Raw genomic sequence first — 165,847 nt, forward strand, 5'->3', positions numbered from 1 at the left:
GCACAGCTTGCCAGTGGGGAGTCCGACGCCTTCTATATGCTGAATCGCCGCTTCGGCGAAATGATTACCGCAACCAATGCGCAGCCGCAGGTTATTGTCGCGGTGCTTGAAGGCGCAGTACTCGGCGGCGGCTTCGGGCTGGCGTGCGTATCAGATGTAGCTATCGCCGCCGACGATGCACAGTTTGGCCTGCCGGAAACTGGCCTGGGCGTCATCCCTGCGCAGATCGCACCCTTCGTGGTACAGCGTGTCGGCCTGACGCAGGCCAGGCGCCTGGCGCTGACCGGCGCCCGTTTCAACGGCGCGGAAGCCGCTCGGCTGGGCATCGCCCATGAGGCGGTCCCTGCAGCAAAGCTTGATGAACGCCTGGCGGAAACACTTGCACAGGCTCGCCGCTGCGCCCCGCATGCCACACGCGTCACCAAGCAGCTGGTGCTCGATACACTGGTGCAGCCGCTGGATCAATTACTGGATCAGGCGGCGCGTGATTTTGCCAACGCCGTAGCCAGCGAAGAAGGCAGCGAAGGCACCATGGCCTTCGTTCAGAAACGTCTCCCGAAATGGGCTGAATAAAATGGGCACACATATGGCCGTCAACTCCGCCTTTGACAAGATTCTTATCGCCAACCGTGGCGAAATTGCGTGCCGTGTCATCCGGACGGCGCGCGACATGGGCTACCGGACAGTGGCGGTATTTTCCGACGCTGACCGGGAAGCCCTGCATGTGGCATTAGCCGATGAAGCCGTCTGTATTGGCCCTGCCACCGTCAGCCAGTCTTATCTCAACGTCGATGCCATTCTCGATGCAGCGCGCCGAACCGGTGCCAACGCCATCCATCCCGGCTACGGCTTCATGTCGGAAAATGCCGATTTTGCGCGCGCTTGTGAGGCGGCCGGCATCGTTTTCATCGGCCCGCCGGTCGATGCGATTCATCTGATGGGCTCCAAGCGGCTGTCGAAGATCGCCATGCAAGAAGCCGGTGTGCCCTGCATCCCCGGCTATGAAGGCGAACAACAGGACGATGCCAGCCTGATGGCCGAGGCAGAGCGCATCGGGCTGCCACTGATGATCAAGGCATCCGCCGGGGGCGGTGGCCGTGGCATGCGCGTCGTCACCGATAGTGCCGACATTGCCGAGCAGTTGCGCAGTGCGCGCAGCGAAGCACGCAACGCATTCGGCAGCGATGAGCTGATCCTTGAACGCGCCGTCATGCGCCCGCGCCATATCGAAATTCAGGTATTCGGCGATCGACACGGCAACGTGATCCATCTCGGCGAGCGTGACTGCTCCGTACAGCGCCGCCACCAGAAGGTGGTAGAAGAAGCGCCTTCGCCCGCCGTCGATCCGGCACTGCGCGAGCGCATCGGTGCAGCGGCAGTGCAAGCGGCGCGTGCCTGCAATTACTTTGGCGCAGGGACCGTGGAGTTTCTGCTCGACGCCAGCGGCGATTTCTATTTCCTGGAAATGAATACGCGCTTGCAGGTCGAGCACCCGGTGACAGAACTGATCACCGGGCAGGATCTGGTGGCCTGGCAAATTCGTGTCGCACGTGGTGAGCAGCTGCCGCTGACACAGGAACAGGTGAAGCTTGACGGCCACGCCATCGAGGTGCGCCTCTATGCCGAAGACCCGGCAGCGGGTTTTCTGCCTCAAACCGGGCCGGTACTACGCTGGCAGCCCGCCAGTGGCGATGGTGTGCGCATTGATCACGGCCTGCGTGAAGGCTATAACGTTGGCAGCCACTATGATCCGATGCTGGCCAAGATCATCGCTTGGGGAGATACACGCGACGATGCACGCCGGCGCCTGATCCGTGCGATCGAAGATACTAAACTGCTCGGCGTTCACGATAACCGCCGCTTTCTGGCCGCCATCCTGCGCCATCCCGTCTTTGCTGACGGCTCTGCCACCACCGCATTTATCGGTGACGAGTTTGCGGCTGATGCCAGCCTTGAGACAATCGCGCCGACTAGCCAGGACTGGGCGGTCGCGGCAGCACTGATCAGTCACAATTATGGGCAGACGGAGCGCGGCCTCACCTCACGCGGCGGCGGCCTGGCCGAGCAGCGGCTGCATCTTCAGAGCGATGGGTTGAAGCAGGATGTTGTGGTGGGCGCCGATGAGCGCGGCAAGCTGACCGTGCGCATCAATGACCAAGCCCATCACGTCCGCCTGAGCGTCGATCAGCAACAGGTGGAAATAGACGGCATTTTGCAGCCTCTCTCAGCCACACTGGTTGCAGGTGACGTCTGGCTGGCCGGGCCTGGGCTTGCCTGGTGCATTGAAGATCACACCTACGCTGCGCCGAACGTTTCCGGCGGTGCCGGCAGCGGCCAGATCCGTGCCCCCATGGACGGCGCGGTGCTGGATGTAATGTGTAAAGAAGGCGACACGGTGCAGAAAGGCCAGGTGCTTGTGCTGCTGGAGGCGATGAAAATCGAACACAGCCTCAAGGCAGATGCTGACGGCATTGTTGCCGCAGTAAATGTCAGCGCGGGTGATCAAGTGAAAAGTAAACAAATACTGCTATCCATATCGACCGAAGCCATATCGACCGAAGACAGCACCGAACTTGCTCAGGAGGGGCCGGCCAGTTAAGGTTAGCAGCCAAAGTTGACCGGATGTTAACGCGTCCTGCGGAGACGAATGTGCCGCCGTCACGGCCACCCTTCGTGATGGCGGCACAGAACTGATCGGTCACCGATATCGGTCACCGGACGTTGCCCACCATGCGATTACAATCACATGGTTCACCAGCTGCCAAACGGCAGCGTGGTTCTTGCACTTCCTTTGTGGTGCCCGGCAGAGGATCGGATGATTCTCCCGGGTGTGCTTGCTATCAGTGCCAATAAAAACGGAGATCCTATGAGCAACGCCGACGTTATTACGTTGCCCAAGCTGCTTTCTCGCCTGCCCATGGTTTTCAGCAACCTGCCAGGCTTGATCAAAGGTTCGAAGATGGGGAAATTTTCGGACCCGAACAAACCGATTGGTCTGGGGCTGGCCATTCAACGCGCCACAGAAATGAACCCCGACGGCACCGCTGTCGTCTACCAGGACACCCACCTGACGTATCGTCAGTTCAACGCCTGGAGCAACCGTGTCGCTGACTACCTGTCATCCATCGGCCTGAAAAAAGGCGATTCCATTGCTGTCGATATCGAGAACCGCCCCGAGCTGCTCGCGACAGTCGTGGGCGCGGCCAAGATCGGCGTTTGCTCAGCACTGATCAATACATCGCAACGGGGCAAGGTGCTGGTACACAGCTTCAACCTGGTGCAGCCCAAGGCGGCTCTGATCGGCGCCGAGCTCACCGACGCCATCAACGAAGTGCGCGATCAGCTGGAACTTGCCAGCGATCGTTTTTACTGCTGGGCCGATCAGGACACACTGGAAGATTCCGGCAGCGTGCCGGCCGGCTATCATAATATTGCCGATGCAATTCGCGACTGCTCCTCGGAGAATCCCGAGCAGGCAAACCGTATCTTCCTGAAAGACCCGCTATTCTATATTTATACCTCCGGCACCACCGGCCTGCCGAAAGCGGTCGTGTTCAATCATGGCCGCTGGGAAAAAGCGTATGGCGCCTTTGGCTTTGCTGCCGTGCGCCTGAAAAAAGACGACCGCATGTATTCCACCCTGCCCTTCTATCACGCTACGGGCATGGTCATCAGCTGGGCCTCCGCGATTGCCGCAGGCGCTGGCCTGGTGCTTGCACGCCGCTTCTCGGCCAGCCGCTTCTGGGACGATGTGCGGAAATACAACTGCACCGCCTTTGCCTATGTCGGTGAGCTGTGCCGCTACTTGCACGAGCAGCCGGCCAAGGCCAACGATGCCGACAACCGCGTACATGTCATCGTCGGCAACGGGCTGCGCCCCAGCATCTGGAAAGATTTCAAGGCCCGCTTCGGCATCGACCGTGTGGTTGAACTATATGCCTCGTCGGAAGGCAACGTCGCGTTCACGAACGTATTCAATTTCGACAACACCGTGGGCTTTTCACCTGTCGGCTACGCCATCATCAAATACGACAAGGAAAAAGATGAACCGGTGCTCGGCGCGGACGGCCACATGATCAAGGTAGCCAAGGGGGAAGCCGGGCTGCTGATTGGCGAGATCACCGACAAGACACCTTTTGACGGCTACACCGACAAGGATAAAACGGAGAGCTCCATCCTGCGCAATGTGTTCCGCAAGGGTGACGCTTATTTCAACACCGGCGACATGATGCGCGACATCGGCTTCAAACACGCACAGTTTGTTGACCGCCTGGGCGACACGTTCCGCTGGAAAGGGGAAAACGTTTCGACCACGGAAGTCGAGCAGATCCTGGACGGCGCCGATGATGTCATCGAATCCGTGGTGTACGGCGTGGAAATCCCGAACACCAACGGCCGTGCGGGGATGGCCGAGGTGCGCCTGGCCAAAGCGCACGCGTCCTTTGATTTCAAAACGCTATGTGCCCACCTCAAGCGCGAGCTGCCCCCCTACGCCATACCGGTGTTCCTGCGGGTGACAGAGGCTGCGGTGGATACCACCGGCACGTTCAAGCACCAGAAAAACAAGCTCAAGGAAGAAAAATATGACCTCACCAAACACAACGACCCTGTCTATGTGTTGTTGCCCGGGGAAGACTGCTACCAGCGCCTGACCCCGGAGATCCAGCAAGGGATCGACGGCGGCCAGTACCGCTTCTGATCACTGCTGATTGACGAAGAAGCCCCGGTACGGGGCTTCTTTCGTTTCTGCGGCCTCTAGATAAAGCCTCGTTGTACAGCCTCGTCACACAGCATCTCTAGACAGACGCTTCATACGATATCTTTGATACAACCTCTTCCCATACAGCGTCTTCGCACGCACCCCGCAGCCCGGCCCCTCGACTGCTTTCTTTTCTGCAGCTGCCGGCGCTCCAGGTACGCCCTGTGGATAAAATAGTGGACAATTCGTTCACAAGTTTTCCTGCCCGGAAAAGGTGTTACCGTAACGAAAGGTGACACTTTTGCCTCAAAAACCAAAATCGCATATATAACATAGACTTACAGAAGGAAAGGAAAGCAGAAACTCAGGTTCCGCTACTAAGTGAGAGCCGTTCAAAAACGTCTCGATAATGTGTACAACTCCACAAAACACTGCGCCCAAGCACCAATTTGTCCACAGAATCTGTGGACAACTTTGTTGAAAAGAGCCTGCCAAGCCCGTGGAACCACCATCTGGCCGGGCCCTCGCCGCCTTGTCGCTTTTTTGATCGCAAAGTGCAATCGGGACGCCACCTTCCGCCTTCAGGAAACGAAAGCCATCATTTTGTTCCCGGTTGCACAGCGGTACGAACCGAGTAGTATCTGAGTTGCACCAACAAGACCTCAGTGCCTGATAGCGGTGACGCCAGCAGCACCAAGGGGCTCGGAAAATACACCGAACAGCCATAGCGGAGATCGCCAGGGCTCGTTCAAAAAAGGAAGGCAATAGCCTCCAGGGCGTTGTGCGCTACAGCCCCATAAAAAGCCGCTCTCTCGCAGAGCGGCTTTTTCTTTCTGAGAACCATCTGGGCTCCCGCCGCTCGCCCTGTTAATCACTTCAAGCCCTGTGTCCGTACAAGCACTAAACGGCCCCTGTTTACGCGAACAGCCCCGTAGCGCGTTCGCCGCCACCACGCCGGGCAGCGCGCCGCGCATTGGCGCCCCGTACATGCGCCGGAAGATATGAAACAAACGACATCGCACAAGCCGCCGACAGCGCGCAGCCAAGACATTTATCAAATGACAAGCGAAGCGCAAACCAGCCGCTGGCTGGCCCGAAGGGTGAGCGAAGCGAATAAAAAATATTTATCGCTGAATGCCAGGGGATGCGGCGCGGATCTCGAGGAAGGAGTACTCCTGATCCCGGTGACGTAGTCCGGCGTTCGATCGTCTTGATGCTGGTGTTATTGATGCACTCGACGAGGCTGGTGTTCAACGGCGGTCGGCCACCGACAGACGGCCCTGCCACCCAGCGTCGCTAGCGTCTCCTTGTCCGGCATCGCTCGCTCCAAAAAACCATGCAACCCGAGCTCAAGAGGTCAAACCCACCGGTAGAAGGCGCTGCGGAAATCGGCGATAAACCAAAAAAAAGGGCCTCAGAGGGTGAGGCCCGGAAAATACACCACTAAGGGGATAGCGGTGTGCGCTACAACATCATTACCCTTTGCCTTTGGCATCCTTGCGCTTCTCAGCGCCGGCCTCAGGCGTGGAACTGGACATTTCGTCCAGCGCAGCAGTGAGTTCCTGAACTCGCCGCTGTAGCGCTTCCACTTCGCGCTTATTGGGAATTCCGAGACGCGACAACGCCTTGTTCAGCCGCTCGTCGAACGCCTTTTCCATCTTTTCCATCGTCTCACCGGTGCGACTGCGTACCCGCTCCTTGATCTCTTCCACTCGTGACTCGGATTTGTCACGGGTTTTGGATTCAAGGTCGCGCCCGGTATCCACCAGATTGTCAAAAAACCGACTGCCCTCTTCCTCTGCCTTGGCAAAGGCACCCAGACCAGCCAGCCAGATCTGATGGGTATATTTCCTCAGATCTAGAGGGCCACTACCCAAGCGGATAGACTTCGGCCGCTCCTCTCCGATTTCCTTCAGTTCATCATCATGCTTGCGGTCTGACATCGCTTATCTCCGAGATGCAATTCCACAAGTCGACACAATGCGGAAAACAGAAATTCAAAAATCAAGTCAAAACAAACAACCAGCAATCAGCGCAATTGCTATATGGCGGCAGTATAACGAGATTCAAGAGGAGGACACCAGGAAACTGTCTGACAATCCGGCAGGCTTCAGGCTTCAGGCTTCAGGCTTCAGGCTTCAGGCTTCAGGCTTTGGCTTTGGCGACTCATTGTCGCCGGGAGACGGGCGACCACCGAATAGCCCTATCCCGCGGGCCAGATCCTTCACGGCACGGCCGCCGCCAAGCAAGCCCAGGACGCGCTGGCGCAGCCGCTCTTCCAGCTCGTCGGCGCCCTGCTGCAAGCGTGCATCCACTTTTTGCTCAAGCCGAGGTGCGGAATAGAAATGCACCACCAGAAAAACCACGCTCAAGGTGACCAGCGACGACAACAGCGCCGCGCCAAACATCAGCCAGAACACCTGCAACGGCGCCATCAGTGCAAGCCGAACACGAGCAGCAGCTGCACCAGCCCGGCCATGAAACTGAGCACCCCGCCCACCATGATGAGAATCCACTCATCCTCCTGGAAGGCTGGCCGCAACAAATCCTGAAACTCCTCTGATGACAGCTCCTGCATCCGCTCGCGCATGATGCGCTCGACGATCACTCCGCGCTCGCGGTTGAACTCCACGTCCTCGAACGGCACCACAGCAAGATCCAGCGCCTTCTCTTCCACCGCTTTTTTCAGATCCGCATACCCGCCCGGCCCGACGGTGAGCTGCGCCGCGGTGCGCACTACGCCGCCTTCCAGCAGCGGCCGCAGGTGCCGCTTGATCAGCGCCTTGGTGCGGTCGGCACGCGGGCCATTGATGACCTGATACATGATGTTGCGCAACGTGACCACCTCGCTGGTGGTCAGCCGGGCAAAGCTTTCCGCTACATCCTTCTGCCGGCGCAAAAACAGCCCCTGGAGGCGTAACGGCCCGATCCGCACCGGGCGCACCGGGCGGAAGATGACGTTCAACGCCAGCCAGTTGGTGGCCGCACCGATCAAGAAGCCGCCCACAGGCAGAATCCAGTTGTTCGGCCAGAGGATAAACAGTGGCATCTGGATCAAGCCGAACAGGAAACCGAAATACAGGCCGGAGTTGGTCACAAAGCGGAACTCCGGATCGCCCACTTCGCGGAACATCTTGACCATCAGCGCTTTGTCTTCACGCATCTGGCCACTGATCATGTGCTTGAGATCAACCAGCTCCTCGACACGCTTGCTGATATCGTCGACGATGTTGTCCATGACTTGCGGCACAGCGCGCCGTGCCCGGCTGTAAACCCGCCGGCGCACCAGCAACGGCAGGTTTTCCCACAACACCGCGTTGCGCTCTGCCATGACCTCATCGGTATATTCCTCGATCCGGCCCTGAATACTGCGCGTCAGGTGCGCGGCGATCTTTTCAGGCTCCATCTGCTGGAAAAACTCGTCCACGCTGCCGATCTTGGACAAGGTCTGATCCACAAGGATGCCGGACATCTTCTCGGCCTTGGCCGGAATGATCCCCTGCCAGCCGAGATAGGGTGGTATCCCGATAAACCTGATCGGGTAAAACGTCATTTGCACGGCCAACCAGTTGGTGGCCCACGCAACAATGGCTGCGACCACCGGAATACTGGCGTATTTCCAGAAATCGGGATGCGAAAACAGAGATTCCACTAACGTTGCTCCCCTTCCCGAGGATTGTGGCTCAGCCACATGGCTGACCAGCCCTGGCCTGGCACACCGCGCACCCCCGGTTCCCGACCCGCCTCACCCGACCGCCGATGTGGCGTTGATGCCGGGGGCTCCGGCCAATGACGGGGCCGGCGCTGGCGGTAGTATAACGGCACGATTACCCAAGGTAAGGCTCCCTGTCGGGATTTCACGCCAATCATGGGTTGATCCGACAAGCTGCGTGTTGCATAACACTCTTTACCCTCAAGCCTGTGGAGGCTCTCGGCAAGAACCGATGGAAAACCATTCATCCTCCGTCACCCGCTTCCTGATGCTGGGTGCACTGGAAACGCTGATCAACCAGGCGATCGCCCATGAACCCCGGGCGCGTGATCGTCTGCAACGCCTGCATGGCACCGCCGTCCGTGTGCGCACGGAACGCCCGCACGCCGTACTCTATCTGTTGATCTACGAAGACGGTGTGGAAGTGCTGCCCGACTTCGACGGTTATGTGCATGTGCGCATCAGGGGCACGCTGGGCGCCATGCTGCAATGGGCGCTGTCGCCAAACGCGCCACTGCCGGAGGCCGATCAGATCCGCATTCTCGGCCCGGAAGATCGCATCGCGGTGCTGGCCACGACCATCAGCGAATTCAGCCTCTGGAGCATCGTTCGTAACTGGCTTGACGATCACGTACGCCTCAACGATTTGCTGGCCGTGCTGCGGCGGGAAGATCCGCAGTGGCTTGGCCGACTGCAGGGCCTGCCGCAGCAAGTTGACGCGCTCGCCACCGAAGTGGCGCACCAGCGTCTGTTGCAAGAAGAGGTTCTCGCTGAGCTGTTGCTGCTCAAGCAGGACATGCGCCGTGCACGCCGGCTTGATGCCGCTGGCATCATCACGGGCCTGTTGCTGCTGCTGGCCGCACTGGGCACGCTTACCAGCGTGCTGCCGGTGGCCGCCGCAATCAGCGCCACAACCCAAGCTATGCTGCTGGCCAGCGCCGGCTTCACTTTGCTGGTCTCGCGTTTGCTCTGGCATTGAGTTCAGGGCTTTGGCTTGCGCCGGCCAAACAGCGAGCCCAGCCGGTCTTCGACGATCTCCACACTGGTGCGTGCGATATTGCGTGTCGTGCCCTGCAACACCTCTCGTGTCGGCAATGCCGTCACGCCGTCGACAATGCCCCGCCGCACCGCCTCTTCGACCTTCGCCGCCATCAGATCCGCAGCTATCTCCGCCTGCTGGCGTAGCAGCGTTTCCAGATCCTGAGCCACACGCGGCCGTATGTGCAGGTTCATCCACAGTGCCAGGGCCGTCAGTGTCAGCAATGCCGAAAGCAATGCGGTCACCACGATCATCAGCCAGTCCATTCCGCCCTCCTGCGCCGAGGCGCAGCACTATAATCGGATCACATTACGATGCACTCGCGCTCGCGTATATGGCGCATCGGCATGGCGCTGCATTATGGCGGCAACGCCAGCGCCCGCCAATGACCGACGAGCAGGCCGCGGAGGGCTGAAGACGTCAATCGACGCCCCTTCGTAACCTCCTGATGTTGCTTTGTTACCAGCTGAAACCAACGCTGGCTATGCCGCTGTGCGCTGCACTATGCTCTGGCAAGCTCCCTCTCGGACAAATAAAAAGACCAAGATGCCAGACACAGTTTCACAAAAAACCAGCGGCCTCGGCCCCGCACGATTGCGCATGGCTGATCAGGCGCTTGCCCGCCAAGCGTCATTCTGTCTCAGGCGAGACATGCCATTGCAGCTTCTCGCGTTGCAGTTGACCAACTATCACACGCTAGGCCGATCGCATGGGCAGCGCCTGATGCGGCGCATGCAAACCCGACTGACACAAGCCATCAACCACCTGAAACGTGCGGAGGACTGGCAATGTGCGTGGGGCGACGGCCACATGGTGTTCTGCTTGCCGGACACCTCCGCACGGGGGGCACAGCAACTGGCACGGCGGCTGCTCCGGCAGTTGGCGGAGCACCGTTTCCATTATCAGGGTGCGTCGCTCAGGTTCGAGATGCGGGCCGGCCTCCATACGCTCTGCCTGGAAGGTGGCAAAGCGCCAGATTATCGCAAGCAGATCATGCGGACGTTGCACATCGCTTGTCACGGCGCCGAGCCGTTGAACGTCAGCCCGCAGCTCCAGCAAGCGCTGGCAGCACCACCGCCGGCGGCCGCTGCCGCACCTTCGCGGCAATTGCGATTCCTGCTGCAACAGCTGGATGAGCCAGCCCGAGCCAGGCTGGTGGATGAATTGCTGCTCGCGTCTGTGCGCGGCTGATCAGAACCCTTCCAGCACCACCTTGCCCCGAGCCTGATGGGATTCCATCAAAGCATGTGCCCGGCGCAGGTTTTCGGCATTGATCGCGCCGTAATGCTCGGTGGCGGTCGAGCGCACCACGCCCTGCTCCACCAGATCGGCCGCTTTCATCAAGATCCGGTGCTGTCTGATCTGATCATCCGTCTGGAACAGCGAGCGTGTGTACATGAATTCCCAGTGCAGCGAGATGCTCTTGCGCTTGAACTTGCGTACATCAAGCGCCATCGGATCATCAATCAGGCCCAGTCGCCCCTGCGGCCGCAGTGCGGCAACAATTTCATCAACATGCGCATCGGTATGGGTGAGGCTTGCCACATAATCGACCTCCTCGATCCCTACTTGCGCCAGCCCTTCCGTCAGTGGCCGGGTATGGTCGATCACTTTGTGAGCACCTAACGACAACACCCAATCGCGTGTGGCATCACGAGACGCAGTGCCGATGACGGTCAGCCCCGTCAGCTGGCGCGCCAGTTGAACCAGCACCGAGCCCACCCCACCGCCAGCGCCGATCACCAGCAACGTTTTGCCCTGGCCACGGCCCGGCAGCACACCGAGGCGATCAAACAACAGCTCCCACGCAGTGACGGTGGTCAACGGCATCGCCGCTGCATCGGCCGCACTGAGGTTTTCGGGTTTGCGCCCGACAATACGCTCATCCACACATTGATATTCCGCATTGCAGCCCTGCCGGCTCACATCGCCCGCATACCAGACGGCATCGCCCGGCCGGAACAACGTCACCGCATCACCAACCGCCTCGACCACGCCCACCGCATCCCAGCCCAATATCTTGATGCCGCCCTGCTCCGGCGCGGCACTGAGGCGGATCTTGGTATCCACCGGATTGACGGCAACTGCCTGCACCTTTACCAGCAGATCCCGAGGCCCCGGCGCAGGTGTATCCAGCGTCACATCCTCCAGCGCAGCGGGATCGTCAATGGGCAGAGACTGGCGGTAACCAACGGCTTTCATCAGCAGCTCCTTGTGGTCTTGCGTTGTGGTCTTGCGGTCGTCACGACAGCGTTTGCCGTCGCCGTGCGATCAAGGCTTTTCGGCCAGCAATACGGCACGGCGTGGCGCCGGATAGCCTTCACGGGTGCGGCTGGGATCCTGCGGATCGAGAAAATCCGCCAGCGACTGGAAGCGCATCCATGGCGTGCTGCGCTGCTCTTCCAGCGAGGTGACGCCCTCATCGACGACGCGTGCATCACGGAAACCGCTGCGCTCCAGCCAGCGCAGCAACATCGCCGAGCTGGGCAGAAACCAGACATTGCGCATCGCCGCGTAACGCTCTTCCGGCACCAGCACCTGCTGCACATCGCCTTCGATCACCAGCGTTTCCAGCACCAGCTGCCCACCTGGGCGCAGCGCGGCCTTGAGTTCGGCCAGATGATCCAGCGGCGAGCGGCGGTGATAGAGCACACCCATGGAGAACACCGTATCAAAGGCCTCCACGCCCTGCGAGAGCTCTTCCAGCCGCAGCGGTGCAAACCACACCGGCACCTGTGGCTGATAACGGCGCACCGCCAGAAATTGCAGCAGAAATAAAGGCGTGGGATCGATGCCCAGCACAAAACCGGCACCTTCTCCCAACATGCGCCAGCAGTGATATCCCGAGCCGCATCCCACATCCAGCACGCGACGGCCTGCCAGCGGTGCCAGATGCGGCTGCACACGCTGCCATTTCCAGTCGGAGCGCCATTCGGTATCGATCTTCACACCAAAGAACTCGAACGGCCCTTTGCGCCAGGGCATCAGGCCAAGCAATGCTTCTTTCAATGCTTCGGCTTGCGCCACCGGCAACTGCCCTGGCTCCCCGATCCTCACCGTATCTTGCTGCCAGCCCACCGGCGCCGGCACGGCCGGCAGCCGGGAAAAAGCAGCCAGCCAACGGGCCAGATCACCATGCGGGGCGGTGAGCAGGCGCTTGGTCGCAAGCGCAGCCGCCTCAACATCCCAGGGCGCCAGGCGTTGCGCGGCAAGCGCTGCGTGCAGCGCAGCCACATACTCGCGCATCGACGTCTCGTCACTCATCAGCGAATGGCCACCAGGGAAAGAAAATTGAAACAGCGGAACCAGACGTGCACGCGCTGAAAGCCCGCCTGCGCAAGCCGCGCCTCGTGCGCTTCCAATGTCTCGGGAATCAGCACATTCTCGATGGCAGTACGCTTCTGACTGATCTCCAGATCGCTATAGCCGTTGTTGCGCTTGAAGGCATGGTGCAGCGCTTGCTGCAAGGTGTCTTCTTCCGGGTCCGGGAAGCGGATTTTTTCCGAGAGCACCAGAATATCACCGGGGCTGAGGGCACCGGCGACACGGGCGACAAACTCATCCCGATCCGCCAGCGGCACAAACTGAAGGGTGAAATTGAGCACCACTACCGAGGCATTTTCCAGCTCCGTGGTGCGCACATCTTCGCAGCGCTGCGTAACGGGTATCGCTGGCGCTTCGGCGGCCAGAATGGCTGCCGCCCGCTCGACCATGGCGGGCGAATTGTCCACCGCCACAATTTCGCAATCACGATGCGGCACCAGCCGCGCCATCGCCAGCGTCGCCGCACCCAGCGAGCTGCCCAGATCGTACAGCCGGGTGCCCGGCCGCGCATAGCGTGCGGCGAATACCCCAATCATGTCGATCATGGTGCCGTAACCCGGCACCGATCGCCGGATCATGTCCGGGAACACCTGCGCCACCTGCTCATCGAAGCAGAACCGCGCCACGTCATCACGAGCCTGAGCGTAAAGATCATCTTTCATGGGAGGCCAGGCAGCAAAACAAAGGGAGTGCATTCTATCCCATCGCTCATGCCAGCCCCAAACCGGCGCCATCGTCTTTGATGGCAGCCGCTGCTCGGTTGAAGTACCGGCGCGCAGCCAAAGCTAAGGAGATCAAGAGAACGCGATTGAGGAAAGCAGATGCTGCTGCCACACAGCTCACCTGTGCGAAGGCGACGCGGTAGCAGGTAACGATAAATCACCGGCTGAGTTTTTCAGCCATTTTGATTTTGTTTTGCAGCTGCCGAAAACGAAAAAGGGCCAGCAGCTGTAAGCCACTGACCCTTATCGTTTTTTGGTCGGGACGGTAGGATTTGAACCTACGACCCCTTGCACCCCATGCAAGTGCGCTACCAGGCTGCGCTACGCCCCGAAAAATGTGCCCTGAGCAGTGCTCGGGGCGGCGGGCATCATAACGGATTCCCGCGCGTATGAAAACATTGCTGGTGATCAGGCGCGCAATACGTCGAGCACGTCTTCCAGTTCGACGATCATTTGCCGGATCAGCTGGTGGTAGTGGGTGGCCTGTTCGCCGCTGGCGCCATCGGTCAACTGCTGCCGCGCGCCGCCGATGGTGTAGCCCTGCTCATAGAGCAGGCTTCTGATCTGGCGGATCATCAACACGTCCTGGCGCTGGTAGTAACGTCGGTTACCACGGCGTTTCACCGGCTTGAGTTGCGGGAATTCCTGTTCCCAGTAACGCAGCACATGCGGCTTCACATCGCACAGATCACTCACCTCACCAATGGTGAAGTAGCGCTTGCCCGGAATCGCAGGGAGCTGGTCGTTATTGCTTGGTTCCAGCATAGGCCTCAACTCGTTGTTTCAGTTTCTGCCCCGGACGAAACGTCACTACGCGCCGCGCAGTGATCGGGATCTCTTCGCCGGTCTTGGGGTTTCGGCCTGGCCGCTCACTCTTGTCACGCAGATCGAAGTTACCAAAGCCTGATAACTTCACCTGAATATTGTTCTCCAGAGCATGGCGGATTTCCTCGAAAAACATCTCCACCATTTCCTTGGCTTCACGCTTGTTCAGGCCAAGCTCCTCGAACAGCCGCTCGGCCATGTCTGCCTTGGTCAGCGCCGCCATCAACGGTCCCTCGAATTACTCTCTCAAAGATGCGTTAAATTCTTGTTTTAGCAAGGTTAGTACCCCTGCTACAAGGTCGTTTATTTCCGCGTCCCTTAGGGTGCTCGAACGATCCTGGAAGGTCAAGCCCAACGCCAGGCTCTTGCTGCCTTTCTGGATGCCATCTCCCTGATATACATCGAAAAGCCGCACTTCTCGCAGGCGCGAATCACAGGCTCGGCGCACGCCGTCCAGCAAAGCGCCCGCCGTCACCTCTTCCGGCACCACGAAGGCAAGATCGCGGCGCACGGAAGGCTGGTCTGAAAGCGCACTGAAGGCCGGCACTCGGGCCTGCTCGATGACGTCCTTGCGCAATTCGAAGAGGTAGATATCCGTTGGCAGATCCAGCTTCGCCGCCAAGGCGGGATGCAACCGGCCCAGCCAGCCCGCTTCCTGGCCATCCAGCGTAATGCGGGCACTCTGGCCGGGGTGCAACACTTCATGTTCGGCGGCCTCGAAGCGGTAGTCCTGTTGACCGCCAGCGGCCAGCAACGCCTCCACATCGCCTTTCACGTCGAGAAAATCGACCTTGCGCGTGGCATCGTCAAAATGCTGCGGCCGGGCGCTGCCGAACACCAGCCCGGCAAGCATGGGTTCCTGGAGCAATGCACCCCCTGCCTCCGGCACAAAGCGCAGACCCTGCTCGAACAGGCGCAGACGATTCACCTGCCGGTTGAGATTGCGCTGTGCAGCGGTCAGCAGCCCTGCCCACAGAGTGGTGCGCATCACCGCCAGCTCGCTGGAAATCGGGTTGGTCAGTGCCAGCGGCTGTGTAGAGGGCGCCAGCGCGGCCTGCATGGCCGGATCGACAAAGGTGTAGGTGATGGCTTCCAGATAGCCTCGGGCGCACAGCAGATCAGACAGCCGCCGTGCCGAGAGCTGTGTTTCGGATCGGGAAACGGAGCCCCCCTGAATGGTGGGCAAGCGCGTGGGCAGCCGGTCGTAGCCGTACACCCGCGCCAGTTCTTCTACCAGATCCTGCTCGATGGCCATGTCGAAACGCCAGCTCGGCGCACGCACTTGCCAGTGGCCAGGGCTGGTTTCGGTCACCGCCATACCCAGGCGGGCCAGAATATCGGTGATTTCATGCTCGGGCAGCGCCCTGCCGAGCAGGGCTTGGGCACGCTCCGCTGACAGGCTGATCTCGGTGGGCTGAGGCACATGCTCCGGGGAAGAAGCTTCGCTGACCGGCCCTGCCTCCCCACCCGCAATCTCGATGATCAGCGCGGTCGCGCGCTCCATCGCCAGCGCTTGCAACGACGGATCGACGCCGCGCTCGAAGCGATGGGAGGAATCGGTATGCAGGCCATAACGGCGAGCCTTGCCGGCAATCGCGAGCGGGGCAAAAAACGCGCACTCAAGAAAAATATCCTGTGTCGCATCTGATACCGCCGACGCCTTGCCGCCCATCACACCCGCGAGCGCGAGCACCTGTGCTGCGTCTGCGATCACCAGTGTATCGTCACGCAGTGTCAGGCTCTGCCCATCCAGCAGCTCCACAGTTTCGCCTTCTTGAGCCAGGCGCACGTTGATGCCGGCTTCCAGTTTGGCCAGATCAAAGGCATGCATCGGCTGCCCGAGCTCCAGCAGCACATAGTTGGTGACATCCACCACCGGGTCGATCGGCCGCAAGCCGGCGCGACGTAGCCGCTCCACCATCCACAACGGCGACTGCGCCGAGGGGTTTATGCCGCGAATGATGCGGCCCAGATAACGCGGGCAGCTTTCAGGCACCGAGATCGCGACGGGGAACTGCTCATCGTGAGCGGCGGCCACCGGCGCGATGGCGGGCTCTGTCAAAGGCACGCTATTCAGCACGCTGACTTCCCGCGCAATGCCGCGCACGCTCAGGCAGTCGGCGCGGTTGGGTGTCAGATCGACTTCGATCACCTGATCGTCGAGTTGCAGATAGTCGCGAATATCCCGGCCCAGTGGCGCGTCATCGGGCAGTTCGAGCAGGCCATCAATGAGGTCTTCAAGCCCGAGCTCAGAGGCGCCGCAGAGCATCCCTTCGGAGGGCTGGCCGCGCAGCTTCGCCGGCTTGATGCGAAAATCGCCAGGCAGCACGGCGCCGACACGAGCGAACGGCACACGCAAACCGGGGCGCACGTTCGAGGCGCCACACACCACCTGAAACGTGCTGTCGCCATCAAATACCTGGCACAAGGTCAGTTTATCTGCGTCCGGGTGCGGTGCCGTCTCACGCACCTCGGCCACTACAACGCCCGTAAAGGCCGCAGCAGCCGGCTCCACGCCGTCCACTTCCAGACCCGCCATGGTGAGCTGATGAACAAGTTGCTTGGTGTCCAGCTTCGGATTGGCCCACTCACGCAGCCAGGATTCATTGAAACGCATTGCCGCCTCGTTCCCTGTGCCCGCGCTTCACCAGCGCCGGCTTATTACTTTTGAACGCTGCCGAGAGAGCAGCGCCGCACTGATTCAGTATGGCTTTCTCAGGCAAACTGGCTGAGAAAGCGGACGTCGTTTTCGAAGAACATGCGCAGATCGTTGACGCCATAGCGCAACATCGCCAGCCGCTCCACGCCCATGCCAAAGGCAAAGCCGCTGTATTGCTCCGGATCGACGCCGCCGTGCCGCAGCACCACCGGGTGCACCATGCCGCAGCCCATCACTTCCAGCCAGCCGGTGCGTTTGCAGACGCGGCAGCCTTCGCCTGCACAATGGGTGCAGCCGATATCCACTTCGGCAGACGGCTCTGTGAACGGAAAATATGATGGCCGGAAGCGCACTGGCAGATCGTCCTGCTCGAAGAACGCGCGCAGGAAAGCAGCAACAGTCCCACGCAGATCGGCGAAGGTAATACCTTCATCCACCAGCAGGCCTTCCACCTGATGAAACATGGGTGTGTGTGTCAGATCGGAGTCACAGCGATACACGCGGCCTGGCGCAATGATACGAAACGGCGGCTTGCCGTTTTCCATTACCCGAATCTGCACCGGCGAAGTGTGCGTGCGCAGCAAGCGGCCGTCGCCAAAATAAAAGGTGTCGTGCATCGCTCTTGCGGGGTGATGGCCGGGAATATTCAACGCCTCGAAGTTATGGAAGTCGTCTTCGACTTCAGGGCCTTCCGCCACGTCGTAACCCAGGGTGGCGAAGAAATCCTCGATGCGCCGACGCGTGCGGGTAACCGGATGAAGATTGCCCGCCCGTTCGCCTCGTGCCGGCAAGGTGACATCGATCCGCTCGCTGGCCAGCCGCGCGTTCAGCTGCGCCTGCTCCAGTCCCTCGCGCCGTGCCTCCAGCGCTTGCTGAACCTGATCGCGCACCTCGTTGATCAAGGCCCCCGCCTGCGGGCGCTCTTCTGCGGAAAGCTTGCCCAGCCCCTTGAGCAACTGGCTGATCTCGCCTTTCTTGCCCAGGTAGCTGACACGCACTTCATCCAGCGCACGCAAATCAGTAGCGCTTTCCACTGCCGCCAGCGCCGCTTGCGTCAATGACTCCAGGTTTTCCATGCCGTTCTCCGCCCGTCTCGGGCATTGCGCCGAACAGGCATGGCCTGTCGGATCTGTGCCGTAAACTGTTCCGAGGCCCGGGCCTCGCTGTTCGCCGCCTGCCTGTAGCGCGACGAAGATACCCCAATAAAAACGGGGGAAGAGCGCGAGCTCTTCCCCCGTTTCATACCGCCGGGCAAACCCGACGGCGTGTCATGCGCTCATGGCAGACGTTCAGGCGGCGAGGCTCGCTTTGGCCTTCTCGGCCAGCGCGCCAAAAGCCACCGCATCACGCACTGCCAGATCCGCCAGCACTTTGCGGTCGATATCAATGGATGCTTTTTTCAGGCCATTGATCAGACGGCTGTAGGACAGGCCGTTAGCCCGCGCCCCGGCATTGATACGCACAATCCACAGGCGGCGGAACTGGCGCTTGCGCACCTTGCGGTCGCGGTAGGCATATTGCCCGGCCTTGATGACGGCCTGCACCGCTACGCGATAAACACGGCTGCGGGCACCGTAGTAACCCTTGGCCTGCTTCAGAATTTTCTTGTGCCGGCGACGGGCCTGCACACCACGCTTTACTCGAGCCATTTCAGATCTCCAAGAACCGTTTCAATTTATCCAGCGTTGAATGCAGGGCTCAGACGCCCGGCAGCATGCGCTTCACCAGCGCGATATCCGAAGCGTGCACTTCGGTCTTCGGCCGGAGCTGACGAATCCGCTTGGCGGATTTCTTCGTCAGGATGTGGTTCTTGAAAGCCTGCTTGCGCTTGAAACCGGAGGCGGTTTTCTTGAAACGCTTGGCTGCCCCGCGATTTGATTTGATCTTCGGCATTGTTTTGCTCTCTAGACTTAAGCTGCGTTACGTTCGCTGCGTTACGTTGGCTCAAGCAACCGGAAATCCGATTACTTGTTCTTCCGCTGGGGAGCGATGACCATGATCATCTGCCGGCCTTCCATATTCGGACGTTGCTCGACATTCCCCAACTCGGCGAGATCCGCTTCCACCCGCTGGAGCAATTGCAGCCCCAACTCCTGGTGCGCCATCTCCCGGCCACGGAACCTGACGGTTACCTTGGCCTTGTCCCCTGCCTCGAGAAAGCGCATCAGGTTACGAATCTTGACCTGATAATCGCCATCATCGGTGCCGGGGCGAAACTTCATTTCCTTGACCTGTGTCTGGCGCTGCTTCTTGCGCCCTTCTTTCTGCTTCTGCTTGAGATCAAACAGATGCTTGCCGTAATCCATGATTCGGCATACTGGCGGCTCTGCATCAGGCGAGATTTCCACCAGATCGAGATCTTTTGCCTGGGCCGCTGCCAGAGCTTCTTCCAGACTGACCACACCTACCTGATCACCGTTTTCGTCAATCAGGCGAACGTTTTCCAGCTGAATCTGCTCATTGATACGGGCGCGTTTATCGCCACCCTTGCCAGCACTCTTAATATTGGCTACTCCGGTTCATCATTACTCTGTCGATCACCACGGCCGCTTCGCTACCTTGCGCAGCCCGGGATATCGACCCGCACAGCCATTCGGCTGATCGCGCATTGTATAGACGGCCCCGCGGCGACACAAGCTTTTCGCCGGGGCTAATCGGTTGTTTTCAACGGGATTTGGCAGCAGTTTGCCAGCACACCCGGTGCCCGGCATGCGCCTGGAGATTGAAACTGGTAGGCACGAGTGGATTCGAACCACCGACCCCCACCATGTCAAGGTGGTGCTCTAACCAACTGAGCTACGTGCCTGTCACGAGGGCGCTATTCTACAGCCAGCGGCGTGGCTGTCAAACAATTTCAAGCGCCTGATTTTACTGGCCAATCGACGCGGAATGCAGCGCGAAGCGATCCAGATCCCGCACGAACGCCGCCTGCACATCGTTGATCAGATCGAAAAGCTCCTGCGATGCCGCGTTGTCCGGCACCAGGCGGTCGCTGACGATGCGCATCCCCAACCGCACCATGAAGTTGTCCAGCGCCTCGAAGCCGCCTTGAGCGCGCAGCTCGGCAAGAGCCGCCTCGCTCTGGCGGAAGCGCACCTCGCCGCTGATCCCTTCCCCATCGTTGCCCTCGGCAGCCACGGTGAGAAAATCCAGCGCCAGCTGATCGATCGAGCGCGGCAACACGAAATTGATCACGCCGGCGGGCATGATGCCCAACGCCCGGCCACTGGTGCGCACGGTGGGCACTTGCACCAGCTCGCCATGAATAGCAGCGCCAGTGGCGGCAGGCTGGTAGTGGATCTCGCCGCGCAAGCCCGTTACTTCAGCCATGATGCCGTAGATGCGCACCCACATGTCCACCTCAGCGGTCAGGCGCCGCTCGCTGCCATCCAGATGTGGCCGGGCGCCTTCGACAGCCCGGCCGTTGCGGGTAGCCACCGGTTGGCCATCGCGGATCGTCATGCTCAGCTGTGCGCGCTGCTGTTCGGAATCCAGCCGCAACCGAGCCACCTCGCCGTACTCGTCATTGAGACGGGCATCCAGCGTCAGCACCTGGCCCAGGCGATCCAGATAAGCAGCCACGGCCGGGTATCGCTTCGCCAGTTGCGCCCGGTTCACCCGTACCGAGGCATCAACACGACGATCCCGCACACCGGCGTCGGTGGCGACCAGCAACTGCTCGATCTCTCCCACGCCTGCAGCAACTTCCCAGATGGCCGGGTAGGCTGCCCACACTGGCGCCAGCGCATTCACTTCATGCGTCGCCAGGCCAGGGTTCATCACCCGCACCTGATCGCGATAAATGCCCAGCGCAGCACGCTCATCGGCAGCCTCGCCCGCCATCAGGCGCAGCAGATCGCGGCTCGCTTCGAGCACCGATGGCCATCGCATCTCACCCAGCCCGAGCCGCACCTCGCCGCGCAGCAGAAAATGGGTGCCGCGTGCGCCGTCCATTTCTCGCGAGCTGACCCGCAACAGCGTGTCCCCCATGGGATAAGGCTCACCGCCGATGAAATCCAGCGGGTGCCCCGGCGGGGGCGGACCGACGCGATAACGATCATTTTCGCGACGGCTGAACACACGAATCTGGCGTTCGTCACCGGCCTCGTGAGGCAACATGCGGTGGAAACCGCGCAAATCGAAACGCTCCAGAGAGGCCAGCAAGGCATCGAGGAAGTCGCGTGTTTCACCCTCGTACTCGGTGCCATGGATCAGCACCTGGCGAAGATCAGCGTAGGCATACATGCGCTCCAGCGCTACGCCCCTGTCACCATCGCCGGCCAGAATCACCGCCGGCCGCCAGCCACGCTCCATGATGTCTTCGGGCACGGATTGCCCATAGGCCGCCGTTGCCAGAGTGGCGACCAGTACCAGCCCCCACCCCGCTACTCCCTTCATCTCTCTTGCCGGTCTTGGCTTACACCAGGAAAACATCAGCGCCGCCTCGCATAGCACTATCGCCTTCCAATTCTGGAAAGCAGCACGCCGCTGTCCCATGCCCATGAAGCCATCACCCACGGCTGCATGGTCAATTCACATCGCTTAACCGGCCAGGAAGCCGGCCTCGCGCAACTGTGCAATCTGATCGCGCAACCGTGCCGCCTGCTCAAACTCCAGGTTGCGGGCATGCTCAAGCATCTTCGCCTCCAGCTCGGCAATCTGCCGGGTCGCTTCGGCTGGTGATGCAGGCACGTTGTACTCCGCTTCATCTTCCGCCAATGCTATTTTTCTGCGGCTTTTACCATGCTTGCCGCCGACGCCGGTGGAGTAGGTATCTTCCAGAATGTCGCGGATCTGTTTGTTGAGCGCCGTCGGGGTGATGCCGTGCTCGGCGTTGAACGCAATCTGCTTTTCACGGCGGCGCTCTGTTTCTTCTATGGCGCGCTGCATCGAACCGGTGATTCGATCCGCGTACAGCACTGCGCGCCCATTGAGGTTGCGCGCCGCCCGGCCGATGGTCTGGATCAGCGAGCGATCGGAGCGCAAGAAGCCCTCCTTGTCCGCGTCAAAAATAGCCACCAGCGACACCTCGGGCATATCCAGCCCCTCGCGCAACAAGTTGATGCCTACCAGCACATCGAACTTGCCCAGCCGCAGATCACGAATCAGCTCCACCCGTTCCACCGTATCCACGTCGGAATGCAGGTAGCGCACCCGCACCTCGTGCTCTTGCAGGAACTCGGTGAGATCCTCGGCCATGCGTTTTGTCAGCACGGTAATCAGCACACGCTCGTTGCGGCCGACGCACTCGCGGATTTCGCCGAGCACATCGTCCACCTGAGCCAGCGCGGGGCGCACCTCGATCAGCGGATCAAGCAGCCCGGTGGGTCGCACTACCTGCTCCACCACCTGCCCGGCGTGACGCTCCTCATATGGCCCCGGCGTGGCTGACACGAAGATCGCCTGCGGTGCGAGCGCCTCCCACTCTTCGAATTTAAGCGGCCGGTTATCCAGCGCCGAAGGCAACCGGAAACCGTACTCCACCAGCGTTTCCTTTCGCGATCGGTCGCCTTTGTACATGCCACCGATTTGCGGCACGGTAACGTGTGATTCATCCATCACCAGCAACGCATCAGCGGGCAAGTAATCAAACAGTGTCGGCGGCGCCTCACCCGGTGCACGGCCGGAAAACAGACGCGAGTAGTTTTCCACGCCGTTGCAGTAGCCAAGCTCCTGCAACATCTCCACATCAAACCGCGTGCGCTGCTCCAGCCGCTGCGCCTCCACCAGCTTGTTCGCCTGCCGCAGTTGTTCCAGGCGCTCGGCCAGCTCGGCCTTGATTTGCTCGATGGCCGCCAGCACAACATCTCGCGGCGTCACATAGTGGCTCTTGGGGTAAATCGATACCCGTGCCACTTTGCGCAACACTTCCCCGGTGAGCGGATCAAAGATGCTGATGTCCTCGACCTCATCGTCGAACAGCTCCAGGCGCACCGCTTCGCGGTCTTCGTCGGCGGGAAAAATATCAATCACATCTCCGCGCACACGATAAGTCGCACGGCGAAAATCCATTTCATTACGGGTGTATTGCAGCTCGGCCAGGCGACGCAGCACCGCTCGCTGATCAATGCGATCACCTCGCACCACGTGCAGCAGCATGGACATATAACTGTTGGGATCACCCAGGCCATAGATCGCCGATACCGACGCCACAATAATGGTATCGCGACGCTCCATCAGCGCCTTGGTCGCCGACAGTCGCATCTGCTCGATGTGCTCGTTGATCGCCGAATCCTTCTCGATGAAGGTGTCCGACGAGGGCACATAGGCTTCCGGCTGGTAATAATCGTAGTAGGAAACAAAATACTCGACAGAGTTCTCGGGAAAGAACTCACGAAATTCGCTGTAAAGTTGTGCCGCCAGGGTCTTGTTCGGCGCCATCACGATGGTGGGCCGCTGCACCGCCTGGATCACGTTGGCGATGGTGAAGGTCTTGCCGGAGCCGGTCACCCCGAGCAGCGTCTGGTGCGAGAGGCCATCCTCAAGCCCCTCCACCAGTTCGGCAATGGCGCCGGGCTGGTCGCCTGCGGGCTGATAGTCGGCGCGCAGGCGGAAGCCAGCCTCGCCTTTGCCCCCGGCTGGCGCCTGTTTTGACTGGGAATCTGAAGGAGCTGGTGCCATTTCGCCGGGTCCTCGGATCAGGTAGTATTAGCCGCCCGCGCGCCTGCCAAAGCCAAAGCGCGCCTCCAACCCACCCACTCGATGAACGAGGAGTGCATGTCCGAACTGCAGCTTTCCGACCGCGTACAACGCATCAAGCCCTCCCCCACCCTGGCAGTTACCTCCCGTGCCGCCGAATTGCGTGCACAGGGCAAGGATATTATTGGCCTGGGGGCCGGCGAGCCTGATTTCGACACGCCGGATCATATCAAAGATGCGGCCATTCAGGCGATCAAGGCCGGCAAGACCCGTTACACCGCAGTGGACGGAACGCCGGGGCTGAAGCAGGCCATCATCGCCAAGTTCAAGCGGGAAAACGGCCTGGAGTACAGCGCCAACCAGATCCTCGTTTCCAGCGGCGGCAAGCAGAGCTTCTTCAACATGGCGCTGGCCATGTTGAATGACGGCGACGAAGCCATCATTCCGGCACCCTACTGGGTCTCCTACCCGGACATGGTGCTGGTGGCCGGCGGCGAGCCGGTGATTCTCGAAACCACCGTCGAGAGCCGCTTCAAGGTCAGCCCCGAGCAACTGGAAGCCGCCATCACGCCGAAGACACGCCTGTTCGTGATCAACAGCCCCTCGAACCCTTCCGGCGTAGCGTACACCGAGGAAGAGCTCAAGGCGCTGGGCGAGGTGCTGCGCCGGCACCCGCAGGTGCTGATCGCCACGGATGACATGTACGAGCATATCCTCTGGACCGGCAAGCCGTTCGTGAACATTCTCAATGCCAACCCGGATCTGTATGACCGCACCATCGTGCTCAACGGCGTCTCCAAAGCCTACAGCATGACCGGCTGGCGCATCGGCTACGCAGCCGGCCCGGCGAAGCTGATCGGTGCCATGAAGAAAGTGCAAAGCCAGAGCACTTCCAACCCTGCGTCGGTCAGCCAGGAAGCCGCGCAAGCAGCACTGGAAGGCTCGCAGGAGTGCGTGGCGCACATGGTCGAGGCGTTCAAGGCACGCCACGACTGGCTGGTGGCAGCGCTCAATGCACTGCCCGGCGTAACCTGCCTGGCAGGCGATGGCACTTTTTATGCCTTCCCGGATTTCAGCGGCGCCATCAAGGCCAATGGACTGAAGAATGATCTGGAACTGGCCGACAAGCTGCTGGAAGCCGGCGTGGCACTGGTGCCCGGCTCCGCCTTTGGTGCGGAAGGCTGCTTGCGCCTGTCATTCGCAGTCAGCCTGGATACATTGAAGGCCGCTGTGTCGCGTATTGAAGCTGCACTGACCAAATAAGCAGCAAACGCACCCTCGGGGTATTGACCGACCACGGGGGTGTCACTACCATACGCGCCGTTGCACGTTATTCCGCCTTAGCTCAGTCGGTAGAGCAACTGACTGTTAATCAGTGGGTCGCTGGTTCGAGCCCAGCAGGCGGAGCCAAAACAAATACCCCGGTCGTTAGAACACACTAACACCGGGGTATTTTTTTATGCCTTGGGTAAACGGTTTGGTTAGTAGCTCACATGGCGCCTCAGTATGGCATTACGCGTGGCGCCTTCTGCTAAAGTAACGCCAATCACAAAATACTGGCCATATGGCCAGTTATCGTATACAAACAAGCGTAAGCTTTCGAAAACCATAGCTGACAGGCTTCGTGCGCCGGACCGAAAACTGGAACCGGGTTGTGGCATTTAACCTTGACGATCAGGGGATCAACCCGCACCTTCATCAACGGGGCCAATGGGCGAGCAACCTTCATTACCAAGGAGGGGTTGTGTACGACGTTCTCACCGTTGCCGACACCATCCTGAAGGCTGCTAAATCTCGCGATCGGAGACTCACCCCGATGCAGCTCATGGAACTTGTTTATATTGCCCATGGATGGAACTTGGGCATGCGCAATATTGATCTGTTCCAGAATCGGATTGAAGCGTGGCAGTATGGTCCGGTTATTCCCGATTTGTACCATGCCACAAAGCAGTTCGGGCGCCGCCCTCTATGACTCTCGCCCAAACAGCTTGGCAAAATACAGTCTGTTCTTTTTTGTGGCGGCATTGGCGCGGTCATATCTTCGCTGATAAAGCGCCAAATGGATCGGCTTGAGGCCAGCACCAAAAACTGACGTTTTTTTATAACCCCACACTATTTCGCGCCGAGCCTGGCTGCCCCCTCGCAGGATTGGCAGCGCTCGTGCCGGCAAGCACCATGACCTTTTCTCGTCGAGTCCGACGAGGCCGATTATGACTCAATATTTTTTCACCGATTAACACGATAACCGCGACCAGCGAACGTTGATACGACGTCAAGCGCGGTGCTTACGCTCCTTATCAAGCGGCGGCACCTTCCAGCGTTGAAACAATAAATACTGCCAAAAGCGGCAATACGCGACTGGCAAAAACTTTCAGGCTCGTTGGCGGGGTGCTCGCGATGAACACGCTGAGCGCCTCGGCAAGCTGCGTTGCGGCCTTGATGATTGTATCGGTCGCGACTGGTTGGCCACGGCAGCTTGCACTGCCTGACTCTGATGGCAAGGCGTGTCGGCTGCGTGGCTATTTAATCAAGCGATAGCGCTGCTCCCGGTGCGGCAAAGCGGCGTCACAGCAGAGCAGAACAGCAGCCACCAAGAATATGGAGAAAAAAAGCCCGGTGCAAAACGACAGCCCAAGGGAAAAAGCAGGAGTGCAAGAATGGAGAAAAAATAACCCCGCCGAAGCGGGGCCTGATCTTGCCAGGTGATTCTCGCCTGGCGGGTGTCCGGTCAGTGAAAGACCGCCACCGTTTTTTCCGGCACGCTTTCGGAAGCGACCAGCGAAGCGGCTGCTTCGCCGCTTGGCGCATAACCCTCGACATGGCTGCGCAGCAGCGCCCGCAAGGCATCTTCATCGCCCTGCTCCAGTGCGTAGCGGAATGCTTCCAGCGCCGCCTCGATTTGCGTCAACGGCAGGAAATCCTCCCGCGCTTGCATGATCATCGCATGGTCGGTGCCCAGGCCATCATCGCCGAACAGCAGCTCTTCATAAAGCTTCTCGCCCGGCCGCAGGCCGGTGTAACTGATCTCGATATCGCCCTCCGGGCGCCGGTCGTCACGCACCGTATAGCCCATCAGGCGAATCATGGTGCATGCCAGATCGTAGATGCGTACCGGCTCACCCATATCCAGCACAAACACTTCACCGCCATTCGCCATCGAGCCCGCCTGGATCACCAACTGGGCGGCTTCGGGAATGGTCATGAAGTAGCGGGTCACATCCGGGTGCGTCACGGTAACCGGTCCGCCGCTGCGGATCTGCTCGCGGAACAACGGCACCACTGAGCCGGAGGAGCCAAGCACGTTGCCAAATCGAACCATCGAGAAAAGGGTGTCACTGCCCCGCGCCGACATCGCTTGCAGGATCAATTCGGCAAAGCGTTTGGTGGCGCCCATCACGTTGGTGGGGCGAACTGCTTTATCCGTAGATACCAGAATAAACCGCTCGACCCCCGCTTCTTCCGCCGCCTGGGCGGCGGTGAGGGTGCCAAAGATATTATTGCGCACGCCTGCCGATGGGTTCATTTCCACAATGGGAACATGCTTGTAGGCGGCCGCGTGGTAAACCGTCTCGACGGCATGGCGGCGGCAGGTCGCCTCCAGCAGGCCACGATTGATAACCGAGCCGAGCACGGCGACGATTTCCAGATCACGGCTGGGCCGCAACTGGGCCAGCTCTTTTTCCATGCTGTAGAGCCCGAATTCGTTGTGCTCCACCAGCACCAGGCGCTTGGGCGCCAGCTGGACGATCTGCCGGCACAGTTCACTGCCGATCGAGCCTGCGGCGCCGGTTACCAGCACACTGCGGCCGGTAATGCAGGCATGCAGCAGGTCCTCACGGGGCGGCACCGGATCGCGACCAAGCAGATCCTCGATGGCCACATCGCGCACCTCCTCGATGCGCGCCAGTCCAGCGACGATATCGCTCATTGCCGGCACGGATTTGACCTGCACGGAAAGCTTTTCCAGAAAAGTGATCACGCGCAGCCGCTGGGCCCGTGTGGCCGATGGCATGGCCAGCAGCACTGTGCCCACGCGCCCCTGCCGGATGTAACGGCTCAAGCCTTCCCGGTTCAATACCGGCAGCCCTTCGATGGTCGTGCCGTGCAATGACACCCGATCATCAACGAAAGCGAGCGGCAGGAATTCATGGCCACTGCGCAGTGCGGAGGCGAGCTGAATCCCCGAGTTGCCGGCGCCGTAGATGGCCACGGGCACCCGGTGGCGCCGGCCATTCACCGCCCACGCGAGATAACGTCGCAGCACAAAGCGGCTACCGCCAAGGTAAAGCACGCCCAGCGCCCAATAGATGATGAACACCGATCGTGGCGTACCGTGGGCGCCGAACAAGTAGGCGGCGCCGGCCAGCACCAACGCGCCCACAGTGATTGCCGAGGCGAGGGAAATAGCTACATCGCCGCTGAGGTACCGCACCATGCCACGGTAGAAACCGAACACATACAGAAAAGGAACGGTAAGCAGCGGCGCCGCAGCAATCAGCCACGGCTCCTGAATCACGGGGAACGGGTGCCCTACGCGAACGGCGTAGGCAAGTACAAAAACCAGCGAAAGTGCCAGCAGATCGGCCAGCAGCAGGATCATCTGCTTGGTCGATCGCGAAAGCCCCAACAACCAGTGGTGACAACGTTCAAACTGTTCCATCAGTTCATGTCTCCATACGACACCCACAACGCAGTGCCGGTGAGCCAATATCCTGCAGGATTGCCCCGCAAGCTGCCGCGCCCGAACGCCCGTCGATATCACCAGCTCCAGGCCGGCGACACACCGCCTGACCTGCCGGTTACTACCATTGTTACCAAGGGTGAACGGGGAATCGCCGTGCCATCATACTCCGGGCCAGCGGGCTGTCCATAGGTAATGCCTTGCCGTCTGGCGGCTGAAAGCGCCCTGTTCCCAGACAGGGCGCATCATCAACCGATCAGGTGCTGCTCTCGCAGCGCTGTCAGCACCGCCTCGGCGGCGCTGTCGTCGTCCTGAGCCAGCGGCGCGAGTGTTATTTCGCCCTGCTCGGAACGGGCTGCCAGCTGTCGCGGCCCATCTGTGCCAGCAACGTCGATCACCAGCAAACCCGCGCCCAGCAAGGCATTGGCGGTGTCCTCACTGCCCTCCCCGAGCAATACCGGGTAGGCGCCGGCTGCAAACAGCGCTGCCTCCAGATACTCGGCAAAGGCGGCCGCCCCCTCGCCACTGACGGTAAGCCGCGCTGCCTGTTGAGACAGTCGGCGAGCACGCAACTCGGCGGTAACCGGCGGCAGGCTTTTACGCCCTTTTACGTCATCCGCTTCGGAAATCACCATTCCCGCGCCGACAGTCACGTTGCTGAGGCGGTCAATCAGGATCAGGCTGCCCGTTGCGCGGCACACCTGATACGGGTCGAAGGCCACGGCGCGGGTCAGCTGGATGCGGCACAGCGCGATGCCGTTGAGCGGCAACTCCCCTGCTTCGTGTTTCTCCAGCGTGTTGACGTCGATCTGATGCTTGATCTCGGTAATCTGGCCGCTGGTGAAGGTGGTGCCGAGCTTGAAATCGTAGGTCTTGCCGATCACCAGCGGCTGCTCGTGCATCCAGACCACATGCGCCATGAACGCATGGCCCAGCGTCACGGTATCGTCCGCTGCCACCAGCATGTCGCCGCGAGAGATATCAATTTCATCGTTGAGGGTGAGCGTAATCGCCTGGCCTGCAAACGCCAGTGGCTGCTCTCCCTCCCAGGTGACCACCGACTTGATCGTGGACGTCTTGCCGGACGGCAGCGCCTTCACTGCCAGCCCCGGCCGCACTTCACCAGCGGCGAGCGTGCCGCAGTAACCCCGAAAGTCCAGGTTCGGGCGATTCACGTACTGCACCGGCAGCCGCATCTTGCCCAGCACTTCGCCGCGCTGGATCGGCAAGGTGTCCAGCAATGTCAGCAGCGGCTGGCCCTGATACCACGGCATCTGCGTGCCCTGATGCACCACGTTCTCGCCCACCAGCGCCGACATCGGCACATAATGCACATCCGGCACATTCAAGCCGGCAACGAACTCGGCATATTGCTGCCGGATCTCGTCGAAGCGCTCCTGGCTGTAGCCCACCAGATCCATCTTGTTGATGGCGATGACAAAGTGGCGGATGCCCAGCAATGCACAGATGAAGCTGTGCCGGCGCGTCTGAATCTGCATGCCATAGCGAGCATCAATGAGCAGAATGGCCACCTGCGCGGTGGAGGCACCGGTGGCCATATTGCGGGTGTACTGCTCGTGGCCGGGGGTATCGGCAATGATGTATTTGCGATGATCGGTGGCAAAAAAACGGTACGCCACATCAATGGTGATGCCCTGCTCTCGCTCGGATTGCAGGCCATCCACCAGCAGCGCCAGATCAACCGCCTCGCCGGTGGTGCCGTGCCGGGTGCTGTCCTTGGTGATCGCGGCCAGCTGATCTTCGAAAATAACCTTGCTGTCATGCAGCAAACGGCCGATCAGCGTGGATTTACCGTCGTCCACACTGCCGCAGGTGATGAAACGCAGCATGTCCTTGGTTTCGTGCTGGCGCAGGTAATCTTCAATGTTGTCGATCTGCGGTGCTTCGTACATGGCCATCTCCGATGGCAGTTGCGGGCCGCGAGCTGCGATCCCCTTCGGGAGCGCCCGAGTCGCTCCCCCGACAACTGCTCATTTCCTTTGTCGATATGTCAGTGTGCAGGCGATAGCGGGAGCCGGCGCTTGCCGGCAATAAATAGCCGTTATCAGAAGTAGCCTTCGCGCTTTTTCTTTTCCATCGAGCCGGCTTCATCATGATCAATGGCGCGGCCGGAGCGCTCCGAGGTGCGCGCCACCAGCATTTCCTGGATGATTTCCGGCAGCGTTTGCGCGCGAGATTCCACCGCGCCGGTGAGCGGGTAGCAGCCCAGCGTCCGAAAGCGCACATGTAGCTTCTGCGGCTGCTCCCCGTCCGCCAGCGGCAGCCGGTCGTCGTCCACCATCACCAACATGCCGTCGCGCTCTACCACCGGTCGTTCTGCGGCGTAATAAAGCGGCACGATTTCAATGCCCTGCAAATAGATGTATTGCCAGATATCCAGCTCGGTCCAGTTCGACAGCGGGAACACGCGGATCGACTCGCCCTTGTTGATGCGGCCGTTATAAAGATTCCACAGCTCCGGGCGCTGGTTCTTCGGGTCCCAGCCGTGGAAACGGTCGCGGAAGGAATAGACACGTTCCTTGGCGCGGGATTTTTCCTCATCGCGCCGGGCACCGCCAAACGCTGCGTCGAAACCGTATTGGTTGAGCGCCTGCTTCAGGGCCTGCGTCTTCATCACGTCGGTGTATTTGGCGCTGCCGTGATCAAACGGGTTGATGTTGGCGGCCACGCCATCCGGGTTGGTGTGCACCAGCAACTCCATACCGGCTTCTTTGGCCATCTTGTCCCGGAAGCTGATCATCTCGCGAAACTTCCAGGTGGTATCCACATGCAGCAGCGGGAAGGGCGGCTTGCCAGGCGCAAACGCCTTGCGGGCCAGGTGCAGCATTACCGAGGAATCCTTGCCAATCGAGTACATCATCACCGGGTTGTCGAACTCGGCCGCGACTTCGCGGATGATGTGGATCGATTCAGCCTCCAGCTGCTGAAGATGGGTCATGCGATGTTCTGGGAGCACCATAGCGTCAGTGTCTTCAGGTTACGGCGGCCGCAAAAACCGCCTGAGGATAGAAAAAAATCAGGGCCGAATCATACACCAAGGACGGCCGTTAGGCACCCGCAGCCGGGCGGCCGCTATTGGCAGAGCAGCACCGGCCGGCGTGTGTCGCGCTCGATCATGGCCAGCCGCGTCAGCATCGCCAGCGATGCGGAATAGTAATCCTGCGTGGCCAGATCCCGCGCCTCGGCAGGCAGCTGGTGTTCTTGCCGCAATAACGCTCGCACCGCCAGGCCGCCGGGAGAAAGACTGTATTCCGCCTGTCGGCCATTGCGCACATCGACCCAGGCTGGTGGCGCCGGCTCCTCCCAGAAGCGCTGGATATCGCATAGTGCCTGGCAGCCATGGTGCGCCTCGCCCCACATGAAAAACAGCGGGATGCGCACCGCTTCAAAACCGAATCTCGGTGGCTGATCCGGGGCCGGCGCCACGCTGCCATCGGCGGCCAGCGCCAGCCAGTCCGGCGGCAATTGCAGGACACCCGTGCGGCTTTCATCCAGCAACTGCTGCGCATCGCGATACAGCGCCTGCCACGGCCCGCCAGCATCCACCCGATGAAACTCACGCAGCGCCGGCATCACCAGATAGGATAAATTCAGGTGGAGCCGGTCATCGTGCTCGAACCCGTCACGCCCCGGCAGCAGTACCGTGTAGCCGCCATGCTCACGCACCAGATGGCTGGCAATATCAGCTCGCACCCGTTGCGAGATATCCCTATAGTGCGGCTCGCGCCAGCGCTCCCAGGCGCGCCACATGGCCCAGGCAATCATCAGATCACCGTCGCTGGCATTATTGCGATCATGCACCGGCGGTTCCTGCGCCGGATCGTAGCGCCACGCGCTGAGTGCATCACTGCGTATTTGCAGATTTTCCTGCGTCCAGCGCCAGATCAGATCGAAGCGCTCGCGATCCCCCTGTGCGACCGCCAGCAATAGCCCCCATCCCTGCCCTTCACTATGGCTGACGCCGCCGTTACCCGTATCAATGACCCGGCCACCGGGCGTGATGAACAGTGCCGCATACGCTTGCCACAACGGATCATCAGCGATCAGACTGCCGCCGCTGCGCCCGCCCGGCTGAGCACAGGCATTCTGACTCAGGCTCCAGAGCAGCAGCCAGAGGAGGCCGAGGCGGCCTGACTGGTGCAGCGGCGCTTTAGCCATACACAAACTCCAGCGGCGCATCCGCCCGCACCTGGCTCGCCCGTATCGGCACCACTTCGCCGCCGCCCTGCTGGCGCAGCCAGGCACCATAGATACCTTCAAGCACGGCTGCCAGCGATGCCGGCCACTCGTGCTCCACACGCACGTCCACCCTCGGCCATGCACCATGCACGATATGGATACCGTCGCCCTGTGGTTGCATAGCACACCAGCCCCAGTTGATCCGGTGCCAATGCGTATTGATGGCCGCCACCATTTCTTCCAGTGTGTCGTAACGCTCCAGTGGCATGGTGTCGGCCATGCAGGCGCCCAGGTGGCGCAGAAAATCTTCGGCCTGATCCCCCGCCGTGGCTTTCAGCTCACGCATCAGCACACCCAGAAACGCCCGCCATTGCCGGCTGCCTTGTTGGGATTCGTGGTACACCACACTGCGTGCGAGCCAGTCTCGCCCGGCCTGCTCATCGCTCACTGTCCCTGCTCCATCATATAGTTGAGGTGGATCAGCGCAGACGTCTCGGAATATTCGCCAAAGGTATCGTGGTCGATCCGTGCGCCGAACTTGAGGCCGGGGCCGATCAGATAATCCATCCCCAGCCCCACATTCAGGCCCAGCCCGCTGTCGCTGTCGGCGCTGTATCGCGAGGCCGGCAGCACACCGGAGGTGGCGAGAATATCCATCCACATCTGCTCACGCGGGCGGGTGGGGAAATACGCGCTTTCCTCCTGGCTGTAGCTCTGGAACCCCGGCGCAAACGTAGCGTGCCAGGTAAACCGCTGACGGGTCTGGCTGTAGGTGATCGGCACCGACAGGCTGACAAAACTCTCCGGGCTGAAATAGCCCCCATGGCCGAGCGTGAAGTAGCCGAGATTGTCGCGAAACCCCATGTAGTTGACGTTAACACCGGCCTGTAGCGAGCGGTACTGCTCCCGGATCGGGCGCAGATAAGTGCCCAGCCCGATCAGCACAGCGCGGTTGTCCGCCACCTGGCGGCCGGTATAGCGGTACAACCCCACATTGCCGTAAAGCCCGAGATAGCCGTCGTCATAACTCAGGCCGAGATCGCCGCCGGTACGCACCACGCCGCCCCAATAACGGCCGGTCACCGGATCTTTGACACCGCCATAAGACAACAGGCTATCGGTGACAGCGCGGCGCTGTGTGCGCAACAACAGCCGCGCCCCTGGCGCAATTTCCGGCTGCCAGAGCAGGCCGCCGACAATATTCTCTACCTCGAACCCAAGCGGCGAGCTGCCGATATCCGCCTGAAAAGCGCCATCCTGCCAACCCAGCGACAAGCCCAAGCCAGCCGCTGATTGCGCATCCGGGGTGCTCGCTGCGCGGGAATACGCAATGGCCCGGCCCCGCAGTGATGTCACCAGTTGCTCGAAACCGACACTGCTGGCGAGGTAGGCCGCGGCGCTGGAATCATCCAGCGACAAATCCGCGCTGCCGAATTCGCGGATCAGAAAATCGTCCACAAACGCACGCTGGGCAACACTCAGCGCATCCAGATCCAGGCCCGCCTCGAATAACAGATTGCGTGACGCCGCCGACTCGAAATTCAGCTCGGCGGTGCGCAGGCTGGCTTCCAGCGCGGCCAGCTCTTGCGGCGTTGCCGTGCCGGAGGCAATTGCTGCATCCAGCAGCTCCTGCGCGGCGATGGCGTTGCGGGCCGCTTGCGTGCCTTCCAGCAGCAGCGGCTGTACACCGGCAAGCGTGTCATCCAGCTCATCGGCACCGGCAACCAGCGAGCCACTCCCGAAGCGCGACCGGGCATCACCCTTCACCGAGCCGGAGTTGAGAAATACCGGCGCGGCGCTCAGATTCAGCCGCCCGCTTTCAAACGGCACCACCGAAAGCGCTACCTCGCCGCGCACTTCCGTCAGCCCGGACAACCCCGATTCGCCATCGCGATGACGCAACGCCAGCGTGCCATCCACCTGCGGTGCCAGCTCGCTGTGCAGCTGATCCAGAAAAGCATCGATCTCCGCGATGCGTGTCATTTCTGCCGGCAGCGGCCGGCGGCTGCCCGGCGCTGCCGAGGGCGGTGCATCCGGCAATCCATAGGCGCCTGCACCGGAGGGCCGGTAGGCCGGGGCATCAGCGGCCCAGTTGTCGTAGCCCCAGCTCTGCCAGGCCGTGGCCGGCGGCGCGAGCGGCGCGCTGGCATCCCCGCTGCGGGCGGTGCCGTCGGCGAGCGCCGATGCGGTATCGAACGCCTCCGAGGCATAGCGGCGCTGGCTCCCATCACTGGGCTGCCAGCTACCCGGCGTGGCGTGCTGGCCGGGCAACCAGGCACCCCGCTGCGTGGCAGCGGGCGCCGGCGCGCTGGCCATTGCCTGCCAACGGCTCTGGCGCCCCGCCCCACCCTTGCGGCGGAACGGATTACGCTCAAGATCGGCCAGCACCTCGGCCTGCCACGGATCGTGCCGCGCCAGCGAACGCGCCTGCTCTGCCTCACGCGCTTGCCGTGCCAGCCGCTGGGCTTCGCGCTTTTCACCCTGTAAATGCGCCGTGCGCGCCGCCAACAGAAGCAGCGGAGGCTCCGTCAACGGCGCCGCATCGGCCAGCAACTGCTCGGCCCGGCTGGCATCGCCTGCGGCCAGTGCGCCCTGAATCGCGGCTTGCCGGGCGTCACTGCTGCCGGCTTCCCGCGACAGCACATAATCCTGCACCTGGCGTGCTTCGTCGTGCATATCGCCTTGTTGATAAAGCCTGCTTAATGCCAGCAACAGCGGCGCGTCTTCCGGCGCCCGATTGAGCTCGCGCACCAGTTCGTCGTATGCCTGCGCCAGTGCACCCTGCTGGCGCAAGCGATCCGTGCGCGCCACCACCAGCCCGCGGCGGACATCTTCCAGCTCGCGCAGCGTGGCGAGTTCACCCGCAGCAACCTGTGCCAGCCGGCGCAACAGCCGCTCGGCCTCGAATTCCTCGCCGGCCTTGGCCAGCACGCTGACATGATCCAGATAATGCTGCGGTTCGATGTCATCGCTTTGTGCCAGCTGCGTGGCCAGGTCACGGCGCACCAGCACCAGTGCCAGGGTTGCTTCGCCGTGCTCCACCAGTGTTGCCGCTGCCGCGCCCAGCTCACGCGCATCGGTAGGTGGCGCGTTGTAAAGTTGTTGCAGGGCACGATCAACTTGCCAGGGGTCGTTGCTGGTGAGCGTAAGGTCCAGTGCCGCGATGCGCTGGCCGCGCTCCGCCGCCGCGAGCAGCGCCCGGCTGTCTGCGTCGTGCTCTGTCGCCGGGATGCGGCGCAGCAGTTGCACGGCGTCATCCCAGCGCGCCTGATCCGCAGCCAGCACTGCCGCAGCACGCAGCCCTGCCGGCGTGGCCATGTCGCCGCTGACCGCCCACATCAGCCGCTCCGCCACCGCGGGCTGGCCCCGCTGCTGTGCCAGCCGCGCCAGTGCCAGGCGCACCCAGGGATCATCCGGTGCCAGCGTCAGGGCCTGTTGCAACAGGGCTTCGCCGCGCTCGGCCTCGCCACGAGCGATCAGTATTTCCGCATCTTCACGCAGCACATCGACGCGCTGCTGGCGCACATCAACCTCGCCCCGTGTGACTGGCGGCAGGCTGGCGAAGAGGCGTTCAGCCTCATCAAAGCGACGTTGCGCCAGCAGCGCGTTCGCCAGCCCGCTGCGGGCGGCGATCAGGCTCTCGTCTTCTTCCAGCAGGGCGCGAAAATGCCGCTCGGCAGCCACCGGCTGGTTACGCCGCAGCAGGATATCGCCCTCCAGCAGCCGCGCATCACGGCCACGCTGGGCGTCCTGCGTCAGCGGGATCAGGCGCGCTTCAGCGGCGTCGTAATCTTCTGCCGCGACCAGTTCGCGCACCGCCGCCAGCTCGCCGTAGAAACGTGCGCTGGCCAGCGCATCGCGCCATTGTGACGCCTGTTCCGGGGCCAGTCGGCTGGCACGCGCAAGCGATACCTCGGCGGCCCCGAATTCCCCGGCCCGCAGTTGCACCAGCCCCAGGCCCGCCAGCGCCTCGGCATCGTTCGCGTCCGCTTGCAGCGCACGGTTGAACGCCGCACGGGCTTGTTGATCGGCCTGCCGATCCAGCGCCGCATACCCGGCAGCGCGATCGGCACCGGGCATCGGGCGCTGGCTGTCGGCCAGCTTCTGGCGAATCGCTGCATCATCGGCAAAGCGCGCCAGATAGCGGCGGAAATAACCTTCGTGCCGCTGCTCTGCGGGCAGCCACATGAGCGCCTGTCGCCAGAGCTGGCGGGTGCGCTCATCGACGCCTTGCTCGGCCAGTTGCTCGAACATGCGAATACCGTCGGTGCGGCTGCTCTCGCGCCAGGTCAGCACCTCCGCCAGCGCAACACTGGCGGCACGGTCGCCGGGGCTTTGTGCCACCAGCTGCTGCAACCCGCGCCGGGCGTTATCCCATTCCGCCGGCACGCCGGCCATCGTCTGGTAGTATTCCAGCGCCAGATCGGAGGGTGGATCATCCGCTGGAAACAGATCGTGATAGCGGCTCAGAGCGGCCTGCGCCTCGCCACTTTGTGCCAGCCGTCGCGCTTCCGCCAAACCAGCGCTATCGACCCTGCCACGGCGGCGCAGCTGCTCCAGCTGACGGGCTTCCAGGCTATCAGGGGCCGCCCGCCCCAAGCGGGCGGCCCAGCGGTTAACTGCGGCTTCGTCGCCTTCGTTCATGGCCAGGCGTGCGAGCCGGTACAACGCCTGGGGATCATCCGGGGCGATATCCAGCACCCGCCGCAAGGACTCTGCGGCAAGATCATTGCGCCCGTTCGCCTCCCAGAATTCGGCCTGCCGGTACAGCGCCCGCAGGCCATCATCGGCGGGTGGCGCCTGCTGCGCGAAAGCGGGATTACCGAACAGGCTGATCAGCAACAAACCGGGCAACACTATGGCGCGTAACAGCATCATGCAGTTCATCCGTTGTCCTGTTGATCTGGCGGCAGATTCGAGCGGGCCTGGCCCAGCCGTGCCCGTTCGCGCGCCTGGAAGCGGGGATACATCAGCCAGACCAGCAACAACAAAATGCCCGCCATGACGGCGAGCACGATCAAGGGCCGAGTATTGAAGAACCACTGCAACCGCCCGAGCACGCTCATGTCGCCGAAAATATAGCGCGGCCCGAAACGGTAGCTATACACGCCCTGCTGCTGATCCAGCAACACCATGTCGCCGCGTGCAGCGGCGCCCACTGCATCTTCACCCAGACGCGTTACCAGGGGCGGCAGATGCGCGCTGTCGGTGGCGCCGACCAGCACCACATAACGCTGTGCATCAAAGGGAGATCGCTGCGAGAACAGCCCCGCCGCATCGGTGCGGCTGGTCAGCGCGCGATCCGCTGCACGGCGCTCCTGCAACCAGTCGCCGCGCAGCAGATTGTAGAGCCGGTCGCGTGTGTCGATGCGCCGGACACGCAGGCGGCCATCGCGCACCGAAAGCCGCCCATCCCCCAACGCTGCCGCCACCACCGGCTCATCCAGCGGCGAGATCACCAGCAGATGGCGTTCACGCATTTGCGAGAGCATCGGCGCGCCCAGCGCCACGGCCACGTTATGTGCCGGCAAGCCAGTGGCGCTGCCGATACGGCCCAGGGCTTGCAGCGCTGCCGCCAAGGTGGCCCGATCCGGCTGCGCTGGCAGCACCAGCGCCGTGCGAGACAAATCGGCATAGCGAGTGAAGGGATAGCCCGCCGCAACAAAATGGGACAGCTCCGGCAACGTGGTGTGGTAATGGGCACGGGAGAGATCCAGATAAGAGGTCGCATCGATCTCGCTGACCACATCGGTGGGCAGGCTCGGATTGCACACGGTGGGCGGCTGATAATGCTGATTGAAGTAAAATGACAAGCGGTTCTGGCCATGAATCTGTTCTGGCGCCACATGCACGATGGCCTGCTCCTGGCGAATATTGAAACCCAGCGCGCCGGCCGCCTGCTCCAGCACACCACGCCGGTTGACCGGTAGCGATGCCAGATGCTCGCCATTGAGCGCGACATCCAGATAAGAGCGTTCCTCATCCAGCCAGGCGCCTTCCGGGAAGCGATAAAAAATATGCAGCGGGATCGTTTCCCCCGGCCACATGAACAGGTTCGGCGCCGCCCGAAAGCTGATGTCGATCAGGCCCGGATAAATACCACTGACGCGCAGCGCCTCTGGCGAGGCCAGCGTAGCAAGCGGCAATGGTGCACGCGCCGCCACCCAGCGCGGCGCGTCGTAGGCTTGCCGCTCGCCGGGTGTGACCGGTTGCGCCTCGGCGAAGGTGCCCTCCATTTCATCCGAACGAAATGCGAGGAACCGTGCCGCTTCGATCAACCCCTCGCTATCCGGCGCATGCAACACCAGCAGCTTGTAAGGCGCTGCGGTCGGGTGATCCATCATGGTGATGCCCGGTGCCTGGTGCGCCGGCATCTCCAGCCCCGGCAACGGCGATTCGTCCGTACTGAATACCAGCGCATGACCCGAGGGCAGGCGCCCCATGTTCACATCAAAACGCACGCCACGAAAATCCGCCTGCGCGCCGAACCAGGAGGCGAGGATGGCCGCCGCGTGCACTGTATCGGCATCCGGCGCCTCGGGGAAAACCACCGACAAGCTCTGCTGATCGGCCGTGTGGGAATCCGCGAACGGCCGGGGAAACACGCGCAGATCATTGGCAATCGGCAGCTGCAACAACGCCGCATACAACTCCGAGGCCGGCTCAACCTTGGCCCAGATATCCATATCCAGCGGGTTGTGACACTGCTCATCCACCACGCCTTGCAAGCGGAAGTTGAGCCGGTTGGCAGTAATCAGCTGCGCTGGCGGTATGTCGATTTCCACTTCGGCTTCGCCACCTCTACCGGATAACGGCACGCTGGTGAGCACGCGTCCGTTGAGATCAACCTGCAAGGCACTACGCTGCGCCACCAGCGCGGTTGAAAAGCGAACTTTCAGCCGCAGCCGCGCAGCGGTGGCCAGGCGATCACTGCGCAGCGCAAAGCTCACGCCAGCCTGCGACCCATCACCACGCAACAACAAGCCATCCGGCTGGCCCATTTCCCGCAGCGTGATAATGCGAGCCGCCGTCACATGCCCTGCCTGCACGGCTTCTGCTTCAAGCGCCAGCACCGGCCGCACCGCCAGCAATACCAGCCCCAGCACCAGTAACAACAGCGCCAGCCGCATCGCCCAGCGCCATGCCGATCCGCTCGCCACCGGAGCGCTGGCGCCGGCGCTGCTACCGGCCTGCATCCAGGAGGTGAAAAACAGGCCGGCGATGGCCCGCACCACCGCCCAAAGCGATCGCAGCGGGCGATCCTGCGGATGTTCATGATCCGGCAACCAGGCATCAGCGCGGCCCATCAGCACCCGCACCAGACGCCGCCGCAGATCCAGATCCATTTCCAGAAATTGCAGCCGCACACCACCGCTGTCGCTGGCCACCAGCCTGGCCGGCACCACTACCAGTTGATCTTGAACGCGCACTTCCAGTGCTTCCACGGCCGCGCCCAGGGCGTCGCCATCAATGCCCACCACACGCGCACCACCCATGGATAAATCTGCTGTCCTGCAACTGAAATTACGGCCATCTTTCAGGTATAACGAAGCTGGCAAGGCCACCTCGATCCTGATTGCAGCGCGGGTCTGCTTGCGCTCGCGGGCTACCGCAATGGCCGCCAGCAACGTCGTCAGGCTGAAGCTGGCCCAGAACAGATTGAGCAGCATGACGTCACGTTCAATACCGTAATACTCATTCCAGAATAACCGCACCGCGCCCCAGCCCACGCCGGCGAGCAACAGGAAGGCAACAATCAGGTGCGGCCGCACGGAGTGATAATCGAACATGCCTTTTTCCAGCAAGCCGCCTTTGTCAGTAACGTTGAACTTGCCGCGTTTCGGATCAAGCAGGGTGACCAGTGTCGGCTTGATCAGGTGAAAGGCCAGCACGGTTTCGTAGATTTCGCCCCAGAAGGCGTAGCGATCACGCCCGGTCAGGCGCGAGTTGGTCCAGATCGCGTGAGCCAGGTGCGGCAATGCATAAGCAAAGATCATCGAGGCCGATGAGGCGATCACGTTCTGGCCCAACAGCAGGTAAGCCAGTGGCGCGGTCAGAAACACCACCCTCGGCAGCGCGAACTGGAAATGCAGCATTGCGTTGAGATAACAAATGCGCTGCATGAAGGTGAGGCCACGGCCAAACAGCGGATTATCCCGCCGCATGATCTGCGTCATGCCGCGCGCCCACCGGGCACGCTGGCCAATATGCAGCGCCAGCCGCTCTGTCGCCAGCCCGGCTGCCAGCGGCAAACCCAGAAACGCCGTGCGCCAGCCCATGCGTTGCAGCTTCAGCGCGGTGTGCGCATCTTCGGTCACCGTCTCGACGGCAAAGCCATCGGTTTCATCCAGTGCGGCACGCCGGATCACGGCGCAGGAGCCGCAGAAGAACGCCGCGTTCCAGTAATCATTGCCCTTTTGCACCGGGCCATAAAACAGATCGCCTTCACGCGGCAGCTCGCCCGCCACGCTCAGGTTGCGCTCGAACGGATCAGGCGAATAAAAATAGTGCGGTGTTTGCAGCAGTGCCAGTTTGCGGTCGGTGAGAAAACCGCCCACGGTGGACTGCAAAAAAACGCGTGTGGGCACATGATCGCAATCGAAAATGCAGATCAGCTCACCGTCGGTGACGCGCATGGCATTGTTGAGGTTGCCGGCCTTGGCGTGCTGGTTGTCATTGCGAGTGATATAACCCACACCCACTCGCGCTGCAAAGGTCGCAAACGCCTCGCGGCGGCCATCATCCAGCAGGTAGATTTTCATCCGGTCGCGAGGATAATCCATATTCTGCGCGGCCAGCACGGTATCCATCACGACACTGAGGCTTTCATTGTAGGTGGGGATGTAGACATCGACGCTCGGCCACAGCGACATATCATCCGGCAGTGGCACGATAGTCCGCTGCAACGGCCAGAGCGTTTGCAGATAACCGAGCACAAGAATTGTCCAGGCATACAGCTCGGCAATAAACAGGCCGTAGCCAAGCGCCATTTCCAGCCCGGACTGGAACACCAGTGTTTCTGTGGCGCGCCAGTAGAGGTAACGGCTGGACACCATGACCGACAACAGCATCAACCACAACGATATGCGGCGGGAATCGCGCCGGAAGCGATTTGCCAACGTCATCAGCAGCACACTGCCCAGGCCCAGCATGCCCTGATGGAGTGCGCCCATCGGTGTAGTGATGAACAACCACACTGGCGGCAGCGCCGCCAGCCAGGCTACCCAGACCAGCCCCCGGGAAGGTGCGTAACCTTGATGCGTCATCAACGTCCTCTTGTCTTCCGTATCCCACTGGCGCTGTCGGCCTCCGGTCGGTGGCGCCGAGCTGCCCGATAGCTGTTGCCTGATATCATCAAAACATCACTGCACCAGTATGTCAGTACCCTGCGCTGCCCTGTTGCGATTGCATCACCAGACTGGCCAATTGCCGTGCGACCTGCTGCACATCTCGCGCCGCACGGGAGCTTGTCGCGTATTGGCCGATCAACCGTTGCTGGGCCGCTGCCTCCGGCACAAACGAGTCTTCATGCACCTGGCCGATCAGGTCGCGCCCATGCTCGCGCTGCATGAACTCGCTGATCTCACGGCCAAGGCGGGTGCGGTTATCGACCTTGTTCAGCAACAGCCGATGGACGCTGCCCGCTGCGGCGGCATCGCCGTAGTAACGCTTGTCCTGCAACAACGGCAGCAACGCAATAGAGCCCGGATCGGCCTGGAGCAATGTCAGTCGCACCTGCGCCACACCCGCCACAGCGGGCAAGGCGGCGGAATAACCCGAGGGCAGATCGATCAGCACCAGCGCACCGGGTGTGCGCTGCAAGGTGGCCAGCCGGGCACGAAGAAAGCCCGGCTCCGCCAGCTGGCGGCCAAATTCCGCGCGCTGCGCGGGGGTGCTGGTGCCAAACGGCAGCACATGCACGCCACAGGCGGCGCGGCGCGCCATGAGGCTCCAGTCGTCCCGTATGAAAGCGCCGGCAAGGCCGGCGTCATCTTGCAGGGGAAAACCGAAATGCACTCGCAGGGTGTTCTGAGGATCAAGCTCCAGCACAAACACCTCATAACCCAGCGCGTGCACCGCCTCGGCCACATTTGCCACCAACGTGGTCTTGCCGGTACCGCCTTTCGGGGATGCAAAGCTGATGACAGCCATAAGCAGAAGTGCTCCGCTGATTCACGGAAGGCGCTCACGCCAGGAAAGCGAGGTTCTAGCCGTGCCGGGCCGCGATGCGACGCAACAGCGGGCGCAACGGTGTGTGCGCTGCGGCACCAGGCGCCGGGCCAGGAGTCGGTTCCGGCCGACGAAAAAGCCCCGCCAGCTGCGCACGCCGCTGCTGTGCAGCGACATCATCGTCGACAAAGCCGAGGCTGAATGCGCTGCCCGCCTGTATCTCGATCGGGCGCGAGTCAACGGTTTCAGCGGCGACGGGCGCTGCCGTCCAGGCGGGTTCGCCATGTACCGCACACACATCGCTGCTGGCCGCTCGCCGCCGGGCGGTGACCTCATCAAGCAGACGCCAATGACCGGATTCCTCGGAGGCGGGCGGCTCCACCGAACGAAGCCGGAAATCCTGATTGCCTGATTTGCTACGAAACCGCGCCAATTCGTCGTAATCCGCCATCTCAAACAAACCCTTTGCGTCAACAAGAGGAGGGCAGTTATGTGATACACATCACAAACCGCAAACATTATGACATTGAATTGGCGTATAACACCATAGCGCAAGCGCTATTGCGTCCATAATTTCACTCTATACGCCGGCCTCATTTCCCTATGGCACGCCGGATATTCTCCTCGAACACGCCGCGAATACGGTCCCGTGCGGCTGCCGTCACGCCTTCATAGCGTGTCACCAGCTTGGGTGCCGTATTGGAGACTCTGCACAATCCCCAGCCGTCCTCGTAATCCACCCGGATGCCGTCGATGGTGCTGCGCTGGCCATCGCCAAAATCGCCCTCGGCAATGAGCCGCTCCACCACTGCGAACTTCTCCTCATCGGGCACCGGCACGCCGATTTCCGGTGTCGACGGGTATTGGGGATAACGCTGGAAAAAGGTATCCGCGTCCTTTCCGGATGCCGCGATGATCTCCAGCAGCCGGGCCGCGGCATACAGGCCATCATCAAACCCGTACCAGCGTTCCTGAAAGAAAATATGGCCGCTCATTTCGCCGGCCAGAGGCGCGCCGGTCTGCTTCATGCGGGCCTTGATCAGCGAATGGCCGGTGCGCCACATCTCCGGCTCACCGCCAAGATCGGTGATCACCCGCGCCAGATTGCCGGAGCACTTCACGTCATAAATGACGCGTGCGCCGGGTACGCGTAGCAGCACATCTTCGGCGTAGGCCATCATCAGTCGATCGGGAAAAATCAGCTCTCCTTTTGGTGTAATCACGCCCACACGATCACCGTCACCGTCGAAGCCGAAACCGATATCGGCGTTTTCCGCTGCCACGGTGCGGATCAGATCATGCAGATTTTCCGGGTCGCCCGGATCGGGGTGGTGATTGGGGAAACGCCCGTCAATCTCGGTAAATAGCGGCACCACCTCGCAGCCGAGCCGCTCCATCAGCTGTGGTGCCAATTCACCGGCAACGCCGTTCCCGGCGTCCACCACCACTTTCATCGGTCTCGCCAGACGTATCTCCGAGGCGATCCGTTCCAGATAATGCTCGCGCACATCCAGCTGGCTGAGGCGTCCCTGCCCTTCGCTCAGTTCGCCGTTGCGAATCCGCTCATGCAGTGCGGCGATGCGATCGCCTGACAGGGTTTCCCCTGCGATGACTATTTTGAAGCCGTTGTAATCCGAGGGGTTATGGCTGCCTGTGACCATCACGCCGGAGCGCAAGCCATCGACCGTGCAGGTAGCGAAATACAGTACCGGTGTCGGCACCATGCCGATATCGACGACATCAACGCCGCCCTGGCGCAGGCCGTCGATCAACGCGGCACTCAGCTCAGGGCCGGACAAGCGGCCATCGCGGGCCACGGCGATGCGCCGCTCACCCGCTGCCCGCGCTTCTGTGGCAATGGCGCGGCCGATCAGGCTGGCAATTTCCTCGCTGAGGGTATCGCCGACCACGCCCCGAATATCGTAGGCACGAAAAATCAGCGGCGACAGGGTGACATCCATTGGCGCTATCCTCTCATTCTCTAGTGCGCTCTCGTGCGCTCCGGCCTTGCGGCGTTGTAGCGGCATCAAAATCCGCGCCGCTGCTGCTGGATAAAATCGATCAGCCCGGTGGTCGAGGCATCCATGCTGTCTCGCAGCGAGCGGTTGCGATCTGCGAGCAGCTGCGCGCTGAGATCATTGGCATCGGGCTGCTGGTGAATCAGGGAAAGCGTTTCCAATGCGATCTTCTTGCCCAGCTCCACGCCCCACTGATCGAACGGATTGATCTGCCACATGACGGCCTGGGTGAATACCTTGTGCTCGTAGGCCGCCAGCAATACGCCCAGCGCGAAAGGCGTCAGCTCATCCAGCATCAGTGTGGAGCTGGGTTGGTTGCCCTTATAGCGTTTGTAGAACGGCATCTGCTCGCCTTGCGGCAGCGCCGCTTCGCCGAACGCCAGCAGGCGCGACTGCGCCAGGCAGTTCGCCAATGCCAGTTCGTGCTGCCCTTCCAGTGTGGTCGTGACCGGGGTGGCTTCGTGATAACGCATGGCCGAGACAATGAAGTCGCAGGTCACCACCTGGGTGCCTTGATGCAACAGTTGATAAAACGCATGTTGCGCGTTGGGGCCGACTTCGCCCCAGATCACCGGGCTGGTGCTGCCTTCCACCGGCTCGCCGTCGCGCGTCACGGATTTGCCGTTGGATTCCATCTCCAGCTGTTCCAGATAGGAGGGCAGGTACTTCAAACGCGCATCATAGGGCAAGATCGCGTGCGCATTGATGCCTAGCATATTGGTGTTCCAGACGCCGGTGAGCGCCATCAATACCGGCACGTTTTCCAGCCAGGGCGCGGTGCGAAAATGCGTATCCATAAAATGCCCGCCCGCCAGAAAATCGCGAAACGCCGGCATGCCGATACTCAGCGCCACCGGGAAACCGATTGCCGACCAGACAGAAAAGCGCCCGCCGACCCAATCCCACAAGCGCAGCTGGTGATCCTCATGAATGCCCCAATCGGTCATGCGCTGGACATCAGCAGAAATCCCCAAAAAATGGCAATCCACCACCGACTGCTCGCGCCCCAGCGCCTCACGCAGCCAGCTGCGAGCGGTATTGGCGTTGTACAGGGTATCGACGGTGGTAAAGGATTTTGACGAGATCACGAACAAGGTGGTGTGCGGCCGTAGCTCGCGCAGCAGATACGCCAGTTGGCTGCCGTCCATGGACGAAACGAAATGCACATTCAGCGCGGTGGTCACGTCGCACTCTTCCAGCGCCCGGCAGACCATCAGCGGGCCAAGATCAGAGCCGCCCACGCCGATGTTCACCACATCGGTCACCACTTCTCCGGTGACACCGCGCCACTGCCCCGAGTGCAGCTTGTTGATCAGCTCGCGCATTTTTTGCAGCTGCTCTTCGACCTCAGCATAAAGCCCCTCCCGAGGCTCGGGAATCGAGCCATCCGCCGGCGCCCGCAATGCCCAGTGCATTGCCGCACGGCGCTCCGTGCCATTGACTTCTTCACCGGCGAACAGGCGCTCGATCCAGCCGCCGAGATCACGCTCATCGGCCAGGCGGGCCAGCAGTTGCAGCGCCTCGCCATCCAGCCGCTGCTTGCTGAAATCGAACAGTAGCGGCCCCACATGCCGATGCAGCTGCTCAAAGCGCTGCGCGTCTTGCGCAAACAACTCGGACAAGTGTTGCTGGCGAAGCCTGGTCGCGTGTGCGCGAAGTGTTTCCCAGGTCATCTGCTGTTCCTCGCAGGTTTAGCGGCCGACGCCGTAGTAGGCAAAGCCACTGCGGCGTACAAATTCCGGGTCATAGATATTGCGTCCATCAAGCAGCACGGGCACCCGCATATCGGCACGCAGGCGTGGAAAATCAGGGTTCCAGTATTCTTTCCATTCTGTCACCAGCATCAAGGCATCAGCGCCCGCAGCCGCCTCGTAGGGATCGGTGCAGAGCAACAGATCCGGGCGCTGGCCGTAGCGGGCCTGTAGCGATGGCAGTGCCAGCGGGTCGTGCAAGCGCACGATGGCGCCCTGCGCCCACAAGGCCTCCAGCATCCGCAACACCGGGGCATTGTCGATACGGCCGGTATTCGGCTTGAACGAGGCGCCCCAGATCGCCACCACCTTGCCTTCCAGCCGCGTGTGATAATGACGCCAGAGCTTGCGAAACAGCACTTCTTTCTGCCGTTCGTTGATGCGCAGCACGTGGTCGAGCAGCTGCGATCCGACACCACTCGCCGCCAGCACATTGGCCAGATCCATGACGTTGCGCGACAAGCTCGGGCCACCAAAACCGCAACCCGGATACAGGTATGCCGGCCCGATTCTCGGATCGGCGCCCACTGCCTGCCGCACGGGCTCGATATCCACATCCAGCGCGTCGGCCAGGCTGGCCATGTCGTTCATGAAGCTGACCCGTGTGGCGAGCATCCCCATCACGGCAAACTTGGCAAATTCGGCCTGCTTCGGCGACATCACCAGAAACTGATCGCGCAGCCGGCTCACCGGGCGGAGGATTTCCCGCACCAGGGATTCCGCGTAAGGATCATCACAGCCCAGCAACAGTTGCGGCGGGCGCATGAATTGCTGCACGGCCACGCCCTCTTGCAGCAATTCGGGCAGGCTCACCACGGTGCCCACATCGCCGAGTGTCTGCTGCAAGCGATCCGTGGTGCCAACCGGAAAGGCCGATTGATTGACCACCAGCCAGAAGCGACGATCCAGGCTCGCCAGGCGGCCGACAATATCGTGGGCCAGCTCGATGTCATCCAGATCCAGCGCCAGAAAAACACTGGATACGCCATCGGACGGCGCATCCACCATGCGCCCCAGTTGCAGGCGCCGGCTACTGCGCTGCTCATTGAGCAATGCCTCCAGCCCCGGCTCGCGGAACGGGCTCTCGCCACGCTGCAACTGCCGAGTGATATCACCTTCGGGCAAGCGCAACGTCACGCGATGCCCGGTGGACGCCAGCGAGCCCGCCGTCACCAGCGCACACAGGCTGCTGCCATATACATCAATATGCATTGCTACTGCTCTTTACTGGCCATTCGGATGCCACGCCATCAGTACCGGGCAAGCGCCTGGCGCGCCTGCTGCCGGAAGGTTTCGCCAAGCTCGGGGTGCCGCAACCCGTAGGCCAGCGTTGCCTCCAGGTAGCCGGTCTTGCTGCCACAATCATAGGTGCTGCCCAGCATGCGATAGGCGGCCACCGGCTGATCCACCATCAGCGCCGCGATGGCATCGGTCAGCTGTACCTCGCCCCCCGCGCCAGGCGGTGTGCGTGCCAGCAGATCAAAGATCGATGCCGGCAGCACATAGCGCCCCACCACCGCCAGATCGGAAGGCGCTTCCGCTTGTGCGGGCTTTTCGACCACGCCTTTCATGGCCACGCTCTCACCAGCGGCCAGCGCCGCGCCGGCCAGATCGACTACACCATACTGATCCACGCGCTCGGCGGGCACCTGCTCCACCATCACTTGCGCCGCGCCTGTCTCGGCAAAACGCGCCACCATGCGCGACAGATCGTTGCCACGGGACAACGCCACGCCGGCCGGCACATCATCCACCAGCACATCGGGCAACATCACCACAAACGGCTCGTCTCCCACCACTTCACGCGCACAGAGCACAGCATGCCCCAGCCCCAGCGGGCGGCCCTGGCGCACACTGATAATGCGCACGTCCGCCGGCACGATATCCCGCAACACGGCCAGCAACGCCGCCTTGCCCTTGCGCTCCAGCTCGCTTTCCAGCTCATAGTGGGTATCGAAGTGATTTTCGATGGCCGCCTTGGCGCCGTGGTTTACCAATACGATCTCGCGTATTCCCGCGGCCACCGCTTCAGCGACCACATACTGGATCACCGGACGATCCACCACGGTGATCATCTCCTTGGGGATGGCTTTGCTTGCGGGAAGAAAACGGGTACCCAGGCCGGCTACCGGCAGAACTGCCTTTCGCACATCCTTCGTCATGCAGGGTTTTGCTCCTTTACCACTCGGTCGCTCAGGCCCGACATCGGGCGGCTTGCACGCACGCACACTCAGGCACACTCAGACACAGTACAGGCTAGATGGAACCATCAAGCCCTGTAAATGTGCGCTGCCATGGCGTATTCGCAACGCCGCGCCATCATAGCGCAGCTTTGTCGGTGCCTGCATGGCCCTCTCATGCACCTTACTGCGCTTAATCGCCAAAATATATGCAGCCGCCGCCCCACCAGCGCAATCACAGAAGGTAAAACTTGGTGAGAACAGCCGCTGCGACATTATGCCGCACGCGGCGATCGTTGCCTGCGGCTATGCTGCGCGCCTGTTTACGACGCTGTTAACCGCTCGACTCAGGAGCCCTGCGACATGTCTTTTGCTGTGCCTGCCCTGCGCCCGACCAGCCGCCTGCTTTTGCTTGCTCTTGTTGTGCCCGGTCTGGCGACGCCGGCCCTCGCTGAATCCGCCCTGCCAGGCACGGGTGCTACCAGCCTGCCAGCGATATCCGTCAGCGCCCCCTCCACCGATGCCACCGAGCGCGCCACCATTGCAGACCGCACCGGCCTCGCCCCGGAGGAACGCCCGGCGACGCTGGATATTGTTGATCGGCACGATATCGACCAGCGCGGCCTGCGCAACCTGATCGAAGTCTACCGGGCGGCGCCGGGTGTCACAGCAGGGAATATCCCCGGCTCGCCGGCGTCGGTTGCCATTCGCGGTTTCACCGACGTGGGCTATCTGTTCGACGGTGTGCGCGCCGCTGACCCGTCGCTGATGTCGCGCAATCTCAATAGCTGGCACTTTCAGCAGGTCGAGGTGCTCAAGGGGCCGGCCTCGGTGCTGCATGGCACTGGCGGGCTGGGTGGTACCGTCAATCTGGTGCCGCGCCAGGCCAGCCTTCACGATGACGTCACCGAAGCCCAGATCAGCTATGGCAGCCACGACACCGTGGATATCGGCCTGGGTGGCAACCGGCGTCTCGGCAAACACAGCGCGCTGCGGGTGGATCTCAGCCACCGTCGCAGCGATGGCTATATTGATGACAGCGATTCCCAGGCAAGCGGCTTTACCAGTTCACTGTTGTGGCGTGCCAGTGATCGCCTCAGCATGACCACGTCGCTTGATGTGCACACCGACCGCTACACCAGTGCTTATCACGGCACGCCCTTGCTGCCGCGCAATGTGGCACGCCGCCCCAGCAGCGCCTTGCACAGTCGTGACGGCCTGGTGCTCGACAAATCAATCCGCAACCGTAATTACAACGTCGATAACGGCATCATGAAAGCCGACAGCCAGTGGCTGCGCAATCGCGTGACCTATCAGCTTCACCCGCAGTGGGAACTGATCAACGAGCTGGGCCTGTACAATGCCGACCGCGACTGGCTGAATGCCGAGGATTACACTTTCAATAACGCCACTCAGCTGCTTGATCGCACCACCTCGATCATTACCCATGAACATCGCTTTATCAGTGAGCGCGCCTACGCTCGCCACGATGGCGAACTGGCCGGGATGCGGCACCGCTTCAGCGCCGGGGTTGAATATCAGCATTCGCGCCTGGACAGCAAACGGCGCTTTGGCACCACCACCGCCATCGACCCGTTCAATCCTGTTTACGGCCGCCTGCCAGTGGAGAACGCTGCCAACTACCCCAGCCGCGACGATTTTGACAGCCGCGTGCAGAGCCGTGCGGTGTTTGCCGAAGATGCACTGAATATTACTTCGCGCCTGATTCTGGTGGCCGGCCTGCGCTATGACTATATTGATCTGGAACGCGGCATTGATCATCTGGCCAGCAACACTCGCAGCCGTTTCGGGCGCCGTTTCGAAGATGTGTCCTGGCGTGCCGGCGCTGTTTTCGATCTCGACGAGCGCACGCAATTATTTGCCCAGTACAACCGCGCCAGCGCGCCGATCACGTCAATGCTGCTGAGCAATATGGCCCGCGCCGGCTTTGATCTCTCCCGTGGCAGCAGTGCCGAAGCGGGGGTGCGCACGGCGCTGTGGGATGACCGCATCAGCCTGACGGGCAGCGTGTTCCGCATTCGCCAAAGCGACATTCTCACCCGCAATGTCAATGATCCAACCCTGACAGTGCAAGGCGGCACACGGGACGCCAAGGGCGTTGATATCTCTCTGCACTGGCAGGCCACATCGCAATGGCAGCTGGCCGCCAACGGCATGATCGCACGCGCCGAATACCGCCGCTTGCGAGACGGCAGCGGCACTGATCGCTCGGGCAACCGGCCGCCTAATGTTGCCGAAGTCGCGTGGCAGGTGAGCAGCGATTACCGCCTGACTTCAGTACCTCTCACTATCGGGGCCGCGGTACAGCATACCGGGGATTTTTACACCAGCGACGCCAACCAGTATCGCGTCGCAAGCCGCACTTTGCTGGATGCCTGGCTGGGTTACCCACTGGCAGGCGGCACCCTGACACTGCGAGGGCGCAATCTCACCGACGAGTTCTACGCCGACTGGTCGGGCTATAGCCCCACACAAGTATTTGTCGGCGCGCCACGCACCGTGGAGCTGGGCTGGAGCGGGAGCTTCTGACCATGACCCACCAGGCCACGGCACGCCCCTACCCTCGCTACGCCGCACTGTGGCGCTGGCATTTTTACGCCGGCCTGTTCACGGCGCCGTTTTTGCTCATGCTCTCTGTCACCGGCGCCATTTATCTTTTCAATGACGAACTCAACGATCTGATTTATCCCGAGCTGCGCTTTGCCAACAGCAGCCACACGACGCCACAGCAGCCTGCCAGCATGCTGATCGGCGCCGTCGAGCAGCAGTGGCCAGGCAGCGCCGTCACACGCATCGACATGCCGACGACAGCAGGCCGCAGCGCCATGCTGTTTGTCACGCCCGCCGAAGGCGAGCCTTTTCGCGCTTTTGTCGATCCCGGCACCGCCGAAATACTGGGCCAGTTCATTTATACCCGCACACTGGTCGGTTTTGCTGATGTCTTTCACGGCTCGCTGATGCTGGGCAATGTGGGCGATGCCATCGTCGAACTGGCTGCCTGCTGGGCGGTGGTACTGATCATCACCGGACTGTACCTATGGTGGCCACGCGGTAATGACGCCGGCGGCCGGTTGCTGCCACGGCTGGCGCTGCGCGGGCGCCGGTTCTGGCGGGAGGTGCACCGCTTCACCGGCTTTTATGCAGCGGCGCTGATCCTGTTTCTGATTCTCAGCGGGCTGCCATGGGCGACGGTGTGGGGTGGCATGGTGTTGCAACCAGTAACCAATGCCCTCGGGCTGGGCTATCCGCCAGCGCTGCGTCATCACAGCAGCACCCGGACCACCATGGTGGATACGCTGGGCGAAGCGCCCTGGGCACTTGAACAGGCGCCGCTGCCCGCCGGAGCGCATGCTCATCTGCCACCGGCACAGCGCACCGATATCGGTGTTGATCGAGCAACGGCGATTCTGGCGCAACACGGTATGGCGAGCGCTTATCGACTTTCGCTACCACTGGATGGGCAGCACCTGTACAGCGCCTACACCTACCCTGACCGCCCAGAAGGCCAGCACACCCTTCATGTGGACCGGTTCACTGGCGAGGTGCTGGCCGATATCCGTTTTCAGGATTACGGCGCCGCTGCGAAAGCAGTCGAATGGGGCGTGGCGGTTCACATGGGCAACTACTGGGGGCGGGCGAATCAATTGATCATGCTTCTGACCTGCATTGCCATCATTGCGCTGGTCATCACTGGCGTGGTGATGTGGTGGCGCCGCCGGCCCCAGGGCAGTCTGGGCGCACCGCGCACCATCAGCGCACCCCGGGCGCGCAATACTGTTCTCGTCACCGCAGCGCTGCTGATCGTATTTCCGCTGACCGGGTTGAGCCTGGTGCTCATATTGGGGCTGGATACAGTATGGCGCAGCCTGTGCCGGCGTAAGCGGTAGCCGCTGCCTGTCCCGTGAACGGGTAGCAGCCATCGGGCGGCGGCCTCTTTACTTCAGGTCACCCATCAGGCCATTCATCAGGCCATTGCACCCTGAAGAAACATGCCTTCAAACAGCTGCGGCATGTCCACTCGTGCGATCCGGCCCCTATATTCGGATTCGCACAGGGTAAAAATAAAACCGAAAAACAGATCAGTCAGCCAACGGCTGGGCATATCGCTGCGAAAGGCGCCGGCTGCCTGCCCGCGCTGAAAAAACTGATCCAGCCGCTCCTCGAAAACCTGGCATTCTTCCGGGAACGGCGCCACCGCATTGCGTTTTATGTAGGGATCGAACTGGCTGATCATGAACGCACAGAATTCGCGTTCCTCGATATAATTGGCGATCAACTGACGCAGCGCTTCCAGCGGTGGCCGGCTATCCAGCCCGGCGGCATCAAGGATTCGCGCCATGACCTCCAGCACGTGTTTTTGCACTGCATCCAGCAATTGCTCTCGCGTGGCGGCGAAACGATACAGGGTTGCCCGGCTCACTCCGGCTGCCGTGGCCATTTCCTGCAATGTGGCACCGGCGTTCTCTGTCAGAGTGCGCGCAAGGGAACGGAGCAAGGCATCTTCGGTCGTGAGTGTCATATTCATTCCGGATGGTGGCGCTATCGGGCAAACTCGCGCAGGATTCTTGCTGCGGACTGTGAACAGCCCGCCCGCAGCGCTGGAGTGTACACTGCTACGCCAATGAATCAATTTTGCTTCATTTGGCTCTCTGATGTATCATTCTGACCCCTTCAGCACGCAAGGTGCAACTACCAGCCCTTCATTCAGACCAAGGAACTTCGCCATGGCCGCGCGGCACGCCCTTCGACTTCTTTCCGTTCTGCTGATTCCCCTGTCGCTGGCCGGCTGCCAGCCCGAACCAACACCGCCGGAGCAGGCAGTGCCTCAGGCACAGGTGCAACTGATCACGCCTGCCGCACACATGCTCACCAGCGATCTGCCGGGCCGCATTGAACCTGCACGCACCGCCGAGGTGCGGGCACGGGTACCCGGCATCGTGCTGGAGCGGCTGTTCGAAGAAGGCGCCGACGTGAAGGCCGGCGACGTGCTGTTTCGTATAGACCCGGCCCCGCTGGAAGCCGCTGTGGCGCAAGCGCGAGGCGCGGTGGCGCGTGCCGAGGCCAATGTGTATCAGGCCGATAATCTGGTGCGTCGCTACGGCCGCCTGCTCGAAACCAGCACCGTCAGCCAACATGAGTACGACAACGCCGTGGCGGCACAGAAAGCCGCGCAAGCTGAAAAACTGTCCGCCGAAGCAGCCTTGCAGACCGCTCGGCTCAACCTGGATTACGCCACCGTGAAGGCACCTATTGACGGCCGCATCGGCCGGGCGCTGGTGACCGAAGGTGCATTGGTCGGCCAGGGCGAAGCCACGCCGATGGCGCGCATCCAGCAGCTGGATCCGATCTACGCCGATTTCACGCAATCCGTGGATGACTTGCTGCGCCTGCGCGCTGCGGCAGCCGATGGCCGTCTGGAGCTACAGGAAGACGGCAGCGCCCGGGTGCAGGTAACGCTCGGGCAGCAGGGCTACACCTTGCAGGGCCGGCTGCTGTTTTCGGATGTAACAGTAGATCCGAGCACCAGCCAGGTGACGCTGCGTGCCGAATTGCCAAACCCGGATATGGTGCTGCTGCCCGGCATGTATGTGCGCGTCCAGACCGAGCTGGGTGTGGAACCTTCTGCAGTATTTGTTCCCCAGCGGTCGATACGGCGTGGCACCGACAGCATTCCCAAGGTGCTGGTCGTGGGCACGGATAACGTTGTACAGGAGCGCGAGGTGACACTGGGAGTAATGCGAGGCAGCCAGTGGCAGGTGCGCTCGGGGCTCGAGCGGGGCGAGCAGGTGATCGTCGATGGCGTCACCGGCTTTCAGCCCGGCATGACCGTCGAGCCGGTGCTTGTCGACCAGGCTGACAGTGGCATAGCCGAGTAAACCAGCTGCCAGGGGCCGGCCTGCGCCGGCCGTTTTCTCCCGACCGCTTGTCAACGAAAAGGAAAGAGCATGCCGCAGTTCTTTATCAATCGCCCCAACTTTGCCTTCGTGGTGGCGCTCTTTATCTGCCTGGCCGGCTTGCTGGCGATTCCCTCGCTGCCCGTGGCCCAGTATCCCAATGTGGCGCCGCCACAAATCATGATCTACGCCACCTACCCCGGTGCCTCCGCCACCATTCTCAACGAGACGGTGACCAGCCTTATCGAGGAGGAGCTCAACGGCGCCAAGGGCCTGCTGTATTACGAATCTTCCAGCAGCTCCAACGGCATGGCCGAAATCAGCATCACCTTCGAGCCGGGCACCGACCCGGACATGGCGCAGGTCGATGTGCAAAACCGCATCAAGCGCGCCGAGCCGCGCCTGCCGCAACCGGTGTTGCAGCAAGGGCTGCATGTGGAGCAGGCCAGCAGCAACTTCTTGCTGATTTACGCCTTGAGTTATAAAGATGGCGACAAGGATCCCGTCGGCCTTGCGGACTATGCCGCACGAAATATCAATAACGAAATCCGCCGCCTGCCCGGCGTTGGCCGCGTACAGCTGTTCGCTTCCGAGCGTGCCATGCGTGTCTGGATCGATCCGTCGAAGCTGGTTGGTTACGATCTCTCCATCAATGACGTCAACCGCGCCATTGCAGCGCAGAACGTACAAGTGCCCGCCGGCAGCTTCGGTGAGCAGCCCGGCTCCAGCGAGCAGGAACTCACCGCCACCTTGATCGTTCAGGGCACGCTGGAAACCCCGCAGGAATTTGCCGATATCGTGCTGCGCGCCAACCCCGATGGCTCCGCAGTACGCCTTGGCGATGTGGCACGGGTAGAAATGGGCCGTGAAGAATACCGCTTCAGCTCCCGGCTCAACGGGCGTCCCGCTGCGGCCGCTGCGGTTCAACTTACATCTGACGCAAATGCCATCGCTACGGCGACCGCTGTCAAAGAACGGCTGGAGGAACTGTCGGCACTGTTTCCCGCCGATATGGAATACTCCATCCCTTATGACACCTCGATCTTTGTCGACGTGGCCATCAAGAAGGTAGTCGCCACCCTGTTCGAAGCGATCCTGCTGGTGTTCCTGGTGATGTTCCTGTTCCTCCAGAACCTGCGCTACACATTGATCCCGACATTGGTGGTGCCGGTGTGTCTGCTCGGCACTTTTGCCGTGATGTCCGTGCTCGGTTTCTCCGTGAACATGATGACCATGTTCGGCATGGTGCTGGCCATCGGTATTCTGGTGGATGACGCCATCGTGGTGGTCGAAAACGTCGAACGCATCATGGCAGAGGAAGGGCTGCCACCGAAGGAAGCCACCCGCAAGGCAATGAAGCAGATTACCGGTGCCATCGTCGGCATCACACTGGTGCTCTCGGCCGTCTTTTTTCCGCTCGCCTTCATGGGCGGCTCGGTCGGTGTCATCTACGAGCAATTTTCGCTGTCGCTCGCCGTATCGATCCTGTTCTCCGGCTTCCTCGCGCTGAGCATGACACCCGCGCTCTGTGTCACGCTGCTCAAGCCCAACCCGAACGGCCATATCGAAAAGAAAGGTTTCTTTGGCTGGTTCAACCGCCGCTTCAGTCGTCTGACGCAGGGCTACCAGCGCACCACAGGTAGCCTGGTGCGGCGCTCTGGCCGCTTCATGCTTGTCTATGTCGCTATTGTCGGGGTGCTGGCATTTTCCTATCTGCGGCTGCCGGAAGCGTTCCTGCCCGATGAAGACCAGGGCTTCATGATTGTTGATGTGCAGTTGCCACCGGGCGCCACGACACCACGCACGGAAAAAACAGTCGCCGCAATGGAAGATCATTTCCTTTCACGGCCAAGTGTCGACAGCATCGTCTCCGTGATGGGCTTCAGTTTCTCAGGAATGGGGCAAAACGCGGCACTCGCCTTCCCCACACTGAAAGACTGGGCCGAGCGTGGTCCGGCGGAATCCGTTGCCGCCGAAGCACAGCTTGCCAACCAGACGCTGGCCGGCATTGCCGATGGCAATATTTTCGCCGTGCAGCCACCCTCGATCTCCGGCCTCGGCACCTCCGGCGGCTTTGCACTGCGCTTGCAGGATCGTGGCAGCCTGGGCCGTGAAGCCTTGCTGGGTGCGCGCAACGAACTGCTGCAAAAAGCCAACAGCTCGCCGATCATCGCCTATGCCATGGTCGAGGGCCTTGAAGACGCCCCGCAGTTGCGCCTGCATATTGACCGGCAGAAAGCCGAGACACTGGGCGTCGGCTTTGATGCCATTGCCTCGACCCTTTCCAGCGCCTTCGGCTCGGCCATGATCAACGAATTCACCAACCATGGCCGGATGCAAAAAGTGGTTGTGCAGGCCGATGTGGACAACCGCATGACACCGGAAGATGCGATGCGGCTTTATGTGCCCAACCGCCTTGGTGAGCAAGTGCCACTCTCTGCCTTCGTCGAGCTGGAGTGGGAGAATGGCCCTGTTCAATTCGTACGCTACAACGGCTACCCCGCCTTCAAGATTTCCGGCGATGCCGCACCCGGCTACAGCAGTGGCGCCGCCATGGCGGAAATCGAGCGCATCATCAGCGAACTGCCTCACGGCGTAGGCTATGAGTGGACAGGGCTTTCCTTCCAGGAAAAAGTCGCCGGGGCACAAGCCCCGATGCTTCTGGCCCTGTCACTGATCGTGGTGTTCCTGCTGCTGGTGGCGCTCTATGAAAGCTGGGCGATTCCGCTCTCGGTCATCCTGATCGTTCCGATCGGTGCGCTGGGCGCGGTGCTCGCCGTCACCCTGCTGAACATGCCCAATGATGTGTACTTCAAGGTCGGCCTGATCACCATCATCGGTCTGGCGGCAAAAAACGCGATCCTTATCATCGAATTCGCCAAGGATCTGTATGCCGAGGGCAAGAGCCTGACGGACGCGGCCGTGGAAGCCGCACGACTGCGCTTCCGGCCCATCATCATGACGTCACTGGCCTTCATGCTCGGCGTCATGCCACTGGCCCTGGCAACCGGCGCCGGCGCCGCCAGCCAGCGCGCCATCGGCACCGGCGTCATCGGCGGAATGCTCGCGGCCACGGCGCTGGGCGTGCTGTTCATCCCGGTATTCTTCGTATGGATATTGTCACGCCGCAAACAGGAGCGCCTGGCTGCCGCCGCGCAGCGTGAGCAGGACGCTGGCTGATATGGATGGTGCGGGCAGCGCGGCCAGCTGCCCGCCTTTCTTCCTCAACACGACTTAACGACTCAAATAGCGAATCGCCTCATCAATGCCTTCAAGCGTGAGCGGGTACATGCGGTCTTCCAGCAGCTGCCGTGTCCAGACATTGGACGTCGTGCCATCCCAGGTGCGGCGCGGCTCGGGGTTCAGCCAGATGACTTTTTCGAAGGTATTTGTCAGGCGCTGCATCCACACCGCGCCGGGCTCTTCGTTCCAATGCTCGACACTGCCGCCGACAGAATTGATTTCATAGGGGCTCATGGCCGCGTCACCGACAAAAATCACCCGGTAGTCCGAGCCATATTTGTGCAACACGTCCCAGGTGGGGATTTTCTCGTCCCAGCGGCGGCGATTGTCCTTCCAGACGTACTCATAAATGAAGTTATGGAAGTAATAGTGCTCCATGTGCTTGAACTCGGAGCGGGCCGCGGAAAACAGCTCTTCGCACAGGCGAATATACGGGTCCATGGAGCCGCCGATATCAAAGAAGAGCAGCACCTTGACGCGGTTTTCCATCTCCGGGCGCATACGGATATCCAGCAACCCGGCATTGCGAGCGGTCGAGGCGATAGTGTCATCAAGATCCAGCTCTTCCGCCCTGCCCGTGCGAGCGAACTTGCGCAACCGGCGCAAGGCGAGCTTGATATTGCGCACACCCAGCTCCACGGAATCGTCCAGGTTGCGGTATTCGCGCTTTTCCCAGACTTTCACCGCGCTTTTATTGCGTGACGCCCCGGCCATGCGAATGCCTTCCGGGTGCGCGCCAAAAGCACCAAACGGCGACGTGCCGCCCGTGCCGATCATCTTGTTACCACCCTGATGACGCTCGTGCTGTTCTTCCAGGCGCTTGCGAAACTCTTCCAGCAGCTCTTCCAGGCTGCCCCGCTTCTGCAAGGCGGCCAGCTCCTCCGGCGACAGGCTTTTCTCGATTTCCTTGCGTAACCACTCGTCCGGAATAGCTTTGCTGAACCAGTCTGGATCAACCGTTTCCAGCCCTTTGAAATACGCATCGAAAGCACGATCAAAGCGGTCGTAGTATTTTTCATCCTTGACCATGATGGCGCGAGAGAGCAGATAGAAATCATCCACGCTGCCAAAGGCCAGGTGCTGCGACATGGCTTCGTGGAGATCGAGCAGCTCGCGCAATGTGGCGGGCACACGGTGCTCGCGCAGCGCCTCGAAAAAGCGTACCAGCATGGTTATCAGCCTTCCCGGCGGCTCATGAAGGCCAGACGCTCCAGCAGCTGCACATCGGCCTCGTTCTTGATGAGCGCGCCGTACAGGGGCGGAATCGCCTTGCGGGTATCGCGATTGCGCAGGATGTCGTCGGGGATATCATCCGCCAGCAGCAGCTTGAGCCAGTCGATCAGCTCGGAGGTGGTGGGCTTCTTTTTCAGGCCCGGCACCTTGCGCAGATCAAAAAAGATCTCCATTGCCTCTTTCACCAGGCTTTGCTTGATATCCGGGTAATGCACGTCGATGATCTTCATCATCGTTTCTGCGTCGGGGAAATTGATGTAGTGGAAGAAGCACCGGCGCAGGAATGCATCCGGCAGCTCCTTCTCATTGTTCGAAGTGATGATCACGATCGGCCGCTGTTTCGCCTTGACCAGTGTCTGCGTCTCGTAGACGTAGAACTCCATGCGATCCAGCTCTTGCAGCAGGTCGTTGGGAAACTCGATATCGGCCTTGTCGATCTCGTCGATGAGCAAAACCACCTGCTCATCGGCTTCAAATGCCTCCCAGAGCTTGCCCTTCTTGAGATAGTTGGCGACGTCCTCGACGCCCTCTGCCCCGAGCTGCGAATCGCGCAGCCGGGAAACTGCATCGTATTCATACAGGCCCTGCTGCGCCTTGGTGGTAGATTTGATATTCCAGCTCAGCAGCCGCAGCCCCAGAGATGCCGCCACCTGCTCTGCCAGCAACGTCTTACCGGTGCCCGGCTCGCCCTTGATCAGCAACGGCCGGCGCAAGGCGATGGCGGCGTTTACCGCCATTTTCAGATCTTCTGTGGCTACATATTGCTCTGTGCCCTGGAACTGCATGCTCAATCTCCGACTGTCTTGTCCGGCGCGCGCCACCACGGGTGGCCCGCAGGCTGTCTATTGATAGGCTGCTACTGTAGCAAGGGCGCGGCTGATCGCAAGTCGAATGCGCCCACCGAGCTGATGCATCATGTCAACCGTGCCGTGCCGCACCGCCTGTGGAATAATGCGCGCCATGAACCTGCTGCTGCTGCACCCTGACGACCAGCTCGATGATGCCCTCTGGCAGATCTCCGGCCGCCGCGCCGAACATCTGCGCCGGGTGCGTGCGCTGGTGCCCGGCCAACGGGTGCCTGCAGGGATACTGAACGGGCCTATCGGCACAGCCGAGTTGCTTTCCGACGATGGTCACATGCAGCACTTTCGTTTTCAGGGCGATCAGGTTGCCCCGCCGTCCCTGCCACTGACGCTGATCCTGGCCCTGCCGCGCCCCAAAATGCTCAAGCGTATTCTCATTGATGCCACCAGCCTGGGCATCAAGAAAATTATTTTGCTGAACAGCTTCAAAGTGGAAAAAAGTTTCTGGCAAACGCCGGAACTCAAACAATCTCTGTTATTTGAAAAAATGATTCTTGGACTGGAACAGGCGTGCGACACTGTGCTGCCGACGCTGGCACTTGAACAACGCTTTCGTCCCTTTGTCGAAGATCGCCTGCCCGCGTTGTCACAGCACAGCCTGCGACTGCTTGCCCACCCCGGCGAGCACCCTTCACTACCTGCAGGGTTGGCGCAACAGGTTACGCTGGCAGTCGGCCCCGAAGGCGGCTGGACGCCTTACGAAGTGGATATGCTGCGCAAGGCCGGTTTTGCCTGCCACAGTTTCGGCCAGCGCATTCTGCGAGTTGAAACTGCCGTGCCTGCAATTGTGGGCCGACTGATGAAATTACCCTGAAAAAAAGATATTCCAGTGCAATATGCGCAGCGCATCACACAAAATTCGTAAAATATTACTGCGATAAATCAACACTTCGCAACGCTTTGTAATTTTTCATTTTATATCTTGTCCCTGTATTTACCGCGCAACTGTCATCTCCTCACAATAGCGAAGCTTTACCCACGGACCGGATCAAGGAAACAGTTATGCGCATTAAATTGCTTTCTGCCTGCATCATTGCCACGTCTGCGTTTGGCACCGCCACAGCCGTTTCGGCTGCCCCCAATACGCTGGAGCGTGCCGGCTACATCGGTGGTCAGGGCGCCCGGTTGTGGTACGACGACAAAATCTCTTCACCTCGGCTGGATGATCACGCGCTGTACGGCGGCCAGATTGGCTACCGCTTCAGCCCGCGCTGGTCGGTCGAGCTTTCCTATGTTGAAGGTGACACCGAGCGTCGTGGCAACAACCCCGGCCCAGACCGCGATATCACCCTGCCCCTCGTCAGCGGCCGCTTCCACTTCAGTGAGAGCTCGTTCCTGGGCTTTGAGCCGTACGCCGGCCTCGCAGCAGGTGAGATGTGGGTCGAGGCTGACGTCAGTGGCAGCGACAAACATCGCGAAACCATCGCCGCGCCCGAGCTGGGCATGCAAACTCGCCTGTTCCGCAATCTGATGCTCGATGTGGGCGCACGCGCTCCCTACAGCATTGATAACGACCGCTGGCATGGCCAGGCCTATGCCGCACTGAACTTGCTGTTCGGCGTGCGTGAGCGTGGCGCCACACAGGAAGTGACCCAGCTGGAGCCGACACCACGCGCCGAGCCCACGCCTCCACCGGCGCCGGCACCGCGAGAGCCTCAGGTAGTACGCCGCCAGGTGGACGAAACTCACACGGCACAATTTGCGTTCGATGACGCTACCATCAGCGCCAGCAATCGTGCTGACCTGCTCTCCGCAGCGCGTTTCCTGAATCAGAACCCGCAGACGTCGGTCACGCTGGAAGGCCACACTTGCAGCATCGGGCCAGCAGAGTACAACCAGTATCTGTCGGAGCGTCGCGCCGAGGCAGCTCGCCAGTTGCTGACAAGCGAAGGCGTGGATGACAGCCGCATCACCGTCGTCGGTAAAGGCGAGCGTGAGCCGATTGCCGACAACGACACGCGCGAAGGCCGTGAAAAGAACCGTCGCGTCGAGGCGATTGTCACGGGTACGGTGGAAGAGCGCCGCTAAGCTGGATACATAAGCTGTAAGAACAGCGTTTCACTCGGGAGAGAGCCGGCGCCTTCGGGCGCCGGTTTTTTTATCCCCGCTCCCCAGCCCCTTATTCGCTTCGCTCACCCTTCGGGCCAGCCTTCGGCTGTTCTGCGCTTAGCCTGCTTCACTAGGGAGAGGGGCAGCAAAAATATCGGCATTCTGGACAACCCATTGGTACTTTCTCGGATAGCCGAAATAGCTCCACCCAAATCGACGATGAACCTTTTGAGCCCCTCTCCCCTTGTGGGAGAGGGGTTGGGGAGAGGGGGAGATTATGGCAGGAAATAGATACTCGCACTTGACCAGGAACGGAACTGGCTAGCGCTCGGGATTTTCTTCTGTGTGATTTTTATAGAAATTTCAACTGAAGAGAATTGAAAGTAGTGCAACATGTAGCAGATGTCGTGACAGCTGAAAGTTCGTCGCCCCCTCTCCCCCAGCCCCTTATTCGCTTCGCTCACCCTTCGGGCCAGCCTGCGGCTGTTCTGCGCTTCGCTTGTCCCACAAGGGGAGAGGGGAGCAAAAAGCTCGGCATTTTGGACAACCCATTGGTGCTTTCGCGGATATTGGAAATGGCTCCACTTAAACCGACGATGAACCCTTTTTAACCTTGGCCGTTCAATCATGCTCCGGTAACAGCGCCAGCAAATTGGTGCGTGCTACTTTGTCGGCCACTTCTTGCGGCAACGCATCCAGAAACCGGTCAAAGCCCTGGATATTCTTGCCAAGATTGCCAAAGCGGCCAACCAGATCGGTGCCAATCATAAAACGATCCGGGTACTGCTCCACCAACGCGAGCCAGCGCGGCGTCGGCACGCCCTCTTCCAGCAGATACGGCTCCAGCACCGTCCAGGAAAGGTCGATGTACAGATTATCGTGCGCAGCAAGCAACTCGCCGACGATGGTATCCAGATTCTTTATCTTGCCCTGATATCGGTGAATTTCAGCGCTGGTGCCCGCGTGCGCCCAGATGAATCGGGTCTGCGGATGTGCCGCGAGCGCCTCTTTCAGTTCTTGCCGATAAATGGGCTCTCGCTCGCGTTTTGACGTCAGGTTGCTGTGCAGGATCACTGGCAGCGAACGTTCGGCTGCGAGCTCGTAAACAGCATCCAGTGCCGGATGATTGGCACGTGGTGTCTCGCCTTTGGTCAAGGCGGTCAGATCATCATGTCGTGTGAGAATTTCACCAATGCCTTTCCACAGGTCGGGATACATTTCCAGCATCAGCTCCACATGCCGGACAGCATTCATGTCAGTGGGATTGAAACCGGCAATAAAGGGGTGAAGCCGTTCCCGTTGCTGGCCCGGCAATGTCTGGATTGCCTCCGCCAGCAGCGCGTCGGTGGCACTGTAGTAATACACCGGTGCTTCATCACCCATGTAATAACGCGGTTCGCGGGGCGCCGATTCTTCCCATTTTTTCGCCACGCCCAGACCCATGATCGCCACATCCTGGATACGTGCCTCATCCATGGCCTTGAACAGCGCCTCCATGCCATCTGTTTCCTGAACGAAGTTGACGTAGTGCAATTGAGCGTCGCTGTAGATTCGCTCGGCCCGCTCGGCGAAAGATGCGCCGGGCAGGCAGGCGAACGCGGCGCCACACAGCCACACCTGAAGCAGCGGCTTTTTCAATAGCATGACCTTTCCTTCTGTTGCGCATGTCTGAGTACAGACTGGCCTGCAACAAAGGAGTTCTGGCGCTACTGCTCAACCCGTGGCGGGATCGGTGAAACCTTGAAAAACCGGGCAGTTCGGGCCTGCAATCTACAGGCCCGGGCGGAAAACTCAGCGACGATAAGGGCTGCGTCGCCGGCGAGGGGGCTTGTCGCCGCTGCGCTGGGCGCGCAACCGGGCACGGCCGTACAGGCCAGTGTACTGCTTGCCTTTGAGATCCACTTTTTTTGCCAGCCGCTCTACTTCAGCCGGGTCGAGATCCATCCAGCGGCCCTGGCGGAGCTGTGGCGGCAATGTCAGATCACCAAAGCGGATGCGGATCAGCCGCGCCACTTCCAGCTCCTGGGAGGCGAACAGGCGCCGGACTTCCCGGTATTTTCCGCCCACCAGCGAGACGCGATACCAGCGGTTGGCACCTTCCTCGGCACCACCGGCATCCACCACGCTCTGGAAACGCGACATGCCATCTTCCAGCATCACGCCCGCGAGCATTGCCTCGCGCTTTTCCGGTGTCAGTTCGCCATGCACGCGCACGGCATATTCCCTCACAAAGCCGTTCGACGGGTGCATCAACCGGTGCGCCAGCTCGCCATCCGTGGTGAACAGCAGCAACCCGGAGGTATTGATATCCAGGCGCCCGACTTGCACCCAACGGGTGCCTTTCAGGCGCGGCAGGTTATCGAATACTGTCGGGCGTCCTTCCGGGTCATTACGCGAGCACACCTCTCCTGGTGGCTTGTGGTAAATAATTACCCGACGTTCAACTTCGTCGGGGTCCTGGGTGCGGACAATATGCCCATCCACTCGAATTACATCCTCTGCTTCGACACGATCGCCCAATGTGGCGATCTTGCCATTGACGGATACACGCCCGGCCGCAATCCAGGTTTCCAGTTCGCGGCGAGAGCCCAGCCCGGTACGGGCCAGCACTTTTTGCAGTTTCTCACTCATCGTCGTTATCGGCTCCAGCGGTGGCTGTTTCGCCTTCCGCTTCAATGGCCTCCTTTGGCGACGCAGGTTTCTTGCGATACTGGGCGTCAAATTCCGCCAGCAATGCATCCACCTTGTCCATGTCCAGCAGTTCGGACTCGTCGATGTCTGGCTCCCCTTCGTCCACTCCCTCGGCCAGGGGGTCGTGCGGCTGCTCTTGCTGCTCGTCGGCGCCTTGCGATTCACTTTGTGCAGCATCTTCTGCAGCATCAACCGCTGCCGCTGGCGGTGCATCATCCAGCGCCAGCTCCTGATTCAGCTTGTCCAGATCCTTGATCTCGGCCAGCGACGGCAGGTCTTCCAGGCTCTTGAGATCAAAATAATCCAGAAACTGCCGCGTGGTGGCGTACATGGCCGGGCGGCCGGGCACATCACGATGGCCAACCACCCTCGCCCAGCCCCGCTCCAGCAGTGTCTTGATAATCTGCGTGCTGACGGCCACCCCCCGGATTTCCTCGATCTCGCCACGGGTGATCGGCTGCCGGTAGGCCATCAAGGCCAGCGTTTCCAGAATCGCCCGGCTGTATCGCGGTGCTTTTTCCTGCCACAGCCGGCTCACCCAGGGGCCCATCTCAGGGCGCGCCTGAAAGCGAAACCCCGAGGCGACTTCGCGCAGTTCGACACCGCGGCCCTGATAGTCACTGGCGAGATCTTCCAGCACCTTGCCCAGCATCGCCTTGTCGGGCCGGTCTGCCTCGTCAAACAGCATCAACATGCCATCCCGATCCAGGGGGGCGTCCGCGGCGAATATAGCCGCTTCGACAATGCACTTGATCTGATCCGCTTCCACTGGTGCACCTCGTTATGCTGTCTGCTTCGTTGGCTTGCGCCGGTATTACCGAATGATCTTCCGATTACTCATCCGCCGACGTGATCTGCGGCAACAGATCGTCGTCGCTATCGCTGTCTTCCAGCACGCCCTCTTCCAGCACTACCATTCTGGCTTTGACGTGGATCGGTGTGAACGCCTCGGTCTGGATCAGTTCGATCAGCGATGCCTTGACCAGTTCCAGCACTGCCAGAAAAGTCACGACCACACCGGCACGGCCTTCGTCGAGCGGGAACAGCGAGACAAACGGCACAAACTCCCGGCCCTTGAGCCGCTCCAGCACGCTGGCCATGCGTTCCCGCGTGGAGAGCTTTTCACGGGAGATGAGATGGCTTTCGAACATATCCGCCCGGTGCAGCACATCCTTGAATGCCAGCAGCAACTCGCGCAGATCGACATCCGGCTCGGGCCGTTCGCGCACGAAATCCGGCCGCCGCGCTGACGCCGGAAAAATATCCCGCTCCAGGCGCGGCAGAGCGTCGATATCTTCGGCCGCCTTCTTGAAACGTTCGTACTCCTGCAACCGCCGGATCAGCTCCGCGCGGGGATCTTCTTCGTCCGCCTCTTCCTCTGCTTTCGGGCGCGGCAGCAGCATGCGCGATTTGATCTCGCCCAACAGCGCGGCCATGACCAGATATTCTGCCGCCAGCTCGAAATTGAGCGCCTTCATCAGCTCTACATATTTCATGTATTGCTGGGTAATTTGCGCGACCGGAATATCCAGAATATCCAGGTTTTGCCGCTTGATCAGATACAGCAGCAGATCCAGCGGGCCCTCGAAGGCTTCCAGAAACACTTCCAGGGCGTCGGGCGGGATATACAGATCATCCGGCAGTTTGGTGATCGCCTGCCCATACATCAGCCCGAAAGGCATTTCTTCCTGGCGCGGCCCGTTCGGGCCGGCCTCGGCCACAGGCACTGACGCGGCCTCGGCATCCGCCGCCAGTGCAAGCGCTGCGCCGTCTTCGCTATCAGTGACCGTTGTGTCATCCGTCATCGGTGTGCCTCGGAAACCTCTGCCCTGCCGTGCCGCCCGAGAGCGGCTCAGCGATAATTCAGGCCCATTGCGGTTCGCACTTCCTCAAGCGTGGCACGGGCCGCCTCGCGTGCTTCTTCACAACCATCCGCGACGATACTGCGCACCAGATCAGGATCGCGTGCATGCTCCTCGGCGCGGCGCCGGATCGGCTCCAGCTCCGCCTGCACAGCGTCGATCACAGGCTTCTTGCAATCCAGGCAGCCGATGCCGGCCGTGGTGCAGCCTTCCCACACCCATTGCCGGGTCTGGTCGTCGGAATATACCTGGTGCAGCTGCCAGACCGGGCAGTGCTCGGGATTGCCCGGATCGGTGCGGCGCACTCGCGCCGGATCGGTGGGCATACGGCGAATTTTTTCATCGACACTATCTGGCTCTTCGCGCAGGCTGATGAAGTTGCCGTAGGACTTGGACATCTTGTGCCCATCCAGGCCCGGCATTTTCGAAGCCGGCGTCAACAGCGCCTGCGGCTCCGGCAGGATCACCTTGCCGCCGCCCTCAAGATCACCCAACAGCCGCTCGCGATCGCCCAGGGTGATGTTCTGTTGCCCGAGCACCAGCGCACGCGCCGTCTCAAGCGCCTGCTCGTCACCCTGCTCCTGATACTTGCGGCGGTGATCCTGATACACCCGCGCCTGCTTCTTGCCCATCTTGCGAATGGCAGCGGCAACGGCTTCCTCGAATCCCGGCTCGCGGCCGTACAGATGATTGAAGCGGCGGGCCACTTCTCGCGTAATCTCGATATGCGCCACCTGGTCTGCGCCCACCGGCACCTGGCCGGCGCGATACATCAGGATGTCGGCCGACTGCAACAGCGGATAACCCAGAAATCCGTAAGTGGCGAGATCCTTTTCCTTGAGCTTTTCCTGCTGATCCTTGTAGGTCGGCACACGCTCCAGCCAGCCAAGCGGCGTCATCATGGACAACAGTAAATGCAGCTCCGCATGTTCCGGCACGCGCGATTGCACGAACAATGTCGCCGCACCGGGATTGACGCCCGCCGCCAGCCAGTCGATGACCATTTCCCAGACCGCCTGCTCGATGGACTGCGGATGCTCGTATTCGGTGGTCAGTGCGTGCCAGTCGGCGACAAAAAAGAAGCACTCGTATTCGTGCTGCAACCGTACCCAGTTTTTCAGCACCCCGTGGTAATGCCCCAGATGCAGGCGGCCGGTAGGCCGCATCCCGGATAATACGCGCTGAGAGGAAACCACAGAGCTCAAGACAGACTCCTGAAACGACAACGATGGTACAGAAACGGACAACCCCGGCCGCCGGGCGGCAGGCGATGGTGGCGCAAAACGGCAAGTATAGCGGCTCCGGTGGCCTGTGTTCCATGCAACAGTGGCCGCAACAGGCCCCATTGGCGGATAAATGAGCAAATCGCTGCAAGCTGGCTCAGAAGATGCTTTCCACTGGCCCCGCACCCTGCCGCACGACCTCTGGCCCGTCACCATCCACCAGCGAGATAACCGTGGTTTCCGTCAGGCCGCCGAAGCCGCCATCCAGGATCATGTCCACCTGGCCATCCAGCACATTGCGTATGTCCACCGGGTCGGTGAGCGGGTACTCATCACCCGGCAGTAACAGGGTAGACGTCATGATCGGCTCGCCATGCTCGGCCAGTAGCGCCTGACAGATGGCATGGTCCGGCACACGGATACCGATGGTGCGTTTCTTCGGGTGCATCAGCCGCCGTGGTACTTCGTGAGTGCCGCGCAAAATCCAGGTGTAGGCGCCCGGCGTGTGGGCCTTGAGCAGGCGGTAATCCGGGTTTTCTACCTTGGCGTACAGCGCCAGCACAGAAAGATCCGCACACAACAGCGTGAACTCGTGCTTGTCATCAAGCCGCCGCAGCCTGATCAGGCGCTCCAGCGCGCTTTTCTCGCCAATACTGCAACCCAGCGCATAGGTGGTGTCTGTGGGGTAGGCGATCAACCCACCGCCGCGCAGCACCTCGACCGCCTCCCGCAGCAAACGAGGCTGGGGCGATACCGGATGAATATGTAATACCTTGGTCATGGCAGGCTGTCCCGGTCAGTGTCCGATCAGCGCATTGTAGTGTGCACAGCAATGCACCGCGAGCGCGGCGGCTTCACGCCGCCTGAAACAGTTCCCAGACAGGGCGCGCCTGCTCCGGCAGCGCCGGCAAGCGGCCCAACTCCAGCCAATATTGTGCTGGTGTGTGGAAGTCCGAACCGCCGGAGGCATACAGCGGGAAATCCCGCAAGCATTCGATCAGCAATGCCTGCTGGGCCGGGTTCAGGCGCGGCATTGCCACCTCAAGCCCCTGGCCACCTGCTGCGCAGAAATCGGCCAGCAGCTGGCGCAGCTTGCGGCGCGTCATGCCGTAGCGCACCGGATGCGCCAGCACCGCAACGCCACCCGCCGCACGCAGTGCCTGCACCGCCTCGTCCAGCGGCACCCACGGGGTGTTTACATAGGCAGACTGCCCTGCCTTGAGAAAACGATTGAAGGCATGTTGCTCGTCACGCACTCGCCCGCTGGCCACCAGCATGCGTGCAAACCACGGCCGGCCCGGTGCTGCCGTGCCCGCCAGGTCGGCCGCTCGCTGGTAGCTGCCGGCAAGCCCGGCGGCTTTGTCCAGCTTGCGCCCGATCAATTCCGCCCGGCGCACTCGCGCCTGCTGCTGTGCCGCCACCAGCGCCTGCAAGTCAGGGTGATCGGCCTGCATGTTCAAGCCGACAATATGCAGCTCGCGCCCGCTCCAGGTGCTGGAAATCTCGATGCCGGTAATCAGCTCGATTGCCGCCTCGGCCGCCGCCTGCTGCGCCTCCGGCAGCCCCGCCAGGGTGTCGTGATCGGTCAGTGCCAGCATCTCTACCCCGGCTGCCGCCGCGCGGGCCACCAGCTGCGACGGGCTGAGCGTGCCGTCGGAGGCGGTGCTGTGGCAGTGGAAGTCGTAACACGGTTGCATGCGTTGGTTCCGGTTGGTCGATCATCGAGAGCGCGACCGCTACGGCGGCCATTATGCTGACAGGCGCGGCAGTATAGCACGGCATCGGGGCAGCACCCGGCGAGCGCGGGGCCGCGTCTGAAAAGCAGCGAGGAGAACCTGAATAGCGCCACGACAGCATCCCGCCCCGCCGCCGCCCTCTGGCGCCCGGAGCGCCTTCGCTGTTCACCCCGAGAGGCATCCATTACCATCATTGCTTCGCAAGCTGGGATTCTGGCATGAAAAAGCTGTTTGATTATCTGCCGGTGATTGTATTCTTCGGCCTTTACTTCGCGTCAGGCAGGGATATCTACCTTGCCACCTGGGGCATTCTCGGGGCCAGCGCCCTGCAAATCGCGGCGGGCTGGCTGATCTGGCGCAAGCTGGAGCGTATGCACCTGCTGGTGTTTGTGGTGACGCTGGTGTTCGGCGGGCTGACACTGCTGCTGCGTGATGAAATGTTCATCAAGTGGCGGCCCACCGTCATTTATGGCGTGCTGGCGCTGGCGCTGCTGATCGGCCTGTTCCTGCGCGAGCGCTCGCTGCTACAGCGCATGTGCGAGGCCATGATGATACGCGGGCTGGGCTATGTGGTGCAGCTGCAACCGCGTGACTGGATCACGCTGAACATCGCCTTCATTCTCTATTTTTCCTTGCTGGGCGGGCTGAATATTTATATCGCCTATGCGTTCAGCACCGACTTCTGGGTGAATTTCAAGCTGATCGGTTTTACCGTGCTGAACTTCGTGTTTTATATCGCGCTGTTTTTCTACGTTTATAACCGCCTGCCCGAGACTGACCGCCAGCGCCTGTTTCATGATCGCAGCGCGCGCCCGGCCGATCCCGGCGCAGATGATAGCGACTAGTTTTGTGGAGGCCAGAAAAATGCTTTACGCCATCATCAGTGAAGATGTCTCCGGCTCACTGGAAAAACGGCTTGCGGCGCGCCCCGAGCATGTGGCGCGCCTGAAGGCATTGCACAGCGCCGGCCGCCTGGAACTGGCCGGCCCGCACCCTGCCATGGATGCCGACGACCCCGGCGACGCCGGCTATAGTGGCTCGCTGATCGTGGCAGAATTCTCCAGCCTGGAAGCCGCACGCCAGTGGGCTGAGGCGGATCCTTACGTCAGCGCCGGGGTATATGCCCGGGTGACGGTCAAGCCATTTCGTAAAGTTCTGCCTTGATGTGACCTCCATCACGACCTGACCGAACTGCTTTTACCTACACTGCGCGCGCTCGCAAGGGGAGTCCGAATTCATGCGCTTTCGTTTTTTCTTCAGCCTGGCCATCGCCACCATCCTGTTCAGTGCCGGCATGGCCGCACCCCGCCCGGCGCTGGCCGCCAGCGGCTGGATCGGAGATACCGTCTTTGTGCCGGTACGCGCTGGCGCCGGCAATGGTTTTCGTATTGTGCATCGCGGCTTGCGCTCCGGCACGCAGGTGCAAGTGCTGCAATGGGAACAAGGGGCTGATTGGGTGCAGATTCGCGTCGGCGATACCGAAGGATGGGTCGAAGCACAGTATGTCAGCCGCCAGCCCATCGCACGGGTGCAACTGGAACGTGCCGAGCAACGCACCCAGACACTGACCCGGGAACTGACACAGGTGCGCGAACAGCTTGCTGCCGTGAGCCAGGAGCGCGATCAGCTCAGCAGCCAGGCACAAGCGCTGGGCGCCGATCTGGATTCGCGCAATCAGGAGTTTGATCAATTGCAACAAGTCGCCGCCGATCCGTTGCGCCTGGATCAGGCAAACCGCAAGCTGAACGAAGATCTCAGCCTGCTGCGCACGGAGCTGGATCAGGTGAAGGCGGAAAACGCGATGCTGCGCAACGACCGCACCTTTCAAGGCTGGCTGTTCGCACTGGCGACGGTATTTGGTGGCATGACGCTCGGCTGGTATTTCAAATCCCGCGCCAACCGGCAACGCACCAGCTGGGTGTAACCAGGCAGCCCACCTTTGCGGTGGGCTAGCGTAATCCGAACAGCGTCTCCACCCTGAGCACGATACCGGGCATGGTATTGAAGCCATGCTCCCGCGCCCACAGCAGATAAGGCTCCACTTCATAGAAGAACCAGGGCCGCCAGATATTGTGGCGATAGGTCACCGCGGCCCGGTAATTTTCCGCACGGGTTGTCGGCCGGGTATAGCCATCCACACTGATCAGATAACGCAACGCCTGGCGCTTGGTCAGCTCGACACCCAGCGCCGCGCTCTGCTGCAAATGCCAGCCGAGCCCTTCGTCGATATTTTCCTCACTGATTTCGGCAAAGCTTGTCAGACGAAAAAAACGATGGCGGCTCAGCGGGCGGTCAAAATTGAGAATGGTGCGGCTGCGAAATCCTTTCGGGTCACGCCAGTCAACCGATTCCTCGAACCGTGCCGACCAGTATTCGGTAAGTGCGTACTGCTGGCGATAACGAGCACGCCAGTACAGCTTCAGCTGTGACCTCACGCCGACATCCATATCGATGTCCATATTGTCTGCGGTGCGCAACACCCACCGCACGCCAGCCCTGGCTGCGTTGCTGGCCTCGCCGGTCATTTCGGGGGCGCCCTGGAGGCCGGCGTTCTTGTCCTCGAAATCCTGCTCACTGGCAAAGATCAGGCTCAACCGGTGCTCGATGCCGGGCAAATGCACACGCACGCGAAAGCGCACATCGCTGTCATGCTCGCCGTTGTCCTGAAGCAATTGCGCGCCGACGATACGCACCGAGGTGCCGGCCACTTCGCGGGTCTGGTCGTCCGCATCACCAAACACCGCGTCCAGCCACTGGGTCGGCCAGCACAGGCCACGGGAAAAAGCATGGTGGGTGCGATCAATCCAGCGCAGTTGGTCGTTGGCCCAGGGGTCGCAATCCATCGGCACCCGATAAGCACCCTGCGGGCCGGTTTCCAGCAGCATCGAGCCATCCTCTTCCTCGACCCAGCCTTCCGGATCATGCAGAGGCAACTCTGTGGCAGGTTCGAGAATTTCGGGAAAGACCGCTGGCTCGGCCGGCTCACCAGACACGGCGGGCAGATCGGTTACTAACGGTCGCTCCTCGGCTGCCGCCGCAGTGGCGCTTACCGCCCAGAGCAGGGCCAACCAAAGCCCCTGCCCCGATAACCTGCCGCGCCCCGTGCCCCCGGCACGCGTTGCGCGAAGGCGCCTTCCCGTATTTAGCACTACCACTTACTCGCCGATAGAACGCTTACAGCATAAGCTGCGGCCGGAGCGCTCACCAGCCGGGGTTTGCAAAATCTGCGCCGCAGCACACTTGCCGGCGCAGATCGTTGCGTCAGCGCTGACGACCTATACAGGCCACCAGCACCATCGCACACGTTCGCTTATAAAACCGCGCCGCTTTTCCGCAATGCCTCGATTGCCGCCTCATCAAAACCGGCTTCGGCCAGCACAGCCTCGCTATGTGCTCCCGGCTGGCCGCCCGCAAAGCGATAGCTCGGCGGTGTTTTCGAGAACTTGAAGGGCGACGCCACCTGGCGCTGCACGCCGTCGCCGGCCGGCACCTCCACAACCATGCCACGCGCTTCGAGCTGCGGGTGCTGTGCCGCTTCGGAAACACTGAGCACCGGCTCCACGCACGCATCCACCGCGGTGAAAATGGCCTGCCATTCGGCAAAATCTTTTTCTTTCATGGCCTCGCGAATTTCGGCCTTGAGTTCGGCCACAATCTCCGGCGCCATTGCCAGCCCTTTGCCGGCCAGGTGCGGCCGGCCAATCGCCTGGCAGAACTGCACGAAAAATTGCGGCTCAAGCCCGGCCACGGAAAACCATCTGCCGTCACGCGTCTCATAGCAATCGTAGAACGAACCGCCATTGAGCTGTGTGCGCTCCAGTTGCGGATCGTCGCCACCGATCAGCGCCTGCGGCGCTGTCAGCGCGTGCAGGCTGAAGGCCGCGTCGGTCATGGAAATGTCGATGTGCTGGCCTTCGCCGGTCTGCTGCCGATGAATCACCGCCGCCAGAATCGCCATCACGGCATGGCACGAGCCGCCGGCGATATCCGCGGCCTGCAAGGCCATGGGCGCCGGGCCACTGCCTTGCCGGCCGTTGTACGAGGTGACACCGGCGATGGCGAGATAGTTGAGGTCATGGCCTGCCCGATCCCGATACGGGCCATCCTGCCCGTACCCCGTGATGGAACAATAAATCAGCCGGGGGTTGACGGCGCGCAACGCCTCATAACCGACCCCCAGGCGCTCCATGACCCCTGGGCGAAACTGCTCCACCACGATGTCGTAATCCTGTACTAGCCGATGCACCACCTGCACCGCTTCCTGCCGTTTGAGATCCAGCGCCAGCGAGCGCTTGGAACGGTTCAGATAGCCGTGCACAGCCGAGATACCCTGATCCATCGGCGGCAACATGCGTACCATGTCCGGCCGGGTGGGAGATTCCACACGCAGCACATCGGCGCCGAGATCAGCCAGAATCAGGGTGCCGAACGGCCCCGGAAGCAAGGTGCTGAAATCCAGCACTTTAAGAGAAGAAAGCGGACCAGCCATGGAATATCCTTTACAGCGAATCAGATGATGGAGGCAGCCAGCGCAGCTGCCGATCCAGCAGCATAAGGAGCTACGGCAAGCGCGCCAATGACAGCCCTGCTCAATTTCCTGACCGGAGCGACCAGCGGGTCGTTATCGCTCGGGACAGCCCATCGCTTTTCCGCTAGCATTGCCGCTCCGTGACTTAATGTACAACTGTATGAACATCTGGCATTACATCCGTGCATCTCTCGTTCTGCTTGGCCTGACCCTGAATACACTGGTGCTGGCCTTCCCATTGTTCCTGATGGCGCTGGCGCGCTTCGTGATTCGCCATGAGCGAACGCAGATCGCCCTTGCCCGTGGCCTAGTGCGTGTTGCCGAGAGCTGGATGTGGGTCAACAACACCCTGATCACACTGATCAGCCGCCCACACTGGCAGGTGGAAGGGCTCGAAGGGCTGGACAAGAACAGCTGGTATCTGGTCACCAGCAATCACCAGTCCTGGGCAGATATCCTGATTTTGCAAAAAGTATTCAACCGCCGCATCCCGATGCTCAAGTTCTTCCTCAAGCAAGAACTGATTCGCGTGCCGGTACTGGGGCTGGCCTGGTGGGCGCTGGATTTCCCGTTCATGCAGCGCCACACCCGCGAGCAGATCGAGCGTAACCCGGCATTGAAAGGCAAGGATCTGGAAACCACGCGCAAAGCGTGCGAGAAGTTTGCCCACTTCCCCACCTCGGTGATGAATTTCTTCGAAGGCACACGCTTCACCGCCGCCAAGCAGGCGCAGCAGCAATCGCCGTACCAGTACCTGCTCAAACCCAAGGCCGGCGGCACCGCCTTTGCGCTGGCAGCCATGGGCGGCAAGCTGGATACGCTGCTGGATGTGACCATCATTTATCCGCCGGCTGCCTCCCGCAACCTGCTGGCCTTTCTCGGCGGCGCCGTGAACCAGGTACAGGTAGTGATTTGGCAACGTGCGATCCCCGCCTGGACAGCCACCGGCGATTACGAGAACGATCCCGAGTTCCGTGCCCGCTTCCAGCAATGGGTGAGCGAGCTCTGGCAGGAAAAAGATGCGCTGCTGCAAGCTCGCATGAGCTGATCCTGCGCGTCGGCACCCAGGTCCCGCTTTCACACTGCCGGCCAGGCTGGCTATGATGGCAGCCCCTGACGGGGCATCTGCACCGGGCGCCGTCACAGCGCCCCCGGTGGATGGAATCAGCTGGCCCGCACGACGGGCCAGAGCAGAACGCGACGACTTTACGGCGCCACGCCGGCGCCGATACCAGGGGATACCGATGCTGGGCAAACTTTTTCGACCGCGCTGGCAGCACCAGAATGCCGATCAACGCCTGCGGGCTGTCACCGAGCTGTCGCTGGATCAGCCGCAGAGCCACGGCATCCTTGCCTCGCTGGCACGCGAGGACAGCGCAATCACAGTGCGTGCCGGAGCAGCCAGCCGGCTCACGGACATCAACCTGCTGGCGCAGCTGAGCCATCAGGACAGCAGCGACACCGTGCGTGATGCCGCCAGTACCCAGCTCCAGCGGCTGCTGGCCGGCATCGCCGAACACAGCCCGGCCCTGGCACCGCGCCTGCAACAGTTGCAGCAGACCGACGACCCCGCGATCTTGCTGTTCGTGGCCCGCAACAGCCCCGAGGCGGCCTGCCGGCTGGCCGCCGCTGAACGCATCAGCGCCCCCGAACAATTACTCGATATCGCCCTGCACGGCGCCGATGCCGCATTACGCATTGCTGCCGCCGAGCGTATTGCCGACACCGCGCTGTTGCGTCGTCTGGTGCGCGAGGGGCGCGACAAACGCGTGCAGCAGAGTGCGCGAGAAAAACTTCGCCAACACCAGCAGAGTGCGCAAGCAGAGGAAGAGCGCAGCCAGTCCCGCGCTGCCGTGCTGGCCGAACTGGCCCAGCATGGCGGTCGTGTCGTGGATGCCCTGTACCGCGCCCGCCTGACCCAGTTGCAGCAGCAGTGGGCGCAGGCAGCTGCCGATGCCAGCGATGACGAGTTGCAACAATTCGCGCAAGCCGAAGCCCGTTGTCTGGCGAAGGCCGACGAACTTGACCGCCAGCTGGCAGAAGACGCCCGGCGCCAGGCCATGCAGGCCGAGCAACATGCCGCCGTAGACGGCCTGGCAGCGCTGCAACAGGAAGTGACCGAAGACCTGCTGCAGGAGCAATTGGGCAGCCTGCGCGCCGCCGTGGCGCTGCAACAGCATCGCTGGGAGGCCGCCACGGAAGAATTTGCCGCTGAACCCCCATTGGCCGAGCGCTTTGCCGCCCTGCAACAGCAATGGCAGGCGCTGCTCGACACGACAGAAGCCGTCGCTGCCGCAGCGGATCGTCTCACCGCCCTGGCCGACGCGCTCAGCGCCGCCCCTAATGATGAATCCCTGCGTACCGAAGCCACCGACTGGCTGCACCGCTGGCCGGCGAACACGCCACACCCGGCGCCCCTGGCGGCACTGGCACAGGCGCTTGCACCGGCAGTTCAGCCGCCTCGCAAGGCGGCACCCGCCGACGGCCGCACCGAGGGCAAATCAGCCCCGCATAGCGCCCCCCGGCAGGCGCTCGACAATCTGCTCGGCGCGATCCAGCGCGAGCTGCGGCAACGCAATCTGCGCCACGCCAATCGCCTGTGGCAGAAAGCCGAAGCGATGCTGACGGAGCAGCCGGATGACAGCCGTCAGGCGCGGCTGGAAAAACTGCGCCCGGAACTGGACGAGCTGCGCGACTGGCACGCATTTGCTGCCGAGCCGAAAAAAATCGAGTTGTGCGAGCGCATGGAAGCACTGACGCAGCAAACGCTTGATCCCGCCGAAAAAGCCACCGCCATCCAGGCACTGCATGACGAATGGCGCAGCCTGATGTCCTCCAACCAGGATATCGATCAGCGCCTGTGGGACCGGTTCAAGGCAGCATCAGATCTCGCCTACGAGCCCTGCCGTGAGCACTTCCGTGAACAGGATGCAGAGCGTGCGGAAAATCTGGCACGCCGCGTCGCCCTGTGTGACCAACTGGCGCAGCTGCTGGAAAAAATCCAGGCGCAGCCGGAATCGATCGACTGGCCAGCGATGTTTGCCATCCGCCGCCAGGCGCCGGAAGAATTCCGCAATCATCAGCCAGTGCGCTTTACCGATGCACGCAATGCCAGCCGCCGGTTCAGCCAGCTGCTCGGCGCGCTGGACGAGCAACTGAAACAGACCAGCGAACGCCATGCCCAGTCACTGGGCGAGCTTTGTGATGCGGCGGATGCGTTGCTGGCAATGGACGACACCCAGGCGGCCACCACGCAGGCCAAGCAACTGCAACAACGCTGGAAGCAGGCAGGCTGGGTACACCCACAGCCTTACCGGGCACTGCATCGCCGCTTCCGCAAAACCTGCGATGCGCTGTTTGCTCGCCTGCAAGCCGACCGTGACGCTGCCCGCGCCAGCCAGGCCGAAGAGAAAGCCCAGCTTGAGCAGGCGTTACAGCACTTCAGCGACGCCTTACCCACCCTGGCCACGGCACAGCTGCGTGAGCAGATACAGGCCGTGGAAGCCCTGCCGTGCCCACGGCCGCTGGTGCGCCAGCGCGATCAGCTGCTGGCACGGGCACGCGAGCAGCTGGCCGCCCTGCCCCGACGCCAGCTGTGCCAGCAATTGCAGGAGCGGGTCAGCGCCGCACCGGAGGCCCCCGAGCAGACGCCGGCGCAGCGAGAACTTGCCGTGGCCCTGGAAGTCAGCGCCCAGGCACCCAGCCCCGAGGACGCGCGCGCCGAGCGCCTGCGCTGGCAACTGGAAAAACTGCCCGAGGCAATGAAGCGAGCAACACCGGACCAGCTGGAAGAATGCAGCCGTTTGCTGGAGGATGCGGCGCCGGTGCTGGACGCCGGGCTCGCGCCCGCCATTCGCTCGCGCCTGCTACAAGCACTGGCGCACCTTGCGCCCTGATCTGCTATTCGGAAATTTTGCAACATGCGTAACCTGCTGTTACCCCTGATCAACAGTGCGCGCGGCCTGGCCCGTGCACTGAGCCTGTACGCGCCGTATCTTGGCGCCGGCGTGCGGGTTGATCACATCAGCGCCGATTTTCGGGAAGCCCGCGTCTCGATGAAATTGCGCTGGTACAACGTCAATTATGTCGGCACCCACTTTGGCGGCTCGCTGTACGCCATGGCCGATCCCTTTTACATGCTGTTGTTGATGCGCAACCTTGGCCCCGACTATGTGGTGTGGGACAAAGCCGCCAGTATCGATTTCGTCCGCCCTGGCCGCGGCCGTGTCACGGCATCCTTTCTGTTGACTGACGACATGCTCTCGGATGTCTTGCAGCACACGGCAAACGGCGACAAGTACACCCCCACCTGGCCGGTGGAGGTGATTGATGAAGAGGGAAAGTTGGTGGCGCGTGTCGAAAAGACGCTGTATATCCGCCGCAAGAAAAGCGACTGAGCCGCGTTATTGCCCGTAGCGATTTGCATCGCGCAGATAGTCGATTTCCTCGGGCGTACTTTCGCGTAGCAAGGCTTCGTTCCGGTGCGGAAAGCGCCCGAAGCGCTCGATCACTTCGGCATGCTCGCGGGCGTAGGCCAGATTGGTACGCATATGCCCGGCCACTTCCGGTGGCGCTTCATCCACCAGCCCGGCGAAGCACTTGATGCATTTCTGTTGCAGCGCCAGATCCTCGGCGTGCATCAGCGGCATATAAAAGAACACCCGCCCCACCCACGGCAGCTTGCGATCCATACCCAGCGCCAGGCCCTCGTTCACCAGCGTCACCGCACGATGATCGCCGGCGAAAGCACGAGCCGTGCCACGATGAATATTGCGCGTGAACTGATCCAGCAGGATCAGTAACGCCAGCCGCGGAAACGGCTGGCTTTCCCAATCCACCAACTCTTTCGACAGCGCGGCCTCGACCAGCGATCCGAAGCGCCGCTCGATCTCCGCATCAGCCGCAGCGCCGCCGGCAAACCAGAGCGCATCGCGCGGTGGCTCCGGCCAGCCTCGCTGCAAGCCATTGCCAAACCAGTAATCCAGGACGTCCTGCCAGGGTGGTGTGTTGGAAAACATGATGCCTCGCTCCAGTAATGTTGGCTGCGCCATACCTTAACAACAGCGGCGACTGCGCGACACTCAAAGCGCCGCTGCACATAACCTGTGCACCGGCTCGGCAAGCACTTGCCAGGCGTTGTCCAGCAGGCGTGGCTGCGCCGCCGCCAGTGGATGAATGCCATCCTCCTGCATCAACGATGCATCCCCCCCCACCCCATCCAGGAAGAACGGCAGCAGCGGCACTTTCTCGTCATCCGCCACCTGCCGGAAGGCGCGCTCGAACAACTCGGTGTAACGCTCGCCATAATTCGGCGGAATCTTCATGCCAAGCAGCACCGGCTCTGCCCCCGCCGCACGGCCCTGCTGCACCATAGCGGCCAGATTGTTCTGCATGTGCGCCGGCGCCATACCACGCAAGCCATCGTTACCGCCCAATTCGATCACCAGAATCACCGGCGAGTAACGCTCCAGCAGCGCCGGCAGCCGTGCGACACCACCTCCGGTCGTCTCGCCGCTGACCGATGCGTTATGCACCGCCATGCCGGGGCATTCCTCATTCACACGCTCGGCGAGCAGCTCTGCCCAGCCCTCCGCCTTGTCAATGCCATACGCAGCACTAATACTGTCGCCAACAATTAAAATGTCGGCCGATGCAAGGGATGCCACAGCGGTCAGGCAACCAGCCAGCAAAGCGGACAGCAAACGCATGACGCAGACTCCTGTTTTTTCGCAACACACCGCCAGCACCACACCGATACTGATCGCTCGCAACCTTAGCAAACGGGTGCCCGGCCCGGAAGGCGAGCTGACATTGCTGGATCAGATAGAAATGACCGTGATGCCCGGAGAAAGTGTCGCCATCACCGGGCCGAGCGGCAGCGGAAAATCCACCCTGCTCGGCCTGCTCGCCGGCCTGGATGCGCCCAGTGAGGGCGATATCCTGCTGGCCGGGACGGCGTTCAGCAGCCTGGATGATGATGCGCGTGCGCTGCGGCGCGGCGAGCGCTGCGCTTTCGTGTTTCAGGCATTTCATCTGGTGGATGATCTGAACGTGCTGGAAAACGTCATGCTGCCGCTGGAAATACAACGTCGCAAAAATGCCGGCAATATTGCCCGCCAGTGGCTGGAGCGCGTCGGCCTGGGCCATCGGCTGAAGCATTTTCCCACCACCTTGTCTGGTGGCGAACAGCAGAGAGTGGCCCTGGCGCGCGCCTTCGCCGTTACGCCACGCCTGTTGTTTGCCGACGAGCCGACCGGCAGCCTTGATCACGCCAACGGCGAACGCATCAGCAGCCTGCTGTTCGAGCTCAACCGCGAAGCTGGCACGGCGCTGGTGCTGGTGACACACGACCAGCAGCTGGCCGAGCGCTGCCACCGCCAGCTCCGGCTGGAGGATGGCCGCCTGTGAAACCTGTCCTGTTACGCCCCTGGCGAGACAGCGCCTTTCGCATTCTCGCGCTGGCGGTGTGCATCGCCGCTTTGTCGCTGGCGTCCATTGTGTTGTTGCGGGCCGAACTGGAGCAGCGTTTCATCATTCGCTCCGCCGAAATGCTGGGCGGCGATCTGATGCTGGTCGGCAGCGAGCCGCCCGAGGCAAGCCAGCTCGACACCCTGGCAGCGCTGCGCCAGGCGCAGGTAGCAGATTTTGCCAGCGTGGTGATGCACGGCGATGAAATGCTGCTGGTCAGTGCCCGCGCTGTCGACCACCACTATCCACTGTATGGCCAGCTCCATATCGCAGCCGACCGCTTTGCACCGGCCACCGTGGTGGCGCAAGGGCCGCCGCCGGGCGAAGTCTGGGTCGCAGATCAGGTGCTGGATCGCCTCGGCGTACAGATGGGTGAACCGCTGCACATCGGGCGCCTGCCGCTGACGCTCACCGCCGTCATTCGCCAGGAGCCGGATCAGGGCGCCGGTTTTTACAGCATGAATCCGCGCGTGCTGCTCCATCAGGCAGACCTCGCCGCCACCGGCGTGCTCGGCCCCGGCACGCGTGTACGGCATCGGCTGATGCTCGGCGGGGACGCCGCCAGTATCACTGCTGCGAATCTTGCCATCGAGGGCACCTTGCGCGCAGACCAGAGCCTGCGCACGGTCGCCGATGCCGCCGACAGAACCCGTGGCCCGCTCCATCAACTGACCTTGTGGGTGAGCCTGGGCGTGCTGCTGGTCAGCCTGCTATGCGGCGCTGCCGTCTTTCTCGCCACCAGCCAGCGCGTGCGCCGGCGTGCGCGGCTCGCTGCGTTGCTGCGCAGCTTCGGCGCCAGCCGCCGCCAGGTCACCACGCGCCTGCTGGGGGAGGAATTCGTCGCAGTGGTGCCCGCTGCGATACTCGGCACCGGGTTGGGCATCAGCCTGATCTTGCTGGTGCGGCAGCTGCTCGGCTGGCAAGGCCCGCTCGCAGCCGCTACCGGCGACTGGATCGCGGTGCTGGCCGGCCCGCTGGTGCTGTGGCTGGCGTTCGCCTTGCCGCGCCTGCTGAGCCTGGTGCGCGTGCCGGCGGTGGATGTGCTCGGTGGGCGCCTGGACACACACCCTGTCGCCGGCGCGCTGGAGCTGGCGGCAGCGCTGGGCGCCCCGGTCATGCTGGCGGCGCTGTTGACCGGCTCGCTGGAAGAGCTGGGCCAGCTACTGCTGCTGTTGATATTGCTGGGCGCGCTATTGCCGGCGCTGTTATGGCCACTGCTGAAAGCGCTCGATGTCGGCAGCAGGCGCCTGCCGCTGGCAAGCCGGCTGGCCATCCGCCGGCTGAGCCGCCGCCCCGGCCTCACCCTGCCGCTGCTCGCCTCGCTCACCGTCGCCATGGCCGTGCTCGGCCTGGCCGGGCTGGTCGGCAATCAATTGCTGGATGACTGGCGCAAGCGGCTGCCGGAGCAAGCGCCCAACCATTTTGTATTCAATCTGTTCGAACAGGATCTGCCGCCCTTGCAGGCATGGCTCAACGCGCACCAGGCGTCGTCACAACCGCTGTATCCGATCGTGCGCGGGCGGCTGACCGACATCAATCAAGTGCCGGTGCAAGACGCCGTGACCAAGGAAAACGATGACGCGCAACGGGCGCTCAATCGTGATCTGGCACTGACCGCCATCCAGCCCGGCCAGACATTGCCGCCCAGCAACCGCGTGATCAGTGGTGACTGGCCGCCGCAGGCAGGCGGCGTCTCGGTGGAAAAAGAGCTGGCTCATAACCTGGGCCTGGCACTGCGCGATCAGGTGCAGTTCGTTACCAGCCAGGGCACGCTCACCGCAGACATCACCAGCATCAGGGAAGTGGATTGGGAAAGCTTCGAACCGAATTTCTATTTCATGTTTGCAAGTGAGGGCCTCGCCGGGCAGGACATCACCTGGCTGACCAGCTTCTGGCTGCCTGAAGGCGACGGTGCGCGGCTTGCGGCACTGCTGCGCGACCTGCCCCACATCACCGTCATCGACGTGCGCGCACTGCTGGATCAGGCACAAGCGCTGGTCACACAGGCCAGCCACGCTACCGCGCTACTGGCAATACTGCTGATGGCCGCAGCGCTGCTGGTGCTGGGTGCCGCCCTGCTCGGCGCCCAGGCACAGCGCGGGCAAGATAACGCACTGCTGCGTACGCTGGGTGCCGGCCGGCCGCTGATCAGCCGCGTCACCTGGCTGGAGTCCCTGTTGCTGGGCCTGTGCGCCGCGCTCGGCGCCACGCTGATCATGCTGGCCGCGCTGTATCCGCTGGCCCAGCGGCTGTTTGCCGGCGCGCTGCCGTGGTCGCCGTGGCTGTTGTTGCCGGTCGGCCTGGGCCTGGTTGTCACGCTTGCGGGGGTGCGGCTGGGTGCACGGGCACAACGGCATGCGCCGCTGGCGCTGCTGCGGCAGGCGTAAAACGGCATCGGGCCCACATTGCACCATCGTGCAGATAAAATTATGCTGCCAGCGCGGGCTCGTTGATGCCCGGCGCCATTTGCTGAGCTGCCGCAGCACCGCCCCCGTGGCGCTGCCGACCACAAGGATGACCGATGCCCAAACGTCACTTTTTCCGCCCGCTGCGCGTATTGCTCGGCGGCGTGCTGATCGCACTGATCGCCGGGTTGCTGTTCACAGCCTGGCCCTTCATTGCCTATCCGGTCACCGAGCTAGAGATCAGCCGTCCTGCGCCCTTGCCGGCCGCAACCACAGGCCCGGCGATGGCCGGCATTATCCAGACCGACATCACGCCGCCTATCGGTATTCCGAAATTCGGTTACTCGGCCTGGGCGCGGCCCTCGGATGGCTTCCGCACACGCCTGAAAGCGCGGGTGTTTTACCTGCAACAGCCCGGCCAGACGCCGCTGGCGCTGGTGACGCTGGATCTCGGTGCCGGCTCTCGAGTGCTGCACCATCGCGTGGCGGAACTGATCGCCCCACACACCGACGTGCCCGCACACGGGCTGAGCCTGCTGGTGACACACACCCATTCCGGGCCGGGACAATATCTCGACAGTGATTTCTACAACGTGTTCGGCAGCGATCTGCCGGGCTTTGATCCACAGCTTACCGAGTTTCTCAGCCAGCGCATCGCCGATGCGGTGATCCAGGCGTATCGCCAGCGGCGCGCCGCCCGCTTTGCCACCGGCAGCACCGAAATCCGCGGCTTCACGCGCAACCGCTCGCTGCCCGCCTGGGCGCGCAACTTCGACTTGCCCGAGAGCGCCCTCACGGAAGACCTTGCCTACCAGGCCGTCAACCCGACACTGACGATGCTGCGTATCGATCTGGCCGGCGATGACGATCGCTACCACCCCGCCGGCGCCCTGACCGCCTTCTCGATCCACGGCACCGCCATTCCCGCCTTCACCCGGCCCTGGCACGCCGATGTGTGGCACTGGCTTGCGGAAGATATGGCCGGCCACATCGCCCGCCACCACGACACCCCTTTCACCCCTGTTCACGGCGCCTTTCAGGCCACCCATGCCGATAACACGCCCGCCTGGCGTGACGGGCAACGCGGCGACCGTGAAGCCGAGCGCATTGGCCGTGGCCTGGCCGGCCATGCCTTCCGCCTGTTCCAACAGCTGGGCGACAACCTCGACGCGCAATTACAGCTGGCGGTGGGCGCCCGCGAGCTGGATCTGCTGACGCTGGATGCAGATGCCCGCGCCGGCCTGTGTGAACGGGCCATTACCGGGGCGGCGACAGTGGGTGCCGCCAAGGGCGATGAAGTCTTTCCGATCTCCTGGTTGCCGCTGATTCAACGCGGCTGGCCCAAGCGCTGGTTCAATGATAATTGTCAGGGCGCCAAGCACTGGATGTTGTCCAGGCTCCAGCTGTTGCTCGCCGCGGAACGCTTTCCGCATCAGGCGCTGATTCAGGTGGTGCGCATCAACGATATCGTGCTGGTGAACCTGCCCTGGGAAGTGACCTTCGAAAGCGGCAACCGCATCCGTGACGCCGTACGCGCCGCGCTGCCAGCCGGGCCATGGCGCATAGAAATATCCAGCCTGGCAAACGGCTTTTTCGGTTATGCCACCACGCCGGAGGAATATTCGCTGCAATATTACGAGGGCGGCCACACGCTTTACGGCCCGCATACCGTCGACATGCTGCGCCAGCAAAGTGCACAACTGGCTGCGCAGGTATTTCAGCACGGCGATGTAGATGATCTGCCGGCACATTGGCGCTTCTCGCTGATCAGCCGTGTGTTCTGGCCACAGACCGATAGCCCGGTTGCGGCTCGTGCCGCGCTGACATCTCCTGTCTTTCGCGATGCGCAAGAGCTGCGCGAGGCGAGCTGGTCATTTCACTTCGAAGGCGAGCACCCTGCCCACCTGCGGCTGCATGAACCTTTGCTGCGCGTCGAACAACGGGGTGCCGATGGCCAGTGGCAGCTTCATGTGGATGATCAGGGCAGCGCATTGCAATTGCGCCTGGTAGAAGAAAATAGCCACGGCGCCGAATACGAAGTGCTGTGGCACAACCCGGATCACCCGGCGCCCGGCGTGCTGCGCCGTTTTCATGTGCTCGGCACGGAGGCTCTTTACTCGGCTGAGTTCTGATCTCGGCACGCACGCCCTGACGCCGTGCTGCTAGAATGGCGTCTCATGCATCGGCACGGAGACGGCTATGAAACTTTCTTTCAAGTGGGTGCTTACCCTGCTCGGCAGCCTGTGGCTGCTGCAGGGCTGCGCCAGCACCTCCGATATCGTCACCCGCTACGGTGCCAGTACAGCGCCCGGCGAGCGCCTGCTGCTGGCCACCCGCTCGCCCGAGCCCGCGCTGCGGCGGCAATGGGAAGATGCCTGCGCGCCGCTGCTGCGCAAGCAGGGCTTTGATGTTGTTACCAGCATGGATGTGCTGCCCGCCTGGTTTGCCACCGGTACCGACGAACTCGAAAAATGGGCCAGCGCCAACGGCGTGCCGGGCATCCTCGTGGCCGAACTCAGCGCACTGTTGCCGGAGCCCGCCCACTACAACCCCGCGCAGGGGCTGGGAGATAATCGCTCGCATCATGACGTCCAGGTAGTGGTGCCCGCGAAAGTGTTTCGCGAAGCTCGCGATGCACCTGAGGCAAACCAGAATATTGATATCGAGTTGTTCGATGCAGCGGGCCGCATTCAATGGCGAGCCGAGCTGGTGACACACGAAGCCAACAACATCCCGGCCATCGCCCGCAGCCAGTGTGCGGCACTGGCAAATGTGCTGACGCGTAAAATGCCCTGATAAATAAAAACGCCTCTCAAAAGGAGAGGCGTTTTCTAGCGCCCTTACGCTGGCCGGTTGCGACCGCCAGCGCGTGAAACTTCAACGATCAGTACCGTTTTCATCATCCGGCTCGGCATCAATATCCGCATCGTCCTGCGTGGATACATATGCCTTGACCGGAGAATCCGCATCGCAGCCCAGCGCGTGCACGAATGTCTGCGTCACATCAATCGGGCCCATGTGCTGCAATGCGCGCCGGCCCAGCAGCACCGGATAAATCATGTTGCTGCGGTCACGCAGGCTGAACTGTTCTTCATAGACGGTATCGCCCACGCACAGCTTCATCAGCACCACCGGGCGGCTATCGGAGCCGCCTGCGCCGCGCACTTGCACATCACGATAAAGCGGCAGCTCGAATTCCTTCTCTACCTGCTCGCCACTGCGCTGGTCAAGCAGGCGCGCACGAAAGCTCACCCACTCCTGATTTTCACGTTCGAACAGCCGGATATCCTCGGCATGCATCGAGGAGGTCAAGGCACCAGTATCGAGCTTCGCCTTCACCTGCACACCCCAGGGCTCGATGGTAGCGTGCTCGACCCAGCCAAAAACCGGCGCTCGGGCATGGCCCGCTGTGGACAGCAGAGCCAGCACCAGTGCCAACACGCAGTATCGCATCCTTCCTCCTGCCATGCGGATTGCTGTTGTTACTCCCCATGGACTACCTGCCGCCATGATTCGTTCATCACGCGGCACAGGATTTAACAATGGCGCCGCCAGCCTGAACACCAGCCGGCAACCTTCAATCCAGCCCCTCATCCTCTTCACGCAGGCGCGTGTCTGTCTCGTTGAGCTCAAACCACATCGCATTCAGGATGGCAAAGGTGCAGGCCAGGCCAACGCCCAGTATCCAGCTGAAATACCACATTGCTACACCTCCTCAGTACATGTCGTCCTTGACGTCATCTTCGCTGACGCGTCCCCACAGCACCTTGTAAACCCAGGCCGTGTACAGCAACACGATCGGCAACAGCAGTGCGGTGGAAAACAGCATCACGGCCAGTGTGTAATGGCTCGACGAGCTATCCCACACTGTCAGGCTGTGGGAAGGCTCGATGCTGCTGGGCAAGATCACCGGAAACATGGCCGCGCCGACGGTGATGATAATCGCCGCCACCGACAGCTTGGAGCCGATAAAACTCAGCGCACCACGGCCGCCGGCAAGCCCCAGCAATGCCAGCGCCGCGCCAGCCAGGCCCGCCAGCGGCACCAGCCACAACCAGGGATGAGCGTTGAAGTTATGCAACCAGTAGCCAGCCTCGGCCACGACCTCTTTGCGCAGCGGATTGCTGGGGCCGAACGGGTCCTGCTCGGTGATGATGCGGTAGCCGTCGATCTGTGTAAGCCAGAGCCCACCCAGTGCAAAAAGCACCAGCACAACGATTGCGGCAATCATGCCGTAACGACGCGCCCGCTCCATCGGCTCGCCATCGGCCTTGATCTGAAGCCAGGTGGCGCCGTGCAACACCAGCATCGCCAGTGACACCACCCCGCACAGCAACGCAAACGGGTTCAGCAAATCAAAGAAAGAGCCGGTATAAAACGGTCGTAGCGTGGCATCGAAGTGAAACGGAATACCCAGCAGCACATTGCCCACCGCCACGCCGAACAAAAGCGCCGGCACCACACCACTGAAACACAGCGCCGCGTCCCAGCGTGCTCGCCATTGCGGCTCCTCGCGTTTGGAGCGGAACTTGAAGGCCACCGGCCGGATGATCAATGCCGCCAGCAGCAGGAACATGGCGAGATAAAAGCCGGAAAAACTGACCGCATACAGCGCCGGCCACGCAGCAAAAATGGCGCCGCCACCGAGGATGAACCACACCTGATTGCCTTCCCAGACCGGGCCGATGGTATTGATCACCTGCCGCCTTTGCCGATCCGTACGCGCTACCGCCGGCAACAGTGCCGCCACCCCCATGTCGAAACCATCGGTAATGGCAAAGGCCACCAGCAGCACGCCGAGCAGCGCCCACCAGATCAGCCGCAAGATTTCGTAATCGAACATCATCGTGCCTCCTCTGGCAGTGCAGCTGGCCGGCTGGCTGGCCGGTCGTCCGGCAATGGCAGCACCTGGCCGCCACCTTCACCCGCTTCGGCTTCCGGGCCTCGGCGAATGTATTTGACCATCAATTTGATTTCGATCACGGCCAGCACCGTATAAAGCACCATAAAGCCAGCCAGCGTGATGATGATATCCGACAAGCCAATCGAGCTGACGCCCAGGAAGGTGGGCAGCACGCCTTCGATCACCCACGGCTGGCGCCCGTATTCTGCTACCAGCCAACCCAGCTCGGCGGCGATCCACGGCAACGGCAACGAGAAAACTGCCACACGCAAAAACCAGCGTGGCACCTGCCGTCGAAGCGAACACATGTAGAACGCGGCCCCGAACAGCAGAATAAAATAAAACCCGATGACGACCATGAAACGGAATGACCAGAACAGCGCGAACACATTCGGCAAGCTGTCGCGCATGGCGCTGGCTATCTGTTCGTCGGTAGCGTCTCGCGGGTCTTCCACGTAACGCTTGAGCATCAATGCGTAACCGAGGTAGTGCTGGTTGGCCAGAAATATTTCACGAGCCTCGGCGTCCGCCTGATTCTCGTTCAGCCGCTGCAAAGCATCGTAGGCCAGCAAGCCATCTCTGATGTGCAGCTCTGCCAGCGCCAGCAGCTCGAGAATGCCGGGCACTTCCTGATCCAGACTGCGCGTCGCGATCAGGCCCATCACCCAGGGGATACGCAATTCATAACGCGTTTCCTGGGCATTACGGTCCGGGATGCCGAACACGGTGAACGCTGCCGGCGCCTCTTCCGTGTGCCACATGCCCTCGATCATCGCCAGTTTCATTTTCTGGTTATCGGTCAGCGCATAACCGGATTCGTCTCCCAGCACCACCACCGACAGCGCCGCAGCCAGGCCAAACGAGGCAGCCACCGTCAGCGACCGTTTCGCCAGCGCCACATGGCGCCGGCGCAGCAGATACCAGGCACTGATGGACAGCACAAACACCGCACCCGTGACATAACCGGCTGCTACGGTATGCACAAACTTGGCTTGCGCCACCGGATTGAAAATGACTTCAGCGAAGTTGATCACTTCCATGCGCATGGTGTCGGGATTGAACACGGCGCCGACGGGATTTTGCATCCAGCCATTGGCAATCAGAATCCACAGCGCTGACAGGTTCGAGCCCAGTGCAACCAGCCAGGTCACCGCCAGGTGCTGCACCTTGCTCAGCCGATCCCAGCCAAAAAAGAACAGCCCCACCAGCGTTGCTTCGAGGAAGAACGCCATCAGCCCTTCGAGCGCCAGCGGGGCGCCGAATACATCGCCAACGTAATGGCTGTAATACGCCCAGTTGGTACCGAACTGGAACTCCATCACGATGCCGGTGGCGACACCCATGGCGAAGTTGATCCCGAACAGCAGGCCCCAGAATTTGGTCATGTCACGCCAGACAGTACGCCCGGTCATGACATATACGCTCTCCATGATGGCGATCATGAATGAGAGGCCCAATGTCAGGGGAACAAACAGAAAGTGATACATGGCGGTGAGCGCGAACTGGAGTCGCGAAAGCTCAACCAGAGTGGCGTCAATCATCGGCGTGCCTCCCACTGATCCGTGCACTGGCAACGTGCCTCGGGCAACGTGCCCCGGCAAGGCACCGACGAAGCGCCTCCAGTGAAAACCAGCCGCGACAGACACACACCAGAGCAACGACAAGACATGCTACGCTTGCGCGAACGCTCGACGATGCGGGCAATGCGCGGGGCCTGCTGCCCCGTGTCACCGGGCTGATTATCCGATCCTCTTCTGAAGCCGGGAGGCTGCCGGATATTTTGCCAGGTATCCTGATGTCGCGAGCGGATGAAAGCCCGGTTTATCGGGGCTACCATTGAGCTCCGTCTCGGACGGGTCAAGCCAGGCGAAGCATAGCATCGTGCGGCTCGTCTTTCACGCCAACTTTGGGCGATCTCTTGCATCTGGCAGTCTCGCTCAATGACCGGATTACTGCATGACTTCAACGACTGTCGACACACCTGAAAGCAGTCTCAGCGCCGAGATTGCCTTGCCGTGGCTGGCACGTCAGTCGCAACATGGAAAACTGTGCCGACGGCTATACCTCACCGCGCTGGCCGACACGCCACTTGCCATTCTTCAGGCAGGGGCGCTCGCGCTACTTGCCGCACGCCTGCTCGGCGAGGGTGCTCTGCTCCCGCCTGCGCTGGCGTTAATTACACTGCTGGCGGTTCGTGCCGGCGCCGCTGCATTACGCGCCCGCTTTACCGCCGGTGTGGCAGCGGATATCACCTGTACGGTGCGCAACCAGCTCGCCGCCATGCTGCTACGCGGGCGGGCGGCGCGCCTGAGTAGCGGCGAGGCCAGCACGACGCTACTGGAACAGGCCGAAGCAGTAGGCCGCTACCACGCCGGCTTTGCATTGCAGCGGCGCGTCGCCAGCCTTGCGACGCTGTTGTTCCTCATCGTGGCCTTCGCCACCGACTGGATTGTCGGTCTGATTTTTTTGCTTACCGCCCCACTGGTGCCGGTGTTCATGACTCTGGTGGGTACAGGCGCCCAGCAAGCAGCTGATCGCCAGCTGGAAAGCTTGCGCTTCCTCGGCGGTTATTTTCTGGATCGCCTGCGTGGCATCCTGACCCTGCGCGCATTTGGCCGCGAACACGCCGAGCAGCAGGCAGTAGCCGCCGCCAGCGAAGAGTTTCGGCGGCGCACCATGAAAGTGCTGCGCATCGCCTTTCTCACCTCAGCTGTGCTGGAGCTGTTCGCAGCCTTGTCGGTGGCCCTGGTTGCGCTTTACGTGGGCCTGCATCTTCTCAATTTGATGTCGTTCGGCCCCGGCCAACTGCTCGACTTTCGCACCGGCTTGTTTCTTTTACTGCTGGCGCCCGAGTTTTACCAGCCGCTGCGACAACTTGCCGCAGGCTATCATGAGCGCGCCGCCGCCCAGTCCGCTGCCGAGATTCTGGCGCCGCTGTTGCAGGAACAGACCGGCGAGCAGCAGGCGAGCGCAAGCGCACTCGGTAGTGCGCCTGCTATTTGCATGGACACTGTGACATTCCGCTACCCCGACAGCGAGCAGCCGACCATTATCCATCTCGACGCCAACCTGCCGGCAGGCCATTGCCTGGTCATTCGCGGCGATAGCGGCACTGGCAAAACCACGCTGCTGAAGCTGATCGCCGGGCTGCTGCTGCCTGATGCCGGGCAGATTCGCCACGACGATCAGCTGCTCCGCCCGCTCGCCGCCGAGCCGGGGCGCCTGGCCTGGGCCGGGCAGCATCCGTGGTTTATCCATGGCACGGTGGCCGACAACTTGCGTCAGGCAGCGCCCGAGGCAAATGACGCTGCACTGCACCAGGTGCTCGCCCGCTGCGCATTGTCTGATTTGCCGCTCGGGCTGGATACGCCCCTGGATGAAAATGGCGGCGGCTTATCCGGTGGCCAGGGCCGCCGCCTGGGGCTGGCGCGAGCACTGCTCAGCCCGGCCTCGCTGTTATTACTCGACGAGCCCACCGCAGAACTTGATCCGGCAACCGAAGCACACATCATCCAGACGCTACGCGAGGAAAAAGGCCAGCGCACCATCGTCATCGCTACGCACTCCCCTGCCTGTGCGGCACTCGCCGACCAGAGCCTGTGGCTGGGCGAGCCGCCCCCGGAATCGGGAGGCCAGCCCGATGCATAGCACAAGCGCCTGGCTCACTACGCATTTTCGCGACCAGCGCCGCAAGTTGTTCAACGCCTGGTTGCTGGCGCTTGTCACGGCGCTGGCCGGCATGGCCCTGCTAGGTATTTCCGGCTGGTTCATCAGTGCCGCCGCACTGGCCGGCCTCGCTGCCAACGGCCCGGCGGTGGCATTCAATCTGCTCACACCCAGCTCGGGTATACGCGCCTTCGCATTGGGCCGTACCGTATCCCGCTATTTCGAACGGCTGGTCAGCCACGACGCCACTTTCGATGTGATGCAACAATTGCGCACCCGGCTCTTTTCCGAATTCCTGCCGCGCATTCCCGGCCCGCTCTCGCGTTTCAGCGGCGGGCACTTGCTGGAAAGATTGCTGGGCGATGTGGAACGGCTCGAAAACGCCTGGCTCGGCCAATGCCAGCCAACGCTGGTTGCCGCTGCCACTGCCGCGCTGTTGCTGGTGCTCACACTGCTGACCACCGGCGCGCTGCCAGCGATGTTGATGCTGCTCGTGTTTGCGCTGTTCTACCTGATGTTGCTGCGGCTGGGGAAAGATGCTGTCGGCACCTGGCAAAGCCGCAGCGCGGAACGCGATCATCTGCGCAGCAGCCTGGTACAGGCACTTGATGGCTTGCCGGAAGTACTGGCCTTCGGTATCCGCGACCGGCTGCTCACGCAATGGAGCAGCCGGATCGGTCGTCTGGCCGAGATAGAGCATCGTCTGGCCGGCCGCCAGGCGATGGTGCAAACCATCATGCAATCGGCGATGCAGTGGCTTGCAGTGGGCGTGTTGCTGTTATTGATAGTGCCAGTGCAGCAAGGCCAGGTCAGCGGCCCCTTTGCGCTGGCGCTGATGTTGCTGGTGCTGGCCGCTGCCGAAGTAACGCTGCCTCTGGCTGCCGCCTGGCAGCGCTGGCCGGATACGGTGGCGACCGTGGCGCGCTTGCAGGCGATCACCGACGCTCCCCTGCCCGCCACCGCCATGCAAGGCGATAAAATACCGACGCCCGATGGGGTGCTGGATGTCAGCCATCTTGAGCTGGGTTGGCCAGGGCAGCCACCACTGTTGAGCGGCTTCAGTTTCAGCGCTCGGGCAGGCGTGCCACTTGCCATAGTCGGCCCCAGCGGCAGTGGCAAATCCACCCTGCTGCACGCATTGATGGGGCTGCATCCGCCACTGGCGGGCGCAATTCGTTTTGGCGGCGTCACGCAGTCCGAGGCCGAGGTGCAAGGCTGGCGTGATTGCTTCGCGCTGCTGCTGCAACAACAGCAGCTGTTTACCGGCACGCTGCGGGACAACTTGCGCGTGGCCAGCCCCGACGCCAGCGACGAGCTGCTTTGGCACGCGCTGGAACAGGCGCAACTGGCAGAAACCGTTCACCAGCGCGGTGGCCTGGATCACTGGATCGGACCGCGCGGCCTGCACCTCTCGGGAGGCCAGGGCAGGCGGCTGTCGCTGGCCCGCGTGCTGTTGCGCAATGCGCCCATTGTGCTGCTGGACGAGCCATTCACCGGGCTGGAACAGGCCACTGCGGATCAGCTCTCCCGTATTCTGGAAGACACCCTGAGCGATAAAATCCTGATCACCGTAACCCATGATCCGCGCCATGTGGCGCGCATGGCCGCCACCTTGCATCTGTCGCACACGGAGCAAGCCCGGCTTGGCAGTTAACCTGATCCACCCGCTGCCACAGCCGGCGCCGGCACGATAGGCTCTTGCAGTGGCCTTGTTGATGGCCTTGCGACAGAAAGGCACGGGGCGATACGGCAACGCGCATCATGCGGCCGGTTGCCCGCGGCCTGTCGCGTAAAAAGCAGCTGTCTGCAAGGAAATAGAGAAGGACGACAGCGCCGGAGGCAAGGAAAATAATACCGTAGAAAGATGGTGCCGGAGATAGGAGTCGAACCTACGACCTTCGCATTACGAATGCGCTGCTCTACCAACTGAGCTACACCGGCAAATCCGAAACCACGCCTGCCTGTAACGCGACCAGCGTGCCGCCACACCCGGCCACCCGAGCAGCTTTGGCAACAGCGGCAGCAAGCCGCACGTGCCGTCACGCCTGGCCGGCAGCTGCGTGGAAGCCGGCAAGTTTAATCGGCCTTGCGGGAGGCATCAAGACGTCGTCGGCACTCACCGCCCGGCCCACAAAAAAACGGCGCCCGAAGGCGCCGTTCCTGCTGGCTCATGGCCTGCTTTTTCTCTTTACCAATCAAGCTCGCGACGGTCGCTGCACTCGGCGCGGCTGGCGTCGTGACGGCAACGGATGTTACGCAGCAGCGACATCATGTCCTTGTTGAACAGCCCTTCTTTGGTCATCGCTACACGGGCATCGCGCATCATTTCATCGTAACGCTCGCGATCCGGATCGGAGATACGAATCCACCACTTGTCTTCGATATCCGCGTCTGCGCCGCGCACCAGACGCATGGCGCGATCAAACAGGTTGTCGAACACATAGGAGCGCGACCAGTTCATGAACGACTCGTCAAAACGGTCATGCCGCGCAATGATCTGGAAGCTCAGCTGGCCAAGCACGTAGTCGACGATACCGCCGTTCGGCTCCATGCCCTTGTAAAGCTCCAGGCCCTTGTAGGCAAATGCCGGCGCAAAGCAGATATCCACACTGTGGTTATTGAAACGGCCAGCAAAGTTGGTCACATCCGACATGACAGGTGTCATGCCCACGCTGGCTGCCATACGGCCCTGCGTGACGTCATATTCCAGCACGGCAATGGATTTGCCCGCCAGATGGGTGACGTTGTTCATGGTGTTGTCTTTCACGAACAGATAAGCCGCGCCCATCGGCAGCACACCGATCACCTCATAGGTGTTGGTGCGCATGTGCTCGACAATACGCGGGTTATTGCTGGAAAGCACCTGGATGGTAGTGCGCATGACGTCGTAGTTCGGGATGGAACCAATCGAGTCCATGCTGCCGGTGTAGCTATTGAACTGGCGCCCGCGAACACCGGTGATGCCCGCTGCGTCACACTGACCGGCCTTGAGATCTTCTGCCGCGATGTTTTCGTCCGTGTACACCCGCAGGTTGATGTCATAGCCTTCATTGCGCGCTGCCGCAGCATAATCACGCATGAGGTTATAGGTATCACCGGTGGTGCCGAGGATATCGAACACGCATATGGTGCGTTCTGTATTGGCGTGAGTGGCAGTCGCAAATGGCAGCAGCGCAGCTGCGGCAAACGCGGTAATAACCTTGCTGAAACGCATGGTTCCCTCCAGATTCTATTTCGGAACGGGATGGCCGGGCCATCCCGTTGTTAAGGTAAAAACAGTGATCAGAGCAGATCGTCGATGTTGATGCTCTCGTCGGAACTGCGGTCATCCCAGAAGGTACCGAGGCCGCCGAAGGGGGTGCGCTTGCCGGTCGCTTCTGTCCACAGACGATCAGAAATGCCCAGCAACATAAAGCCGCCAATGGCATCCATCATCGCGTAGTCGGGATTCAGGTTGTCGGCATTCTGGGCAAAATCGCGCAGGCCGTTACGCACTTCTTCGTCGTTGCCGGTGCTATACGCAGAAATCACGTACAAGGTGCTGGAAAGGCGAACACCCGAATCGAAACCCAGCTGGGCCGCCTGGCGCAGTTCCGCCATGGCATCGACATTGTCCGGCGCGATCATCGGCAGGATGTTCCACAGCGAAGCACGGATGCCACGCGGTACGCCCCACCACTTCTCGTTGTCCAGACACTGCGCTGCGCGCTCGACCTTGGCAGCGATATCACGCGGAATACCCTGAGATACGTCCGATGCCGCATCGTTGAGCAGCGACTGAACACCACTGAGCAGACCGGTCATGAACACGATTTCGTCAAAATCCTGACGCAGGCGCGGACAATCATCCAGCGTTTCCACTTCACCGTATTGTTTCACGGTGCGCTGATATGCCTCGTACTGACGCTTGGCGGACAGCTGCGCCCAGCGCTTCTGAGCGGACCGGGCATCCTGTGCCTCGGTCACGTCACCCCGGTTCATGGCGCGCAGATAACGAAGCTCTTCTTCGATAGCCATGGCGTCGGAACAGGTTGCGGCCATCGTGTTCATCAACACCGACAGGCGATTGGGCTTGGAGCCGACCGCCTCGAACGACGTCAGGAAGGGTGTAAAGCCTTCGCCGGTGGCGCAAGCCATGCCCAGGTCGTCATAGGTCAGTACATAAGGGGTCATCTCACCCCGGCCGAAGTTGACCAGAATGTCACCTGTGGTTTTGTACACCATGGTACATCCCTGCATGACCATGGCAGCGGCAGCGATCCCCAGAGCGCGCCAGGCAAAACGGCCAGAACGGGTAGAAGATTCGGTTCCGTCTTGTAGCGCGCTGGAAGTTGGGCAAGATTTCGCAAAAGGACTAAGCATCATGCTATACATCTCCTACCTTTTTATTTCTGTGTTTTTGTTGATATCAACTGAACTGAAGGCGGCTCACTCGGGGGCCCCAGGACCTCTATGTGAACTCGATCATGCAGGAGGCTAAGGTTTCGGTGAACAAACCGAAACTTAATCTGGGTAAAAGCTGCTTTTCGTTTTTGAACCATATTACCAGATGACTGGCAAGTCATGATTTTTCCTCTTTTAAAACATGAAGTTACATTCAATCTCGGTTCAACATGGCAACGCTGCACGACAACTCTTTTTTTGCCTGAATACCTGCACGCCGAACAGTCACAAGGCACAACAGCCAATTTTCGATGCCGATAATGGCACTTTCGTCCCGCCGCCCTGCCGCACCCACATCAGGGACGGCACCGCAATCGCCACCATAGCTGTCCCATTCAACGTTTTCTCGGACGCCGCCGCTAGACTTGAGCCAGATATAACAACAACGGGAGAGCATCATGGCCTTACCCACCACCCTGCGCACGGCCTTGTCAGCCGGCATCACCGCCGCACTCTCAACCGCATTGATACTGTCAGGCTGCGGTAGCGACAGCAGTTCACGTCGCCATCCGGCCCCGGTTCCGGTTCCACCGGAGAGTTATCACGCAACCATTGAACGGACCACCTACGGCATCCCGCATATCAGCGCCGAGAGTTATGGCGGGTTGGGCTACGGCTATGGCTACGCCCTCGCGGAAGACAATCTCTGCGTGCTGGCGGATGCCTTCGTCACCTTCAAGGGCGAGCGTTCGCTCCATTTTGGCAAGGATAACCACACCCCCACCTCATCCACTTTCGGTCAGCCGCGCAATCTTGATGCGGACTTCTTTTTCCGCTTCATAGCTAATGACGGCACCGTCGAGACTTTTCGCGCTGCCCAGGATGAGCAGTTCCACCACCTCGTCGCCGGCTTCGCGCGTGGTTACAACCGCTATGTCAGCGAGATTCAGGCGGGCGATCACGGCGGCCGCCACGCCGATTGCCGCCATGAAGGCTGGCTACGAGCGATCGACGAGCAGGATATGTACCGCCGCCTTGTGGTGCTCAACCTCGCCGGCAGCTCATCAGTCTGGTTGGGCGAGATAGCAGGCGCGCAGCCGCCCTCGGTGGTGCTTGATGCAAGGCGGCAGCAAAACAGCGGCTTCGAGATCGCCTCACTGGCTCTTGATCCGGACCGCTTCTACCTTGGGCAGGCATTCGGGCTGGGGAGCAATACCTACTCTTTCGGCAGCGACACCACCGGCACCGACAGTGGTATCAATTTTGCCAACCCGCACTGGTATCTGGAAGGCATCGACCGCTTTTATCAGGTACACCTGAGGTTGCCAGGCGAAATCGACATCGCCGGCGCATCAATCATGGGCGCACCGATGGTGCTGATGGGCTTCAGTAATAACCTGGCGTGGGCGCATACCGTATCCACCGCCCGCCGGTTCGGCTTCTTCGCCTTGCAGCTCGCCCCCGATGATCCCACCGTCTATATTTACGATGGCCAGCGACGGCAGATGCAAGCCTCGGAAATTACCGTGGAAACACTGGATGGGGAGCAGATTACACGCACGCTCTACCGCTCCCACATGGGGCCAATGGTAACACTGGCTGGCCTCAATCCTGCATTGGGTTGGAGCACCAGCCAGGCGCTGACAATCCGTGATGTCAATCTGGAAAACCCGCGCTCGTTCCAGAATTTCCTGGCATGGAACCGGGCGAATTCGCTGCAGGCATTCATTGATGCCAAAAAAAACGTGCTCGGTATCCCCTGGGTCAACACCGCTGCGGCCGGACGCGACGATGGTCGGGCGTTTTATTCCGACATCACGGTGGTGCCCAATTTGCCTGATTCGCTGGTATCGCAGTGTCGGCTGGCTGAACTTTCCCCCGGTGTGCCGTTGATGGTCGGCACGTCGTCCGGTTGCGCATGGCGCACCGATGCCGACTCGCCACAGCCGGGCGCATTTGGCCCCAGCCGGTTGCCCAGCCTGACGAGCACCGAGTACGTCGCCAACATGAACGACAGCCACTGGCTGAGCAATCCCGGTACGCCGCTGGAAGGCTACGCCGCCGTCATCGGCCAGGAGCGCTATCCGCAAACGCTGCGCACCCGCATGGGCCACACACAGGCGCTTGAGCTGATCGCTCAAACCACGCCCACCAGCGAAAACATTCGCGAGCTGGTGTTGAGCAGTCGCGTTTACAGCGCCGAGCAAGGCAAAGACGCGTTGCTCGCTGCCGCCTGCCCCGCCTCCCCGATCATGGTGGATGGCACGCCCGTAGACGTAAGCGACGCGTGCGACATTCTTGCGGCCTGGGATAACACCGGCAATCTTGATGCCAGAGGGGCCTTGCTGTGGTCCAGATTCTGGAACTCGGTGCGCAGCCGCAGCGATCTGTTCACCACGCCCTTCAGCCATCTTGATCCGGTGAACACCCCCAACGGTCTCAATACCGGGCCGCAGACCCTCACCGCTTTTGCCCAGGCGGTGCGCAACCTGAGCAACGCAGGCCAGTTGGATGCCGCCGTGCGCGACTACCAGCATTATCCCGCCAAACCGAGCCTGGACGAGCCGATTCCGCTATTCGGCGGCTCCGGCAACGAGGGTTATTTCACCGTGCTCAACAACACTTACATGCACGTGGTGGATTTTCCCGAGGGCCAGCCGGTGCGGGCTTATACCTTCCTAACCCACTCGCAGTCATCCGATCCGGCCAGCGAGCATTATGCTGATTACACACGCGCCTATTCCGACAAGCAGTGGCATGCGTTCCCCTTTACCGACGAGGCAATAGAAGCGGCTCGTATCCAGCCGCCACAAGTGCTGGAGGAATGATTCCCCGCGCCAGAGCAAGGCCCGCCAGTGAGCAGCCAGCGCTGCACTCTGGCGGGCTTTTTTCGCAGGGCTCGCCAGCCCATCTCTGGCTGAAGCGAGAGTGGCTGCGAGCCTCCCGGGATACCGGCTTGTCGCGGATGCGTTGCGGGCGTGGATGTGCTGCACGGAGCGCGGCACAGCACGGTCATTATGTCAGCCGATTGTCATCGCCAGAATACGGCTGATATGCGCCTGCGGCAGGCCCGATTCTGCCTGCCAGGTATTGATGGCGGCCTGCGCGGCCCGCTTGTCACGCTGGCTCGTGAGCGCCCGCTCCACCACACCGTTGGCCACCAGCGCGGCGCGAACATCGTCGGTGGGATACCAGGTATCGCGGCCGGCCATGCGCAGAAACGCAGGCGCCGAGTGCCCACCCAGTTGCTTGCCGCGCCGCGCCAGCACCAGCCACAAACCGACGATATCCTGATCCGGCCACTCGGCCAGCAGCCGCCCGAAGCCACCGTGCTCCAGGCTGATATCCCTCACCATTTGTGCATTGAAACGGATCGCCTGCATTTTCGCTGCGTGGCGTATCAGGCGCGGGTCTTGCAAACGCTGATCAAGCATGGTGTCCGGCATCAGCACCAGCTTTTCGGGTTCAAATCCGAAAAAGGCGTCCTCGAACGCCGGCCAGCGAGCATCCACCATGCCGTGGCTCAGGCCGGCACGAAAAATGCGGCGCATCATCAGCGACAGGTAGAACGCGTCACTGCGCTGCTGCAACGCCGCTGGCGACAGCACCTCCGGCAGGCGCTCACGCACCGCCGCCTCACTCCCCTTGCGACGACAAGCCAGCTCGTAAAGCTCGGCAAACGGCCGCATCAGCGCTCCCGCAAGTCCAGCGAGGCGGAATTGATGCAGTAGCGCAGCCCGGTTGGCGCCGGCCCGTCAGGGAAAACATGCCCCAGGTGCGCGTCGCAGACAGCACACAGCGCCTCGATGCGCTGCATACCATGGCTGTTGTCGATAGCCTCGGCGACAACCTCGGCCTGCAACGGCTGATAAAAACTTGGCCAGCCGCTGCCGGAATCGTATTTCACCGCTGAATCGAACAGCGCCGTGCCGCAGCAGGCGCAATGATAGGTGCCCGGCGTCGTGGTATCGTTGTACTTGCCGGTAAACGCTCGCTCCGTGCCTTGCTGGCGAGCGATGCGGAACGTTTCTGCGTCCAGCTCCTGGCGCCACTGTTCCTCGGTTTTCTGGATTTTCTTCATGATAAGCCTCCGGCAATGGGTGCTGGTTCACTAATAACCATTTGATCCGCAGCAGCAAGCATCCGTTCCCCTGGCGGCTCATATACAGCGGGCGAGCTGGCGTTGTAGAATGCCTGCTTCCCTATTCTGAACAAGCTCTGATCATGAGTGCGGACAAACCGGCTATTCTCAAGTCTGAAAAACTCAAAGGCGTATGTTACGACATTCGCGGCCCGGTGCTGCGCGAAGCCAACCGCATGGAAGAGGAAGGCCAGCGCATCATCAAGCTGAATATCGGCAACCCGGCGCCATTTGGCCTGATTGCGCCCGATGAAATCCTGCAGGATGTGATTCTCAATCTGCCGGACTCCACCGGCTATTGCCACTCCAAGGGCCTGTTCCCGGCGCGCAAGGCGGTAATGCATTATAGCCAGGAAAAGAATATTGCCGGTGTCACCATCGACGATATCATCCTCGGTAATGGCGTTTCCGAATTGATCGTCATGGCCATGCAAGCGCTGATCAATGATGGCGACGAGATTCTGCTGCCAGCGCCGGATTACCCGCTGTGGACGGCAGCCGTGCGGCTGGCCGGCGGCAACCCGGTGCACTACCTGTGCGACGAGCAGCAAGACTGGCAGCCCGCGCTGGACGATATCCGCGCCAGGATCACGCCCCGCACCCGCGCTCTGGTGATCATCAATCCGAACAACCCGACCGGCGCCAACTACAGCCCGGCACTGTTGCAGGAAATGGTCGAGATTGCGCGTGAACACAACCTGATCATTTTTTCCGACGAAATCTACGACAAGATTCTTTACGACGACGAACAGCATTTCTCCATTGCCTCCATGGCGGAAGACCTGCTGTGCATCACCTTCAATGGCTTGTCGAAAAGCTACCGCGCAGCCGGATTCCGCTCTGGCTGGATGGTGATTTCCGGTGCACGGTACCGCGCCACGGATTTTATCGAAGGGCTGGAGATGCTGGCCTCCATGCGGCTGTGTGCCAACGTGCCGGCACAACATGCGATCCAGACCGCACTCGGTGGCTATCAGAGTATCGATGATCTGGTACTGCCCACCGGGCGGCTTGGCAAACAGCGCGATCTCGCCTGGGAATTGCTCAACGCCATTCCCGGTGTTTCCTGCGTGAAGCCGAAATCTGCGCTGTATCTGTTCCCGCGCCTGGACCCGGACATATATCCCATCCAGAATGACGAAGCCTTCGTGCTGGATCTGCTGCGCAAGGAAAAGGTGCTGGTGGTGCAAGGCAGCGCCTTCAACTGGCCGCAACCGGATCACTTCCGCATTGTCTTTTTGCCACAGCCGGAAGACATTCAGGAATCCATCGAGCGCATCGGCCGTTATCTGGCGCGCCTGCGCCGATAATCGGCGGATTGGAAAGCACCCGGAGCGGCAGCGGCCCGAGCGGAAGCACCACGAATAGAAAGCACCACGAACAGAAAGCACCGCGAATAGAAAGCACCGCAGACGCAGCCTGGCCAAATACGGCCAGGCCGCTGCGGCAACCGCACCATCCGAGGCCGTAACGGTGCCTGAATAGACAAAGTGTCGCCAGCCAGATGCAGAAAGATGCAGATAGCAGATAAAAGCACCGACGGCTGGCACTGACAAGACGCTGACAAGACGCTGACAAAGCGCTGATAAAGAGTGGAGAGCCGACCTTGGCCGATATTCATATCGACGATTTTTGCCGCGATGCTGCACTTGTCCTGCTGCACCTTTACAACCAGTTTCCCCGGCCGCAAGCCATTTACGTCGAGGACATTTCCGGCCCCGATACGCCGGATGAAGTGGGCCTGCATTCCAAGCGCCACATGGCCTGCCTGAGCACCATGCTGTGGCTGGCCGACGAGGGTTATCTGCGTTACGACAGCCTGATCTATCAGGACGGTATTGATCAGGCCGTGCTGACCAACAAAGCATTCGTGCTGCTCAGCGCGGCCAGCGAGCTGCGGTTGGCCACACCCCCCACCGATCTGCCCGAGGCTCTCGCCGCTGAAAAACAGTCGCTGGTGGAGCAGATCCGTGCCGCCGTGCGCGGTGGCCGCTCAGGCGAAATCAGCGTCATCATTCGTAGCCTGCTTGCAACCCAGCCGGGCGCAGTGACTTCCCCGGCAGCGCTATCACATTACCGCCGCCCGACGCCTGAAAGCTGACCACTTGCCCTGCCGCCCAGACGCCGCTCCGATTGTCGCATAATGGCAACTTGCCATCCCCCCGTTCGGGGGTATCGCCCCCTACGCACCGCGTCTAGTATTCCCGGCTTGTTCACTGACAACCGGATGGAACCGATGTTCAAGTTCAACGCTCACGCCCGCCCCATAACCATTGCACACACTGGATGTGAGGGCGCTGCAAATGATTTCGACCACGTCACGCACCTGCAACGCGCCCCCACGGCAGCACTTCTGACAGTGCTTGTGCTGGCCTTCACCTTGTCGGGGTGCCTGCTTTTACCACAGAAGCGGGCCACGTTTTCTCATCACAGCGCAGCCTCTGGCGAAATCCATAGCTTCTCCTATCCCGCTTCGTTGCGTGCTTCCACAATCCATATGGGCATTGACCCATCCATACCCGAACACGCCATGGAGAAACTGATCAAGCTCCGGGAGCAGTTGGAGGGCTACAACGACGAGCTTGCCAGAGCTGACACCAACGAGGTCAACGACCTCACCCCGAAGATCGAGGCCACACGCAAAGAAATTGGTGCACTCCAGCGCGTCTGGATGCGCCCCCGGATTCTGGCAGAACCGCCACCGGATGTAGCTAACAACCTCACCTTCAAGATAACGCCACGGGGCAACGACCAGCCGGCATCAGCCCCGGAGATTGATCTCGGCGCAACCTCGGTAGAAATCACCCGCGCGGTGGAAAGCGATGTCAAACGACACCTGGCGTACCGGATAAACGAAGCGCTCTTCAATGAGCCCGAGCGTATTGGCGGGGAGCTCTACAAGACCCTGATGCTGGCGCTGATCCAGCAAAGCTATGCGCCACAAGAGTGCGCCTCATCGAAGACGGCCGACGACGCGCCCCAACCCGACACCTCAGCAGCCCAGTGACACGGCCTGCCCACCAGCGCCAGGCCGAAACGGTGTGGCGCTGGCTCGCAGGCATTGCCGTTGCTCACAGCAATTGTTGTGATGAAATATTGGCCTGCAGGCCAGCGCCGATACTGCCTGACTCGTCGTCTTGCCTGCCTCCGGGCTTTTCCGCGCCCTGCCCTGAACCTTGTTCTGCGCCTTTTCTTACGTCTTTTCTTGTACCTTTTCTTGCGCCTTTCCTTGCGCTTTGACCGGCACCGGCTGCTCGCCTTTCTCTGTATCCACCGGCGTCGCAGGCGGATACAGCAAACCCGCTGGTCGCTCGCGCAATACCTGAAAATACGCCTTCAGCAATTTGCCCGGCCCCGTGATACGCGTGCCACGTGCGCGCAAGGCGACGCTCAGTGCCAGGCCAAAACTCACCGCCAGGTTCACGCCGCCGATCATCAAGGCAAAGCACAGCAGCCGAACCACCTCAGCCGGCCCCGGCATGGCATAGGCGGCAGCATATCCCACCTCCGCAGAGGCGAAAGCCACATGGCGAATATCAATAGGCAGGCCCAGCAAGTAACCCACATACCCTGTGTAACCCAGTAACAGACCGAACAGGAAATTGCTCATCAGCGCGCCGTAGTTATCGTGCAAATAAGTGGCTACCCGCTCCCTCATGGCCTGCGGCAGAATCCGTCTCAACAAAGGGTGCCCGCGCAGCCGTTCGGCAAGATTGAGATAAGCGGCGCGATTATCGAAGAACCCGGCAATCAGGCCTGAACAGAACAGCCACACCCCGGCGATGCCTGCATACAACAGTGCCGGGCTGAGCCAGGGATGGAGGCCGGCGCGGATATACTCGTAGCGGTGCTGGTCGATCAGCTCAAGGCCAGCCCAGGCGCGATATCCCCAGCCCAGCAACCAGGCCACCGTTACCGCCAGCGCCACGTTGCCGAGCACCGCCACGAACTGGGTGCGCCCGACTTTCACCAGCAGTTCCGCCAGCTTGCGTGCATTGGCGCGGCCTTTCTCTCCCTGCTCGACTTTTTCCGCGATGCTGGCCGCAGTCATCGCAGGCTGTTTGGTGGCCACCGTGCCGTGCAGCATATGAATCAACACAAAGCCCAGCCCGTAGTTGAGCGCCACCAGCAGGGTTTGTGTAAACGGCGCCAGGCCAAGCTCAAGCACCTTCAGCTTGATCAACGCCATCAGGGCGATAATCACCCCGCCACCGGCTGCCGAACCGAGCATGCGAAAGTAATCACGCCGGTTGCCGGCGATGTAATGCTCGCCATGGCCACTTGAGTTTTCCGTTACGCTGCGCGCCAGCATGCGGCTGTTCTGCTGCCATAGCGCTCGCACGCTGTTACGTGCCGCCACCGCCTGCACCAGCTGCCGGAACAGTTCTGCGCTCCGTTGAGCGCGGGCCTGCGGGTCGGCCGGGCTGATCACATCCAGCAGATGTTCGATGCGATCCAGCGTCTGGCTCAGGCGCTCGAGCAAGTGGGTGATGGCCACACTGGCGCCCTGGCTGACGGTGCGCCGGCCCAGGCGCGCCACTTCCTCGGCACACTGTTCCAGTAACACGCGGGCGTGGGCATCGTCCGGGGATTCCTCCCCTTCGCCACGCAGATACGCAGGGTAGCCCTGCGCATACACCGCCAGCTCCCGTTGCAATGCCACCAGGGCAGAATCTCTTTCCACCATGCGTGGATCAAGGCGAATCAGCGTCGGCTCCAACCCTTCGGCGGCGATCCAGATGGAGAGCAGCTCGATAGCATTGAGAATTTCCAGCGCCACGCGGTCGCGCAGCCGTTGCCCATCCTCCGGCGTGAACTGCCACAACAGCAGAAACAGGTCGAGCCAGGTGTCATCCGGCACTTCATCCACCCAGTCCATGTCGGATTTGCGGTGAAATACCAGAAAGAACACATCGCGTACGCTGCTCATGTCCACGGGCGCCGGATTGAAACGCTCATACAGGCGCTCACCGACCTCCCGCAGAAAACCCCGGCGAGAGTAAAGGCCCAGGCTGGTCAGCAAATGGAAAAAACGGGCCTCTTCAAGCCAGTTGCGGAGGCGCTCGCTGAGGTCGGCATGTAGCTGCGGATGCGATTCCAGCACCGCCGCCAGCCCGGTGATCCGTTCTCTGGCCGCGCTTGCCGATTCCCGCCCGGAGGGGCGCAGCCAATCGACGATCAGCACCATGGATTTGACGGCGCTGGTTTGCGGGTCCGCCAAGCGGGTAAGCAGGGTTTGCAGGGACACGGTCGCTTCCTTGGTTCCGGGTGGTCGGGCCAGCGGGAGCCGCTGGCGTCGGCAGAAGGTGCGTGGAGTGCCGGGGCAGCCCCTCGCGCAGCTAAGGAGAATGATGACAAAAAAACCGGCGGCAATCTTGATTTTCGGGCACAAGACCACAAAATCCATGTAACAATGGGCGCGCTGGCCAACAGCCGCCATCCTTGGTTACTTCGGAGATTCCCTTCCCATGATGCGTATCGCCCTGTTCCTGCTCACCAACATCGCCGTGCTGGCGGTGGCCAGTGTCGTGCTCAGCCTGCTCGGTGTGAATTCGATTCTGGCACAAAATGGGGTGGATCTGGATTTACAGGCCCTGCTGATCTTCAGCGCCGTGTTCGGTTTTGCAGGCTCGCTGATTTCGCTGTTCATATCAAAATGGATGGCCAAGCGCGCCGCTGGCGTGCACGTCATCGAGCAGCCCCGCACTGCCACCGAGCAATGGCTGGTCGCTACCGTGCGCGAGCTTTCGCAAAAAGCCGGAATCGGTATGCCGGAGGTCGGTATCTTTCCGGCACAACAGTCCAATGCGTTCGCCACCGGCTGGAACCGCAATGATTCGTTGGTGGCGGTATCCGAAGGCATGTTGAGCCGCTTCAGCCAGGACGAGATCCGGGCTGTGCTGGCGCACGAAATCGGCCACGTGGCCAACGGCGACATGGTCACGCTCACGCTGATCCAGGGTGTCGTCAACACCTTCGTGATTTTCTTCTCTCGCGTGATCGGCCATGTGGTTGACCGCGTGGTCTTCAAGACCGAGCGTGGTTACGGCCCCGGCTTCTATATTGTTTCGATTGTCGCGCAGATTCTGCTCGGCTTCCTGGCCACTGCCATTGTCATGTGGTTCTCGCGCTTCCGCGAATACCGCGCTGATGCCGCCGGTGCCCAGCTGGCCAACCGCCAGAGCATGATTTCCGCGTTGCAACGGCTGCAAGCCGAGAGCCAGGTGCCGGATCAGATGCCCGAGTCGCTCACCGCGTTCGGTATCAACATGGGCCTGCGCTCGGGGCTCAAATCCCTGTTCCACTCGCACCCGCCGCTTGAGGATCGTATCGCTGCCCTGCGCGAGCAGCGGCACGGCTGAGACGCCGCCACCAGAAGCAGACAGGGCGCCATCGAGCGCCCTGTTCGTATCGCCTGCCGGCAAACCGGGTTACAGCTCGCCGCCCAGGCGATACAGCACCTGATCGTCGTAACCGGTAATCACCGGAATCAGCCCCGCAAGAGCCCGATCCAGTGCGGCATCGCCGCTATCGAGCAACAGCGGCCTGCCCTGCAACGAGGCCAGCTTGGCTCGGGTGGCCAGCACATGGATGCCATCACGCCCCAGCCGCCGGATGATCTCCGGGCTGAACTGCTGGTTGCCCCTGCCGAACAAATGCCCCTGGCCGCCGATTACCGTCACAATGGCACGCGCCGGCCTGCCCTCGATGAGCACCAGTGCCTGCGCGGCGGTCACATCCGCCGCCCACAGCTCGCCATCACACACCACATCAACACCCAGCAAGGTATTCGGCAGGCCCAGCTGCGCCATGACCTCGGCCACCGTCGAGCCCGACCCCACCAGATAACAGATCCCCGGCTCCATCTGCTCGGCCATCCAGGCCGCCAGCTCGGTCACCTGCAATGCTTCGTTGTCGATGGCGCCACACTTGACCTGTTGCAACAGGCGATCGTTGTCCGGCACGCGCAAGACCCCGTAAAACCGTGCCTTGACCACACCGCTGCGAAACGCCTGCTCGTCGATATCACGCACCTCGCCCTCTGTTAGCCCGATCAGCTCACCCTGCACCAGCGACCGCAGCAGCTGCCCCGCCGCTTCCGGGTTGACGGCGTAAACGCCGGAATGCATCTTGCAGCCCGCCGGAATACCCAGCACCGGCAAGGCGCTGGCCAGGCTGTCGTGAATATCCCGGGCGGTGCCATCGCCGCCGGCAAACAGCAGCACATCGATACCTGCCGCCTCCAGTGCCCGCACCGCGTGCCCGGTATCCGCCGGCCCGCTCGGGTTTGCCGGCTGCCCCAGCACCTGGCCCGTAAAACCGGCTTCGCGCAGCCAGCGCTCGCCCATCTCGCCACCCCAGGTGAACCACTGCACAGCCGCCGCCCCGTCAAGCTCACGCAGCGCCCGCACGACGCGGTTACCCGCCTGGGGCTCGGCGCCTCTGGCCAGCGCCTCGGCCACGGTGGCTGCGCCATCCGTACCCTTCAGGCCGACCGCCCCACCCAGGCCCGCCAGCGGATTCACCAGCAGCCCGATGCGCAAGCCCGGTGATGCTTTTTCTGACATCAATCTGCCCCTCCTGCCGCTGCCCGTGGGCGGCCTTTTATAGCCGGGTTTCGTCCGGTTTCATCAGAAAGTCATATCTGGAAACAATACTTGCCTTGGCTGGCAGCCCGACGGCCGTTAGCTTGAATGGTGTAGCGGCCCAAGACCCGGCCGATCTGAAACAGGCAAGCAAGACAGGTGACCCATGAACCGCAATCTACAATCCGACAATCTCCCCGCCGGGGACAAGGATTTCAATGGCGCCGCCCTGATCGATGCCCAGGGACGTGAAATCCCGATTACCGAAGACATGGTGCAACAAGCCTGTGCCCATCTTGAGCGGGCCTGGCAGTATCCTGCTAGCGCACCAGCACAGCACCAAGCTGGCTGAGTACCGGTTGCCAGGCCGGCGCTATTGCGCCGGCCATCTGCCAACCTGCCATTTCATGCCGTGCCGGGTAGCGTTTGCGTAACAGATCAAAGCCGGCCGCTCGCTCCGCCTCACTCCGGTAATGCACCCCCTCGGGTGTCAGGCCCACCACTTCGCACAAACGCTGATGGTCATCCGCCAGCCGGTATCCCGCGTGCAGCCAGGCCAGCATACTCGCGGTATCGGTTATAGCGTGCGGCCACTGCCGTGATGGCGCCAGTGGCGGCATGGGCCGGCTTGCCGCCTCGCCGCACCACTGGCACAGCGCTTGATAAAGCATCCAGGTGCCACGCGTTTTGCCCTCGACACTGTAGCCCGCCACGTGCGGGCTGCCACTGGCGGCCAGCGCAAGCAGCGCCGGCGGCACCAGAGGTTCGGTTTCCCACACATCCAGCACCGTCACGGGGCCTGTGCCGGACCGCAACAGCGCCAGCAGAGCGGTGTTGTCCACCACTGGGCCACGGCTGGTATTGATCAGCAAGCGCTGCGGCCCCAGCGCGGCCAGCCTTGGGCCATCGAGCAGGTGGCGGGTCGGATGCGGGCCAGCGTCAACCAACGGCACATGCAGTGTGATTACATCTGCCGCCAACGCCTGCGCAAGTGTCACCAGCGTGGCGCCCGCCGGCGCCTGCTCAAGCCAGGGATCGTGCGCCAGCACCTTCATTCCCAGCGCCTGCACCAGCGCTGAGACACGACGGCCCACATTGCCCATGCCGATAACGCCCACGCTCAGGCCGGCGAGCTCGCCGGGCGGCCAGCTCAATATGGCCTGCAGCACATACTCGGCCACCGCCATGGCATTACAGCCCGGCGCGTGCGCGAAACAAACGCCGAGCTGACCCAGTTCATCAAGCGCCACATGATCCGTACCGATGGTCGCCGAGCCGACAAAGCGCACCGGCGTTCCTTCCAGCAAGGCGCCGTCCACCTGCGTCACCGAGCGCACCAGCAACACATCCGCCTGATTCAGCAGCGCCCGTTCAAGCGGCCGGCCGGGCGTAGTGATAATCTGCCCGATGCCGTCGAAAAGCGACAGGGCAGGCATATTTTCATCGGCGACGATCCGCAGCATGGCAGTTCCAGAAGGCAAGCGAGAAGCGCATGATAACCGCCACCGCTGGCACTTGCAGGTGCCGTTGGCCCCGGCGCACGCACCGGTCGAACGGCCGGGCTTGATTTAAGCCTTTCTTCTCAGTTACAACTGTTCATCCAAGCGTGACCGGGGTGAATCACACGCTTGGTTGAATCAGGAAAAGAGGTGGCCGAACGGATTACGGCACCCTCCTACAAAAATAAGACAGCCTCAGGCGATAACAATGAAGATCCGACACTTGCTCCTGGCCATGCTGGTCACGGTGGGTTGTGTGCCAGCCGCCGTCGCCCAGGACACCGGGCTCTCTCAACGTATCCAGGCTCTCAAAGAGCAGGTGCTTGACCTCGACCGGGATCTGACGTTGCTGGAAGAAGAGCTGCTCTACCCCAGCTCACAAGCGTCTTTTTTCCTGTCCGTGGATGTCGGCACCCCCATTCGGCTGGTGGATATCAAGCTCACTCTGAACGGCGAGCACATCGGCTACCATTTTTACAGCGAGCACGAGTTCGAGGCGCTGACCAAGGGCGGCATCCAGCTCCTGCATACCGGCAATGTGCGCAGTGGCCGCAACGAGCTTGAGGTCAGCATGACCGGCTACGATCCACGCGGGCAGGATTACCAGCGCACGGTCTCGCACATCTTCAACAAAGGCCCCGGCCGAAAGCATATAGAGCTACGCGTCGTCGACGACCTTGATGCCATGCAGCATCGGTTCGACTTTCGCGAATGGGACCAGTAACCATGCGCCGCATGAAGCACAGCCTGCGTGCGCATCTCGCACTGGGCACGCTACTGGCGTGCGTGATGGCCAGCGCCGATACCGGCACGCGGCTGGTGTTGTTCGACGACCTGGCAAGCACTCCCCAGGCGCTGGGAATTGAAGAACAGCGCTACCTCGCGTTCGGCGGCGCCATTCTGGATTACTACAGTGATCGCTCCTTCGCTGCCCTGAGCCGCTTGCGCGTCAATCAGGCCCACGGGTTATTTGATGATTCCACCGAATATGCCGAGTTGCTGCAGGGAGAATTATTCCTCGACTATGGCCTGCCGGAGCAGGCCGGCGTTATTTTCGAACGGCTGCTGCGCAAGGATATTCTTGCCCGCACCCGAGCCGAAGCCTGGCTTCACAAGGCCGATCTGCACTATCGCCAGGGCGATTACCAGGCCGCCACCGATATCCTGACCGCTGCCCCGATTCAGGCGCTGCGCCCCGAGCAGCAACCGCATCGCCAGCTGCTGCTGGCCAACGCACTGATTCATCAGGGCGAGTTCAATCGCGCTGCCGATGAGCTGGCCACGGTGCCTCTGGACAGCGTGCCCGGCGCCTACGCCAGTTACAACATGGGCGTTGCCATGGTGCGTGCCGGGCAGCCCGCACATGGCCTGACGCGGCTGGAGCACGTCGCCGCATTGCCCTCAGGCGACCCCGAAATCAACGCGCTCAAGGATCGTGCCGCGCTGGCCATCGGGCTGACAGAGCTGCGCCAGGGCCGTGCCGATCAGGCCCGTGCTGCACTGCTGCGCGTCCGCGCCGACGGCCCTTATTCCAGCGACGCACTGATGGCGTTGGGCCTGGCGAACTACCGTCGCGGCGCAGTGCGCTCGGCACTGCCCCTGTGGCTGGAGCTGATCCGCCGTGACCCCGTACACGGGGCGGTACAGGAAGCGATGCTACTGGCACCCCGCGCCTATGAAGAGCTTGGTGCCCTGCCGCAAGCTCTGGCTGGCTATCAGGTTGCCGCCGAACAGTTCCGTGCCGTGCTGCACGACCTCGAAGCTACCGCGCGGCGTATCCGGCAACCGGGCTGGTTGCACACGCTCAATGACCAGACCGCCGCCCTCGCCAGCCAGGACCCGATGGCCTGGCTGGTGCGACAAGGCGCCGCCCAGGGCGACGATCTCGTTTACTTACATCAGCTTTTTGCCGAGCGGCAGTTCGCCGAGCAGTATCGGCAATACCAGCAACTTGTGCGCCTGAGCGAGCTGCTGCGTCAGCATCAGCAATCCATCCCGGTGCTACAGGCCACCCTCGCCGAACGGCAACAACGGCTGGCCCGTGTTGCACCACGCATTCATGAACAAGTGGCAGCCCTGCGACAACAACAGCAACAGCTGGCTGACGCCACCGCCGCGCTGGCGCAGTCGATACCGCAGCACCTTGATATCAACGCGACCCATGACCTGGCCGAGCTACCGCACGCCATCATGTGGCAGCGGGTTACCGGCTGGCTCGACAGTACTCAGCCCAGCGCCGCACAACGGCAGCGGCTGGAGCGCCTGCGTGGCCGCCTGCTTTGGGAAATCGCCCACCGCGGGCCGGCAAATCGTGAACGGCAGCAGCGCGACGGTGCCGCGCTGATCATTGATGCCGATATTGCCGGGCTACGCCTGGCCGCGCTGGAGCAACTGTTGAATGATGCCCATGTGGCACTGCAAAGCGATCTCGGCACTCGCCTGACACACCTCGCCGAACAGATTGAGGCACAACGCACCCAGACCGAGGCAATCATCAACGAACTTGGCGAACGACTTCAGCTGGCCGGGTTGCAGCTACTTGCCCGGCAGCGCCAGACGCTCGGTGAGCATCTGGCTGAAGCGCACCTCTCCATCGCCCGGCTGCAAGACAGCGCGGCTCGAGCACAACAGACGCGGGGCCGCCAATGATGCGCTTTACTTCCTGTGTTTCCCGTGCCGGATTCGCTGCCCTGCTGTTGGGCAGCACCGTGGCGGGCTGCACCTTCGCCCCCGCGCAAGCGCCGGTCGGCAGCCAGCATGATGGCCTGACGCTGGGTGATCTGGAACGTCTGGCGGTGGATATCACGCCACAGTCGCTGGCACAGGCCTCGCCAGAGGCCGCTATGGATCATTACCGCCACGCCATTGCATTACTGCCAGAGCCGGAACAACGCGCCCGGCCATTGCGGCGCATGGCCGATCTGGCCATGAACACAGCCGAGTACCGTGCCATAGAAGACACCGACGGCGCCGGCAGTGATACCACGCTTGCCGAACACGAGCGTGATATTGACCGCATGCTCTACGAAAGTTTTATTCGCGAAGCAAAAAACAGCAGCGACCGGGAACAGCGTTTCGCGCTACTCGGCCTGGCCGGCAGCCTGCATGCCGAACGGCATGGCATCGACGACGCAGCTGGCCTGGAAACAGATTTCCGCACCGCGGTCATGCTTTACCGTGCTCTGCTGGACAGCACTCGCGATCCGCGCCAGCGCGCCGATGCCTGGTATCAACTGGCCAAGGCATATGATTTTGGCGGCGATCTCGATGGCTCGCTGGCAGCGCTGGGGGCGCTGGTTCGCGAACATGCCGACAGCGAGTTTTACGCCGAAGCGCAATTCCGGCGCGGCGAATTGCTGTTTGCCCGTAACGCCTATGACGAAGCGGCCGCTGCCTATGCTGCCGTGCTGGCCCGGCCGGAAAACGACTTCACATTACAAGCCCTCTACAAGCTCGGCTGGAGCTATTACAAGCTGGCGAACTACTCGCAAGCGCTGGCGCAATTCTTCCAGCTTGCTGATCGCCTCCACGGCCATGCTTCGCTCACCGACACCGCCAGCATGCAGGCCAAGCTGCTTGGCGACACACACCGTGTCATCAGCCTGGCATTCACCAATCTGGACGGCGCCGTATCCGTTCGAGACTGGTTCGCCGAGCATGGAACGCGCGCCTATGAAGCCGATATTTATCGCCGGCTGGGCGAGCTGTATCTGCATCAACAGCGCTACCGTGACGCCGCCGACAGCTACGACATGTTCGTCAGCCAGTACCCGGATGATCCGCGTGCGCCGACCTTCTCCAGCTTGCAGATCGACGCCTTCCGCCAAGGCGGCTTCCCCACGCTGGTGCTGCCTGCAAAAGAGCAATTTGTGCAACGCTACGGCATCCACAGCCGCTTCTGGGCGGCGCAGCCGGCAGCACGCGAAAGTTACATCGAGGTGCTCAAGGGCCACATTCTCGATCTTGCCCAGCACTATCATGCGCAGGCGCAACAACACAGCGGCCCGTCCGCAGCCGCAGCCTATGCGGAACCGCTGCGCTGGTACCGGGAATATCTGGATACCCCGCCGCCGGGCGACGATCAGCCGATCATCAACCATCGCTATGCGGAAGCGCTCTACGCCGCTGGCGAGCATGCCGGCGCCGTAACCGAATTCGAACGTACCGCTTACCAGTATTCCGATTATGCCGACGCCGACGCCGCAGGTTATTTCGCGCTGGTGGCCTATCAGGCCCGGCTCGCCGCACTGCCCACCGACACACCGCCTGACGCAATCGCTCAGCTGCGGCGGGAAAAAATCGCCAGCGGCCTGCGCTTTGCAGCCACCTGGCCGACACACGCTCAGGCCACTACCGTGCTGGTCAGCGTCAGCGAAGACCAACTGGCGCTGGGCGATGTAGCCGGCGCCGTCGCCACTGCCGGCCTGCTGGTGAATCGCACGCCAGCGCCTGCCGCAGAGCAGCTGCGTTACGGCTGGGCCACCATCGCCAACGGCGAATTCGATCTGGGCCGCTACCCGGTCGCCGAATACGCCTACAGCACCTTGCTCGCACAGCCGGGTTTGGGCGCGCAAGAGCGCACAACTTATCAGGAGCGCCTGGCGGCCAGCATCTATCGACAGGCCGAAGCTCTGCTGGCAGCCGACAACAAGGCCGAGGCGGCGGCCATGTTCCTGCGCGTAGGCACAACAGTGGCCAGCGCCAGCATTCGCAAGCAAGCCGAGTACGATGCCGCCGCACTGCTGCTTGAGCTTGCCGACTACAGCAGCGCGGCCCGCGTGCTGGAAGATTTCCGGCGCCGCTACGCCGAAGATGCACTGGCCGCCACGGTGCCCGACAAACTGGCGCTGGCTTACGAAAACATGGGCGATTTTCTGGCCGCAGCGCGCGAGCTCGAACTGATCGCCGACAGCTACACCGAAAGCGATCCCGAGCTTGCCAGCCAGGCACTCTGGCAGGCAGCGGAAATGGCCGACCGCGCCGAGCAGCCCATGGCATCCATCAGCTTGTATCGCAAATACGCCTGGGCCTATCCCGAACCCATCGCCCTGCGCGCCGAAGCACAATACCGGCTGGCCGGCCTCTATCAACAACTTGGCGATCAGGATCGCCATACCTTCTGGCTCGACCGCCTGGTGCTCACGGCCGGCGATGCCGCAGAGGCTGCCACCCCACGCATCGCCTGGCTGGGTGCCTGGGCCGCCTTCGCCCTGGCGGAACCGCAATTTGCCTCATTCAGCGAGATCCGGCTGACACAACCACTGCGTCGCAGCCTGGAGAGAAAAACCGCAGCGATGCGCACTGCCCTGCGCCGTTATGAAGCGGTTGCCGCCTTGCAGGTAGCGGAATTTGCCACCGCCGCCAACTACCGCATTGGCGATATGTATCGGCAACTGGCACAGGACATCTTGCACAGCGAGCGCCCGCGCAATCTTGATGAGCTTGAGCTTGAGCTCTACGAACTGATGCTGGAAGAACAGGCGCTGCCTTACGAAGACATGGCCATCGACGTGCTGATTGCCAATACCGATCTCGCGCCCGAAGGCATCTATGACGACTGGGTGCGGCAAAGCTTTGCTGCACTGGGGGAGCTCCTGCCGGGGCGCTTTGCAAAATTCGAGCAGGTCGAAACTTATGTCGACATCATTTACTGACAAGCTGTGCCAGCTCGGCCGCTACCCTCTGCTCGCGTTACTGGCAGCCGTGTTGCTGGCCGGCTGCACGAGCACACCATCGCAACTCACACGGCCAGAAGCCAGTGTGTCGCGCTACGCTGAGCAGCGCGCCGGTGGCGTTGTCACCGACAGCGATGCCATTCATGTGCCGCCGGTGCCCCACGCGCCCGCAGCGGCAATAATGGCCGAGGCCGCGTTGCAGGATTACGCATTGGCGCTACATGCCATGCACCAGGGCCGTGACGACGAAGCGCTAACGTTGCTGCACCAGCTTGCCGAGCGCTACCCCCTGCTCTCCGGCCCTTGGGTCAATATCGGGCTGATCCAGCTGCGCCGACAGCAATTTGCCGAAGCCGAACACAGCCTGCACGCCGCGCTCGCCACCAACAGCCGCAACCCGTATGCCCACAACGCGCTGGGCCTCGCACTGCGCGAGCAAGGGCGGTTTGACGAAGCACGAGTGCATTATCAGCACGCCATTGAGCTCGATCCCCGTTATGCCCGTGCGCATTTCAACCTCGGCGTGCTGGCAGAGCTTTATCAGCAACAGCCGGCAGAGGCACTGCACCACTTCCGCCATTATCAGGCATTGCAGAAACAACCCGATCAGGCCGTCGCCAACTGGATCGCTGATCTGGAGCGGCGCGTCTCGACCTATCCCGCCGTTGCCACGGAGGACACCCAATGAAACGCCTGCTTGTTCTGTCGTGGCTGATTGCTCCCGGCCTCGCGAGCGCCGCCGACACAGCCACCGGCCTCAACATCATCGGCAGCCAGGAGGCGCCAACGGTACTCAACGTAGTGCCATGGAAAGAAAGGGAAGTTCGCCTCGATCCTCGCGATCCGACTTCCGCGTTGCTGGATCGCGTTCTGGAACCGCTGGACCCGGACGTGTTGCAGCGTGAAGTGGAGTATCACCAGACACTGAGGCAGCAAACAGAGAACCAGAACGCGATACCCGGCAGCCAGGCAGCGAAGACTGCTCACTGACCATTTATGCCCTTGCTTTCTTTATCAGGAGATCCCCATGCCGACTGCGGCCCTTGCTACCACCGCGCCTGTTGCGGACACCAGCTTCGTCAATACAATCGTCAGCTTCATTCAGGATGGCGGCTCATTCATGTACCCGATTCTGCTGGTGCTGGCCGTCGGCGTGGCCATCACTCTTGAACGGGTCATTTACCTGCAAGGCGTCAAGAGCAAAAACCGCCGCATCTGGGCTGACATATTTCCCCTGCTGACCAAGGCACAGTTTCGCCAGGCACTGGAGCTGGTGCGCGACAACGATGCCGGCATCGCCCGCATCATCGGCTACGGACTGGAGCGTGCGCGCAGCAGCCGCCGCTTCGAAGATGTGGAGCTGGCCATGGAAGAAGGGCTGATGGAAGTGTTGCCACGCCTTGAGACGCGCACCGGTTATCTGGCGACGCTGGCCAACATCGCCACCCTGCTTGGCCTGCTGGGCACCATCATCGGGCTCATCGTCGCTTTTACAGCGGTGGCCAGCGCCGATCCGGCACAAAAAGCCGATCTGCTGTCGGCCTCCATCTCCATGGCCATGAACACCACCGCGCTGGGCCTGATCGCTGCCATTCCACTGTTGCTGGCGCACGCGTTCATCAACTCCATGACCACCAAGATCGTGGACAGCCTGGAAATGGCCTCGGTGAAATTCAGCAACGCATACCGTCTCGCCGCCAGCCAGCAGGACCAACGCCGGCCTGACGCCGAATAATTCCGCCCGTTCTGTCAAGGAGCCGGTATGCGATTTCGCAAACGAGAGAGAGAAGACGGCGAACTCAACGTCACCACCTTCATGAACCTGATGGTGGTGCTGATACCGTTCTTGCTGCTCAACGCGGTGTTTGCACAGGTTTCGGTGCTGAAACTGAACCTGCCCGCCGACGGCGCGCCTGCGGCCGAACACACCGAGCCACCGCCGTTGCTGGTGGAAGTGCTGATCTACCCGGATCGCTATGTGGTATCCGATCGCCTCAGCGGGCCGCTGAAAAGCCTGCCCAACCTCGGCGGCGGCCAGCATGACAGCGCCAGCCTGCAAGCGTTTCTGCTGGAAATAAAACAGCGCTTTCCGCAACTGACGGACATCACGCTGCTATGCGACGACAGCACCAGTTATGAATTGCTGGTGCAAACCATGGATGCCGTGCGCTTGCACACCACAATGATCAACGGCCAACCCATTCGCCGGGAATTATTTCCGGATATCGGCTTGGGCAGAGCCCCGGCGCAAGCCCCGCAGGCCGAGGGAGACATCCTATGAACCCGAAGTCGGTGCGCGCCCGGCGCAAGGCGCGCCACTACCAGCGACGGCGCAAAGTACCCGGCCTGAACCTGACGGCGCTGATGGATATCTTCACCGTTCTGGTGTTCTTCCTGCTGGTGAACAGCAGCAACTCGCAACAGTTGCCGGCCAACCCGGATATTGTGCTGCCGGAATCCGCCGCTCAGGAACTGCCGGAGGAAATGCTCACCATCCAGATCAGCCCGCACAGCATCCTGCTACAGGAGCGGCCATTGATGAGCGTGGACGACGCCATGCAACACCACGGCCGTGTCCTGCCGGCACTGGTGCATGAGCTTGAGCGTTATGCAGATCGCGCCACGCAGCTGGGCGGCCCAGCTGACGAGGGACGCGGGCTGATGATCATGGCTGATCGCCACACTCCCTATGCGCTGCTGGAACGCATCATGCACAGCGCCAACCAGACCGAGTACAGCCGCCTGAGATTTGCTGTACTGCGCAGCAATGGGAGCAATGGGAGCGAGGCACCATGAGCACAGGCAAGCAAAGCGTGCGTGCAACGCCCTTGCGCACACCCGTGGCACAAAACAGAAACAGCGCACCGGCCGGCTTGCTGCCCTGGGACCCGTTCCCCGGCGAGCACCGCCGTCAGTACAGCATTCTGGCCATTATCCTGCTGCTCTGCGCCGCGTTGATCGCGATCATCGAAACCACCCCGGCGTACCGCCAGCCAAGCATGAGCGCACCAGTACCAGAGCGCTTGGCCCGGCTAGTGATAGAACGGGCCCAGCCACCACCCACGCCGGTAACCGCACCCGAGCCCGAGCCGGAAGCAGAAGCGCCCCAGCCGGAGAGCGCACCGCCCGAGGCCGAACCCGCGCCCGCGCCTGCCACCCCCGAGCCGCCAACCCCTGAGCGTGTGGAACAGGCCCGCGAGCGCGCACGGCAGGAAGTGCAGGTCTTCGAGGACTCCCTGGCGGGCCTGCGCGAGATGGCGCCCAGGCCCGGCACCGGCGCACAAGCCGGCCAGAGCTTGCAACGCGGCGGCAGCGAAGCCACCGCCGCCCAGCGGGATCTGCTCACCAGCCGCGCCGGCATACGCTCCGGCGGCATCAGCACCGGTACTGTTTCCGGGCGCGGCGAAGGGAGCCCCGATCTGGCCAGCGCATCGGCGGCACAGGTAACGCAGGTGGACAGCCGCATCGCGACCGAAGCGGCCCAGACACCGCAGCAACGAACCGGCGGCACCGGCCAGAATGTGCGTACCGAAGAACAGATCCGCCACACTTTCGATCGTTATGCAGGGCGCATCAATGCCATGTACCAGCGTGCCTTACGCAGCAACCCGACATTGCAGGGCACGCTTGTCATCCATCTGGAGATTGCACCGGATGGCCGGGTCAGCACCGCCAGCGTCACCTCGACCGAGCTGCACGATCCTGAGCTGGAGCGGCGCGTCATTACCGTGATCCGCAGTATGGATTTCGGGGTCATGGACGTAGAGACATGGCGCGGCGATTACCCGATCAACTTTTTCCCGAGCTGATCGACACCGCGACTGAAGTAGCGGCGCCGGGCGGGAAAGCGACGGCGTGACGGAGTCGCAAGGCGGCAAGGCGGCAAGGCGGCAAGGCGGCAGAGAGTAACGGCAGCAATGGCGATGGCAACAAACGTAGCCGCGGCACAAGCCGTGCCGGCAAGCCCATCAACAGCAAGCATAGCGAGACTGGCGCCTCAATGGCCGCCAGCCGCTATCGCAGCACCGCCTGCACCGCCGCTTCGGTAACCGCTGCACCGCCACGATAAAAATCACTCAGCACCGCGAGCCAGCGCGCCCAGCGCTGGCTCGCCGGGTTCAGGGTGCCAAGCCGTGCCAGTGCAGCGGCTAGCACCGCCTCGCGGAAAGCGCGTTCATCGGCGGCACCGCCATCAAGGTTGTCCACCGATACCCGGAAACGATGCCCGCAGGCAGCGCAGAAGAGCAACTCCAGTGCCTGTGGCGCCACTTCCACTTGCTCGAACAGGCGCTGTTGCGCAACATCCCGGCCATCAGGCGCATACCAGTAACCGTAATCATCCTGCCTGCGCCGTGCCGTACCTGCCACACACCAGTGCGCCACCTCATGGAGCGCACTGCGAAAATAATCACGGGTATAAATAATCCGCGCTGGCGGCCCGGCCAGATAGATCGGCTCGTCGCCGCCACCGCAGAGCACCGTATCGAACTCGGCATGAAACGCTTGCCGAAAAAGGCGCTCCAGATCACGACTGTCGAACGGACGCACAGCCGGCGACGCAGCCTCCAGCACCGGTGCAGCAGCGCTGTGCAAAGTGATTACCGAATCAGAGCATGAGCGAGACATGGGCGGCATTATGCCCGATAACAGGCCCGCGAGCGTAGTGCACGCGCCAGCCCATTCGCGAAAAGCGCCTCGTCGATTTCCGTGGAGCCATTTCCGACATCTGCTAAAAGCACCGACAGGTTGCCCAGAATACCGGTCTTTTTCCTGCCCTCGTCCTTAACGAGACCAACGCAGCATTGAGCAGCCGCAGGCTGGCCCGAGGGTTGGGCTGTGCGAATAAGGGACAGGAAGGAGAGGAAGCTACGAACATACAGCATTCAGGATACCAGCTACATGCTAAACCGCTTTCAGCTGACTTCAGTAGCGGTTTCCAAAAAACCGCCAAAGCCCATCAATATTGGATAGTAACGAGTGCCAGCAAAATACTGTGGCAGAGTGGGGCTATGCGCTACCAGAACGGTCTTTCTACTCAACCTCGGCCTGGCGCTGCAATAAAAAGACGCCCGATGCCTCGCAGCGGGCGTCTTGAAGTGCAACAAGTGCCGGGCTATTCCAAGGGCGTATTTCAGGCTCTCGTTTCAGGGCTCATTTCAAGGCCATTGCAGGCGCCTGAGTGAGGATCAGAGATAGCGCTGTATGCCCTGGATTGCACACCCGTTCAGAGCCCGAGCTGTTTGGCAATCACCTCATTCATGATTTCGTAGGTGCCGCCACCGATCGCCAGGATGCGATTATCCCGCGACAGCCGCTCGACCACACTTTCACGCATGAAGCCCATGCCACCAAACAATTGCACCGCATCGTAGGTCACGCGATCCGACACATTGGTGGCGAAGTTTTTTGCCATCGACACTTCCTTGACGCAGTTCTGGCCCGCCTGGATTTTCGCTGCCACGCGATAAGTGAACTCGCGGCTGGCCTCCACCAGTGTCGCCATCTCTGCCAGCTTATGACGCGTCACCTGAAAACCTGCCAGCGTGCGGCCAAATGCCTCGCGCTGCTTGACGTAATCAATGCTGTGCTCCAGTGCCAACTGCGCCGTCATGGTGGCCATCACGCACAGCATCAACCGCTCCATCTGGAAGTTGGTCATGATGCAGAAAAAGCCGCCGTTCTCCGGGCCAATCAGGTTGGCCGCCGGTATCCGGCAATCCTCGAAGAACAGCTCCGCTGTGTCACTCGCCCACCAGCCGGTCTTTTTCAGGTTGCGACCGACGGTGAAACCCGGCGTGCCCTTCTCGATCAGCAGCAGGCTGACACCGCCAAAGCCGGTATCCCCTGTCCGCACCGCCACGGTGTAATAATCAGCACGCACGCCGGAGGTGATGAATGTCTTGCTGCCATTGACCACATAACGGTCACCATCGCGCACGGCACGGGTGCGCAAATTGGCCACATCCGAACCACCGCCGGGCTCGGTAATAGCCAGCGCGATGATTTTCTCGCCACGCAGCACGGGCGGCACGATACGCTCCTTGAGCTCGTCCGTGCCCCACTTCCACACCGGCGGCAGCCCGATATCCAGCGAACCCAGGCTCGCCACCAGCCCACCGGAGGTGCTGCGCATCAACTCCTCGGATGCGGCCACTTTCAGAAACACATCGGACTCCCCGGCGCCGCCGTAGGCTTCCGGGTGGCCAATGCCCAACAGGCCGATACTGGCGGCCTTGGTATAAAGCTCTCGGGGAAATTCACCCGCTTCTTCCCACTCGTCTATGTGCGGAAGGATCTCTTTCTCGACAAATTTGCGCGTGCTTTCACGCACCATGCGATGGGTATCGTTGAAATAGTCCAGACTGGCGTTCATGGGTGGCCTCGATGGATGCAGTCGAAATGCAGTCGAAAAGCAGAGACGCCGACACTACCAAGCAAGCGCTTGGTTCGCAATGACAGAAAACGCCAGCAACAGGTCTGAATGTCAAAAAAACGCATGGAAGTAACGGCTGAATAATCAGGAGCACAGACGCGCGTATAGGCTGCGTATAGCGAGTGTCGCGGGTATCCGGAGTATCGTATCGGGAGTATCGGGGTACGGCGCGTATAGATTACACCAGGCGGCAGGCGCTACTCCGCGCTGGCGAGATCGCTCGCCGAAGAAATGGATGAGAAAAAGACGACCAGCCCTGCACCCTTGCGCCGCCACGGTCACGACAGCGGCGGTGCGTCTCAGACAGGCCGCCGCCCGCGAAACGCGTGCGCCAGCGTGGCCCCGTCGACAAACTCCAGTTCGCCGCCCATGGGCACACCCTGGGCAATACGGCTGACGGTTACAGCGGTGCCGGCCACCATTTCCAGAATGTAATGCGCGGTGGCTTCGCCTTCTATCGTGGTGCCGGTGGCCAGGATGATTTCGTTGATACTGCCCGCCTGCACCTGCTCTTCCAGTTGATCGAGCCCGATCTGGCGCGGGCCCATGCCGTCGATGGGCGACAGCTGGCCGAGCAATACGAAATAACGGCCCCGGTATTCACCGGATTGCTCTATCGCGATCACGTCCGCAGGCGAGGACACCACACACACCTGCCCCTGGTCCCGGCGCGAATCCGCGCACACCGGGCAGAGGCCGCCTTCGGCGAAATTCCTGCACCGCTCGCACTGCCGCACGCCATCCATGGCCTGCCCCAAGGCAGCGGCCAGATGTCGCCCGCCCTCCCGGTTGCGCTCCAGCAAGTGATACGCCATACGCTGCGCGGAGCGTGGCCCCACGCCTGGCAGGCAGGTAAACGCATCAATCAGGCCTTGCACCAGGGGGCTATGTTTCACCGGATCGCTCCTAGAACAGCTTGAAGCCCGGCGGCATCGGCATGCCCGCCGTGACGCCGGCCATCTTGTCCTGCTGGTGCCGCTCTACCCGGCGCACCGCATCATTGACGGCAGCGGCCAGCAAATCTTCCAGCATTTCCTTGTCTTCGCCCATCAGGGCTGGATCAATTTCCACGCGGCGCACGTCGTGCCGGCCATTCATGGTCACCTTGACCATGCCGGCGCCTGCTTCGCCCACCACTTCCGCGTTGGCGATTTCATCTTGCGCCTGCTTCATTTTTTCCTGCATGGCCTGCGCCTGCTTCATCAGGCTGTTGATATCGAAATCCATGCTGTCCTCACTGGGCTAATGGCCCTCGGTTTCGGGTGGCTCAATGGAGTGTTCATCGAGGCGACCGTTGAAGGTTTCAAGTAGCAATCGCACTGTGGCGTCTTCACTGAGTGCGGCTTTCGCCTGATCCAGCTGTTGCTGGCGCCGGCGGGCAGCCAGCTCGTCGGGCGTGTCACTGGCGGTGTCATCCACCTGTAGCGACACGCTGACGCTGTGGCCGAGATAGCTGCCGAGACCCTCCTCCAGCGCCTGCAAGCGCTCGCGGCCGGCGAGCACTTCGTAGCCGGCGCGCATCGCCAATTGCCAGCGGCCTTCGCTACGGCTCACCAGTACACAGTTGCGCGCCAGATTGCGCACGACGCCTTCCACCGGCAGCCGCTCCACCAGCGATGCCCACCAGGCTGCGGGATCGGCCAGCTCGCGCTCATCGGGCTGCGCAGTGGCGGCGGGTGCCGGCCGGGCGGGTGCGGCCTCCGCGGATGCCGTGTGCGCAGGCGTTGCCGGCGCGGGTGGCTCGGGCTCAAACCGAGACTCGGGCCGGGGTTCAGGCCGGGAGGACTCGCCAGCCTTGAGGGCGGATTGCGGTGTGGCGTCACCGGATGTCGCAGCCGGGCGCTGGCTTGCAGCAAGCTGCTCGCTCAGGCTGGGCATGGGCTGCGACGGCTCAGGCGGGGATTCAGGCTCGCGTTCAGATGTGGGCGCTGGCGCCGATTCAGGTGCGAGCTCAGATTTGGGCTCAGGTGCGAGCCCATGTGCAAGTTCAGGCGTGGGCGCCTGCTCAGGCATACCGGGCGCGTACGAGCGCGGCGGCGCGGTGGGCGCCGAGTCAGGCGCCGGGCGCGGGGCGGCCGCCAGCACCGGCGCACTGTGCACCGGCGCTGGCTCAGAAGGCTTTTTTACCGGGGCTGGCCCTCCTGCGATCACCCCATCGGGACGAAACACCAGCATCCGCAGCAGGATCATCTCAAGCCCGGCACGGGCATCGGGCACCTCGGGCAAATCACGCCGGCCACGCACAGCCACGTCATAAAACAGTTGCAGTTGTTCGGCCTGGAAGGCGCCCGCCAGCTCTGTGAGTGATGCTTCGCTCTCACGCTGCGGCACGATTTGTGCCACCGCCAGGCGATGCAACATGGTGATCAGTTCATCCAGTAGCGACAGCTCATCCGGGCTGTGCTCGGCCACCTGATCCAGCGCAGCCAGCAAGGCGGCCGGATCAGCCTCTGCCAGCGCCCGCAGCAGCACCAGCACATGAGCTCGATCCACGGTGCCGAGCATGCTGCCAACCTGGCTCTCCGTCAGATGCTCGCCGCTGAAGGCGATGGCCTGATCGGCAAGGCTCAGCGCATCACGCATGGAGCCGCGTGCCGCACGCCCCAGCTGCATCAGCGCGCCATCTTCGAAGCGGATCATTTCACGCTCCAGCAACAGCTTCAGATGGCTGGCGATGCGATCCGCCGGCAGGCCCTTGAGATTGAATTGCAGGCAGCGCGACAGAATGGTCACGGGCAGTTTCTGCGGATCGGTAGTGGCAAGCAGGAACTTCACATGCGGCGGCGGCTCTTCCAATGTCTTCAGCAGCGCGTTGAAGCTGTGCGTGGAGAGCATGTGCACTTCGTCGATCAGGTAAACCTTGTAGCGGCCGCGTGTCGGCGCGTACTGCACGTTATCCAGCAGCTCACGGGTATCTTCCACCTTGGTGCGGCTGGCCGCGTCCACTTCGATCAGATCGACAAAGCGGCCCTCGGCAATTTCCTGGCAGCTGTCACAGACACCACAAGGCTGCGAGCTGACACCCTGCTCGCAATTCAGGCATTTGGCGAGAATCCGGGCGATGGTCGTCTTGCCACATCCGCGGGTGCCGGTAAACAGGTAGGCATGGTGCAGACGGTCCTGATCCAGCGCGTGTGTGAGCGCTTTCGAGACGTGCTCCTGGCCCACCAGTTCGGCAAAGGTGCGAGGCCGGTATTTACGCGCAAGAACCTGATAATTCATGTATTCCGCAGCCGTGAAGTGAAGAAGGCAATGCTAGCGTAGCCACGCCCGGACTGCCAGCAGACGCAGCGGCCTCCCACATGCGCACAGCAGCGCGGGCCTGAAATGGAGGTGGCCTCGCCAGCCACACCCCGGCACACGACATCACTGCTACCGTTGCTCCCTTCCGGGCCTGGCGGGGTTCACAGCTGGTCGTTGCGGGGGGACCGACGAGGCCACCATTAACATCTGGCTCGGCACAGAAGTGCACAAGCTGAAGAGGCGCGCATTGTGGCGAATGGCGCCGGGCTTTGCAACCGCCCGGCTCACCGGGCTGCCTGCCAATGGGGCCAGCTGCCCAGCACTTCTGTCTCGAACCGTTCTGCCGCCAGTGGACGCGCCACCAGGTAGCCTTGCACATCGTCACAGCCGAGCGATTCGAGCAATTGCAACTGCCCCGTTGTCTCCACCCCTTCGGCCAGCACGCGCAAGCCGAGGTTCGAGGCCAGCTCGATAATGCTCGCCACCAGCACCCGGTCGTGCGTGTCGTGCTCGATGTCGCGAATAAACGAGCGGTCGATTTTTACGGTATCCACCGGCAACGAACGCAAATGAGATAACGACGAAAAACCGGTGCCGAAATCATCCAGCGACAAGCCGTAACCCAGCGCCCGCAGCCGCCCGAGCACGCGCACCGCATCATCCATATCCCGCATCGCCGAGCTTTCGGTAATTTCGAATTCCAGCTGCGCGGGCGACAAGCCATAGCGCTGGCGCAGCTTTTCGATCCGCTCCACCAGCAACTCATCGAACAGCTGCCGTGCGGACAAATTGATCGACAACACCAACGGCGTGGCCTGAGCCGGCCAACGGGACAGCGTTTGGCAGGCTTGCTCCATCACCCAGTAACCCAGCCGCAGTATCTGTCCGGTTTCTTCCGCTACCGGGATAAATTCCTGCGGCGGAATCTCCTCGCCGTCCGGGGTGCGCCAGCGCAGCAGCACTTCCGCACCGGCCAGCACACGGCCATCCAGATGCATGCGCGGCTGAAACGCCAGCCACAACTCGCGCGCCGGCTCAAGGCGCTTGAGCAGCGTGGCTATTTCGGCGGTGCGATTCAGCTGCGCGAGCATTTCCGGGCGATAGAAGCAATGCTTGTTCTTGCCGGCGCGCTTGGCTTCATACATCGCCAGATCGGCGCTGCGCACCAGCTCCTCCACATCGGCACCATGCCCCGGATACCAGGCCAGCCCGACACTGCCGCTGAGAATGAATTCGATGCCGTTGAAGGCAACCGGCTCGCGCACCGCCAGCAACAGCTGATCAACCCACGCTTGAGCCTGTGGTGCCGTCATGCCCGGTGCAAACAGTACGAACTCATCGCCGCTGTAGCGCGCTGCCAGAGTGTGATCGCCGGTCAGTCTGACCAGCCGCCGGGCGATGGCGACCAGCGCCGCATCCCCCGCCTTGTGGCCCAGTGAATCATTCAGCAGCTTGAAATCATCGAGATCCAGAAATGCCAGCAAGCCGCTTTGCTGCCCGGCCAACCGCTCGCGCAAACGCCGCTCGAAGCAGCGCCGGTTCGGCAGCCCGGTCAGCCCGTCGTGATCGGCCAGATGCGCCAGCTTTTCCTCATGTCGCCGCCGCTCGGAAATATCGCGCACGATTGCTACATATTGCCGCGAGGCGTCCAGGTGCATATCCGAAACGGTGATTTCCACCGGAAACAAACGGCCGTCCCGGTGGCGTGCGGTAAACTCCCAGGGCCGCGAGCCCACCTGGCCGGCGCCCACCCGTGCGTTGAGCCGCAGCAGCGATCGGCGCTGCGTTTCGTGCAGCGCAGCCGGCGCCAGCAACGTCACCGGCTCGCCCAGTACCTGTTGTGCCTGGTAGCCGAAGATGCGTTCGGCCGCTCGGTTGAAGCCTGTCAGCAGCCCTTCCGGTGAGCAAATGACCACGCCATCGGAAATCTGCCCCAGCAAGGCATCGGTCAGCTCACGCAGCTCTGTTTCCCGGCGGCGGCTGTAACGCACATGCGCCAGCGCCCGTTCACCAGCATCCAGCGCCTGTGCCGCCAGCCGCTGTTCGCGGCGGGCCCAGATCAGCAACAACGCCACGGCCGTCAGATAATGCAGCGCCTGGGTTGCCCCATAGCCCCACAACTGCCATGGCGAATCCGCCAGCAGCGGCACGGCCAACATATGAAAGCTCAGCAGCACACAACTGCCGGCAAAGAAATAATGCCCGTGCCAACGGTGTGTTGGCCGCTGGCGCATGAACGCCCAGCCGAGCGCCAGATAACCCAGCGCCCCCAGAACCGGCAATACCCGCAGCGCCTGCCCGGCCTCCTCGGCGACCAGCCACAGGCCCAGCCCGGCTAGCGCCAGCCACCGCAACGCAGCAGCCCAGCGCAGCCCGCGGAGGAACATCCAGGCGCCACACAGCAGCAACAATGCACGCACACCAGCAGCATATTCGGATAATGGCGCCGCCAGGGCTTCGCCCGGTGGCGCCAGCGCAGGCAGCAGGTAGCGCAACGCGCCCACGGCGAACGCCGCTGCCCAGAAGAGGTAAGCGCCATGGCGCTCGCGGCGCCAGAACTGCACCATGATCAGCGCCACCAGCACAGCACTGACGGCGCTGCCGTAAAGCAGCATGTCGTACAGGGTTGAACTCGGCATTTTGCTTGTTCTTCTTTTTTTGGTTATTGCAGGCTCACGCCCGTCTCGTCAGGCCAGTCACCCCCCGGCGAAGTATCCCTGACCAGCGGATCATCCCGCGCTGCTCCGCGATGTACAACTCCCGCCTACACCGTGCGTCGGAAACGCCCTGGGCTGACCCCTGTATGGCGCCGGAAAGCCCGGTTGAATGCCTGGCTCGATTGGTACCCCAAGGTGTCCGCAATCGCAATCAACGGCATCGGCGTACGACGCAACAGGTGCTCTGCCTGCAACATGCGTAACGCAGCGAGGTATGACAATGGCGGCTCACCGACCAGCTCGCGAAAGCGCGCCGCAAACGCCGAACGGGATAGCCCCGCCACATTTGCCAGCCCGGCCACCGTCCAGTTATCGCCCGGCCGCTGGTGCATCGCGGCCAACGCGCGCGCCACGCTAGCGTCGCGTAATCCGGCCAGCCAGCCCTGCGTGCTGATCTGCCCGGTATCCATGCAATGGCGCACGCACTGGATGAACAGCACGTCCACCAGGCGATTGAGAATGGCGTCGTTGCCCGGTTGCGGCGAGGCCAGCTCCACTCGTACGAACTGCACCCCCAACACCAGCCATGCGGGCGGGTTCCCGCCGCTGACATGCACCAGCCGTGGCAACAGGCTGGTCAACATGCGCGCCCGTGCATGATCAACGCGAAAGCGACAGATCAGCAGCGAGGCGCCGGCGGCGCCCTCCATCTGCGGAGCCCCCAGCGAAACCCGCCGCTGGCCAGCCGCCAGTGCCTCCAGCAACGCCGGCGCATGCTCCTCTGCCACGCTACCGGGTTCGATCACGGCGCTTAGCCGATAACCCTCGCCGCCGGGAAACAACAGCACCTCGCCTGCCTCAGCCACGGCTTGCTCTCCGGATTCCAGCGTGCATTGCACCTGCCCCTGCACCACCACGCAAAAGCCGGCGGAATCCGCCACCTCCCCCAACGACAGCTGCCAGTCGCCGTGAAGCCGTGCGAAGGCATGGCGCGCATCGCGAAAGTGAATATCGTTGATGACCGCACTCAATGCATCTGCCGGCTCTAGTACTGGCCCGTTGCCTGGCCCTGTAGCGCTTCTCCCTGTACCGCTCCCTGGTTGATGCTGCCGATTTCCTCCGGTCACGCCAAATCCCCTTTTAAATGTATACAACAACAAAACTGGGCCTGCGCCCGGCACACCTGGACGCTAAGATAACTTTAGGCGACATTTTGTGATAGATAATCCTGAAACTTCTCGCCAACATGTATGTTCTTATTTATTGCAAGGTGAGGCTGCACCGTGTCCACCCATGAACTTCCGCTTTCCGATGCCCACACCCGGCGCCCTGTGATCGCCTGGCCAACGCTGCTGCTCGGACTTGCCGCCGCCACCCTCTGGTTCGGGAGCAGCGCCGCTGCACTGGCCGGCCATCTTGGCACTGGCTGGGCCATCGCCCTGAATGCGCTGGCGGCGTTCTGGGCGTTCACGGTACTGCATGATGCCTCCCACAACGCCATCAGCCAATATCGCTGGCTGAACGATTGGGCCGGCCGCCTCGCCATGCTGCCGTTATCTCCGGCGCCCATTTTCAAGGCGTTTCGTTTCATTCACATGCAGCATCACCGCTTTACCAACCAGGGTGGCGCACTTGATCCGGATGACTGGTGTGGCGGCGGCCGCGCCTGGACGCTGCCTTTCCGTTGGGCAACGCTGGATCTGCGTTACTACGTCTACTATCTGCCCAAGCTCAAGCAGCGGCCGCAAGCCGAGCGGCGCGAAACCATGGTAGCTGCGCTGGTGGGGGTGGTGCTGGTGGGCATTCCGGTCGCCGCCGGTTACGGCATGGCCGTGCTGCTGTATTGGCTGATTCCCGCACGCATTGCCGTCGGTCTGCTGGGTTTTGCCTTCGATTTTCTCCCGCACCACCCTTACAAGGTGAGCGCACAGGAAAACCCGTGGCAGGCCACCAATAACAGAGTCGGCATGGAATGGCTGCTGACGCCGCTGCTGCTGTACCAGAACTATCACCTGGTGCATCACCTGTATCCGCGCGCGCCTTTCTACCGCTATCTGCGGTTATGGCGAGCGGCGGAGCAGCAGCACCTGGCACAGCAGCCTTATCTGGTCAGCCCGCTGGGGCGGCCGCTCGCGCCGCCGGCTTCAAACGCGCCGAAGGTTTCAAAGTAGCCGGCAGGCAGACGGCGCCTTACAAGATCGGGCTGTAATTTTCTTCCATGCCGGCTTGCCGGGCCTCGCGGTGTTTTTCGTTCATCACCCGGGTTACCCGGCGCACCTGGTCATCATCATCGGCATCCACCATGACCAGATAGCGACCCTGCTCCACCTCGGCCAGATATCGCAGCAAATGGTGATTGCGCCGGCTGATGCCCACCAGCCCGCCCATCCAGGCACCGTGCGCCCCGGAGAATGCCGCCGTGATCCACACCGCCCAGGCATTGAGCGGCAAGCCGAACGGATCGGCCGCCATCAGCATGAAACCCACCAGCGCGCCGATGACTACGCCGATCACACCGCCCCAGAAGCCCGCGTACACAATATCGGTTTGCGACCATAACGAAGGCACCTGAAGCTGCGCACGCTCAAGTTCAGCGGTATCAGGGCCGATCACCGACATCCTGTTACTGCCGATGCCCGCTGCGGCCAGATCGTGATTGATGCCGGTCACACTGGGTAACGACTGCGTCAAGAAGTAGAAGCGTTTCATTGCATTGCCTCCTGATCACGCCAGTTCCTTGCGAGCATGGCGAGGCTGCCCTGAAAACAGCATCACAAGCCATCAAGCTCGCTGCCATGAATGCTCTTCCAGTATGGAGAGAACGGCGGCCAGGTATATCCGCAGGCTAGATTTTCTTGCTATGAGCAGCATTTCCCATAGATCGGTTTTGGCTATGAGGCAGCGGTAAACAACTGTCGGCTGCGCCACCTGCCCCAGCGATAATAGGCCACGGAAAAACCACTGCTGATCAGGAAACTGGTACCGATCCCCAGCGCGATGCCCGCCTCGCCATAAAGCGACGTCATCCAGAACGTCAATGGCACGCGCAACAGCCACAACGAGATGATGTTCAGCATCAGCACCTGGAACATGGCACCCGCCCCTCGTACGACGCCATTGAGAATGAAATTGAGGCCTATGAACGGATAGAACAGCGCAATGGTGCGAAGATAGGAAACGCCAAAGGCAACACTGCCCTCATGCTGGATGAACAGCCGCACCAGCGGCTCCGCCAGCAAAAACAGCATCGCCGCACAGGCCGACATGACCGCCAGGTTGAATGCGATACCCACACGCGATATCTGTGCCACACGCCCCCATTGCGCTGCACCGATATTCTGCGCTGCCATGGCATTCACGGCCGCACCCAGCGCAACCGCGGGGAGCAATACAATATTATCCAGCCGCTGTGCTACACCAAAGCCCGCTACTACATCATCGCCAAAGGTGTTCACCAGAGACAGGATGGCTGTCATGCCAGCGTAGATGACGATCATCTGAATGCCCGAGGGCACGCCCAGCTTGAGAATCGTTGCTACCTCCTCCTTGCGCGGCAACTGAAAGCGGAACGAGCGGTGCACCAGACGCCGGGAGAGATAAACAACACTGGCCAGAAATGCGATGGCTTGCGCCAATACCGTGGCCACAGCGGCACCGTTGAGGCCGAGCCCGAAACCGGCAATGAAAACCGGATCAAGAATTGCGGTGAGCGCGGTTGCCAACAGCACAAAATAAAGAGGTGTCTTGCTATCGCCAAAGGCGCGCAACAAGGTGCCGACAAAGTTGTAGCCAGCCAGAAACAATGTGCCGATAAAGTTGATCTGCAAATACTGATGGGCTGCTTCCATGATCGGCGCGGGGGTATTCAGCAGCGCCAGCAGGTGAGCCGAGCCGAAATAGCCGGCCATACCGATCAGTAGAGAGAGCAGCGCCAGAATAATACTGAATGCACTCAGATAAGCATTGATGCCCGCCTGCTCGCCAGCACCCTTCAATTGCGCAAAAATCGTCAACGTGGCGTTGTTCATGCCCAGCACGAAAGCCAGAATGACCACCATCACCGTGGTGCCTACCGTGAGCGCGGCAAAGGCTGCACTACCGAGCAGGTTGCCCACCCAGAGCCCGTTGATCAGCAACATGGAAGCCTGCGCCAGATTGGTCAGCAGGATGGGAAACGAAAACCGGAACAGCGTGCGCGGCACCGAGCCTTCGGTGAACTCATTTTTCACTCGATATAGCCCTTTTTAAACGGCGGGGACACGCAACATATCGCGCAGGAAAAGCCAGCTGGCGGGGCCCGCAACACCTGCCAGTCAAAAAGCCATGACAAGGTAAGCTATGACAAGCCAAGTCAGCACACCATACCCGGCGCTACTGCTTCTCTCGGCGCAGGGCAGTAAAACGTAGCGCTGATCTGCGCGGCTGAAGGCGTCGATCCTTTCTTCAGTTCCATCGTCGATGTCCGACGCAGTATTTCCGATATCCGAGAAAGCACCAATGCTCGCCCAGCACACGGATCTTTTGTGCGCCCCTCTCTTCCGGGCCAGCATCGCTCGCGCCGGAACGCATGAAATCTGGGCTTAAGAGTGCGAATCCGTGCGGAAAGGCCGCACGGAAATCGACAATGAATCTTTTCAACAGCGCATCTTTGCCAGAGCACCATACAGAAAGCCGGCCACACAAGGTGGCCGGCCTGCGACATAACACCACAGGGCACTACACAGCACTACTGAGGGAAGCGACAGTGGAGCGTCGCCGCTGTGCGGCCCTGGCCGTCAGCTCAATGGGTGATCTGGATTTCACGCGGGCGGCTGGCTTCCGGCAATACACGCCGCAAGTGGATTTCCAGCAGGCCATCACGCAGCGAGGCGCCCTCCACCTGAACATGATCTGCAAGGCGGAAGTTGCGTTCAAAACTGCGACGCGCAATGCCGCGATGCAACCAGGTTACAGACGCACCTTCACCACCCGGGACGGGTTTTTCCTCATTCTGGCGACCTGTCACGGTCAGCAGGTTCTCCTTGGCCGTAATCTGCAAGTCGTCTTGCGTGAAACCCGCAACGGCCATCACCACTCGGTAGCTGTCCTCACCCTCGCGCAAAATGTCGTAAGGGGGATAGCTGCTCGATTGATCGGCACGCAGCGCCGTGTCGAGCAGTTCATTGAAACGATCAAACCCCACCGTATGGCGGAACAACGGCGCCAGTGAAAACTGTGTACTCATCATGTTTCCTCCAATACACGCAGCACGAGCCCAGCCGGCAAAGCCAGCTCTGCGGCACCCGCGAAGCGCTATCTCAGTCAGAAAAAGAACAGATTGTCGAAACATGTGACGAAACACCGGCCGGAGCTGTCACACTCTTGAATATGCGGCCGCCGGGCTACTTTTCAAGTACACCAAACACAACAAATGGAGTGAGGTGAGTAGTGCGCGGAGTAGCGATGAAAGTGGCGATGAAAGCGCCGGAAGCGCGGCGTGGCGGCGATAACCGCCGCTGCATCCAGGCGCTGGCCCGGCGGAAAGGCCACTGGCGCTGCCTACCGCCCCACAGCGCGCAGCAGGCGGCCGGCGATGCCCATTCTGTCACGGCGCGGCGCGATCACTTCCTGGGCAATCTGGTCCCCCAGAAAACACACCAGAGTGCCGGCACGCGGGGTAACCTCAAGCTCCGGGTGCACGCTGTCGATTGCCGGCCACAGCCGCAGCCCACCGCCGTCGCCCTGTGTCCACAAGGCATTGAGATAGATCACCACCGACACCAGGCAAGCGGCGCCATAATCTTCCGTGACCAGGTGGCGGCGTTGGGCGACGCCAGCGGCCTGCACCACGAAATCGGCTTCCATCGTAGCCAGTTCGGGCAACAGGCGCTGGCTGATCAGGCAACGCAGCTGCTGCAACTCCTGCAAGAGCCGCAGCTGTGCCAGGGTGCCGCCGTTGAGGCGGTAGCAGCGGTTGCGATGCAGTGCAGGATGGGCCGGCGGAAACAGATCATGGCAGGACTCCCGAACGCTGAATTCGCCATCCAGGTCACGCTGCAACGCCTCGCTGCGCAGTGCACGCACCAGCACCGGCGAGAAGTAGGCTTGTTCCAGCGCGTAGCCGCGTGTGATCAGCCCGTCAACGATCCGGCTCCGTGCTCCATTTCCCGCTCCACCGCCCACCGGCGGCTGCATCGTATCCATCGGTTTGTCCGGCGCTCGCCAGAGCGCAGCAAGTAGAATCCGATCTGTATAGCGGCCCCGGCAGATATCTGCTCAGTGCAACGCGCCATGCGGCGGCGCATCATTGTCCGCCAGGCCCTCCGGCCCCATCAGGCAGTCGGTCTGCTGGCAGTCATCCAGAAGCTGCTGGCAGGCGTCCATACAGGATTGCACAAAATACGCGAATTGTTTCGCGGTAATGCCCTGCTGCGTCAATAGCAGATCGCAGGCCACCATGCGCGGTAACGTGTCGTCGTTGACATCCAGAAAGATCTTCAGCATCGGAAAGCTCATGTTGAGCCGGCCGAGATCCGCCTGCACCAGAAACAGGCTGGAGGGCCTGATCTCCAGTTCGGTGCTCAGCAGGATGCCGTCGTCTTCCAGAAACAGGCGTGCATCAAGCACGCCCTCACGCGCCTGTAGCGCACTCAAATGCAGGCCATGGCATTGATCACAGATATAATATTCGATGCCCGCCTGTTGCAACCAGCGTTCCAGGTGGCCGGCGTCGGGCGTTACGAGAGAAAGCATGCCGTACTCCGATCTGACTGGCCGCGAATGATGGGGGATTAGCGGGCCGATTGAAAGAGCACCTGCCTGACCGGCCACACCCGGCCTGGCGACCATTTGCGTCATTGGCGTAGCCGTGCAGGCTCGCTACGCTGCCGGGCAGCCTGACTCTGATCGACCATTGACCACGAGTCATCGCCCATCGGCGCGAGCCGGTGCATAACAAGCATAATACTCGCACAACGTCGCCGGGGGGCGCCGTTGCACACAGGGAGATACAGAATGGCCCGATATGTCGCGTTTCAGTCCACGGAGCAGCTCCACAACACCACAGATGGCTTCATCCAGCGCATGAAAGGCCCGCAGCCAAGGCTGGAGCCGGCTACTGTGGAAGCCATCATGACAGAGTTTCTGCAACAGGCGCTGACGGTATTCTTTTTACGTCCCAGTGAACTGGTCGGCCTGAGCGGCGGCCTCAAGCGGGCGGTGGCGCTCACCGCCGACACCATCAACAAGGCCTCCCAGCTGGTAGTACGCCGGGCCACGAAGAAGCTTGATCTCGCGCAGCATCGGCAAACCGCCGACTATATGGATGAAATGCGCCGCATGATTCCCGACGCCGAAGGCACCGAAACCTGGTATGTGGTGTTTCCCATCGACAGCGCCCTGGCAGACAAGCTGGAACGCGCCCGCGAGCTGTGCGAAGCCAATGATCCCACGGCCGCCCGCCCGCTGCTGGTGGAGTACTTGCACGAGATGACCGATGTCGCCCTGCACTGGTATTTCGAGCGCCCGATTGCCCTGCTCGGCTTCGGCCCGATCCTGCGCAAAGTGGCTGATGTGGCGCTGCACACCACCAGCAAGGCCACCCATGCCGTGATCCGCCGCGTCTTCGCCGAACTGGAAGGCGAGCAGGTGACGCACGCCACTCTCTATATGCACAGCCTGCTGCAAGAGATCGGGACCGATTGAGCCCCCGGCAGGTGCTGTCAAACAATCCCGGCCAGCAGCTTGCCTGCCGGGAAACGATTGTCTATGTTCGTGCCGAGGATCGCCCGGTTCCGGTGCTCTGGCGGCAGCATTTGCCGCAGCACCAGCCGGGCGTTGTCGTCTCTGAAGGATGGGGAAGCCATGCCTGATAACGCGATCAATAACAACAACATTCCGCCCCTGCCGCAACGGCTGATCGATGACCGCGGCCAGGTGGCTTTCGGCATCTTTCCCGGCAGCCTGCCGTTGATCAACGGGCGTGATGCCGATTACCGTACCCCGATGGGCCGGCCCGCCAGCCGCCTCGCCCGTCATTTCAATTACAAGCAATTTCAGTATTTCGGCATCATCAGCGACGATCTGCTGGCCGGCTGCGCGCTGGCGGATACCTCCTGGCTCGGTGTTGCGTTCTTTTATCTGTTCGAGCCTGCCACCGGCAAACTGATCGAGCACACCTGGCGCTCGCCGCTATCAAGCGCCATGCAACTCTCCAGCTCCCCCGTGGAAGGCGACAGCCGCTTTCGCCAGCGCGGCGTGGATATACACATGGGCTACCGCAAGCATCAGGGCGGCCTGCGCAAGACACTCTCGGTGCAGCTGCCCTCGCTGTCGCTGCAAGCGGAGATGGATGAAAGCGCCGCCTACCAGCCCATGTCGATCTGCACACGCACCGGCGTCAATGGCTGGGTTTACGCCAACAAGGTCGCCGGCACTCCGGTTGGCGGCACGCTGCAGCGAGACGACGAGAGCCTGGATCTGACCGCACTCGGCGCCTGCGGGCACCATGATTTTTCCGCTGGTTACATGCGCCGGGAAACCTTCTGGAACTGGGCCTGCCTCAGCGGCCAGGTGGGCGGCAGAAGGCTGGGCCTGAATCTCTCTTGTGGTGTCAACGAAACCAGCTTCACGGAAAACTGCTTGTGGCTGGATGATCAACTGATCAAGGTCGATACCACCATCTTTCACTACGACCGTGACGATCTGCTCAAGCCCTGGCGCGTAACCAGCCGTGATGGCCAGGTGGCGCTGCGCTTCGAACCCTTGGGCAACCACCGCGAACATCTGAATCTGGGGCTGTTCGCAACCAACTTCAACCAGCTTTTCGGTTGCTTCAGCGGGGATATCCACCTGCCTGGCGGCGATCGCCTGACGGTACAGAATCTGTACGGTTTCGTAGAGGAACAATACGCAAAATGGTAGAGCCGACCCCCGCTCCGGAGCACCGCACAGCACGCGAAAAAGTTCGCTTGGCGATCATCTGGGTTGTCCAGTACTGGCGTGAGCTGTTCAATTTTCGCTTCGACAAATACATGATCATCCAGGTACTGCCAGGTGTGTATGGCCTCGCTCTGGTGGCGATTGCCTGCGGCCTGCTTTATCTGTGTGTAGAAGCATTTTTCCAATCCACCTGGCGCGGCCTGTTTTATCTTTTTTTTGCCGCACCTTTGACGTTTCTGGTACTGGCGTCTGTGCTGCGTGCGCTGCTGGAGTTTTATCGCGTCGTGTTTCGCATCGCCGAACATGTGGATGAGCTGGTGGGCATCCGCGACACGGTCGATCGCCTCTCCGGCATCAGCGATTCGGTGGATGAGATGGCCGCCCTGACCCGTCGCATACCCTTCTGGCGCGCGCTCACCGGCACCGGCAAAGCCGCCCGGGGCAAGCCCGCCGAGCCACGGCGGCGCGCCGACAACGGCGACAGCCCGGCCACTGGCAAACCACGCGCAGAATAGCTGCCGAGCGCTGGCCGGGCACCGTCAAAGCTGTCAAAGTGCGAGCATGAATCCGATTGCTCAACTACAGTTTGCTAACCGCTACCGGCAACTGCCCGAGAGCCTCCACGTCGATGTGCTGCCCCAGCCGCTCGCAGCACCGCAGCGGCTGGTGGCGCGCAGCGATGATTGCCTGGCACTGCTGGGCCTCTCACCGGAAAGCGTCAGCGATGCCCATCTGCTAGAGGCATTTTCCGGTGAGCACCTGCTGCCGGGCATGGCGCCCGTGGCGCAAAAATACACCGGCCACCAGTTCGGGGTGTACAACCCCGATCTCGGCGATGGCCGGGGCCTGCTGCTTGGCGAAGTACAGCGCACTGACGGCCGGCGGCTGGACCTGCATCTCAAGGGCGCAGGCCAGACCCCGTTCTCCCGCATGGGCGATGGCCGCGCTGTGCTGCGTTCCTCGATTCGTGAATTTCTGGCCAGCGAAGCACTGGCCGCGCTCGGCATTGCCACCACCCGTGCGCTGTGTGTGATCGGTTCCGACGAGCCGGTCTGGCGCGAGCGCCGCGAAACCGGCGCCATGCTGGTGCGCGTGGCCAGCACCCACGTCCGCTTCGGGCATTTCGAATATCTGTTTCACAGCGGCCAGACCCCGCTGCTGACACCGCTGCTGGATTACGTCATTGATGCCCATCTGCCTGCGCTGCGCCAGGCCGAGCAACCGGCGCGCGAATTCCTGCGCACCGTAGTGGCGCGTACTGCTCACATGATCGCCGGCTGGCAGCACGCCGGTTTCGCTCACGGCGTGATGAACAGTGACAACATGAGCGTGCTGGGCGAAACCTTCGACTACGGGCCATACGGTTTTCTGGATGCGTTCGAACCGGGGTTTATCTGCAACCACTCCGACTGGCAGGGGCGCTATGCGTTTGATCAGCAACCGCGTGTCGGCTTGTGGAATCTCAATTGCCTGGCGCACGCTCTGTCGCCGCTGGTCGAGCGCGATGATCTGGTCAGCGCCTTGCAGGAATACGAACCGGCCTTTCGACAGCATTATCATGCCCTGATGCGCGCCCGCCTCGGGCTGCAACAGGCCGAGGCCGAAGATGAAATGCTGATACAGAGCCTGCTGGAGCTGATGGCACGCGACGGTGCCGACTACACCCGCAGTTTTCGCGGCCTGTGCGAGTTCGATCAGCGCACGCTGACGACACCCGCTCAGGATGAATTTCGCGATCGGGATGCTTTTCAGGCGTGGGCGCGCCAGTACGCCACACGGCTGGAACGGGAGCCGCAGGACGAGCATGCTCGCGCTGCGGCCATGCGCGCCGCCAATCCACGTTATGTGCTCCGCAACTATCTTGCTGAAACAGCAATACGCCGGGCCGAGCAAGGCGACTTCAGCGAGGTGGCGCGCCTGCACCAGCTGCTGCGCACGCCCTTTGCCGAACAGCCCGAGCAGGCGCATTACGCTGCACTACCCCCGGATTGGGGGCGGCATCTGGAAATCAGCTGCTCATCCTGACACTCTTTACGCTCTCGCTCTCTTCAAAGCGGTTGGTTCTTCAAGCTGTTGAACCCCGCCCGCCACTGGTGCGTGACAGCGCTGCCAGTAGCAGGCGTCGATAAAGCCGCTCCCGCAGGCCGCTCGGCTCGGCCAGGCCCATGCGTGCCAGATGTGGCTGGAATTGTTGTTCTGCCTCCTCCCGCACCAGCGAGCGTCGGCCGAGTTCCAGATAGGCTTTCCGGCTGGCTTTTTCCTTCAACCAGTTCAGCGCCTCCAGCAACTGCTGCTCCGTCTCGGTAAAGTCGCAGCCCAGTGGGAAGGTGGGAAATGCCCCGGCGGGCGCCTGCCGGGCTCGCTCAGCTAACCGCTCCGGCGTGTTATAGCGGAACGCCTCGGGCACTTGATAATCCTGCGCGATCTTGCCAGCCTTGCGCGCCTGCTCCAGCAACTCGCCCTGAAACCGGCTATCGGCAATATTGACCAGGGCGGCGATCACTTGCGCATCAGTTTTGCCGCGCACATCAGCAATGCCATATTCAGTCACGAAAATATCCCGCAGGTGGCGCGCAATAGTGGTATGCCCGTAAGACCAGACAATATTGGACGCCGCCTCGCCGCCGCGCTCTCGCCAGGCGCGCAGCAACAAAATACTGCGGGCGTCCTCCAGCTCCTGAGCCTGGCTGACAAAATTATATTGGCCTCCAACCCCCGACAGCACGCGCCCATCCTCAAGCTGATCGGACACCGCCGCCCCCAACGCCGTCACCGTGAACGCCGTGTTGATAAAGCGCCCATCGCGCCGCTGAAGCCGTTTCAGCGTTTCATCACCGTAAAGCTGATTGATGAAGCTGACACGGGTCATGTTGATTGCGCTCGCCAGCTCGGGCGTCAGCTCCCGCAGCCGCTGATAGAAAGCGGCCGGGCCGAGGAAAAACCCGCCATGCATCAAGGTGCCGCCCCGCAGTAGCCCGCCATCCAGATGCGTCTCAAGCACTGCCCGCGTGCCGGCGTCTCGCAGATCATTGGGCAACAGCGCACCATCGAGGCTCAGCCCGTCTTCACGCAACTGCATCTGTGCCGGCAGCAGCCCCAGCTCCTGCAACCACGCCAGCGTCGCGCCATCGAGCGCATCATGCAGCGCCCCCGCGGCCCGCAGCGCGTCAAGCGAGGCCAGCGTCGCTCGCGGTTCCAGCAGCCCCTGATTGATCAGCGCTTGCAGATACTCATCATCGTAGACGTGGCGCCGCAACACGCCGCCATCCACCAGCGACATCAGCCCGTGCGTGAACATCTCGCTGCATCCGTACAACCCTTGAGCAAACGGCGCTCGCCCGCCCTCGCGGTCAATCAGGGCTGCAAAGCGATCAAGCTCGAAGACATCCAGCAACGCCCGGTAGTGTTCATTGCTGCGCTCACGCAACAAGGTGTGATGCACCAGCGCATCGCCCAACGCGCCAATGCCGATCTGCAACATGCCGCCATCGCGCACCAGCGTGCTGGCGTTGAGCCCCACCAGGTGATCCTGAAAGCTGACCGGCATATTCGGCGTACTGAACAGCCGTGTGCCGGCATCCGGTGCATCAATGAGCAGATCGAACAGTGCCGCATCAACCTCGGCATCGTTGCTCATATAAGGCAGCTCGGGATGCACCTGAGCGATGGTGATAATGGTGTCGCCGGCTTCACGGCGCCGCGCCAGGCGCGGCATCAGATCCAGCGATACTTCCGGGTTACAGGACAAGCTCACCCGCCCCGGCCGATCTTCGCGCACCGCAACCATCTGTGCCGCCACATTGACGCCTGCGGCATCGAGATCACGCGCCACATGGGTATAGTTGCTGCTGATATAATCCCGCTGCGCTTGCGTACTGTTCAACAAGGTACCTGGCTGAAAGAAGAACTCTCGCACCGACACGTTCGCCGGCAGTTGATTGCGCCGCATGGCGTGCAGATAGGCCAGCTCTTCATAATCGCCAAAGACACGCTCGGCAAAGGGCGTGAGAAACCGCGCCTCCAGATCACTCCCCGCCGACGGCCGGCCGAGCGACAGCGCGGTATAGATAGTGAGGGAAATCGAGCTGTCTGCCACCGCACGGTGGTACAAGGCATTGACCAGCTGGTTCGGCTTACCCAGCCCCAATGGCAAACCGAGGCGAATCTCGCCACCGGTGCGCCGGATAATTTCGTCCACTGCCACGTCGATTGACGCCACGCGCTTTGCTGCCGCCATGCACCACTCCTTGCTGTGTTGTCAATTATCCTGAAGCTGATCCGGCTGCATTGGCTGTCAATGCACGGTCATACGCGAAAACAGATTGATGACAGCAACGCCGATCACAATCAGCGCCATCCCCAGCAGTGCCGGCCAGTCCGGCATCTGTTGATAGAGCACCGCGCTGGCGCCCCCTATCAGCACAATACCCACGCCCGACCAGATTGCATAGGCAACGCCCACCGGAATCGAACGCATCACCAGCGCCAGAAAATAAAAAGCACAAGCGTACCCCGTGATCACAACAAGGCTCGGGCCGAGCCGTGTGAAACCTGAAGACGCCTTGAGGGCCGACGTGGCGATCACCTCGGCAATGATGGCAATTCCCAGCAGCGCATAAGCGGGCATAGCACCTCCTGAAAAGAACTGGCTTTGCCAGCGGCGGCAAGGCGACACCGGCTCCGGTCGAACACACTATCAGGAAGAGTACGCAACATCTGGCTCGCTGCGAAAGACTGTCGCCCGATCTTGCCGGCCGGCGCCGCACCAGTTGGCACCCGGGCGGGCACACCAGCGAGATAAGCGTGCCAAGTGACGACCCGGTGATGATGCATACCGCAGGTTTTACTCACCACCATTCGCAAAGTGAATCTGGCAACAACGACGCAGCGCCAGATTCAGGGCCGCGTCACAACACGAGAAGTACCGGGAGCAAGCCGTGTCACGACGGCGTAACAAGCAAAAAGCCCGGGCGCCGCATAATACGGCACCCGGGCTTCTCGCGAGCTGTGGTGAGCATCAAGGAACACGCGCTTGCCACGTTGCTCGATGTACTGCTTGAATAGCCCTGAGCAATCCTTACGCGGTAATCGCGTGGATTTTCTGCATCAGTTCTTTCTGCTCGGCGGTCGGCTGGGCAGTTTGCAGCGCCATCAGCTTGCTCATGTCGCCTTCGATACGGATCTGGCCGCTCATGAAGCCCTGCATGCCTGCGGACTGATCGCCTTCGATGAAGATGCGCTTGGCCAGATCCGCCGGCAGGATCAGCGTGGTCGGCGCGCCGTCCTGGTGGCCTTCTTCGATCATGCCGCCTGCCAGCGCCATTTTCTTTTCGCCAGCGTCGGTGTTTACGGTGATGTTGATCACCAGGTCGGCCAGTGCCGGCGGCGCCTGAATGTCGCCAGCTTCAGCACGCAGCTCTTGGACCTTGGCAAACCATTCGTCAGACAGGAACTCGCTGCTCATCTCTCTTCTCCTTGGTGTGGTTGTCGGCCCAATGGTTGATCCATCCGGCGTACATTCAAACGGTCGTTCGAAAGTCTCCGTACCATATAGAACGTCAGCCTTTCAGGCAATAGCCTTAAAGGCCAGTCGGCTGGCGCAAACTGTCAGCACCGGCATCATGCTACACACCCGGCGTGCCCTACCCAACCGACGCCCTTTCAATAGAGATAATTGAACATTTTGCGGCGATATTCGCTAGCCAGCGGATCGCCTTTGGGCAAGCACTCGAATACCTTCAATAACCCCGCCCGAGCGATACCGTCCCGATAACCGCCGTGCTCACGCAGCAATTGCAACAACGCCTCCAGGCTGTCTCGAAACTGCCCGGCGGCGGCGGCCTGCAAACCGTATGCATATAAGGCAGCGGCGCGGTGATCGCCCTCGCCGGCCTCGATCTGCCGCGTCAGCTCCGCCAGCGATTGCGCCGCCTGCGGTAATTCGTCCAGCAGTGTCAGGCGCGCCCGGAAGGGCGCCAGCTCCGCGGCATCCTCGACCACCTCGGCAAGCACCGATTGCGCTTCCTCGACACGTCCCTCGGCCAGCAGGTACTCGACCAGCACGGCGCGCAGCGCATGGCTCTCGGGTGTCTCTGCCAGCAGCTGCCGCAGAGCCGCCTCGGCCTGCTCTCCATGGCCCGCTTCGATCGCATCACGAATCCGCGCGATCAGCGCCTGTTCCTGCTCGGCAGCGTCCTGCTCCGCATTGCCCAGCACCGGCGCCAGCCACTGCCGCAAGGCCGCCTCGGTTTGCAGCCCGGCGAGCTCCGCTACCAGCTGGCCCTGAAACACCAGCTTCAGCGTCGGCAGGCTGCGCACGCCGAACTGCGCGGCGATGGCCTGCTGCTCGTCCGCATTCACTTTGGCGAGTACCACTCGGCCGGCATGCTCCTGCACGATCTTTTCCAGTATCGGCGCCATCTGCTGGCAGGGCTGGCACCAGGCTGCCCAGAAATCCACGATCACCGGCACCTGGCGGGAGTGCTCAAGCACCTGCGCCAGATTCTGCTCGGTCACATCAATAATGAACTGTTCTGCTTGTTGCACGATGAATCCTCACTCCCGGAAGGCAGTCGATTGTACGACATTCGGCCCGCGAGCATAGCCCGTGCCAGCCGCCAGCCACAGCCGCCGTCCACACCGAAGCGGCAGATTTTTACGCCATTTTTGCCTTGTTGTTCCCCTACCGGGGCCACGCTGGACTACCATCGACCCACGCCCACCCTACTACCGGAGCTGGTCATGACTGTGTTCGTCGCTGCCCTGGTTCTGCTGGGGCTGCTGTTTGCCCTGTTTTATTTCGAGACAGCACTACACACCGGGTCGGCAATCTTTGCCGCAGCCTGGCTGCTGCTCGGCTTTCTTGCGCCAGTGCTGTGGCATCCGGCAGCGCTGCTGCCGCTGATCCTGGTGCTGGCGGTGCTCAACATACCCGCGCTGCGTCGTGCCCTGATCAGCCGGCCCGTCTACGGGCTGCTGAGCAAGACCATGCCCACCATCAGCGATACCGAGCGCGAAGCACTGGAAGCCGGCACCACCTGGTGGGAGAAGGAGCTGTTCTGCGGTCGGCCGGATTGGCAGATGTTCAGCCAGATCAGCCTGCCCCGCCTCACCGCCGATGAGCAATCCTTTATCGACAATGAGGTCGAGCAGCTGTGTGGCATGCTCGATGAGTGGCAGATCCACCATCATCTCAAGGATCTGCCGGAAGACGTGTGGCAGTTCCTGCGCAACAAAGGCTTCTTCGGCCTCATCATCCCACGGGAATATGGCGGCAAGGCGTTCTCGCCCTATGCGCAAAGCCGGGTCATGAGCAAGATCGCCACCCGCTCGCTGACCGCTGCCGTAACGGCCATGGTGCCGAACTCGTTGGGGCCGGGCGAGCTACTGATGAAATATGGCACCGATGAACAGAAGCAGCGCTGGCTGCCCGGCCTGGCAGACGGCACTGAGCTGCCTTGTTTCGGGTTGACCGGGCCGGAGGCCGGCTCCGACGCCGGCGCCATCCCGGATGTCGGCATCGTCTGCCGGGGCGAACATGAAGGCCGGACAGTGATCGGCCTGCGACTCACTTTCGCCAAACGCTGGATCACGCTGGCCCCGGTCGCCACCGTGATCGGGCTTGCCTTCCGCCTGGAAGACCCGGAGGGCCTGCTGGGTGACGCGAGCAAACAGGATTACGGCATCACTTGTGCGCTGGTGCCCGCCAATCACCCCGGCGTGGAAACCGGCCGGCGGCATTACCCCGGCGCCCCCTTCATGAACGGCCCGGTGACCGGGCGCGATGTGTTCATTCCGCTTGACTGGATCATCGGCGGGCAGGAAATGGCCGGTAAAGGCTGGCGCATGCTGATCGAATGCCTCGGGGTGGGTCGCGGTATCTCACTACCTGCGCTGGCCACCGCCAGCGGCGAGGTCGGCTACCGCAGCGTCGGCGCGTTTGCGCGCATACGCCGCCAGTTCAATATAGAAATCGGCAAATTCGAAGGCGTACAGGAGGCCACGGCAGAGATTGCTGCGCTCACTTACACGCTTGAAGCACAGCGGCATTTCGTCACCAAAGGGCTCGAAGACGGTACCCCCTCGGTGATGACGTCGATGGCCAAGTATCACGCCACCGAAATGATGCGCACGCTCATCAACCACGGCATGGATATCGGCGGCGGCCGCGCCATCCAGCTCGGCCCGCGCAATTTCATGGCGCTGCCTTACCAATCGATTCCGGTTGCCATCACGGTCGAAGGCGCGAATATTCTCACCCGCTCGCTGATGATCTTCGGCCAGGGCTCAATGCGCTGCCATCCGTTCCTGTATGACGAGTTGCAAACCCTGACCAGCAAAGATCACCAGCAAGGGCTGAAGGATTTTGATCCACTGTTTTTCCGGCATGTCGGTTATACCTTGAGCCGCATGGCCCGCACGCTGGTGCTTGGGCTGACCGCCGGCCGTTTCAGTACCATACCGGACGATGCCAATGATTTTGCCGCCCCCTGGTATCGGCTGCTGAACCGCTTCAGCGCCACGCTGTCGGTCACGGCAGACACCGCACTGGCTGTGCTGGGCGGCGACCTCAAACGGCGCGAACTGCTGTCCGCACGGCTTGGCGATGCCCACAGTCAATTGCTGCTGGCCTCCGCCATCCTTAAATTTCATGCAGGCCAACCGGCAGACCGGGCCAACGATGCGCACGCGGAATACGCGCTGACCAGAGCCTTTCATCTTGCACAGGAAGCATTGTTCGCTTTCTATCGCAATTTTCCGGCACGCTTTGCGGCACTGCTCGTGAAAGCCATGGCGTTTCCGTTTGGCGGTGTCGTGAAAGCGCCCAATGACGACATGATCCGCGAGCTGGGCACGCTGATCATGGAGCCGACCTCGGTACGCGACACCTTCGGCAGCTTCACCTATCTCAGTCTGGATCCCGAGGATGCCCTCGGCCGAGTGGAATGCACCTACCGGAAATTGCTGGAAGTGGACGATGCCTGGCAGGCAGTGTTGAAAGCGGTAAGCCGAGGCAAGCTGAGCGGCCGTAGCCTGGCCGAGCAGCTCGACGACGCCGCCGCACAGGGCATCATTCGGCAGGAAGATATCCAGCCACTGCTGGAATACGATGCCATGCGCTACGACTGCCTGCTGACCGATGCCTTCGATCCGGCGTTCTTCACCGAGGCGCAAGCGGGCGGCTCGCGGCAGCCACCGGCGCCGGAAGCAGAACCGATCTTCCCGAGCAGTCAGAGTGCGGCGGGTGGTGTTGCGGGCGACGGGAACGAAGCAGCGAGCAAAACAGAAAGAATGGAGGCGCCCTGAGAGGCTGCGCAGCGGGCTACGCACACAACGTTGCCCGCTGCAAAAAGCAGACGTGATCAGAAGTGGTAAAGAATACCGAGCGAAATCAGGTTCTGTTTGGTGTAGTCGTTATCTGCCACTTTCAGATACTCAAGCGTCAGCGCTGATTGATCGTTCATGGACCACTTCAACCCGGCACCGTAGGCCAGACCATCATCACTGTAGTCGTTCCGATTGACGGTGGAATCCACATAGCTGTAGCCCCCCAGCAGGTAGGGGTCAATATGGGAGCCGGTGGGCAGATTGATCACCGCATAAACGCCATAGTGATAATTCATCTCGGCCTTGATGCCCCGGCGGGTATCGTCGGAAAGCCCCAGGCCGACGCGCGCTTCCGCTGCGATCAGCTCATTGATATCCAGCCCGCCCCGTACCGTGAAGGCATCAAGCGCGGCGCCATCTACCGCACCACGATCAAAATCCAGAAAGCCATACTGCACACCGAAATAAGGCGCCATCTCGGCATTGGCGAAGCTGCTCACACCTGCGGCCACCACGGCGGCCAATATTCTTTTCGTTATCATTGCCCTTCTCTCCTTGAGCGAAAGCCTTTTCGACAAGGCTCGCGTGACCGGCTGTATCACAGCCAGCAAGCTTACCATAGCCCCCGGGGGAACCAGACCAGAAGCCGGCCCAACGGCACGCAGCCAGCCTGGCTGCGAGAACCGTTGTGAGGATACTAACGCCGTTGAAATGGGCTATCAATCAAGAGCACGCGCCGCCCGCTCAATCGTCCTCGCGACGATACTCGCCATCAATCACCGTGCCAGCGGCTTTTTCCGAAGGTGCCTGCGTGGGCCTGCGAAACGCCTCCGGCCCGGCCGCCTGCGCGGCATCCATCTGGGCTCTGGCCTCCGCGACCGCTGCCTGGAACTGCTTGCGAAAGCGCCAGAAGCGCACCGCAAAAACCAGCATCAGCACGGCCACCACGCCCAGCACCACCAGAAACACCACCGCGCCCACCAGCAGCGACGCCACCAGCGCGACCGCGGCCAGCAACGTGGCCACCACGCGAACAATCGGGTGGGGGGAAGAAGGAGACTGCAAACGATTCATAAATTCTGCCTGTGTTGGGATAGGCGCCGCACGGCGCGGCCTTCGCACCGCTTGCCACAAGCAGCGCGTGATGCAAACGGCGCGTAACGTTCAGCATCGCACCGCCTGCATACATTGCATGTCATACATGGCGTCCCATATAGGACAGGCCCGCCGGATCAGTGTTCCCTGCCGCCGTCGCTCACCACGCAGCGCAGGATGGTTTACCATGCCTGATGAAGAACACTGGCCAATGCCGACGGGGCACTCCCAAGATACGCTCGATCAAGCCCTCAAGAACTTCCAGGACACTCGCCTATGACGCCTTTCAGCTTCAATACCACACCGCGCATCCTTTGCGAGCCGGGTGCCAGCGAAAAGCTGGCCGCGCTGGCCGCGGGCCTGGGCGTGCAGCGCCCCTGCCTGATCAGCGACGGCGGCATTGCCGCCAGTGGCCTGCTTGAGCCGGTGCAGGCACAGCTGGAACAGGCCGGCCTGCAAGTCACCGTATTCAGCGATGTGATCGCCGACCCGCCGGAAGCCATCATTCACAAAGCCTTGCAGCAGGCCGTGCAGGCTCGCTGTGACGGCGTGATCGGTTTCGGCGGCGGCAGCGCCATGGATACTGCGAAGCTGATCGCTCTGCTGCTTGATGGCAGCCAGTCACTGCAAGAGATATATGGGGTCGATCAGGCACGGGGCAAGCGCATGCCGCTGATTCAGGTGCCGACCACCGCCGGCACCGGTTCGGAGGTGACGCCCATTGCCATTGTCACCACCGGCGAAACCACCAAACAAGGTGTCGTGGCGCCGCAACTGCTGCCCGACATTGCCGTGCTGGACGCCCGGCTCACCCTTGGCTTGCCGCCCGCTGTCACGGCCGCTACCGGCATTGATGCGATGGTACATGCCATCGAAGCCTATACCAGCCGGCACCGCAAAAACCCGTATTCCGACATGCTGGCACGCGAGGCGCTGGGCCTGCTGGCACGCAACATCGAAGCCGCCGTGCATACTGGCGATGACGAAACGGCGCGCAGCAATATGCTGCTGGGCGCACTGCTGGCCGGGCAGGCATTTGCCAATGCACCAGTGGCAGCCGTGCACGCGCTTGCCTACCCGCTCGGCGGCATTTATCACATCCCGCATGGCCTGAGCAATTCGCTGGTGCTCCCGCATGTACTGCGCTTCAACCTTGATGCAGCGCGCACCGAATACACGGCCCTGGCGGCCATTATCCTGCCGCCACAGGAAGCGCTGGGCGATGATGCCGCAGAAAAAATGATTGATTTTCTCGCCGATCTGGCCACCCGCCTGAACCTGCCAACCCGGCTGCGCGATCTGGATATTCCCGAATCCGCACTGCCCCGCCTGGCGGCCGAAGCGATGTTGCAGCAGCGCCTGCTGGTAAACAATCCGCGGGATGTCAGCGAGCAGGATGCGCTGGCCATTTACCAGGCAGCGTGGTGAACATGGCAAAAAAACTTCCCGGCGAGCGCGCCGATTACCGCTACTTTGTGCCGATCACCACGCGCTGGCACGACAACGATGTCTATGGACACGTGAACAACGTGACCTACTATAGTTATTTCGATTCCACCGCGAATCATTTCCTGATCCACGAAGGCGGGCTGGATATTCACAGCGGCCCGATCATCGGGCTGGTGGTCAGCTCCGGTTGCGATTATCACGCACCGCTGGCCTACCCCGATCAGCTCAGCGGCGCCTTGCGTGTCAATCGGCTGGGCAACTCGTCGGTAGAATATGGCCTGGCCGTCTTCCGGGAGGGCGAGACACATGCGGCGGCAGAAGGCTTCTTCACCCATGTGTTTGTCGATCGGGAGAGCCGGCGCCCGGCCGCAATTCCCGAGCGGCTGCGCAACGCGCTCGGCACATTGCTGTATACGCCAGTGCAGTAACCGTCAGGCAGCTGTTCACGTGGCTGCCCGGCGCACCGTGCTGCCAACCGAGCAAAGCAGGCTCAGTAAAAGGCCTGCAAACCGGTCTGTGCCCGGCCAAGAATCAGTGCATGGATGTCGTGTGTGCCTTCATAGGTATTGACCGCCTCCAGATTCATCAGGTGGCGCATCACGTGATACTCATCGCTGACGCCGTTGCCGCCATGCATATCCCGCGCCGCACGGGCAATATCCAGCGCCTTGCCGCAGTTGTTGCGTTTGAGCAACGACACCATTTCCGGCGCCCAGGCACCCTCGTCCATCAACCGCCCCAGCCGCAGGCAGCCTTGCAGTCCGAGCGTGATCTCCGTCTGCATATCGGCCAGCTTGCGCTGCACCAGCTGCGTGGCCGCCAGCGGCCGGCCGAACTGCTGGCGCGCCAGCGTATAGTCCCGCGCCGCGTGCCAGCAGAATTCCGCCGCGCCGAGCGCGCCCCAGCTGATGCCGAAGCGTGCCTTGTTGAGACAGCTGAACGGGCCTTTCAGCCCCTCCACTTGCAAGCGATTCTCCGCCGGCACGAACACATCTTCGAGCACAATCTGCCCCGTCACCGACGCCCTCAGCGATAGCTTGCCTTCGATTGTCGGCGTGCTGAAACCCGCCATGCCGCGCTCCACCACAAAGCCGGTGATGCGGCCCTCAAGCTTGGCCCACACCACGGCCACATCGGCAATCGGCGAGTTGGTAATCCAGCTCTTGGTGCCATTGAGGAGATAGCCGCCCTGCACGGCTTGCGCACGCGTCACCATGCTGCCCGGATCAGAGCCGTGATCCGGCTCGGTCAGGCCGAAGCAGCCCACCCACTCGCCACTGGCCAGTTTCGGCAGGCAGCGCTGCTTCACTGCCTCGTCGGCATATTGCTCGATCGGATACATGACCAGCGAGGATTGCACGCTCATGGCCGAGCGATAGCCGGAATCCACTCGCTCCACTTCCCGCGCCAGCAAACCGTAACTGACGTGGTTCAGGCCGGCTCCGCCATATTCCACCGGCACGGTGGCTCCCAACATGCCCTGCTCGCCCATCTCGAACATGATGTCGCGATCAAATATCTCATCCCGGTGCGCACGCAAAATACGCGGCATCAAACGCTGCTGGCAAAAGCGCCGTGCGCTGTCGCGCACCAGCCGCTCGTCCTCGTTGAGCTGCCCCTCCAGACACAAGGCATCATCCCATTGAAAAACCTGTTTCATTACGCACCCCGAAACGGTGATCGGAAAATATGTTCTAATTGGCGGCAGCATAGCACTGGAGTGACGAGACATGCGCGCATGGTGCATTCAGCAAGACAAGACACTCACGCTCGAAGATATTCCCACCCCCTCGCCTGGTCCCGATGAAGTGCGGGTGCGTGTGCGCGCCATCGGCGTCAACCGTGCCGACATCCTGCAAACTCAGGGCCTTTATCCGGCACCGCCGGGCACGGACAATCGCATCCCCGGCCTTGAATATGCCGGCGAAATCGAAGCGGTCGGCGAGCGGGTACGGCAGCGCAAGGTCGGCGATGCGGTCATGGGTCTGGTGCCGGGCTGTGCCTACGCCGAATTTATCGTTGCCCACGAAAGAGAAGTGCTGACCATTCCGAATATCGAGGGCGCGCCGCTGGATTTTGCTCACGCCGCTACGCTACCGGAAGCCTTCCTGACCGCCTACCGGGCGCTGGTTCTGGAAGGTGGCCTGCAAAGCGGCCAATGGTGCCTGGTGCGTCCGGCCAGCGCCGGGGTCGGCCTCGCTGCCGTGCAACTGGCAGCAGCGCTGGGCGCTCGGCCCATCGGCAGCAGCCGCGATCCGGGGAATCTGGCTACTGCTCGCGAGATGGGGCTGGCAGCGCAGGTGCGGGACGACGCGTCGATCAGTGCAGCGTTGCAGCAAATCACCGGCGGCGAGGGTGTGGCGGTGATGCTCGATATGGTTGGCCCGGATTGGGACGCGCTGCTGCCGGGCCTGCGCGTCGAAGGCACCCTGGTGCTGATCGGCATTCTGGGCGGCAACCGTACATCGCTGGATCTCGGCGGCCTGCTGTTCCGGCGTCAGCGCCTTGCGGCAATGACGATGCGCAGCCAGCCGCTGGAAAACCGCATCCGGCTGGCGCGCATTTTCGATGATCGGCTGGCGCCGCTGTTCGCGGCGGCGCGGCTGCGGCCTTTACCGCTAGAACAATTTCCCTTCGCGGAGGCACCCGCAGCCCATCAGCATATGCTCAACTCGGCGTTTTCCGGCAAGCGCGTTATCGTTCTGCCAGATACCGCAGTTGCGTGACGGCTGTTCAACGCAATGCGATCTCGCCGATCTGCCAGCCTGCCTGAGCGCGATCCTCATCACAGCGCGATGTCTGTAGCGGCATGACCGAGATATACCCTTCGCGCACGGCCATGACGTCTGACTGCGCATGGGTCACACCCTGCGGGTCGTGCCGGAACTCAAGCCAGTGGTAAGGCAGGCCGCGGCCGTCATGGCCCGCCTTGAGTACCGGCCGGGGCACGCTGCCACCGAACTGACGCGTGATCCGCGCCGCCTTGATCTGTTCGGCCGGCAACGGCGGGAAATTGATATTCCAGCACACGGCATCCGGCTGCCGGCGCACCAGTTTGCGAATCACATCGGCACCGAACGCCTCCACTGCTGCCCAATCAATGCGATCACGCACCTGATAGGCTTGCGAGAGTGCCACCGCCGGTACGCCCAGATGCGCAGCGGCCACCACAGCGCCTACTGTGCCTGAATACATCACGGCATCGGAGAGATTGGCGCCGCAATTGACGCCGGAAATCACCAGATCCGGCGGCTGCTGGTCGAACCAGTGTGCGATGGCAAACATCACACAATCGGCCGGTGTGCCGGAAAGTGCATAACGGCGCTCACCACGCGCATAATGACGCAGCGGCTGGTGCAGGGAGATCGCCTGCGCCACCCCGCTTTGATCATGCTCGGGGGCCACCACCCACACTTCGCGTGCAAGGCTTGCCGCCAGCGCCTCGGCGACTGCCAGGCCCGGCGCATCAATGCCGTCGTCATTAGTGACCAGCACCCGGTCGAACAGATACGGTGTCGTCATGAAGCTCATCCCCAGAGGAACGGATTGGAGGGCGGCCGCCACAATACCGGGCTGGTGCGGCAGTGGCCAGCTTCCGTCAGCCGTCTACTGCCGCTGCCGGTGCGCGATGTTGCAACCAGGGGTTATGCGCCAGGCCATGCAGAAAAGCATCTACCAGATCCTCGCCATCCTCCTGCAAGCAGAAACTGTCCGGGTGTAATAACCAGGTAAAGGTCAGCCCGGTAAGCTGGGCATGGCACTGGGCGACGGCCTTTTCTATATCCAGTGTGTCTGGTAGCTGACCGCGCCGGACAATGTTGCGCAACGCATCGGCAAGCTGCGCGGAAATACGGCGAAAGCCATCTTGCCGGTGATTGAGCAGCGGCAGCGATTCAGCGGTGTATTCGCAACGCAGGAAAAAAATCTCGAATAATCGCCGCTGCTGTGGCTCACTGGCCACTTGCCTGGGAATGAAGAGCATGAACTCCCGCAATGCGGCAAGCGGGTCAGGCTCGTCAGGATCTTGTGCGCGGGCAAGCAACACATCAAAGGGCAGCCGGCCCCGCTCTGTCATGGCAACGAAAACATCAAGCTTGTTTTTGAAATGCCAGTAAATTGCGCCGCGTGTGACACCCGCTTCCACGGCAATATCATTCAGGGATGCAGACGAGACTCCTTCACGATGAAAAACATGCTCCGCCGCATCAAGAATGCGTTCCCTTGTTTCCATGGCTTCCGCCTTGGTACGCCGCGCCATGCTTCCTCTCCCGCAGTGGCCCGCCACCTCCCGGCACGCCAGATCGCATGCGGATATCACTATACATACGTTTGTGAATGTATGTATAGTTCTGGCTTCGTGCAAAGAAGGCCATTCGATCGCCAGGCCAGCGCTTGCGCGCCTGCCGTGCCCGTGGCACCCCTCCCTGCAACCTGCTCCAACAGAGAGAAACGAGAAGAGGTCATCCATATGCGCAGTGGTCAGATTCGCCCGGGGCTGGCATTGATATGCGCCGCCCTGCTCAGCGCCTGCGGCAGCAATGAGCAAGAGGCGGCAACAGCGCCCCCGCCCGAAGTCGGTTACATCACTGTCACCAGCGAATCCCTGACACTGCACCGGGAACTGCCCGGCCGCACCAATGCTTTCCGCATCGCTGAGGTGCGCCCGCAAGTCACCGGCGTGATCCGCGAGCGGTTGTTTGAAGAAGGCGCCGAGGTGAAGGCGGGTGAGGCGCTTTATCGGCTGGATGACAGCCTCTACCGCAGCGCGGTGGCCAGTGCGGAAGCCGAGGTCGCTCGTGCCCGTGCCGCCAATGAAATGCAGCGCCTTACTATTGCGCGTTTCGACCGGCTCGTGTCCGTGCGTGCCGTCAGCCAGCAGGAATACGATATGGCACGTGCTGCCTTTGATGAAAGCAGTGCTGCCGTGGCCGCCGCAGAAGCCGCCCTGCAAGCGGCGCGCATCAATCTCGATTATGCCACGATCAAAGCGCCCATTGCCGGCCGGGCGGGCCGCTCCAGTGTTACCGCCGGCGCGCTGGTGACCGCCAATCAGGCGGAAGCACTGACCACTATCCGTCAGCTTGACCCCATCTATATTGACCTGACGCAATCCAACGCCGAGTTGCGTCAGTTGCGCGCCGCGATGCAGGCCGGCCAGCTACAACGTGTCAGTGAAGATGAAGCGCGTGTCACGCTTTTGCTCGAAGACGGCAGCGCCTACGAACATGCCGGCACATTGCAATTCGCCGAGTATGCCGTAGACGAGAGCACCGGCTCGGTCACTTTGCGTGCGCTGTTTCCAAACCCTGAGGGCGATCTGCTGCCCGGCATGTTCGTGCGCGCACGGCTACCGGAAGGGCGCCGCGACAATACGGTGCTGGTGCCACAAAAAAGCATCGCCCGTGATCCGCGTGGCAATGCCACAGCACTGGTCGTCAATGCCGATGATATTGTTGAACAGCGGGCGGTAGTGACCGAGCGCGCCATCGGTAACCAGTGGCTCGTCTCCCGAGGGCTGGAGGCGGGCGACCGTCTGATCGTCGACGGGCTGCAACGCATCCGCCCCGGCGTGACGGTCACGCCCGTACCGCTTGACGATCAAGCCGCCGCCGCAGAGGCGGCAGACGCCGCCGTCGACAGCGACCGCTGAACCAGGCAGGACACCTCTCATGGCCAGATTTTTCATTGATCGCCCGATCTTCGCCTGGGTCATCGCCATCGTCATCATGATGGCGGGCGCCCTGTCGATCATCATCCTCCCGGTGGAGCAGTACCCCACCGTTGCGCCACCGGAAGTCAGTATTCGTGCCAACTATACCGGCGCCTCGGCGCAGACTGTCGAAGACTCGGTGACGCAGGTCATCGAGCAGCAAATGAACGGCATCGACAACCTGCTCTATTTGCGCTCCACCAGTGATTCGTCCGGCGCCGCCCAGACCGTGCTCACTTTCGCGCCCGGCACCGACCCGGACATCGCGCAGGTGCAGGTGCAGAACCAGTTGCAACGGGCGATGCCGCTGCTGCCGCAACAAGTGCAGCAACTCGGCGTGCAGGTGCGTAAATCATCAGACACTTTCATGATGGTAGTGTCATTTATCTCCACCGATGACAATACCAATCGCGCCGATATTGCCGACTTTGTCGCCGCCAATATTCAGGACCCGATCAGCCGTGTACCGGGCGTCGGCCAGGTGCAGCTGTTCGGCGCGCCTTACTCGATGCGCATCTGGCTTGATCCTGAAAAGCTCAACGAGTTCAACCTCACCCCGGCCGATGCCGTGCGTGCCATCGAGGTGCAAAACAATCAGGTCGCGGGCGGTGAGCTTGGCGGGGCGCCGGCAGTGCGCGGGCAGCAACTCAACGCCACCATCATTGCCCAGACCCGCCTGGAAACCACCGAAGAGTTCGGCAACATACTACTGCGGGTGCGACCCGACGGCTCGCAGGTGCGCCTGCACGATGTCGCCCGCATCGAGCTGGGCGCCGAAAACTATGCCATCGAGGGCCGCTTCAACGGCATGCCTTCCACTGGTCTGGCCGTGAGCCTCGCCACCGGCGCCAACGCGCTGGATACCGCCAACGCCGTGCGGGCACGGCTGGATGAGCTGGCCGAGTTTTTCCCCGACAACATCGAGATGCACATCCCGTACGACACCACGCCGTTCGTGAAGATCTCCATCACCGAAGTGGTTAAGACGCTGGTGGAAGGTATCATTCTGGTGTTTCTGGTGATGTACCTGTTCCTGCAAAACCTGCGCGCCACGCTGATTCCCACCATCGCCGTCCCGGTGGTGCTGCTCGGCACGTTCGCGGTACTGGCCGCGTTCGGATTTTCAATCAACACACTGACCATGTTCGGCATGGTGCTCGCCATCGGGTTATTGGTGGACGATGCCATCGTGGTGGTGGAAAACGTCGAACGGGTGATGGTGGAGGACAACCTGCCACCTCGTGAAGCCACGCGAAAATCCATGGGCCAGATCACCGGCGCGCTGGTGGGCATCGCGCTGGTGCTCTCCGCCGTATTTGTCCCGATGGCATTCTTCCCCGGCTCCACAGGTGCCATCTATCGGCAGTTTTCCATCACTATCGTCTCGGCCATGGTGCTCTCGGTCATTGTCGCCATCGTGCTGACACCCGCCCTGTGCGCCACCATGCTCAAACCCATCCATGCCGATCATCAGCGCAAGAAAGGCTTTTTCGGCTGGTTCAACCGCAACTTTGATCGCGCCTCTCGCGGCTACTACAACCAGGTCGGCCGCATTCTCGGCCGCCGGCCGCGCTACCTGCTGATGTATCTCGGGGTGGTCGCGGTGCTGGTGTTCACCTTCATGCGGTTGCCGTCTTCGTTCCTGCCGGAAGAAGATCAGGGCATCATGCTGGCGCAGATCATGCTGCCGGCTGGCGCCACCCAGGAACAGACCATCGAAGTGCTGAAAAAAATGGAGCGCTACTTCCTGGAAGAAGAACAGGACGTGGTGGAATCCATGTTCGCCGTGGCCGGCTTCAGTTTCTCCGGCCGTGGACAGAATGCGGGCTTTGCGTTCGTGCGCCTGAAAGACTGGTCGGAGCGTGATCTGGGCAGCGATAGCGTACACCATCTTGTGCAGCGCTCCATGGCGCATTTCTCCACCATTCGCGAAGCCGTGATCTTTGCTCTCAACCCCCCTGCCATCCCGGCACTGGGCGTGGCCAGCGGTTTCAATTTCCAGTTGCAGGATCGCGCCGGGCTCGGCCATGAGGCGCTCACCGCAGCGCGTAATCAGTTGCTTGCCCTGGCGAGCGAGCACCCCACCCTGGTGGGCGTGCGTGCCAATGGCCTGGATGACGCCACTCAGTATCGGCTGGATATCGACCGCGCCCACGCCGAAGCCCTTGGCGTATCGCTGGCCGATATCAACACCACACTGGCGGTGGCCTGGGGCTCCAGTTACGTCAATGATTTTGTCGATCGCGGCCGGGTGAAACGGGTATACGTGCAAGCCGACGCGCCCTTCCGCATGTTGCCGGAAGATATCAACCGGTGGTACGTGCGCAACAGCAGTGGCGAGATGGTGCCGTTTTCAAGTTTCGCCACCGGCGAGTGGACCTACGGGCCACAACAATTGCAGCGCTACAATGGCGTCTCGTCGATGAACATTCAGGGTAACGCCGCGCCGGGCACCAGTACCGGCGAGGCCATGCTGGTCATGGAGCAGCTCGCGGCGCAACTGCCGCCCGGCTTCGGCTATGAATGGACTGGCCTGTCTTATCAGGAACGGCAGGCAGGCAACCAGGCGCCAGCGCTGTATGCGCTCTCCATTCTGGTGGTGCTGCTGTGTCTTGCAGCCCTGTACGAGAGCTGGTCGATTCCCTTTGCGGTGCTGCTTGTTGTCCCCCTGGGGATTATCGGTGCGGTGCTCGGTGCCACGTTCCGCGGGCTGGAAAACGATGTGTTCTTCCAGGTCGGGCTGCTCACGACCATTGGGCTCTCGGCCAAGAACGCCATCCTGATCGCCGAGTTCGCTCAGGATCTGGAGGCGGAGGGTCGCTCGCTGCTTGATGCGACGTTGCAAGCCGTGCGCATGCGCCTGCGGCCGATCCTGATGACGTCGCTGGCTTTCATGCTTGGCGTGACACCGCTGATGCTCAGCACCGGCGCCGGCGCGGGTGCGCGCAATGCCATCGGCACCGGCGTGTTCGGCGGCATGCTCACCGCGACGGTGTTGGCGATCTTCTTTATTCCGCTGTTTTATGTGGTGGTAAGAATGCTTGCCGGCGTACCGCTCAATGGTGCGGATAACACCCCGCCACCCGCGCCTGCGAGCCCACAGGAGTAATCCGCTGGCGAAACCTGCCAGCGCCGCGATGAGCTGCGGCGCTGGCAGGCGCAGCAATAAAAGATAATCACGCCTTTCTACCTGAACTTTCGCCTGTACTTGCCGTTACACATCCATATCGTAAAAATTCGGACGTGCCATAGCATGGCAGCGCAATCTTTTCGTGATCGCCTACCACCTCGGCGCCGGGCATGGCACCATCTGCACAGATCATCGGCACATCCATAGAAAGCAGGACGCTGATATGACATCTCTGTTGCACCGCCCCGGCCTGCGGCTGATCACCCCGCTCACCTTGGCCGCCCTTGCACTCCCCACGGCGACTACCGCCCAGACCAGCACCCGCCTTGATACGATTACCGTCGAGAGCACACGCCTGACGAGAAGCTTGCAGGACATTCCCGGCGCGGTCTCCGTAGTCGATGCTCGAGCGGCACAGCAGGGCCAGCAGCGGCTGCAACTGGATGAAAGCTTGGCTCGTGTGCCGGGCCTGCATCTGCAAAACCGTTATAACTTCGCCCAGAACCAGCGTCTGTCAAGCCGTGGTTTTGGCGCCAGAGCGCCCTTCGGCGTACGCGGGCTGCGCATTCGTGTGGACGGTTTCCCGGAAACCCTGCCGGACGGCCAATCCCAGGTAGACAGCATAGATCTGGACAGCGTGGAACGTATCAGCGTGCTGCGCGGGGCATCATCGGTGCTCTACGGCAACGCAACCGGAGGCGTGATCGATATCGAGACGGCCCGTGGCGACACCCTGCCGCATAGCGGCCAGATCAGTGTCGCCGGCGGCTCGGACGCACTGCGCAAACTGCACTTGCACCACGGCGGCAGCAATGGCCGGCAACACCACTATGTTGGCATCACCGGCTTGCACTATCACGGCGAACGTGATCAAAGCGAAGTCGAAAAATATCTTTTCAACACCCGGCTCGGATGGCATTTTTCCGGCCAGCGTGAGCTGCAATTGCTGTTCAGCGCGCTGGATATTCCCTACGGCGAAGACCCCGGCGGTCTGACCCGCCAGCAGGCGCACCAACAGCCGCGGCAGGCTACCGCCATGGCAACACGCCTGGATGCAGGGCAGGTTGTGCGGCAGCAGCGCTTGGGGCTTTTATACAGCGAGCAATTGGCCAACGATCACCACTGGCGAGCCCGTGCTTTTGTCAGCCGCCGCGAGTTCGATCAGCAGTTGCCCTTTCCCGGCAGCAGCCTGATTGATTACCAACGCTGGTTTTATGGCGCGGGCGCCGAATATCACGGCCGGGCACAGCTGTTCGGCCTCGCCCATCGTCTGGTCGTGGGTGCAGAAATCGAACGGCAGGAAGATGACCGGGGCCGGCGCAGCGTCAATGCCACCGGCGCGGTAACCGGCGTTACCGCCGATGAGGATCAGGCCGCCACCAGCGCGGGGATTTTTATCCAGACTGATACGGCACTGGCCGATACGCTGATCCTGTCCCTCGGCGCCCGTGCCGACCGGATCGAATTGCGTATCGACGACCACCTGCTTGCCGATGGTGATGACAGCGGCCGGCAGCATTTCAACGAGGGCAGTTACAGTGCCGGGCTTACCTGGCTGGTGCACGCTGACCACAGCCTTTACGCCACCATCAGCTCGGCCTTCGAAACCCCGACGTTCACCGAGCTGGCCAACCCCGCTGGCGGCGGCTTCGACCCTAACCTGAAACCGCAAAAAGCGTTGAACCGCGAGCTCGGTGCACGAGGCCTGCTCGGCAACCGCCTGAGCTACGATATGGCGCTGTTCAACGTGCAAGTGAAGGACGAGATCACACCCTACGAGATCAGTGGCCGCACTTTCTACCGCAACGCTGCGCGCACGCGCCGTGAGGGCCTTGAGCTGAGCCTGCAACATTTTGCATCCGATACCTTCACTACCACGCTGGCATGGACATGGGCGCAATATCGCTTCGACCGCTTTGTCGATGCCCAGCAGGGCGAGGACGTCAAAGGCAACCGGCTGCCCGGCCTGCCGCGTCATATGCTGTTCGCGGAAGCCGCCTGGCGGCCACACAGTGGCTGGTTTGTGATCGGCGATGTGCGCTATCTGGGCGATGTCTATGCAGAAAATACCAACGACACCTCCGTGGGCGGGCACACGTTGGTCAACACAAGGGCCGGCCGCAGCTGGCAGGTGAGCAGCCGGCAGACACTGGCGCTGCACGTCGGCGTCAACAATGTGTTCGACCGGCAGTACTACGCCAACCTGCGCATCAACGCCAACAGTGATCGCCCGGTGGCTGACCGGGGCTATTTCGAGCCGGGCCCCGGCCGCACTTTCTATAGTGGCGCCACACTGACCTGGTAACGCTGCCGGGCCAGCTAACAGCCTGCGGCCGCTAGAACGCCGAAACGCCGCCGTCCACGGCCACCGTCTGCCCGGTCATGTAGGTATTGGCGGGCGACAGCAGCATCAGCATCACAGCAACGATTTCTTCCGGCCGGCCGAGGCGCTTCATCGGCGAACCAGAGGCGAGCATGGCCTGTGTGCTGGCATCGGCCAGCCCGCCATCATCCACCATCGGCGTGTGGCTGTAATAGGGACACAGGGCATTGACGCGTATATTGCGCCGCGCCTGCTCCACTGCCGCCGTCCGGGTGAGGCCCACCACGGCGTGCTTGGCGGCAGCGTAAGCCGCCAGCTTTGGCGCGCCACCAATACCGGCCATGGAACTGATATTGAGGATGGCGCCACCGCCCTGCTGTTGCATCAGCGGAATCTGGTACTTCATGCCGAACAATACGCTTTTCACATTCACCGCGATCTGGCGGTCAAAGCTGGCCTCGTCGAGCTGTTCCAGCGCCGTGAAAGGGTGTGCGATACCGGCATTGTTGACGGCCATGTCCAGGCCGCCAAAACTCTGTTCCGCCTGCCGCACCAACGCCCGCACTTGCGCTTCACTGGCGACATCGCACAGTTGCGCCTGCACCGCCACATCACGCTCGCGTAACGTCTCCACCAACGCTTCCAGGGGCGCGGCCTGAATATCGCCGAGCACCAGCGTTGCACCGCGCTCGGCCAGTTGTTGCGCCAACAACGCGCCGAAGCCGCTCCCGGCACCGGTGATCAGCACTCGCTGGCCGCGAAAGTCGAGCAGTGGATCGTGGCTCACAGGGCCTCCCTCACAAGGTATAGCCGCCATCCACGACGATGCATTCGCCAGTGACATAGCTGGCGGCATCAGACACCAGATACAACACGGTGCCAGCCATCTCATCCGGCTCGGCGTGCCGCCCCATGGGGATTTGTGCGAGCGCCGCCTGGTAGATGTCCTGCTGCTCGAACAGCGCGCTGGCAAAGCGGGTTTTCGTCAGCCCCGGCAGCAGCGCATTGACACGGATATCGAGCGGCGCGCATTCCTGCGCAAACGCTTTCGTCATGCTGATGACGGCGGCTTTCGAAATCGAATAAACACCCTGCGCCATGCCGGGCCTTATGCCGTTCACCGATGCCGTATTGACGATGCTGCCACCGCCGTTTTCACGCATCATCCGGGCGCCTTCCACGCTCATGTAGAAATAGCCGCGCAGGTTTACATCAACCGTCTTGTCAAAGGCGGCCACCGGCGTATCCAGAATGTGGCCGAAATACGGATTCGCCGCCGCGTTGTTGATGAGAATATCCAGGCGGCCATGGGCCGCACGCAGGTATTCGAACAGCGCACTGATCTGGCCCATCTCAGCAATGTGACAGGCAAACGGCGCCGCGCTATGGCCCGCCGCACAGATGTCATCCGCTACCACGCGACAATCATCCAGCTTGCGGCTGGAGACAATCACATGCGCGCCCTGCCCGGCCAGCAACCGCGCGATCGCCTCGCCAATGCCCCGGCTGGCACCGGTCACCAGCGCCACTCGGCCTGTCAGATCAAACAGCGTTGTGCTCATCGACTTATCCTCGCCAGTTTCCAATCAGCCTCTTGTCAGGCGCCGTTGTGAACGATATCCATCGCAGAGACCGCCAGCGGCTCCACTACATCACTGGCCCAGGACGCCTTACTGCTGGAGGCATTGCCTTCCTCGGCGCGCTTGGCCACGCCCTGAGCAATGGCGGCCAGACGGAAAAAGCTGAACGCGAGATAGAATTCCCAGTGAGCGATGCCATCCAGTCCACGGCGCTTGCAGTAGGCCGCCACATATTCCTGCTCGGATGGAATACCCAGTGCCTTGCGATCAACCCCGGCCAGGCCCGATAACGTGCCGCCGGATGCCGGCATGCGCAATTGCATGCATTGATAGGCCAGATCGGCCAACGGGTGGCCGAGGGTCGACAGCTCCCAATCCAGCACCGCGATAACCTTGTCTTCCGCCGGTGCCCACATCATGTTGTCCAGACGAAAATCGCCATGCACCAGAGATACCTGCCCATCGTCTGCCGGCTGGTTGTTCTCAAGCCATGTGATCAGCTGCTCCATCGGCTCGATCCGACGCAGCTCGGAGGCACGATACTGCTTCGTCCAGCGCCCTATCTGTCGTTCGAAATAATTGCCAGGCCGACCGTAATCCGCCAGCCCGGCAGCGCCCACGTCAACACTGTGCAACGCCGCCAGCACCCGGTTCATTTCGTCATACATGGCAGTGCGGCGGCTGTTATCCAGCTCCGGCAAAGCGGCATCCCAGTAAATCCGCCCCTCGCAGAACGCCATGACATAAAACATCGAGCCAATCACGTCCCGGTCTTCGCACAGGTGCATCACTTCCGGCACCGGCACCGCCGAGTCATGCAGAGCCTGCATCACCCGGAATTCGCGATCCACCGCGTGAGCCGAGGGCAGTAGCTTGCCCGGCGGCTGACGCCGTAACACATAGCGGCCTGTCGGCGTATCCAGCCGAAAAGTCGGGTTGGATTGCCCGCCATCGAACTTCGTCGCGCTCAGAGGCCCGGTAAAGCCGGGGATATGCTGTGCCAGATAAGCCGCCAGCTTTTCGGTATCCAGGTCGTGTACCTGTGACATGTAACACCTCGTTCCATTTTTTCCGTTATCGTTATGTACACATGGCAGCAGCCTGCTCGACCAACTCAGCCGAAGCGAGCAGCCAGATCGCGGCCCAACTGCATCATGTGCACCTGATCCGGGCCATCCGCCAGGCGCAGGGTACGCGCATAGGCAAAAAACTGCGCCAGCGGCAGATCCTGGCCAAGCCCCGCCGCGCCATGTATCTGAATCGCCCGGTCGATCACATTCAACGCCATGTTCGGGGCCACGATCTTGATCATGGCAATCAGCTCCCGCGCTGCCTTGTTACCGGCACGATCCATCATGTCTGCCGCTTTCAGGGTCAGCAGGCGCGCCTGCTCGATTTCACAATAAGAGCGTGCAATATCTTCACGCACCGACCCCTGCTTGCTCATCGGCTGCCCGAATACCACCCGCGTATTGACACGCTCGCACATCAGCTCGAAGGCTTTCTGCGCCGCACCGATCAAACGCATGCAGTGGTGTATCCGGCCCGGCCCGAGCCGGCCCTGGGCAATCTCGAAGCCACGACCTTCGCCGAGGATGATATTTTCCACCGGCACGCGAACGTCATCGAAAAACACTTCGGCATGACCTTCTGGCGCATCATCGTAGCCTAGCACTTTCATCGCCCGCGTAATGCGTACGCCAGGGGTATTCGTCGGCACCAGCACCTGCGACTGCTGCTGATGGCGGTTTGGATTATCGGGATCGGTCTTGCCCATCACGATCAGGATTTCACAGTCCTTGCGCATCGCACCGCTGATGTAGAACTTGTGCCCGCTGATGACATATTCATCACCTTCACGGCGAATCAGGGTCTGGATATTGGTCGCATCCGAAGACGCCACATCCGGCTCTGTCATGGCAAACGCCGAACGAATCTTCCCGGCCAGCAACGGCTCCAGCCAGCGTTTGCGCTGCTCGGCATTGCCGTACCGCGCCAGCACTTCCATATTGCCCGTATCCGGCGCCGAACAGTTGAATACTTCCGCGGCGATGCGGCTGCGCCCGGTTTCCTCCGCCAGCGGCGCGTATTCGAGGTTGCTCAGGCCGGGGCTGTAATCGCCGTAATCGGCCGGCAGAAACAGATTCCACAAGCCGGCTGCCTGGGCCTTCGCTTTCAGCGTTTGCATGATCGGCGGTGTATCCCAGGGGGCTGCTGCCACCTGCTCGTCATACAGCGCCTCTGCCGGCAGCACCTGCTCATCAATGAAATGGCGCACTTGTGTGCGCAAGGCTTCGACTTTTTCCGAGTATTGAAACTGCATGGCAAGACCTCGCTGTATTCAGCTGAACGTAATGGCGCCCGGACGATCCGGCCGATCCAGATGCGGCACCTGATTAAACGCCGTCAGGCGGATCACCCTGCTGTTGAAAAAGCCCTGGGTAACACCGGCATTACGGGTTTGCAGATTGAGTTCCACCACGGTTTCATCTGCCGTGCCGAGAATATGCTTCAGCGCCATCGCAATGGCGCCGCCAGACGTGACAAGCAGCACTCGCTCGTGCTCCGCGTAACTCTGCTGAAGGTGCGCCAGCACCTGCGCAACCCGTTCGGAAAAGTGCGCCCAGGTTTCGGGCAGCTCACCAGTGAGTGCTTCTTCACGCCATTTCTGCATGGCGATCTTGAGCAGGCGATAAAATGCAGAGCGCGGCGCGCCCTCCACCGGGCACATCTCCGGGTGCTGCTGAATGCAGGCACTGACCACCGCCTGGAAATCGAACTCGTTCAGGCCCGCCCGCACATCCGCCTCAAGCTCGTAGCCCATGCCCCGGCAGATACCCTCTGCGGTTTCCCGGTGCCGCACCAGCTCACCGGTAACCATGGCATCAAAATGGATGTTCCGCTCGGCAAAATACTCGCCCAACCATTGTGATTGCTGGTGCCCAAGCGGTGAAAGCTGATCGTAATTGGCGGCACCAAATGACGCCTGCCCGTGCCGAACCAGATAAAATTCAGCCATGCGTGCTGTGTCTCCTTCCCAGCGTGCTGCGTAGAACCCCCCCGACCAGCCTGCGGCTGCACCGGGAGCATGTCCAAAAGGGTAGCCAAAGCACAGCTATAAATGAAATTGATATTGTGCATCCCCCTCCATTCATCCCGCGCATTCATGGCATAGGCATCGGAACGACCGAATGTGAAGGCCGGGTGTCCGAATGCCGGACGTCAGGTGTCGGGCGCTCGGCGCTGAGTGCTGAGTACTGAGTGCTGAGGTGCAAAGTGGAGAAGCCGGGCGCGTGCGGCAGCCGCTTTCAGTGCCGCAAGCTCGGCTCTTGCAGCAGCGGCAGACACAAAAAAAGGGTGAGCGCTGATCAACGCTCACCCTTGTCGAATGGCGACGGCAACTGCCGCCCGCCATTGCCTGCTGTTGCGATCAGCCGCCGGCCAGTTTTTTCAACGCGGCGGCAACGCCTGCGCCGTAGGCCGGATCAGCCTTGGTGCAGTTTTCCACATGACGTTGCTTGATGAAATCCGGCGCGTCACCCATGTTACGGGCGGTATTTTCGAACAGCACCTGTTGCTGTGCCGGTGTCATCAACCGGAACAGATCGCCCGGCTGCTTGTAGTAGTTGTCGTCGTCGTCACGGAAGTTCCACCAGTCGGCGTCGCCACTGATCCTCAAGGGCGGCTCACGAAATTCCGGCTGCTCCTGCCACAGGCCGAAGCTGTTCGGTTCGTAATGCAGCAGGCTGCCGTAGTTGCCATCCGCACGGCCCGCACCATCCCGGTGATTGCTGTGTACCGGGCAGCGCGGCGCGTTGACCGGAATCTGGTGATAGTTCACACCCAGCCGATAGCGCTGCGCGTCGGCGTAGTTGAACAGCCGCGCTTGCAACATCTTGTCTGGCGAGACACTGATGCCCGGCACCAGGTTGCTCGGTGCAAAAGCGCTCTGCTCCACGTCCGCAAAGAAGTTTTCCGGGTTACGGTTGAGCTCGAACTCACCCACTTCAATCAGCGGATAATCACCTTTCGGCCAGACCTTGGTCAGATCAAACGGATGGTACGGCACTTTTTCGGCGTCAGCTTCCGGCATCACCTGGATGAACATTGTCCACTTGGGGAAATCGCCACCTTCTATCGCCTCATACAGATCACGCTGGTGCGTTTCGCGATCTTCCGCGATCAGCGCCGCCGCCTCGGCATCAGTGAGATTCTTGATCCCCTGCTGAGTGCGAAAATGGAACTTGATCCAGAAGCGTTCGCCGTCATTGTTCCAGAAGCTGTAGGTGTGGGAGCCAAAACCATGCATATGGCGATAGCTGGCCGGAATACCCCGATCACTCATGACAATGGTGACCTGGTGCAGCGCCTCGGGCAGCGACGACCACCAGTCCCAGTTGTTGGTCGGCGAGCGCAGGTTGGTACGCGGGTCGCGTTTGACGGCCCGGTTCAGATCAGGGAATTTGCGTGGGTCACGGATAAAGAACACCGGCGTGTTGTTGCCCACCAGATCCCAGTTGCCCTCTTCGGTGTAGAATTTCAGCGCGAATCCGCGAATATCACGCTCGGCATCCGCTGCGCCACGCTCACCTGCCACAGTCGTGAACCGAGCAAACATTTCTGTCTGCTTACCGACTTTCTCGAAAATCTTCGCACGTGTATAGCGCGTGATATCGTGCGTCACGGTGAAAGTGCCAAAGGCGCCCGAGCCTTTCGCGTGCATACGCCGCTCAGGAATCACCTCGCGTACAAAGTTCGCCAGCTTCTCGTTGAGCCAGACATCCTGAGCCAACAGCGGGCCTCGTGGGCCAGCGGTGAGGCTGTTCTGGTTATCGGGCACCGGCGCACCAAACTGGGTAGTTTGACGTGTGGCTTTCTTATCTTCGTCGCGTGGGGGAGAACTCATGTGGGGCTCCTTCCTGTTCCTGAAAATAGTGGGCCAGAATCGCTCAGTCCCCGTCCAGGCAGCCGACTGGCGTTGTATCGAGCCGTACCGAAGCGCAGACGGTACGGCGAAGCTGGTGATTTGAAGATAGGGGAGACACAACTTAAAGGCAATCTGCCGCTCAAATACTTCAAAGAGATGACAGCAACGCCAATACTGGCACGATATATGCTGGAGACGCGCGTCCAGAAAGGCGAATAGCTGTTCGCGGCAGGCGATAAAGGCAATCAGCGGCGCCAGCACGAAAGGGATGTACCAACCGTTGCATCAAGTGCGGCAGTGAAGAATCGGTCGGGATTGGCTCGCGCTGCGCGCTCGGGGCTGCGCCCCGTCATCTGCGATGACGCC

General features: G+C 61.6%; 135 protein-coding genes, 4 tRNA genes and 1 other RNA gene (1 of these 140 running past the window's edge). 54 read left to right on the forward strand and 86 right to left on the reverse strand.

The window, feature by feature from the left end:
- From MU846_RS02365 to MU846_RS02380, 4 genes are all read left to right on the forward strand, one after another.
- Nucleotides 1-573 carry the 3' portion of an enoyl-CoA hydratase/isomerase family protein gene (locus MU846_RS02365; protein ID WP_246947851.1) on the forward strand. 231 nt of this gene lie to the left of the window's left edge, so the window shows 573 of its 804 coding nt (coding positions 232-804); its start codon lies beyond the left edge, outside the window; the stop codon is at nt 571-573.
- 13 nt (nt 574-586) lie between these two features.
- Nucleotides 587-2,599 carry an acetyl/propionyl/methylcrotonyl-CoA carboxylase subunit alpha gene (locus MU846_RS02370; RefSeq protein WP_246947853.1) on the forward strand — a complete coding sequence of 671 codons (2,013 nt, stop codon included), beginning with the start codon at nt 587-589 and terminating at the stop codon, nt 2,597-2,599.
- 267 nt (nt 2,600-2,866) lie between these two features.
- Nucleotides 2,867-4,699, forward strand: a complete 1,833-nt coding sequence (locus MU846_RS02375; protein ID WP_246947856.1) for a long-chain-acyl-CoA synthetase — start codon at nt 2,867-2,869, stop codon at nt 4,697-4,699.
- A gap of 1,001 nt (nt 4,700-5,700) precedes the next feature.
- On the forward strand, nt 5,701-5,892 hold the full coding sequence (locus MU846_RS02380; protein WP_246947858.1) for a hypothetical protein: 192 nt from the start codon (nt 5,701-5,703) through the stop codon (nt 5,890-5,892).
- 282 nt (nt 5,893-6,174) lie between these two features.
- Here the strand turns inward: MU846_RS02380 and MU846_RS02385 are convergent, their stop codons facing one another.
- From MU846_RS02385 to MU846_RS02395, 3 genes are all read right to left on the reverse strand, one after another.
- Nucleotides 6,175-6,642: a phasin family protein gene (locus MU846_RS02385; RefSeq protein WP_246947862.1), complete on the reverse strand. Its 468-nt coding sequence runs from the start codon at nt 6,640-6,642 to the stop codon at nt 6,175-6,177.
- Between the two features lie 195 nt (nt 6,643-6,837).
- The gene (locus MU846_RS02390) at nt 6,838-7,134 is read right to left on the reverse strand and encodes a hypothetical protein (RefSeq protein ID WP_246947866.1); all 297 of its coding nucleotides are present in this window, start codon (nt 7,132-7,134) and stop codon (nt 6,838-6,840) included.
- A complete protein-coding gene (locus MU846_RS02395; protein ID WP_246947869.1) occupies nt 7,134-8,351 on the reverse strand; it encodes a DUF445 domain-containing protein in 1,218 nt (405 codons plus the stop codon). Before MU846_RS02395 ends, MU846_RS02390 begins: the two co-directional genes overlap by 1 nt.
- A 292-nt stretch (nt 8,352-8,643) precedes the next feature.
- Here MU846_RS02395 and MU846_RS02400 point away from each other — a divergent pair, with 292 nt between their 5' ends.
- Nucleotides 8,644-9,390, forward strand: a complete 747-nt coding sequence (locus MU846_RS02400) for an SCP2 sterol-binding domain-containing protein (RefSeq protein WP_246947872.1) — start codon at nt 8,644-8,646, stop codon at nt 9,388-9,390.
- A gap of 2 nt (nt 9,391-9,392) precedes the next feature.
- On the opposite strand, the gene MU846_RS02405 is transcribed toward MU846_RS02400, so the two are convergent.
- Entirely contained in the window at nt 9,393-9,716 is a 324-nt protein-coding gene (locus MU846_RS02405) for a hypothetical protein (protein ID WP_246947875.1), read from the reverse strand.
- A gap of 334 nt (nt 9,717-10,050) precedes the next feature.
- On the opposite strand from MU846_RS02405, the gene MU846_RS02410 reads away from it, so the two are divergent.
- Nucleotides 10,051-10,641, forward strand: a complete 591-nt coding sequence (locus MU846_RS02410) for an aminotransferase class I/II-fold pyridoxal phosphate-dependent enzyme (protein ID WP_306799182.1) — start codon at nt 10,051-10,053, stop codon at nt 10,639-10,641.
- Here MU846_RS02410 and MU846_RS02415 read toward each other — a convergent pair whose 3' ends face one another.
- From MU846_RS02415 to uvrB, 14 genes are all read right to left on the reverse strand, one after another.
- Nucleotides 10,642-11,652 carry a zinc-binding alcohol dehydrogenase family protein gene (locus MU846_RS02415; RefSeq protein ID WP_246947889.1) on the reverse strand — a complete coding sequence of 337 codons (1,011 nt, stop codon included), beginning with the start codon at nt 11,650-11,652 and terminating at the stop codon, nt 10,642-10,644.
- Between the two features lie 69 nt (nt 11,653-11,721).
- Nucleotides 11,722-12,714 (reverse strand): tRNA 5-methoxyuridine(34)/uridine 5-oxyacetic acid(34) synthase CmoB, encoded by a 993-nt coding sequence (gene cmoB / locus MU846_RS02420; RefSeq protein WP_246947890.1) that lies wholly within the window; start codon nt 12,712-12,714, stop codon nt 11,722-11,724.
- Nucleotides 12,714-13,436, reverse strand: a complete 723-nt coding sequence (gene cmoA / locus MU846_RS02425) for a carboxy-S-adenosyl-L-methionine synthase CmoA (protein WP_246947891.1) — start codon at nt 13,434-13,436, stop codon at nt 12,714-12,716. The genes cmoB and cmoA overlap by 1 nt, the downstream gene beginning before the upstream one ends.
- A 314-nt stretch (nt 13,437-13,750) precedes the next feature.
- Nucleotides 13,751-13,827: transfer RNA gene (locus MU846_RS02430), tRNA-Pro, on the reverse strand.
- A gap of 77 nt (nt 13,828-13,904) precedes the next feature.
- Complete coding sequence (locus MU846_RS02435) at nt 13,905-14,261, reverse strand: MerR family transcriptional regulator (RefSeq protein ID WP_246947894.1); 357 nt, start codon at nt 14,259-14,261, stop codon at nt 13,905-13,907.
- The gene (gene ihfA / locus MU846_RS02440) at nt 14,242-14,544 is read right to left on the reverse strand and encodes an integration host factor subunit alpha (RefSeq protein ID WP_246947897.1); all 303 of its coding nucleotides are present in this window, start codon (nt 14,542-14,544) and stop codon (nt 14,242-14,244) included. The genes MU846_RS02435 and ihfA overlap by 20 nt, the downstream gene beginning before the upstream one ends.
- Before the next feature lie 15 nt (nt 14,545-14,559).
- A complete protein-coding gene (gene pheT / locus MU846_RS02445; RefSeq protein WP_246947900.1) occupies nt 14,560-16,938 on the reverse strand; it encodes a phenylalanine--tRNA ligase subunit beta in 2,379 nt (792 codons plus the stop codon).
- 98 nt (nt 16,939-17,036) lie between these two features.
- Nucleotides 17,037-18,056 carry a phenylalanine--tRNA ligase subunit alpha gene (gene pheS / locus MU846_RS02450; RefSeq protein WP_246947903.1) on the reverse strand — a complete coding sequence of 340 codons (1,020 nt, stop codon included), beginning with the start codon at nt 18,054-18,056 and terminating at the stop codon, nt 17,037-17,039.
- Between the two features lie 213 nt (nt 18,057-18,269).
- Nucleotides 18,270-18,629 carry a 50S ribosomal protein L20 gene (gene rplT, locus MU846_RS02455; RefSeq protein WP_246947916.1) on the reverse strand — a complete coding sequence of 120 codons (360 nt, stop codon included), beginning with the start codon at nt 18,627-18,629 and terminating at the stop codon, nt 18,270-18,272.
- A gap of 49 nt (nt 18,630-18,678) precedes the next feature.
- A complete protein-coding gene (gene rpmI, locus MU846_RS02460; protein ID WP_008735164.1) occupies nt 18,679-18,873 on the reverse strand; it encodes a 50S ribosomal protein L35 in 195 nt (64 codons plus the stop codon).
- Nucleotides 18,874-18,944: 71 nt separating this feature from the next.
- Complete coding sequence (gene infC, locus MU846_RS02465; RefSeq protein ID WP_246948289.1) at nt 18,945-19,484, reverse strand: translation initiation factor IF-3; 540 nt, start codon at nt 19,482-19,484, stop codon at nt 18,945-18,947.
- Nucleotides 19,485-19,709: 225 nt separating this feature from the next.
- Nucleotides 19,710-19,786, reverse strand: a tRNA-Val gene (locus tag MU846_RS02470).
- A gap of 62 nt (nt 19,787-19,848) precedes the next feature.
- Nucleotides 19,849-21,378, reverse strand: coding sequence for a hypothetical protein (locus MU846_RS02475; protein ID WP_246947918.1), 1,530 nt, complete (start codon nt 21,376-21,378; stop codon nt 19,849-19,851).
- 144 nt (nt 21,379-21,522) lie between these two features.
- Nucleotides 21,523-23,601 carry an excinuclease ABC subunit UvrB gene (uvrB, locus tag MU846_RS02480; RefSeq protein ID WP_246947925.1) on the reverse strand — a complete coding sequence of 693 codons (2,079 nt, stop codon included), beginning with the start codon at nt 23,599-23,601 and terminating at the stop codon, nt 21,523-21,525.
- A gap of 96 nt (nt 23,602-23,697) precedes the next feature.
- Between uvrB and MU846_RS02485 the strand changes: the two genes are divergently transcribed.
- The 3 genes from MU846_RS02485 to MU846_RS14725 all read left to right on the forward strand — a co-directional run bounded on the left by MU846_RS02485 (nt 23,698) and on the right by MU846_RS14725 (nt 25,591).
- A complete protein-coding gene (locus MU846_RS02485; protein ID WP_246947929.1) occupies nt 23,698-24,882 on the forward strand; it encodes a pyridoxal phosphate-dependent aminotransferase in 1,185 nt (394 codons plus the stop codon).
- A 71-nt stretch (nt 24,883-24,953) separates the two neighbouring features.
- Nucleotides 24,954-25,029: transfer RNA gene (locus MU846_RS02490), tRNA-Asn, on the forward strand.
- A 334-nt stretch (nt 25,030-25,363) separates the two neighbouring features.
- A complete protein-coding gene (locus tag MU846_RS14725) occupies nt 25,364-25,591 on the forward strand; it encodes a Panacea domain-containing protein (RefSeq protein WP_246947932.1) in 228 nt (75 codons plus the stop codon).
- 756 nt (nt 25,592-26,347) lie between these two features.
- Here the strand turns inward: MU846_RS14725 and MU846_RS02500 are convergent.
- From MU846_RS02500 to galU, 13 genes are all read right to left on the reverse strand, one after another.
- Nucleotides 26,348-28,279, reverse strand: a complete 1,932-nt coding sequence (locus tag MU846_RS02500) for a polysaccharide biosynthesis protein (RefSeq protein ID WP_246947935.1) — start codon at nt 28,277-28,279, stop codon at nt 26,348-26,350.
- A 269-nt stretch (nt 28,280-28,548) separates the two neighbouring features.
- Nucleotides 28,549-30,219 carry a sulfate adenylyltransferase subunit CysN gene (gene cysN / locus MU846_RS02505; RefSeq protein ID WP_246947937.1) on the reverse strand — a complete coding sequence of 557 codons (1,671 nt, stop codon included), beginning with the start codon at nt 30,217-30,219 and terminating at the stop codon, nt 28,549-28,551.
- 146 nt (nt 30,220-30,365) lie between these two features.
- Entirely contained in the window at nt 30,366-31,280 is a 915-nt protein-coding gene (gene cysD, locus MU846_RS02510) for a sulfate adenylyltransferase subunit CysD (protein WP_246947939.1), read from the reverse strand.
- 113 nt (nt 31,281-31,393) lie between these two features.
- Nucleotides 31,394-32,479 carry a family 8 glycosyl hydrolase gene (locus MU846_RS02515; RefSeq protein ID WP_246947941.1) on the reverse strand — a complete coding sequence of 362 codons (1,086 nt, stop codon included), beginning with the start codon at nt 32,477-32,479 and terminating at the stop codon, nt 31,394-31,396.
- The gene (gene bcsD, locus MU846_RS02520) at nt 32,472-32,948 is read right to left on the reverse strand and encodes a cellulose biosynthesis protein BcsD (RefSeq protein WP_246947943.1); all 477 of its coding nucleotides are present in this window, start codon (nt 32,946-32,948) and stop codon (nt 32,472-32,474) included. Before bcsD ends, MU846_RS02515 begins: the two co-directional genes overlap by 8 nt.
- On the reverse strand, nt 32,945-37,378 hold the full coding sequence (locus tag MU846_RS02525) for a cellulose biosynthesis protein BcsC (protein ID WP_246947945.1): 4,434 nt from the start codon (nt 37,376-37,378) through the stop codon (nt 32,945-32,947). Before MU846_RS02525 ends, bcsD begins: the two co-directional genes overlap by 4 nt.
- Nucleotides 37,379-37,383: 5 nt before the next feature.
- Entirely contained in the window at nt 37,384-41,766 is a 4,383-nt protein-coding gene (gene bcsA / locus MU846_RS02530) for a UDP-forming cellulose synthase catalytic subunit (RefSeq protein WP_246947954.1), read from the reverse strand.
- A gap of 112 nt (nt 41,767-41,878) precedes the next feature.
- Nucleotides 41,879-42,652 carry a cellulose biosynthesis protein BcsQ gene (gene bcsQ / locus MU846_RS02535; protein ID WP_246947957.1) on the reverse strand — a complete coding sequence of 258 codons (774 nt, stop codon included), beginning with the start codon at nt 42,650-42,652 and terminating at the stop codon, nt 41,879-41,881.
- A gap of 55 nt (nt 42,653-42,707) precedes the next feature.
- Entirely contained in the window at nt 42,708-43,121 is a 414-nt protein-coding gene (locus MU846_RS02540) for a hypothetical protein (RefSeq protein ID WP_246947960.1), read from the reverse strand.
- Nucleotides 43,122-43,263: 142 nt separating this feature from the next.
- The gene (locus tag MU846_RS02545) at nt 43,264-44,631 is read right to left on the reverse strand and encodes a phosphomannomutase/phosphoglucomutase (protein WP_246947964.1); all 1,368 of its coding nucleotides are present in this window, start codon (nt 44,629-44,631) and stop codon (nt 43,264-43,266) included.
- Between the two features lie 65 nt (nt 44,632-44,696).
- The gene (gene pgi, locus MU846_RS02550) at nt 44,697-46,361 is read right to left on the reverse strand and encodes a glucose-6-phosphate isomerase (protein ID WP_246947966.1); all 1,665 of its coding nucleotides are present in this window, start codon (nt 46,359-46,361) and stop codon (nt 44,697-44,699) included.
- Between the two features lie 18 nt (nt 46,362-46,379).
- On the reverse strand, nt 46,380-47,651 hold the full coding sequence (locus MU846_RS02555; protein WP_246947973.1) for a UDP-glucose dehydrogenase family protein: 1,272 nt from the start codon (nt 47,649-47,651) through the stop codon (nt 46,380-46,382).
- A gap of 38 nt (nt 47,652-47,689) precedes the next feature.
- A complete protein-coding gene (galU, locus tag MU846_RS02560; protein ID WP_246947983.1) occupies nt 47,690-48,601 on the reverse strand; it encodes a UTP--glucose-1-phosphate uridylyltransferase GalU in 912 nt (303 codons plus the stop codon).
- A gap of 381 nt (nt 48,602-48,982) precedes the next feature.
- Between galU and MU846_RS02565 the strand changes: the two genes are divergently transcribed.
- Both MU846_RS02565 and MU846_RS02570 read left to right on the forward strand, forming a co-directional pair.
- Entirely contained in the window at nt 48,983-51,169 is a 2,187-nt protein-coding gene (locus tag MU846_RS02565; protein WP_246947986.1) for a TonB-dependent receptor, read from the forward strand.
- Nucleotides 51,170-51,171: 2 nt separating this feature from the next.
- Nucleotides 51,172-52,527, forward strand: coding sequence for a PepSY-associated TM helix domain-containing protein (locus MU846_RS02570; RefSeq protein WP_246947989.1), 1,356 nt, complete (start codon nt 51,172-51,174; stop codon nt 52,525-52,527).
- A 77-nt stretch (nt 52,528-52,604) separates the two neighbouring features.
- Here MU846_RS02570 and MU846_RS02575 read toward each other — a convergent pair whose 3' ends face one another.
- Nucleotides 52,605-53,159: a TetR/AcrR family transcriptional regulator gene (locus tag MU846_RS02575; protein ID WP_246947991.1), complete on the reverse strand. Its 555-nt coding sequence runs from the start codon at nt 53,157-53,159 to the stop codon at nt 52,605-52,607.
- 205 nt (nt 53,160-53,364) lie between these two features.
- Here MU846_RS02575 and MU846_RS02580 point away from each other — a divergent pair, with 205 nt between their 5' ends.
- Together MU846_RS02580 and MU846_RS02585 are read left to right on the forward strand one after the other, a co-directional pair.
- The gene (locus MU846_RS02580) at nt 53,365-54,516 is read left to right on the forward strand and encodes an efflux RND transporter periplasmic adaptor subunit (protein WP_246947993.1); all 1,152 of its coding nucleotides are present in this window, start codon (nt 53,365-53,367) and stop codon (nt 54,514-54,516) included.
- A gap of 69 nt (nt 54,517-54,585) precedes the next feature.
- A complete protein-coding gene (locus MU846_RS02585; RefSeq protein ID WP_246947998.1) occupies nt 54,586-57,714 on the forward strand; it encodes a multidrug efflux RND transporter permease subunit in 3,129 nt (1,042 codons plus the stop codon).
- Nucleotides 57,715-57,768: 54 nt separating this feature from the next.
- Here MU846_RS02585 and MU846_RS02590 read toward each other — a convergent pair whose 3' ends face one another.
- A complete protein-coding gene (locus tag MU846_RS02590) occupies nt 57,769-58,947 on the reverse strand; it encodes a vWA domain-containing protein (RefSeq protein ID WP_246948000.1) in 1,179 nt (392 codons plus the stop codon).
- Between the two features lie 5 nt (nt 58,948-58,952).
- Nucleotides 58,953-59,795, reverse strand: coding sequence for an AAA family ATPase (locus tag MU846_RS02595; RefSeq protein ID WP_246948001.1), 843 nt, complete (start codon nt 59,793-59,795; stop codon nt 58,953-58,955).
- A gap of 130 nt (nt 59,796-59,925) precedes the next feature.
- Between MU846_RS02595 and MU846_RS02600 the strand changes: the two genes are divergently transcribed.
- Together MU846_RS02600 and MU846_RS02605 are read left to right on the forward strand one after the other, a co-directional pair.
- Entirely contained in the window at nt 59,926-60,687 is a 762-nt protein-coding gene (locus MU846_RS02600) for a 16S rRNA (uracil(1498)-N(3))-methyltransferase (protein WP_246948002.1), read from the forward strand.
- Between the two features lie 188 nt (nt 60,688-60,875).
- Nucleotides 60,876-61,901 carry an OmpA family protein gene (locus MU846_RS02605; protein WP_246948003.1) on the forward strand — a complete coding sequence of 342 codons (1,026 nt, stop codon included), beginning with the start codon at nt 60,876-60,878 and terminating at the stop codon, nt 61,899-61,901.
- A 642-nt stretch (nt 61,902-62,543) separates the two neighbouring features.
- Here MU846_RS02605 and MU846_RS02610 read toward each other — a convergent pair.
- From MU846_RS02610 to MU846_RS02640, 7 genes are all read right to left on the reverse strand, one after another.
- A complete protein-coding gene (locus tag MU846_RS02610; protein ID WP_246948004.1) occupies nt 62,544-63,566 on the reverse strand; it encodes an amidohydrolase family protein in 1,023 nt (340 codons plus the stop codon).
- 147 nt (nt 63,567-63,713) lie between these two features.
- The gene (gene rluB / locus MU846_RS02615; RefSeq protein WP_246948011.1) at nt 63,714-64,553 is read right to left on the reverse strand and encodes a 23S rRNA pseudouridine(2605) synthase RluB; all 840 of its coding nucleotides are present in this window, start codon (nt 64,551-64,553) and stop codon (nt 63,714-63,716) included.
- Nucleotides 64,546-65,382, reverse strand: coding sequence for an SMC-Scp complex subunit ScpB (scpB, locus tag MU846_RS02620; protein ID WP_246948019.1), 837 nt, complete (start codon nt 65,380-65,382; stop codon nt 64,546-64,548). The genes rluB and scpB overlap by 8 nt, the downstream gene beginning before the upstream one ends.
- A gap of 64 nt (nt 65,383-65,446) precedes the next feature.
- A complete protein-coding gene (locus MU846_RS02625; RefSeq protein ID WP_371738492.1) occupies nt 65,447-66,418 on the reverse strand; it encodes a segregation and condensation protein A in 972 nt (323 codons plus the stop codon).
- A 47-nt stretch (nt 66,419-66,465) separates the two neighbouring features.
- The gene (locus MU846_RS02630; RefSeq protein ID WP_306799184.1) at nt 66,466-67,680 is read right to left on the reverse strand and encodes a tryptophan--tRNA ligase; all 1,215 of its coding nucleotides are present in this window, start codon (nt 67,678-67,680) and stop codon (nt 66,466-66,468) included.
- Between the two features lie 175 nt (nt 67,681-67,855).
- The gene (locus MU846_RS02635) at nt 67,856-68,479 is read right to left on the reverse strand and encodes an L-threonylcarbamoyladenylate synthase (protein ID WP_246948025.1); all 624 of its coding nucleotides are present in this window, start codon (nt 68,477-68,479) and stop codon (nt 67,856-67,858) included.
- Between the two features lie 73 nt (nt 68,480-68,552).
- Nucleotides 68,553-69,395 carry a PHP domain-containing protein gene (locus MU846_RS02640; RefSeq protein ID WP_246948028.1) on the reverse strand — a complete coding sequence of 281 codons (843 nt, stop codon included), beginning with the start codon at nt 69,393-69,395 and terminating at the stop codon, nt 68,553-68,555.
- A 257-nt stretch (nt 69,396-69,652) separates the two neighbouring features.
- Here MU846_RS02640 and MU846_RS02645 point away from each other — a divergent pair, with 257 nt between their 5' ends.
- From MU846_RS02645 to MU846_RS02655, 3 genes are all read left to right on the forward strand, one after another.
- Complete coding sequence (locus MU846_RS02645) at nt 69,653-70,279, forward strand: inner membrane-spanning protein YciB (protein ID WP_246948030.1); 627 nt, start codon at nt 69,653-69,655, stop codon at nt 70,277-70,279.
- Between the two features lie 19 nt (nt 70,280-70,298).
- On the forward strand, nt 70,299-70,598 hold the full coding sequence (locus MU846_RS02650; protein WP_246948033.1) for a YciI family protein: 300 nt from the start codon (nt 70,299-70,301) through the stop codon (nt 70,596-70,598).
- Between the two features lie 73 nt (nt 70,599-70,671).
- Complete coding sequence (locus MU846_RS02655; RefSeq protein ID WP_246948036.1) at nt 70,672-71,358, forward strand: TIGR04211 family SH3 domain-containing protein; 687 nt, start codon at nt 70,672-70,674, stop codon at nt 71,356-71,358.
- A 25-nt stretch (nt 71,359-71,383) separates the two neighbouring features.
- Here the strand turns inward: MU846_RS02655 and MU846_RS02660 are convergent, their stop codons facing one another.
- Together MU846_RS02660 and MU846_RS02665 are read right to left on the reverse strand one after the other, a co-directional pair.
- Nucleotides 71,384-72,502, reverse strand: a complete 1,119-nt coding sequence (locus MU846_RS02660; RefSeq protein WP_246948039.1) for a hypothetical protein — start codon at nt 72,500-72,502, stop codon at nt 71,384-71,386.
- A 242-nt stretch (nt 72,503-72,744) separates the two neighbouring features.
- Nucleotides 72,745-73,923: a CaiB/BaiF CoA transferase family protein gene (locus tag MU846_RS02665; protein ID WP_246948042.1), complete on the reverse strand. Its 1,179-nt coding sequence runs from the start codon at nt 73,921-73,923 to the stop codon at nt 72,745-72,747.
- A 199-nt stretch (nt 73,924-74,122) separates the two neighbouring features.
- Here MU846_RS02665 and yihG point away from each other — a divergent pair, with 199 nt between their 5' ends.
- The 3 genes from yihG (at nt 74,123) to MU846_RS02680 (ending at nt 78,359) form a co-directional block, all read left to right on the forward strand.
- The gene (gene yihG / locus MU846_RS02670; protein ID WP_246948045.1) at nt 74,123-75,010 is read left to right on the forward strand and encodes a 1-acylglycerol-3-phosphate O-acyltransferase, YihG family; all 888 of its coding nucleotides are present in this window, start codon (nt 74,123-74,125) and stop codon (nt 75,008-75,010) included.
- Nucleotides 75,011-75,206: 196 nt separating this feature from the next.
- On the forward strand, nt 75,207-77,858 hold the full coding sequence (locus tag MU846_RS02675) for a DUF349 domain-containing protein (RefSeq protein WP_246948048.1): 2,652 nt from the start codon (nt 75,207-75,209) through the stop codon (nt 77,856-77,858).
- A gap of 24 nt (nt 77,859-77,882) precedes the next feature.
- A complete protein-coding gene (locus MU846_RS02680; protein WP_246948051.1) occupies nt 77,883-78,359 on the forward strand; it encodes a DUF4442 domain-containing protein in 477 nt (158 codons plus the stop codon).
- Nucleotides 78,360-78,365: 6 nt separating this feature from the next.
- Here the strand turns inward: MU846_RS02680 and MU846_RS02685 are convergent, their stop codons facing one another.
- Nucleotides 78,366-78,980, reverse strand: a complete 615-nt coding sequence (locus MU846_RS02685) for a DUF924 family protein (protein WP_246948053.1) — start codon at nt 78,978-78,980, stop codon at nt 78,366-78,368.
- A 63-nt stretch (nt 78,981-79,043) separates the two neighbouring features.
- The gene (locus MU846_RS02690) at nt 79,044-79,670 is read right to left on the reverse strand and encodes an arylesterase (protein ID WP_246948056.1); all 627 of its coding nucleotides are present in this window, start codon (nt 79,668-79,670) and stop codon (nt 79,044-79,046) included.
- Here MU846_RS02690 and MU846_RS02695 point away from each other — a divergent pair.
- The 4 genes from MU846_RS02695 to MU846_RS02710 all read left to right on the forward strand — a co-directional run bounded on the left by MU846_RS02695 (nt 79,669) and on the right by MU846_RS02710 (nt 85,631).
- Entirely contained in the window at nt 79,669-80,370 is a 702-nt protein-coding gene (locus MU846_RS02695) for an ABC transporter ATP-binding protein (RefSeq protein ID WP_246948060.1), read from the forward strand. The genes MU846_RS02690 and MU846_RS02695 overlap by 2 nt on opposite strands.
- On the forward strand, nt 80,367-82,817 hold the full coding sequence (locus MU846_RS02700) for an ABC transporter permease (RefSeq protein WP_246948062.1): 2,451 nt from the start codon (nt 80,367-80,369) through the stop codon (nt 82,815-82,817). The genes MU846_RS02695 and MU846_RS02700 overlap by 4 nt, the downstream gene beginning before the upstream one ends.
- Nucleotides 82,818-82,951: 134 nt before the next feature.
- Nucleotides 82,952-84,967, forward strand: coding sequence for a neutral/alkaline non-lysosomal ceramidase N-terminal domain-containing protein (locus tag MU846_RS02705; protein ID WP_246948063.1), 2,016 nt, complete (start codon nt 82,952-82,954; stop codon nt 84,965-84,967).
- Between the two features lie 67 nt (nt 84,968-85,034).
- Complete coding sequence (locus MU846_RS02710; RefSeq protein WP_246948064.1) at nt 85,035-85,631, forward strand: hypothetical protein; 597 nt, start codon at nt 85,035-85,037, stop codon at nt 85,629-85,631.
- A gap of 81 nt (nt 85,632-85,712) precedes the next feature.
- Here the strand turns inward: MU846_RS02710 and rloA3 are convergent, their stop codons facing one another.
- The 4 genes from rloA3 to MU846_RS02730 form a co-directional block, all read right to left on the reverse strand.
- The gene (gene rloA3, locus MU846_RS02715; protein WP_246948065.1) at nt 85,713-86,288 is read right to left on the reverse strand and encodes a retropepsin-like aspartic peptidase RloA3; all 576 of its coding nucleotides are present in this window, start codon (nt 86,286-86,288) and stop codon (nt 85,713-85,715) included.
- Nucleotides 86,289-86,412: 124 nt separating this feature from the next.
- Entirely contained in the window at nt 86,413-86,538 is a 126-nt protein-coding gene (gene cydX, locus MU846_RS02720; RefSeq protein WP_246948068.1) for a cytochrome bd-I oxidase subunit CydX, read from the reverse strand.
- A 12-nt stretch (nt 86,539-86,550) separates the two neighbouring features.
- Entirely contained in the window at nt 86,551-87,681 is a 1,131-nt protein-coding gene (gene cydB, locus MU846_RS02725) for a cytochrome d ubiquinol oxidase subunit II (protein WP_306799185.1), read from the reverse strand.
- Nucleotides 87,678-89,279: a cytochrome ubiquinol oxidase subunit I gene (locus MU846_RS02730; RefSeq protein ID WP_246948071.1), complete on the reverse strand. Its 1,602-nt coding sequence runs from the start codon at nt 89,277-89,279 to the stop codon at nt 87,678-87,680. Before MU846_RS02730 ends, cydB begins: the two co-directional genes overlap by 4 nt.
- Nucleotides 89,280-89,694: 415 nt before the next feature.
- Between MU846_RS02730 and cydD the strand changes: the two genes are divergently transcribed.
- Nucleotides 89,695-91,386 carry a thiol reductant ABC exporter subunit CydD gene (cydD, locus tag MU846_RS02735; protein ID WP_246948074.1) on the forward strand — a complete coding sequence of 564 codons (1,692 nt, stop codon included), beginning with the start codon at nt 89,695-89,697 and terminating at the stop codon, nt 91,384-91,386.
- Nucleotides 91,379-93,058 carry a thiol reductant ABC exporter subunit CydC gene (gene cydC, locus MU846_RS02740; RefSeq protein ID WP_246948075.1) on the forward strand — a complete coding sequence of 560 codons (1,680 nt, stop codon included), beginning with the start codon at nt 91,379-91,381 and terminating at the stop codon, nt 93,056-93,058. The genes cydD and cydC overlap by 8 nt, the downstream gene beginning before the upstream one ends.
- A 211-nt stretch (nt 93,059-93,269) precedes the next feature.
- On the opposite strand, the gene MU846_RS02745 is transcribed toward cydC, so the two are convergent.
- The 3 genes from MU846_RS02745 to MU846_RS02755 form a co-directional block, all read right to left on the reverse strand.
- Nucleotides 93,270-93,345, reverse strand: a tRNA-Thr gene (locus MU846_RS02745).
- Nucleotides 93,346-93,592: 247 nt separating this feature from the next.
- Nucleotides 93,593-94,618, reverse strand: a complete 1,026-nt coding sequence (locus MU846_RS02750; RefSeq protein WP_246948076.1) for a putative solute-binding protein — start codon at nt 94,616-94,618, stop codon at nt 93,593-93,595.
- Between the two features lie 68 nt (nt 94,619-94,686).
- Entirely contained in the window at nt 94,687-95,628 is a 942-nt protein-coding gene (locus MU846_RS02755) for a hypothetical protein (RefSeq protein ID WP_246948077.1), read from the reverse strand.
- Between the two features lie 617 nt (nt 95,629-96,245).
- Here MU846_RS02755 and MU846_RS02760 point away from each other — a divergent pair.
- Entirely contained in the window at nt 96,246-98,615 is a 2,370-nt protein-coding gene (locus MU846_RS02760) for a penicillin acylase family protein (protein WP_246948078.1), read from the forward strand.
- A 192-nt stretch (nt 98,616-98,807) separates the two neighbouring features.
- Here MU846_RS02760 and MU846_RS02765 read toward each other — a convergent pair whose 3' ends face one another.
- Entirely contained in the window at nt 98,808-99,476 is a 669-nt protein-coding gene (locus MU846_RS02765; RefSeq protein ID WP_246948082.1) for a DNA-3-methyladenine glycosylase I, read from the reverse strand.
- The gene (msrB, locus tag MU846_RS02770) at nt 99,476-99,868 is read right to left on the reverse strand and encodes a peptide-methionine (R)-S-oxide reductase MsrB (RefSeq protein WP_246948083.1); all 393 of its coding nucleotides are present in this window, start codon (nt 99,866-99,868) and stop codon (nt 99,476-99,478) included. Before msrB ends, MU846_RS02765 begins: the two co-directional genes overlap by 1 nt.
- 143 nt (nt 99,869-100,011) lie before the next feature.
- Between msrB and MU846_RS02775 the strand changes: the two genes are divergently transcribed.
- The 3 genes from MU846_RS02775 to MU846_RS02785 all read left to right on the forward strand — a co-directional run bounded on the left by MU846_RS02775 (nt 100,012) and on the right by MU846_RS02785 (nt 102,935).
- The gene (locus MU846_RS02775; protein WP_246948086.1) at nt 100,012-101,238 is read left to right on the forward strand and encodes a pyridoxal phosphate-dependent aminotransferase; all 1,227 of its coding nucleotides are present in this window, start codon (nt 100,012-100,014) and stop codon (nt 101,236-101,238) included.
- Between the two features lie 296 nt (nt 101,239-101,534).
- A complete protein-coding gene (locus tag MU846_RS02780; protein ID WP_246948088.1) occupies nt 101,535-102,029 on the forward strand; it encodes a hypothetical protein in 495 nt (164 codons plus the stop codon).
- Nucleotides 102,030-102,164: 135 nt separating this feature from the next.
- Nucleotides 102,165-102,935 (forward strand): hypothetical protein, encoded by a 771-nt coding sequence (locus MU846_RS02785; protein ID WP_246948091.1) that lies wholly within the window; start codon nt 102,165-102,167, stop codon nt 102,933-102,935.
- 186 nt (nt 102,936-103,121) lie between these two features.
- Here MU846_RS02785 and MU846_RS02790 read toward each other — a convergent pair whose 3' ends face one another.
- Nucleotides 103,122-105,176 carry a site-specific recombinase gene (locus MU846_RS02790; RefSeq protein WP_246948093.1) on the reverse strand — a complete coding sequence of 685 codons (2,055 nt, stop codon included), beginning with the start codon at nt 105,174-105,176 and terminating at the stop codon, nt 103,122-103,124.
- A gap of 220 nt (nt 105,177-105,396) precedes the next feature.
- Here MU846_RS02790 and htpX point away from each other — a divergent pair, with 220 nt between their 5' ends.
- Complete coding sequence (htpX, locus tag MU846_RS02795; protein ID WP_246948094.1) at nt 105,397-106,290, forward strand: protease HtpX; 894 nt, start codon at nt 105,397-105,399, stop codon at nt 106,288-106,290.
- Between the two features lie 69 nt (nt 106,291-106,359).
- On the opposite strand, the gene MU846_RS02800 is transcribed toward htpX, so the two are convergent.
- Complete coding sequence (locus tag MU846_RS02800; protein WP_246948096.1) at nt 106,360-107,496, reverse strand: ATP-NAD kinase family protein; 1,137 nt, start codon at nt 107,494-107,496, stop codon at nt 106,360-106,362.
- 184 nt (nt 107,497-107,680) lie between these two features.
- On the opposite strand from MU846_RS02800, the gene MU846_RS02805 reads away from it, so the two are divergent.
- Complete coding sequence (locus MU846_RS02805) at nt 107,681-107,866, forward strand: PA1571 family protein (protein WP_246948098.1); 186 nt, start codon at nt 107,681-107,683, stop codon at nt 107,864-107,866.
- On the opposite strand, the gene MU846_RS02810 is transcribed toward MU846_RS02805, so the two are convergent.
- Nucleotides 107,835-108,977, reverse strand: a complete 1,143-nt coding sequence (locus tag MU846_RS02810) for a 4-phosphoerythronate dehydrogenase (RefSeq protein ID WP_246948100.1) — start codon at nt 108,975-108,977, stop codon at nt 107,835-107,837. The two genes, MU846_RS02805 and MU846_RS02810, sit on opposite strands and share 32 nt — an antisense overlap.
- A 244-nt stretch (nt 108,978-109,221) precedes the next feature.
- Here MU846_RS02810 and MU846_RS02815 point away from each other — a divergent pair, with 244 nt between their 5' ends.
- From MU846_RS02815 to MU846_RS02855, 9 genes are read left to right on the forward strand one after another with little or no spacing between them, the layout of a single operon-like run.
- On the forward strand, nt 109,222-109,737 hold the full coding sequence (locus MU846_RS02815; protein ID WP_246948102.1) for a hypothetical protein: 516 nt from the start codon (nt 109,222-109,224) through the stop codon (nt 109,735-109,737).
- A 2-nt stretch (nt 109,738-109,739) separates the two neighbouring features.
- Entirely contained in the window at nt 109,740-111,662 is a 1,923-nt protein-coding gene (locus tag MU846_RS02820) for a tetratricopeptide repeat protein (protein WP_246948105.1), read from the forward strand.
- Entirely contained in the window at nt 111,659-114,667 is a 3,009-nt protein-coding gene (locus MU846_RS02825) for a tetratricopeptide repeat protein (RefSeq protein WP_246948108.1), read from the forward strand. The genes MU846_RS02820 and MU846_RS02825 overlap by 4 nt, the downstream gene beginning before the upstream one ends.
- Nucleotides 114,648-115,376: a tetratricopeptide repeat protein gene (locus tag MU846_RS02830; RefSeq protein ID WP_246948110.1), complete on the forward strand. Its 729-nt coding sequence runs from the start codon at nt 114,648-114,650 to the stop codon at nt 115,374-115,376. Before MU846_RS02825 ends, MU846_RS02830 begins: the two co-directional genes overlap by 20 nt.
- The gene (locus MU846_RS02835) at nt 115,373-115,678 is read left to right on the forward strand and encodes a hypothetical protein (RefSeq protein WP_246948111.1); all 306 of its coding nucleotides are present in this window, start codon (nt 115,373-115,375) and stop codon (nt 115,676-115,678) included. The genes MU846_RS02830 and MU846_RS02835 overlap by 4 nt, the downstream gene beginning before the upstream one ends.
- Nucleotides 115,679-115,715: 37 nt before the next feature.
- Nucleotides 115,716-116,423, forward strand: a complete 708-nt coding sequence (locus MU846_RS02840; RefSeq protein WP_246948114.1) for a MotA/TolQ/ExbB proton channel family protein — start codon at nt 115,716-115,718, stop codon at nt 116,421-116,423.
- Between the two features lie 27 nt (nt 116,424-116,450).
- Nucleotides 116,451-116,969 carry an ExbD/TolR family protein gene (locus MU846_RS02845; protein ID WP_246948118.1) on the forward strand — a complete coding sequence of 173 codons (519 nt, stop codon included), beginning with the start codon at nt 116,451-116,453 and terminating at the stop codon, nt 116,967-116,969.
- A complete protein-coding gene (locus tag MU846_RS02850) occupies nt 116,966-117,484 on the forward strand; it encodes an ExbD/TolR family protein (protein WP_246948121.1) in 519 nt (172 codons plus the stop codon). The genes MU846_RS02845 and MU846_RS02850 overlap by 4 nt, the downstream gene beginning before the upstream one ends.
- Nucleotides 117,481-118,497 carry an AgmX/PglI C-terminal domain-containing protein gene (locus MU846_RS02855; RefSeq protein ID WP_246948130.1) on the forward strand — a complete coding sequence of 339 codons (1,017 nt, stop codon included), beginning with the start codon at nt 117,481-117,483 and terminating at the stop codon, nt 118,495-118,497. Before MU846_RS02850 ends, MU846_RS02855 begins: the two co-directional genes overlap by 4 nt.
- A 205-nt stretch (nt 118,498-118,702) precedes the next feature.
- On the opposite strand, the gene MU846_RS02860 is transcribed toward MU846_RS02855, so the two are convergent.
- From MU846_RS02860 to MU846_RS02895, 8 genes are all read right to left on the reverse strand, one after another.
- Nucleotides 118,703-119,314: an elongation factor P hydroxylase gene (locus MU846_RS02860; protein WP_246948133.1), complete on the reverse strand. Its 612-nt coding sequence runs from the start codon at nt 119,312-119,314 to the stop codon at nt 118,703-118,705.
- A gap of 598 nt (nt 119,315-119,912) precedes the next feature.
- The gene (locus MU846_RS02865) at nt 119,913-121,061 is read right to left on the reverse strand and encodes an acyl-CoA dehydrogenase family protein (protein ID WP_246948141.1); all 1,149 of its coding nucleotides are present in this window, start codon (nt 121,059-121,061) and stop codon (nt 119,913-119,915) included.
- Between the two features lie 359 nt (nt 121,062-121,420).
- The gene (recR, locus tag MU846_RS02870) at nt 121,421-122,017 is read right to left on the reverse strand and encodes a recombination mediator RecR (RefSeq protein WP_246948146.1); all 597 of its coding nucleotides are present in this window, start codon (nt 122,015-122,017) and stop codon (nt 121,421-121,423) included.
- A 10-nt stretch (nt 122,018-122,027) separates the two neighbouring features.
- Nucleotides 122,028-122,348: a YbaB/EbfC family nucleoid-associated protein gene (locus tag MU846_RS02875; protein ID WP_246948148.1), complete on the reverse strand. Its 321-nt coding sequence runs from the start codon at nt 122,346-122,348 to the stop codon at nt 122,028-122,030.
- A gap of 15 nt (nt 122,349-122,363) precedes the next feature.
- The gene (dnaX, locus tag MU846_RS02880) at nt 122,364-124,343 is read right to left on the reverse strand and encodes a DNA polymerase III subunit gamma/tau (RefSeq protein ID WP_246948149.1); all 1,980 of its coding nucleotides are present in this window, start codon (nt 124,341-124,343) and stop codon (nt 122,364-122,366) included.
- Nucleotides 124,344-124,458: 115 nt separating this feature from the next.
- Nucleotides 124,459-124,555: signal recognition particle sRNA small type (ffs, locus tag MU846_RS02885), an RNA gene on the reverse strand.
- 93 nt (nt 124,556-124,648) lie between these two features.
- Nucleotides 124,649-127,003, reverse strand: a complete 2,355-nt coding sequence (locus MU846_RS02890) for a putative bifunctional diguanylate cyclase/phosphodiesterase (RefSeq protein ID WP_246948150.1) — start codon at nt 127,001-127,003, stop codon at nt 124,649-124,651.
- A gap of 125 nt (nt 127,004-127,128) precedes the next feature.
- The gene (locus MU846_RS02895; RefSeq protein ID WP_246948151.1) at nt 127,129-128,052 is read right to left on the reverse strand and encodes an AraC family transcriptional regulator; all 924 of its coding nucleotides are present in this window, start codon (nt 128,050-128,052) and stop codon (nt 127,129-127,131) included.
- 252 nt (nt 128,053-128,304) lie between these two features.
- Between MU846_RS02895 and MU846_RS02900 the strand changes: the two genes are divergently transcribed.
- On the forward strand, nt 128,305-129,192 hold the full coding sequence (locus MU846_RS02900) for a fatty acid desaturase (protein ID WP_246948153.1): 888 nt from the start codon (nt 128,305-128,307) through the stop codon (nt 129,190-129,192).
- Nucleotides 129,193-129,211: 19 nt separating this feature from the next.
- On the opposite strand, the gene MU846_RS02905 is transcribed toward MU846_RS02900, so the two are convergent.
- From MU846_RS02905 to MU846_RS02925, 5 genes are all read right to left on the reverse strand, one after another.
- Entirely contained in the window at nt 129,212-129,730 is a 519-nt protein-coding gene (locus MU846_RS02905) for a hypothetical protein (RefSeq protein ID WP_246948156.1), read from the reverse strand.
- A gap of 182 nt (nt 129,731-129,912) precedes the next feature.
- Nucleotides 129,913-131,250: an MATE family efflux transporter gene (locus MU846_RS02910; protein WP_246948159.1), complete on the reverse strand. Its 1,338-nt coding sequence runs from the start codon at nt 131,248-131,250 to the stop codon at nt 129,913-129,915.
- Nucleotides 131,251-131,801: 551 nt separating this feature from the next.
- Nucleotides 131,802-132,245, reverse strand: a complete 444-nt coding sequence (locus MU846_RS02915) for an Hsp20 family protein (protein WP_306799186.1) — start codon at nt 132,243-132,245, stop codon at nt 131,802-131,804.
- Nucleotides 132,246-132,559: 314 nt separating this feature from the next.
- The gene (locus MU846_RS02920; RefSeq protein ID WP_246948164.1) at nt 132,560-133,204 is read right to left on the reverse strand and encodes a 2OG-Fe(II) oxygenase; all 645 of its coding nucleotides are present in this window, start codon (nt 133,202-133,204) and stop codon (nt 132,560-132,562) included.
- A gap of 72 nt (nt 133,205-133,276) precedes the next feature.
- Entirely contained in the window at nt 133,277-133,753 is a 477-nt protein-coding gene (locus MU846_RS02925; protein ID WP_246948166.1) for a type III secretion system chaperone family protein, read from the reverse strand.
- Between the two features lie 261 nt (nt 133,754-134,014).
- On the opposite strand from MU846_RS02925, the gene MU846_RS02930 reads away from it, so the two are divergent.
- On the forward strand, nt 134,015-134,704 hold the full coding sequence (locus MU846_RS02930) for a hypothetical protein (protein ID WP_246948170.1): 690 nt from the start codon (nt 134,015-134,017) through the stop codon (nt 134,702-134,704).
- Nucleotides 134,705-134,721: 17 nt separating this feature from the next.
- Here the strand turns inward: MU846_RS02930 and MU846_RS02935 are convergent, their stop codons facing one another.
- On the reverse strand, nt 134,722-134,865 hold the full coding sequence (locus MU846_RS02935; protein WP_246948172.1) for a hypothetical protein: 144 nt from the start codon (nt 134,863-134,865) through the stop codon (nt 134,722-134,724).
- On the opposite strand from MU846_RS02935, the gene MU846_RS02940 reads away from it, so the two are divergent.
- Genes MU846_RS02940 through MU846_RS02950 form a run of 3 tightly spaced genes read left to right on the forward strand, consistent with a single transcriptional unit; the run spans nt 134,864 to nt 137,965 of the window.
- Nucleotides 134,864-135,922 (forward strand): DUF2804 domain-containing protein, encoded by a 1,059-nt coding sequence (locus MU846_RS02940; protein WP_246948174.1) that lies wholly within the window; start codon nt 134,864-134,866, stop codon nt 135,920-135,922. The genes MU846_RS02935 and MU846_RS02940 overlap by 2 nt on opposite strands.
- Nucleotides 135,916-136,455: a DUF4282 domain-containing protein gene (locus MU846_RS02945; RefSeq protein WP_246948176.1), complete on the forward strand. Its 540-nt coding sequence runs from the start codon at nt 135,916-135,918 to the stop codon at nt 136,453-136,455. Before MU846_RS02940 ends, MU846_RS02945 begins: the two co-directional genes overlap by 7 nt.
- 46 nt (nt 136,456-136,501) lie before the next feature.
- Nucleotides 136,502-137,965: a protein adenylyltransferase SelO gene (locus tag MU846_RS02950; protein WP_246948178.1), complete on the forward strand. Its 1,464-nt coding sequence runs from the start codon at nt 136,502-136,504 to the stop codon at nt 137,963-137,965.
- A gap of 40 nt (nt 137,966-138,005) precedes the next feature.
- On the opposite strand, the gene MU846_RS02955 is transcribed toward MU846_RS02950, so the two are convergent.
- The 4 genes from MU846_RS02955 to trxA form a co-directional block, all read right to left on the reverse strand.
- Nucleotides 138,006-140,177, reverse strand: a complete 2,172-nt coding sequence (locus MU846_RS02955; RefSeq protein WP_246948180.1) for an acetyl-CoA hydrolase/transferase C-terminal domain-containing protein — start codon at nt 140,175-140,177, stop codon at nt 138,006-138,008.
- Between the two features lie 57 nt (nt 140,178-140,234).
- Nucleotides 140,235-140,567 carry a DMT family transporter gene (locus MU846_RS02960; RefSeq protein ID WP_246948182.1) on the reverse strand — a complete coding sequence of 111 codons (333 nt, stop codon included), beginning with the start codon at nt 140,565-140,567 and terminating at the stop codon, nt 140,235-140,237.
- 450 nt (nt 140,568-141,017) lie between these two features.
- Nucleotides 141,018-141,404 carry an SCP2 sterol-binding domain-containing protein gene (locus MU846_RS02965; protein WP_246948183.1) on the reverse strand — a complete coding sequence of 129 codons (387 nt, stop codon included), beginning with the start codon at nt 141,402-141,404 and terminating at the stop codon, nt 141,018-141,020.
- A gap of 197 nt (nt 141,405-141,601) precedes the next feature.
- Nucleotides 141,602-142,486, reverse strand: a complete 885-nt coding sequence (gene trxA / locus MU846_RS02970) for a thioredoxin (RefSeq protein WP_246948184.1) — start codon at nt 142,484-142,486, stop codon at nt 141,602-141,604.
- A 195-nt stretch (nt 142,487-142,681) separates the two neighbouring features.
- Between trxA and MU846_RS02975 the strand changes: the two genes are divergently transcribed.
- On the forward strand, nt 142,682-145,246 hold the full coding sequence (locus tag MU846_RS02975) for an acyl-CoA dehydrogenase (protein ID WP_246948185.1): 2,565 nt from the start codon (nt 142,682-142,684) through the stop codon (nt 145,244-145,246).
- A 56-nt stretch (nt 145,247-145,302) separates the two neighbouring features.
- Here MU846_RS02975 and MU846_RS02980 read toward each other — a convergent pair whose 3' ends face one another.
- Both MU846_RS02980 and MU846_RS02985 read right to left on the reverse strand, forming a co-directional pair.
- Nucleotides 145,303-145,809 (reverse strand): porin family protein, encoded by a 507-nt coding sequence (locus MU846_RS02980; RefSeq protein ID WP_246948186.1) that lies wholly within the window; start codon nt 145,807-145,809, stop codon nt 145,303-145,305.
- Nucleotides 145,810-146,011: 202 nt separating this feature from the next.
- Complete coding sequence (locus MU846_RS02985) at nt 146,012-146,341, reverse strand: hypothetical protein (RefSeq protein WP_246948188.1); 330 nt, start codon at nt 146,339-146,341, stop codon at nt 146,012-146,014.
- 297 nt (nt 146,342-146,638) lie between these two features.
- Here MU846_RS02985 and MU846_RS02990 point away from each other — a divergent pair, with 297 nt between their 5' ends.
- Nucleotides 146,639-147,790 (forward strand): iron-containing alcohol dehydrogenase, encoded by a 1,152-nt coding sequence (locus MU846_RS02990; protein WP_246948190.1) that lies wholly within the window; start codon nt 146,639-146,641, stop codon nt 147,788-147,790.
- 2 nt (nt 147,791-147,792) lie between these two features.
- Entirely contained in the window at nt 147,793-148,239 is a 447-nt protein-coding gene (locus MU846_RS02995; protein ID WP_246948193.1) for an acyl-CoA thioesterase, read from the forward strand.
- A gap of 62 nt (nt 148,240-148,301) precedes the next feature.
- Here MU846_RS02995 and MU846_RS03000 read toward each other — a convergent pair whose 3' ends face one another.
- Nucleotides 148,302-149,471, reverse strand: coding sequence for an acyl-CoA dehydrogenase (locus MU846_RS03000; RefSeq protein ID WP_246948196.1), 1,170 nt, complete (start codon nt 149,469-149,471; stop codon nt 148,302-148,304).
- Nucleotides 149,472-149,541: 70 nt separating this feature from the next.
- On the opposite strand from MU846_RS03000, the gene MU846_RS03005 reads away from it, so the two are divergent.
- Nucleotides 149,542-150,537 carry a zinc-binding dehydrogenase gene (locus MU846_RS03005; RefSeq protein ID WP_246948198.1) on the forward strand — a complete coding sequence of 332 codons (996 nt, stop codon included), beginning with the start codon at nt 149,542-149,544 and terminating at the stop codon, nt 150,535-150,537.
- Between the two features lie 7 nt (nt 150,538-150,544).
- Here the strand turns inward: MU846_RS03005 and surE are convergent, their stop codons facing one another.
- Nucleotides 150,545-151,333, reverse strand: coding sequence for a 5'/3'-nucleotidase SurE (surE, locus tag MU846_RS03010; RefSeq protein WP_246948201.1), 789 nt, complete (start codon nt 151,331-151,333; stop codon nt 150,545-150,547).
- Nucleotides 151,334-151,409: 76 nt separating this feature from the next.
- Nucleotides 151,410-152,069, reverse strand: coding sequence for a TetR family transcriptional regulator (locus tag MU846_RS03015; RefSeq protein ID WP_246948203.1), 660 nt, complete (start codon nt 152,067-152,069; stop codon nt 151,410-151,412).
- Between the two features lie 210 nt (nt 152,070-152,279).
- Between MU846_RS03015 and MU846_RS03020 the strand changes: the two genes are divergently transcribed.
- The 3 genes from MU846_RS03020 to MU846_RS03030 all read left to right on the forward strand — a co-directional run bounded on the left by MU846_RS03020 (nt 152,280) and on the right by MU846_RS03030 (nt 158,956).
- The gene (locus tag MU846_RS03020) at nt 152,280-153,461 is read left to right on the forward strand and encodes an efflux RND transporter periplasmic adaptor subunit (RefSeq protein WP_246948205.1); all 1,182 of its coding nucleotides are present in this window, start codon (nt 152,280-152,282) and stop codon (nt 153,459-153,461) included.
- Between the two features lie 19 nt (nt 153,462-153,480).
- Nucleotides 153,481-156,630 (forward strand): efflux RND transporter permease subunit, encoded by a 3,150-nt coding sequence (locus MU846_RS03025; protein ID WP_246948208.1) that lies wholly within the window; start codon nt 153,481-153,483, stop codon nt 156,628-156,630.
- 244 nt (nt 156,631-156,874) lie between these two features.
- Nucleotides 156,875-158,956 carry a TonB-dependent receptor family protein gene (locus MU846_RS03030; RefSeq protein WP_246948210.1) on the forward strand — a complete coding sequence of 694 codons (2,082 nt, stop codon included), beginning with the start codon at nt 156,875-156,877 and terminating at the stop codon, nt 158,954-158,956.
- Between the two features lie 31 nt (nt 158,957-158,987).
- Here MU846_RS03030 and MU846_RS03035 read toward each other — a convergent pair whose 3' ends face one another.
- The 6 genes from MU846_RS03035 to MU846_RS03060 all read right to left on the reverse strand — a co-directional run bounded on the left by MU846_RS03035 (nt 158,988) and on the right by MU846_RS03060 (nt 165,460).
- Nucleotides 158,988-159,761 carry an SDR family NAD(P)-dependent oxidoreductase gene (locus MU846_RS03035; RefSeq protein WP_246948212.1) on the reverse strand — a complete coding sequence of 258 codons (774 nt, stop codon included), beginning with the start codon at nt 159,759-159,761 and terminating at the stop codon, nt 158,988-158,990.
- A 10-nt stretch (nt 159,762-159,771) separates the two neighbouring features.
- Nucleotides 159,772-160,536, reverse strand: a complete 765-nt coding sequence (locus MU846_RS03040; protein WP_246948214.1) for an SDR family oxidoreductase — start codon at nt 160,534-160,536, stop codon at nt 159,772-159,774.
- Between the two features lie 35 nt (nt 160,537-160,571).
- Complete coding sequence (locus MU846_RS03045) at nt 160,572-161,603, reverse strand: phosphotransferase (RefSeq protein ID WP_246948217.1); 1,032 nt, start codon at nt 161,601-161,603, stop codon at nt 160,572-160,574.
- A gap of 65 nt (nt 161,604-161,668) precedes the next feature.
- The gene (locus tag MU846_RS03050) at nt 161,669-162,877 is read right to left on the reverse strand and encodes an acyl-CoA dehydrogenase family protein (RefSeq protein ID WP_246948220.1); all 1,209 of its coding nucleotides are present in this window, start codon (nt 162,875-162,877) and stop codon (nt 161,669-161,671) included.
- Between the two features lie 18 nt (nt 162,878-162,895).
- Nucleotides 162,896-163,573, reverse strand: a complete 678-nt coding sequence (locus MU846_RS03055; RefSeq protein ID WP_246948224.1) for a histidine phosphatase family protein — start codon at nt 163,571-163,573, stop codon at nt 162,896-162,898.
- A gap of 411 nt (nt 163,574-163,984) precedes the next feature.
- Complete coding sequence (locus MU846_RS03060; protein WP_246948227.1) at nt 163,985-165,460, reverse strand: catalase; 1,476 nt, start codon at nt 165,458-165,460, stop codon at nt 163,985-163,987.
- Nucleotides 165,461-165,847 lie beyond the last annotated feature (387 nt).

Origin of the sequence: Alcanivorax quisquiliarum, assembly GCF_023051175.1 — a bacterium.
GTDB lineage: Bacteria > Pseudomonadota > Gammaproteobacteria > Pseudomonadales > Alcanivoracaceae > Isoalcanivorax > Isoalcanivorax quisquiliarum.

Coding starts and splice junctions, on each gene's coding strand:
- MU846_RS02945 (WP_246948176.1), top strand. CDS start 135,916: ATGGTAGAGCCGACCCCCGCTCCGGAGCACCGCACAGCACGCGAAAAA.
- MU846_RS02750 (WP_246948076.1), bottom strand. CDS start 94,618: ATGCGTTTCAGCAAGGTTATTACCGCGTTTGCCGCAGCTGCGCTGCTG.
- MU846_RS02635 (WP_246948025.1), bottom strand. CDS start 68,479: ATGACCAAGGTATTACATATTCATCCGGTATCGCCCCAGCCTCGTTTG.
- MU846_RS03030 (WP_246948210.1), top strand. CDS start 156,875: ATGACATCTCTGTTGCACCGCCCCGGCCTGCGGCTGATCACCCCGCTC.
- bcsA (WP_246947954.1), bottom strand. CDS start 41,766: ATGACGCATCAAGGTTACGCACCTTCCCGGGGGCTGGTCTGGGTAGCC.
- MU846_RS02600 (WP_246948002.1), top strand. CDS start 59,926: ATGTCAACCGTGCCGTGCCGCACCGCCTGTGGAATAATGCGCGCCATG.
- MU846_RS02850 (WP_246948121.1), top strand. CDS start 116,966: ATGAACCCGAAGTCGGTGCGCGCCCGGCGCAAGGCGCGCCACTACCAG.
- MU846_RS02640 (WP_246948028.1), bottom strand. CDS start 69,395: ATGCAACCGTGTTACGACTTCCACTGCCACAGCACCGCCTCCGACGGC.
- MU846_RS02995 (WP_246948193.1), top strand. CDS start 147,793: ATGGCAAAAAAACTTCCCGGCGAGCGCGCCGATTACCGCTACTTTGTG.
- cydB (WP_306799185.1), bottom strand. CDS start 87,681: ATGATGTTCGATTACGAAATCTTGCGGCTGATCTGGTGGGCGCTGCTC.
- MU846_RS03005 (WP_246948198.1), top strand. CDS start 149,542: ATGCGCGCATGGTGCATTCAGCAAGACAAGACACTCACGCTCGAAGAT.
- ihfA (WP_246947897.1), bottom strand. CDS start 14,544: ATGGCGGCGCTGACCAAGGCAGACATGGCCGAGCGGCTGTTCGAGGAG.
- MU846_RS03055 (WP_246948224.1), bottom strand. CDS start 163,573: ATGGCTGAATTTTATCTGGTTCGGCACGGGCAGGCGTCATTTGGTGCC.
- MU846_RS02400 (WP_246947872.1), top strand. CDS start 8,644: ATGGAAAACCATTCATCCTCCGTCACCCGCTTCCTGATGCTGGGTGCA.
- MU846_RS02890 (WP_246948150.1), bottom strand. CDS start 127,003: ATGCCGAGTTCAACCCTGTACGACATGCTGCTTTACGGCAGCGCCGTC.
- MU846_RS02875 (WP_246948148.1), bottom strand. CDS start 122,348: ATGGATTTCGATATCAACAGCCTGATGAAGCAGGCGCAGGCCATGCAG.
- MU846_RS02380 (WP_246947858.1), top strand. CDS start 5,701: ATGAAACAAACGACATCGCACAAGCCGCCGACAGCGCGCAGCCAAGAC.
- cysN (WP_246947937.1), bottom strand. CDS start 30,219: ATGGCCATGTACGAAGCACCGCAGATCGACAACATTGAAGATTACCTG.
- MU846_RS02835 (WP_246948111.1), top strand. CDS start 115,373: ATGAAACGCCTGCTTGTTCTGTCGTGGCTGATTGCTCCCGGCCTCGCG.
- MU846_RS02990 (WP_246948190.1), top strand. CDS start 146,639: ATGACGCCTTTCAGCTTCAATACCACACCGCGCATCCTTTGCGAGCCG.
- MU846_RS02565 (WP_246947986.1), top strand. CDS start 48,983: ATGTCTTTTGCTGTGCCTGCCCTGCGCCCGACCAGCCGCCTGCTTTTG.
- MU846_RS02585 (WP_246947998.1), top strand. CDS start 54,586: ATGCCGCAGTTCTTTATCAATCGCCCCAACTTTGCCTTCGTGGTGGCG.
- MU846_RS02595 (WP_246948001.1), bottom strand. CDS start 59,795: ATGCAGTTCCAGGGCACAGAGCAATATGTAGCCACAGAAGATCTGAAA.
- MU846_RS02385 (WP_246947862.1), bottom strand. CDS start 6,642: ATGTCAGACCGCAAGCATGATGATGAACTGAAGGAAATCGGAGAGGAG.
- MU846_RS03050 (WP_246948220.1), bottom strand. CDS start 162,877: ATGCAGTTTCAATACTCGGAAAAAGTCGAAGCCTTGCGCACACAAGTG.
- MU846_RS03040 (WP_246948214.1), bottom strand. CDS start 160,536: ATGAGCACAACGCTGTTTGATCTGACAGGCCGAGTGGCGCTGGTGACC.
- MU846_RS02695 (WP_246948060.1), top strand. CDS start 79,669: ATGACGCAGACTCCTGTTTTTTCGCAACACACCGCCAGCACCACACCG.
- rpmI (WP_008735164.1), bottom strand. CDS start 18,873: ATGCCGAAGATCAAATCAAATCGCGGGGCAGCCAAGCGTTTCAAGAAA.
- MU846_RS02930 (WP_246948170.1), top strand. CDS start 134,015: ATGGCCCGATATGTCGCGTTTCAGTCCACGGAGCAGCTCCACAACACC.
- MU846_RS02655 (WP_246948036.1), top strand. CDS start 70,672: ATGCGCTTTCGTTTTTTCTTCAGCCTGGCCATCGCCACCATCCTGTTC.
- yihG (WP_246948045.1), top strand. CDS start 74,123: ATGAACATCTGGCATTACATCCGTGCATCTCTCGTTCTGCTTGGCCTG.
- MU846_RS02980 (WP_246948186.1), bottom strand. CDS start 145,809: ATGATAACGAAAAGAATATTGGCCGCCGTGGTGGCCGCAGGTGTGAGC.
- MU846_RS02500 (WP_246947935.1), bottom strand. CDS start 28,279: ATGGAACAGTTTGAACGTTGTCACCACTGGTTGTTGGGGCTTTCGCGA.
- MU846_RS02370 (WP_246947853.1), top strand. CDS start 587: ATGGCCGTCAACTCCGCCTTTGACAAGATTCTTATCGCCAACCGTGGC.
- MU846_RS02860 (WP_246948133.1), bottom strand. CDS start 119,314: ATGTCTCGCTCATGCTCTGATTCGGTAATCACTTTGCACAGCGCTGCT.
- MU846_RS02965 (WP_246948183.1), bottom strand. CDS start 141,404: ATGAGCAGCGAGTTCCTGTCTGACGAATGGTTTGCCAAGGTCCAAGAG.
- pheS (WP_246947903.1), bottom strand. CDS start 18,056: ATGGAAAACCTGGAGTCATTGACGCAAGCGGCGCTGGCGGCAGTGGAA.
- MU846_RS02710 (WP_246948064.1), top strand. CDS start 85,035: ATGAAACTTTCTTTCAAGTGGGTGCTTACCCTGCTCGGCAGCCTGTGG.
- MU846_RS02865 (WP_246948141.1), bottom strand. CDS start 121,061: ATGAACGCCAGTCTGGACTATTTCAACGATACCCATCGCATGGTGCGT.
- MU846_RS03025 (WP_246948208.1), top strand. CDS start 153,481: ATGGCCAGATTTTTCATTGATCGCCCGATCTTCGCCTGGGTCATCGCC.
- MU846_RS02405 (WP_246947875.1), bottom strand. CDS start 9,716: ATGGACTGGCTGATGATCGTGGTGACCGCATTGCTTTCGGCATTGCTG.
- MU846_RS02605 (WP_246948003.1), top strand. CDS start 60,876: ATGCGCATTAAATTGCTTTCTGCCTGCATCATTGCCACGTCTGCGTTT.
- MU846_RS02690 (WP_246948056.1), bottom strand. CDS start 79,670: ATGCGTTTGCTGTCCGCTTTGCTGGCTGGTTGCCTGACCGCTGTGGCA.
- rloA3 (WP_246948065.1), bottom strand. CDS start 86,288: ATGCGATACTGCGTGTTGGCACTGGTGCTGGCTCTGCTGTCCACAGCG.
- MU846_RS03015 (WP_246948203.1), bottom strand. CDS start 152,069: ATGGCGCGGCGTACCAAGGCGGAAGCCATGGAAACAAGGGAACGCATT.
- MU846_RS02815 (WP_246948102.1), top strand. CDS start 109,222: ATGAAGATCCGACACTTGCTCCTGGCCATGCTGGTCACGGTGGGTTGT.
- cydD (WP_246948074.1), top strand. CDS start 89,695: ATGACTTCAACGACTGTCGACACACCTGAAAGCAGTCTCAGCGCCGAG.
- MU846_RS02515 (WP_246947941.1), bottom strand. CDS start 32,479: ATGGCTAAAGCGCCGCTGCACCAGTCAGGCCGCCTCGGCCTCCTCTGG.
- MU846_RS02575 (WP_246947991.1), bottom strand. CDS start 53,159: ATGACACTCACGACCGAAGATGCCTTGCTCCGTTCCCTTGCGCGCACT.
- MU846_RS02390 (WP_246947866.1), bottom strand. CDS start 7,134: ATGGCGCCGTTGCAGGTGTTCTGGCTGATGTTTGGCGCGGCGCTGTTG.
- MU846_RS02940 (WP_246948174.1), top strand. CDS start 134,864: ATGCCTGATAACGCGATCAATAACAACAACATTCCGCCCCTGCCGCAA.
- MU846_RS02685 (WP_246948053.1), bottom strand. CDS start 78,980: ATGTTTTCCAACACACCACCCTGGCAGGACGTCCTGGATTACTGGTTT.
- MU846_RS02955 (WP_246948180.1), bottom strand. CDS start 140,177: ATGGCGGCAGCAAAGCGCGTGGCGTCAATCGACGTGGCAGTGGACGAA.
- MU846_RS02975 (WP_246948185.1), top strand. CDS start 142,682: ATGACTGTGTTCGTCGCTGCCCTGGTTCTGCTGGGGCTGCTGTTTGCC.
- MU846_RS02810 (WP_246948100.1), bottom strand. CDS start 108,977: ATGCTGCGGATCGTCGCCGATGAAAATATGCCTGCCCTGTCGCTTTTC.
- MU846_RS02540 (WP_246947960.1), bottom strand. CDS start 43,121: ATGGCGGATTACGACGAATTGGCGCGGTTTCGTAGCAAATCAGGCAAT.
- galU (WP_246947983.1), bottom strand. CDS start 48,601: ATGACGAAGGATGTGCGAAAGGCAGTTCTGCCGGTAGCCGGCCTGGGT.
- MU846_RS02625 (WP_371738492.1), bottom strand. CDS start 66,418: ATGACGGATGACACAACGGTCACTGATAGCGAAGACGGCGCAGCGCTT.
- MU846_RS02805 (WP_246948098.1), top strand. CDS start 107,681: ATGAACCGCAATCTACAATCCGACAATCTCCCCGCCGGGGACAAGGAT.
- pheT (WP_246947900.1), bottom strand. CDS start 16,938: ATGCGTTTCAATGAATCCTGGCTGCGTGAGTGGGCCAATCCGAAGCTG.
- MU846_RS03045 (WP_246948217.1), bottom strand. CDS start 161,603: ATGTCACAGGTACACGACCTGGATACCGAAAAGCTGGCGGCTTATCTG.
- MU846_RS02840 (WP_246948114.1), top strand. CDS start 115,716: ATGCCGACTGCGGCCCTTGCTACCACCGCGCCTGTTGCGGACACCAGC.
- MU846_RS02950 (WP_246948178.1), top strand. CDS start 136,502: ATGAATCCGATTGCTCAACTACAGTTTGCTAACCGCTACCGGCAACTG.
- MU846_RS02730 (WP_246948071.1), bottom strand. CDS start 89,279: ATGATTGACGCCACTCTGGTTGAGCTTTCGCGACTCCAGTTCGCGCTC.
- cmoB (WP_246947890.1), bottom strand. CDS start 12,714: ATGAGTGACGAGACGTCGATGCGCGAGTATGTGGCTGCGCTGCACGCA.
- rplT (WP_246947916.1), bottom strand. CDS start 18,629: ATGGCTCGAGTAAAGCGTGGTGTGCAGGCCCGTCGCCGGCACAAGAAA.
- MU846_RS02775 (WP_246948086.1), top strand. CDS start 100,012: ATGAGTGCGGACAAACCGGCTATTCTCAAGTCTGAAAAACTCAAAGGC.
- MU846_RS02705 (WP_246948063.1), top strand. CDS start 82,952: ATGCCCAAACGTCACTTTTTCCGCCCGCTGCGCGTATTGCTCGGCGGC.
- MU846_RS02650 (WP_246948033.1), top strand. CDS start 70,299: ATGCTTTACGCCATCATCAGTGAAGATGTCTCCGGCTCACTGGAAAAA.
- MU846_RS02855 (WP_246948130.1), top strand. CDS start 117,481: ATGAGCACAGGCAAGCAAAGCGTGCGTGCAACGCCCTTGCGCACACCC.
- pgi (WP_246947966.1), bottom strand. CDS start 46,361: ATGACCTGGGAAACACTTCGCGCACACGCGACCAGGCTTCGCCAGCAA.
- MU846_RS02590 (WP_246948000.1), bottom strand. CDS start 58,947: ATGCTGGTACGCTTTTTCGAGGCGCTGCGCGAGCACCGTGTGCCCGCC.
- bcsQ (WP_246947957.1), bottom strand. CDS start 42,652: ATGGCTGTCATCAGCTTTGCATCCCCGAAAGGCGGTACCGGCAAGACC.
- MU846_RS02485 (WP_246947929.1), top strand. CDS start 23,698: ATGTCCGAACTGCAGCTTTCCGACCGCGTACAACGCATCAAGCCCTCC.
- MU846_RS03060 (WP_246948227.1), bottom strand. CDS start 165,460: ATGAGTTCTCCCCCACGCGACGAAGATAAGAAAGCCACACGTCAAACT.
- MU846_RS02800 (WP_246948096.1), bottom strand. CDS start 107,496: ATGTCAGAAAAAGCATCACCGGGCTTGCGCATCGGGCTGCTGGTGAAT.
- rluB (WP_246948011.1), bottom strand. CDS start 64,553: ATGAGTGAGAAACTGCAAAAAGTGCTGGCCCGTACCGGGCTGGGCTCT.
- MU846_RS02610 (WP_246948004.1), bottom strand. CDS start 63,566: ATGCTATTGAAAAAGCCGCTGCTTCAGGTGTGGCTGTGTGGCGCCGCG.
- MU846_RS02765 (WP_246948082.1), bottom strand. CDS start 99,476: ATGCGGCCGTTTGCCGAGCTTTACGAGCTGGCTTGTCGTCGCAAGGGG.
- MU846_RS02830 (WP_246948110.1), top strand. CDS start 114,648: ATGTCGACATCATTTACTGACAAGCTGTGCCAGCTCGGCCGCTACCCT.
- MU846_RS02825 (WP_246948108.1), top strand. CDS start 111,659: ATGATGCGCTTTACTTCCTGTGTTTCCCGTGCCGGATTCGCTGCCCTG.
- msrB (WP_246948083.1), bottom strand. CDS start 99,868: ATGAAGAAAATCCAGAAAACCGAGGAACAGTGGCGCCAGGAGCTGGAC.
- MU846_RS02580 (WP_246947993.1), top strand. CDS start 53,365: ATGGCCGCGCGGCACGCCCTTCGACTTCTTTCCGTTCTGCTGATTCCC.
- dnaX (WP_246948149.1), bottom strand. CDS start 124,343: ATGAATTATCAGGTTCTTGCGCGTAAATACCGGCCTCGCACCTTTGCC.
- MU846_RS02760 (WP_246948078.1), top strand. CDS start 96,246: ATGGCCTTACCCACCACCCTGCGCACGGCCTTGTCAGCCGGCATCACC.
- MU846_RS02905 (WP_246948156.1), bottom strand. CDS start 129,730: ATGAAACGCTTCTACTTCTTGACGCAGTCGTTACCCAGTGTGACCGGC.
- MU846_RS02375 (WP_246947856.1), top strand. CDS start 2,867: ATGAGCAACGCCGACGTTATTACGTTGCCCAAGCTGCTTTCTCGCCTG.
- MU846_RS02915 (WP_306799186.1), bottom strand. CDS start 132,245: ATGAGTACACAGTTTTCACTGGCGCCGTTGTTCCGCCATACGGTGGGG.
- MU846_RS02680 (WP_246948051.1), top strand. CDS start 77,883: ATGCGTAACCTGCTGTTACCCCTGATCAACAGTGCGCGCGGCCTGGCC.
- MU846_RS02475 (WP_246947918.1), bottom strand. CDS start 21,378: ATGAAGGGAGTAGCGGGGTGGGGGCTGGTACTGGTCGCCACTCTGGCA.
- MU846_RS03020 (WP_246948205.1), top strand. CDS start 152,280: ATGCGCAGTGGTCAGATTCGCCCGGGGCTGGCATTGATATGCGCCGCC.
- cmoA (WP_246947891.1), bottom strand. CDS start 13,436: ATGAAAGATGATCTTTACGCTCAGGCTCGTGATGACGTGGCGCGGTTC.
- MU846_RS02935 (WP_246948172.1), bottom strand. CDS start 134,865: ATGGCTTCCCCATCCTTCAGAGACGACAACGCCCGGCTGGTGCTGCGG.
- MU846_RS02985 (WP_246948188.1), bottom strand. CDS start 146,341: ATGAATCGTTTGCAGTCTCCTTCTTCCCCCCACCCGATTGTTCGCGTG.
- MU846_RS03000 (WP_246948196.1), bottom strand. CDS start 149,471: ATGAAACAGGTTTTTCAATGGGATGATGCCTTGTGTCTGGAGGGGCAG.
- MU846_RS02960 (WP_246948182.1), bottom strand. CDS start 140,567: ATGCCCGCTTATGCGCTGCTGGGAATTGCCATCATTGCCGAGGTGATC.
- MU846_RS02415 (WP_246947889.1), bottom strand. CDS start 11,652: ATGAAAGCCGTTGGTTACCGCCAGTCTCTGCCCATTGACGATCCCGCT.
- uvrB (WP_246947925.1), bottom strand. CDS start 23,601: ATGGCACCAGCTCCTTCAGATTCCCAGTCAAAACAGGCGCCAGCCGGG.
- MU846_RS02925 (WP_246948166.1), bottom strand. CDS start 133,753: ATGCTTTCTCTCGTAACGCCCGACGCCGGCCACCTGGAACGCTGGTTG.
- MU846_RS02525 (WP_246947945.1), bottom strand. CDS start 37,378: ATGATGCTGTTACGCGCCATAGTGTTGCCCGGTTTGTTGCTGATCAGC.
- MU846_RS02545 (WP_246947964.1), bottom strand. CDS start 44,631: ATGGATGTCACCCTGTCGCCGCTGATTTTTCGTGCCTACGATATTCGG.
- MU846_RS02820 (WP_246948105.1), top strand. CDS start 109,740: ATGCGCCGCATGAAGCACAGCCTGCGTGCGCATCTCGCACTGGGCACG.
- MU846_RS02920 (WP_246948164.1), bottom strand. CDS start 133,204: ATGGATACGATGCAGCCGCCGGTGGGCGGTGGAGCGGGAAATGGAGCA.
- MU846_RS02435 (WP_246947894.1), bottom strand. CDS start 14,261: ATGCTGGAACCAAGCAATAACGACCAGCTCCCTGCGATTCCGGGCAAG.
- surE (WP_246948201.1), bottom strand. CDS start 151,333: ATGACGACACCGTATCTGTTCGACCGGGTGCTGGTCACTAATGACGAC.
- MU846_RS02410 (WP_306799182.1), top strand. CDS start 10,051: ATGGCTGATCAGGCGCTTGCCCGCCAAGCGTCATTCTGTCTCAGGCGA.
- MU846_RS02645 (WP_246948030.1), top strand. CDS start 69,653: ATGAAAAAGCTGTTTGATTATCTGCCGGTGATTGTATTCTTCGGCCTT.
- MU846_RS02665 (WP_246948042.1), bottom strand. CDS start 73,923: ATGGCTGGTCCGCTTTCTTCTCTTAAAGTGCTGGATTTCAGCACCTTG.
- cydX (WP_246948068.1), bottom strand. CDS start 86,538: ATGTGGTATTTCAGCTGGATACTGGGCGTTGGCCTGGCCTGCACCTTT.
- MU846_RS02555 (WP_246947973.1), bottom strand. CDS start 47,651: ATGCATATTGATGTATATGGCAGCAGCCTGTGTGCGCTGGTGACGGCG.
- MU846_RS02785 (WP_246948091.1), top strand. CDS start 102,165: ATGTTCAAGTTCAACGCTCACGCCCGCCCCATAACCATTGCACACACT.
- cysD (WP_246947939.1), bottom strand. CDS start 31,280: ATGGTGCTCCCAGAACATCGCATGACCCATCTTCAGCAGCTGGAGGCT.
- MU846_RS02675 (WP_246948048.1), top strand. CDS start 75,207: ATGCTGGGCAAACTTTTTCGACCGCGCTGGCAGCACCAGAATGCCGAT.
- MU846_RS02845 (WP_246948118.1), top strand. CDS start 116,451: ATGCGATTTCGCAAACGAGAGAGAGAAGACGGCGAACTCAACGTCACC.
- MU846_RS02570 (WP_246947989.1), top strand. CDS start 51,172: ATGACCCACCAGGCCACGGCACGCCCCTACCCTCGCTACGCCGCACTG.
- cydC (WP_246948075.1), top strand. CDS start 91,379: ATGCATAGCACAAGCGCCTGGCTCACTACGCATTTTCGCGACCAGCGC.
- htpX (WP_246948094.1), top strand. CDS start 105,397: ATGATGCGTATCGCCCTGTTCCTGCTCACCAACATCGCCGTGCTGGCG.
- MU846_RS02755 (WP_246948077.1), bottom strand. CDS start 95,628: ATGGTGTACAAAACCACAGGTGACATTCTGGTCAACTTCGGCCGGGGT.